This window comes from Actinophytocola sediminis (assembly GCF_054779715.1).
In genome coordinates this window covers 170,914-358,832 of record NZ_BAAGXS010000028.1, presented here as the reverse complement: position 1 = coordinate 358,832, position 187,919 = coordinate 170,914, and the positions used below count along the sequence as shown (strand labels likewise).

The following is a 187,919-nucleotide window of genomic DNA, read 5'->3' as shown; positions in this document are numbered from 1 at the left end:
CATTTATCGGTACACTGTTGAGTTCTCAAACAACACACGTACATCCGTCATGAACCGCGTTGAGGCGGATCAATCAAGAGACGCCAGTTGGTTTACTGCTTTGGTTGGATATCCGTCACTCCCTGCTTGGGAGGCTTTGACAGCCCCACTTGGGAGGAGAACCGGAACCCTGCGCCGCAACACTGTATCTGGTCCGCTTCGCGATGTCAACTCGCTTGGCCCAGTTCGCTGCTAGCCACTGAAGTGTATCACTGGCTTGCGGTGTGCGTCGTCCGGGTCTGGCTCGTTAGTTCCGGGCCCGTCCGCCGCTCTGTGCGACGAGGAGAAAGTTAGCGAGTCTGCGCATGCAATGTCAAATCGGCTGGTCAGAGGCGGTTTTTGCCGCGCGGGTCAGAGCAGCGGGAGCAGGGTGCGCAGTTCGTAGGGGGTCACCGAGCGTCGGTAGGCGTCCCACTCGTTGCGCTTGTTCCTGAGGAAGAAGTCGAAGACGTGTTCGCCGAGCGTCTCGGCGAGCAGTTCGGAGTTCTCCATCTCGGCGAGCGCCTCCCCGAGGTTCTGCGGCAACAGCTTGTAACCGGCCGCCCGGCGCTCGGCGTCGGTCAGCGACCACACGTCGTCCTCGGCCGCCGGCGGCAGCTCGTAGTTCTCCTGCACGCCCTTGAGCCCGGCCGCGAGGATCACGGCATAGGCCAGGTACGGGTTACAGGCCGAATCCAGGCTCCGGATCTCCACCCGGCGCGAGGACGCCTTGCCCGGCGAGTACATCGGCACCCGGACCAACGCGGACCTGTTGGCATGCCCCCAACACACCGCCGACGGCGCCTCACCCCCCGCGATCAGGCGTTTGTAGGAGTTGACCCACTGGTTGGTCACCGCGGAGATCTCCCCCGCGTGGCGCAGCAGGCCGGCGACGAACGCCTTGCCGGTCTTGGACAGCTCGTAGGGATCCTCGCTGTCGTAGAACGCGTTTCGATCGCCTTCGAACAGGCTCACGTGGGTGTGCATGCCCGACCCCGGTTGCAGGGAGAAGGGCTTTGGCATGAACGAGGCCCGCACGCCCTCGGTGATCGCGACTTCCTTTACCACATACCGGAAAGTCATCACGTTGTCGGCCATCGTGAGCGCGTCGGCGTAGCGCAGGTCGATCTCCTGCTGGCCGGGCGCGCCCTCGTGGTGGCTGAACTCGACCGAGATGCCCATCGCCTCGAGGGTCTCGATCGCGTGCCGGCGGAAGTGGGTCGCGATCGCGTGGCTGGCCTGGTCGAAGTACCCGCCGTTGTCCGCGGGCACCGGCTCTCTTCCGTCCTCGAAGACCTCGCTGAACAGGAAGAACTCGATCTCCGGATGCACATAGCAGGTGAACCCGGCCTCGCTGGCCCTGGCCAGGGCGCGGCGCAGCACGTGACGCGGATCGGCCCAGGACGCCGAGCCGTCGGGCATCGCGATGTCGCAGAACATCCTGGCCGCGTAGTGATGGCCCTCGGGGTTCTCCCACGGCAGCACCTGGAACGTCGCCGGATCGGGCCGGGCGACCATGTCCGACTCGGACACCCGCGCGAAGCCCTCGATCGCCGAGCCGTCGAAGCCGATGCCCTCGGCGAACGCGCCCTCCAGCTCGGCCGGCGCGACCGCGACCGACTTGAGGAAACCGAGCACGTCGGTGAACCAGAGCCGGACGAAGCGGATGTCCCGCTCCTCGAGGGTGCGGAGGACGAACTCCTGCTGACGGTCCATGACCGCAGCCTAGGTAGATCGTGTTAACGCCGTGTTTCGAGTCGACCAGGATCACGGTTCGGGCGAATCGCCAGCGACAACAGGGCGGCGATCACGCACAGTCCACCCGCGAACCACCAGGCCAGATCGTAGTTCCCGCGCAGGTCACGGACCATGCCGGCGCCGAACGCGGCGACCGCCGCGCCGATCTGGTGGGCGGCGAACACCCACCCGAACACGACCGGGCCACGTTCGCCGAACCGCTCACGACACAGCGCGACGGTCGGCGGCACGGTGGCGATCCAGTCCAGGCCGTAGAAGACGATGAACACCCACATGCTCGGCTCGGTCTCCGGCGCGAACAGCGCCGGCAGGATCATCAGCGACAGGCCGCGCAGCGTGTAGTACCCGGCGAGCAGCAGCCGGGGGTCGAACCGGTCGGTCAGCCAGCCGGACAGGATCGTGCCGGCGATGTCGAAGACCCCGATCAGCGCGAGCAGCGACGCGGCCGTGGTGTGCGGCATGCCGTGGTCGTGCGCGCCGGAGATGAAGTGGGTACCGATCAGGCCGCTCGTGGACGCGCCGCAGATCGCGAACCCGCCGGCGAGCAGCCAGAACGTCCTGGTGCGCGCCGCGTCGCGGAGTACCGAAAGCGCACGCAGCATGCTGTTGCCGGTGACCGTGACCGGTGCGGCGACCTGGTCGGACGCGGCGCCGTAGGCCGTGGTGCCGACGTCTGCCGGGTGATCGCGCAGCAGCAGGAGCACGACCGGCACGACGGCGAGCGCGGCGGCCGCGACGACCAGTGCCGGGGTGCGCCAGCCGTGGTCGGTCGCGAGCGTGGCGACCAGCGGGAGGAAGACCAGCTGGCCGGTGGCGCCCGCGGCCGTGAGCACGCCGCTGACCAGGCCGCGGTGGCGGACGAACCAGCGCCCGGTGACCGTGGCGACGAACGCCATCGACATCGAGCCGGTGCCGACGCCGACCAGTACGCCCCAGCACAGCAGCAGCTGCCAGCTGGCTGTCATGAAGACGGTGAGCCCGCTGCCGGCGGCCACCAGGACCAGCGCGCCGGCGACCACCCGGCGCATCCCGAGCCGGTCCATCAGCGCCGCGGCGAATGGGCTGATCAGGCCGAACAGCACCAGGTTGATCGACACCGCGGCCGAGATCGTCGCCCGCGACCAGCCGAACTCCGCGTGCAGCGGGTCGATCAGCACGCTGGGCACCGCGCGGAAGCCGGCCGCGCCGATCAGCGTGACGAAGGCCGCGCCGGCCACCCACCACGCCCAGTGAATCCCGCCGAGCCCCTGTCGCCGCGTCCGCGGCGCAACCTGTGTCACGGCGTCCAGCCTGCGGGAGCTGATCGGCACGCACGAGTGGCCTGATCGCCAATATATGAAAGAATCCGGCCATGCATGAGATCGCCGTGCTCGCCCTTGACCCGGTGATCGGCTACGACCTGGCCATCCCGCCGCAGATCTTCGGCGCGGCCGTGGCCGACGACGAGCCGCCGCGGTACCGCGTGCGGGTGTGCGGGCTCGACACCTCACCGGTTCGGGTGACTGCGGGCTACACGATCGTGCCTGATTTCGGTGCGGAGATCCTCGCCGAGGCGGACACGGTGATTGTTCCCGGCACCCGGCTCGCCGGGCCGCGCTACACCGGTGAACTGCCGGCCGAGGTGGCCGACGCGCTGGCCACGGTGCCCGGGCACGCGCGGATCATGTCGATCTGCACCGGCGCGTTCGTCCTCGGCGCGGCCGGTCTGCTCGACGGTCGCCCGGCGACCACTCACTGGGCGCAGGCCGAGGGCTTCCGTCGGTTGTACCCGAAGGTGTTGCTCGACGAGAACGTGTTGTTCGTCGACGACGGGCAGGTGCTCACCTCCGCCGGGCTCGGCGCGGGCGTCGACCTGTGCCTGCACGTGCTGCGCCGCGACCACGGCGCCGAGGTGGCGAACCGGGCGGCGCGCTACTGCGTGGTGCCGCCGTGGCGGGAGGGCGGTCAGTCGCAGTTCATCGACCGGCACGTGCCCGACGGCGGTACCGACGGCACCGCGCCGACCAGGGCATGGGCGCTGCACCACCTCGACCGCCCGCTCGAGCTCGCCGCGCTGGCCAGGCACGCGCGGATGAGCGTGCGCACGTTCTCCCGGCGGTTTCGCGCGGAGACCGGCCTGTCCCCCGGCTCCTGGCTCGCCCAGCAGCGGGTGCGGCTCGCGATGCACCTGCTCGAGTCGACCGACCTCGCCGTCGACGAGGTCGCCGCGCGGGCGGGTCTGGGCACCGGCGCGTCGCTGCGCCAGCACATGCGCGCGGCGCACGGCGTCTCGCCGCTGGCCTACCGCAAGACCTTCCGCGCCGGGTGAGGAGGATTTCCCGGACCGGGCATCGTTCTCAGCAAGGCGGTTCTACGATTCCCGCATGATGCGCCGGATCCTGCTCGCCGTGCTCGCGTGCGCGGCCGCGGCAGCCACCGCCTGTTCCTCCGACGAGCCGGCCGGCGATCTGCCGGCCGGGGCAGGACTGCTCGAAGACGCGTCGGCCACCACCGCGAAGATCGAGTCGGCGCACTTCACCCTGACGGTGAACGGCGAGGTGCCCGGGCTCGACGTACGCTCCGCCGAGGGCGATCTGACCCGTGAGGGCGATGGCGGCGCGGCGAAGGGCACGGTGTCGATGAACCTGCTCGGGCAGCTGTTCGAGGGCGAGTTCGTCCTGGTCGAGGACAAGGTGTGGATCAAGGGGCCGACCGGCGACCACCAGGAGCTGCCGGCCTCGATGGTGGCCAACCTCTACGACCCCGGCGCGATCCTCGACCCGGAGCGCGGGGTGGCCAAGGTGCTGGCCGAGGTGCAGGAACCGGTCACCGAGGGCGAAGAGGACATCGACGGGGACGCCACCTACCGGGTGAAGGGCAAGGTGGCCAAGGACGTCGTCGCCAGCCTGGTCCCCGGCATCGACTCGGACGTGGACATCACGTTCTGGGTGCTCAAGGACGGCGACCACCGGCCGGTGAAGGCCAGCGTCGCGGTCCCGGCCGACGGTGACCCGACCGTCGACGTGACCCTGACCGACGTCGGCAAGCAGGTCGACATCACGCCGCCGGTCTGATGACGACCGCCGAGACGACACCGGAGACGACCGAGCCCGCCGGTCGGGGGCGCTCGATCGCGATCGGCGCCGCCGGGCTCGCCGTGCTGCTCGGCGCGCTGGACACCTACGTCGTGGTCAGCGTGCTGCGGCAGATCATCGAAGACCTCCAGATCCCGCTGAACCGGCTCGAACGGGTGACCCCGATCGTGACCGGGTACCTGCTCGGCTACGTCGCCGCGATGCCGCTGCTCGGCCAGGCCTCCGACCGGTTCGGGCGCAAACCGCTGCTGCAGCTGTGCCTGGTGGGCTTCCTCGCCGGCTCGGTGGTCACCGCGATCGCCGACGACCTGTTCGTCCTGGTGGCCGGCCGGGTGATCCAGGGCGTGGCCAGCGGCGCGCTGCTGCCGGTGACCATGGCGCTGGTCGCCGACCTGTGGGCGGTCCACCGCCGGTCGGCCGTGCTGGGCGCGGTCGGCGCCGCCCAGGAGCTCGGCTCGGTGCTCGGCCCGCTCTACGGCATCGCGATCGCGGCGGTGGCCGGCTGGCGCGGGGTGTTCTGGGTGAACGTGCCGCTGGCGGTGCTGGCGATGGTCGCGGTGCACTTCACCGTGCCGTCGGTGCGCAGAGCGGCGAAGACCTCGGTCGACGTCGTCGGCGCCGCGCTGCTCACGGTGGTGCTCGGGCTCGCGGTGATCGGGCTGTACAACCCCGAGCCGCGCGAGCGGGTGCTGCCGCCGTGGGGTGTGCCGATGCTGATCGGCGCGGCCGTGGCGCTGGTGTGCTTCGTGGTGTGGGAGAACCGGTCGCGGACCAAGCTGATCGACACCAGCGGGGTGGCGCTGCGGCCGTTCTTCGCCGCGCTCGGCGCGAGCCTCGCCGCGGGCGCGGCGCTGATGGTGACACTGGTGAACGTCGACCTGTTCGCCCAGACGCTGCTCGGCAAGGACGACACCGGCAGCGTGCTGCTGCTGGTGCGGTTCCTGGTCGCGCTGCCGGTCGGCGCGCTGGCCGGTGGCTGGCTGGCCGCGCGGTTCGGGGACCGGTTGCCGGCGGTGGTCGGCATGCTGCTGGCGGCGGGTGGCTTCCTGCTGATCTCGGGGTGGCCGGTGGACGTGCTGGCCGCGCGTCACGACCTCGGGCTGTTCGCGTTGCCACGCCTGGATGTCGACCTGGCGGTGACCGGTCTCGGGCTCGGGCTGGTGATCGCCCCGCTGTCGGCGGCCGCGCTGCGGGTGGTGCCGACCGTGCAGCACGGGGTGGCCGCTGCGGGTGTGGTGGTCGCGCGGATGACCGGGATGCTGGTCGGGGTGGCCGCGCTGGCGGCGTGGGGCCTGCACCGGTTCCACTCGCTGACCGCCGACCTGAACACGCCGCTGCCGTTCGGCAAGTCACCGGAGCAGGCGGAGGAGGAGCTCGCGGCCTACCGGGCGGCGGTGAACGACGCGCTGCTCGCCCAGTACACCGAGATCTTCCTGATCACCTCGGTCGTCTGCCTGGCCGGCGCGGTCATGGCCTTCTTCGTCACCGCTCGCCGGCGCGGCTGACCGGTGGTCGTCTTACTGCTGATCGCCGGTGGGCTGGCCACCCCGGTGACCGGGCTGCTGATCCGCCCGGACACCTACGGCGCCCGGCACGGCCTGCAGATGTTCACCGACATCGGCCAGTTCGCCTGGTACGGCTACCTCGTCGTGTCCGTCGCGATGGTGGCCTTCGGGGCGGCCGGGGTCCGGGCCGCCACCACGACCGGCCGGCGGCGTGCCCGGGGCGCGGCCGGTGGTCTGCGCACGCTCACGGTCGTGTTCGGCGCGATCCACGTCGTGGTCGTCGCGCGCGGCATGAACTACGGCGAGGGCCGCCCGCTGCTCGCGGCGGTGGCCGCGGTCGTCTGTGCGGCGGCGGTGTTCGCGCTGGTCACCGCCCGCGCGCGGCTGCGGAGTCAACTGCCCCGAATGCCTCATTCAGGACGGTGAACGTCGCCAATGCCTCATTCAGGGCATTGTTCCGGCGCCGCTAGGCCTGGCAGCGGGTGCCCTCCTCGGGCAGGGTGCCGTCGACCAGGTAGGCGACGCCGGCGTCGTCAACGCAGGCGTTGCCCTGCAGGAAGACCGTGTGCTGGGTGGCCTCGAAGGTCAGCAGCGCGCCGCCGAGCGCCTCGGCCAGCGCCACCCCGGCCTGGTACGGGGTGGCCGGGTCGCCGGTGGTCGAGATGACCAGCACCGGCGGGATGCCGTCGACCTTGGGCAGGTGGGGCTGGCTGGTGTTGGGCACCGGCCAGAAGGCGCAGCTGTCCCTGGCCGCGCTCGGCGGGTTGCCGTCGTCCAGGAACGGGGCGGCCTCCTTGTAGCGCCTGCTGACCTCGCGGACCTTGGCCGGGTCGGTCACCCGGGGGTCGTCGACGCAGCGGATGGCGACGAACGCGTCCTGGGTGGTGGTGTAGGTGCCGTCCCGGTCGCGCTCCAGGTACAGGTCGGCCAGCGACATCAGCGTCGCGCCCTCGTGCTGGCGCAGCTCGTTGAGGCCGGTCTGCAGGTGCTCCCACAGCTGCTCGGAGTACAGCGCCTGGACCGTGCCGGTCGTGGCGTCCTCGTAGGACAGCGGGCGGCCGTCTGCCAGGTCGATCGGGTTGTCCGCGAGCGGGCGGACCAGCGCCTGGTAGTCGGCGTTCGCGGTGGCCGCCGAGTCGAACGGGCAGTCCTCGCGCTCCAGGCACCAGGCGACGAAGTCGTCGAACGCCTCCTGGAAGCCCTTGCCCTGGGCGACGACCTCCTCCACCGCGTCCTTGGTCGGGTCGACGGCACCGTCCAGGACCATGGCCCGCACGCTGCGCGGGAAGGTCTCCGCGTAGGTGCTGCCGATCCGGGTGCCGTAGGAGTAGCCGAGGTAGGTGAGCTGCTCGTCGCCCAGCGCGGAGCGCAGCACGTCCATGTCCTTGACCACGTCGCGAGAGCCGAGGTTGGCGAGCATGTCGGCGCCGAACTCCGTGCGCTGGACGCACTTGGCCGCGTAGTCCTGGTTCTCCCGCTCCGCCGCGGCCACCCCCGGCCCGGACGCGTCGAGCTCGGAGTCGTCCGCCCGGTCGTCGTCGCGCTCCTCGCCGGTGACGCAGCTGATCGTCGGCTCGCTCGAGCCGACCCCGCGCGGGTCGAAGCCGACGAAGTCGAACCTGGCGGCCAGGTCCTCGTTCTCCGCGGCGAGCGCGGCGGCCGTGGACAGCCCGGCCACCCCCGGCCCACCGGGGTTGATCACCAGGGAGCCGACGCGGTCGTCCTGCTCGGTGGCCGGCCTGCGCAGCACGCCGATGCGGATGGTCTCGCCATCGGGTTTCGCGTAGTCCAGCGGCACGGTCAGCCGGGTGCACTCGACCTCGGGGGCCGCGAGCGGCTGGGCGTCGAACTCGCCGGTGGCGTAGTCCCCACAGCCTTCCCAGGTCAGCGCCTGGCCGTAGAACTCGGCCAGGTCCGCCGGCACCTCGCCGGCCGGCCCGCCGCGCTCCTCGTAGGGCAGGTCGGGCGCGGAGGATCCGTCGACCGTCGACGTGCAGCCGGCCGCCACGAGGACGAGCATCGTGCTGAGCTTCGTGACGGTGGACAGGCGCGAACGGCGGTGCGAACGGGTGTGAGAACGGGTCACGGACCGATCCTGCCATCGACACGTGAATAGGCTGTGTTGGTTGACCAGGAACCACGCGCCGCTCCGCACCGTTACCGTGCAGGACGGTTGTGCGAACGAGCGAGGAGGTGAGCGTCGGTGGCGGCGTTCATGCGACGGGTCAAGGACCGGTTCAGCCGGCTCCTGGATCGTCCGGCCACCGTCGATCTCTCCCGATATCAGGAGCTGCTGAAAAGCATCGACTGGCGTGAGACGAAGCTCGAGAAGCTGTCCGACGAGGAGCTGACCGAGGCGGCCACGGAGCTGCGGGAGAAGGTGGCCGGCGAGGACTTCGACGAGAAGACGCTGGCCGAGCTGGGTGCGCTCGGCCGGGAGGCGGCCCGCCGCGCGCTGGACGAGCGGCCATACGACGTGCAGTTGCTCGGTGTGATGCAGCTGCTCGCCGGGCACGTGGTCGAGATGGCCACCGGTGAGGGCAAGACGCTCGCCGGGGCACTGGCCGCGGCCGGGTACGCGCTGCGCGGCCTGCCGGTGCACGTCATGTCGGTCAACGACTACCTGGCGCGGCGCGACGCGGAGTGGATGGGCCCGATCTACCGGCTGCTCGGCGTGTCGGTCGCCTGGGTGTCGCAGACCTCGACGCCCGAGGAGCGGCGCGCGGCCTACGCCGCGGACGTCACCTACGGCTCGGTCAGCGAGATCGGCTTCGACGTGCTGCGCGACCGGCTGGGCACCGACATCACCGAGATGGTCGGGCGCGAGCCGGGCGTGGTGCTGGTCGACGAGGCCGACTCGGTGCTGATCGACGAGGCGAAGGTGCCGCTGGTGCTCGCCGGCTCGTCGGCCGAGGCGGAGACCGACCCCGAGGTCGCCAAGATCGTCCGCGCGCTGCGGCCCGGCGCGCACTACCAGCGCGACGAGGACGGCCGCAACGCCTGGCTCACCTCCCGGGGCGCGAAGGCCGTGGAGAAGGCGCTGGGCGACATCGACCTGTACTCCGGCGAGCACAGCGACCGGCTGGCCGCGGTGAACGCCGCGCTGCACGCGCACGCGCTGCTCGAGCGGGACGTCGACTACATCGTCCGCGACGGCAAGGTGCACCTGATCAACAGCTCCCGCGGCCGGATCGCGCTGCGCCAGCGCTGGCCGGACGGGCTGCAGGCCGCGGTCGAGGCCAAGGAGCGGCTGCGCCCGACCGAGAGCGGTGAGGTGCTCGACTCGATCAGCGTGCAGGGGCTGATCGGCCGGTATCCGAGGGTGTGCGGGATGACCGGCACCGCGGTGGCCGTCGCCGAGCAGTTGCGCGAGTTCTACGAGCTGCGGGTGGCGGTGATCCCGCCGAACACCCCGTGTGTGCGCGAGGACCAGCCGGACCGGCTCTACGACACGGTGGAGTCGAAGGAGGAGGCGATCGTCGCCGAGATCGCCACCACCCACGAGACCGGCCGGCCGATCCTGATCGGCACCCGCGACGTCGCCGAGTCCGAGCGGCTGGCGAAGATGCTCGCCGAGGCCGAGGTCCCGTGCGTGGTGCTGAACGCGAAGAACGACGCCGAGGAGGCCGCGATCGTGGCCGAGGCCGGCGCGTACGGCGCGGTCACGGTGTCCACGCAGATGGCCGGCCGGGGTACCGACATCCGCCTTGGCGGCAAGGAGGGTGCCGACCAGGACGCCGACCACGACAAGGTCGCCGACCTCGGCGGGCTGCTGGTGATCGGCACCGGCCGCTACCAGTCCTCCCGGCTGGACGACCAGCTGCGCGGGCGGGCGGGCCGCCAAGGTGATCCCGGCGGCTCGGTGATGTTCGCCTCACTGGCCGACGACCAGGTCGTGCAGTACGCCCCGGACGCGACCGCGGGCGCCGAGCCCGACGACGACGGCAGGCTGACCGACCCGACGACCGAGCGGTTCATCGAGCACGCGCAGAAGGTGTCCGAGGGGGTGCAGCTGGAGATCCACCGCAACACCTGGCGGTACACCCGGCTGATCGAGCACCAGCGCAAGGTGCTGCTCGAACACCGCGACGAGCTGCTGACCACCGACCTGGCCGCGACCGAGCTGGCGTCGCTGTGCGCCGACCGGTGGACCGAGCTGTCCGACGAGTGGTCCGAGGACGTGCTGGAGCGGGCGGCGCGGCAGGTGATGCTCTACCACGTCGACGACCGGTGGACCGAGCACCTGGCCTTCCTGGCCGACGTCCGGGAGACCATCCACCTGCGGGCGCTGGCCAAGGAGACCCCGATCGACGAGTTCCACCGCACGGCGATCCCGGTGTTCCGCCGGATCCCCGACGAGATCGGTGAGCGGGCGGCGAAGACGTTCAAGACGGTGGAGATCACCGAGGACGGCGCCGGGCTGGCGGCCGCCGGGCTGCGGCGGCCGTCGTCGACGTGGACGTACATGATCCACGACAACCCGTTCGACACCGATGCCGAGCAGGCGCTGCAGCAGGTCCGGGCGATGATCAAGAAGGTCCGCGGCGGCGCTCGCCGATAGTCGCCCGGGGTTCGTCGCTGGTTTTTCGCCTATGAGGCGAAAACGTGCGAGGATGGCGGCATGGCTCAGCTACGCATCGCCTTGGCGCAGGTCAACGCGACCGTCGGGGATCTCGGTGGCAACGCCGACCTGGTCGCCTCCTGGACCAGGCAGGCACAGGACGCGGGCGCGCACGTGGTCGTCTTCCCGGAGATGGTGCTCACCGGCTACCCCGTCGAGGACCTCGCGCTGCGGGAGTCCTTCGCGACCGCGGCCACCCGGGCGCTGGCCGACCTGGCCCGGCGGTTGGCCGACGATGGATGCGGGGACGTCGCCGCCGTGGTCGGCTACCTCGACCGCGACGAGGTCGGCCCGCGCAACGCGGTCGCCGTGCTGCACGGCGGGCGGATCGTCGCCACGCAGTTCAAGCACCACCTGCCCAACTACGGGGTCTTCGACGAGCGGCGGTACTTCCGGCCGGGGCAGACGTTGGACATCGTGCGGGTGCACGGCGTGCACGTCGGCCTGGTGGTGTGCGAGGACATCTGGCAGGAGGGCGGGCCGATCGCCGCGTTGGGGGCCGCCGGCGTCGACCTCGTGGTCTCGCCCAACGCCTCCCCCTACGAGCGGGCCAAGGACGACACCCGGCTGCCGCTGGTCGCCCGGCGCGCGGCCGAGGCCGGGGCGCCGCTGGTCTATGTCAACCTGGTCGGCGGGCAGGACGACCTGGTCTTCGACGGGGACTCGATCGTCGTGGACGTGGACGGGAAACTGCTGGCCAGGGCGCCGCAGTTCGTGGAACACCTGACCGTGCTCGACCTGGACCTGCCCGGGGTGAAGTCGATCACCGATGGTCCGGTCGGCGAGTTCACCGTCACCAGGACCACGCTGGCTGACCAGCCGTTGCCGGCCTACGAGCCGACGCCCGCGCCGATCCTGGCCGAGCCGCTGGACGAGCTGGCCGAGATGTGGGCCGCGCTGGTGCTCGGGTTGCGGGACTACGCGCGGAAGAACGGCTTTCGCTCGGTCGTGCTCGGCCTGTCCGGTGGGATCGACTCGGCCGTGTGCGCGGCGCTGTCGGTGGACGCGTTGGGGGTGGAGAACGTCCACGGGGTCTCGATGCCGTCGGTGTACTCGTCGGAGCACTCGCGCTCGGACGCGCTAGATCTTGCCGAGCGGGTCGGGCTGCACTACCAGGTCCAGCCGATCGCCGACATGGTCTCGGTGTTCACCGCGCAGCTCGGGCTGACCGGGCTGGCCGAGGAGAACGTGCAGGCCCGCTGCCGGGGGGTGACGCTGATGGGGCTGTCCAACCAGCACGGCCATCTCGTGCTGGCGACCGGCAACAAGACCGAGCTCGCGGTCGGCTACTCCACCATCTACGGCGACGCGGTCGGCGGCTTCGCGCCGATCAAGGACGTGCCGAAGACGCTGGTCTGGGAGCTGGCCAGATGGCGCAACGCCCAGGGCGACGCGCCGATCCCGGAGAACTCGATCACCAAGCCGCCGTCGGCGGAGCTGGCGCCCGGGCAGCTGGACGCCGACTCGCTGCCCGACTACGAGGTGCTCGACCGGGTGCTGGACGACTACGTCGAGGGCGACCGGGGTTACGACGACCTGCTGGCCGCGGGCTTCCCGCCGGAGCTGATCGACCGGGTGCTGCGGATGGTCGACGCCGCGGAGTACAAGCGCCGCCAGTACCCGCCGGGCACGAAGATCACCTTCCGCGCGTTCGGCCGGGACCGCCGCCTCCCGATCACCAGCGCCTGGCGCGAGGGCCGCCCCTGACCACCTGCGATTGAAGGCGTCCTTCGCTGCGTTGGGCGCGGCGATGGGGCCCTTCACCGCGTTGGGGCGAAGGTGCGGCGGTAGGCCGACGGGGACGTGCGCATCGCTGACTGGAAGTGGTGGCGGAAGGTGACGGGTGCGTCGAAGCCGACCACCGCCGCGATCCGCTCGACGGGCATCGTCGTGGTCTCCAGCAGGGGCAGGCTCGCGCGCACCCGCTGGTCGATCAGCCAGCGGATCGGGCTGGTGCCGGCGCAGCGGGTGAAGTGGCGCAGGTAGGTCCTCGGCGACATGTGCGCGACCTTGGCCAGCCGGTCCACGGTGATCGGTTCGGCGAGGTGTTCGCGGGCCCACGCCATGCTGGCCGCGACCCGGTTGTCGTCCGGGTCGGCGGTCACCGGCGCCTCGATGTACTGGGCCTGCCCGCCCTCCCGGTGCGGCTGCACGACCAGCCGCCTGGCGACCGCGTTGACCACGGCCGCGCCGAAGTCCCGGCGCACGATGTGCAGCGACAGGTCCAGGCCCGCGGCGCACCCGGCGCTGGTCAGCACCGTGCCGTCGTCGACGTAGAGCGGCGCCGGGTCGACGTGCACCGCGGGGTAGCGGCGGCGCAGGCTCTCGGCGTAGCGCCAGTGGGTGGTGGCCCGCCGGCCGTCGAGCAGCCCGGCGGCGGCCAGTGCGAACGCGCCGGAGCAGATCGACACCAGTCGGGCGCCCCGCCGGTGGGCCAGGCGCAGCGCGGCCACCAGCTCCGGCGACGGCGGCTGGTCGATGTCGGCGACGCTGGGCACGATCACCGTGTCCGCGGCGGCCAGTGCGGCCAGGCCGTGCGGCGTGCTGAGCGTCGCGCCGCCGATCATCGCCACCGGCTCCGGGCGCTCGGTGCAGATCGTCAGCTCGTACCACTCGGCGTCCACGTCCGGCCAGACCAGGCCGAAGACCTCGGTGACGATGCCGGTCTCGAAGGCCGACATGCCGTCGTAGGCGAGGACGGACACGGTTTTCGGCATGGCGTAATCTTAGCGAAGAGTGTCTTTCACGCCACTCCCCTGGCCGGCCCGGCCGGCGCACGATGGCGCTATGAACTTCCTGCGCACGCTGAAGAACCTGGTCATCGACTTCGTCTACGGCATCGACGCCGGCAACGCCATCCGCCACGGGCGCACCCCCCGGTGCCAGCCGCCGCGCAAGGCCTGACAGCGGGGTTCGCGCGGCGTGTGAAGCTCGTCGCACCGACCCTCCCGACCGGCCCCGCGGTGCGACGCTGGATGGGTAAGCCATCCACGAACACCCGGGGACCCGCGTCGCGGGCCTCGAGGGAGGGACGGTCGACAATGACGTCAGCAGCAACCCCAGCCGGCTCCAGCGGCGAGGTAGCCGCCCCCTACGGCACCGGCCCTGGCGCCGCGCCGGCCAAGCCGGGCAAGCGGGTCCGCATCCATCACCTGCGGGAGCTCAAGGAGCGCGGCGAGCCGTGGCCCATGCTCACCGCGTACGACATGTACACCGCCCAGCTGTTCGACGAGGCCGGGATCCCGGTCCTGCTGGTCGGCGACTCCGCGTCGAACAACGTCTACGGCTACGAGTCCTCGCTGCCGGTCACGGTGGACGAGATGGTGCCGCTGGTGCGGGCGGTGACCAGGTCGGTGAAGCGCGCGCTCGTGGTCGCGGACCTGCCGTTCGGTTCCTACCAGCTCTCCCCGGAGCAGGCGTTGGCCACGTCGGTGCGGATGATGAAGGAAGGCCGGGCACACGCGGTCAAGCTCGAGGGCGGGCAGGCGTTCGCGCCCCACGTCCGGGCGATCACCCAGGCCGGAGTGCCCGTGATGGGCCACATCGGCTTCACCCCGCAGAGCGAGCACAACCTCGGCGGCTACCGGGTCCAGGGCCGGGGCGACGCGGCCGACGACCTGGTGGCCGACGCGGTCGCGCTGCAGGAGGCGGGCGCGTTCTCCGTGGTCATGGAGATGGTGCCGGCCGAGGCGGCCAAGCGGGTCACCCACGAGCTGGCGATCCCGACCATCGGCATCGGCGCCGGCCCGGACTGTGACGCCCAGGTGCTGGTCTGGCAGGACATGATGGGCCTGCGCCAGGGCCGGGCACCGCGGTTCGTGAAGCGCTACGCGGATCTGGCGAACGTGATGACCGGCGCGGTGGAGCAGTTCGCGGCCGAGGTACGCGGCCGGCAGTTCCCCGCTCCGGAGCACGTCTTCCACTGACCGCACCACATAAGTGGCCGCCCTGCCGGGGCGGCCACTTTTTTGTCTCCTGGTGTCGATCCACGCCGGTTTGGTCCGACGCATGGGCAGAAACCACACCACGGAGGCACACCATGAGCACGATCGTGATCGACACCTTCCTCACCCTCGACGGCGTCCTGGAGGCCCCCGGCGGGCCGGAGGAGAACGGCTCACCCGGCTTCAGCTACGGCGGCTGGCAGGTCCCGCTGTTCGACGACGCGATGGGCGAGTTCGTCGGCGAGGGGATGGCCAACACCGAAGGGCTGCTGCTTGGCCGGCGGACCTACGAGAGCTTCGCCGGGCACTGGCCCGCGCTCGCGGACGACCATCCGGACGCCGAGGCCGCCAAGGTCCTCAACGCCATTCCCAAGTACGTCGCCTCGCGCACGCTCACCTCGGTGGACTGGCAGAACTCCACCCTGCTCGGCGAGGACGTGCCGGCCGCGGTCGCCGAGCTGCGCGCCCGGCCGGGCGGCGAGCTGCACGTGATCGGCAGCGGCGACCTCGCCCAGACGCTGATCCGGCACGACCTGGTGGACGAGTACCGGCTGATGACCTTCCCGGTACTGCTCGGCGCCGGCAAGCGCCTGTTCGCCGACGGCACCGTGCCCACCGCGCTGACCCTCGTCGAGTCCCGCACCACCCCCGCCGGCGCCGTCATCTCCGTCTACCGGCCGGCCGGCGTGCCGACCTATGGCTCGTTCTAGCGGCTGCGGTCACGTCCGGCCAGGCGGGCCACCCTCGGCATGGGCCTTCAGCCGCCCGAGGGTGGTGGCGATGTTGGCGGTGTTGGTGCCGGCCCGGTCCGGGCGGCCGGTGATGAGGATGGCGAACGGGACGAACCAGCGAGGCATCCGCAGCCAGTTCGTCACGGTGACCCGGCAGCCGTCGCCGTCGGGGGTGATGTCGTACTCCCAGCTGGAGATGGGCACCAGGAACGGGGTGCGCACCCGGTAGGCGAACCGGCGGCCGGGGTCGGCGGCGGTGATCATCGCGTGGGTGATCCAGCGGCGCCAGCCGTTGCGGTTGGTGCCGGCGAACCAGGCGCCGACCTCGGCGCCGCGCGCGCCGCGCAGCCAGCGCACCCGGTAGCACTCCTCGGCGAACCCGACCATCGCCACCGGGTCGCTGACCAGGCGGTACACCTCGGCGGGCGGGGCGTCGACGGTCAGCTCGCCCTCGGCGAGCGGTCGGCCGATGGCCTGGGTGTAGGCCACCTTGGACGGTAGGTTCAGCACCGCGCACCTCCGGGCTACGCGCGATCGGGTGGCACGTCCCAGCCGGACAGGTCGGGCCCCTGCGGGACGATCCTGGTCGGATTGATCGCGTCGTGGGTGCCGTAATAGTGCCGCTTGATCTGGTCGAAGTCGACGGTGTCGCCGAAACCGGGCGTCTGGTACAGGTCGCGCGCGTAGGCCCAGAGCACCGGCAGCTCGGTCAGCTTGTGCCGGTTGCACTTGAAGTGTCCGTGGTAGACCGCGTCGAACCGGACCAGCGTGGTGAACAGCCGGACGTCGGCCTCGGTGATCGCGTCGCCGAGCAGGTAGCGCCGGCTCGCCAGCCGTTCGGACAGCCGGTCCAGTTCGGCGAACAGCGCCGCGAACGCCTCGTCGTAGGCCTGTTGGGAGGAGGCGAACCCACAGCGGTACACGCCGTTGTTGACGTTGCGGAAGATCGGCTCCAGCACCGCGTCGATCTCCGCGCGTCGCTCGACCGGATACAGGTCGGGCGCGCCGGGGCGGTGGAACGCCCGCCACTCGGTCGACAGGTCGAGGGAGATCCTCGGGTAGTCGTTGCTGACCACCTCGCCGGTCTTGATGTCCACAATGGACGGAACGGTGACCCGGCCGGTGAACTCGGGGTCGGTCCTGCGGTAGGCCTCGGACAGGTACTCGATGCCGAGCACCGGGTCACGCCCGCCGTCGTCCAGCGTGAACCGCCAGCCCCGCTCGTCGCGGATCGGGTCGACCACGGCCAGCGAGATCGCGTCCTCAAGGCCAAGCAGGCGGCGCACGATGATCGAGCGGTGCGCCCACGGACAGGCCAGGCTCACGACCAGCCGGTACCGGCCAGGCTCGGCTCGCCCGCCGGACGAGCCGTCCGCGGTGATCCGGTCGGTGAACCGGTTCGCCTGGCGCACGAACTCGCCCGCGGTGGAGGTTTCCCTGCCGAACTGCGCGGTCGCCATACCTCGAGGCTAGGCGCCGTGGAGACTGTGCGCATGCGTCTGCTGTACCCGCCGATCGAGCCGCACGAGCAGGGCATGCTCGATGTCGGCGATGGCCACCGGATCTACTGGGAGGTCTCCGGCAACCCCGACGGCAGGCCCGTGGTGTTCCTGCACGGCGGCCCTGGCAGCTCCACCACCCCGCTGCATCGCAGGATGTTCGACCCGGCCGCGTACCGGATCGTGCTGACCGACCAGCGCGGGTGCGGGCGGAGCACGCCGTCGGTGGTGACCACCCGCGCCGGCCTGGTCGCGAACACCACCTGGCACCTGGTGTCGGACCTGGAACAACTCCGCGCCCAGCTGCGGATCGACCGCTGGCAGGTGTTCGGCGGGTCGTGGGGCGCGACACTGGCGATGGCCTACGCCCAGACCCATCCCGACCGGGTGCTCGAGATCATCCTGCGCGGGGTGTTCCTGCTCCGGCGCGCGGAGTTGGACTGGATGTACCGGGGCGGGGCCGGGCACCTGTTCCCCGAGGCGTGGGCGGACTTCACCGCGCTGGTGCCCGCGGGCGAGGACCCGTTGGCGGCCTACCACCAACTGGTCAACCACGAGGACGAGGCGATCGCCACCGAGGCGGCGGCGGCGTGGAGCAACTGGGAGGGTGCCGCGGTGTCGCTGGTGCCCAACCCGTCGATGATCGCCTCCTACGCCGAGCCGAGGTTCGCCGTGGCCTTCGCCAGGGTCGCGCTGCACTACTTCACCCGCAACGGCTGGCTCGTGGAGAACCAGCTGGTGCGCGACGCCGGCAAGCTCGGCGACATTCCCGGCCGGATCGTGCAGGGCCGCTACGACGTGGTCTGCCCGCCGACCACCGCGTGGCAGCTGCACCAGGCCTGGCCAGGCTCGACGCTGAAGCTGCTGCCCGAGGCCGGGCACTCGGTGGCCGACCGCGGCGTCCTCGACGCCCTGCTGACCGCCACCGACGAGTTCCGGCCCTGAATGGGTCATTCGGGACGCTCAACGTCCTGAATGAGGCATTCAGGGCAGTGCCGCCGCCAGCTCGGCGTGCGCGGCGATGAGCGACGGGCCGCACCAGGTCAGATGCCGGCCGGAGACCAGGACGTGCCGGACGCCGGGAAACGCCTCCGGGCCGTCGGTCTCGGTGAACTCGTAGGGCTCGTCGGGCAGCACGACCAGGTCGGCCGCGCCGGCGGCGACCGTGGCGCGCAGGGCGTCCAGGCTCGGCCTCGGATAGCGCTCCCGGTCGGTGCCGTAGGCGTTGGCGACGCCGAGCCGGCGGAGCACGTCGCCGGCGAAGGTGTCCCGGCCGACCACCACCCACGGCCGGCGCCAGACCGGCACGATCGCCCGCGCCCGCACCGGCGGCACCTCCCGCCAGATGTCCTCGGCGGCCAGCAGCCACGCCGGCTCCGGCATCCCCAGGCCCTGGGTGAGCAGCCGGCGCACCGAGCCGAGACCCTCCGGCACGGTCGCCGCCGCCGCGGTCACCCACACCGGGACGCCGTCGGCCCGCAGCCGCTGCACGTCTTCCGGCCGGTTCTCCTCGGCGTTGGCCACCACCAGGTCCGGCGCCAGCGCGAGCACCGCGTCGACATCCGGGTACTTCGAGCCACCGACCCTCGGCACGGACAGCCCCGGCGGGTGGGTGCAGTAGTCGGTGGCGCCGGCCACCGTGCCCGGCCGGCTCTCCTCGATGGCGTCGGTGAACGAGGGCACCAGGCTGACCACCCGCGCCGGCGGTCCGGTCAGCGGCACCGGCTCCCCGAGGTCGTCGACGTGGACAGGGGCGGGGACCACGGCTCAGGCCAGCGCGCGCAGCTTGGGCACGACGTCCTCGGTCAGCTGGCTGAGGAACCGCTCCTGGTCATGGCCGGGGCCGTGGAAGACCAGGTGGTTCAACCCCGCCTCCAGGTACGGCCGGACCTGCTCGACCACCTCGTCGGGGTCCGAGGCCACGATCCACCGGCGCGCGACCTGGGCCAGCGGCAGCTCGTCGGCCAACCGTTCCATCTCCTCGGCCGAGCCGACCGAGTGCTTCTGCTCGGCGGTCAACGACAGCGGCGCCCAGAACCGGGTGTTGGCCAGCGCCGCGTCCCGGTCCCGGTCGTAGGACAGCTTGATCTCGATCATGCGGTCGACGTCGGCCGCGTTCCGTTCACCGGCCGCCGCGCCCTCGGCCATCGCCGGCAGCAGCTTGTCGGTGTACAGCTCCATGCCCTTGCCCGACGTGCAGATCATGCCGTCGCCCGCCCGGCCGGCGTACTTGGCGACCACCGGCCCGCCAGCGGCCACGTACACCGGCACCGGCCGCTCCGGGCGGTCGTAGATCCGCGCGCCGACCAGTTGGTAGTAGTCGCCGTCGACGGTCACCTCGTCCTCGGTCCACAGCGCCCGCATCAGGCGCACCGCCTCCCGCAGGCGGGCGAACCGCTCCTTGAACTCCGGCCACTCCCGGCCGGACACCGCGATCTCGTTGAGCGCCTCACCGGTGCCAACCCCCAGGATCACCCGGTTGTCGTACATCAGTGCCAGCGACGCGAACGTCTGCGCCATGACCGCCGGGTTGTACCGGAAGGTCGGGGTGGTCACGCTGGTGCCGATCAACACCCGCCTGGTCCGCTCGCCGACCGCGGCCATCCACGGGAACGCCGCCGGCGCGTGCCCGCCGGTGTGCCGCCATGGCAGGAAATGGTCGGACACCCACACGCTGTCCAGCCCCAGCTCCTCGGCCCGCACCGCGTACTCCACCAGGTCACGCGGCCCGAACTGCTCCGCGGATGCCTTGTAGCCGATCCTCACGTTCGCGTCTCCCGTCGTCGGCACCAGCCTAGGTCTCCCCCGCACCGGCCGCGTTCACGCCGGTTCGAACGCCACCACCCGAGCCAGCTCGTCGGCCCGCACCAGGCGCACCCGCACGGTGTCCCCTTCTGGCAGGTTATCGCCGCCTGCGCACTTGGCGATCACCGGCGGATCGGTCAGGAACACCTCCGCCGAGCCGCCGTCGGCCCGCAGCACGACCACGTCGAACACCTCGCCGACCCGGTCGGCCAGCACCCACGCCTCCACCTGGTCCAGACACGCGCGGTCGACCCTGCCGGCCAGCCCGTCGGAGATCTCCATCAGCTTCGGCAGCTCCGGCAGCGCCTCGCGGACCCACGCCGGCACCGGCTCGTCGGCACACAGCGCGAGACAGATCTCCGTGCCGAACCGGTCGACCAGCCGCCGCAGCGGCGCGGTCACGTGCGCGTAGGAGCTGGCCACCCCGGCGTGCGTGGCCAGCTCCGGCGGAGTGCCGTCGAAGACGGTGTACCCCGCCCCGCGCAGCAGCCTGGTCGCGTCCATGAACAGCGCCAGCGCCTCGGGCTGGGCCGGGTCCAGCCCGCTGAGCAGCTCGGCGACCTCGGTCGTGCGCGGCCAGTCGATGCCGAGTGAGCGCGCCGAGCGGCGCAGCCAGCGCACCGCGCCGCTGCCGGCCGGCGGCAGGGTGCGCAGCACGCCGACCCCGGCGTCGAGCATCATCGACGCCGCCGCCATGCCGGTGAGCAGGGAGATCTCCGCGTTCCACGCGTCGACGTCGGTGTGCGGGCGCAGCACCAGCCGCCAGCCGCCAGCCCCGTCGCGCTCCACCACCTGCTCGGGCAGTGCCAGCTCCACCGCGCCCCGCTCGACCGCGCGCTCGCGGCGCAGCCTGCCGAACGCGGGCAGCTCGGCCAGTGACGGGTGCGGGGTGCCGGCGGCGAGCGCGGCCTGCACCGAGGCGTAGTCGAACCGCGCCCGCGACCGGACCAGCGCGCGCCGCACGTGCGCGGCGGTCAGCTCGCCGTCGGCCGCGCAGGTCAGCGTCCACAGCGCGGCGGGCCGGACCTGGTCGGGCAGCAGGCTCGCGGCGCCTTCGGCGAGCACCGGCGGGTGCAGCGGGATGTTGCCGTCCGGCAGGTAGAGCGTCTGCCCCCGGCCGCGGACCTCGGCGTCCAGCCGACCGCCCGGCTCGACGAACGCGCCGAGGTCGGCGATCGCGTAGTGCACCACGAAGCCGTCGGGGGTACGGGTGATCGCGAGCGCCTGGTCGAGGTCGCGCGCCCCCGGCGGGTCGATGGTCACCAACGGCAGGTCGGTGGCGTCGAGCCGGTCGGGCGGTTGGGCACCGGGTACCTCGCCACCCACCGACCGCACGGCCTCGGCCAGCGCCGGCTCAGGGAAGCCGTCGACCAGCCCGAACTCGGTGCGGATCCGCTCGAAGCCCGGCCCGGTCGCCGCCATGGACATCACGCCAGAACCCTATCCGGGCCTCCGGCGGTACCCGATCAGTCGTCGTTCCACTCGCGGTCGGCCTTGTCCCACGCGGCGCTGCGCTCGCGGGCAGTCTCCAGCGCCCGCGCGGCGGACTCCCGGTCGGGGTAGGGCCCGAGCCGGTCCGCCGCGCGGCAGACGTCACCGTGCTCGACCGTGCCGTGCTTGGTGCAGTAGTACCAACCGGGATCCGGGTTGCTGTCGGCCATGAGGAAAGCCTAGGCGCTAACTCCACGCCTGCTGGGTCGGAAAGCCGCGCGGCGGGGTGTCCTGGTTGGCGTTGCGATGCTGGGAGGGGATCGGGTCCTGGCAGGACACCAGCACCTCGGTGTGCTCCGGGTCGGCGATCCGTCTGCCGGACCGCTCCCGGTAGACCACCTCGCCGTCCCCGTCGATCTCCACCAGGTAGCCGACCTCGGCGAGCTGGTCCTCGTCCAGGTTCACCAGCCGCTCCCGCCGCGACGGGATGACCCGGTACTCCGGCCAGTTCAGATGGGCGTAGGCCCGGTGGAACTCCGCCAGGATCTGGGACATCGCCTGCTGCCACGGCAACGGCATCGCCTCGACCAGCGACCTGGGCAACACCACGTACCCGTCCGGCACGCCAGGGCGCGGCGCCGCGAGGTAGTCGCGCACCGGAGTGCTGGACCCGGGAGGGCCGAGCTGGGACTGGATCGGATCGGGCGTGTACATCGTCACTATGGCCCCTCAGTTCTATACGCCCGGGCGCACGGCCTGGGCCACCAACTCGGGTTCGCCCCAGCGAACCGGCCGGATGTGCACCGGCACGCCGTCCTGCTGTGCTTCCACGATCTTGTTCTCCCCCAGATACATGGCGACGTGGTGGATGGTGGCCGGGTCGTCCTGGTCGTAGGCCCAGAACAACAGGTCACCTGGCTGGGCCTGTTCCACCGGCAGCATCGCGCCCGCCCGGAACTGCTGGCGGGACACCCTCGGCAGGGTGATCCCCGCGTCGCGGTAGGCCTGCAGCATCAGACTCGAGCAGTCGAAGGAGTTCTGGTGGGTGGTCAACGCGCCCCACTGGTAGGGCTTGCCCCGCTGGGACAGCGCGAACTGCATCGCCACCCCCGCCTGCTTGTTCGGCGGCAGCAGCTGACCGGTGCCCTGCCCGCAGCCGGTCGGGTCGGCGACCAGGCCGACGTTGCCGATCAGGTGGGCCGCCATCGGCTCCCACTCGTGGTACCGGTCGGGGAACGCGGAGCGCTCGACGTCCTGCGCGGACTCGCCGGGCCGCTGCTGCTCCCAGTTCGGCACCTCCAGCAGCACGTCGTAGAACTTGTTGATCGCGTACGTCGGGTCGATGACCTCCGCCGGCGTGCCCCAGCCCATCGACGGCCGCATCTGGAAGATGCCGAGCGAGTCCCGGTCGCCGTAGTTCAACGGCCGCAGGCCCGACTCGGTCATGCCGGCCTGGATGGCCACCTGCCAGGCCCTCGGCGGCAGCTGGCGCTCCTTGCCGATCTGGATGATCTGCGCGACCACGCTGCGCTGCTGCTCCTCGAGCTTCCCCGCGTCCGCCGAGCCGCTGCCCGCCGGGCCGCTGGTGATCGGGCCGAGCGCGGCGTTGCAGGACACGTTGGTCCGGCGGGCGTTGGCCCGTTCCTGGTCCTCGCTGACCACCGTGGTCACCGCGGTGATCGTGATGGCGAGGATCGCCGCGAGCACCAGTGCCCCGGCCACCAGTGCCGACTTCACCTCACGTCACCTCCTCGTAGGAGGTCACGCGCCAGCCGTCCGGGGTGTCGATCAGCTTGATCGACAGCGTGACGCCGTCGGTCGGCAGGGTGACGGTGAGCGAGTTCTTGTACGACTCGGTCGCCTCGGCCGGACCGGTCACCTTCGTGGACGGCACGTTCTCCGGGTCGACGGTCGCCAGCTCGACCATGTACTCCTCGTCGGTGAACGGGGACAGGCCGTCGAGCCACTGCTCGGCGGTGGTGTCCTCGTCGTGGTCCACCCAGGCCTTGCCCCACTGCTCGGCGACCTCCAGCGCCTCGGGCTCCGCCGGCGCGGAGGACGGGGAGTTGGTCAGCGACGGGATCCTGGTCGGCAGCGACGACGTGCTCTGCTCGTCGCCGGTCGAGGACTCGGTGTCGGTGGTGCCCGGCGGCGCGGCGGCCCCGCTGGTGGTCTCGGTGGTGCCGCCGGTCGCACCCGAGCTCGCCTGGTCCGAACCGGTCAGCCGCGGGATCAGGACGCTGATCGCGATGACCAGCACGGCGAGCACGACGCACAGCACCACCAGGTGCCGCGGCGAGCGCATCGGCCAGCCCCAGAGCTTGCGGTACACCGCGGCACGGCCGCGGTTGGTGCGGATCGGCATGTCATCTCACCACCGCGTCGGTCTCGCGCGGCCCGTCCCGCAACGGCATCGGACGGGGAGCGCGGCGCGGCGCGGGTTCCCGGACCTCGAGTCCCCGCGACGGCCGGTACACCACGTGCACCGGCCGGCCGGCGACCATCTCCACGTCGGCGGGTCGCGGCTGCTGGCGCGGGGCCACCGGCGCGTTCTCGTAGCGCCCCATCGCCTCGCCTCGGCGGCCGGCGACCTGGGAGGGCACCACGACCGCGTCCTCCCCGTACTCCCAGCTCCGGTCCCAGCCCCGGTCGGCGACCGGCACGGTGTCGGTGACCCGGCTCGTCCGGCCGGCGATCGCCGCGGCCGGCCCGTTGCGGCCGACCGGTCCGGCAGATAACAGCACGGAGTCCTCGCCGCGGGCCGCCGGCAGCCCGTCCGTCCTGGCCGCGTCGGCCACCGTGCGGCGGGTGTCCAGCCGCTCGGCGGTCGCCACGACCGGACCGGTCGCCTCCGGCCGGGGGCGGCGCAGCCCGCCGCCGGTGGTGGCCACGGTGTCGCCCGCGGTCTCCTCGTCGCGCAGCTGGTCCCAGAACTCGTCCTGCGGACCGCGCTGGGCCTGCTGGCCCTTGCGCTTGCGGAAGCGGGAGAAGACCCCGCCGGGGGCCGGCATCGACGCGCCGGCCGCGCCGACCGACAGCTCGACCATCTGCCACATCCGCTTCATCGGCCGGCCGACGATCAGGAACACCAGCGTGACGATGCCGGCCAGCAGCATCTGGGTGAGCATCGTCAGGCCGACGTCCGGGTTGAAGATCATCTGCAGGAACTTGAAGTGGATGCCGGCCAGCACCGCCAGGATCAGCACGTTGAGCACCACCGCGCCGAGCGCGCGGCCGACCTTGCGCAGGATGTCGTGGTGTAGCAACGCGACCAGGCCGATCACCGGCGCGGCGAGGGTGAAGATCCGCAGCAGCAGTTGGGCCAGCAACACCGCGAGCTTGGCCATGAACTGGAAGAACGAGTAGACCAGCGACTGGAAGAAGGCCAGGAACCCCGAGCCGGTGCGGCTGCCCTCGGCGCCGGTGAGATAGCCCTGCCGGGCGCCGAGCTCGTTGTAGATGCGCTGGAACTCGGCGCGTTTGGCCTCCTCGGCCTGGTCGTTCGCGTCCGCGCCGTTGACCAGGTCGTCGCGGGTCCAGGACTGCGCGGCCAGCAGCGGGCGGCCGTACTCGATCGCCGCCGGGTCGTCCGGCTGGCCGAACTCGCCACGCAGCCAGTTCTCGTAGACCACCCTGGTGTGCAGCTCGTTGGGCAGCACGTGCTGCTGGACGTCGTCGCGCTCGGGGTCCTCGAACCCGCTCTGGATGCCGGTGGTGGTCTCCACGATCAGCCGGTCGACCGCGTCGTAGTTGTTGACCAGCACCAGGGTCGAGGCCGCGAGCCACATGCCGCCGAGCGCGAACAGCGCGCGCCGGCTGACCGTGGCGAAGTCGCCGCGCCAGATCTGGCGGAACATCAGCACCGCCAGAATGATCATGAAGAGGCTGAACAGCTGCGCGTAGACATTGTCGAACACCGAGTTCGCCGCGTCGCCGATCTGTTGGTTCAGCCCGCCGAGCACGCCACCCTCGTGCAGCGTGTAGTGCAGCGAGTTGGTGGCGGCCACGATGTTCTTGCCGATGTTGAACAGCTGGCTGCCGGCCCAGGTGTCGATCGTGCTGCTCGGGTTGGACAGCGTGAGCGGCTGCTGGCAGTTCGGGTCGAAGACGTGCCAGACCATGCCGGAGTAGCCGTAGTCCCGGTACGGGCTGTTGGGGAACTTCTCGTCGGTGTAGGGCACCGGGTTGTCCGGCTCGAAGCGCAGACCGTTGCCCTGCGGCGGATCGACCGCGCCCGCCATGCCGGCGCCGGGGCGCTCCGGGGACGGCGCGCAGCTGGTGTCGGTCTGCTGGGCCAGCGCGGGCGAGCCGATCAGCGTGTACCCGCAGACGATCCCGATCACCACGGCGAGCGAGGCGAGTCTTCCCGACCGGGCGGTGGACCGCCGGACCCGCCGCCGCGCGCTGACGATCAGCGCGACGGCCACCACCACCAGCAAAGTGATCATGTGGCGTCGACCTGCCCCTGTTTGACGAGTGACGCGAACTCTCCCGACCAAGCACCGGAACACTTCATCAGGAAAGTGATCATGCGACGTCGACCCGCCCCCGCTTGCCTGGCTGCGCGCTGCCGCCGTCCGGGCTGGTCCCGCCGCCGGCTCCGTTGCCCCGCCGGTCGACCGGCGGGCGTGGGGACGGACTGGGGTCGCCGTTGCGCACCGGATCGCCCGGTGGTCCGTCGGCGACGTCGTCGGTGGGGTTGACGTCGGTACGGCCGTCGTCGGTCAGGCCGAGCTCGAAGTCGGCGGCCAGGTCGAACTCGTCCTCGTCAGCCGGCCGGCCGACCCTGGACTCGTCGTCGACGCTGCCGTCCAGCGGCGGGCCGTCGGCCTCGTCCGGGTCGGGCATGGACGGGGCGTGCTGGTCGGGCGGGAGCACGGTGGCCGGCGTGCTGTCGCGCATCGCGTCCGGCGTGGTGTCCAGGGCCGCGCGCACGTGGTCGAGATGCCCGCCGGACAGGTCGATGCGGATCCGCTCCACCCCGCCCGCGCCGTCGGCGAAGACGAACTGCCGGGGTGAGGTGTCCCGCTGGGTCTCGCGGTGCGCGCCCGGCCGGCGGCCAAGGCTCGCGATGACCTGCTCGTAGCCCGCACCGACCGGAACCTTGAGCAGCCGCAACGCGTCCGCCTGCGCCTGCTCGTCGTCCAGCCGGCCGACGAACACCGAGTCCAGCAGGGTGACGAAGCCCTGGATGCGCAGGAAGTCCGCAGGGATCTGCGAGGACAGCAGCACCCGCACGTTCCACTTGCGGGAGTCGCGGGCGAAGCGGTTCATCAGCACCCGCCCGGTCGGCACCTCGGACAGGAAGAACGCCTCGTCGATCCAGACGCCCTTGCGCAGGTCCTTGGGCCGCTCGTAGATCGAGCGCTGGGTGAGCCAGGCGGCCAGGTTCAGCATCTCCACGCCGAGGGACTCCGCGTCGGTCCAGTGCTCCCGGCCGACCCCGTCCTTGGGCAGGGTCAGGCCGGCCATGGTGAGCACGGTGAGCCGGTCGTCGCGGGTCTCGCTGTAGGGGTCGGCGTCCTGTTCCGGGATGAGCAGCTGCATCCGCTCACGCAGCTCGTCGAGGAAGTCGGCGACCACCACCGCGTGCTCGTGGTGCTCGGAGGCGTCCCGGCGCAGCGCCTCGAACACCAGGCTCGGGTCGGCGTTCTGCCGGCCGCCCACCATCCGCACCGCGCGCAGCAGCACGATCCTGGTCTGCGGCATGCGGGCGATGTCGTAGGGCAGCAGGCCGGTCAGCACGTCGAGCACCAGCCGGCGGCGGGTGGCGGCCGCGAGGGCCTTCTCCCGGCGCCACGACCGCTCGGGGTCGTCCTCGTCGACGAAGTGCTCGAACAGCGGCTCGGCCACCACCCGGTAGGGGTTGAGGATGCCCGGCTCGGCGTTGAGCAGGTTGATCGGCCGGGCGTATGGCCGCAGTTCCGGCAGGTCACACAGTCGCGAGAGCGGCCCGGACGGGTCGAGCAGCGTCCAGTGCGCCCCGGCCCGCAGCGTCTTGTAGACGATGCCGCCACCGAGAAAAGATTTGCCCCCGCCCAAACCGGCGACCATCGCGGTCAGTCCGGAGCCGTCCCGGATCTCCTGGGCCATCCACGGGTCCCAGGCCACCGGGCGCCGGGTCGCGGTGCAGGTCTCGCCGAGCAGGATGCCGCGCCGGTCGCCGACCTCGGCGGTCGCGGTCGGCACCGCGGCCGCCGCCCACACCACCGAGCCCCGGCGCAGGTAGGCGCTGGAGGCCAGCGGCTCGCCCGGGATGAACTCCCGCGCCAGCGCGTACTGCGCCTCCGGGTGCTCGATGGCGACCTTCGGCTTGTACAGCTCGAGCAGCTGCTGGGCCATCCGCAGCGCGTCGCGCTCGGTCGGCCCGGACACCGCGAGGCGCCACCACGAGCGGACCCTGGTGGCCAGCGCGGTGAACCCCGAGGTCATCTCGTCGTCGATCTCCAGCACCCGGGAGGCCTGGCGGGCAAGGGACTGCGGCGGTTCGAGCTCGTGCTCGTCGGTGTAGTGCCGGACCTGGGAGCGCACCTTGTTCATCTGCCGGGACAGCTCGCCCTGCACGTCCTCCGGTCGGCGGACGTAGATCCGCGCGGACCACTCGACCGACGCCGCGAGCCGGTCGGAGTGCTGCACCCACGGGTCGTCGATCTCCGGGATCTGCAGGCCGTGCATCTGGCCGACGGTGAGCACCGCGACGTGCCGGGTCATGCCGGCGTTGGAGCCGGTGCGGCCGCGCACGGTGACCGTCGGCGAGTACGGGTCCTGGTGGAAGTCGGCCGCGTCGGTGAACGAGGCCAGGTCCTCGGGCTCCCACGCCGCGCCCGGCACGGCCGGCAGGTTCCTCGGCGCCGGCAGGCCGAGCGAGCAGGACCGGTGCATCAGCCAGGACATCTCCTCGGCCGACACCGGCCTGCCCTCCAGCCCGGCCGAGCCGATGACCTGGTCGAGGTGCTCGACCTCGGAGTCGATGGCGAGCAGCTCGGCGTCCACGGCCGTCGGGAAGATCCGGCGCAGCAACGGCGCGGCCCGCTCGACGGCGCGGTCGACCATGTTGCGGGTCTGCACCTGGACGCCGAGGTAGACCTCCTTCTCGGCCATGGACCGGCCGAGAAGTTGTTGCTGCTCACCGATGAGGTAGTCGTCGAAGGACATCGCGCCCGGGGCGTCGGGCAGCCGGTTGACCGCGTTGTGCACGTGCGCCTCGGCCCACATCCGGATCGGGTACGGCCGGGTGGTCACCCGCAGGTGCAGCCAGCGGCCGGCCAACTCGGCGTACTGGCCGGCGATGGCCGCGATCAGGTCCTGGCGCTGGGAGTCGGAGCGAAACGACCAGCGCTGCGGCGAGAGCCGGTACCAGGCGAACAGGTCGTGCCCGTTGCGCAGCAGGTGGCCGTCGATGCTGCGCGCGGCGATGGCCGGGGTGTAGGTGGGAATCGACTGTTCCCCCGGCAGCCGCCGGTTGCGCTTGCCGTTGCCGGTGGCGGCCGGGCGGTACTGCGCCGGGTCCCTGGCCGGGGGCAGCGGCTCCCTGGCGGCGGCGGTCTGCGGGGCCGCGTGCCGGCCGTGCGGGCGCGGGCGGGCCTGCGGTACCGGGCCGGACTGGGGGTATGGCGCGGCTCGCTGGTCAGGCGCGGGCTTGCGTCGACGTCCGAACACCGCCACCCCTCCTGTTCCGGGCCGGGCGCGGCGTCGGTGTGCCGCGCGAGTTGTCCTTGCTTACTGGATGACGGCTGTCCCGCCTGGTCGGTTGTCGACCTTGGTCGGGCCGACGTTGTCGGGAGCGTTGTCGGGCGCGCGGGCGGGGGCGCTCGGTGCGGACGCGGACGCGGGTCGCGCTGGCCGCGCCGCCGGCGCCGGTGGTCGCCTCGCGGGGGGCGGTCAACTCACGCACCCACATCGCGGTCACCGAGCCGAGCGGTCGCTCATGGCTGATGCGCGAACAGATAACCCTGGTGAGGGCGACCGTGATGACCATGCCCCAGGCGATTGACCAGAACAGGGAGATGCCGATCCGTCGTTCGACGGTGAGCACGACGAGGAAGACGACGACGCCGACGCCCCACGCCACGTATCTGGCCCGCCACGGCATGGTCGCCTTCGGCGGACCGAGCCAGACCGCATCGACGCGGTACACCTCGTCGTCAGTACGAATGCGCACGCGATGTCCCTTGGGGTGCTCAACCGGTGAACAGGGCGGCTATCCACTTTCCGATGGACTCGCCCGCGCCTGCCGTGACCGCCAGACCGATGATCGCCAGGGCCACGATGACCCCGCCGAGCCGACGCATCACACCGGCGTTGTCGCCCTTTCCGCCGCCGAGCCAGAGCAGCAGCACGGCGACCACGAGCAGGAGTAGCGGGATCAGGTTCGCGACGATCCAGCCCTGAAGCCCACTGGTACCAAGCTCGCCCTCCTGGGCGAGTTCAAGGGTGGTCATGGCGATCATGTCTTACTCCCAAAGTGCACGGGACGGAATGTCCGCGGGTCGTCTCGTGCGGCCGAGGTCTGCGGTTCGTTCATCAATCGTCAGTGTGGATACGTCTGTCTACTGTTCGACAACGAGTAGAGCACGATTGGTATCACGATGTGTAGTAGTGGTCTGGCGCTCCGTAGATCGACATTCGTGGCGTCTCCTCCGCGGCTGGATCGTGCCATCTGACCACACACATCATCAGGGGAACAGAGCCTCCTCCGCGGCATCTCCGCTCGACTTCTGCATGCCACACGACAGGTTCACCCGGTTGCGGGCCGTTCCTCACGGTAGGTACAGACGGGTCCCGGTCGGCCAGCCTTCGAACTCATGTCCGATAACCCGTTCGGTCGAAGCCGTGACGGTGGCCACTGGTTGACCCGGCTGCTCCAGCCGGCGCACGCGGCTGCTCCGTTGGCTGCACGGCCCTCCAGACACGAGTGGCGAACGAGTCGGCATGTAAGCCGGATTCTGTCCCCGGCACCGCTGCGCCGGGGGGCGGTCATCCATCTTGGCCTGCCGTCGCCGGCAGGCTCCAGCGGCCTACCCGCAGGCTCGGGCGGGCAGCCCTCGAACGCCTGCGCAGGCGCCTTTCGGCGCCCTTCTTGGCCTTGCTCCGGGTGGGGTTTACCGAGCCACCCCGGTCACCCGGGGTGCTGGTGGTCTCTTACACCACCGTTTCACCCTTACCTGGTGGGATTGCCACCAGGCGGTCTGTTCTCTGTGGCACTGTCCCGCGGGTCGCCCCGGGTTGCCGTTAGCAACCACCCTGCCCTACGGAGTCCGGACTTTCCTCGACGGGTTTCCCCGCCGCGGCCGCCCCGCCGACTCGTTCGCCCCATCAGGGTAGTCGCCTGGAGATCACGGGCTGGACAGGTGGCAGGTGTCGTTCACCAGGCGGACGGACGCGTGCCCGTCCGGGTAGAACTCGACCACGCACAGTGACGCCAGGTCCAGGTGCAGGCGGTAGAGCAGTGCCGGACTGGCGTCCAGCCCCATCCGTAACACCGACTTGATCGGCGTGACATGGGAGACCACGACCACCGACGCGGCGCCGTGCCCGGCGATCAGGTCGTCGCGGACCCGGCGGACGCGGCGGTGTACCTGGTCGAACGACTCGCCGCCGGGGGCCGGCACCGACGGGTCGGCCAGCCAGCGGGCGTGCAGGTCGGCGTCGCGGGCGGCCGCCTCGGCGAAGGTCAGCCCTTCCCAGGTGCCGAAGTCGGTCTCGGTCAGGCCGTCGTGCACCTCGACCGTGCCGCCGGTGGCCTCGGCGACGGCGGCGGCGGTCTGCCGGGCGCGGCCGAGCGGGGAGGACACGATGGGCGTGCTGGCGTCGATGCCCTCGATCGCCGCGAGCCGCAGGCCGGCGGATTTCGCCTGCCGCTCGCCGAGCTCGGTGAGCGGGACGTCGCCCCGGCCGGAGTAGCGGCGTTCGACGGACAGTTCGGTCTGGCCGTGGCGCAGCAGGAAAAGCCGGGTCGGGGTGCCGGTCGCACCGGACCATTTCGCCGGCGATGGCTCGGCCAGCGCCGAACGGCTCCCCGCGTCCTGGTGTGCGGGCTGGTGCGCCCGCTCAGCTTTTCCCCGCTTGTCGCCGGCCTGGGCGTCCATCGCCTCGTTGGCGAGGCGGTCGGCGTGGGTGTTCTTCGCCCTCGGGATCCACTCGTAGGTGACTCGGTCGAAGGTGCGCGCGAGCTGCTGTGCCTCCCGCGCGAGCGGTTGCAGCGCGGGGTGCTTGATCTTCCACCGCCCGCACATCTGCTCCACGACGAGCTTGGAGTCCATCCGCACCGCGACCACCGCCGCGCCGAGCTGGCTCGCCGCGCGCAGGCCGGCGACCAGCCCCTGGTACTCGGCGACGTTGTTGGTGGTGACGCCGATGCCCTCGGCCCGCTCGGCGAGCACCTCGTGGCTGCCGGCGTCGAACACCACCGCGCCGTACCCGGCGGGGCCCGGATTGCCGCGCGACCCGCCGTCGGCCTCGACGATCACCTTCACAGGCCGGACTCCCCGGTACGCACCAGGATCGCGCCGCACTCGTCGCAGGTGAGCACCTCGTCGGCGGGCGAGGCGGAGATCCGGGAGATCGAGCTGCGGTCCATCTCCAGCCGGCAGGCCCCGCACCGGCGCGCCCGCAGCAGCGCGGCGCCGATGCCCTTGTTGGCGCGCACCCGCTCGTACAACCCGAGCAGCGGCTCGGGGAACACCGGCAGCAGCGTCGCCCGCTCGGCGTCCCGCCGCGCCTGGGTGGTGTCCAGGTCGGCGAGGGCCGCGTCCCCTCGGCGGGTGGCGTCGGCGAGCTGTTCCTCGGCCTTGGCCAGCTCGACGCCGGCGTGCTGGCCGTCGAACTCGATGGCCTCCCGGCGTTCCATGATCTCGAGCAGCTCGTCCTCCAGCGTCGTCTGCCGGCGCTGGAGCGTGGCCAGCTCGTGCTCGAGGTCGGTGAGCTGCTTGGCGGAGACCCCGCCACCGGCCAGCAGCGCCCGGTCGCGGTCCTCGCGGGCGCGCACGCCGTCGATCTCCTTCTCCTGCCGTTTCACCTCGCGGTCGAGGTCGGCCAGCGCGGTCGCGTTCGCCACCTGGGCATCCCGCTTGGCGCGCACCGCCCGCTCGGCCGCGACGATCTCCTCGGCCTCCGGCAACGTGCGGCGCCGATGCTCGGTTCGCGCGAGCTCCGCGTCCACGTCGGCGAGTTCGAGCAGTCGCCGCTGTACGGCGGGATCGGATTTCACCCTGGCATCCTCCCGGTAAGGCCTGGCACCGACGAGACGGTCCAGGGATCGGTGCGGCGAATGGAGACGGTGATGTCGACGTTACCGCCGTACTCCGCACGCAGGATCGCCGCCGCCTGTTCGCACCACGGCCACTCGCTGGCCCAGTGGGCGACGTCCACGAGCGCGGGCCGTCCGGGATGGGCCAGGTGCTCGCCCGCGGGATGGTGGCGCAGGTCGGCGGTGAGGTAGACGTCGACCCCGGCGCCGGCCGCGGCGTCGAGGTAGCCGTCGCCCGCCCCGCCGGACACCGCGACCCTGCGCACCGGGCGTTCCGGGTCGCCCGCGGCCCGCACCCCGCCCGCGGTCGCCGCCAGCGCGGCGGCGACCCGGTCGACGAACGCCGCGAACGGCTCGGCGGCCGGCAGCTCGGCGATCCGGCCGATCCCGGTGCGGCCGTCCGGGTTGGCGGCCAGCGGTCTGACGACGGTCAGCCCGAGCGCGGCGGCCAACGCGTCGGACACGCCGGGATCGGCGGCGTCGGCGTTGGTGTGCGCGCAGAACAGCGCGGCGCCGGCCCGGACGAGCCGGTGCACCAGGCCGCCCTTGGGGGTGTTGGCCGGCACGCCGTGCACCCCACGCAGCAGCAACGGATGGTGCGCGACGATGAGCTGCGCGCCGAGCTCGAGCGCTTCGTCCACAGTGGACTCAACAGGGTCGACGCAGATCAGTACTCTGTGGACCTGCTCGGCCGGGTCCCCGCACACCAGGCCGACCGCGTCCCACGACTCGGCCAACTCCGGCGGATAGGCCCGTTCGAGCACACCGACGATGTCCGCGACGGTAGTCATCGCACCCCCACCACTCCCAGTTCCGCGCGCAACGCGTCGAGCAATGGCGCGCACTGCCGAGGATCCCGTACCGCGACCCGCAGGTGATCACCGGTAAGGCCGGGGAACGTGTCGCCGCGGCGGACCGCGATTCCCCTACGCCGCAAGCCTTTCCGCACCCGCTCGCCGCCGCGCACGGTCAGCAGCAGGAACGGCCCGGCGGCCGGACCGTGCACCTCGACACCGGGCAGCCGCCCGAGTTCGGCGGCCAACAGCTCCCGGTGCCCGGCGATCTCCTCGGCCGCCCGCTCCGCCTCCAGCACGGCGACCGGATGCGCACAGGCGGCCACCGCGGCGAGCTGGAGCGTGCCGACCGGCCAATGTGGACGGTAGGCAGCCAGCCTGGCCAACAGTTCCGGCGACCCGAGCGCGTAGCCGGCACGCAGTCCGGGCAGCGCCCAGGTCTTGGTCAGGCTGCGCAACACCAGCACGCCAGGCAGCTCCTCGCCGGCAAGCGACGCCGGCTCGCCGGGCACCGCGTCCATGAACGCCTCGTCCACCACCAACACCCGCCCCGGCCTGACCAACGCGCGCACGGCCTCGCGCGGATGCAGCACCGAGGTCGGGTTGGTCGGGTTGCCGAGCACCACGAGGTCCGCGTCCTCGGGCACCAGCGCCGGATCCAGCCGATAACCGTCCTGTGCGGACAGCGGCACCTGCCGCACCGGCACCCCGGCCTGCCGCAACGCCACCTCCGGCTCGGTGAACGACGGATGCACCACCGCCGCCGACCGCGACCCCAGCGCCGGCAACAACGCGAACCCCTCCGCCGACCCGGCGAGCACCAGCACGTCCTCGGCCCGCCGCCCATGCCGGACGGCGACCGCCGCCCTGGCGTCCAGGTCGTCCTCCGCCGACGGATACCGCCCGACCGCGCCGAGCGCGTCGACCAGCCGCGCCAGCAACCACGCCGGCGGCCCGTCCCCGCGCACGTTCACCGCGAAGTCGGCCAGCCCCGGCCGAACGTCCACATCACCGTGATGCCGCAGGTCAGTCATCCGCCCGATCCTAGAGCGTCCCCACCCCCACCAACCCCCGCGAGGTTCGGGAGGCCTGGACGGGGTCGAGTGCGGTGCTCGCGTCGGGCAGACTGCGATGGTGCACCTCTGCTTCGTCTGCTCCGGCAACATCTGTCGTTCCCCGATGGCCGCGATGGTCCTCACCGAGCACCTGCGGCGCGCGGGCCTGATCGACCAGGTGCGGGTGACCAGCGCCGGCATCGGCCCGTGGCACATCGGCGAGCCGGCCGACCCGAGAGCGCTGCGCACGCTGGCCGACCACGACTACCCGACCAGGCACGTCGCCGCGCAGGTGACCGCCGAACACCTCACCGCCGACCTGCTGCTGGCCATGGACGCCGGGCACGAGGCCGCGCTGCGTGACCTGCTCGCCCACCAGGGCGACGCCGAGGACCGGATCCGGATGTTCCGCTCCTTCGACCCGGCCGCCAACGGTGACATCGACGGCGACCTCGACGGCGACCTCGACGTCCCCGACCCGTACTACGGCCAGGGCAACGGCTTCGACGAGGTGCTCGCCATGATCGAGGCCGCGATGCCCGGCCTGCTGGCCTGGGTCCAGGAGCACCTCGACCGATGACCGGGCCGGTGGCCAGGCTCACCGGCCTCGACGCGGTGGCCGAGACCGCGCTCGGCGGCGCGGCCAGGCGGGTCGACCTGGCGGACGGCTCGGTCGTGGTCGCCAAGCGGCACACCGAGGTCGGCGCCGTGCTCGCCGAGGTGGCCGGGCTGCGCTGGCTGGGCGCGGCCGGGGCGGTGCCGGTGCCCACCGTCCGCGCCAACGACGACCAGTGGCTGGTCACCGACTTCGTCGACCCGGCGCCGGCCTCCCCCGCCGCGGCCGAGGCTCTCGGCCGCGGCCTGGCCGGGCTGCACGCCAGTGGCGCGGCCGCGTTCGGCGCGCCCCCGCCCGGCGGCCCGGTCGACGCGTGGATCGGACTCGCGCCGATGCGCAACGAGACCGGCATGGACTGGCCGTCCTGGTACGTGCGGCACCGGGTGCTGCCCTACCTGCGGCTGGCGACCGACCAGGGCATCGACCTGCCCGACGTCGAGCGGGTGTGCGCGCGGGTCGACGAGTTGGCCGGGCCGGCCGAGCCGCCGGCGCGCCTGCACGGCGACCTGTGGAGCGGCAACGTTCAGTGGTCGGCCGGTGGCGCGTGGCTGATCGACCCGGCCGCGCACGGCGGGCACCGGGAGACCGACCTGGCGATGCTGTACCTGTTCGGCTGCGCGCACCTCGATCGGATCGTCGCCGCCTATGCCGAGACCGCGCCGCTGGCGCCCGGCTGGCGGGCGCGGATCCCGCTGCACCAACTGTTCCCGCTGCTGGTGCACACCGTGCTGTTCGGCGGTGGGTACGCGCGGCAGGCGGGCGATGCCGCCCGGGCCGCGCTGCGCGGATGACCCTGCCCTACCGTTGGGGGGTGCGTCTGCGGTTCCTGCTCCAGCCAGGGTGGTTGGCGTTGACGGCGGTGGTCATGCTGTTCGCCGTCGCGTGCTTCGCCGTGCTCGCGCCATGGCAGTTCGACCGGCACACCGAGCGGCAGGCGACCAACGAGGCGATCACCAGGTCGACGTCGGCGGACCCGGTGTCCATCGCGGACCTGCGGGAGCCGCCGACGCAGTGGCGGACGGTGACCGCGACCGGCACGTACCTGGTCGACGACGAGGTGGTCGCCCGGCTGCGCACGGTGCTCGGCGAGCCGGCCTTCGAGGTGCTGACCCCGTTCCGGCTGACCGACGGTGCCGTGGTGCTGGTCGACCGCGGGTATGTCCGGCCGGCGCAGGGCGTGGTGCCGGACTACGCGCCCGCGCCCTCGGGTGAGGTCACGGTCACGGCGCGGTTCCGGTCCGACGAGCGCGATCCTCGGGCCCGCGAGACGCTGCCGGGCCGGGACGGGCACGAGCAGGTGTACGCGGTGGACTCCCGGGCGGTGGCCGCGGCGACCGGGTTGACGATCCGGCCGGGGTATCTGGCGGCGACCGCGGACAGTCCCGGGGTGCTGGCGGCGTTGCCGTTGCCCGAGCTGGAGGCGGGGCCGTTCCTGTCCTACGCGCTGCAGTGGATCACCTTCGGGGTGATGACCCTGCTGGCGTGGCTGTACTTCACCTGGCGGGAGGTGCGGCCGGGTGGCGCGCTGGCGACGCCGAGAGGTTCGCCGCAGCGGCAGTCGGTTGCCCAGCAGATCGCCGAGGAGGAGGCCAGGGAGCGGGCCGCCAGCGGTCAGGTGTGACTCCCGGTAGCCCGTAACCAACTATAGTGGTTACATGACTGGCGGCACTCGGGTCCTCACCCATCACGACGGCCAGCGGTTCACCTTCGACCCTGGCAGCTTCGCGATGGAGCTGCTGCTCACCGGCGGCCCAGGACCGTACGCGATCTGGGAGATCCTGCACGAGCCCGCCGATCTGGCAAGCTGGCTGACCGAATCACGTCTGACCGCCACCGCGCCGCTCGCGGCCGCCGACTTCCACATCACCCCGGCCGACCTGGCCAGGATCCGGGAGTTCCGCGACTGCCTGTGGGGCGTGACCGAGGCCGTGATCCGCGGCGACCGGCCCGCCGACGCCGACCTGCTGGTGATCAACGACGGCGCCGCCCGCCGGCCCGTCCCCCTCCTCGACCCGGCGACGATGACCAGCACCTGGCGCACCCCGGTGCACGGCGACCAGGTCCTCGGCGCCGCCGCGGCGGACGCGATCGAGGTGCTGGCCGACGCGCCGCGCGGCCGGCTCCGGCAGTGCGCCGCGACGAACTGCCGCCTGGTGTTCGTGGACACGTCCCGGCCGGGCAACCGCCGCTGGTGCTCCATGCAACGGTGCGGCAACCGCGCCAAGGTCGCCGCCCACCGCACCCGCTCCTGAGCGACGAGGCGCCCGGCGAAGCCCTGAATGCCCCATTCGGGACGGTGAACGTCGCCAATGCCCCATTCAGGGCATCGCGGCCGGGGGCCGGGGCCCGGTTAGCGGCGGGAACGGAACAGGGCTGCCAGTGCGGCGAGCACCGTGGTCAGCCCGCCGACCACCCGGGACAGTTCCACCGCGCGGGTCACGTGCCCGGAGTCGGGCGTGCGGCCCTCGCCGAGTACCGGCCGTTCCTCGATCCCGTGCGCGTACGCCGTCCGCCCGCCGAGGCGAACCTCGAGCGCGCCCGCGAACGCCGCCTCCACCCGGCCGGCGTTCGGGCTCGGGTGCGCGGCCGCGTCGCTGTGCCAGGCCTGCCAGGCACCCCGCCACGAGCCGCCGACCACCGGCGCGCCGGCGACGGTCAGCGCCGCGGCCAACCGTGCGGGCAGCAGGTTCACCACGTCGTCCAGTCGCGCCGCCGCCCAACCGAACCGCCGGTAGCGCTGGTTGCGGTAGCCGACCATCGCGTCGAGGGTGTTCACCGCGCGGTAGCCGAGCAGCCCGGGCACCCCGGCCAGCGCACCCCACACCAGCGGCGCGACCACCGCGTCCGAGGTGTTCTCCGCAACCGACTCGACCGCCGCCCGCGCCAGCCCGTCGGCGTCCAGGGACGACGGGTCGCGCCCGCACAGGCTCGGCAGCCGCTCCCTGGCCGAGGCGATCTCGCCGCTGTCGAGCTCCCGGCCGATCGCCGCGCCCTCCACCGCGAGCGACCGGCCGCCGAGGACCAGCCAGGTGGCCACCGCGGTGGTCGCCGTTCGCACCACCGGCCGGCCGCGGCCGGCGCGTTCGGCCAGGATCCCGAGCGCGGTCACCCCGCCGCCGAGTACCGCGACGTGCACCACGCCGGCGAGCTTGTTGTCCCGGTAGAGCGTCTGTTCCACCCGCTGGGCCACCTTGCCGAAGCCGGCCACCGGATGCCCGCGCCGCGGGTCGCCGAACGCCCCGTCGGCGGCCACCCCGAGCAGCAGGCCGAACGCACGCGCCACGCCCACCACGTCACCACCCCCACCCAGCCCCGAACCGATTCCGGGTCACGCGAGCGACACGGTAGCGCCAAGCGTTGTGCGGCCGCGCACGGGCGCTGGTTGGATGCCAGGCATGTTGTTGGCGAGTAAGTATGGCGTGTTCAAACACCGGTACGAGCTGTCCGAGGACGACCAGCCAGTCACCGAGCTGGCCAATTTCCGGCGGGAGAGCTGCGAGTTCACGATCGACGGCGAGGCGCTGCGGGTGTCGCGGGAACGCAGCAAACGGTTCGTGTTCGAGGGGCCTCGTGGCCGGATCGCGAGCGCGGACCGGGAGTCCAGCAACCGGTGGGCGATCACGACCTCGACCGGAAAGTACGAGTTGGTGCGGCCGTCGTATTGGCGGTCGGCGTGGGAGTTGCGCCATGGCGACCGGTCGGTCGGGCGCATCGAGCCGGGGAAGGGGCTGTTCAACCGCACCTCGCAGGCCGACCTGTCGGCGGACCTGCCGATCGCGGTGCGGGTGTTCGCGTTCTACGTCGTGCTCATCCAGTGGCAGCGGGCCGCGGCGGCGGCCGCATCGCAGTCCGGGTCCTAGCCAGTCGTCGGCCCGCGTTGCCGCCGGCTCCTGGCCGCCGGACGAGCCACGAACACCCAGGCCCGCACCCGATGCGATCGCAAATCCACCCGCCACACGCCCACGCACCCGGCAAGGGGGACCCCTTGCTTCAAGACTAGTCGCGTGCACCGACAGTTCTGGACGGTCGACGTTGGACGGTCGACCCGACCACTGTCGACCGCACCGTCAGTGGTCGGCGAAGCGGCGGACCCAGCGGCGCTGCCACGGCGTCTCCACCGCGCGCCGGTGGTAGTTCCGCCTGGTCCATCCGACCGCGTCCGCCGGCGCCACTCCGGCGAGCACGGCCAGACACGCGACGACCGTCCCGGTCCGGCCGATGCCACCGCCGCAGGCCACCTCGACCCGCTCCCCCGCACCCGCCCGGCCATGCAACGCGCGGATCGCCGCGACCGCCTTCTCCGCGTCCGTCGGCACCCAGAAGTCCGGCCAGTCCAACCACTCGTGCGGCCACCCCGGCCGGTACTCCCGATGCTTGTTCCCCAGATACAGCGCCCGCTGCGGCGCCACCCCGGCCGGCTCCGGATTCCGCAACCCGCGCCCCCGCACCAGACACCCGTCCGGCAACCGGATCGCGCCGGGGAGCTGCTCAGCCATCGGCCCGCGCCCAGCCCTCGAGCATGATCCTGGCGATGGACGTCGGGCCGGGCAACCGCAGTCCCGGCACCTCGCCGCCGGCGTCAATGGCCGCCCGCACCCGCTGCCGGGACACCCAGTGCGCCTCCTCGATCTCGCCGTCCGCGGGCGACAACCGGGCCCCGCGCGGCGCGACCGCGGCGAACCCGATCATCACCGAGCGCGGAAACGGCCACGGTTGGCTTCCCAGGTAACGGATCCCGGCCACCTCGACGCCGACCTCCTCGGCGATCTCCCTGGCCACACACGCCTCCAGCGACTCACCGGCCTCCACGAAACCCGCCAGCACCGAGAACCGCTCCGGCGGCCACACCGGTTGGCGCGCGAGCAACACGTGCTCGCCGTTCACCTCGACGTCGTCGTGCACCAGGCAGATCACCGCGGGATCAGAACGCGGGTACTCCTCGCGCCCGCAGCCGGTACACCTGCTCGCCCAGCCGGCGTTGATCGGCTCGACCGCACTGCCGCACCTGGCGCAGTACCCGGCCCTGGCATGCCAGCTCGCGAGCGCCACCGCCGTGGTGAACAGCCCCGCCGACGTGTCGTCCAGCAGCGCGCCGACCGTGCGCAGGTCGTGCCACTGCTCGCCGTCGGCCGACGCCGCGCCGGTCCACCTGCCCCACGCGCTGTCCGGCGAGAGCACACCCTCGCGCAGTTCGGTCGCCCGCCGCAGCGCCCAGTGGCCGACGCCGTCGTACTCGCCGAGGAACCACGCGTCGACCGGCGCGTCGTCGGCCATCTCGACCGCCGGGCGGGTGGCCAGCCTCGTGGCGCCGTCGGCGACCGGGGTGCGGCCCTTCTCGTCGAGCAGCAGCACCCTGCCGGTCGTCCACAGCTTCGCCAGCCGTGCCTGGTCGGCCCGCACCTGCTCGCCTCGGTCCACTGTGGACCGAGAGAGCGTCGGCAAGCCGGGCAGTCCGAACGGCGCGCTCATGCCGATCGCATGCCGCCAAGGGCGGTCAGATACGGCAGTTGCGCCACGTCGCCGACGATCACGCCGGTGTAGCGCGGCGGGGAGTAGAACCGCAGCGCGGCCTCGGCGATCTGGTCGGCCGTCACCTCGGCGAGCCGGCCGGGGTGGGCCACCAGCCAGTCCATGCCGAGCCCGTAGGCGGCCAGCGCCGCCAGCTGGGAGGCGAGGCCCGTCTGCGAGCCGGTGGAGATCAGCAGCGAGCCGATCGCGTACCGGCGCACGGTGTCCACTTCGGACTCGGTGGGTGGTACGACACCCATCCGGCCCAGCTCGTAGCGCATCTCCAGCAGCGCCGGGGCGGTGACGCCGCTGGCCGTGTCGGACTCCACCAGCAGGGTCGCGCCGCTGCGCGTGAACTCCATCGAGGACCGGGCGTGGTAGGTGTATCCCTTGTCCTCGCGGATGTTCTCCACCAACCGCGAGGAGAAGAACCCGCCGAACACCAGGTTCGCCAGCTGCAGCGCGGGATACGCCGGATCGGTACGCGGGATCGCCTGCGCGGACAGCCGAAGCTGCGACTGCACGGCACCCGGCCTCGGCACGAACAGCAGCTCACCACCGGTCAGCGCCGGCAGGTCGGGCAGTTCGACGGCACTGCGGTCCGACACCCAGCCGGTGAACGCGGCCGCGATCCTGGACACCGCGTCGGCCGGCTCGATGTCGCCGACCAGCACCAGCAGCGAACCGCGCGGCAGCACCGCGGCCGCGTGCAGCGCCCGCACCTGCTCGGCGGTGACCACCGCGACGTCCTCGGCGTCCGGCATCTCCCTGGTGAACGGGTGGTCGCCGTACCGGTGGCGCTGCAACGCCTCGCGCGCGATCACGCTCGGCTGCGACCGGGCGACCGCGATCCGCTCGACCAGCCGGTCGCGCTCCCGGCCGACCTCGTCCGCGTCGTGCAGCGCACCGGTCAGGGTGTCGGCCAGCACGTCGAGCAGCGTGTCGAACCCGCTGGCCAGCGCGTTGCCGCTGATCGCGAGCCGCTCCGGGTCGACGCCGGCGTCCAGCTCACCGCCGACCAGTGCGAGGTCGGTGTCGATGGCCACCCGGTCGCGGCGCTCGGTGCCGGTGAGCAGCGTCGCGGTGAGCACCTCGGCGACGGCGGCATGGCTGGACTCGGTGCCGGCGAACGGGATCCGCAGCCGCAGCTCGACCATCGGCACCGTCGGCTGGTGCACCGCGATGACCCGCAGACCGTTGTCCAGCACGGTGTCCACAGCGGACAGTCCGGTCGCGGAGCGTTGCTCGCCGAGCGGTGGCAACGGACGCGGGCCGAGATCGGTGCGGCCGATCTCGGTCGCGGTACGGAAGCTGGTCACTTGTCTCCTCCTGCCGGGGTCACCGTGAGCACCGCGCGCGCGTCCGGCCGCAACGCCTTGGCCGCGGCGGCGACCGCGTCCGGCGTCACCGCCGAGATCCGGTCGGGCAGCTGGTGGACCAGGCCCGGGTCGCCGTAGAGCAGTTCGAGCGAGCCGAACGCGAGCGTGCGCGCGATCAGCCGGTCGTGCTCGCGGTGCAGGCCGGCCACCCAGCGAGCGGTCACCTTCGCGAGCTCCTGCTCACTTGGCGAGGTCGCGGCGAGCTTGTCCAGCTCCTCGTCGATCGCGGCGAGCACCCGCTGCTGGTCGACCTCCGGCGAGTGCACCGCGGTGACGATGAACGTGTCCGGGTCGCGCGCCTCGAACGGGCCGAACAGCCCGCAGGCGGCGTTGATGTCGGTGACCAGCGGCTCGCGGTGCAGCAGCCGCTGCCGCAGCCGGGAGCCGTCGCCCTCGGCGAGCACCGCGGCCAGCACCAGGTTGGCCAGGTAGCCGTCGAGCTCGTTGATCGGGTCGGGCATCCGGTAGCCGATGGCGAACGCCGGCAGCGGCGCGTGCGGGTCGAGGTGCTCCCCGCGCAGCTCGCTGGTGGGCGCCACCTCGGCGAACGACGGCCGTACCGGCGCCGGCCGGTGCGGCACGTCGCCGAAGTGCTTGTCGATCAGCTCGGTGGCCTGCTCGACGGTGACGTCGCCGGCGACCGTGAGCACCGCGTTGGCCGGCGCGTAGTAGGTGTCGAAGAACTGCGCGCAGTCGTTCAGGTCGGCCTGCTCCAGCTCGGTGAAGTCGCCGTAGCCGTTGTGCGCGTTGGGGAAGGTCTGGTAGAGCACCGGCGGCAGCAGGATCCACGGGAACCCGCCGTACGGCCGGTTCAGCACGTTGAGCCGGATCTCCTCCTTGACCACGTCGACCTGGTTGCGCAGGTTCTCCTCAGTCAGCTTGGGCGCGCGCATCCGGTCGGCCTCGAGGAACAGCGCGCGCTCCAGCGCGGCCGATGGCAGCACCTCGAAGTAGTCGGTGTAGTCCGGGTGGGTGGACCCGTTGAACGTGCCGCCGGAGGACTGCACATGCCGGAAGTGGGCGAGCTTCTCCAGGCTCTCACTGCCCTGGAACATCAGGTGCTCGAAAAGGTGCGCGAAGCCGGTCCGTCCCTGCGGTTCGGAGCGGAAGCCGACGTCGTAGTGCACGCTCACGCCGACCACCGGAGCGGTCGGGTCCGGCGCGACCACCACCCGGAGCCCGTTGGGGAGCGTGAACCTGTTCAGCTCGGTTACTGGCATGCCCGCATGCTACGTGGAGACGTCACCGAAGCTGGCCGGAGGCGGCGAAGACCGCGTCCAGCTCACGGAGGAAGCCGGGGAAGGCCGCGACGTCGCCCTCGTACCAGTAAAGCCGGTCCAGGTCGGCGAAGTGGGCCAGCCAGCCGGCCGACTCACCGAGCACCACGGCGTAGGGCAGCGAGCGGGACAGCACCATCTCCCGGTCGGCCGCCGGCACGGCCGACACGTCCCCCCGCAGGAAGCCGAGCAGCCCGCGCACCTGCGCCACCAGCGTGCTGCCGCGCCGGGTCCGCGCCGGCATCAGCCGGGCGCCGACGGTCAGCCCGAGCCCGCCGGCGACCACCGCGAGCCCGAGCAGCGCGTGCCCGACGGTGAGCGCGAGCACGACCGTCACCGCGGCGCCGGCCACCGCGAGCAGCACGCCGGCCAGCACCCAGCGGGTGCGCTCGTGGTCGGGCCTGCGGGTGAACCAGTCGTGGCGGACCATGCCGGCGTAGAGGTCCTCGCGCACCGGGGTGAGGTCGACCGCGCGCTGCCGCAGCGCCGAGAGCGCCACCTCGTCCCGGTCGGCGAGCAGTGCGGTGTAGACGGCGCGTTCGTAGCCGGTGAGCGCGTCGTCGGCGGGGTTGCGGCGGCGCAGCAGCCAGCCAGCGCCCGCCTGGTGGATGGACAGGTAGTTGCGGACCGCGAGGTCGACCACGGTCGCGGTCACGTCGGCGACGTCGACGTGCTCGTCGATCACGGTGCCGACCTCGCCGGGCAGGACCCCGTCCGGGGAGGCGAACGCGACCCGGCCGCCCTCGTCGACCAGCAGGTCGACCGGGCCGACGTCGGCGGCCATGGCCCTGGTGTCGCGGCCGCGGGCGAGCCAGAGCAGGGCGAAGCCGCCGATCAGGACCAGGGCGAGGATGCCGAGGCCCAGACCGGAGACGGTGGTCAGCGCGAACGCGCTCGGGGTGGCCGCGGCGTCGAACCGGGCGTTGGCCGCGACCGTGGCCGGCGGGATGGTCACCTGCAGGTCGACCCGCTCGCCCGCCGGCAGGTCGGGCTGGACGACCCGCAGGACCTGGCCGTGGTCGGTGATGGCGGACGCGCAGGGGGTGTCCGAGCCCTGGCTGCCGGCGCGGCAGACGACCTCGCTCGGCGGGGCGGGCGCGGCGAACGACGCGCGCACCTGGCGTAGGGCGGCGTCCCAGCCGCTGGCCAGCTGCCAGCGGACTTCCTGGTGGCCGGCGGTGTCCACCACCGCACCGTCCACTGTGTACTTGACGGTGGTGATCCCGGCCGGCATGCGCAGGATCAGCTCGTCCCGGGTGATCTCGGCGGAGCCCTCGCCGTTGACGGTGACGTCGTGGACGGTGAAGACGCGCTCGCGGTCGCCTGCCTGGATGCGTAACGGGGCGCGGCGGGTCAGCTGCTCACGGCCGTGCACGAAGACCTGTTCGGAGACCGAGAGGCGGCCGTCGCGCTCGAGCTTGATGGCGAGGTTGACGCTCTGCGGGACGACCCGGTTCGGGGCCGGGCTCGAGCTGGGTGGGGGCTCGGTGCTGGCGTCCGGGACGGGGAAGTCGAGAGTCGGCTCGTCCGGTGGTGGTGGCGGAGTCGGTTGCGCGACAGCGAGTACGACCGCTGCCGCGGCCGCGGCCCCCCACTTCGCCAACACGCCTGCGGAGGATAGTCCAGTGGCCATATGCTCACCGCCAGTCTGGCGGGCGACGGTGTTGGGGGGACGCGGGAATGAGTCAGCCACCACCCGAACCGTGGCGGCCGACCGGGCCGCTGCCGCCGCCTCGGGTGCGTCCGCTGCCACCTGGTCCGGTGGCCGGTCCCCGGCCGGGGGCGCATGCCGGTCCGCCGCCTGGTCGGCCTGGCGGGGCCGGTTGGGATGGGCCGCGGCAGGGATCCGGCGGTTGGCCAGGCCAGCCACCCACGGCAGGCCAGGGTCAACCCGGCGCCGCGTGGCAGAACCAGCCGCCAGCAACCGGCCAGAGCCAGCAACCTGGCGGATGGCCGAACCAGCCACCCGCACCTGGGCACGCCGCCGGCCACAGTCAACAACCCGGCCAACAACCGGGCCACCAACCCGGCCAGCCCTGGCCACCCGGCCCGCCGCCGGCAACCGGTCGACGTCCACCGCCAGGCCAGCACCAGCCACCCTGGCACGGGCCCCCGCCCAGCCAACTCCCGCCCAGCGCCGGACAGTGGCCGCCAGGCCGGTCGCTCCCCGGCCAGCCGCCCCCGCAAACGTTTGCTCCCCACTCCCCGCCCTGGCTGGAGCGCTACCCCGGCCATCCCGGCGTCCTACACCCCCGCCCGAAGTCCAACTCCGGCCCGCTCCTGGCCACCGTGCTCGTCGCCGTCCTCCTGGTGACCGTCGGCATGATCGGGTTCCTCTCCCTCAACGACCGCGAGACCCCGGTCGCCGACGTCGGCTACGACGAGCCCGCCACGACCACCGCCGACCAGACCAGCAGCAGCACCACCACGACGACCACGACCACCACCGAGGAACAACCCAACCGCGACGAGCCGGCCCCCACGCAGGACACCTCCCCGCAGAACGCCCCGCAGGGCCCCCGCCCCGTCCAGACCCTCGGCGACAACCCGCTGTTCGCCGGCGACAACGGCACCCCGGAGATCACCTGCGAACTCGCCCCCTGGGACACCTCCCCGCAGGGCGCGGCCGCCTTCTTCACCAGCGCCCTCCCGTGCCTGGACGCCGCCTGGGCCCCGGTGATGCAACGCGCCAACCTGCCGTTCTTCCCACCCGGCATCCAGTTCCCGGAAGGCACCGACTGGTCGAGCCCGTGCGGCGCGGTGTCCGGCGGCTCCGGCGCGGTCGCCGCCTTCTACTGCGGCGAGAACAACACCCTCTACATGCCCTTCGCCGGTCTGCAGACCGAGATGTACGGCCCGCACCCCGGCGTCTACCTCGCAGTCCTGGCACACGAGTACGGCCACCACGTCCAGGCCATGAGCGGCGTGCTCGACGCCTACGCCCAGGCCCGCTACGACGCGGGCGTCGACTCCGAAGCCGGCCTCGAGCTCTCCCGCAGGCTCGAGTTACAGGCCCAGTGCCTGTCGGGCATGTTCTTCGCCGCGACCTACTCCCGTGGCTCGGTGGACGACGTCATCCTCGACGAGGCCCGCACCAGCCAGGACCGGGGCGACCACAACCCGAACGCTCCCCGCGACCACGGCACCGACGCGCACGCCTCCGCGTGGTGGGAGCAGGGCGCGCAGAAGAACCGCACCTATCAGTGCAACACCTGGCTGTCGCCGGCGGCCGACGTCGGCTGACCTGGCGCGCGGCGGAGCAGACAGACATAGCCAGCGCCCGCCCCGCACGCGGTCAGCAACAGCAGCGTGCTCACCCCGGCGGTCGGCGCGCCGTCGCCGACGGCGGCCTGCGCGGCCCGGACCTCGGTGTTCGCACCGGCTTCCCCTGGCGGCACGGTGATCTCCACCAGCTCGCCCTCCGCGTGCCCGCAGCCGTCGAAGCGGGCCTCCCGATCCTTGCCGGCCTGGCGGAACTGGACCCGCTCGCCGGCCCCCGAGTCGTCGCACGGCGCGTTGGCCATCACGGTCGCCGTCACCCGCGTGCCCTGCTCGATCGGCGCCGAGAAACCGGTCAGCCCCACCAGGTTCGCCACCGCGGTGACCACCACGGCGAACAGGAGCACCCCGGCTCCGACCGCCGCCAACCGAAGGTGTCCGGGTGGTACCCGCACACCGGAGATCCGCACCGGATGATGGTCGCAGATCCCCGCAACGGGTCACACCTCAGTCAGGGTCGCTCGCCGGGGTGATCTTCTTGACGTACAACAGCCGGTCGCCGGGCTCCATCGCGTCCACGTCCGGGTGATCCACCCGGTGCAGCTTCCCCTCGCGGACGACGCCGAGCACGATGTCGGACAGGTGCCGGGGCGACCCGCCGACCTCGGCCCGTTCGACGTCGCGCTCGGCGATCGCCAGGCCGGACTCCGGCGTGATCAGGTCCTCGACCATGTCGACGACCGTCGGCGTGTGCGTGGCCATGCCCAGCAGCCGCCCGGCGGTCTCGCTGGACACCACCACCGAGTTCGCCCCCGACTGGCGCAGCAGGTGCACGTTCTCGGCCTCGCGCACGGCCGCCACGATCCGCGCCTTGGGCGCCAGCTCGCGCGCGGTCAGCGTGACCAGCACGGCCGAGTCGTCCCGGTTCGCGGCCACGACCACCGCCCGCGCCCTGGGCACTCCGGCCACCCGCAGCACGTCCGAGCGCGTGCCCGACCCGTGCACGGTCACCAACCCGAGCACCGACGCCGCCTCGAGCATCGCCTGATCGGTGTCCACCACGACGATCCGTTCCGGCTCGACACCGTCGGACAGCACCGAGCTGACAGCCGACCGCCCCTTGGTGCCGTACCCGACGACCACCACGTGATCGCGCACCTTCGACCTCCATCGTTGCAGCTTGAACGCCTGGCGGGAGCGCTCGGTGAGCACCGCCAGGGTGGTCCCGACCAGCACGATCAGGAACAGCACCCGCAGCGGCGTGATCACCAGGATGTTGACCAGTCGCGCCGTCTCGCTGACCGGGGTGATGTCGCCGTAGCCCGTGGTCGACAGGGACACCGTCGCGTAGTAGAAGCAGTCGAGCAGCGACAGCCCGTCGCCGTTGCCGTCGCGGTAGCCGTCGCGGTCGAAGTAGACCAGCAACACGGCCGCGATCAGGGCGACGAACGCCCAGACCACCCGGCGCACGATCGAGGTGATCGGGCCGACCGAACTCTCCGGCATGCGGATCACGCCGACCAGCGAATGGTCGGGCCTGCCGGTCAGCGAGTCAGGCCCCATCCGGCCGCGCAGCTTGCGCGCCAACCTGCGTCCCCGCTCGTCTTGGCTGGTCACGGGCGGAGCGTAACCAGGGGGCCGACCGCCGCTCGCACGAGGGGCTCAGTTGACCGGGACCGTCTGGAGCAGCGCGCGGATCCCTTCGGCGGTAAGCAGATCCGCCGGCCGCAGGGTGTGGTCCTGGCGCACGTAGTGGAAGGCGGCGCGCACGTCGGCCACCTCGATGCCGCAGATGCTCGCCCACGCCAGCCGGTAGGCGGCCAGCTGCACGGTCAGCGCGCGCAGCTCGTCGTCGTGCGGCAGCACGCCGGTCTTCCAGTCGACGACCGTCCAGCCGCCGTCCGCGTCGGCGAACACCGCGTCCATCCGGCCGCGCAGGGAGATCCCGGCCACGTCACAGGTGAACGGCACCTCCACCTCGTGGGGCACCCGGTTGGCCCACGCGCAGGCGAGGAAGGCGTCCTTGAGCCCGTCGAGGTCGTCGTCCGGCGCGGCACCGGCGTCGGCCGAGCCGGGCAGCTCGTCGAGGTCGAGCAGCGCGCGCGAGCCGAAGCGCTTCTCCAGCCAGGCGTGGAATGCCGTGCCCCGTCTGGCGGTCGGGTTCGGCGGGAATGGCAGCGGCCGGCGCAGCCGCCTGGCCAACGCGTCGGGATCCCTGGCCAGCTCGACCAACTGCACGACCGACATCGACGCCGGCAGCGTCACCTGCTCGTGCCCGGCGGCGGCCTGCGCGCGTTCGGCCAGCAGCACGTCGGTGTCGGCCTCCCAGCCGTCCTCGTCCTCGTCCAACATGGACAGTTGGGTCACCCCGTCGTGCAGCGCGGCCAGCTCGGCGCGCACCAGTTCCGCGCCCACGCGGACGTCGTCCCGGCCGAGCGCCAGCGGATCGGTCGGCCAGGTCGCCGTGCGGTCGGCGTTGGCCAGCGGGTTCTCCTCGTCCTCCTTCGGCGGTGGGGCGAGCTGCTCGACCACGGCCACCTCATCGTCCATTGTGGACACCTGGTCGGCGATCTCGGTGAAGAAGTCCGACGGGCCCTTGGGTTTCGCGCCGGTGCGGCCCCACCAGTGCGCGGACACCAGCAGCGTGCGCTCGGCCCTGGTCAGCGCGACGTAGCACAGCCGGCGCTCCTCGACGAGATCCCGCTCGGCGAACTCCTCCGCGTGCCGGGTCAGCTCCTGCTCGACCTCCTTGCGGTTGGCCGCGCCGTCGAGGTTGAGCACCGGCAGATCGGCGGCGTCGCCGCGCAGCGCCGCCGGCAGCTGGGTGACCGCGCGCAGCCAGGACGAGGTGCGCTTGCGGCTGGGGAACACGTCGGTCACCAGGTGGGGCACCGCGACCACCTGCCACTCCAACCCCTTGGCGGAGTGCACGGTCAGGATCTGCACCCGGTCCTCGGCGACCTCGACCTCACCCGGCTCCAGGCCGTCCTCGGCGGCCTCGGCGGCGGCCAGGTAGTCCAGCAGCGCCGCCAGGCTCGCCGACGGGCTGGTCTGCGCGTAGTCCGACACCACGTCGGCGAACTTGTTCAGGTGCGCCCGGCCCGCGCCGCCCGGCCGGGCCTTGGCCTCGACGTCGAGCAGCATCACCCGCTCCACCTCGGCCACCAGCTCGGGCAGCGGCTGGTCGAGCCGGCGGCGCAGCCCGCGCAGCTCGGCGCCAAGGGCGCGGATGCGCCGGTAGCCCTCCGGCGAGTAGCTCGCCGCGTCGCCGGGGTCGTCGACCGCGTCCACCAGCCCGGCCTGCTCGGCGCCCTCGCCCGGCACGGTGTCGATCAACGCGCCCGCGCTCTCGGTGGTCTGGAACGCCTGGCCGAGCTCGGCGGCCCGCCGCCACAGCGCGGCCAGGTCGGCGGCGCCGAGCCGCCAGCGCGCGCCGGTGATCACCCGCGCGGCCGCGGTGCCGGCGAGCGGGTCGATCAGCACCCGCAGCGCCGACACCAGGTCGCGGACCTCCGGCTCGTCGAGCAGCCCGCCGATGCCGACCACCTCGACCGGCAGCCCGCGCTCGCGCAGCGCGGCGGCCAGGTCGGTCATGTCCGCGCGCCGGCGCACCAGCACCGCGGCCGTCGGCGGGGTGCCGGTGTCGGCGACCGAGGTCTGCCAGCGTTCGGCGATCCGGTCGGCCACCCAGCTGATCTCGGCCTCGGCGTCGGGCAGCAGCGCGCAGCGCACGTCGGCCTGCCCGGCGTGGTCGGGCGCACGCAGCTCGTCGACCTCGATGCCGGCCGCGCGCAGCGGCGCGGAGATCGCGTTGGCCAGCGCGAGCACCGCCGGCGGGTTGCGGAAGCTGGTGAGCAGGCCGTAGCGGGTCGCCGGGCGGTAGGTTCCGTTGTCCCGCTTAGGGAAGTCGGTGGCGAAGCGGGGCAGGTTGGCCGCGCTCGCGCCGCGCCAGCCGTAGATCGCCTGTACCGGGTCACCGACCGAGGTGACCGGCACCGGGTCGCCGTCGGCACCGCCGAACAGCGAGCGCAGCAGGATCCGTTGTGCGTGCCCGGTGTCCTGGTACTCGTCGAGCAGCGCCGCGCCCCAGCGGTCCCGCTCGCCGCGCACGACCTCGGGGTAGCCGGCCGCGAGCCGGGCGGCCAGCGCCATCTGCTCGGCGAAGTCCAGCGCGCCCGCGCGCCGTTTCTGTTCGGCGTAGGCGGCGACCAGTGGCCGCAGCGCGATCCGGAACCGTTGGGTGGCAACGACTTCGCGGAGGTCCTGGGACAGCTCGGCGCGTTGGCGGGGGGCGCGGGGGGCGTTCTCGATGGCCGCGCAGACGTGTTCGGCGTAGGCGACCAGGGCGTCCTCGTCGACGAGGTGTTCGGCCAGCTCGCCAGCCAGGTCGAGCAGGTAGCGGGTCACGGTCACCGGGACGCGGTCGGTTTCCAGGTCCTTGGTCCAGGTGGACACCACGCGGTGGGCGAGCTGCCAGCAGGCGGTCACGGTGAGCAGGCGCGCGCCCGGCTCGACCGGCAGCCGCAGGCCGTGTTCGGCGACCAGGCGGCCGGCGTAGGCGTGGTAGGTGAGCACGGTCGGCTCGCCGGCGTACAGCGCGGCGAGTCGTTCGCCGCTGGGGTCGATCCTGGCGAGCAGGCCGGAGCCGGCCAGCCGGCGCAGCCGGGCGCGGACGCGGTCGGCGAGTTGGCGGGCGGCCTTGCGGGTGAAGGTCAGCCCGAGCACCCGGTCCGGGGTGACCAGTCCGTTGGCCACCAGCCAGACCACGCGCGCGGCCATGGTCTCCGTCTTGCCCGCGCCCGCACCCGCGACCACCAGCGCGGGCTCCACCGGCGCCGCGATCACCGCCACCTGCTCATCGGTAGGCGCCGGCAACCCCAACTCCGCCGCCAACAACCGCGGACTGACCACCTCAGTCACCGGCCCCCCTCCCCCGCCCGCTGTCCCGTGCAGCGAAGGGTCCCTTCGCTGCGCTGGGTGCAGCGAAGGGACCCTTCGCTGCGGTTCACCGGGGTCACTCGGTCACCTGGCGGCCGCTGGGGTTGACCGGGCAGGTGAAGCGGACCGGGCAGCGGGCGCAGTCGGGGTTCTGGCTGGCGGTGTAGTCGGGGCCGACGCTGGCGGCGGCGGCTTCGGCGACCACGCCGGTCCAGTGTTTGACACCGGCGTCGTCGACCGGGTCCTGGCGGCGTTCGGTGGCGTGGGTCTTGCGGTTGGCCTTGGACACGTACAACAACCGTGCGCCGCCGGGCTCCCGGTCCAGCCCCAGCTCGGTGAACGCGCCGTAGGCGGCGGCGAGCTGGTAGACGGCCAGCTGCGGGTGTTCCCGCGCGTCGTCGGCGCTGACCGGCGTCCGGCCGGTCTTCACGTCCACGATCACCGCCCGGCCGTCGGCGTCGACCTCCAGCCGGTCGATCCGGCCCTTGATCCGCACCGGCGGCTCGGTCTCCGGCAGGTCGACGCCGAAGCCCTGCTCCACCGCGACCTGCTTCAGCTCGTCACGCGAGGCCCGCAGCCAACCCATGAACGTGTCCATCATCGCGTGCAGGCGCGCCCGCTCCCGGCGGGAGAACCACGGCGCACCGGCGTCCACCGCGTCCCACGCGCGGTCCAGCTCCGCGCGCAGCCGCACCTCGTCCGCGCCGTCGGCGGCCGCCTGCGCCAGCGCGTGCACCAACACCCCGGTGATCGACGCCAGCTCGGCCGGATCGGAGCCGCCGTGCCGCTCCACCATCCAGCGCAACGGACACTTGGCCAGAACCTCCACAGTGGACGGTGAGACCGCCACCCGCTCGCCGACCGGCAACACCGGGTCCATACTGGACAGTTCGGGAAGTCCGTACCAGACATCGGGTGCCGCGCCCGGCACGCCGACATCGGCCAGTCTGGCGAGCTGGCGGGCCGCGCGCCGGCGACGCTCCGGCGACGAGGTGCCGTCACACACCGCGCGCCGCAGCTCACCCACCAGGTCGGCGAGCACCAGCGCCCGCTGCGACCGGTCGAGGCCGCCCGCCCTGGCGGTGTCCTCGATGTCCCCGCCGGCCAGCTCGGCCAGGAACCGCGACGGCTGCTCGTCCTCGCCCCGGATGGCCGACAGCAACAACGTCTGCCGCGCCCGGCTCGCGGCCACCAGCAACAGCCTGCGCTCCTCGGCGAGCAACGGCGCCTTCTGCGACACCTCGGCCTCGTCCACCCCGGCCAGATGGTCGGTCAGCCGTTCGACCCCGAGCAGCGACCCGCGCAGCCGCAGATCCGGCCAGGTGCCCTCCTGCACGCCGAGCACCGCCACGACCGTCCACTCACGACCGACCGCCGCGTGCGCGGTGAGCACCGCGACCGCCTCGCCGCGCTGCGCGGACGGGGCCAGCGTGTCCCCCACGATCCGTTGCGCGGCAAGGAACTCCGCGAACCCGGTGACGCCGGCGCCCGGCAGCCGGTCGGCGTAGCGGGCGGCAGCGTGGAACAGCCCGACGATCGCGTCCAGATCCCGGTCCGCCTGCGCGCCAAGGGTGCCCCCGCGCTGCGACTGGGCGACCCAGCGGCCCTCCAGGCCACTCTGCTGCCACACCAGCCACAAAATCTGCTCGACGCCGGCGTTCTCGGCGATGGCCGCCCGCGCGGTCGCCAGCAGCCCGGCGATCCGCCGCACGCTCGCCGCCTCGGCGTCGGCCAGCGCGGCCAGCGTGTCGTTGTCGTTGAGCACCTCGACGAGCAGCTCGTCGCTCGGCCGGTCCCGCCCGGCGGCCAGCTCGAGCCGGCGCAGACCACGGCGCAACCGGCGCAGGGCCAACGGATCCGCGCCACCGAACTGACAGGACAACAGCAGCTCGGCCCGTGCGGGGTCGAGCAGGTGCGGATTCGCCGCCACCCGCAGCAGTTCGAGCAGCGGCCGCACGGCGGGCTGTCTGGCCAGCGGCACCTCGTCGGCGTCGGTGACCACCGGCACGCCGGCGATCGACAACGCGCGCGCCAGCACCGGGATCGCCAACGCGGCCGAGCGGACCAGGATGGCCATCTCCGACCACGGCACCCCGTCGATCAGGTGCGCCCGCCGGAGCTGGTCGGCGACCCAGGCGGCCTCGGCGGCGTCGGTGGCGTGCAGCCGGATGTCGACGCGGCCGTCGTCGGCCGGCGGCTCGTCCTGGTCGAGCGTGAGCCGCTGGGGTGCCAGGCCGGGCAGCCGGGCGGCGAGGCGGGCGACGGCCTGGCGGATCGCGGGCGCGAGCCGATGGCTGGTGCGCAGCACGATCGTGCCGCCGTCGGGCTGGGTGTCGGCCAGCAGGCGCGGATCGGCGCCGCGGAAGGAGAACACCGCCTGGTCCGGGTCCCCGGCGAGGACGAACTCCTTGGCCGCGAAGCCGAGCTGGGCCAGCAGCCGGTACTGCAGCGGGTCGAGGTGCTGGGCGTCGTCGACGAGCAGGTAGCGGACCCGGTCGCGTTCACTGGCCAGCAGCTCCGCGTCGGTCTCGAAGGCGAGCAGCGCGCTCGCGACGAGCTCGGCGGCGTCCAGCGCGGGGGCCGACTCCTGGGCCAGCGCGCTGTCCGCGGCCCCGGCCAGCAGCGTGACCTGTTCGTACTGCTGGGCGAAGCGGCCGGCGGCGACCCACTCGTCGCGCCGGTTGGCCCGCCCGACGCGGACCAGGTCCTCCGGGCCGAGCCCGCGTTCGGCCGCGCGCAGCATCAGGTCGCGCAGCTCCTCGGCGAACCCGGGGACGGCGAGCGCGGGCACCAGCCGCTCCGGCCAGTAGCCGGGCTCGTCCTCGATGTCGCCCGCGAGCAGCTCCCGCACGACCGCGTCCTGCTCGGGCCCGGACAGCAGGCGCGGGCCGGGCACGTCGCGCATGGCGGCGTGCAGGCGCAGCACGGCGAAGGCGTAGGAGTGCACGGTGCGCACCAGCGGTTCGCGGGCCGTGCGCAGCTCGTCACCCTCGGTGAGCCGGGTGGTGATGGCGGCCCGGATGTCGGTCGCCGCCCGGCGGTTGGCGGTGATCACCAGAAGTTGCTCGGGGTCGACGCCGCCGCGCAGGATCCGGTCGGCGGCGACCTCGGTGAGCAGGGTCGTCTTGCCGGTGCCCGGACCGCCGAGTACCCGGACGAACCCCTCGGCGCCGTCCAGCACGCGCTGGGCGGCGGCGTCCCACCGGGCGGGGGGCCGAGGTGGCACCGGCCGGCGAACCAGCCGGGGAGCCTTGGTCACCACGCGGACGATGAAAACACGGCGGGCGGGGATGGCCGGCACCGGCACGCCGTCGGGGTGGGGACAATGCGGTGTGGACGAAGAGATGCACGAGCGGATGCGGGATGTCATTTCGTCGATTCCCGCTGGCCGGGTGGCCTCCTACGGCGACATCGCGGCCATGGCGGGCGCCCCGAGCCCCCGGTTGGTCGGCCGCGTCCTCGGCGAGGACGGCCACGACCTGCCCTGGCACCGGGTCCTCCGCTCGAACGGCACCCCCGCCCCGCATCTGGCCCACCGCCAACTGGAACTACTCCGCGCAGAAGGCGTCCTCGCCGACGGCCAACGCGTCAACATGCGCACCTACCGCTGGCGCCCCTGACCCGCGAGTCCAACCGTCCCGACACGCGAGTTCAACATTCCCGACAAGCGGTCGCGCGCGTCGATGTGTCGGGAGCGTTGGACTCGCGTGTTCGGAGCGTTGGGCTCGCGGGGCGGGAGCGTTGGGCTCGCGAGGTAGCGGGCGATGGTGGTGGCGATGACCTGGGGGTGGGGGCCGAGGGGTGCGGCGACGGTGGTGGCGGGGGTGGCGCGGGCCAGGCGGTGGAACAGGCCGGGGGCGAGCAGCCAGGAGGCCACGGCCCAGCCGGGGCGGACCATCTCGGCGATGGTGGGGGTGCCGGTGGCGTAGCCGACGCGGACCTCGACGCCGGTGCGGTTGGCCAGCAGGGTGGCGGCCGTGGCGATGTCGGCACGGGCGCGGGGGTCGGTGGAGCCGGCGGCGGCCAGCACGATCGGCTCGCCGTGCCAGCCTGCCTCGCGGAGGCGGTCGGCGGCGGCGGCGACCAGGGCGGGGTCCGGGCCAAGGGCGGGGGTGAGGGTGGCCCGGCCGGCGATCTGGGCCGGCAGGTCGACGCGGACGTGGTAGCCGTTGGCCAGGAAGGCGGGCACGACGACCGTCGGGCCGTCGAGGGTGTCCAGGGCCGCGGCCACGGACGGCTCGCGGACATCGGCGTAGGCGACCTCGACCCGCACGCCGGGCAGCCGGGCCAGCACACCGGCCGCGATGTCGGCCACCACCAGCGCGCCCACCGGGTCGCGGGTGCCGTGCGCGGCGAGCAGCAACGTGGTCACGGGTTCGGCACCGCCAACCGGTAGCCGCGCTTCACGACCGTCTGCACCAGCGCGGTCGAGCCAAGCGCCGAGCGCAGCCGGCCGACGGTGGTCTCCACCGCGTGCTCGTCGACCGCGTCCGCCCGCCCGGAATGCCGGCGCAGCACGGCACCGAGCACCGGCCGGGGCAGCGTCGTGCCCGGACTCTCCGCCAGCGCCCGCAGTACCGCCATCGGCGCCGGCGGGACCGGGCGCAGCTCGCCGTCGACCAGCGCCGCCTGCCCGCGCAGCTCCAGCGTGCTCGCGCCGGCCATCACCCGGACCGCCCGCGCCGGCAGCGCCACCGCCAACTCCCGCACCAGCGCACCGATCCGCGCCCGTTCCGGCTGCACCACTGGGATCCCGGCCCGGGTGAGCGGACCGGCGGTGATCGGCCCGACGCACACGGCCAACACCTTGCAGCGCAACGACTCCACCAGCGGGTCGAACCGCCCGCCGCGCTGGGCGGCACGCAGCAGGCTGGCCGCGGCGGGCGCGCTGGTGAAGGTGAGCGCGTCCACCCCACCGGCGAGCACCGCGTCCAGCAACCGCTCCAACGGCACCGGGTCGACCGGCGTCGTCCACCGGTACACCGGGATCTCCAGCACGTCCGCACCGGCGGCCCGCAGGGTGTCCACGAAGTCGCGCACCGGTTCCCCGTGCAGCTGCACCGCGATCCGCCGACCCTCCACTCCGGACTCGAGCAGGTACTCCAACACCTCGGCGTTGGACTCCGATCCGGGCGCCCACCGCTCGACCAGACCGGCCGCGCGCACCGCACCCTTGGCCTTCGGGCCCCTGGTCAACAGGATCGCCGCGCCGAGCGTGGCCCGCAGGTCCTCACCGAGCCCCCAGCCCTCGGCCGCCTCCACCCAGCCGCGGAACCCGATCCCGGTGGTGGCCACCACGACGTCGGCCGGCTCGTCGAGCAGGCTTCTGGTGACCCGCAACAGATCCACGTCGTCGGCCAGCGGCACGATGCGGATCGCCGGGCCGTACACCACGCTCGCGCCTCTGCGCCCCAGGAGCGCGCCGAGCTCGTCGGCCCGCCGGGCGGCGGTCACGCCGACCGTGTACCCGGCCAGCGGGGCGACGGCGGGGACCGGCGAGTCGGTCACGGAGACTCCACCACGACCCGACCGGCCTCCACGCGCACCTGGTACACCCGCACGGTCACCGCGCGGTCCTCGACACACTCCCCGGTCCGTAACTCGAAGTGCTGCTTGTGCATGGGCGAGGCCACCACCGGCACCCCGCGCAGGTCGCCGACGATGCCCCGGGAGAGCACCGCCGCCCTGCTGTAGGGGTCGATGTTCGACAGCGCGAACACCTCCCCCACCGCCGTCCGGAACACCGCGACCTGTTCCCCGTCCGGCAACAGCGCCGCCGCGCCCCGGTCGGGCAACAGCTCCGTCAGCTCGCACACCACGGTCGCACTGGTCATCGGCCGATCACCTCCGGTACTCCGAGCAGGACCGGCACCCGCTGCCCCCGCTCCTCGCGGAAGGTCACCGTCGGGTCGGGGGTGCCGGGCGCGTTGACGAACGAGGTGAACCTGGCCAGCTTCTCCTGGTCCTCGAGCACCCCGCGCCATTCGTCCGAATAGGACTCGACGTGACTTGCCATGGCGGCCTCCAGGTCCGCGCAGATGCCGAGGCTGTCGTCCACGATCACCGCGCGCAGGTGGTCCAGCCCGCCGTCCATCGCCGCCAGCCAGGCGGACGTGCGCTGCAGCCGGTCGGCGGTGCGCACGTAGAACATCAGGAACCGGTCGATCAGCCGGACCAGCCGCTCGGAGTCCACATCGGACACGAGCAGCTCGGCGTGCCGGGGGCTGAACCCGCCGTTGCCGCCGACATAGAGGTTCCAGCCGTGCTCGGTGGCGATCACGCCGAAGTCCTTGCTCCTGGCCTCCGCGCATTCCCTGGCACAGCCGGAGACACCGGCCTTGAGCTTGTGCGGCGAGCGCAGCCCTCGGTAGCGCAGCTCCAGCTCGATCGCCATCCGCACCGAGTCCTGCACGCCGTAGCGGCACCAGGTACTGCCCACACAGGACTTGACCGTGCGCAACGCCTTGCCGTACGCGTGCCCGGACTCGAAGCCGGCGTCGACCAGTCGCCGCCAGATCACCGGCAGGTCCTCCACCGTGGCGCCGAACAGGTCGATCCGCTGCCCGCCGGTGATCTTGGTGTACAGCCCGAAGTCCCGTGCCACCTCGGCGATCACCATCAGCTTGTGCGGGGTGATCTCGCCACCGGGGATCCGGGGCACCACCGAGTAGGTGCCGTTGCGCTGGATGTTGGCCAGGAAGTGGTCGTTGGTGTCCTGCAACGCCGCCTGCTCGCCGTCGAGCACGTGCCCGCCGCCAAGCGAGGCCAGCATCGAGGCCACCGCCGGCTTGCAGATGTCGCAGCCGCGGCCGGTGCCGTGCCTGGCGATCAGCTCGCTGAAGGTGCGCACCCCGGTGGAGCGCACCACCTCGAACAGCTCGACCCGGCTGTGGGTGAAGTGCTCGCACAGTGCCGTCGACTGCGCCACCCCGGCGTCGGCCAGCAGCTGTTTGAGCATCGGCACACACGAGCCGCAGCCGGTGCCGGCCCTGGTGCACGTCTTGAGCGCCGGCACATCCACACAGCCGTCGGCGATCGCGTCGTCGATGGCCGCCCTGGTCACCGCCTGGCATGAGCAGACCTGCGCGTCGGCGGGCAGCGAGCCGGCGCCCAGCGTCATCCCGGCGGGCGCGAGCAGCGCGGCCGGGTCGCCGGGCAGCGGGCGGCCGACCATCGGGCGCAGCGCGGCGTAGGCGGACGCGTCGCCGACCAGCACGCCGCCGAGCAGCGTGCGCGCGTCGTCGGAGAGCACGAGTTTCTTGTACGAGCCGGAGACCGCGTCGTTGAGCACCACCTCGAGCGCGCCCTCCGCCGTGGCGTGCGCGTCGCCGAAGCTCGCCACGTCGACCCCGAGCAGCTTGAGTTTGGTCGAGGTGTCGGCCTCGGCGAAGGTGGCCGAGCCGCCGAGCAGCCGGTCGGCGACCACCTCGGCCATCGCGTAGCCGGGCGCCACCAGGCCGTAGACCCGCCCGTCGACGCAGGCGCACTCGCCGATCGCCAGCACGTGCGGATCGCTGGTGCGGCAGGCGGTGTCCACGGCCACCCCGCCGCGCGCGCCGAGGTTGAGCCCGGCCGAGGCGGCGAGCGCGTCCCGGGGCCGGATGCCGGCGGCGAACACCACGAGGTCCACGTCCAGCTCGGTGCCGTTGCCCAGCTTGGCCAGCAGCCGCGCACCGTCCTGTTCGACGGCGGCGGTGCCGGTGCCGGCGTGCACGGTCACGTCCAGGTCGGTGATCAGCCGTCGCAGCAGCGCGCCGCCGCCCTCGTCGACCTGCACCGGCATCAGCCAGCTGGCCAGCTCGACGACGTGCGGGGACATGCCCATGTCCCGCAACGCCTTCGCCGCCTCCAGCCCGAGCAGCCCGCCGCCGACCACCAGCGCCGCCCGCCGCCCGCGCGCCGTCCTGGCCGCGAACGCCCGGATCCCGTCCAGGTCGTCGATGGTCCGGTACACGTGGCAGCCCGGCAGGTCGTGGCCGGGAACCGGTGGCACGAACGGATAGGAGCCGGTGGCCAGCACCAGCGCGTCGTAGCCACGCACCAGCCCGCTCGCGGCGGTCACCGTGCGCGCGGCCCGGTCGACCGCGACCACCGGGTCGCCAAGGTGTACCTCGACGTCCTGGTCGTGGTCGGCCAGCCGCAGCGTCGCGTCGTCCCAGGTGTCCACATAGGACGTCAGGGCCACCCGGTCGTAGGCTGGCCTGCGTTCCTCGCCGAACACCACGACCCGCCACTGCCCGGCACGGTCCCGTTCCCGCAGCGAGCTGACCAGGCGGTGCCCGACCATCCCGTTGCCGACCACGACGAGTGTCCGTGCCATGTGTCCCTACCCCTCTCCTCGTCTCATGCTCGGTGGCGGCTGTTTCGTCGCCGCGTCACCGTGGTTTCGGCGTGGTTACCCGGTCATACCCCGGCTCCGGCGAGGCTGGGCACCTGCTCGACGGCGAACGTGCGGCGCAGGTAGTAGAACCAGGTGAGGAACGCGAACACGACGTAGCCGGCGAGGAACACCCACAGCGCGCTGGTCGACCAGTCCGCGTTGGCCTGGGCCACCGCGACCTTCTCCGCCGCGGTCTCGGCCGCGCCGACCGCCGCGGTCACCCCGAGGCTCGCCTCGCGGAACATCACCTGGATGAGGAACCCGCCGAACGCGCCGATCGCGCCCGCGATGCCGATCACCGCAGCCGCCTCGCGCTTGAACCGCAACGTGGTCGCCGCCTGGTCGAGGTCCTTCTCCGCAGCCTCCCGCCGGCCCAGCTCACCGAAGATCACCGGGATCATCCGGTAGGTGGACCCGTTGCCGGCGCCGGAAAGCAGGAAGATCACCATGTAGGAACCGAAGAACAGCCCGAAACTGTGCTCGTTGACCCCCACGATCGCCAGCGCCGTGCACGCGATCATGCCGACGAAGCAGAACATGGTCACCCGGGCGCCGCCGATCCGGTCGGACAGCCACCCGCCGAACGGCCGGGACACCGACCCGATCAGCGCGCCGAGGAAACCAAGGCCCGCCAGGTAGGTCGCGATGAACGGGTTGGCCGCGAGGAACTCCGGGAAGGTGTTCTTGATGACCAGCGGCAACGCGAACGAATACCCGATGAACGAGCCGAAGGTGCCGATGTAGAGGACCGACATGATCCAGGTCTGCCCGTGGCGCAGCGCCGCGACATAGGACCGCGCGTCCGACCGCGCCTGGGTCAGGCTGTCCATGAACAGCCACGCGCACACCGCGGCCGCGATCACGAACGGGATCCAGATCAGCCCGGCATAGGCCAGGTGCACCTCGTGCTGGGGCAGCCGCGCGGCCGCCGCCGGCACGCCGATGATCACCACCAGCGGCACCACCAACTGCACGACCGCCACCCCGAGGTTCCCGCCGGCGGCGTTGAGCCCGAGCGCGAAACCCTTGCGGCGCTCGGGATAGAAGAACGAGATGTTCGCCATCGACGAGGAGAAGTTGCCCCCGCCGACACCCGCGGTCGCCGCACACACCAGCAGCACCAGGAACTGCGTGTCATGGGTCTGCGAAGCCAGCCAGCCACTCGGCACGACCACCGCGAGCAGCGTCGAGGGCAACAGCAGCAGCCCGGCGCTGACCACCGTCCACATGCGACCGCCGAACCGGGGAACGGCGAAGGTGTAGGGGATGCGCAGCGCCGATCCGACCAGGTTGGGCACCGCGGTCAGCCAGAACGTCTCCGACAGCGACATCGGCAGGCCGGCGTTGGCGAGGTTGATCACCACTACCGACCAGAGCACCCAGATGGCGAACCCGAGGTGCTCGGCGAAGATCGAGAAGACCAGGTTGCGACGGGCGATCCGGCGGCCGGTACTGGCCCAGAACCGCTCGTCGTCCGGGTTCCAGTCGTCGATCCACCGCCCGCGCCGACGTGCCCCGAAACGTTCAATGATCATGTGTCCTCCGGATCAGTGGTACTCAGCCAGTCGGCGATGACCCGTACGGCGTCGCGGCAGCCGCCACAGCCGGTGGTGGCCCTGGTCGCGGTCGCGAGCGCGGCCGGCGATCTGGCGCCACCGCGCCACGCGGCGACCAGCGCCCGTTTGCTCACGGTGTTGCAACGGCAGACCGTAGCCGAGGCCGGCAGGTCGACCGGACTGGCCGGTTGACCGGTCGCGGCCCGGCCGAGCAACAGCGCCAACCGGTCGGCGGGCGCGGGCCCTCCTCGGTCGTAGAGCTGGGTGATGGCCGCGGCCGCGTCCGGCGCGCCGAGCACGATCGCGCCGGCCACCCGGTCCTCGCGCAGCACCAGCTTGGTGTACCGGCCGCGGGTGATGTCCTGCAGGCACAGGACTTCCGCGTCCGGACTGTGCACATCGGCGTGCACGTCGCCGAGCGCGGCCAGGTCGACGTCCCTGGCCTTGAGCCTGGTCACCACCGGTGTGCCCCGGTAGCGGGCGGCGGGATCGGTGCCGGTCAACAGGTCGGCGAGCACGGCGGCCTGCTCCCAGGCCGGCGCCACCAGACCGGACACCGTGCCGGGGTGGCGCGCGCAGTCACCAAGCGCGTGCACGCGCGGGTCGCTGGTGCGCAGCGCGTCGTCCACCAGCACGCCGCCGTCGACGGCCAGCCCGGCGGCCTGCGCCAGCGCGGTCTGCTGGCGCACCCCGGCCGAGACGATCACCTGATCGGCCGGCACATGGCTGCCGTCGGCCAGTTTGAGCCCGTCACCAGGCAGGTAACGCGCGGCGGTCACCCCGAGACGGGTCTCGATGCCCAGCCTGGCCAGCGTCGCGGCCAACACCCGCCCGGCGGCCGAGTCGAGCTGGCGTTCCATCAGATGCCCGACCGGGTGCACGACGGTGACCAGGTTTCCCCGGTGCGCCAGGCCACGGGCGGCCTCCAGCCCGAGCAGCCCTCCGCCGAGCACGGCGACCGGCGCGCCCGGCCGGGACGCGGCGAGGATCCGCTCGCAGTCGTCCAGCGTGCGGAACGCGACCGCGCCAGCCGCCAGCCCGTCCTCGGTGACCAGGCCCTCCACCGGCGGCAGCCACGGCCGGCTCCCGGTGGCCAGCACAAGCACCTCGTAGTCCACTGTGGACCCGTCGGAGAGCGTCACGACGCGCGCCGCGCGGTCCAGGCCGGTCGCCGACACCCCGGCACGCAGGTCGACCCGGTGGCGCCGCGGCCAGTCCCGGTCCTGCAGGTGCACCGACTCCGGGGACAGCGAGCCGCCGAGCACGGCCGAGAGCAGCACCCGGTTGTAGGCCGGATGCACCTCCTCGCCGATCACGGTGATCGCGACCCGCTCGGCATCCGGGTCGCGCCGGCGCAGCTCCTCGACCAGCCGTGCGCCGGCCATTCCGTACCCGACAACGACTATCCGGCGACTCATTCAGCCTCCACAGTGGACAGGCGACCGGCGCAGACCTTGAACTCCGGCATCCGGCTGACCGGGTCGAGCGCGGGGTTGGTCAACAGGTTCGCCCGCCCGGCACCGGGAAAGTGGAACGGCAGGAACAACAGGTCAAGCCGCATCGACGGCACCGCGCGCACCCTGGCGAGCACCGCGCCGCGCCGGGACTCCACCCGCGCGAGGTCGCCGTCGGCCAGCCCGGCGCGCGCGGCGGTGTCCGGATGCACCTCGACGAACGCCGCCGGCACCGCGTCCACCAGCTCGGTCACCAACCGGGTCTGCGCACCGGACTGGTAGTGCTGCAACACCCGGCCCGTGGTGACCTGCAGGGGAAACTCCGCGTCCTGCCTCTCGGCCGGTCCACTGTGGTCGACCGGCACGAACCGGGCCAACCCGTCCGGGTGGGCGAACGAGTCCAGGAACGCCCGTGGCGTGCCGGCGTCCGCAGTGGACACCACCGGCCAGTGCAGCGCCTCGCCAGCCCGCAGCCGCTCGTAGGTCACCCCGGAATAGTCCGCCGGCCCGCCGGCCGACGCACGCCGCAACTCGTCGAAGACCACCACCGGGTCGGCCGGGAACCGATCGGCCGGCTGCCCGAGCAACGCGGCCAGCCCGGCCAGCACCGCCAGGTCGGTCCGCACCTCCGGCGGCGGGTCGAGCGCCTTGCGGCGCAACAGGATCCGGCCCTCCAGATTGGTCAGCGTGCCGTCCTCCTCGGCCCACTGGGCCACCGGCAGCACCACGTCGGCGCACCGCGCGGTCTCCGAGAGCACCACGTCCGCGACCACCAGCAGGTCGAGGGCGGCCAACCGGTCCACCACGTGCGCCGAGCGCGGCGCGGAGACCGCCGGGTTCGAGCCGAACACCAGCAACGCCCGCGCCCTGGTGCCCAGCGCGTCCAGCAGCTCCACCGCCGAGGGCCCCGGCCCCGGCAGTGACGCCGGGTCCACCCCCCACACGCCGGCGACGTGCGCCCGCGCGGCCGGGTCGTCGATCCGCCGATAGCCGGGCAGTTGGTCGGCCTTCTGCCCGTGCTCCCGACCGCCCTGGCCGTTGCCCTGCCCGGTCAGGCAGCCGAACCCGGAGCCCGGCCGGCCCGGCAGCCCGAGCGCCAGCGCCAGGTTGATCCACCCGCTGACCATGTCCGTGCCGCCGGCGTGCTGCTCGGTGCCGCGCGCGGTCAGCACGTAGGCCCCGGCCGCCTCGGCGAGCAGGGCCGCCGCCCGGCGCTGGTCGGCCGCGGCCACCCCGGTGACCCGCTCGGCGCGCTCCGGCCACCACGCCGCCGCCACCCGCCAGGCCTCGTCGAACCCGGTGGTGCGCGCGGCGAGGTACTCCTTGTCCAGGTGGCCGTCGGCGACCACGGCGTGCAGGATGCCCAGCGCGAGCGCGAGGTCGGTGCCCGGCGCGGGCGCCAGGTGCAGGGTGGCCGCCTCGGCGGTCGGTGTGCGCCGGGGGTCGACCACGATCAGCTCGGCGTCGGCGAGGTGCTGCATGAACGGCGGCATCGTCTCGGCCGGGTTCGCCCCGGCCAGCAGCACCACGCCCGCGCCGGCCAGATCGGTCACCGGGAACGGCAGCCCACGGTCCACCCCGAACGCCCGGCTGCCAGCGGCGGCGGCCGAGGACATACAGAACCGGCCGTTGTAGTCGATCATCGAGGTGCCCAGCGCGACCCTGGCGAACTTGCCGAGCAGGTAGGCCTTCTCGTTGGTCAGCCCGCCGCCGCCGAACACCGCGACCGCGTCGGCCCCGTGTTCGTCCTGGACGGCGATGATCCTGGCGGCCACCTCGGCCAGCGCGACGTCCCACGTGGACGGCCGAAGCGCGCCACCCGATCGGACGAGCGGCCTGGTCAGCCGTCCGGGTGAGTCCAGGACCGCGGCGGCGGTCCAGCCCTTCTGGCACAGCCCGCCCCGGTTGGTCGGAAAATCGCGCGGCCCGACCGCGCCGTCGGTCAGCCGCATGCCGCACTGAAGGGCGCAGTAGGGGCAGTGGGTGTCGACCGGCATGGCGCTGACGCTAGGGAGCGCGTGTTACCTCATGATGCGGCTATGTTTCCGCCACGCGACATTGCCTGCCGACCCGGCCGGAGTCGACGGTGAGCCTCACAGCTCGGTGACCTGGTGGGCGGCCCGCTCCAGGCCGCTCATCGACTGCTCGCTGGAGTGCGGGTGCAGGGCGTGCACGGCGAGCCGGAACAACAGCGCGTGCAGCAGCGCCTGTGGCCATTCCGGCAGGTGTCCCCAGCGGCGCAGGATCCCCGGGTCGGCCCCGCCCCAGGCCAGCGCGTCGACCACGACCACCGCGGCCGCCCATTCCGCCGGCCGGTGGAAGGCGGTGAAGTCGACGATGCCCGGCGAGGCGGCACCGGTGAACAGCACGTTGCCGAACAGGTCGCCGTGCACGACCTGCGGACGCAGGCTCAGCGGCTTGCGCGAGCCGGTGAGCACGTCGAACAGCCGGCCGCCGCGTCCAGGGGCGAGGGTGGCCTCGTCGGTGCCCGCGGCCACCCGGTCGGCCAGGGCGAACACGTCGTTGCGGGCGCTCAGGAACCGCGGCACGGCCAGGTCGGCGGTGGCGTGGTGCAGGCGGAGTGAGGCGGAGACGATCTCGTCGTAGCGCGGCTCGGGCCGGCCGTCGACGAACCGGTAGGCCGCCCAGCCGCCGACCACCCAGCGCCCGTCGGAGGCCCGCGCCGGTCTGGCGATCCGCATGTCCGGGACGTGCAGCTCCCCCAGGGTCTGCGCGACCCAGGACGCCTCGGCGGGGTTGGCCACCGGGCGCAGGGCGAGATCGGCGCACCGCCACTGCGGCCCGACCTCGACGAGCTCCGGCTCGATCTCCTTGACACCGAACGCCGCACGTACGTGCAGGGGCGGTGGGGTCGGACTCACGACCCAGCACGCTACCCGCGAGTCCGGCGAACTCGTCGTCGGACTCGCGGGGGCGGGTCAGTACGTCGGCAGGCTGGGATCCACGTCACGGGCCCAGCCGAGCACTCCGCCACCGACGTGCACGGCGTCGGCGAAGCCCGCCTTGTGCAGCGCGGCCAGCGCCTCGGCCGACCGGCCGCCGGACTTGCAGTGCAGCACGATCGGCCTGTCCTGCGGGAGCTCGGCCAGCGCGTCGCCGCTGAGGATGCGGTCCTTGGGGATCAGCACCGCGCCCGGGATCGACACGATCTCGTACTCGTGCGGCTCGCGGACGTCGATCAGCGCGAAGTTCTCACCCCGCGCGAACTTGTCCTGCAGCTCACGCGGGGTGATGGTGTGCCCGGCGGCGGCGCTCTGCGCGTCGTCGGACACCACGCCGCAGAACGCGTCGTAGTCGATGAGGCCCTCGATCGGCTTGGTCTCCGGGTCCTTGCGGATCCGGATGGTCCGGTAGGACATCTCCAGCGCGTCGTAGACCATCAGCCGGCCGAGCAACGGCTCGCCGATGCCGGTCAGCAGCTTGATCGCCTCGGTGACCATGACCGAGCCGATGGACGCGCACAGCACGCCCAGCACGCCGCCCTCGGCGCACGACGGGACCATGCCCGGCGGCGGCGGCTCGGGGTAGAGGTCGCGGTAGTTGAGTCCCTGGCCGTTGGGCGCGTCCTCCCAGAACACGCTGACCTGGCCCTCGAACCGGAAGATGGAGCCCCAGACGTAGGGCTTGCCGAGCAGCACGGCGGCGTCGTTGACCAGGTACCTGGTGGCGAAGTTGTCCGTGCCGTCCAGGATCAGGTCGTAGTCGCGGAAGACGTCCAGCGCGTTGTCCGAGGTGAGCTGCTGGGTGTGCAGGTTCACGGTGACGAACGGGTTGATCTCGGCGACCGACTCCTTGGCCGACTGCGCCTTGAGCTTGCCGACGTCGGACTGGCCGTGGATCACCTGCCGCTGCAGGTTGGACTCGTCGACGACGTCGAAGTCGACCACGCCGAGCGTGCCGACGCCCGCGGCGGCCAGGTACAGCAGGGCCGGGCTGCCGAGCCCGCCGGCGCCGACCACCAGCACCTTGGCGTTCTTCAGGCGTTTCTGCCCGTCCACCCCGACATCGGGGATGATCAGATGCCGGCTGTAGCGAGCGACCTCATCCTTGGTCAGCTCCTCTGCCGGCTCCACCAGCGGCGGCAAACTGCCTGCCATGGGTCCTCCTCGACGCGATCCACCTGTGCTCCCAGTCTGCTCAGGTCAACGCGATCGTCCCAGCAGACCTTCCCCCGTTCCCACATGCCGGGACGACGGGCGGCACGGGTCAGGCGGGGGGTTGGGCCTGGGGGTTGGGCCACGGGTTGTAGCGGCAGGTCTTGCCGTCTGGTTGGACGGGGTCGGCGTTGCCCACCTGGTCGTTGAGCTGGGCGACGTAGTTGTTGGCCACGCCGAAGCTCTGCTGCATCATCACCGGGGCCAGGTCGCCGGTCTTGCCACAGCCGACGTGGCCGTTGCCGAAGGCGTGGCCAATCTCGTGGTTGATGGCGTAGATCCGGTAGTTGCCGGAGTCGCCGGCGAACACGACCGCGCCGCGCACCCAGCGTGCCAGGTTGATCATCACCCGGCTCTCGCTGCGCCGCCAGCACGACGACTCGTACCTGATCGAGTAGCCGCAGTACTCGTTCTTGTGCACGGTGTCCGGCGTGGCCAGCGTGATCCGGATGTCCGGGTCGTCGTCGCCGTCCACCCGCTGCACCGACACCTGCCCGGTGGCCGCCCAGCCGCGCGGGTCGGCGAGCGTGGAGTCGATCAACGAACCGAACGTGTCGTTGCCGCCCTGGGAGCTCAGGTCGATGCCGCGCTCGATTTCCACCGAGTAGGTGAACAGCTCGCCACCGTTGCCCAGCCGCTCGCCCCGTCCCGGCTGGACGTCGAACTCGCCCTGACCGGTCTGCGCGTACGGCGCGCCGTTGGGCAGCTCGGCGGTCGGGATGTTCAGGTCCGGCGGCACGGCGGCCTTCTCGGTGGCCTGCGGGTCGACCGGCTGGTCGGCGTTCTGGGTCTCCTGCTCGCCGCGGACCCCGGAGATCGGGCCGGCGTCCACGCTGCCGCCGTCCTGGCCGCGGATGTCCATGAACACCAGCACGGTGATCGCCACCAGCACGGGCACCAGGTAGATCCGCCAGGTGTAGGTCGACAGGAAACCACGCAGCCCGCGCTTGGCGGGCTTGCGCTTTCGCCGCTGTCCGCGTGGGGTCTCACCATCCGGCCGCCATGAGGCGGCAAGTGGTTGCGCCGAGGTGCGGCGCGCTCCCGCGCGGTACCGATCCTGGACGCGCTTCGTCACGCGCCCACCATGCCACAACTTGGTAACGACGTGTCGATGTACCACCCGTGCTGGGTGACGCCGTTCACCACTCGCCGGCGGCCACCCGCTCCCACATGCCAAGAGTCGCCCGCGCCACCGTCGCCGGGCGCTCCATCTGCGCGACATGACCGGTCCTCGGCAACACCAGCAGCCGCCCCCTTGGCAGCAGTTGCGCCGTGCGCGGCGCCTTGCGCACCGTGACCAGCTTGTCCTCGGTGCCCCAGACGACCAGCGTGGGGATGTCGATCCTCGGCGCGAGCGTCCACAGCGACCGCGACCGGGGCACCAGCCAGCTGCGGATCAGGCCGATCGTGCTGCGCGCGAGCGCCGGGTTGGCCCACGCCAGCTGTTCACGCTCCAGCAGCTCCACGGCGGCCTCTGCCCGGCGCGACTCCGGGATCTGGTCGGGCACGGCGAAACAGAGCCGCAGCAGCCGCATGACCCGGATCGCGGCGTCCTCGCCGGCCAGCTGCCGGCGCACGAGCGGCCCGACCAGCGGCAGGAACGCCAGCGGCAACCGGGGATCGGACATCCGCGACAGCCACGGCCGCAGGTCGGGCATCGCGGGCGAGATCAGCACCAGCGTGCGCACCAGCTCGGGGTACCGCTCGGCGAGCAGGACCGAGATCGCGCCGCCCATCGAGTTGCCGAACAGGTGCACCGGGCCGACGTCGAGACCTCGGATGAATCGAGCGACGATGTCCGCGTGCGCGGACATCGAGAAGTCGAAGTCGGCCGGCGGCTCGGAGCGCCCGAACCCGGGCAGGTCCGGCGCGACGCCGGGGACGAAGCCGGCGAGCTGGCTGGCCAGATCGGTCCAGTTGGTGGCCGAGCCGCCGAGGCCGTGCACGTAGACCGCGGTCGCCTCGGCGTCGGTCGGGCCCGGTGTTCGCCGCACGTGCAGCGACACGCCGCCGGCGGTCTCGTCGGCGCCCGGCCACGGTGGGATGGACATGTCCACCGGCGGTAACACGGCGTCGGACAGCGGGACTCGAGTGACCGAAGGCCTGGTCGCGGCGCTGGTGCCCATACTTCCAGTGTCCATGATTGTCCCTAACACCGGCGGACGATCGCGGTCGACCGTTACCGGCGAGTAAGGTCGAATCACCCGCACGGGTTGGTGTCCCCGGCCCAGCGAACGGAGCGAACGCGTGGGAGACGGCATGTCGGAGACGATGCAACAGGGTGGCCCCGCCAACCGGGCGGCCAGACTGCCCAGGACCGCACGGCGGGCCCAGTTGCTCGCCGCGGCGCAGGACGTGTTCGCCAAGAACGGCTACCACGCGGCCGCGATGGACGAGATCGCCGAGCGCGCCGGGGTCAGCAAGCCGGTGCTCTACCAGCACTTCCCCGGCAAGCTCGAGCTGTACATGGCCCTGCTGGAGATGCACGTCGACGAGCTGATCATGCGGGTCACCGACGCCATGGAGTCCACGTCGGACAACAAGGCCAGGGTGCGCAACGCGGTCAGCGCCTACTTCGACTTCGTGGACGGCGAGAGCCAGGCCTACCGGCTGGTCTTCGAGTCCGACCTGCGGGGCGAGCCGGCCGTGCAGGCCGCGATCGACCGGGGCACCGACGCGTGCACCGCGGCCATCACCGCCACCATCACCGCCGACGCCGGCCTGGACGAGGAACGCGCCCGGCTGCTCGCGGTCGGCCTGGTCGGCGTCAGCCAGGTGGCCGCCCGCTCGTGGCTGGCCAACAACCGCTCCATGGCCAAGGAGGAGGCGGTGGCGCTGATCTCGACGCTGGCCTGGAAGGGCATCGGCGGCGGATACCCACTGCAGAGCACGTGAGCGGTCATCGGTTCCCCGGTCGCCGGGGGTAATCTCGCGTAATGCCCGACGACCGCACCGGCGACGCCAGACGAGACCGCTGGCGGTCACACCGGGCCGCGCGCCGGGCGGAGTTCGTCGAGGCGGCGATGCGGGCGCTCACCGAGCACGGGCCCGATGTCGGCATGGACCACATCGCCGCGGAGGCCGGGGTCACCAAACCGGTCCTGTACCGGCATTTCGCGGACAAGGCGGACCTGTTCGTCGCCCTGGGCCAACGCGGAACGGAGATCCTGTTCGCCCGGCTCATCCCGGCGCTGAACAACGAGGAAGCGCCGGTGCCGCGCATCCGCAAGAGCCTGGACGCGTTCTTCACCACGGTCGAGGAGCACCCGCACCTGTACCGGGTGCTGATCCGCCGCAGCTTCGCCAAGACCCAGCTGGAACAGGACATCGTCGGCGAGGACAAGGAGCTGATCGCGAACGCGATCGCCGCGATGCTCGGCGACTACCTGCGCGCGCTGGACATCGACTCCGGCGGCGCCGAGCCGTGGGGCCACGGCATCGTCGGCATGGTCCAGAACGTGAGCGAGTGGTGGCTGGAGCGCCGGACGATGAGCCGGGACGCGGTGGTCGAGTACCTGACCCAGATCATCTGGTCGGCGATCGACGGCTTCACCCGCGCCAACGGCATCGTCCTCGATCCGAACAAGCCGCTGGACGTCAACAAAGTGGTGAAGCTCACCACGGTGACCCGCGCCAGCGACGTGCGCTGAGGCCTCGCCGGTCCGCGCCTACGTGGCGAAGCCGACCCGCTTGCTGTCCGCCGTGCCGATCTCCACGTACGCGACCCGCCCGGACGGCACCAGGTAACGCCTGCCCTTGTCGTCCACCAGGCTCAGCGTCGCCTCGGAGTTCTGCAACGCCGTCGCGACGAGCGACTCGATCTCGTCCGGTGTCTGGTCGCTGTTGAGCACCAGTTCCCGTGCGGTGTCCGCGACTCCGACCTTGACCTCCACGCTGACCTCCGCCTCGATGCCCAAGTACTGACCAGACAAGGCTAGCCGAGACCCAACGCGGTCATCCGCTTGCCATGTGCCTGCTGCAACCGCCGGAACAACGCCGCGATTCCCGCGAGGTCCCCGGTGCCGGTGACGATCAGCTCCGCGAGCCCGTCGCGCTCGGCCACCACGTACTGCGCCTGGGTCAGCGCCTCACCGAGCAGCCGCCGGCCCCACAGGGTCAGCCGGTCGCGCACGGTCCGGTCGCGCTCGATGGCCGCGAGCACCTCCCGCTCGGCGAAGGCCGAGTGCCCGGTGTCGGCCAGCACCTCGATGACCAGGTCCCTGGTCGCCGGGTCGAGCCAGTTGCCGATCTCGCGGTACAGGTCGGCCGCGAGCCCGTCGCCGACGTAGGCCTTGACGAGTGACTCCAGCCACGATCGCGGCGCGGTGGAGGCGTGCCAGGTGTCGAAGTGCCCGATGAACGGGCGCATCGCCTCCTGCACGTCGACGCCGTGGTCGGCCAGGAAGCCCTCGATCAGCGTGTAGTGCGCGATCTCGGCCGCGGCCATCGCCGACAGCGCGGCCCGCCCGGACAGCGTCACCGCCTGCCGCGCGTCCTCGGCGAGCCGGTCGAACGCCGAGAGCTCGCCGTAGGCCAACACGCCGAGCAGGTCCACGGTCCCGGTGCCAAGTGACGACTCGCTCATGGGGCATGAGGGTATCGGGACCCCGACGCAGGTAGACTGACCAGGACGCGAGCTGTCAACAGCCGCGCGAAGAGGGTGTGCGCGCCTCGCCGGCCCTCCCGCACCGACGCAAGTGTGCGGTCGAGCGGCCCGTCCAGGGCGGAGCGCGCTGGACCAAAGAGGAGAAACTCATCACCGTCACAACCGACAACCACGAAAATCACGAAACTACCGGGGTCGATCCCGTCACGCTGGAACACAGCGAGGCCGGGGTCCCCGAGACCGACCCGTCCCATCCGCTCCAGGCAGGTGCGCCGGTACGCGACGATTCTCCCACCTTCGCCGAGTTCGGCGTGCACGAGGAGATCGTCCGGGCGCTCACCGAGGCCGGCATCGAGCGGACGTTCGCGATCCAGGAACTGACCCTCCCGCTGGCGCTGGCCGGCGAGGACGTCATCGGCCAGGCCCGTACCGGCACCGGCAAGACCCTCGGCTTCGGCGTGCCGCTGCTGCAGCGGCTCGTGCTGCCCGGCGACGGCACGCCGCAGGTCCTGGTCGTGGTGCCGACCCGCGAGCTGTGCCTGCAGGTCACCCACGACCTCACCGACGCCGGCAAGTACCTCGGCGTCCGGGTGCTGTCCATCTACGGCGGCCGGCCCTACGAGCCGCAGATCGAGGCCCTGCGCAAGGGCGTCGACATCGTCGTCGGCACGCCCGGCCGGCTGCTCGATCTCGCCGAACAGCGCCACCTGGTGCTGGGCAAGGTCGGCGCGCTGGTGCTCGACGAGGCCGACCGGATGCTCGACCTCGGCTTCCTGCCCGACATCGAGCGGATCCTGCGGATGGTCCCCGACGAGCGGCACACGATGCTGTTCTCGGCCACCATGCCGGGCCCGATCATCACCCTGGCCCGCACGTTCCTGCACCGCCCGACCCACATCCGGGCCGAGGAGACCGACGCGGGCGCCATCCACGAGCGCACCCGCCAGTTCGTCTACCGGGCCCACTCGCTGGACAAGATCGAGGTCGTTGCCCGCGCGCTGCAGGCCAAGGGCCGTGGGCTCGCGATGATCTTCAGCCGCACCAAGCGCACCGCGCAGAAGGTGGCCGACGACCTGACCGACCGCGGCTTCGCGGTCGCCGCGGTGCACGGCGACCTCGGCCAGGGCGCCCGCGAGCAGGCACTGCGCGCGTTCCGCTCCGGCAAGGTCGACGTGCTCATCGCCACCGACGTCGCCGGTCGCGGCATCGACATCGAGGGCGTCACGCACGTGATCAACTTCCAGTGCCCTGAGGACGACGGCTCGTACGTGCACCGGATCGGCCGCACCGGCCGCGCCGGCCGCGAGGGCGTCGCGATCACCCTGGTCGACTGGGACGAGGAGCCGCGCTGGAAGCTGATCAGCGACACCCTCGGCCTTGGCATCCCGGAGCCGGTGGAGACCTACTCCACCTCCGAGCACCTGTTCTCCGACCTCGGCATCCCGGAGGGGTCGACCGGTCGGCTCCCGCTGGCCAAGCGCACCCGCGCCGGCCTGGACGCCGAGCCGGAGGAGGACCTCGGCGGCAAGGCCCCCGGTCGCGGCCGGGGCCGGACGCGGAGTACCCGGCGTCGCGGCGAGACCAAGCCTGCCGGTGGCGAGCGCCAGCACACGACCGACCCCGATGGCGGTGAGCCCCGCCAGCGGCGGCGCAAGCGCCGCCGGGGCGGCGCCGAGACCGGCCAGCAGGCCGAGCCGGTGGCCGAGCCGTCGAGCGGCACCTCGCCAAGCGGCCGGTCCGACCGGCCGGCCCGCCAGCGGCGGCGTCGCCGGGCCGGGGTCGAGGTCAGCGGCGAGGCACCGAACACGAGCGAAACAGCGTCTTCGGCAGACTGACCCCCCGTGAGCAACCTCATCGGGGACGAGGACGCGCTGGACGGCCCGGCCGAGCAGGACGAGCAGGACGACGTCCAGCAGGGCGCGCGGACCCGATTCCGGCGCAAGCGCGACGTGACGGCGGCGGCACTGATCGCCGCCGTCGCGGTGGCCGCCGGCCTGCTGGTCTGGCAGACCAGCGACATCCGGGCCACCACGTCGGACACCTACACCGGCACGGCGACCTCGCCCGCGCCCCCGACGTCGTTCCCGCCCTCGCTCGGTGAGACCTGGCGGGCGCCCAGCCCGGCCACGCCGACACCGGTCGCCATCGGCCCGGTGGTGATCACCGGCGACGGCGGCGACGTCATCGGCCGCGACCCGGTGTCCGGCGAGGAGCGCTGGCGCTATCACCGTGACCTGCCGTTGTGCACGCTGACCTCGGCGTGGTCGGTCTCCGTCGCGGTGTACGAGCGGACGGCCAACCTGCTGCCGGCCGGCGACGCGCGCCGGTCGGGAGGCTGCAGCGAGGTCACCGCGCTCGACCCGGCCAGCGGCCAGCGCGGCCGCCCGCGCCAGCCAGACGACGGGCGCACCAAGCCCGACCTCGGCCAACGCAACTCCGACGCCGAGCTCGGCACCCAGCTGCTCTACGACGGCAACTACCTGACCACCACCGGTCGCCGGCTGCTGACCACCTGGCGCTCGGACCTGGTGCAGACCATGGAGTACGGCCAGGTCCCCGCGCTGCAGAACCCGGAGAAGCAGCCGCGCACCGGCTGCACCTACGGCTCGGTCGCCGTCGACGAGGGCCGGGTCGGGGTGATCGAACGCTGCCCGGACGACCAGGGCGACCGGCTGACGGTCTACCGCGCCACCGGCAACGACGGCTCGGACAAGCCGGAGGTGTCGGCCAGCGTCGCCCTCAACTCCCATGGCTCCCGGGTGATCGCGCTGAGCGACGAGTGCAAGATCGACGCCGAGGACGAGCACGACACCCAGCAGTGCACGGTGGTCGTCGTGCCCCGACCCGCCCGGCTGCTGGTGTTCGACGAGCAGGGCCGGCAGGCCGCCTCCCACTCGCTCTCACTGGCCCCCGGCGACCTGCCGGACGAGGACCCGCCAGGGCACGCGGTGGCGACCAACGAGGCGCCCGGCGCGGTCTACTGGTTCACCGGGTCGCGGACGATCGCGCTGTCCAAGGCGGATCTGCGGCCGCTGTGGACCGTGGAGAACGCGCTCGGCCCCGGCACGATGTTCGCCAACCGGATCCTGGTGCCCGTGGTCGACGGCATCGTGGTGCTCAACCCGGTCGACGGCACGGAGCGCGGCCGGATCCCGGTGGACCGAGGTGACTACCGGGGCCTGGTGACCATGTCCTCGAGCGGGCCGATGGTGCTCGAACAACGCGGTGACGTGTTGGTCGCACTTCGTTGAATTTCATCTCGCCTCTACGGCGGTTCGAGGCGTTGTGCGGGACACTCGACGGGTGAGCCAACTTCCGCCGTCACAGATCAGCCCGCACCAGGGGCGGCACGTTGAGCTACCTGGCCGGTACGGGCCCATCGCCGCGTTGCACGCCACCGCGAGGGAGGTGGACGGACATCCGGCGCCGATCGCGCTGCTGGTGCCCGGCTACACGGGCTCCAAGGAGGACTTCGCTCCCCTGCTCGACCCGATCACCGAGGCCGGGCTGCACGCGATCGCGATCGACCTGCCAGGTCAGCACGAGTCCGGCGGCCCGGACGACGAGGACGCCTACCTGCCGGCCCCGCTCGGCTCGGTGCTGGCCGAGCTGATCGGCAAGCTGTCCGCGGAGGGCAACCGGGTGGTGCTGCTCGGCCACTCCTACGGCGGGCTCGTGGCCAGGGGCGCGGTGCTGGCCGGCGCGCCGATCGTGGGGCTCACGCTGATGGGCAGCGGCCCGTCGGAACTGCCGGACGGCGCCCGGCTGCGGGCGCTCGAGGTCGGCGACCCGATGTTGCGCACCCACGGCATCGCCGCCGCCCAGAAGCTGCGCGAGGAGCTGGACCTGCTGTCGCCGGCCCGCGCGGCCAAGGCGCCCGAGCTGGCGACGTTCCTGCGGGAGCGGTTCCTCGGCTCCCAACTGGCCGCGCTGCTCGGCATGGCCCACGGCCTGCGCACCGAGCCGGACCAGATCGCGATGCTGGCCAGGGTGCTGCACACCGAGGGCATCCCGTGCCTGGTGACCTGCGGGGAGCACGACGACGCGTGGTCGGTGCCCAGTCAGCGGGACATGGCCGACCGGCTCGACGCCGACTTCGCGGTGATCCCGAACGCGGTGCATTCCCCGAACGTGGAGAACCCGGCGGTCCTGCTGGCCACGCTGTTGCCGACCTGGCACTCGTGGCTCAACGCCTGACCGTCAGGCCCACCACAGCATCCACATGGTGGCGCCGGTGATCACCACGACGCCCAGTGCCGCGACCGTGGCCACCAGCCCGGTCGCCCGGTCGGCCACGCGCTGCACCAGCACAGCCAGCACGGCCGCGCAGAGATGGCCGAGCACCATGGCCGTTCCCGGGCCGGGCATGTCGCGCGCCCAGGCGAGCACCTGGAACACGACGATCACCACGGCCAGTACGGACAACCCGACCGCCAGCGCGCCGGCGAGCTCGCGGCCGAACCCGCCGCCGACGGGACGGGTGGCTGGCGGCTGCTCGGTGTTGACGGCGACCGTGGCGGCGCCAGCGCTCGCCAGCGGGACTGTCGGTGAGTTGTCCTGAACCACGCCGGGTTACCCCTTCACCTCGTCAGTGCGGGCGAGCAACGCCCACGGCTCCGCCTGCGGGCCCGCGGTCTGTCCCTCGGGACAGCTGCGCCGGAAGTCGCACCACGAACACTGTCTGCCCACTCGCGGCGGGAACAACACGTCCTGGTCGCCGCCGGCACGCAGGGTATCCGTCGCGAGGCTGAACTCCTCGGCCGACTCCTCCGCCCTGGTGCGGTGCCTGGCCAACGACTCCTCTGAGTGTTCCCAGACCGCCACGGTTCCGCTCGGTAGGTGGTGCAGCTCAACACGCCGGCACGGCCGACGCAAGGTCCGGCGGGCGGCCAGTACGTAGAGTGCCAGCGCCGATGACGCTCTGGCGTCGTCGGTGGTGAGTACCGAGCGGCCGGTCTTGTAGTCGACGATGACCAGTTCGCCGTCGCGTTCGTCGATCCGGTCGACCCGTCCCTCGGCCACGATCGTGCCGACCGGCGCGGACACCCAGCGCTCCAGCCCGATCGGGTCCTGGGTCACGTCGGTCTCCGCGACGTAGGCGGCGACCCATTCCGCGGCCAGTTCCCGGTAGGTGGCCGCCTGGGTCGGGCCGGCGAATCCCTCGTCGTTCCAGTGCTTTCCGACCATCGCGGCGCCGGCCGCCGGCGTGCGCCCGCGCACCGGGAGCTCGAAGAACGCGCGCAACGCGTTGTGTACCACCGCGCCGAGGGTGCTGTGGGCGAAGGCGCCGCCGCGCGGCGGCGACGGCCGGTCGACGTAGGCCATCCGATACCGGCGGGGGCAGTCCATCCAGGTCGCGATCCGCGACGGGGTGACCTTGATCAGCTTGCGCGGCATGGCATCGAACCCGAGTTGCACCCCACAACGGTAGAACAACCCCCCGACACTCCCACTCCCGCCCGGCCGCCCGCCAGCCCTCGCTCAACCGCAGCGAAGGGTCCCTTCACTGCGTCCAGTGCAGCGAAGGAGCCCTTCGCTGCACGTGGGGACCGGTCAGGAGCCGGTCACCACGGGTACGCCGGTCGCCTTGGCGACGATGGCGTCCAGTTGGGTGGGGGCGGTGGTTTCGTCGCCGAGGCGGATGACCTTGTTGGTGCCGTGGTAGTCGCTCGAGCCGGTCATCACCAGGCCCAGATCGGTGGCCAGCGCCCGCAGCTGTGTCCGGGCGTCGTCGTCGTGGTCGGGGTGGTCGACCTCGACGCCGGCCATGCCGAGCCCGGCCAGCTCCTTGATCACCTCGGCGGTGACCGTCGGGCCCCGGCGCCTGGCGAACGCGTGCGCGAGCACGGTCACCCCGCCCGCCTTGTTGATCATCTCGATCTGGCTCTCCACCGGGGTCCGCGAGCTCGGCACGTAGTACCGGCCCCGGTCGTTGAGGTAGTGCGCGAACGCTTCGTCCACAGTGGACACAACGCCGGCCTTCACCAGCGCCATCGCGATGTGCGGGCGGCCGGCGGTGGTCTCGTCCGGCACGTTGGCCAGCAGCGTCTCGGCGTCGATGGGCAGCCCGTCGGCGGCCATCTTCTCCGCGATCCTGGTCAGCCGCACCCGCCGGTCGGCCCTGGTCCTGGCGTGCTCGGCCACCACGGCCTCGGCCAACGGGTCGAACAGATAGGCCAGCAGGTGCACCGTGCAGTACCCGCCGCGGCCGTCCTCGCTGACGCAGGACAGCTCGGCGCCCCGCACCAGCGCCAGGCCGGGCGGCAGCGCGGCGACCGCCTCCGCCCAACCGGCCGTGGTGTCGTGGTCGGTGATGGCCACGGCCGACAGCCCGGCCGCCGCCGCGTTGGCGACCAGCTCGGCCGGACTGTCGGTGCCGTCGGACGCGGTCGTATGGGTATGCAGATCGATCCTCACACCGCCATTGAACGTGACCGGTGCGCGGTCGTCGCGTGCAGGCCGGTTCCGGCCCTGTCCTCCCCTGTCCTATGCCTGTCTCATGCCTTGGCGCGACGCTTCGCCAGCCGCTGCGCGCGGATCATCGAGAAACGCGCCGCCTGCGCGTCCTTGTCGCCGAAGACCAACTCGGAGATCGCGTCATAGACCTGTTCGGCCTTGGGCAGGTAGTCCAGACGGTTCAGCGCCTGGATCTGACCGGCGGACTCGACGATCATCGTGCCGTAGCCGAGGACGCGACCGATCAACGGCCGTTCGTAGGTGAGGTCGGTCACTTTGCCGATCGGCATCATCAACACCTTGGTGGTGATGATGCCGGTCGTCATCATCATGCGTTTGTCCGTGACCACGATCCGCTCGACCCACCACATCAGCACGACGTAGGCGAGCCTGAGCACCACGAACAACGCCGCGTACCACAGCACGTTCTGCAGGATCCACAGCGAGGGTGGCAACAGATACGAGACCATCACCGCGACGGCGAGCAACGCCACCGCCTCGAAGAGGTCCCAGGCAAGGCACGCCCAGTGCAGGCGCACCCGGATCACCCGGCGTTCGGTGTCCAGCAGGTACTCGTCTGAATCCCGTGGGGCGAACATGTTGGAACGGTACCGGCTCAGGTCTGGAAGACCGAGCGAACGAATGTGATGACTGCTTCGGCAGCATCCTTGAGGGTGTTCAGGATCGAGGTAACCAAACTGGCCGACTGGACCGGTTGGGTCACCAGGAAGAACACCACCAACGCAGCGCCGGAAATTATCAGAACCTTCTTGACATTCACCGTGCTACTCCGTGTCCTACGCGATCCGTCCTACGCGATCCGCGATCGTCGGTTGGCTGACATACCTTGAAACACTTGTACCGCACCGCGCAGCGGAACGGGAGAGTAGTCCCGCTCTTGGGGCAGTCCCCCCGTGTGGTAGCCCATTTCGGCTACGCTCAGTGCCCAAGAGGGGGGTGATCTTCCGATGATCAGGTGTGTCGGCGCGATCGTGCATGACGCAACGGGACGTTTGTTGCTGATTCGGCGCGGGACACCCCCCGGTCGGGGTCTGTGGTCGCTGCCCGGGGGCCGCGTGGAACCGGGTGAATCGGACTCAACGGCCGTGATTCGCGAGTTGCTCGAGGAAACCGGACTGCGCGTGGTACCAGGAAACCTGGTCGGCAGCGTCCAGCGGAGCGCGCCGGCCGGGGTGTACGAGATCTTCGACTACGCCGCGACCGTCGTCGACGGCACCTTGCGCGCGGGCGACGACGCCACAGCCGCCGAATGGGTTGACCTGACCGAGTTCCACTCGATGGAGCAAGCCGGTCACCTCGTCGACCAACTCGCGATCACCCTGCGTGGCTGGCAGGCGCTACCGCGCGCGTAAGCCGACCCGAACGGGATCAGCTGAGCCACTCCATCCGTTCGCCGTGCCACGCGGTGCGCGCCAGGGCGGTGGCCTGCGGGGCGCCGTCGGCCCAGCGGACCAGGCCGAGCACGCCGAAGGTCCGCTCCCCCCTCGGCGCCACCAGGTCGTCGCGGTCGGGCAGCAGGTAGGTCATGGCCGCGCGGTAGCCCTCCAGGCTGACCCACCACACCGGCCGGCGCTCCGCGAGCGTGCCCAGCTCCGCGATGAACGCCTCCCGGCGCTCGTCGGACAGCAGCCACAGCACGTTCGAGGTCAACACCACGATCGGCTCGTCGGCCGGGATGCGGTCGGCGACCCCGGCGATGCCGTCGACGGCGTCCCCGGCCACCAACTCCGGCCGGGACTTGCGCTGGGCGCTGGCCGCCGCGCCGAACAGCCGCAGACGCTCCGGCTGGTCCGGCCAGATGCAGGCCTCCAGCCAGGCGTACTGGTCCTCGTCGGTCAGGTCGACCGGATTGGGGTCCAGGCCGATCCTGGTGGCCACCGCGAGCTTCTTGGGGATCGACGGCAGGTTCGCGCCCGGCGCGACGGCCAGCGCGCAGTGCAGCCCGACCGTCGAGCGCGCCGGTCCGGCGACCACCTGGCCGGCCTGCTCGGTCTGGTACCGGTAGGAGTAGTTCGCCATGCCGAGCAGCAGCCCCGCGCTCGTGCCGACCTCCAGCAGCGCGACCGGCGTCCTGGCCTGCCTCGCGGCCATCGCCACGGCGGGGTAGAGCGTCGCGCAGCGGCGGACCTCGTTGGTCTGGGTCACGTGGGTGGCGATCAGCGCGCGCACCCGGTCGGCGCGCTCCAGCACGAACGAGCGAAACAGCGGCCAGGTCTCGCTGTCTGGCCCGTAGCTGCCACCGAGGGACGGGTAGTAGTTCGCCAGCGCGTGGAACGGCTCGGTCTGCAGCACCCGCTGCACGGCGGCGAACAACAGGGTCGGATGCGCCGAGTCGGCCGAGGTCGCGGTGAGCAACCCGACCAGGTCCTCGTCGTCGGCTGCCTGACCCGCCAGATGGCTGTACAGCGGGGAGATCGACACCGCGTGGTCCTCGGCGAACCACCGCAGCCTGCTGCTGATCTCCGCCGGCGTGGCCGCTGTCATGGCGCTCAGTCTGCCCGAGGTACCGGCCGGCCAGGCTGCTCCCCGCCGCGCGCCACGCCGTAGGACTGCTTGGGAATCATCACCTTGCGGCGGAAGATGCACACGATCGTGCCGTCCTGTTTGTACCCGCGGGTCTCCACATGGACCACGCCCCGGTCGTCCTTCGACTTCGACGGGGTCTTCGCCAGCACCTCGGTCTCGCCGTAGATGGTGTCCCCGTGGAAGGTCGGTTTCACGTGCCGCAGCGACTCGACCTCGAGGTTCGCGATCGCCTTGCCGGACACGTCGGCCACCGACATGCCGAGCAGCAGGGAGTAGACGTAGTTGCCGACCACCACGTTGCGCCCGAAGTCGGTGGTGTTCTCCGCGTAGTTGGCGTCCAGGTGCAGCGGATGATGGTTCATGGTCAGCAGGCAGAACAGGTGGTCGTCGTACTCGGTGACCGTCTTGCCAGGCCAGTGCTTGTAGACCTCGCCGACCTCGAACTCCTCGTAGTACCGGCCGAACTGCACAGTTTGCCCTCCGTGTCCCTCCCGGCAACCGTCCGAACCCAACGCAGTCTGCCAGGTGGAGTACTCTTGACAACTGGTGTGTGAGACAGCTACCACCACCACCGACCCAAGGAGGTGAGGACGCGTGAGCGACCCGCATAGCCATGACGGCGTGACTGGTTGCAGTACGACCCGCGTCCTCGCTGGATGGGTCCGCCGCTAGCGGGCAGGCCCCTCGGGATTCCGGCCGGGCGCTCCGGCGCCGGAGAACTCTGGCGCGTCGTGAACCGACGTTCATCGCTGGAGGAGACATGCCTGCCATCCCCTCACTCGGTGGCCTGAGAGGCCGCTCCAGCCGCCGTGCGGCGGCGGTGACCTACACCGAGTCGACGACCACCGCGCACGTCATCGACTGTGCCGTCTACGTGGACGGAAAGCGTTTGCCCGGCCGGTTCTCGCACGCGGCCGCGATCGCCGAGGTCCGCCGCCGGCGCGACGGCTTCGTGTGGATCGGCCTGTACGAGCCGGACGAGGAGCAGATCCAGGGCGTCGCCGAGACGTTCGGCCTGCACGAGCTGGCGGTGGAGGACGCGGTCACCGCCCATCAGCGGCCCAAGCTGGACCGCTACGAGGAAAACCTGTTCATGGTGCTCAAGACGGTCCGCTACATCGAGCACGAGTCCCCCACCAGCGCCAACGAGATCGTCGACACCGGCGAGATCATGGCCTTTCTCGGCCGGGACTACATCGTCACCGTCCGGCACGGCAAGCATTCCGGTCTCGGCAAGCTGCGCGAGGAGTTGGAGGCCGAGCCGGAGCGGCTGCGGATCGGCCCGGCCGCAGTGCTGCACGGCATCGCCGACCGCGTGGTGGACAGCTACCTCGCGGTGAGCGCGGACTTCGAGACCGACATCGACGTGATCGAGACCAGTGTGTTCGCGCCACGCAGCCCGGTCAGCGCCGAGCAGATGTACCTGATGAAGCGGGAGATCCTGGAACTGCGCCGCGCGGTGGTGCCGCTGGCGGTGCCGCTGCGCCGGCTCGCCGAGGGCTACACCCCGCTGATCCCCGAGCAGGTCCGCTCCTACTTCCGCGACGTCGACGACCACCTCACCACGGTCTCCGAGCAGGTCGCGAGCTTCGACGAGCTGCTGACCACGCTGGTCGACGCCACCCTCGCGAAGATCAACCTCCAGCAGGCGGCCGACATGCGCAAGATCACCTCGTGGGCGGCGATCATCGCGGTGCCCACGATGGCGGCCGGCATCTACGGCATGAACTTCGACTACATGCCGGAGACCCACTGGCGGTTCGGCTACCCGCTGGTGATGCTCGTGATCCTGGGCGCCTGCCTGATCCTGTACCGGATCTTCCGCCGGAATCGATGGCTGTAGCTGGGCCGGCCGCGACGCCGCGGCCCGCTCAGCCCACCCGCGCACCGCATCCGCCCCATTGCCGATGGGAGGTCCCCGATGAACCGGCTGCTCACCAACTCACGCTTCTGGGTGCTCGCCTTTGTCCTGACCTGGCTCACCGTGATCACCGTGCTGATCGCACTCGGCCCGACCGTCGACCCGGCCAGCGCCCCACCCCGCTAAGCCCTGAATGCCCCATTCGGGACGTTGACCGTCGCCAATGCCTCATTCAGGGCATCAGTCGTCGTCGCCGATGATCGGGGCGGAGGCCTTCTGCGGTTCGCCGAAGACCTCGGTCGGGTCGGCGATCACCCGTACCCGGCTCTTGTGGTCACCGCCGGTGCCCTGACCGCCCATGCCCATGCCGCCCATCATCGGCATCATGCCGCCGCCCATGCCGCCCCGGCCGCCACCGCCACCGGAGGACGCCGCGGCGGCGCCGGTTTCCGGCTTGGGCGCGGGGGGCGGCTGCTCGGTGGCGTAGGTGAAGCCGCCGGGGCCGCTCGGGGCGGGCACGCCGGCCGCGGCGGCCCCGCCACCGCCGAAACCACCGCCACCGGCACCGACACCGCCGCCACCGCCGAGGCCGCCGATCTCGGCCTTGGACGTCTCCGCCGGCTCGGCCGGCTTTGGCACCTCGGGCGGCGCAGGCGACTCGAAGCTCCAGTTGTTCTCCGGGAACGTGTGCGCCATGGTGATCTGCTCGAAGGCCTGCGCGCCGTCGATGCCCTCACACAGGCGCACGAACGCCTCCAGGATCTGGCGCACCGCCTCGAACAGCTCCTTGGTCGGCCGGCGCATCATGTCCAGGTACTGGCGGGTGCGCTCGTCCCCCTGCACCGGCATGACCATCGCCTCGGAGGCGGACTCCGCGGTCTCCCCGAGCACCGTGGCCAGCTGCATGACCACCTCGCGGATGCCCTCCGCGGTGATGTCCAGCACGTCGGCGATGCCGAGCATCGCGTCGGACAGGTCCTGGCCGGCGAGGCCGAACTTCTGCATGTACTCGATGAACGAGTCCGCGGCCGCGCCGTCCCAGGCCGCGTCCAGCCCGCCGAGCGGCTTGTTCAGCGACTCGGTGACGTCCTGGGCGGCGTCGCCGACCAGCCGCCAGCGGTCGGCCTCGGCGTGCAGGTCGCTCCAGCGGCCGACGACCGGCGAGAAGTACTCCTCGACCGGGTCGGACACCCCGAGGTCGCGGGCGAGGCGGGACAGGTAGTCGAGGTGCCCGGCGAACCCGTCGGCGACCTCACCGCCGTCCGGACCACCGCGCTGCGCGGGCAGCGTGCGCACGTCCGCCTGGCTGGTCACGTCGTTCATCACGCCCCCTGCTGGCCGCGGGTGACGGTGGCCGCGCCCTCGTCATCGGTGTCCTGGTAGACCTTCGAGACCTCGCCGAGGCCGGTGGACGCCGACCGCAGCGCCTCGACCGCCCTGGCCAGCTGGTCACGCAGCTGCTGCGCGGCCTGGCCGTAGGCCTGGGTGGAGTGCACGGTCCGCCCAAGCTGGCCGAACGACTCGTCGGTCAGTGGCTCGGTGGCCATGGTCCGCACACCCTCGTCGAGCGCGGCGGCGCTGGCCTCGGTGAGCTTCGCGTACCCGCCGACCCAGTCGGCGTCGAACTTGATCCCGGACACGGGCAAACCCTCTCGGCCGGCGGTCGCACACACGTCAAGTGGTCCGACGATAGGCCAGCCAAGAGGGTTCCCGTACCTGCGAAAGTTGGGCCGGAGGGACTAACCGCCACCGGACTGGCCGCTGCCGCCGCCCTCGGCCGCCTGCTCCTCGTCCGCCTCCGGGAACTCGCCCTGCTCGTAGTCCAGCGCGTCGAAGCTCTGCAGGACCGCGCCGGTCGACAGCGTCGACCCGTCCGGCAGCAGTTGCAGGATGCTGCGGGGCGCCGGCAGCTGGTTGTCCAGGCCGAGCACCGCCGCGGTCTGCGCGTCGGGGATGCCGTACTTGATGCCCCGGTCGGAGATCAGCGTGATCTGCCCGGTGTCGAAGTCCTCCTTCGACGTGGCCTGGCGGGTGACCGCGGCCCGGCCGGGTGGCATGTAGAAGTAGTCGATCCGGACGCCGTCCGCGCTCGGCGTGGAGATCTTCACCGGCTTCGGCTTGCCCGGGATCTCCTTGCCCACGTACACCGCCGTGCGCTCCTCGCGGTTGGCGCCCTCGCCGATGGTCTTCCAGCTCAGGCAGGCCACCGGGAAGTTCCTCGGCGCGAGCACCTCGGGCTCGATCTCGGGGAAGGTCCGGTCGTCGATCTCGTCGACCGGGTCGGCGGCCGGGATCACGTCCGGGCTGACCACCTCGAGCTCGGCGTTCAGGCTCTGCCGGAAGCGCAGCATGTCGGCGGTGGTCTGCTTGACCCGCTCGAGGCCATCGCGGTGCACGACGTAGAACTCCGACGGGCTACCGGCCCGCTGGACCTCGAACACCGAGCCGACCCGCCGCAGGTCGGCGTCGTCGATCTCGACATCGGAGGTCGAGCCGACCCCGGGGATGTCGTCCACCGTCAACGCCGCCTTCTCCGGGATGGCGTTGAGCAGGCCGATGCTGATCTCACGCGGCTCGATGCCGTTGAGGCCAAGTGCCTGCTTCGCCGCCTCGTCGGACAGGTCGACCTCGGCACGCACCGCGCTGGTGTTGGGCAGGTTGGCCGTGCCGGGGGTGCGGTAGACCAGGTAGGCCGGCTGGTCCTCCGGCTCCTGGTCCGGTGACTCGACGTCCAGGCGCACCAGCAGCGACTCGTTCTGCTTGAGCTCCGCGCCGAGCTGGTCGACCCCGGCCATCACGGTGGTCTCGGAGTTCTTCTCGTTCGCGACGTTCTTGTCGACGTCCTCGTCGGCCGCGTTCTCGTTCAGCGTCGCCTTGTCGCACACGGTCCACGGCGGCGTGACGCGCTGGTCGGCGCTCGGCAGGACCTCGGGGCCCTCCGGGATGCCGGCCTTGCGATCCTTGGGGATGTCGCGCAGCTCGTTGTCGTCGATCACCTTCGGCGCGACGACCTCGGTGCTGCCGGCGGAGGCCGCCGCGGCGGCCGCGTTGTCGCCGCCCTGCGCGTCCTTCTCCTTCTGCGCCTGCAGCAGCAGCCGGGCCGACGCCAGGTTGAACACCGGGATCAGCTTCTTCTCCGGCTTCGCGATCAGCACGTAGACCTGGCCGGACGGCTTGGCGATGACGATGCCGTCGTCGTTGGGCGCCTTGGCCTTTGGCGAGAGGATTCCCCAGATCAGGAACCCGATCAGGCCGATCGCGGCGATGCACACGCCGACGACGGTCGCACGGCTGTGCGTGCGCATCGGATCGTGCAGCATCACCGCGTCCTTACGGACCAGCGCTGACTGCATCCGGCGCAGCACGAAGCGATACGCCTGTACTTGGGACTTGGTAGTCGGTGTCGATGGCATTCCGGCCTCTACAGCTCCCCACTCGCGGTACCGTCTCGCAGGATAGACCTACCGGCGTCGGTTGCAGGCGGGTTCGCATGGATCGGCACAATCGTCCACCGGGAGCACATCAACGAGGGGAAGATTCGAGCGGATGTCGGTGAGCACTCCTCCACGTCAGGGCAGGACGCCTCCACCGGGCCAGCCGCCGAGACCGCCGGGCCCAGGTGGTCCTGGCGGCAACGGGCCGAACGGACCGCGTGGCCCCCAGGGCCCCGGCGGCCCACCCGGCGCCGGACCGGCGCAGCCGCCTGCCCAACCACCGCGTCAGCCGATGACCGCCCGCCGCCGCACCAGCGGCGCGAGCCTGGGCACGCTGCCGGTGGCCAACCTCGTCGTGGTGGAGATCGCGGTCGCGATCGGCCTGGTGCTGCTGGCCATCGACAACACCAACGTGATGGCCTATGTGGCCATTTTCATAGCGCTCGTCGGCCTGGTGATCGCCGCGATCCGCTGGCGCGGCCGCTGGTTCACCCAGTGGATCAAGCTGACCCTCAAGTACGCGTTCCGCCAGCACGCCAGGGTCTCCCGGCCGACCAACCCGATCAGCATCGAGCAGATCGCCGCCGACGAGGGCACCCAGGTCACCGGCCCGGACGACCCTCGGGTGAGCCTGCTGCGGCTGGCCGTGCCCGACCTGGTCGTCGCGCACGGCACCGACCACGAACGCCGCCCGCTCGGCCTGGCCTGGCACGAGGGCACCTGGACCGCGGTGCTGCTGGTCGACCCGGCGCCCGGACTGGTCACCCAGGTCGGCGGCTCGCCCAACCTGCCGCTCGGCGCGCTCACCCCGTGCCTGGAGGACCGCGGCGTGGTGCTCGACGCCATCCAGGTCATCTGGCACTGCTACCCGGGTAGCGCCGCGCTGCCGCCGAACTCCCCCGCGCTCGCCTCCTACATGGAGGTGCTCGGCCCGCTGCCGGCCGCCGCGCGGCGCACCACCTGGGTCGCCGTGCGACTGGACCCCCGGCGCTGCCCGGCGGCCGTCCGCGAACGGGGCGGCGGCGTGCTCGGCGCGCACCGGGCGTTGATCGGCGCGCTGTCCCGGGTGCGCAACGCGCTCGAGTCCCGCGGCGTGCCGACCCGGCCGCTGGATCCCGACGAGCTGCTCAAGGCCGGCATCTCGGCCGCCGAGCTCACCGCAGTCGCCGGCTCCAACCAGCGGGTGGCGCTGCGCGAGCGCTGGACCGGGGTCACCGCGGCCGGCGTCGGCCACGCCAGCTACGCGATCACCGGCTGGTCACGCGGCCGGGTGGCACAGAACCTGAACGCGCTGACCGGGGTGCGCGCGCTGTCCTCGACGGTGGCTGTGACCATCTCGCCGGGCGCGGAGGAGAACAAGGTCGGCCTGCGCGGCCTGGTACGGGTCAGCGCCCGGACGCCAGCGGAGCTGGAGTACGCCGACGGCCGCCTGTCCTCGATCTCCGACCGCCTGGGCGTCACCCTCACCCCCCTACGCGGCCTCCAGATCAGCGGCCTGGCAGCAACGCTGCCGTTGGGAGGCCGAGCATGAGTTCAAAGCAGCCCAAGTGCTACCCAGCCGCACCTCAGGGGAACGTGAAGCACCCCAGCCACCAGTACGTCCCCAACCAGCGCCTGCCACTTCCCAGCGCGACCAACACCTTTAATCCCGGGGAGGCGGAACAGTGAGTAAAGGTGGCGGATCCTCAAGGCTGCTTGACACACATAGCGGGACGGGGCTGAGCCAGGAGTACCTGGTGGACGCGGCCATGCTGGACGCGATCAGCCCCAGTGGCGACCGCGGCGGCATGATGCTCGGCTCCGGTCTGCAGGGTGAGCCGCTGACGATCTCCGCGCTGCGGCCGGCGCCGACCAGGATCGTGCTGGTCGGCGGGCTGTACATGGCGCGGCAGGTGGCGTTGCGGGCGATGGCGGTCGGCGCGTGGGTGGTCGTGGCCACCGGCAGGCCGGCGGCCTGGCAGGTGCTGCAGAAGGCGGCCGGCAACGGGCCGGACGGGCGGCCGGCGCCGCTGGTGCAGATCCGCAGGCTGAGCCCGGTCGAGCTGCCCCGGCCGTCGGAGGACGGGCCGCTGCTGGTCGTGCACGACGGCGGGCCGACTCCCCAGGAGCTGTTCCCGCCGCGCTCGCCGTGGCAGACCACGGTGTACGTGCTGCCCTACATGCACCCGCAGGCCGGGGCCACCGCCAACGCCGCGGATTTGGTGCTGCTGCAACGACTCCCGGTCGGCCAGGCCCAACTCGCCGCGCGGATCTGGCGGCTGCCGCCGCCGATGGTCCACCAGCTGACCACGCTGGCCGACGACCAGGTGGTCGCCCTCGGCAAGAACCTGTGGAAGCCGCTGCGGCTGGTCACCACCCAGAAGGAGCAGGCGATCCTGGGCCCGGTCCGCCGAGGCGACTGAGCGCGGGCCCCGTCCCGGGGTCTGTCCCTTTTGTCCACCCGGGACGCGGCAGACAGCCGAATTCGCAGGACCGGTTGGGCGAACTTCTTCCCACGACCACTGGATAGTGTTCATAAATCGCAGAGCGAACACGCTTGGTTCCCTTGCGTCACCGGGGCCGGCGGACAAGTGTTGAGCTTGTTCGCTCGGAACTTCCCCCCTCCATCCCACGGCCGGGCCCGCGAGGGCTTTGGGCTCGGCTGTGCCCTGAAAAGGAGACCAGGTGATGAGCAAGTCCCGCGTCATCACGACTAGACGCATTGTCGGGGCATCACTCGCCGCGGCCACGGCCGCACTGCTGAGTGTCAGTCTCGGGACCACGGCGCAGGCCGCCGAGGGCCAGGTCCTGTACGCCGGCTCGGCGGACTCGATCAAGGACAGTTACATCGTCGTGTTCAAGGACACCGCGATGTCCGCACAGAGTGTCGAGGACCAGGTCGCGGCCACCGCGACGAAGTACGCCAGCGAGGTGGACTACACCTACACCGCCGCCCTGCGCGGCTTCGCCGGCACGATGAGCGCGCAGGACGCCCGGCGGCTGGCCGCCGACCCGGCCGTCGACTACGTGCAGCAGAACCGCACCGTGCGGATCACGGCCGACCAGCCCAACCCACCGTCGTGGGGCCTGGACCGGGTCGACCAGCGTGACCTGCCGCTGAACAACAACTACTCGTACTCGACGACGGCGAGCAACGTCACCTCGTACGTGATCGACACGGGTATCCGCACCTCGCACAGCGACTTCGGCGGCCGCGCCTCGTGGGGCACCAACACCACCGGTGATGGCAACAACACCGACTGCAACGGGCACGGCACGCACGTCGCCGGCACCATCGGCGGCACGGCACACGGCCTGGCCAAGGAAGTCCGGCTGGTGGCGGTCAAGGTGCTCAACTGCGCCGGCTCCGGCTCGTTCGCCGGCGTCGCCGCGGGCATCGACTGGGTGACCCAGAACCACACCTCCGGCCCGGCGACGGCGAACATGAGCCTCGGCGCCTCCGGCTCGGACACCGCGACCGAGAACGCCGTGCGCAACTCGATCGCCGACGGCGTCACCTACGCCCTGGCGTCGGGCAACTCCAACTCCAACGCGTGCAACTTCACCCCGGCCCGCGTGGCCGAGGCGATCACGGTGAACGCGTCGACCAACGGCGATGCCCGTGCCTCGTTCTCGAACTACGGCACCTGCAGCGACATCTTCGCGCCGGGACAGAACATCACCTCGGCGTGGAACAGCAGCGACTCGGCGACCAACACCATCAGCGGCACGTCGATGGCCTCGCCGCACGTGGCCGGCGCGGCGTCGCTGTACCTGGCCGCCAACCCGACCGCGACCCCGGCCCAGGTCCAGGACGCGCTCAAGTCGAGCGGCACGCCCAACAAGATCAGCAGCCCGGGCTCCGGCTCGCCGAACACCCTGCTCTACACCGGCGCGGGCGGCACCGACCCGGACCCGGACCCGCCGACCGGCTGCACCGCGGCCTCCAACGGGACCGACTACCCGATCTCCGACAACTCCACCGTGAGCAGCCCGATCACCATCTCCGGCTGTGACAGCAACGGCGGCACCTCGGCGACCGTGGCGGTGGGCATCGTGCACACCTACATCGGTGACCTGGTCGTCGACCTGGTCGCGCCGGACGGCTCGGTGTACAACCTGCACAACCGGTCTGGCGGCAGCGCCAACAACATCAACCAGACCTACACCGTGAACCTGGCCAGCGAGGCGGCCAACGGCACCTGGAACCTCCGGGTGCGGGACGCGGCCTCCCAGGACACCGGCAACATCGACACCTGGACACTGGACCTGTAACCCAGTCGACCAGCTGACCCGAGCGGCGCGTTCCCCCGGAACGCGCCGCTCGGTGTCTGACCCCGAGAATGGGACACTTTCCGATGTGACCGGAGGTGTCCCGATTACCCGTGCCGGCGTCGCCAGGACGATCCCCTGGGCCGACCTCGACGACGTCGTCCTCAACCCGGTCAAGGACACCGCGCTTGCCCGCCGGGCCGGCGGGACCCTGAGCTGCACACTGAAGGTCGCCAAGGGCGGCAATGTGACCATCACCGGGCTCACCCAGAACGGCGAACACCTCGTCGAACAGGTCCAGCACGCCTACCGGCGCACTCAGGGACGCTGAGCCACCCGGACGTTCCTGGTGCGTTCCGCGCGGGCCGCCAGTTGCTCGTCGGGCGGGTAGTCCACGCCGACCAACGTCAGGCCGTGGGCCGGGGCCACCGTCACGTCGTTCGCGCGGGCATCGGCTCTCAGCAGCGTCGCCGGCCAGTCGACCGGGCGCCGGCCCTCCCCCACCGCCAGCAGCGCGCCGACCAGGCTGCGGACCATCGAATGGCAGAACGCGTCGGCCGACACCTCGGCCGACAGCACGTCGTCCTCGCCTCGGGTCCAGGCCAGCCGCTGTAGTTCGCGGATCGTGGTCGCGCCGTCGCGGCGCTTGCAGAACGCCACGAAGTCGTGCTCGCCGACCAGGCGGCCGGCGGCCGCGTTCAGCGCGGTCTCGTCCAGCCGGCGCGGCCAGCTGACGGTGTCGTTGCGGCGCAACGGGTTCGCCGCCCACAGCTGGTCGCAGACGCGGTAGACGTAGTGCCGGCGCAGCGCCGAGAACCGGGCGTCGAACGCCGAGGGGACCGGCTGCGCGGCGAACACCCGGACGTCGGCCGGCAGCGCGCGGGCGAGCCGGCCGACGAACGCGCCGCCGGCGAGGTCGGCCGGCAGATCACAGTGCGCCACCTGACCGCTCGCGTGCACGCCGGCGTCGGTGCGGCCGGCGACGGTCAGCCGGACGTCCTGGCGCAGCACCAGCGACATGGTGTCCTCGATGACCCCGCACACCGTGCGCCGGTCGGGCTGGCGGGCCCAGCCGGAGAACTCGGTGCCGTCGTAGGCGATGCCCAGCCGGAACCGGACGAGCCCGCTGCCCCTGGTCGGGGCAACGGGCTCGGCGGATTCCGCTGGGGTGGCGGAGGTCAGGACTCGTCCTCCTGTGACGGCGGCCTGCTGAAGCCCGCCTCCTCCGCGTCCTGCTCGGTCCGGAACCACACCTCGGCGACCGTGCGGTCGTAGTGTGAGGTGCCCGGCGCGTGGAACAGCATGGAGTCGGCGTTGCCCTTGATCGGGAAACCCTCCGGCTCCGAGCCGTCCTCCAGCGCCACGTGGCTGCCGGCACCGTAGGGGTGCTCGTCGTCGGACTCGCTCTCCTCGACCACCACGTCGGCGGCGGTCGCGGCGGCGGTGTCCTCGGCGGGCGCCTCGGTCGCGGCCTCGTCGGCCGTGTCCGTGGCGGCTGCCTGCTCGTCCTTGGCGAACCGGGTCTTGCGCGCGGCCTCGGCCTCGGCGGTGACCGTCTTCTCCTGGATGAGCTCGATGATCGCCATCGGCGCGTTGTCACCCTTGCGGGGCAACGTCTTCAGGATGCGCGTGTAGCCACCCTTGCGATCGGCGAAGAACGGGCCGATCTCGGTGCAGAGGCGGTGCACGATCTCCTGGTCGCGGATCACCTTCATGATCATCCGGCGATTGTGGAGGTCACCCACCTTCGCCTTGGTGATCAGGCGCTCGGCGTATGGCCGCAGCTTCTTCGCCTTGGCCTGGGTGGTGGTGATCCGGCCGTGCTCGAACAGCGCGGTGGCGAGGTTCGCCAGCAACAACCGTTCGTGGGCCGGCGAGCCGCCCAGGCGGGCGCCCTTGGTTGGCGTGGGCATTACAGCTGCTCCGTCTCCGCGTAGTCCTGGCCATCGTCGTTGCCGGCATCGCTCACCGTGTCCGACCAGCCCTCACTCGCGTAGTCCGTGGCTGCGGTGGTGGGGTCGAACCCGGGCGGGCTGTCCTTCAGCGCGAGACCGAGGCCGACGAGCTTCATCTTGACCTCGTCGATCGACTTGGCACCGAAGTTCCGGATGTCCAGCAGGTCGGCCTCGCTGCGCGAGACGAGCTCACCCACGGTGTGGATGCCCTCGCGCTTGAGGCAGTTGTACGAACGCACGGTGAGGTCGAGGTCCTCGATCGGCATCGCGTAGGCGGCGATGGTGTCCGCCTCCTGCGGCGACGGACCGATCTCGATCCCCTCGGCGTCCACGTTGAGCTCACGGGCCAGGCCGAACAGCTCGACCAGCGTCTTGCCGGCCGACGCGACCGCGTCCCGCGGGGTGATCGACGGCTTGGTCTCGACGTCGAGGATCAGCCGGTCGAAGTCGGTGCGCTGCTCGACACGCGTCGCCTCGACCTTGTAGGTGACCCGCAGCACCGGCGAGTAGATCGAGTCGACCGGGATGCGGCCGATCTCGGCGCCTGCCTGCTTGTTCTGCACGGCCGGCACGTAGCCGCGGCCGCGCTCGACGACCAGTTCGATCTCGAGCTTGCCCTTGCCGTTGAGGCTGGCGATGTGCAGGTCGGGGTTGTGCACGGTGACCCCGGCCGGCGGCACGATGTCGCCGGCGGTGACCTCGCCCGGCCCCTGCTTGCGCAGGTACATGGTCACCGGCTCGTCCTCCTCGGAGCTCACCACGAGCTCCTTGAGGTTCAGGATGATGTCGGTGACGTCCTCCTTGACCCCGGGCACGGTGGTGAACTCGTGCAGCACACCGTCGATGCGGATGCTGGTCACCGAGGCGCCGGGGATGGAGGACAGCAACGTGCGACGCAGCGAGTTGCCGAGCGTGTAGCCGAAACCGGGCTCCAGTGGCTCGATCATGAACCGGGAGCGAGTTTCGTTGACCGGCTCCTCGCTGAGCGAGGGCCGCTGAGAAATCAGCACTGTTTTCTTCCTTCTTTCCTTGGGCGCCCGCTATTTGACGCCACTGGGAACTGACCTGAGGGGCGGCCCGGGAGGACCGCCCCTCAGGCGAACTCACTTCGAGTAGAACTCGACGATCAGCTGTTCCTGCACTGGCACGTCGATCTGCGCGCGCTCCGGCAGCTGGTGCACCAGGATGCGCAGGTTGCTCTGCACGACCTGGAGCCAGCCGGGGATCGGCCGGTCGCCGAAGGACTCCTTGGCGACCACGAACGGCAGCGTGTTGACCGACTTCGGCTTCACGTCGATGATGTCGAACTTCGACACCTGGAAGCTCGGCACGTTGACCTTCTTGCCGTTCACGATGAAGTGACCGTGGCTGACCAGCTGGCGTGCCTGCCGGCGAGTACGGGCCAGGCCAGCGCGGTACACCACGTTGTCCAGCCGGGACTCGAGCAGCTGCAGCAGCGCCTCACCGGTCTTGCCCTTGGTGCGCGCGGCCTGCGCGTAGTAGCGCCGGAACTGCTTTTCCAGCACGCCGTAGGTGAAGCGCGCCTTCTGCTTCTCCTGCAGCTGCAACAGGTACTCGGTGTCCTTGATCCGCGCGCGGCCGTGCTGGCCTGGCGGGTAGGGACGGCGCTCGAACGCGCGGTCGCCGCCGACGAGGTCAACCCTCAGGCGACGCGACTTACGGGTCGCGGGGCCGGTATAACGAGCCATTTCTGCCTACTCCTTCCCTGCCCCTAGACCCGACGCCGCTTAGGCGGCCGGCAGCCGTTGTGCGGCTGCGGGGTGACGTCCTGGATGGTGCCGACCTCGAGCCCGGCCGCCTGCAGCGACCGGATCGCGGTCTCCCGGCCGGAGCCGGGGCCCTTGACGAACACGTCGACCTTGCGCATGCCGTGCTCGGCCGCCTTGCGGGCGGCGTTCTCGGCGGCCATCTGCGCGGCGAACGGCGTGGACTTGCGGGAGCCCTTGAAGCCGACGTGGCCGCTGGACGCCCAGCTGATCACGTTCCCGGCCGGGTCGGTGATCGAGACGATGGTGTTGTTGAACGTGCTCTTGATGTGCGCGTGGCCGTGAGAGACGTTCTTCTTTTCCTTGCGCCGGACTTTCTTTACCCCGGCGCCCTGACGGGCCTTGGGTGGCATTTCTTCGAGACGCTCCTGTTACCGAGAAGTCTGGGTGGTCTGCGTGGACGGTTGCGCCGACTCGTCGGCGCGCGAGTCCAGGCGGCGGATCGTGCCGGCATCGCGGTAGAGGTCGCGAAGAGCCTGCGGCCGAGCGTTGCGCGGCGCCACGTGCAGGGCCACGAACTGGCGGTTGCGTCGTCGCTGTGCGACGACCGATCCGACCGTGCTCACTTCTTCCCAGCCTTCTTCTTGCCGGCGACGGTCTTCTTGGGACCCTTGCGAGTACGGGCGTTGGTCTTGGTGCGCTGACCGCGCACTGGCAGACCACGACGCCAGCGCAGCCCCTCGTAGCAACCGATCTCGATCTTCCGCCGAATGTCGGCGTTGACCTCGCGGCGCAGGTCACCCTCGACGCGGTAGTTGCGCTCGATGTGCTCGCGGAGCTTGGACACGTCCTCGTCGGACAGGTCCTTGGCCCGCAGGTCCGGGCTGATCCCGGTGGCCGCCAGCAACTCCCTGGAGCGAGTACGGCCAATGCCGTAGATGTACGTCAGCGCGATCTCCATCCGCTTTTCGCGGGGGAGGTCGACGCCAGAAACGCGTGCCATATCTCCTCGTTAATGTCTTCCAGGTCTGCTCCCCAACCGTCCCGCCAGTGGCGGGCCCCGGCCTGGTCCGGGGGTGAACCGAGCCCGTGTGGCTCGGCAGGTGTGGGGAGGGCATCTTCTGTTGTGCGTCCGTCCGGCGAGGTGCCCGGTGCGGCGATCAGCCCTGGCGCTGCTTGTGGCGCAGGTTCTCGCAGATCACCATGACCCGACCGTGACGGCGGATCACCTTGCACTTGTCGCAGATCTTCTTGACGCTCGGTTGGACCTTCACGTCCCTGTTTCTCCTGGCCCTACTTGTAGCGGTAGACGATTCGGCCGCGGGACAGGTCGTAGGGCGAGAGCTCCACGACCACTCGGTCCTCTGGCAGGATGCGGATGTAGTGCTGACGCATCTTGCCGCTGATGTGTGCGAGGACCTTGTGTCCGTTCTCCAACTCGACCCGGAACATCGCGTTGGGGAGCGGCTCCACCACACGGCCTTCGACCTCGATGGCCCCGTCCTTCTTGCCCATGTCCTCCGCGTTTCGCTTGCTGGTCATACGCATACCGTCCTGCATGTCCCTGACGGGCAATACGCATGACGGAAACGGCGCAAACGACTGCGCCACCGATCTAGTGTACGCGCCTGCTCAGCGCCGGCGAATCGGGGCCAACCCTGCGCCGACCAGCCCCTGCCAAGCCCCGAACCCGAACGCGAGCGTCGGACCCTCCGTGTTCTTCGAGTCACGCACAGCAACACAGCCAGTAGTCAGGGGCGCCCGGGTCTCGACAGAGGTCGAGCATGCCCTCGATCATCTCGGTCGTCCCGCCGCAGTTCGCCGTGTGGCGCACCACGTCGATCTCGCTGACCGGCTCCAGCCCGTGCTCGACCCGCGTCAGTTTGCTCACCGACCAGCCCAACAGGCCGGCCAACACGTGCTCGGAAACCTCCATCGCCTCACGGTTGTTCCGCATTTCCGCTGCCAGTTCACGGGCCTGCGCCGGCCCGATTCGCGCGTCCATGCGGAGACGTCAATCCCGCAGAGTTCCGCAGCTCCAGCCCGCCGGAAAGTATCCCCCGATCGGATTAAGACCAGCCGACATCAGCCACCGCGGCCCACTCGACCCCGCGGGGTGGCAGCACCTCACCCGTGACGAACTCGACCACCGCCGCCCGCAGCTCCGCCACGGTGATGAACGCCTCGGGCGGTAGGGCGGTGTCGCCGGGGTTCCAGGCGTCGTGCACGAGAAGCACGTCATCGCGGCCGGCGTTGCCCAGGGTCCGCCACGAGTAGAGCCGTCGCTGCCTGTCCAGAACGACCAGCACGGCACCAGCCACCTGATGTTCCCGGTTGAACTGAAACCGCAGGTTGGCCGACGGCGCCGACTCACCCTGAGGCGTGAGGTACAGGCTGTGCACCATCGTGTCGTCGCCCGCCGACCCCATCAGCTCCAGCAACGTGACCACCGCGTCCGCATCATCGAACGTGACATTGTGGACCGCGCCACGGAGATAGAACACGCCGGTTGCCTGCAGGTACCGGTCATCCGGGCCGGCGAGGTCGACCCTGGCCAGGTCACGACTGGTGGTCATCGCGCGTTCCCGATCAACTTGACCGAGGGTCGCCCAGCAGTCAGCTCACGGGGCGACCAGACCGCCAGCGTGGCCCCTGCCGGCAGGATGGCCGGAACCATGGCCGCACAGGAGTACGGCTGTTGGCTCTCGGTGCCGCACACTCCGCGAGGAAAATTGATCACCAACACTCCAGCCGAGAGGTTCTGTTCGCGCATCAGCGCAGCCACTTTGGTCTCGACATGATCGACCACGTTGGGGCCGAACCGGTGATTGGACTACACCCACGTCGTACATGGTCGCAAGAACGCGTTCGGAGTTGTCGTCTCGACCGCTTTCGATCCGGTGTGCGGCGCCATCCGCGTCGAAGAACAGACCAGTCGTGATCTTGGCATCAGCGTTCTGAAGCGACGCCAGCTGGGCTGCTGCCCACTCGGCATCGTTCGCAGCGGCATCGATGCCGTCCGGGCAGCTGTCCGCACTGGCACTGTCAGCTTCGGCCTTCGGCCACCAAGACGGCTCGTAACTACATGCGAACCGACCACAGCTCGGTGCGTAAACGAAATTCAGCAGAAGCCAGAGCACAGCGGCCATGACCACGATGCCGGTCAGCGACGAGAGCGCCTTACCGGCGGGTTTCAGCGCCATTCCAGCCCCAACTCGTCGGCACGAGAAGCCTGTTCAGCCGCACCAGCGCATCGGCGCCGAGCTCGGCGAGTCCGCGACGAGCGTAGAGCTTTTCGGGCGCTATCAAGGTCGCTCGGACGGAAGGTGCACCTGTCCGGCTGTCACCCGTTCGGTGAGGTGCCACTGAGAGGCGACCAGTACGGCGCCAGCCTGGACCTCTCAACGCAGCGAAGGGTCCCTTCACTGCACTGGGCGCAGTGAAGGGACCCTTCGCTGCGGTCCAACAGGAGTTAGGGGGCGGTTAGGACCCAGGGGCCGTCTTCGGTTACGGCCACGGTGTGTTCCCAGTGGGCGGCTCGGGAGCCGTCGACGGTGACCACTGTCCAGCCGTCGTCCAGTTCCTGGGTTTCCTCGCCGCCGAGGGTGAGCATCGGCTCGATGGCGATGGCCATGCCGACGCGCAGGCGTGGGCCCTTGCCGGGCTTGCCGAAGTTGGGCAGGAAGGGCTCCATGTGCATGGCTCGGCCGATGCCGTGGCCGCCGTACTCGCGGATGATGCCGTACTGCCGGCCGGCGGCCCGCTCGGCGGCGTGTACCTCGGTCTCCACCGCGTGCGAGATGTCCGTCAGGCGGCCGTCGGGGCGCACGGCGCGGATGCCGGCCTCCATCGCGGCCTTCGTTGCCGCGGACAGGGCCTCGTCGTCGGCACTCTGCTCGCCTACCGGGAGGGTGACCGCCGAGTCGCCGTGCCAGCCGTCCAGGATGGCGCCGCAGTCGACGGAGATCAGGTCGCCGTCGGCGAGGATCTGGGTCGTGCTCGGGATGCCGTGCACGATCTGCTCGTTGACCGAGGCGCAGATGCTGGCCGGGAAACCCCGGTAGCCCTTGAAGCTGGGCACCGCGCCGGCCTCGCGGATCACCTGTTCGGCGATCTGGTCGAGCTCCTCGGTGCTCACGCCGGCCCGTACGGCCTTGGCGACCTCACCGAGGGCGGTCGCGACCACCAGGCCGGCGGCCCGCATCGCCTCGATCTCGGCCGGTGCTTTCAGCTCGATCATCCGGCCGCGCCACGACTGGATGGACAGCCGTAACCCGTCGAGCAGACCACCACGGGTCACGTCCGATCGCGCAGCGCGTTCAGCACCCGGGTGGTGATCTCCTCGACCTCGCCGACGCCGTCCACGGTGAGCAGGATGTCGCGGTAGTAGTCGAGCAGCGGCGCGGTCTCCGAGCGGTAGACGCCCTGGCGGTGGCGGATGACGTCCTCGTTGTCATCCGCCCGGCCGCGGGAGAGCAGCCTGCCGACGACGACCTCCTCGTCGACCTCCAGCTGGACCACCGCGTCGAGCTTCTTGTCGACCTCGGCCAGGTACTTGCCGAGCACGTCGGCCTGGCCGATGTTGCGCGGGAAACCGTCGAGCAGGAAACCGCCGCCGTTGATGTCCGGCTCACCGAGACGCTCGACGACCAGCTGGTTGGTCACCTCGTCCGGCACGAGCTGGCCGGAGTCGAGGTACTGCTTGACACTGCGGCCCAGCTCGGTCTGATCGTTGATGTGTGCCCGGAACAGCTCCCCGGTCGAGATGTGCGGGATCGAGAGCTTCTCGCTCAGTACGGCCGCCTGGGTGCCCTTGCCCGCACCCGGCGGACCAACGAGGAGAAGTCGTGTCACTTGAGGAACCCTTCGTAGTTGCGCTGCATCAGCTGGCTCTCGATCTGCTTGACCGTGTCAAGACCGACGCCAACCATGATCAGTACGGCGGTTCCACCGAACGGGAAGTTCTGGTTCTGGCCGTCTCCGGTGATGTCGAGGAAGAAGTTCGGCAGCACGGCGATGATGCCGAGGTAGATCGACCCGGGCAGGGTGATCCGGCTCAGCACGAAGCTGAGGTACTCGGCGGTCGGCCGGCCTGGGCGGATGCCCGGGATGAAGCCGCCGTACTTCTTCATGTCGTCAGCACGCTCAGTCGGGTTGAACTGGATGCTGATGTAGAAGTACGTGAAGAAGATGATCAGCGCGAAGTAGGTCAGGATGTGCACCCAGTCGCTCTGACTCGTCAGGTGGTCGGCCACGAAGCGCGCCCACCAGCTGTTCGAGTCACCTGCCAGCTTGGTGATCAGGTCCGGCAGGTAGAGCAGCGAGGACGCGAAGATGATCGGGATGACGCCGGCCTGGTTGACCTTCATCGGCAGGTAGGTCGAGGTGCCGCCGTACATCCGGCGGCCGACCATGCGCTTGGCGTACTGCACCGGGATGCGGCGCTGGCCCTGCTCGAGGAACACGACACCGACGATGATCAGCAGCCCGAAGATGCAGACGATGGTGAACACGAGGCCACCGGAGTTCTGCAGGATGTTGCCACCCTCGGCCGGGATGCGGGCCGCGATGTTGACGAACATCAGCAGCGACATGCCGTTGCCGATACCGCGCTCGGTGACCAGCTCGCCGAACCACATGATGAGCGCGGTGCCCGCGGTCATCGTGATGACGATCATGATCAGGTCGAACGTGGTGCCGCCGGGGATGATCGGGTCCGGGCACTCACCGAAGAGCTGGCCGCGGTCGGCCATCGCCACGATGCCGGTCGCCTGCAGTACCGCGAGACCGATGGTCAGGTAGCGGGTGTACTGCGTGAGCTTGCCCTGGCCGGACTGGCCCTCCTTGTGCAGCTGCTCGAAACGCGGGATGACCACGCGCAGCAGCTGAATGATGATGCTCGCGGTGATGTAGGGCATGATCCCCAGCGCGAACACCGAGAGCTGCAGCAACGCACCGCCGCTGAACAGGTTCAGCAGCTGGTAGATGCTCTGGTCGTCGACCCCGTCGATGCACTTCTGGATATTGGGGTACGAGACCCCGGGCGAGGGCAGCATCGCCCCGACGCGGTAGACCGCGATGATTCCGAGGGTGAAAAGGATCTTGCGGCGCAGGTCCGGCGTCGCGAGAGCCGAGCGGAAGGCGCTGAGCACGCAGGAACCTCCTCGGCGTCACCGGCGCTCCTGCCGGTGATCGACTTTGCCGGTTGTTACCCCGGCCGGAACATAAAGACTGACCGCCAGAGTCCTGGCAAGCCAGTACCGCTACGGAGGGCATTCCACCCGAAGCGTGTCAACGACTCTAACAGCACAGCAAGCAGTGCTTGCACCCCCTTGGCGTTGCCGGACTTCCCACACCGCGGGTAGTCCGTTCGGTCCAGCGACCGAACCCGCCGCCTCCGGGGCGACACCGGCACCGTGCGCTCGTGAACACCGATCGAGACTGTGCACCACGAGCGCCGCTACCAGCGCGAACACTTCTAGCCAACCAACCGAAGACGGCCAGCAGGGCACACCCTGCCGGCCGTCCGGTTGGCTGTCGTCGCTCGTTACAGCGTGGTGGCCGAGCCGCCGGCCGCGCCGAGCTTCTCCGCCGCGCTCTTGGAGAACGCGTGCGCCGTGACGTCCAGCTTCACGTCGGCCAGGTCGCCGTCGCCGAGCACCTTCACGAGCTGGTTCTTGCGCACCAGACCGTTCTCGACCAGCTCAGCGACCCCGATCGAGCCACCCTCCGGGAAGACCCGGACGATGTCGGCGAGGTTGACCGGCTGGTACTCGGTGCGGAAACGGTTCTTGAAGCCGCGAAGCTTCGGCAGCCGCATGTGGATGGGCATCTGGCCGCCCTCGAAGCGCGCCGGCACGTTCTTGCGTGCCTTGGTGCCCTTCGTACCGCGACCGGCGGTCTTGCCGCCCTTGCCACCCTCACCGCGGCCGACGCGGTGCTTGTCCGTCTTCGCGCCAGGCGCGGGACGAAGGTGATGGATCTTGATGGCCATCAGTCGTTGACCTCCTCGACGGTCACCAGGTGGCGAACCGTGTGGATCAGGCCGCGGACCTCCGGGGTGTCGTCCCGGACGGTGGACTGGCGGATCTTCCGCAGGCCCAGCGTCCGCAGCGACTCACGGTGGTTGCGCTTGGTCCCGATCGTGGAGCGGATCTGAGTCACCTTGAGCTGTGCCATGGCTGACTCACACCCCCTGACCAGCGACCCGCGCCCGCAGCATGCCAGCGGGGGCAACGTCCTCCAGCGGCAGGCCACGGCGAGCCGCGACCTCCTCCGGACGCTGCAGACCCTTCAGCGCCGCCACGGTGGCGTGCACGATGTTGATCGCGTTGTCGCTACCGAGCGACTTGGACAGCACGTCGTGCACCCCGGCGCACTCCAGCACGGCACGCACCGGGCCACCGGCGATGACGCCGGTACCGGCACTGGCCGGACGAAGAAGCACGACGCCGGCGGCCCGCTCGCCCTGAATCGGGTGCGGGATGGTGCCGGCGATCCTCGGGACCTTGAAGAAGTTCTTCTTCGCTTCCTCAACACCCTTGGCGATCGCGGCCGGCACCTCCTTGGCCTTGCCATAGCCGACCCCGACCATGCCGTCGCCGTCGCCGACCACGACCAGCGCGGTGAAGCTGAACCGGCGACCACCCTTCACGACCTTGGCGACCCGGTTGATGGCCACCACGCGCTCGAGGTGCGGGGTCTTGTCCTGGGCCGCCCCGCCACGGCCACCGTCGCGACGGTCCCTGCGGTCGCGGCGATCCCCACGGTTGTCGCCGCGGTTGTCACCGCCCTGACCGCCCTGGTGGCCGCCGCCGAATTGCCGCGTACGTCCCGGCATCAGGCGATCCTTCCCGTGATGATGTACATGTTCAGAACTCCAACCCGGCTTCCCGGGCGGCGTCGGCGAGCGCCGCGATCCGGCCGTGGTAGTCGCTGCCACCCCGGTCGAACACGACCTTCGTCACGCCTGCGCTCTTGGCCCGGTCGGCCACCAGCGCGCCGACCTTGGCCGCACGGGCCTTCTTGTCGCCGTCCATCGCCCGCACGTCCGCCTCCAGGCTGGAGGCCGACGCGAGCGTGTGCCCGGCGAGGTCGTCGACCAGCTGGACGACGATGTGCCGCGAGGACCTGGTCACCACCAGACGGGGGCGCTCCACGGTGCCGCTGACCTTCTTGCGGACCCGGAAGTGCCGGCGCTTCTTGGCGATCCGACGCCTGGTGGAGATGTCCCTGCCAACAGGCTTGCGCTTGGTCGCAGTCGCTTCGCTCATGTCACTTACCCGTCTTTCCGACCTTGCGGCGGATCTTCTCGCCCGCGTAGCGCACGCCCTTGCCCTTGTACGGGTCGGGCTTGCGCAGCTTGCGGATGTTGGCGGCGACCTCACCGACGCGCTGCTTGTCGATCCCCTTGACGGAGAACTTGGTCGGCCCGTCGACGGTGAAGGTGATGCCCTCCGGCGGCGTGACCTTGACCGGGTGGCTGAAGCCGAGCGAGAACTCCAAGTCCGAGCCCTTGAGCAGCACGCGGTAACCGACGCCGTGGATCTCGAGCTTCTTCTCGTAGCCGTCGGTCACCCCGACCACCAGGTTGTTCACCAGCGAACGAGTGAGGCCGTGCAGCGCGCGGCTGCGACGCTCGTCGTCCGGGCGCTTGACGGCCAACGTGCCGTCGTCCTCGCGCTCGACGGTGATCGGCTCGGCGACCGTGTGTGCGAGGTTCCCCTTGGGGCCCTTGACGCTGATCAGCTGACCGTCGATCGTCACATCCACTCCGGATGGGACCGTGATCGGCAGCTTTCCGATGCGAGACATGTGTGAATACCCCCCGTCACCAGACGAAGGCGAGGACTTCCCCGCCCATCCGCTGCTTGCCGGCCTGGCGATCGGTGAGCAGGCCGGCGGACGTGGAGATGATCGCCACGCCCAGCCCGCCAAGCACCTTCGGCAGGTTGGTCGACTTCGCGTACACCCGCAGACCCGGCTTGGACACCCGGCGAAGGCCCGCGATGCTGCGCTCGCGGTTCGGGCCGTACTTCAACTCGACGACGAGGTTCTGGCCCTTCTCACCGTCCACGGCGCGGTAGCCGGAGATGTAACCCTCGCGCTGGAGGATCTCCGCGATGTTCGCCTTGAGCTTGGAGTGCGGCAGCACGACCTCGTCGTGGTACGCCGAGTTGGCGTTGCGCAGACGAGTCAAGAAGTCTGCGATCGGGTCGGTCATCGTCATGGTGACCTGTCAACCTTTCTCGCCATGGTTCCCCACCAGTGACTGGCAGTGGGCCTGTGGCGATTTTTCTTGTGCTTTACCAGCTGGACTTGTTCACGCCGGGCAGCTCGCCGCGGTGGGCCATCTCGCGCAGGCACACCCGGCAGAGGCCGAACTTGCGGAACACCGCACGCGGACGACCGCACCGCTGGCACCGGGTGTAGCCCCGGACCTTGAACTTGGGCTTCTGCGCGGCCTTGTGGACCAGAGCTTTCTTGGCCATGGGCTCAGTTCTCCCTGAACGGGAAGCCCAGACGCCGCAGCAGCGCCTGACCCTCCTCGTTGTTGATCGCGGTGGTGACGATGGTGATGTCCATACCGCGCGGACGATCGATCGAGTCCGGGTTGATCTCGTGGAACATCGACTGCTCGTTGAGACCGAAGGTGTAGTTGCCGTTGCCGTCGAACTGCTTGGGCGACAGGCCCCGGAAGTCACGGATACGCGGCAGCGCAATCGTCAGCAGCCGGTCGAGGAACTCCCACATCCGGTCGTTGCGCAGCGTCACCTTGGCGCCGATCGGCATGCCCTCACGCAGCTTGAACTGCGCGATGGACTGGCGCGCCCGGCGGATCTGCGGCCGCTGGCCGGTGATCAGCGACAGGTCGCGAACCGCGCCCTCGATGAGCTTGCCGTCGCGGGCGGCGTCGCCGACACCCATGTTGACCACGGTCTTGACCACGCGGGGGACCTGCATCGCGTTGTCGAAGGAGAAGTCCTCCCGCAACCCGGGCACGATCTCCTCGCGGTACCTGGTCTTGAGCCGAGGCACCAGCTTTTCAGTGGTGGTCATCAGATCTCCTTGCCGGTCCGGCGCGAAACCCGCACCTTCCGGCCCTCGTCGTCGAACGTGTAGCCGACGCGGGTCGGCTTGCCGTCCGAGTCGACCAGCATCACGTTGCTGACGTGGATCGACGCCTCCTGGGTGACGATCCCACCGGTCTGCGCACCGCGCTGGGTCTGGCTGATCCGGGTGTGCTTCTTGATCCGGTTCACGCCCTCGACCAGGATGCGCTGGGTGCTCGGGTAGGCCTGGATGACCTTGCCCTTCGCGCCCTTGTCCTTGCCGGCGATCACCTGAACGGTGTCACCCTTCTTAATCTTCATGCTCAGAGCACCTCCGGGGCCAGCGAGATGATCTTCATGAACTTCTTGTCGCGCAGCTCGCGACCGACCGGTCCGAAGATGCGGGTCCCGCGCGGCTCGTTGTCCGGCTTGATGAGCACGGCGGCGTTCTCGTCGAACCGGATGTAGGACCCGTCCGGGCGCCTGCGCTCCTTGGAGGTGCGAACGATGACCGCCTTGACGACGTCACCCTTCTTCACCCCGGCGCCGGGCATCGCGTCCTTGACGGTGGCGACGATGATGTCGCCGATTCCCGCGTAGCGACGCGCGGAACCGCCGAGCACCCGGATGCAGAGAATCTCCTTCGCACCCGTGTTGTCGGCGACGCGCAGTCGCGACTCCTGCTGAATCACTTTGCCCTCTCCAAGATCTCCACCAGCCGCCAGCGCTTGGTGGCCGACAGCGGACGGGTCTCCATCAGCAGCACGCGGTCGCCGACGCCGGCGGTGTTCTCCTCGTCGTGCGCCTTGACCTTGACCGTGGACCGCAGCACCTTGCTGTAGCGCGGGTGCTTCTTGCGGTCCTCGAGCGAGACCACGATCGTCTTGTTCATCTTGTCGGACACGACCAGGCCCTCGCGGACCTTGCGCCGGCCGCGCGTCTTCTCAGTCTCAGTTGTCTCGCTCATGCGGCACCCTCATCACTGGAAACCTCGTCCGGCGACACCGAAAGTCCCAGCTCACGCTCACGCATGACCGTGTAGATCCTGGCGATGTCGTGCCGGACCGTGCGGAGCCGGCGGTTGTTGTCCATCTGCCCGGTGGCCATCTGGAACCGAAGGTTGAACAGCTCCTCCTTCGACTCCCGCAGACGCAGCACCAGCTCTTCGTCGTTGAGCTCGCGCATCTCCGACGCCTGAGTCCCGGCGGCCATCAGAAGTCACCACCCTCACGCGTGACGATGCGGCACTTCATCGGAAGTTTGTGGATCGCACGGGTCAGTGCCTCGCGAGCCACGGTCTCGTTCGGGAAGCTCAGCTCGAACATCACCCGACCTGGCTTCACGTTCGCGATCCAGTGCTCAGGCGAGCCCTTGCCGGAACCCATGCGGGTCTCAGCCGGCTTCTTCGTCAGCGGACGGTCGGGGAAGATGTTGATCCACACCTTGCCGCCACGACGGATGTGCCGGTTGATGGCGATACGAGCGGACTCGATCTGCCTGTTCGTCACGTAGGCCGGCGTGAGCGCCTGGATCCCGAACTCACCGAAGGTGACCCGGGTACCGCCCTTTGCCGCACCACCACGCTTGGGGTGGTGCTGCTTGCGGTGCCTGACCTTGCGTGGGATGAGCACTGCTCAGCCCTCCCCGTTAGCGTTGGACGCGTTGCTGGCGTCGGCCCCGTTCACCGAAGGGGCCTGCGACGCCGTCTCAGCGGGCTCCACCGCACTGGCCTCTGCCGCCGCGCGGCCGGCCTCGGTGCTGGTTGCCGTGGTGCCGGACGAACCGGAACGACGGGCCCTGGTCGGCCGCTCCCGCCGCGGCGCGCGGTCCTGCGGCGCCTGCGAACGGGACTCGACCTCACGCCGGCCACCGACCACGTCGCCCTTGTAGATCCACACCTTCACGCCGATCCGGCCGAACGTGGTGCGGGCCTCGAAGAAGCCGTAGTCGATGTCGGCACGCAGCGTGTGCAGCGGCACCCGACCCTCGCGGTAGTGCTCGGAGCGGGACATCTCGGCGCCGCCGAGACGACCGCCGCACTGCACGCGGATGCCCTTGACCTGCGGGCTGCGCATGGCCGACTGGATGGCCTTGCGCATCGCGCGCCGGAAGGACACCCGGTTGGACAGCTGCTCGGCGGTCACCTGGGCGACCAGCTGAGCGTCGGCCTCCGGGTTCTTCACCTCGAGGATGTTCAGCTGCACCTGCTTGCCGGACAGCTTCTCCAGCTCGCCCCGGATGCGGTCGGCCTCCGCGCCGCGCCGGCCGATGACGATGCCCGGCCGGGCGGTGTGGATGTCGACCCGGACCCGGTCGCGGGTGCGCTCGATCTCCACCTTCGAGATCCCGGCGCGCTCCATGCCCTTCGAGAGCAGGCGACGGATCTTGACGTCCTCTGCCACGTATTCCGCGTACTGCTTGTCGGCATACCAGCGGGACTTCCAGTCAGTGGTGATCCCGAGCCGGAAGCCGTGCGGGTTGATCTTCTGACCCACTAGCTGGCACTCCTCTTCGCACTGGACTTACGGCTCTTGGCAGCCGCCTTCTTCGGCTCCGGCCGCGGCCGTGACTCCACCTCGACGGTGATGTGGCTGGTCCGCTTCCGGATCCGGTACGCCCGGCCCTGTGCCCGCGGCCGGAACCGCTTGAGCGTCGGGCCCTCGTCCACGTACGCCGCGGTGACCCAGAGGGTCTCCGGGTCGAGGTCGAGGTTGTTCTCGGCGTTGGCCACGGCGCTCGCGAGCACCTTGGCCACCGGCTCGCTGGCCGCCTGCGGCGAGTACCGCAGCACGTTGAGCGCCTCATCAGCACTACGGCCCTTGATGAGCTCAACCACCCGGCGCACCTTCATTGGCGTGGCGCGGACGTAGCGAGCTCGAGCAATCGCGCGCGGAAGCTCCTCCTGCGCGGTCGCGTCACTCATCGCTTACTCCCTTGTCCCTAGCGCCTGCGCGCCTTGCGGTCGTCCTTCACGTGGCCCTTGAAGGTGCGGGTTGGGGCGAACTCGCCCAGCTTGTGCCCGACCATCGACTCCGAGATGAACACGGGGACATGCTTACGGCCGTCGTGCACCGCGATGGTGTGGCCAAGCATGTCCGGGATGATCGTCGACCTGCGAGACCAGGTCTTGATCACGGTCTTCTTGCCGGACTCGTTGAGCGCGTCCACCTTCTTGAGCAGGTGGTCGTCGACGAACGGGCCCTTCTTCAAACTCCTAGGCATCTGTCACTCCCTCCTGCTCTTAGCGCTTCTTACCGGTCCGGCGACGACGAACGATCAGCTGATCGCTCGGCTTGCCCTTGCGGCGGGTACGGCCCTCCGGCTTGCCGGCCGGGTTCACCGGGTGGCGACCGCCGGAGGTCTTGCCCTCACCACCACCGTGCGGGTGGTCCACCGGGTTCATGGCGACACCACGGACGGTCGGGCGCTTGCCCTTCCACCGCATCCGGCCTGCCTTGCCCCAGTTGATGTTCGCGTGGTCGGAGTTGCCGACCTCGCCGACCGTGGCCCGGCAGCGGACGTCCACGTTGCGGATCTCGCCCGATGGCATCCGCAGCTGGGCGAACCGGCCTTCCTTGGCGACCAGCTGGACGCGGGTGCCGGCGGAGCGGGCGATCTTGGCCCCGCCGCCCGGCCGCAGCTCGATCGCGTGGATCACGGTGCCGACCGGGATGTTGCGCATCGGCAACGCGTTGCCCGGCTTGATGTCCGCGCCCGGCCCGTTCTCCACCCGGTCGCCCTGGCGAAGCTTCTCCGGCGCGATGATGTACCGCTTCTCGCCGTCCGCGTAGTGCAGCAGCGCGATGCGGGCGGTCCGGTTCGGGTCGTACTCGATGTGCGCGACCTTGGCCGGCACACCGTCCTTGTCGTGCCGCCGGAAGTCGATCAACCGGTACGCGCGCTTGTGGCCGCCACCCTTGTGCCGGGTGGTGATCTTGCCGTGCACGTTCCGGCCGCCCCGCCCGTGCAACGGGCGGACCAGCGACTTCTCCGGCTCCGAGCGGGTGATCTCGGCGAAGTCGGAGACGCTCGAGCCACGACGCCCAGGCGTCGTCGGCTTGTACTTGCGAATGCCCATCTCTACGCAGTCCCTCTAGGTCTCTACTCGCCGGCTCAGGCCGGGCCGCCGAAGATCTCGATCGGCTTGCTCTCGGCCGAGAGCGTCACGATCGCTCGCTTGGTGTCCTTGCGCTTGCCGTAACCGGTGCGGGTGCGCTTGCGCTTGCCCTGCCGGTTCAGCGTGTTCACGCTCACCACCTGGACGCCGAACACCTTCTCGACCGCGATCTTGATCTGGGTCTTGTTGGCGCCAGGAGCCACGACGAACGTGTACTTGTTCTCCTCGAGCAGCCCGTAGGACTTCTCGGAGATCACCGGCGCGAGCAGTACGTCGCGGTGGTCGGGGATCACTGGTCGTCCTCCTTACGCTGCGAGGGCGGCAACTGGAAGCCGGCCTGCTCGGCGTCCTCGGCACTGGCGAACCAGACCTCGGCCTCGGTGCGGTTGTAGAACGAGGTGCCCGGCAGGTGGTACAGCTTCGAGCTCTCGTTGCCCTTGACCGGGAACCCGTCCGGCTCCGAACCGTCGCCGAGCGCGGCGTGGCTGCCGGCGCCGTAGGGCGCCTGCTCGACCTCGCCCGAGCGGGCGGAGGCCTTGGCGCGGCCCCTGGCCGGGCCCTCGAGGAAGGCCGTGAGCGCGCTCTTGGTGAACACCACGTCGTCGTTGACCAGCACGTCGTAGGTGTTGAGCTGGTCTGGCCAGATCGTGTGCACGGTCTGCAGGTTGCGCACCGACTTCCAGCCGGTCTGCTCACCGCGGGTGAGCACGACCAACAGGTTGCGCGCCTCGCTGACCGTGCCCAGGAACGTGCGGGCGGACTTGGTGGACGGCGTGTCGCCGTCGACCAGGTCGGTCACCACGTGCACCTGGCCGGCGCGGGCCCGGTCGGAGAGGGCACCGCGCAGCGCGGCGGCCTTCATCTTCTTGGGCGTGCGCTGCGTGTAGTCGCGCGGCGTCGGGCCGTGCACGATGCCACCACCGGCGAACTGGGGCGCGCGGGTCGAGCCCTGACGGGCGCGGCCGGTGCCCTTCTGCCGGTAGGGCTTCTTGCCACCGCCGCGGACGTCGCCGCGGGTCTTGGTGGAATGCGTGCCCTGCCTGGCCGCGGCCTGCTGGGCCACGACCACCTGGTGCATCAGCGCGATGTTGGCCTGTACGTCGAAGATCTCGGCGGGCAGTTCGACGGTGCCGTCGATGGTGCCTGCCGGAGTCTTGATCTCCACCGTCATGGTCACTTCGCATCACCCTTCACGGCGGTCTTGAGGAACACCACGCCGCCCTTGGGCCCCGGGATCGCGCCCTTGACCAGGATCAGGCTCTCCTCGGCGTCCACCTGGTGGACCGTGAGGTTCTGCGTGGTGACCCGGACGTGGCCCATGCGGCCAGCCATGCGCAGGCCCTTGAACACCCGGCCGGGGGTGGCGCAGCCACCGATCGAGCCGGGCGAGCGGTGCTTGCGCTGGGTGCCGTGCGAGGCGCCGAGGCCCTTGAACCCGTGGCGCTTCATCACCCCCGCGGTGCCCTTGCCCTTGCTGGTGCCGGTCGCGTCGACCACGGCGCCGGGCTCGAACACCTCGACGGTGATCTCCTGCCCGAGCTCGTAGGTGTCGGCGTCGGTCGTGCGCAGCTCGGCGAGGAAGCGGCGCGGAGTCACGCCCGCCTTCTCGAAGTGGCCGGTGCGCGGCTTGTTCACCTTGCGCGGGTCAATGGCGCCGAACGCCAACTGAACCGCCCCGTACCCGTCGTTGTCCTGGGAGCGGACTTGGGTGACCACGTTGGGGCCGGCCTTGACGACGGTCACCGGGACGATCCGGTTGTTCTCGTCGAAGACCTGGGTCATCCCGAGTTTGGTACCCAGGATCCCTTTTATCTGCCGGTCAGACATTGGTGCTCAGGCCTCACTGAATGTTGACGTCGACGCTGGCCGGAAGGTCGATGCGCATGAGCGCGTCGACGGTCTTCGGCGTGGGGTCGAGGATGTCGATCAGACGCTTGTGCGTGCGCATCTCGAAGTGCTCGCGCGAGTCCTTGTACTTGTGCGGCGAGCGGATGACGCAGTACACGTTCTTCTCGGTGGGCAGCGGCACCGGCCCGACGACCCGAGCGCCCGTGCGGGTAACCGTCTCCACGATCTTGCGCGCGGACGCGTCGATCGCCTCGTGGTCGTAGGCCTTGAGCCGGATGCGGATCTTCTGTCCCGCCATGGTGGCTTGCCGTCCTTGTCTTTATGACTCGTGCCGCTCCGGTCCACGCGGTCGGGTGTGTCGCGCCCTAGGCACAGACCGGCCCCTTGGACTTGAGTCCCTCGGGAGTGGTCATGATGGCCCGTCAGCGGCATACCACCGCCCTCGGACCGTGCTCGAACGCGGCTGGCCGCGACGAGCAACCTGTCAAGGATGACACACGCTGATGTGCCACCCGAAACCGGGGGCCCCCAGGTCCATGACCCAGGGGCCCCCGGCGGGAAAACTACTTGAGGATGTTGGTGACGCGACCCGCGCCGACCGTCCGGCCACCCTCGCGGATGGCGAACCGCAGACCCTCGTCCATGGCGATCGGCTGGATCAGGTTGACCGTCATGGAGGTGGAGTCACCCGGCATGACCATCTCGGTGCCCTCGGGGAGGGTCACCACGCCGGTCACGTCGGTGGTGCGGAAGTAGAACTGCGGGCGGTAGTTGTTGAAGAACGGCGTGTGCCGGCCACCCTCGTCCTTGCTCAGAATGACGACCTGAGCCTCGAACTGGGTGTGCGGCGTGGTGGTGCCGGGCTTCACGACGACCTGACCGCGCTCGACGTCCTCACGCTTGATGCCGCGCAGGAGCAGACCCACGTTCTCACCGGCGCGCGCGTCGTCGAGGATCTTGCGGAACATCTCGACGCTGGTGACGGTGGTCTTCTGAGCCTTCTCCTTGATGCCGACGATCTCGACCTCTTCCATCGGCTTGAGGACACCGCGCTCGACGCGACCGGTGACCACGGTGCCGCGGCCGGAGATCGTGAACACGTCCTCCACCGGCATCAGGAAGGGCTTGTCGATGTCGCGCGGGGGCTCGGGGATGTTGTCATCCACCGCGTCCAGCAGCTCGATGACCTTCTCGCCCCACTCGGCGTCGCCCTCGAGCGCCTTGAGCGCCGAGACCCGGACCACGGGCAGGTCGTCACCGGGGAACTCGTACTCGGTCAGCAGCTCGCGGACCTCGAGCTCGACCAGCTCCAGGATCTCCTCGTCGTCCACCATGTCGGCCTTGTTCAGGGCCACCACGATGTAGGGCACACCGACCTGGCGGGCCAGCAGCACGTGCTCCTTGGTCTGCGGCATCGGACCATCGGTCGCGGCGACCACGAGGATCGCGCCGTCCATCTGGGCGGCACCGGTGATCATGTTCTTGATGTAGTCCGCGTGACCAGGGCAGTCGACGTGCGCGTAGTGCCGCTTCTCGGTCTCGTACTCGATGTGCGCGATCGAGATCGTGATACCGCGCTGCTTCTCCTCCGGCGCCTTGTCGATCTCGTCGAACGGCGTGAAGGGGTTCAGGGTGGGGTACTTGTCGTGCAGAACCTTGGAGATTGCCGCGGTCAGCGTGGTCTTCCCATGGTCAATGTGACCAATGGTCCCGATGTTGACGTGCGGCTTGGTCCGCTCGAACTTCGCCTTCGCCACTTCTCTCGTCCTCCTGGACTTGTATCTCTCCGCCGTCTTGTTTTACGACGACAGCTAAATGGGGTCAGTTGTGCGGAACCATAGAGGGCGCTACCCACGCAGCCCGCACCGGATTAGTTATTCGCCGGTTGCCTTGGCGATGATCTCCTTCGCGACGTTCGTTGGAACCTCCGCGTAGGAGTCGAACTGCATGGAGTAGTTCGCCCGCCCCTGGGTCCGAGAACGCAGGTCGCCGACATATCCGAACATCTCCGACAGCGGTACCAGTGCCTTGACGATCCGGGCACCACTGCGCTCGTCCATGGCCTGGATGTGGCCACGGCGAGAGTTCAGGTCGCCGATGACATCGCCCATGTAGGTCTCGGGCGTGGTCACCTCGACCGCCATCATCGGCTCGAGCAGCACCGGGCTCGCCTGCCGGGCGGCCTCCTTGAGCGCCATGGAACCGGCGATCTTGAAGGCCATCTCGGAGGAGTCCACCTCGTGGTAGGCACCGTCGAGCAGGGTGAGCTTGATCCCGACCAGCGGGTAGCCGGCCAGCACGCCGTACTGCATGGCGTCCTGGGCGCCGGCGTCCACCGACGGGATGTACTCGCGCGGCACGCGGCCACCGGTGACCTTGTTCTCGAACTCGTAGAGCGCGCCGTCCGTCGTGGCCAGCGGCTCGAGCTTGATGATCACCTTCGCGAACTGGCCGGAGCCACCCGTCTGCTTCTTGTGGGTGTAGTCGTGCTTGGCGACCGTCTTGCGGATCGTCTCGCGGTAGGCCACCTGCGGCTTGCCGATGTTGGCCTCGACCTTGAACTCCCGGCGCATCCGGTCGACCAGGATGTCCAGGTGCAGCTCGCCCATGCCGGCGATGATCGTCTGACCCGTCTCATCGTCCTGGTTGACCCGGAAGGTCGGGTCCTCCTCGGCGAGCTTCTGGATCGCGGTCGACAGCTTGTCCTGGTCAGCCTTGGTCTTCGGCTCGATGGCCACCTGGATGACCGGCTCCGGGAAGGTCATCGACTCGAGGACGATCTTCTCGTTCGGGTCGCACAGGGTGTCGCCGGTGGTGGTGTCCTTCAGTCCGATCACCGCGTAGATGTGACCGGCGAGGGCCTCCGTGACCGGGTTCTCCTTGTTGGCGTGCATCTGGAAGATCTTCCCGATGCGCTCCTTGCGGTCCTTGGTCGAGTTGATGACCTGGGCGCCGGCGGCGACCTTGCCCGAGTAGACCCGGACGTAGGTGAGCTTGCCGAAGAACGGGTGCACGGCGATCTTGAAGGCCAGCGCCGAGAACGGCTCCGAGGTCTCCGGCTTGCGGTAGGCCTTGGTCTCGCCATCCATCAGCAGGCCCTCGACCGGCGGCAGGTCCGTCGGCGCGGGCAGGTAGTCGATCACCGCGTCGAGCATGGGCTGGACGCCCTTGTTCTTGAACGCCGAGCCACAGAGCACCGGGTAGGCGGTGCCCTCGTTGACGATCTTGCGGAGGCCCTGCTGGATCTGCTCGACGGTGAGTTCCTCACCCTCGAGGTAGGCCGCCATCAGCTCGTCGTCGGTCTCGGCGACGGCCTCGATCAGCTGCTCGCGGTATTCGTTGGCCTTCTCGACGAGGTCGGCCGGGATCTCCTCGACCGCGTAGTCCTCACCCTTCTGGACCTCACCACGCCAGGTCAGCGCTCGCATGTTCACCAGGTCGACGACCCCGATGAACTCGCTCTCGGCACCGATCGGCAGCTGGACAGGCAGGGGCTTCGCGCCAAGACGCTCGGAGATGGTGCGGATGGTGTAGTAGAAGTCCGCGCCGAGCTTGTCCATCTTGTTGACGAAGCAGATGCGCGGGACGTCGTACTTGGTGGCCTGCCGCCAGACCTGCTCGGACTGCGGCTCGACCCCCTCCTTGCCATCGAAGACCGCGACCGCGCCGTCGAGCACCCGGAGGTTGCGCTCCACCTCGACGGTGAAGTCGACGTGTCCCGGGGTGTCGATGAGGTTGATCTGGTGGTCCTTCCAGAAACAGGTCGTCGCGGCGGACGTGATCGTGATGCCGCGCTCCTGCTCCTGCTCCATCCAGTCCATGACGGCCGCGCCGTCGTGCACCTCGCCGATCTTGTAGCTGATCCCGGTGTAGAACAGGATCCGCTCGGTCGTCGTGGTCTTGCCCGCGTCGATGTGGGCCATGATCCCGATGTTGCGGACCTTGGCCAAGTCGGTAAGCACGTCCTGTGCCACGGGTGTCTTCCCCTGTCTCAATAGCGTTTTGGTGCGGCCGAGCTTGGTGGGCCGGCTCAAACCACCTGGCGCGTCACCAGCGGTAGTGAGCGAAGGCCTTGTTGGACTCCGCCATCTTGTGCGTGTCCTCGCGGCGCTTCACGCTCGCCCCGAGGCCGTTGCTCGCGTCGAGCAGCTCGTTCATCAGCCGCTCGGTCATGGTCTTCTCCCGGCGCTGCCGCGAGAAGTTGACCAACCAGCGCAGCGCCAGCGTGGTCGAGCGCCCTGGCTTGACCTCGATCGGCACCTGGTAGGTGGCGCCACCGACGCGGCGGCTCTTCACCTCGATGGTCGGCTTCACGTTGTCCAGCGCACGCTTGAGCGTGACCACCGGATCGGTGCCGCTCTTGTCGCGCGCGCCTTCCAGTGCCTGGTAGACGATCTTCTCGGCGACAGAGCGCTTTCCGTCCCGCAGCACCTTGTTGACCAGCTGGGTGACCAGCGGGGAGCTGTAGACCGGGTCGGAGATCAGCGGCCGCTTGGCGGCAGGACCCTTGCGGGGCATCTCAGCTCTTCTCCTTCTTCGCGCCGTACCGGCTGCGAGCCTGCTTGCGGTTCTTCACGCCCTGCGTGTCCAGCGAGCCACGGATGATCTTGTAGCGGACGCCGGGCAGGTCCTTCACCCGGCCACCGCGGACCAGGACCATCGAGTGCTCCTGCAGGTTGTGGCCCTCACCCGGGATGTAGGCCGTGACCTCGATGCCACTGGTCAGCTTGACGCGCGCGACCTTGCGCAGCGCGGAGTTCGGCTTCTTGGGGGTGGTGGTGTACACGCGGGTGCACACGCCACGCCGCTGCGGGCTTCCCTTGAGGGCCGCAGTCTTCTGCTTGGCGACCTTGTCCTGGCGGCCCTTACGGACCAGCTGCTGGATCGTGGGCATGGACCGGCTTTCTTCTATCGGGTGTCGCTACTGCGTTGGGCGGTGCTGCTGGTCGTTCTGTCCGGCCCCGCCGTATCACGAGGTCGGGCGTGTCGCCCTTCCTCATAACGCTCGCGCAGGATTGAATCATCCCTACGAGGCTCGGAAGGAACTCCGCGGTTACTGCCGGGTGTCCACTAGCTGGAGTGGACCTCCGCGCATAGGCACGCGGATTGACCCGACCTAGGCCGGGCGCGAGTACCCAAGATACCCTTCGCCCAGGAGGCGGTCAAAACCGGGGTGACCTCGACGTCGGTCGAGGATCCAGCGACCTGCTACCCAGGCTATACGCAGCGACGCGACGCCCGCCCGCCGAGTGCTCCGACGGAGACCTGGCCATCATCTCGTGCCAGCCGATCGGCTGGCACAACGCGGTCTCACCGATGATGGCCAGCAGTCGCACCGGCTTCTGGCGTTGCACGAGAATGTCGTGCCGGGCAGTGGCAGAAACGTGACGTTCACCACCAAACACGTCATCGACGGTAGCGGCCTGCATGTCAGCGCTCCGGGCGGACGCTGGGCGCTGCGGTTCGTCAACCGCCATGTCACGGCCGACTGGAATCCGCACACCCTCGGCGTGTTCGACCCGCGCGCACTGACCGACCTCGCCGCCGCCCTGCTCACCGGCCAGGCCAGCCACACCGACGGGCGACCACCGTCAATCCCAACCCAATGCCCAGCCGACGCCAAGTGGCTGACATCGGCCATGGGCGAGGTCGCTCAGCACCTCTCCTCGTCCCGAAGCCGGCTGATCAACTCGCCGGCGTCGGAACCCGCCGGCGCACTGACCGTCGGCATGAGGAACGGCCTCGGGGGTGTCACCCAACCCTCCGCCACCAGATCACTCAGGTCCGCCGACACCACGGCCGGGACGATTCGAGCGATGGGCTTGCCGCGTTTGGTGATCACCAGGGATTCGCCTGCTTGGACGCGCGCGAGGATGCCGGCAGTGTGCTGGCGGAGTTCACGGATGGAGACCTGTTCCACACCGGCCATTTTACTACCGCATGTAGTACTTACATTCGGTGTCACTCGACCTGGTGAGACGCTGGGCCGGCGGGTCAACTCGTTGACCGATTGTCGCCAGCGGGGCACCGCCCGGGTGGACAACGTGGCGGGCATGTCCGCGTTTGTTCAACCACTGGCCACGGCGCGACCATCACCCACGACGGCGTCCGGCGTCGACGGTGTCGCCGACGCCGGACCTCGAACCTCACATTCCGCAGGTGGGTGCCGACCAGAACTGGCCGGAGCGGTGCGCGACGTGGGTGTGGTCGTCGTGGCCCGGGTAGCCAGGGCCGAGGATCTCGGCGAACCCGTGGTTGCGGGCCTGCAGGGCGAGGCCACAGAAGCCCTGCGCGCCGGCGCCGAGGTCGACGGCGTCGCCGTAGAGGTGGCGGCTGTTCGCGGCGCCGCCGACGGCGCTGTTGCATGCCTCGCTGCGGAAGGCGCCGTTCACGACGATCGGCCGGTCGCCCATGGCGTGGCGCATGGCCTGGAGCTTCCACATCGACACGAGGGCGTTGGCCCGCGCGTCCGCCGCGGACACCCGGCCGCCGGACCAGTCGGCGTTGCAGTTGTTCAGCTCGTCGAAGGTGAAGTTGACCGGCGAGCAGTCGTCGTCCTGGAGCTCGTAGATCTTCCCGAAGGTGGCCGGGCCGGCGACGCCGTCCGCGCCGAGGCCGTAGGCCTCCTGGAAACGCGTCACCGCGGCCTTGGTGGCCGGGCCGTACGCGCCGTCGAGACCGAGCACACCGCCGTGGCCGGGGTAGCCGGCGACCCGGATCTGCAACTGGCGCACGTCGTCGCCGGACGCGCCCTCGGACAGGGAGCGGTTCCAGGTGTAGCAGCCGTCTGCGGCCTCGACCGCTGTCGACGCGTCGGCCGGCGCGGCCGGAGCCGGGTCGGCCGCGGCCGGCGCGGTAAGGACGAACGCCGCGGCGGCGAGAGCCGGTAGAAGGAGAAGTTTCTTCATGGGCCACCTCTCGTGCAGGAGGAGAAGGGTGAACGCACGGAGCGTGGCGAAGGCCGACCGGAATGGTCAATGAATCACGACATATTACCCATATTTGGGGGAAGGTAACCGTCCGGGTGGATCACGCCGATCGGCGCTTGACAACCACCCGCGAAACGAAGGAGCCCCCGACGAAACGTCGAGGGCTCCTTCGTTGTCGCGCTGACTAGCGGTAGTCCCGGCCGAAGTCGTAGTCGTCCAGGGGGACGGCTGCGCCCGTGCCGGTACCGAACACGTCCGGGGTGTAGTAACCGTCGTCGTAGCTCGGGATCGCGTACGCGGCGACCCTGGCCTCCTCGGTCGGCTGCACCTGGATGTTGCGGTACTTGTTGATGCCGGTCCCCGCGGGGATCAGCTTGCCGATGATCACGTTCTCCTTGAGGCCGACGAGCTTGTCGGAACGGCCGTTGATGGCCGCGTCCGTCAGCACCCGCGTGGTCTCCTGGAACGACGCCGCCGACAGCCACGAGTCCGTGGCCAGCGACGCCTTCGTGATGCCCATCAGCACCGGACGGCCAGAGGCCGGCTCGCCACCGGCCGCGACCACGCGCCGGTTCTCCGACTCGAACTCCGCCCGCTCGACCAGCGCGCCGGGCAGGAACTCCGCGGCACCCGAGTCGAGGATCGTCACCCGACGCAGCATCTGCCGGACGATGACCTCGATGTGCTTGTCGTGGATCGACACACCCTGGGCCCGGTACACCTTCTGGACCTCGTCCACCAGGTGCAGCTGGGCCTCGCGCGGCCCCATGACCCGCAGGACCTCGTGCGGGTCCGGCGTGCCCTCGAGCAGCTGCTGGCCGACCGACACGTGGTCGCCGTCGGCGAGCGGGCCGCTCAGGGTGACCGCGAGGCGCTGACGCTTCGACAGCTTGTCGAAGACGATCTCCTCGCTGCCGTCGTCCGGGATCAGCGTGATCTTCCAGAACCGGTCGCCGTCCTCGATCCGCACGCGGCCGTCGACGTCGGCGATCGGCGCCTTGCCCTTCGGCTGACGGGCCTCGAACAGCTCCTGGACACGCGGCAGACCGGTGGTGATGTCGTCACCGGCGACGCCACCCTGGTGGAACGTGCGCATCGTGAGCTGGGTACCCGGCTCACCGATGGACTGCGCCGCCACGATGCCGACCGCCTCGCCGACGTCCACCAGCTGGCCGGTCGCCATGGACCGGCCGTAGCAGGTGGCGCACACACCGACCGCGGACTCGCAGGTCAGCACGCTGCGGACCTTGGCCTTCGTGACACCGGAGGCGACCAGCTTCTCGATCGCCGGGTCGCCGAGGTCGTCACCGCGGTTGAGCAGGACGTTGCCGTCCGCATCGGTGATCTCCTCGGCCAGCGAGCGCGCGTAGACACTGGTCTCCACGTGCTGGTCACGCATGATCGTGTTGTCCGGACCGGGCTCGCCGATGGTCATGTTGATGCCACGGGTCGTGCCACAGTCGATCTCGCGCACGATGACGTCCTGCGAGACGTCCACCAGACGCCGGGTCAGGTAACCCGAGTCGGCGGTGCGCAGCGCGGTGTCGGCCAGGCCCTTGCGGGCACCGTGCGTGGCGATGAAGTACTCCACCACCGACAGGCCCTCACGGAAGTTGGCCTTGATCGGCCGCGGGATGTACTCACCCTTCGGGTTGGACACCAGACCACGCATGCCGGCCAGCGACCGGACCTGGGTCATGTTGCCCGCCGCGCCCGACTTCACGATCAACGGGATCGGGTTGTCGTCGGGGAAGTTGGCCTCCATGGCCTCGGCGACCTCTTCTGTCGCCTGGCCCCAGACCTTGACCAGCTCGTTGTTGCGCTCCGTGTGGGAGAGCTGACCGCGCTGGTACCGCTTCTCGACGGCGTCGGCCTTCTGCTCGTAGGAGTCCAGGATCTGCTGCTTGTTCGGCGGCACCACCACGTCGGAGATCGCGATGGTGACCCCGGAACGGGTCGCCCAGTGGAAGCCGGCGTCCTTCAGCTTGTCCAGCGTCCGCGCCACGGTGACCATCGGGTACCGCTCGGCGAGGTCGTTCACGATCGCCGCCTGCCGCTTCTTGGGCATCGGCTCGTTCATGAACGGGTAGTCCTCGGGCAGGAGGTCGTTGAACAGCACCCGGCCAAGCGTCGTGGACGCCAGCCACTGCTGCCCCGGCTCCCAGCCTTCCGGCTTGTCCGCGGGCGACGGCGCCCGGTCGGAGACCCGGACCTTGATCGGCGACTGCAGGTCGATCACCTTGCGGTCGTAGGCCATGATGGCCTCGGCCGGCGAGGAGTACGCGTGACCGGCGCCGAGGCCGTCCTCCTTGAGCCGGGTCAGGTGGTAGAGCCCGGTCACCATGTCCAGTCGCGGCATGGCCAGCGGACGGCCGGACGCCGGCGACAGGATGTTGTTCGAGGACAGCATCAGGATCCGCGCCTCGGCCTGGGCCTCGGCCGACAGCGGCAGGTGCACCGCCATCTGGTCACCGTCGAAGTCGGCGTTGAACGCCTCACAGACCAGCGGGTGCAGCTGGATGGCCTTGCCTTCCACCAGCTGCGGCTCGAAGGCCTGGATGCCGAGGCGGTGCAGCGTCGGCGCGCGGTTGAGCATCACCGGGTGCTCGGTGATGACCTCTTCCAGCACGTCCCACACGGCCGGCCGGGCGCGCTCCACCATCCGCTTGGCGGACTTGATGTTCTGCGCGTGGTTCAGGTCGACCAGCCGCTTCATCACGAACGGCTTGAACAGCTCCAGCGCCATCGCCTTGGGCAGACCGCACTGGTGCAGCTTCAGCTGCGGGCCGACCACGATGACCGAACGGCCCGAGTAGTCGACGCGCTTGCCGAGCAGGTTCTGCCGGAACCGGCCCTGCTTGCCCTTGAGCAGGTCCGACAGCGACTTCAGCGGCCGGTTGCCGGGGCCGGTGACCGGACGGCCGCGGCGGCCGTTGTCGAACAGCGCGTCGACGGCCTCCTGCAGCATCCGCTTCTCGTTGTTCACGATGATCTCGGGCGCGCCGAGGTCGATCAGCCGCTTGAGCCGGTTGTTCCGGTTGATCACGCGGCGGTACAGGTCGTTCAGGTCGGACGTGGCGAACCGGCCACCGTCGAGCTGGACCATCGGCCGCAGGTCCGGCGGGATCACCGGGATGCAGTCCAGGACCATGCCCATCGGCGAGTTGCTGGTGTGCGCGAACGCCGCGACGACCTTGAGCCGCTTGAGCGCGCGGAGCTTCTTCTGCCCCTTGCCGTTGCGGATCGTGTCGCGCAGGTTGTCGGCCTCGGCGTCGACGTCGAAGTCGGCGGCCAGCCGCTGGATCGCCTCGGCGCCCATCGAGCCGGTGAAGTAGTCGCCGTAGCGGTCGATCAGCTCGCGGTAGAGCACCTCGTCGGCGATCAGCTGCTTGATGTCCAGCTTGGTGAAGGTGGTCCAGATCTCGTCGAGCCGGTCCAGCTCACGCTGGGCGCGGTCGCGGAGCTGGCGCATCTCCCGCTCGCCGCCCTCCTTGACCTTGCGGCGGACGTCGCTCTTGGCGCCCTCCTCCTCGAGCGCGGCGAGGTCGGCCTCGAGCTTCTGCGCCCGGCCCTCGATGTCCGCGTCGCGGCGGTTCTCGACCTGCTTGCGCTCGACCCCGATCTCGCTCTCCAGGGTCGACAGGTCGTTGTGGCGCAGCTCGGTGTTCACCGAGGTGATCACGTAGGCGGCGAAGTAGATGATCTTCTCGAGATCCTTCGGCGCCAGGTCGAGCAGGTAGCCGAGGCGCGACGGCACGCCCTTGAAGTACCAGATGTGGGTGACCGGCGCGGCCAGCTCGATGTGGCCCATCCGCTCCCGGCGCACCTTGGCGCGGGTGACCTCGACGCCACAGCGCTCACAGATGATGCCCTTGAACCGGACGCGCTTGTACTTGCCGCAGTAGCACTCCCAGTCCCTGGTCGGACCGAAGATCTTCTCGCAGAAGAGTCCGTCCTTCTCGGGCTTGAGGGTGCGGTAGTTGATGGTCTCGGGCTTCTTCACCTCACCGAAGGACCACTGACGGATGTCGTCCGCCGTGGCCAGGCCGATGCGAAGCTCGTCAAAGAAGTTGACGTCCAACACGTCGGGACTTCCCCTTTGTTCGTTGAAGCCGGAGCGGAGCTCAGTTCACGACGTCGTCGACCGACGGCGACTCGTTGCGGGACAAGTTGATGCCGAGGTTGGCCGCGGCGCGTTCGAGGTCCTCGTCGTCCCCGTCGCGCATCTCGATCGCGGCGCCGTCGCTGGAGAGGACCTCCACGTTCAGGCACAACGACTGCAGTTCCTTGAGCAACACCTTGAACGACTCCGGGATACCCGGCTCCGGGATGTTCTCGCCCTTGACGATGGCCTCGTAGACCTTCACGCGGCCGAGCACGTCGTCGGACTTGATCGTGAGCAGTTCCTGCAGCGTGTACGCGGCGCCGTAGGCCTGCATCGCCCAGCACTCCATCTCACCGAAGCGCTGGCCACCGAACTGGGCCTTACCGCCGAGCGGCTGCTGGGTGATCATCGAGTACGGACCGGTCGACCTGGCGTGGATCTTGTCGTCCACCAGGTGGTGCAGCTTCAGGATGTACATGTAGCCGACCGCGACCGGGAACGGGAACGGCTCGCCGGAGCGCCCGTCGAACAGCCTGGCCTTGCCGGTCTCGCCGACCATCCGCTCGCCGTCCCGGTTGGGGCGGGTCGAGCCGAGCAGGCCGGTGAGCTCGTGCTCCTTGGCGCCGTCGAACACCGGCGTCGCGGTGTGCGTGCCGGGCTCGACGTCGAACAGCTCCGCCGGCAGGTTCTTGGCCCAGTCCGGGGTGCCCTCGATCTGCCAACCCTGCGAGGCCAGCCAGCCGAGGTGCAGCTCGAGCACCTGGCCGATGTTCATCCGTCGCGGCACACCGTGGGTGTTCAGCACGACGTCGACCGGGGTGCCGTCCGGCATGAACGGCATGTCCTCGGCCGGCAGCACCTTGCCGATGACGCCCTTGTTGCCGTGGCGGCCGGCGAGCTTGTCGCCGTCCTGGATCTTGCGCTTCTGCGCCACGTAGACCCGGACCAGCTCGTTGACGCCCGGGGGCAGCTCGTCCTCGTCCTCGCGGGAGAACACCCGGATGCCGATGACCTTGCCGGTCTCGCCGTGGGGCACCTTCAGCGAGGTGTCGCGCACCTCGCGCGCCTTCTCGCCGAAGATCGCGCGCAGCAGGCGCTCCTCGGGCGTCAGCTCGGTCTCGCCCTTGGGCGTGACCTTGCCGACCAGGATGTCGCCGTCGCCGACCTCGGCACCGATGCGGATGATGCCTCGTTCGTCCAGGTCCGCCAGCACTTCTTCGGAGACGTTCGGGATGTCCCGGGTGATCTCCTCGGCACCGAGCTTGGTGTCGCGGGCGTCGATCTCGTGCTCCTCGATGTGGATCGAGGTGAGCACGTCGTCCTGGATGAGCCGCTGCGAGATGACGATGGCGTCCTCGTAGTTGTGGCCCTCCCACGGCATGATCGCCACGAGCAGGTTCTTGCCGAGCGCCATCTCACCGTTCTCGGTGCACGGCCCGTCGGCGATCACCTGGCCGGACAGCACGCGGTCGCCTTCGGAGACGATCGGCCGCTGGTTGACGCAGGTGCCCTGGTTGGAGCGGCGGAACTTGTGCAGCCCGTAGGTGCGGCGGCTGCCGTCGTCGGCCATCACTGTGATGAAGTCGGCGGACAGCTCCTCGACCACGCCGTCCTTCTCCGCGACCACGACGTCACCGGCGTCGACCGCGGCGCGCAGCTCGGTGCCGGTGCCCACCAGCGGGGACTCGCTGCGCAGCAGCGGCACCGCCTGGCGCTGCATGTTGGCGCCCATGAGCGCGCGGTTGGCGTCGTCGTGCTCGAGGAACGGGATCATCGCGGTCGCGACGGAGACCATCTGGCGCGGCGAGACGTCCATGTAGTCCACGTCGAACGGCTCGATGAACTCGACCTCGCCGCCCTTCTTGCGGACCAGCACGCGGTCCTCGGCGAAGTGGCCGAGCTCGTCCAGCGGCGCGTTCGCCTGCGCGATGACGTGCCGATCCTCCTCGTCGGCGGTGAGGTAGTCGATCTGGTCGGTGACCTGACCCTCGACGACCCGCCGGTAGGGGGACTCGATGAAGCCGAACGGGTTGACCCGGCCGTAGCTGGACAGCGAGCCGATCAGGCCGATGTTCGGGCCTTCCGGCGTCTCGATCGGGCACATCCGGCCGTAGTGGCTCGGGTGCACGTCCCGGACCTCCATGCCGGCGCGCTCCCTGGACAGACCACCGGGGCCGAGCGCGTTCAGCCGACGCTTGTGCGTCAGGCCGGCGATCGGGTTGGTCTGGTCCATGAACTGCGACAGCTGCGAGGTGCCGAAGAACTCCTTGATCGCGGCCACCACGGGCCGGATGTTGATCAGGGTCTGCGGGGTGATCGCCTCGACGTCCTGGGTGGTCATCCGCTCACGGACGACGCGCTCCATGCGGGACAGGCCGACCCGGATCTGGTTCTGGATCAGCTCGCCGACCGTACGGATGCGCCGGTTGCCGAAGTGGTCGATGTCGTCGACCTCGACCGGGACCTCGTTGCCGTCGGCGTTCATCGTGGTCTCGCCGGCGTGCAGCCGGACCAGGTACTCGATCGTGGTGACGATGTCGTCCTCGGCGAGCACGCCGATGTCGCCCGCGATCGTGAGACCGAGCTTCTTGTTGACCTTGTAGCGCCCGACCTTGGCCAGGTCGTACCGCTTGTCCTTGAAGAACAGGTTCTCCAGCAGCGTCTGCGCGGACTCCTTGGTCGGCGGCTCACCGGGGCGCAGCTTGCGGTAGATGTCGAGCAGCGCCTCGTCGGTGCCGGCCGTGTGGTCCTTCTCCAGGGTCGCGAGCAGCGTCTCGGAGAAGTGGAACCGCTCGCGGATCTGCTCGGTGCTCCAGCCGAGGGCCTTGAGCAGCACGGTCACCGGCTGGCGGCGTTTGCGGTCGATGCGGACACCGACGGTGTCGCGCTTGTCGACGTCGAACTCCAGCCACGCGCCGCGGCTGGGGATGACCTTGACGCTGAAGACGTCCTTGTCGGTGGTCTTGTCCACGTTGGTGTCGAAGTACACGCCGGGCGAGCGGACCAACTGGGAGACCACGACACGCTCGGTGCCGTTGATGATGAACGTGCCCTTGTCCGTCATGACCGGGAAGTCACCCATGAACACCGTCTGGCTCTTGATCTCGCCAGTGGAGTGGTTGGTGAACTCTGCGGTCACGAACAACGGGGCCGCGTAGGTCATGTCCTTGTCCTTGCACTCCTCGACGGAGGCCTTGACCTCGTCGAAGCGTGGGTCGGAGAAGGAGAGGGACATCGAGCCGGAGAAATCCTCGATAGGCGAGATCTCGTTCAGGACCTCTTCGAGGCCACCGACCGGGTTCTCGTCACCGGCGTCGACACGGCGCTGGAACCACGCCTCGTCGCCGGTGAACCACTGGAACGATTGGATCTGCAGGTCGAGCAAGTTGGGTGTGCCCAGGGGCTCCCGGATCTTCGCGAACGAGACCCGGAGAGGCGCTCCAGGGATACCCGAGTTCGACATGGTGGAGTTGGTCGCAGCAGTGGCCTTGGTCGCGCGGGAGACTGCCAAGATGCGTCCTTCCAGGACTATGTGCGGTCGAGCAGCCTTGTTAGCAACTGTAACTAAGCTGGTCAGGGGTGCGGTCGTGCCCAACAGTCTAGGGCATGCGAAAGTGGGCAGCGCAAAGGGGCAGTCTAGCCATTAAAGCGGCGACTGTCTAGGCCCGCACTCAACCGTCCTCCATGCCGAAGGCGCGCTTGGTGAATAGCGTGACCCGGGGGCGTCAGCGAGTCAAGATGCCGCGCCAGGATCTCACCGCGTTTCAGTCGTGACGTCAGCGGATGTTCAGCTGGTCTGGGTCAACATTCTGCCCCAAGGCCGCTGCCGGCCAGCGACTGGCCGAAGAAGTCGAAGCTGGTCAGGCGCCAGGTGCCATCGTCGAGCCTGGCCCGGACGGCGAACTGGGCGCCCGCGCCGGTCGGCGTCGGCCGGCCGGCACTGGCCATGCTCTGGTCGACGAACACCAGCGCCTCGGCCCGGCCGTCGTCACCCAGCTGGACCAACGCGATCTCCCGCACGGCGGTGCGCAGCACGAGCCGCTGGGCACCCGCCCGCTGTTGGACCTCGGCGAACAGGGCGTCGTACTGACAGCGGGCCTCGCCATCCAGGTACCGGTCGGCGGCCCGCGCGGTGACCGTGAGGTTGGCGTGGTCGTAGCTGAAGGTCTGCTCGACCGCGGTCCGGAACAGGTCGGTCACCTCGGCGGTGGCCTCGGGGTCGACGAGCGCGCGGTTGGTCTCGACGACCGGCCGCGCACGCTGGGCGGCCCGCTCGGTCAGCTCCCGCGCGTCGTCCTCGGCGTAGCCGGCGGAGACGAACAGCCAGGTGGCCGCGCCCGCCAGCAGGACGGCCACCGCGACCAGCACGAACACCGGCGTCCGGCTGGCCGGGCGGGGTGGTGGGGCCGGCATCATCCGGCGGGCTCCTGGTACGGGACCTGGTCGAGGGCCGAGAGCAGCCACCCGTCGTCGGTGCGGGTGAGCTCGGCCTGGACCCGCCGGTCGGCGACCGTGGCTTCCGCTCCCCCGGTGCGGCTGGTGATCTTGGACGCGGCCAGCACGGTCGCCGTGCCGGCGTCGGTGTCCAGCGTGCGCACGGCCAGGGACACCACCTGGCCCTCGGTGACCGACCGTGCGTCGCGGATCTGCTGGCGCTGGCTGTCGCCCAGCGCGGTGATCTCCTCCCGGAGCGCGCCGGTGGTCACCTCGGCCCAGGCCGCGAGGCCATCGTCCAGCGTGCGGTGGTCCAGGGTGTTCAGCACGGCGATCCCGTTCGCCGCGGCCGAGGACACCTCGTCGCGGACGCGGGCGATGGTCGCGGTGTCGTCGTCGGCCCGCTTGTCCTGTGCGGCCTGCGCGCGGGCGAGGGCGCGCTCGGCGTCGTCGCGGTCGCCGGTGGCCGAGACCATGGCCACCAGCGCCCAGACCGCGACCCCGGCGGCGACGACCACGACCGCCACGGCGGTCAGCAGCGGGCCGCGCCGGGGCCGGGCCTGGGGGTTCAGCACTTCGGGACCGGCTCCCCGGTCACCAGCGTCTGGTCGAACATGTCGAACTCGGTGATCTTCCAGGTGTCCCCGTCCCGGCGGGTGCGCACGCCGAACACGGCGTCGCCGGGCACGGACTTGTTGGTGTCCACCCTGGTGGAGATCAGGTCGATGAAGACGAGCGCCTCGGCCCGGTCGCCGTCCAGCCGGACGAGGGCGATGTCCCGGACGGTGGTGGCGAAGATCAGCTTCTGCTTCGGCGCCTGCTCCACGAGCTGGCCGAACAGCTGGTCGTACTCGCACCGCGCGGTGTCGGCGAGCACGCTCTCCACGGCCTTCCTGGTGGACTCCAGGTCGGTGTAGTTGTAGCTCAGGGTGGTCTCGACGGCCGTGGTGAGCTGGCCGAGCACCTCGCTGGTGGTCGCGGTGTCGGTGAGCGCGCTGTTGGGGTCCTGGCTCTCCAGCGCGCTGACCTCGCCGCGGAACCAGAACGCGAGGCCGGCGAGGATCACCGCCACGATGGCCAGGACACCGGCCACGGCATACGGGTTGGTCGCCCGGCGCGGCCGGGGGGCGCGGTGTGCCGAGGGGACGGTCTTGGTGCTGGCCTCCGCGACGACGAGGTCGGCGGGGCGGGTGATGCCGGTGGCCCGCCGCTTGCCGGCCGGCCGCTGGGCGCGGTGACGCACCGGCGGCCTCTCGGCCTTGTCGTCGGCATCGGGCTTGTCGGTCTCGTCGGCCGGCTCGTCGGCCAGCTCGTCGCCATCGGGTTCGGCGGTCTCGGACTCGGCCGTGCCCGGCTCGGCTGCGGACTCAGCTGGGGACTCGGCTGCGGACTCCGTGGCGTCCGGCTCGGGCGCGGCGTCGGTGCCGAGGTCGATCTCGGGTAAGGAGTCGGATAACGCGTCGGCCCGTTCCACCTCGGCTGGCGTCGCCACCTCGTCCGCGACAGCGGCCTCCGCCGCGCTGGTGACGGGCTCGGTCGGCGTGGTTGGCTGCTCGGCCGGGCGGTTGGGGCGCCCGGCCACCCGAGGGCGGCGCACCGGCGGTGCCTGGCCTGGGTTCGGGGGCGGGCGGCGGCGTGACGGTGGCACAGCTGCGCACGTCCTTTCGGTGAGGTCGCCGACTATCGCGACGGCGGGACGGGCTGTTGTGGTTGCGCGGACTGCACCGGTGTGAGCACGTCCAGCTTCCAGCCGGTGTCGGTGCGCAGCAGCGTGCCCTCGACGCGCTTGAAGTCGCTCTTCGGCTCGCCGCCGCCGATGGACACGGTGGTCTGCACCGCGGCGATCACCACCGCCTTGCCGCTGCGCTCGTCCAGCTCACGGACGGCCAGCGAACGGACCTCCGAGTCGGCCACCCACTTCGCGTCCTGCAGGCTCTTCTTGTCCTCGGCGGTCAGCGCGGTGATCTCCTGGTTCAGCGTGCCGGTCGTGACGTTGGACCAGTCGGCCAACCCGTCGTCCAGCTTGCGGTAGTCCAGCGTGTTCATCGTGTCGATCGCGGCCCTGGCCACCCGGTCGACATCGTCGCGGGCGCCGGAGTACTTCATGCTGTCGTCGTTGGCCGCGTTGATCCAGCTCACGCCGAACCAGCCGGCCACGCCGAGCGCCGCGACCAGCAGCACGACCGCCGAGGACAGCACGATCGTCGGCAGCTTCGGCCGGGACGCCGGCTTCTCGTCGGCGGCCGGCGGGTCCAGGGCTTCGACGTCCTCGTTGACGTCGCTGTCGGCCGGGGAAGTCATAACCCTCCAGGGTAGAGGCGGGTCACCCGGACAATCCCAGCAGGGCGGCCAGGTTGGGCCGCCGCTCGGTACCGGGAGCGGTCAGGGTGCCGGGCAGGCTGCTGGGGCCACGGTCGGTGCGCGGGGTCCCGTCCACCGGTGCCGACGCCGGTGGCGGCGTCGGCGCGGACTGCCCGGCGTTGGGCACGTTGGCCGAGCCGCGCACGTTGATCGGGCTGCCGGACGGCTCGGCGCAGTAGGTGTCGGCCGGCACCGGCGTGCCGGTGCTCGACTCGTCGGTGCCGTCGTGCCGGTCGGTGCGCTCGTAGCCCCTGGTGCACGGCGGCGGGTTGAACAGGTTGAGCGCGAGCCCGAGGTGGGCCTGGCCGGGGTCGGCGGCCAGCAGGCCCTGCCCGGCCGCGCTGAGCAGCGGGTAGGCGACCAGGGTGTACTCCACTCCGTCCTTGCGCAGCGCCAGCATGTCCGTCGTGGTCAGCAGGTTCGCGAACAGCACCGACAGGCCGGGGCCGGACTCGCGGAGCAGGTCGCTGACCGCGTTGGCCGCCAGCGGCGCGGTCGTGATCAGCCGGCGCAGGTCCGGGTCGGAGTTCTTCAGCTGCTCGGACAGCGTCGCGAGGTCGCCGGCGAAGGCGGTGATGTTGCCCGACTGGACGTTCTGGGTGTCCAGCACGGTGCCGCCGTCGTTGATCAGCGCGATCGTCTCCGGCAGGTGCTCGGTGGCCGTCTCGGTGAAGTCCGTCGTGGCGTCGAGCAGGATCCGCAGGTCGTCGCCGGTGCCGGCGAAGGCCCGGTCCAGCTCGTCCACCACGGTGGCCAGCGAGTCGGTCGGCACCGAGCTGGCCAGGCTGTCCAGGTCGCGGATCAGCACGTCGGTGCCGATCGGCGTGCTGGTCCGGTCCGCGGGGATCAGCGAGTCGGCGGCCAGGAACGGCCCGGAGTCCTGCCGGGGCCGCAGGTCGACGTACTGCTCACCGACGGCCGACCGGTTGGCCACCACGGCGTCCAGGTCGGCCGGGATCTCCGGGGCCTCCGGGTCGATGTTCAGGTCGACCTGCAGGCCGTCCTCGGTGAGCCGGAGCTCGCCGACCCGGCCGACGTTGAACCCGCGGTAGGTGACCTCGGCGTTGGTGAAGATGCCGCCGGACTCGTCGAGGTTGAGCCGCACGGTGTAGCCCTCGGCGCCGAACGCCTTGCCGATGTCGGTGAACCGGAACAGCGCGTAGACCACGGCGACCACCGCGATCACGAAGAACGCCACCACCTGCAGCCGAACCCGCCTGGTCAGCATCAGTTACCCCCGCCAAGGAGTCCGCCGAGCAGCCCGCCGAGTCCCCCGCCACCGCCGGACCCACCGCCGCCTGCCTGGTCGTCGCCGAGGATCGGGATCGGCAGCACCGGGCTGCCCTCCCCCTCCTTGCCGCCGACCAGGTCACCGACGATCGGCACGTCCTGCAACGGACTGCGCCTGCTGCGGGACAGGTTGTCGACGATGGTCTGCAGGTTCAGGTCGACGTCGAGATAGAGGTTGAAGTAGTCGCCGTGCACCGCGTGGATCGCCTCGTCGGAGAACGGCATGGTGAACAGCAGCTCCAGCGCCTTGGGCAGGTCGGCGCCGGCCTCGCCGAGCTTGCGCAGGGTCGGCGTGAGCGCCTTGAGGTCGGCCACCAGGTCCTCCTGGCTCGCGTTCACCGTCTCCACCGCGACATCCGACAGCGACTGCAACGACTGCAACATGGTGACCAGCTGGGTGCGCTGGTCGGTGAGCACCTGCAGGCCGGGGCCGAGGCTGTCGATCGCGCCCGCCAGCCGGTCCTTGTCCTGGTTGAGCGCGCCGGCCAGCCGGTTCACCCCGTCGATGGCCCTGGTGATGTCCGACTTGCTCTCGTCCAGGGTGGCCACCAGGTCGTCGACGCTGTTCAGCGTGGCCCGGATGTCGGCCTCGTTGCCCGCCAGCGCGGCGTTGAGCTCCTGGGCGATGTTCTGCAGCTGCTCGATGCCGCCGCCGTTGAGCAGCATCGACAGCGCGCCGAGCACCTCTTCGATGTCGGTGTTGCGGTTGGTGCGGGTCAGCGGGATCAGCGCGCCGTCGGTGAGCGTGCCGGTCACCTGGTCCGGTGGCGGCGGGGACAGCTCGACGTACTTCTCGCCGAGCAGGCTCGACTGGCGCAGCATGGCCAGCGCGTTGGCCGGCAGCGCGACGTCGCCGTTGACCCGCATGGTCACCTCGGCGGTCCAGCCGTCGGGGGCGAGCTGGATGTCCTCGACCCGGCCGACCGCCACCTCGTTGACCTTCACCCCGGACTGCGGCACCAGGTCGAGCACGTCGGCGAACCGGGCCTTGACCGTGTACGGGTGGTCGCCGAGGTCGGGGCCGCCGGGCATCGGGATGTCGTAGATGCCGGTGAACTCCGAGCACCCGGACAGCCCGAGACCGGCCGCGAGGGTGGTCGCCAGGGCGACCGCGAGCCTGCGCATCAGTTCCCGCCCCCGTCCAGGCCGTAGACCTCGGCCAGCGGCAACGGGATCGGCGGCATGTCCCCGGCCTGCAACGCGGTCAGGATGTCGGCCACCGGCGGGATCGGCGCCACCCCGTCGACCACCTCGGCCAGGCCAGAGCAGGTTTCGGCGAGCACCGGCGGCAGCTCCGGCGGCGCGCCGGTGCCCAGCAGCTCACAGATCATCACGATCGGCGGCTGGGACAGCTCGTTGAGGTCGGCGCGGGCGTCGAGCGTGCCACTGGAGCCGTTGTAGCTGTTGATGATGTTGGACAGCGCCACCGGCGCGATGTCGAGCACCTCGGCCAGCGCGGCCCGCTGGTCGACCAGCACCTTGGTCACCGACGCCAGTTTGTCCACATTGGACTTGATGCGGCCCCGGTTGTCGTCGATGAACTGCTGTACCGCGCCGAGCGCGACCCCGAGCTGCTGCACGGCGGCGGCCAGGTCGCCGCGCTCGTCGGCGAGGAAGCTGGTGACCTCGGCGGCCTGCTCGCTGAACTCGTTGACCTGGTCGTCGGACCTGGCCAGCGCGGCGGTGAACCTGGCCAGGTTGTCGACCGTGGCGAACAGGTCCTGGTCGCTGCCCGAGAGGGTGTCGGCCATCTTGGACAGCTGGACGATCGTCTGGTTCAGCGACTCGCCGTTGCCGTCGAGGTTGGCCGCGGCGGTGTCCAGCAGGTCCGACAGCGCGCCGTCGGCGTTGGCGCCGTTGGGCCCGAGGGTGCGGCTGACCCGGTTGAGGCTCGCGTACAGCTCGTCGACCTCCAGCGGGGTGGCGGTGCGCTCCCGGGGCAGCACGGTGCCCTCGGCCATCGCCTGCCCGCCGGTGTACGCCGGGGCGAACTGCACGTAGCGGTCGCTGACCAGCGACGGCGACACGATCACCGCGTCCGCGCCCGCCGGGATCGACACGTCCCGGTCGACCAGCATCTCCACCGCCACCAGGTCGCCCTTCGGCTCGACGGAGTCCACCCGGCCGACCTTCACCCCGAGCACCCGCACGTCGTTGTCCTCGTAGAGGCCGACGACGCCGCTGAACATGGCCGTGTACCGGCGCTGGTTGGCATCCAGCAGCACCCACCACAGCGCGGCGGCCACCACCAGCGCCAACACGATGGCGATGGTGACGCCCCGGGCGAGGTCGCGGCCGAGCCGGGAGGCCGAGCTGGTGGTCATGCCAGGCATCCGTTCTGGTTGAGCGCGCCGCTGGTCGGCGGCAGCAGGCCGCAGATGTAGTTGTCGAACCAGCGCCCGTTGCCGACCGCGTTGTTGAACAGCCGCAGGAACGGCGCCAGGTTCGCCACGCCGGCGGCCAGCTCCTCCTGGTTGCGGGCGAGCATCGCGGTCAGCTGGTCGAGGCTGTCCAACACCGGGCCGAGCTGCTCGTTGTTGTCCTCGACCAGGCCGGTGAGCTGGGTGGCCAGTGCCTGGGTGCCGTCGAGCAGCGTGCTGATCGCCTCCCGGCGCTTGGCCACCTCGGCCAGCAGCAGGTTGCCGTCCTCGAGCAGCTTGACCACCTCGGCGTCGCGCTCGGCCAGGGTCTGGCTGATCTTCTTGGTGTTGTTCAGCAGGTCGGCGAGCTGGCCGTCACGCGAGGAGATCGTCTTCGACAACGACTGCAGCCCGCTCAGCGCGTTGCGCACGTCCTGCGGGGTGTCGGCGAAGGTCTGCGAGATGACCTCGAAGCTCTGCGCGAGCTGCACGGTGTCGATCTGGTTGGTGGTCTCCGCCAGACCCCGGAAGGCCTCCAGCACGTCGTAGGGCGCGGTGGTGCGCTCGCGCGGGATGCGGTCGCCAGGGTCGAGCACGTCCCGGCCGGCAGGTTCGAGGGCGAGGTACTTCTGGCCGAGCACGGTCTTGATCTTGATGGCGGCCGAGGTCTGGTTGCCCACCCAGGCGTCCTTGACCTTGAACGTGACCACCACCCGGTCGCCGTCCAGCTCGATGTCGGAGACCTCGCCGACCTTGACCCCGGCGACCCGCACCTCGTCGTCCGGCCCGAGGCCGGCGGTCTCGGAGAACTCCGCGCTGTAGCTGGTGCCGCCGCCGATGATCGGCAGGTCGTCGGTGAACATGGCCACGGTGAAGGCCAGGGCGATCACCAGGATGCCGGTGACGCCGATGGGGATCGGGTTGCGGGAGCCGAAGGACCTCATCGCGTGCACCTCCCGGCCGACGCGTCCGCGAGCGGGACGTTGATCGGCTGGTTGAGCACGCCCGGGATGCGGACCGCGCCCTGCATGGAGCAGAGGTAGAAGTTGAACCAGGACCCGTAGCTCACCGTGCGGGTCAGCTTCGCGGTCTTCTCCGGCAGGAACTGGATGAAGTGCTCCACCAACTGCTCACTGTCGTTGAGGTTCTCGGTCAGCGTGCCGAGCGCGGCGATGTCCTGCTTGAGCGGCTCGCGGGCCTCGTCGAGCAGCCCGGAGGTCGTCTGCGCCAGCCCGCCGAGCGCGTCGATCGCGTCGCCGATCGGCTCCCGGTCCTGCGCCAGCCCCGAGACCAGCTGCTGGAGCTGCACGACCAGCGTGGACAGCTGGTCGCCGCGGGAGTTGATCGTCTCCAGCGCGCTGTTCAGGTTGGTGATCACCTCGCCGATCACCTGGTCCTTGTCGGCGATCGTGGCGGTCAGCGACGCGGTGTGTGCCAGCAGCGACTCGACCGTGCCGCCCTCCCCCTGCAACACCTGGATGACCTCGTAGGACAGCTGGTTCATGTCGTCGGGCGACAGCGCCTGGAACAGCGGCCGGAACCCGTTGAACAGCTCGGTCAGGTCCAGGGCGGGGCGGGTGCGCTCCAGCGGGATGTTCCCCCCTGGTTCGAGCAGGTCGTTGGGGTTGCCGCCGGTTCCCTGGCTCAGCGACAGGTACCGCTGGCCGACCAGGTTGCGGAACTTGAGCTGCGCGACCACCGACTTCGGCAGCTTGCGGTTGGCGCTGACCGAGAAGGTCACCTCGGCCTGGGTGCGGTCGACGATCGCGACGTCCTCGACCTGGCCGACCCGCACACCGGCGATGCGCACCTCGTCGCCGGGCAGCACCATGGCCGCGTCGGAGAACCGGGCGGTGTAGCTGTTGGTGGTGCTCAGGTCGATGTTGGCGATGCTGATCGCGAGCACCGCGGTCGCGGTCACCGTGACCACGGTGAACACGATCAGCTTGATCAGCGGCGCGAGCAGGCCCCTCATTCGAACCGCACCTCCGCCCCCCGGTACAGCGGCCCGACCAGCAGACTCGCCCACGACGGCACCTCGGCCGGCTCGACGCCAAGGCTCGGCGCCAGCAGCTGGGCGAGGAACTCCCGCTCGGCGCGCGAGTTCGCCAGGCCGCCGGACTCGGCGGGCGCGCTGCTCGGGCTGGTGTTGGCCGGCGGCAGGATGCCGTCCTGCACCGTGCGGTTCCCCGGCCCCTGCGAGGTGCCGTCGCGCAACGGGCCCTCCGGCGGCTGGTCGGGGAACGGGTCGCCCATCTGGTCGGGGTCGTAGCAGCGCGGGCCGCGGTGCTCGTCGAACTCGACCTCGTCCTCGCCCGCCTCGTAGGGGCCCTTGTTGACCACGACCTCCAGGGTCGCGTGCAGGCCCGGCTTGTCCGTGCCGCCGCCGAACACCGGTTTGGCGGCGTCGACCAGCGAGGACATCTGTTCCAGGAAGCACGGGTAGGCCGGCGAGTACTTCGCCAGGATGTCCAGGGTGACCCGAGAGCTGTCGGCCAGCCGGATCAGGTTGTCGGAGTTGGCCGCGAGGAAGGACTCCAGGTCCCGGCTGGCGGTGGTCACCGCGCCGAACAGCGTGCGCAGGTTGGTCCGCTGCTCGGCGATGGTCCGCGAGGTGACCGTGAGGTCCTCCAGCGCGTCCACGAAGTCCGGGATCGCCTCGGTGTAGGTGTCGCTGACCTCGACCAGCGCGGTGAGGTCGTGGGTCAGCTGCGGCACGTGCGGGTTGATCTCCTCGACCAGTTCACCCAGGTCGACCAGGGTCTCGCCGAGCTGCTCGCCCCGGCCGTCGAGCGCGGTGGAGATCGCGGTCAGCGTGGTCGACAGCTTCTGCGGCTGGACCGCCTGCAGCACCGGCAGCAGGTGGTCGAGTGCCTGGGACAGCTCGACCGCGGGCGCGGACCGGTCCTGCTCGATCCGGTCGCCCTCGCCGAGGGACCGGGTGTCGGCCTGCTCGGGGATCTGCAGGGCGACATAGCGGTCGCCGAAGAGGGTCTTGGGGATGAACCTGGCCGAGACGTTGCGCGGGATCACGTCGACCTTGTCCGGGTCGAGCGCGAGCTCCAGCTCCGAGCCCCGCGCGGTCGGGGTGATCCGACGGATCTCACCGACGATCAGCCCTCGGACCTTCACGTCCCCGCGCACCTGGAGCTGGTTGCCGAGCTTGTCGGTGACCAGCTGCACCCGGACCACCGGGGTGAACGCCTTGTTGTAGATGGCGATCGACAGGCTCACCAGTGCCCCGATCACCACGATGAAACCGACACCGAGCAGCCGGCGCCGGACGGTGGCCATGCGCGTTGACCTCATCGGCTCACCCCCCGATCCGCACGGTGACGGTGGTGCCCCAGACCGCGAACCCGATGAAGAAGTTCATCAGCGCCACGGTGACGATCGTGGTGCGCACCGAGCGGCCGACGGCCACGCCGACCCCGGCCGGCCCGCCGGCGGCCCGGTAGCCGTAGTAGCAGTGCACCAGGATGATCACCACCGCGAAGATCAGCACCTTGCCGAAGGACCAGAACACGTCCTCGGGAGGTAAGAACAGGTTGAAGTAGTGGTCGTAGGTGCCGGCCGACTGCCCGTAGACGTAGACGATGATCGACCGCGACGCGAGGTAGGAGCTGAGCAGGCCGATGATGTAGAGCGGGATGACCGCGACGAACCCGGCGATGATCCGGGTGGTCACCAGGAACGGCAGGCTCGGCACACCCATCACCTCGAGCGCGTCGATCTCCTCGGAGATCCGCATCGCGCCCAGCTGCGCGGTGAACCCGGCGCCGACCGTGGCCGACAGCGCGAGCCCGGCCACCAGCGGCGCCACCTCGCGGGTGTTGATGTAGGCCGAGGCGAACCCGGAGAACGCGGCCGTGCCGATCTGGTCGAGCGCGGCATAGCCCTGCAGGCCGACGACCGTGCCGGTGAACACGGTCATGCCGACCATCACGCCGATCGTGCCGCCGATCACCGCCAGCGCGCCGGAGCCGAAGCTGACCTCGGCCAGGATCCGCATGGTCTCGCGCAGGTACCTGCGCAGCGTCCTGGGGATCCAGCCGAGCGCGCGCAGGTAGAACGACAGCTGGTCGCCGAGGGTGTCCAGCCAGGTCAGTGGCGTTCGCGCCACCCGCTTCGCGGTGTCCGCGATGGAGGCCATGATCAGCTCCCCTTCTGCGGGACGATGCTCAGGTAGACGGCGGTGAGCACGAAGTTCACGAAGAACAGCAGCAGGAACGTGATCACCACGGACTGGTTGACCGCGTCCCCGACACCCTTCGGCCCGCCCTTGGGGTTGAGCCCGCGGTAGGCGGCGACCACCCCGGCGATGAAGCCGAAGATCAGCGCCTTGAGCTCGCTGATCCACAGGTCCGGCAGCTGGGCGAGCGCGGAGAAGCTCGCCAGGTAGGCCCCCGGGGTGCCGCCCTGCAGGATCACGTTGAAGAAGTAGCTGCCGAGCATGCCCACGACCGAGACCAGGCCGTTGAGCAGCACCGCGATCACCATCGCGGCCAGCACCCGTGGCACCACCAGCCGCTGGATCGGGTTGACGCCGAGCACTTGCATGGCGTCGATCTCCTCGCGGATGGTGCGCGCGCCAAGGTCGGCGCAGATCGCCGAGCCGGCCGCGCCGGCGACCATCAGCGCGGTCACCAGCGGCGCGGCCTGCTGGATGATCGCGAGCACCGCGGCGGCGCCGGTGAACGACTGCGCGCCGAGCTGGACGATCAGGTTGCCCAGCTGCAGCGCGACCACCGCGCCGAACGGGATCGCGACCAGTGCCGTCGGCAGGATCGTGACGCTGGCGACGAACCAGCACTGCTGGATGAACTCCCGGAACTGGAACGGCCGCCGGAAGGTCTGCACGATGACGTCCAGCGCCAACGCGAACAGCCGTCCGGTCTCGCGCAACGCACCGGCACCGGGGAAGGAGGCGGTCGGCCTCCGCGCGGTCGGTGCGGTCATGCACCACCACCCGGTCCCGGTGGCTGGTCGGAACGCCAGGCCGACTTCGGCAGCCGGGCGATCTCCTCGTCCAGATCGCCGTACCGCGCCGCTCTCGGCCGAGGGCTTGGCCGGGGCGCGGTGGTGGCCGGACCGGCGCCGAAACCGGTGTGCACGCCGTAGCGGGCGCGCTCCTCGGGCGTGAGGGAGTCGACGATGCCCTGCTGGGCCTGGGCGGGCAGGGTGTGGATGATCCGCATGACCCGGTCCTTGCGCCGGCGCACCGCCTGGCGGGCCGGCAGGCCGGGGGTCGGCTCGCTCTGCGGGACGACGCCGCGCACGTCCTCGGTGCCGCCGTCGTGGTGGCCGGCGTCGACGTCGGCCTGCTCGGCGGCCATGGTGGCCTCGTCCTTCTCCTCGCTCATGCCGATCGGCCCGATCCGGCTGCCGTTGAGGAACTGCTTGACCGCCGGCTCCTCGCTGGTCAGCAGCACCTCGCGGGGACCGAACATGACCAGTTCCCGGCGGAACAGCATGCCGATGTTGTCCGGCACCGTGCGCGCCACGTGGATGTTGTGCGTGACGATCAGGATCGTGGCGTCGATCTGCGCGTTCAGGTCCAGCAGCAGCTGGGAGATGTAGGAGGTGCGCACGGGGTCGAGGCCGGAGTCCGGCTCGTCGCACAGAATGATCTCGGGGTCGAGCATGAGCGCGCGGGCCAGGCCGGCGCGTTTGCGCATGCCGCCGGAGATCTCGCCGGGGAGCTTGCGCTCCGCGCCGGCGAGGCCGGTCAGGTCGAGCCGCTCGAGCACCAGCCGGCGGATCTCGGACTCGGACTTCCTGGTGTGCTCGCGCAGCGGGAAGGCGACGTTGTCGAAGAGGCTCATCGAGCCGAACAGGGCGCCGTCCTGGAACAGCACGCCGAACTGCTTGCGGATCTCGTAGAGCTTGCGCTCCGAGCAGGTGACGATGTCGACGCCGTTGACCTCGCAGCGGCCACTGTCCGGCTTGAGCAGGCCGATCATCGACTTGAGGAACACCGACTTGCCGGTGCCCGACGGGCCGAGCAGCACGCTGACCTCGCCCGGCGGCAGCGTGAGGGTGACATCACGCCAGATCGTCTGGCGGCCGAAAGACTTGGTCAGGCCCTCGACGACGACCTCGGCGCCCATCGAACCTCCCCGCGACTTGGCCGGTTTTCACCAAGGTGCAACGAGCGGGCAGGCCGTAGGTTACTGCCGAGTCGGTATCGGTATGCCACGGCATACCGAACAAGCGATCAGGGCCGGCACCCAAGGGGTACCGGCCCTGAACTGCACAAACGGTCGCGTCTGCGCGGCAAACCTCAGAGTGCCCTGAATGACTCATTCAGGACGCTCAACGTCTCGAATGGGTCATTCAGGGCATTGCTCACTTGAGGTTGACGGTCGCGCCGGCGCCTTCCAGCTTCTCCTTGGCGGCCTCGGCGGCCTCCTTGGTGACCTTCTCCAGGACGGCCTTGGGAGCGGACTCGACCAGCTCCTTGGCCTCCTTCAGGCCAAGGCCGGAGACGACCTCACGCACGACCTTGATGACCTGGATCTTCTTGTCGCCAGCAGCCTCGAGGACGACATCGAACTCGTCCTGCTCCTCGGCCACCGGGGCACCGCCGTCGCCCTGGGCCGGGCCGACGGCCACGGCCACCGGCGCCGCCGCGGTGACGTCGAAGGTGGTCTCGAACTCCTTCAGGAAGTCCGACAGCTCGAGCAGCGTCATCTCCTTGAACGCGTCGAGCAGGTCGCTGTTGCTCAGCTTCGCCATAGCGGCTTGTCCTTTCTAGAAAGTGGGGGTGTTCAGCTCTCGGCGGGGGCCGCTTGGTCGGCTGACGCCTTCTTGGCCTCCAGGGCCGCGACCAGGCGCGCGGCCTTGGACGCGGGTGCGGCGAACAGCGTGGCCGCCTTGGAGAGGTTGCCCTTCATCGCGCCCGCCAGCTTGGCGAGCAGCACCTCACGGGAGTCGAGGTCGGCGATCTTGTCGACCTCGGCGACGGTGAGCGGGCGGCCATCCATGTAGCCGCCCTTGATGACCAGGCCCTTGTGCTCCTTGGCGAACTCGCGCAGCGCCTTCGCGGCGTCCACCGGCTCGCCCTCGACGAACGCGATCGCGGTCGGGCCGATGAACAGGTCGTCAAGACCCTGCACCTCGGCCGTCTCCGCGGCACGCTTGACCAGGGTGTTCTTCGCGACCCGGTAGGTCGTGCCCGAACCGAGAGCGCGACGCAGGGTGGTCAGCTGGGACACAGTGAGGCCGCTGTACTCGGTGACAACGGCAGCCGAGCTGTTGCGGAACCGGTCCGCGATCTCCGCGACGGCCTCAACCTTGTCTGCCTTCGCCATGGTCGCCTCCTCTCTTGGCTTTGTACCGCCGGCATCGAGAGGCCAGAGAAACGACGAACGCCCCGGCGCAGGGCACGGGGCGTGAATCGAGCGCATGCGCGCTCGTACCTCGTTCTCCTGCGCGGGCCGCCCTGCGAAACCAGGACCTTCGTCCGCTTCCGGTTGCCCGGGCGCGGAGACCAGCGGTCTTCGGTAGAACCAGCGACGAGAATACGCGGTGGCCAGGAACGATTGCACATCGCCTCCCCCTTGTACCGTCCGTGGCCGGCACGGCACGGCATGATGGAGGCCGTGGCAGACAACGAGCATCAGGTACCGGGGCCCCAGCCCGGCCCGCCGCCGGCTGCCCCACCCCCGGCCCAGCCGGCCGACCCGACCGAGGCGCCGACCCCGCCGCGCGGGGAGCTGGTCATCCCGCCGCCCACCGCGCCGGCGCCGATCGACGAGCGGCAGGTCCGTGAGTTCCAGCAGTTCCAACAGTTCCAGGAGCTGATGCGGCGGGAGAAGGAGCGCGGCTTCCCCCAGGGCGAGCCACCGCCGCCTGGCTTCCTGCAGCCGTGGGGTCCGCAGCCGGCCAAGCAGAACCCGGTCAAGCGGGCGCTGAACGCGATCGTCGGCAAGATCGTCACCGCGGTCATCGTGGCGCTGCTGCTGATCGGCGCGGGCTACTTCGCCATCGACTACTTCTTCGGCGGCCCGCCCTCCCAGCCGCCGGCCTCCCAGATCGGCGGCCAGAAGACCAAGGACCGGTTGCTGTTCGAGAAGAACCCGCGCAGCGCCGTGCGCCGGGTCTACGAGAACATCGCGATGGGCGACCAGCCAGGAACCTGCGACCGGTTCACCGAGGACGCGCGCGCACAGTTCACCGCCGCGTTCCCCGCGCTCGGCGACTCGTGCGAAAGCGTCGTCGACGGGCTGAAGGCGCAGGTCACCGAGGGCATGAAGGACGAGTACGCCAACCCGTGGATCCCCGCCGCCGCGGCGGCGCCGACCGGCGACACGGCCACCGTCAGCTCCTGTGAGTTCGACGTCACCGGCGGCCCGCGACTCGGCCGGTTCACCCTCGGCGTGATCGAGGGATCGCTCGACGGGCAGTGGATCGTGACCGGGTACGAGCAGGAGAACTGCCAGACCGATCCGAGCACGCCACCGACCTCCTGACCGGACCGACTGAACCAACGCGCCGCCCTCCTCGTATTGGGAACTGGACACAGTTCGCCCGATTCCAATACCGAGGAGGTCGCGAATTGGGAGCCAAACACCGGCCGGCGTCACGAAAAGCGCTGATCGCAGGGGCCGGCGCGATAGCGGCCGGAACCCTGGTCGCCGTCCTGCTGCCACAGGCCCAGGCCGAGAGATCACCCGACCGGTCGCCGGTCACCGCCATGTCCCAGCTCACCGAGCTGCGCCAGGCGCACATCCCCGGCACCGCGTGGGCGGTGGACCCGCGCACCGACACGATGATCGTCAGCGCCGACCCGACCGTCACCGGCAGAACCTGGGACCGTCTCGAGTCCACCGTGGAGAAGCTCGGCGACGACGTCGCCACCCTCCAGCGGATCCCCGGTGAGATCAGCCTGTTCGCCGAGGGCGGGGACGCCATCTTCGCCGGCGGCGGGCGCTGTTCGCTTGGCTTCAACGTGGTCACCGAGGACGGCAGTCCCGGGTTCCTGACCGCGGGACACTGCGGCGTCATCGCCGAGCAGTGGTCCGAGGAGCAGAACGGCCAGCCGATCGCCACCGTCCAGGACGCGGTGTTCCCCGGCGAGGGTGACTTCGCCCTGCTCACCTACGACGACCCGAACGCCGAGGCGCCGAGCGCGGTCGACGTCGGCGACGGTCAGCTGTTCGGCATCAACGAGGCCGCCGAGGCCGACATCGGGCTGCCGGTGTTCCGCATGGGCAGCACGACCGGCCTGTTCGACGGTGAGGTCACCGGCCTCGAGGCCACGGTGAACTATCCGGAGGGCACGGTCACCGGCCTGATCCAGACCACGGTCTGCGCCGAGCCGGGTGACAGCGGTGGCCCGCTGTTCACCGAGAACGGCACGGCTGTCGGCCTGACCTCAGGTGGCAGCGGCGACTGCACCAACGGCGGCGTGACCTTCTTCCAGCCGGTGACCACCGCGCTGGCGGCGGTGAACGCCGAGATCGGTGGTGTCGAGTAGGCCGATTATCTGAACAACGTTGAGTAGCCAGGGGAAACAGAACGACGCCCCCGAGACTGGAACCTCGGGGGCGTCGTTTCGTTGGAAAGCTGGCTCAGGAAACCGGCTCGTCGGTCAGCAGGTTGCGGGTGCGGCCCGGGTCGACCTGGATGCCGGGGCCCATGGTCGTGGAGAAGGTGACCTTCTTCAGGTACCGGCCCTTGGCCGCCGACGGCTTGGCCCGCAGCACCTCGTCCAGCGCGGCGGCGTAGTTCTCCACCAGCTGGGCCTCGGCGAAGGACGCCTTGCCGATCACCAGGTGCAGGTTGGACTGCTTGTCCACCCGGAAGTTGATCTTGCCGCCCTTGATGTCGGCGACGGCCTTGGTGACGTCCGGGGTCACGGTGCCGGTCTTCGGGTTGGGCATCAGGCCGCGGGGGCCGAGGATGCGGGCGATGCGGCCGACCTTCGCCATCTGGTCGGGAGTCGCGATCGCCGCGTCGAAGTCGAGCCAGCCACCCTGGATGCGCTCGATCAGGTCCTCGGCGCCGACCTCGTCCGCACCGGCGGCGATGGCCTCGTTGGCCTTGTCACCGGTGGCGAACACGATCACACGCGCGGTCTTGCCGGTGCCGTGCGGCAGGTTGACCGTGCCGCGGACCATCTGGTCCGCCTTACGGGGGTCGACACCCAGCCGGATCGCCACCTCGACGGTCGCGTCCAGCTTCACCTTGGTGGTCTCCTTGGCGAGCTTGGCCGCCTCGAGCGGCGTGTACAGCCGCTCCCGGTCGATCAGCTCGGCGGCCTGGCGATAGGCCTTACTGCGCTTGGTCATAAATCTTCCTCACGAAAGTCAGTGGTCACGAGCCAGCGCCTGGCTCTCCCACGGTGTCGAATTGATCGGTCTTGCTCCCGGGTTTGATGGTCGCGGCTAGTCGCGGTCTGCGCCCGTCCTGTGTTTATTGGTCGCTCCCGCGACTGCGCTAAGCCGCCGTCTTCCCTCGTCACGTGCTCGGCGCTGGCGCGCCTGCGCTCGCTCCTCAGTCCAGACGGCGTCCGCTCCGTCGCTCCCGCTCTTATTCGACCGTGATGCCCATCGACCGGGCGGTGCCGGCGATGATCTTGGCGGCCTGGTCGACGTCGTTGGCGTTGAGGTCGGACTTCTTCGTCTCCGCGATCTCGCGCACCTGGTCCCAGGTCACCTTGGCGACCTTGAGGCGGTGCGGCTCGCCGCTGCCCTTGTCCACGCCCGCGGCCTTGAGCAACAGCTTCGCCGCCGGCGGGGTCTTGAGCTTGAAGTCGAACGAACGGTCCTCATACACGGAGATCTCGACCGGCACCACAGTGCCCCGCTGCGACTCGGTCGCGGCGTTGTAGGCCTTGCAGAACTCCATGATGTTCACGCCGTGCTGACCGAGCGCGGGGCCCACCGGGGGCGCCGGGTTGGCCTGGCCCGCGGTGATCTGCAACTTGATGACCGCAGACAGCTTCTTCTTCTTGGGTGGCATTTCTTCCCTGCTTGTTTCTTGTTCTCGGCAACCGCGGTCAGATCTTGGAGACCTGGCTGAACGACAGCTCGACCGGCGTCTCCCGGCCGAAGATCGACACCAGGACCTTCAACTTCTGCCCGTCCGCGTTGACCTCGCTGATCGTCGCGGGCAGCGTGGCGAACGGGCCGTCCATGACGGTGACCGACTCGCCGACCTCGAAGTCGACCTCCACCGACGGGCCCTTGGCCGGCGCGGCCGTTCCCTTGCCCGCGGCCGCCGGCTTGGCCTCCTCCACCTGTGGGAGGAGGAACTTCAACACCTCGTCGATGGACAGCGGCGACGGCTTGGACGTCGCGCCGACGAAGCCGGTGACCCCGGGGGTGTTGCGCACCGCCGACCAGGAGGGGTCGTTGAGCTCCATCCGGACGAGGATGTAGCCGGGCAGCACCTTGCGCTGGACCTGCTTGCGCTGCCCGTTCTTGATCTCGGTGACCTCTTCGGTCGGCACCTCGACCTGGAAGATGTAGTCCTCCATGTCCAGGGTCTGGATCCGGGTCTCGAGGTTGGTCTTGACCTTGTTCTCGTAACCGGCATAGGAGTGCACGACGTACCACTCGCCGGGCGCGCGGCGCAGCGCGTCACGCATCTCGGCGGCCGGGTCGGCGATCTCATCCTCGACGTCCTCGGCCGAGTCCTCGGACTCGTCGGATTCGTCGGCGGAGTCCACCGAGTCCTCCGCAGAGTCCTCGGAGTCATCGGTGGTGTCCTGGATGTCCTCGTCGGTCGCGACACTGTCCTCGGCTGGCTCCTCGGCCCGCCCCACTGTGTCCTCGACCGACAACGCCGCCTCGGCCTCGTCGAAGCTGGTCGGCTCCTGGCTGCCGGTCGCGCCGTTCTCGGAGCTCACTGTTGGGTCTCGCTTCCTTTCATAGATCACGTGTCCTGATCGGCTCAGCCGAACAGTGCGGACACGCCCTGGCCGAGCGCGAGGTCCAGCCCCGCGATCAGGGCAACCATGAAGGCCACGAAAACCAACACGACAGCCGTGTACGTGATCATCTGCTTGCGGGTCGGCCAGATGACCTTGCGGAGCTCGGCGACGACCTCGCGCAGGAACCGGAAGATCCGCGAGAAGAACCCGGGGCTCTCCTTGCGGTCCCTGGTCGGCGTCGGCCGTCCCTTGTGCTCGCCGGTCTTGCTCAGCGCGGCCTTGCTCTTCGCCCGCGGCCGCGCCTTGTCGCCGGCCTTGTCATCCGCCTTGGCCGACTTCGCCTCGTCCGCGGATGAGTCCTTCCGCGCAGCAGGGCGAGCGGAAGCCCGGCGCTCACGCCGCGCCGCGGCGGTGACCGGACGAGAAGGGCGCTCCTGCCCCTTGTCCCGCTCCTTGTCCCGGTCGTCAACCACGCCAGTTCCTCCGCTCGATGGATCCACACCTTGCGTCTGACGCAGGGGTGACAGGACTTGAACCTGCAACCTGCGGTTTTGGAGACCGCTGCTCTGCCAGTTGAGCTACACCCCTTCGCGATCTCGATCGCTCGATCTCGCGGTCTTCGGACGCATCGAACCTACCCCACTGTGCAACGTGGGGTTGGATCGTCAACTTCCAAGTTCCAGAGTGTACGACAACGCCTGACGAGCTCCGCAACCGCGCCCGTCAACCAGACCCCGAGACGACCATCCCGACCGGTCTGGGACCATCTGGTCATGGCCGTAGACAGCACCGTGAGCAGGATTTCCGCCCGGATCGGCGGCATCGCCGAGTCCGCGACCTTGGCCGTGGACGCCAAGGCCAAGGCACTGAAGGCGGCCGGCCGGCCGGTCATCGGCTTCGGTGCCGGCGAGCCGGACTTCCCCACCCCGCCCGCCATCGTCGAGGCCGCCGTGGCCGCCGCGCAGGACCCGCGCAACCACCGCTACACCCCGGCCGGGGGTCTGCCGGAGCTGCGCGAGGCCATCGCCGCGAAGACGGCCCGCGACAGCGGCTACCAGGTGGCGGCCAACCAGGTGCTGGTGACCAACGGCGGCAAGCAGGCCGTGTACCAGGCCTTCGCGACCCTGCTCGACCCCGGCGACGAGGTGCTGCTGCCGGCCCCGTACTGGACGACCTACCCCGAGTCGATCGCGCTGGCCGGCGGCGTCGCGGTCCCCGTGGTGACCGACGAGACCAGCGGCTACCTGGCCACGGTCGAGCAGCTGGAGGCGGCCCGCACGCCGAGGACCAAGGCGCTGCTGTACTGCAGCCCGTCCAACCCGACCGGCGCGGTCTACCCCCGCGAGCAGGTGGCCGCCATCGGCGCCTGGGCCGCCGAGCACGGCATCTGGGTCGTCGCGGACGAGATCTACGAGCACCTGACCTACGACGGCGTCACCGCCGAGTCGATGCCGGTGGTGGTCCCGGAGCTGGCCGACACCTGCGTCGTGGTCAACGGCGTGGCCAAGACCTACGCCATGACCGGCTGGCGGGTCGGCTGGATGATCAGCCCGGCCGACGTGACCAAGGCGGCCGCGAACCTGCAGTCCCACCTGTCCTCGAACGTGGCGAACGTGTCCCAGCGGGCGGCGCTGGCCGCGGTGTCCGGGCCGCTGGACGCGGTGCACGAGATGCGCGCGGCCTTCGACCGCCGCCGGCAGACGATGGTCCGGCTGCTCGGCGAGATCCCCGGCGTCGAGGTGCCGACCCCGCAGGGCGCCTTCTACGCCTACCCGTCGGTGAAGGCCCTGCTCGGCAAGGAGCTGCGCGGCACGAAGGTCGAGACCAGCGTCGACCTGGCCGCGCTGGTCCTCGAGCACGCCGAGGTGGCCGTGGTCCCGGGTGAGGCGTTCGGCACCCCGGGCTACTTCCGGCTCTCCTACGCCCTCGGTGACGACGATCTGGTCACCGGCGTGACGCGGATGGGTGAGCTGCTCCGCGAGGTGCGGTAACCCGCCCACCCTGGACGGTGCCGCGTTGGCAGCACCGTCCAGGACGGTCACCGGCGGGGTCTCGACCGGGAATCGGAAAACCGCAGTTTCCAGGCTGACAGCGACTCCCCGTCCGATGGAAGCCGCAAGTTTTCAGATGGCGACAACGGGTGAATTGGCGGGCTCCGGCTGAGTGACGCACAATCGTTTTTTCGGTGCTGACCTCGGGGGAACCATTAACATGCGCGGCCAGGCGCCGGAGCCGTCCGATCTCGTCCGTTCGGTGTCCCGGGGTTTCCGGATCCTGGAGGAGGTCGGCGCGAGCAAGGCCCCGCTGACCGTCAAGGCGATCTCCCGGCGCTGTGGGCTCAACCTCTCCACCACCTACCACCTCGTGCGCACCCTCACCTACGAGAACTACCTGGTCCGTGACCCCACCGGCCGCTACACGCTCGGCTCGTCGGTCGCCCGCCTGTTCCACGACCTGCAGGGCTCGTTCGAGCAGTCACCCGAGGTGCACGCGGTCCTGGGGCACCTGTCCGCGACCACTCGGCACTCGGTCTACCTCGGCCGGTTCGTGTCCGGCCGGGTCGTGGTCACCGACCTGGTCGAGGGCCCGGAGTCACCACACCTCGAGGACCTCGAGGTCGGCCTGGACGTGGCCGCGCACGCCACCGTGCTGGGCAAGGTGCTGCTGGCCTCGCTCCCCCGTGCCCGCCGCGCGGCCTACCTGTCCGCACAGGGAATGCGCCGGTTCACCGCCCGCACCCTCATCGACACCGCCGACCTGGAAGTCGAGCTGGCCGGCGCCAGCGCCGACCGTCCCTTCCTGGAACACGGCCAGTTCCGCGAGGGCGTCTCCTGCGTGGGCGCACTGGTCAACCGCCCAGACGACCCATGGGCAGTGGTGGCGTCAACCCGAGCCGAGGAGATCCCGCCAGAGGTCATCTGGCACACGATGCGCGCCGCCGAGGACCTGGCCGCCATGGACCAGCCCTGAATGCCTCATTCGGGACGTTGAACGTCGTCAATGCCTCATTCAGGGCGTCGCGGCCGGGAGCCGGACGATGGCGACGGCCTTGCCCAGCACGGCCCGCCCGTCGAACTTCGCCGTGAGATCCACCCGCGCCGTGCCGTCCTCCCGGACCTCACGGACCTTGCCGCTCAACTCGACCAGCGCCCCGGCCTCGTCATTGGGCACAACCACCGGCCGAACGAACCGCGCACCGTACTCAAGCAGCGCCCCAGGGTCACCAAGCCACTCGGTGACCACCCGCGCGGCGATCCCCATGGTGAACATGCCGTGCGCGATCACGCCGGGCAGCCCAACCTCGGCCGCGACCCGCTCGTTCCAGTGAATCGGATTGAAGTCCAACGAAGCACCGGCATAACGCACCAGATCAGCACGCGTAACCCGAACCGACAGGCCCGGCAGCTCAGTGCCGACGACGATCTCCCCAGCCGTCACACCGCACCCCGCACAACCAGCTGCGCCCGAGCCACCACAACCCGCTCGCCATCCTCGGTGTCGACATCAACCCGAAGATCAAGAAAGTCGTTACCAGCCCGGTTCATGACCCGCTCGATATGAGTGACCACAGTCACCCGATCCCCAGCTCGCACCGGCCGCGTATAGGCGAACGACATGTCCCCATGCACCATGCGGTCGTAGTCGAGCCCCAGCCGCTCATCCCCAACCAGCGACTCCAACGAGTACCGACCAAACAGGATGGTGGGAAAAGTAGGCGGCGCGATCACATCGGGATAGCCAGCAGCCGCAGCCGCCCCAACCTCCCGATACACCGGGTTGGGGTCGCCAACAGCATCCGCGAACTCCCGGATCTTGGCCCGCCCAACCTCGTAAACCTCCGAACGCGGGTAAGCATGCCCAGCGAAGGAGGGATCCAACGGCACCTAGCGAGTTTCCTTGTGCAGCCGATGCCCACCACAGTTCGGGCAGAACTTCTTCACCTCAAGACGATCCGGATCGTTACGCCGGTTCTTCCGAGTGATGTAGTTCCGGTGCTTACACTCCTCGCACGCCATCGTGATCTTCGGTCGCACGTCGCTGCCAGCCACAGCCTAGCCTCTCTCTCACACTCAACGCGTAGCGGTGGCCGGACTTGAACCGGCGACACAGCGATTATGAGCCGCTTGCTCTACCGACTGAGCTACACCGCCCCAACACCCACCAACCCTACCGACCCAACCCCAGACAACCGAGACAACCCACCCACCACCTGAAAGAAGCTCAAGCAGAGAAGCAGGCAAGCAAACGATCATCCAAAGCTGACACCGCCTGGGGGTCCAGGGGGCTTGCCCCCTGGCAGGGGTCTGGGGGCTCGGCCCCCAGTGTAATAAGCGAGCAGGCATGTCCATGTTCTCCATGGACATGCCTGACCCACCTGCGAGCCCCAATACGGAATCGAACCGTAGACCTTCTCCTTACCATGGAGACGCTCTACCGACTGAGCTATTGGGGCGTGCTCGGCCTTCTTGCTTGAGCCGAGATGACTGTACACGGCGGCTCATGGTCAACGAAATGGGGCTCCCACCTCAGGACAGCAGGGTCAGCACGGTCTCGTCGCGCAGCCCGCGCGCCTTCGCGGTGCGCGCCTGCAACCAGGCCTCCAGCCGCTCCTCGGACAGCGGACGGGAGATCAGATAGCCCTGCGCGACGTCGCAGCCCATGTTGGCCAGCTGGTCACGGGCGGCGTCCTCCTCGACGCCCTCGGCGACCACGATCAGCCCGAGCGAATGACCGAGCTCGACGATCGAGCGGACCACGGCCAGGTCGCCGAGATCGCTGCCCATGCCGAACACGAAGCTCTTGTCGATCTTCACCTCGTCGACCGGCAGCTGCCGCAGGTAGGCCAGCGAGGAGTAACCGGTGCCGAAGTCGTCCACGGCCAGCACGACGCCCAGCGCGTGCAGCGAGCGCAGCACCGGCAGCGCCCTGGCCGGGTCGGCCATCACGCCGGACTCGGTCAGCTCCAGGGTCAGCAGCTCGGCCGGCACCCCGTTGCGCTTGAGCGCCGCGTCGACCTGCTGGGGGAAGTCCAGGTTGGCCAGGCTGCGCACGGACAGGTTCACCGCGACGCCGATCCGCAGGTCGCGGTCCATCCACTTGCGGATCCGGACCAGCGCCTTCTCCAGCACGAAGTCGGTGAGCGCGTCGACCAGCCCGGCGGCCTCGACGGCCGGCACGAACTCGTCCGGGTCGAGCCGGCCGAACTCCGGGTGCACCCAGCGCACCAGCGCCTCGACGCCGAGCACCGTGCGGCTCGGCAGCGCGACCTTCGGCTGGTAGTGCACGCTGACCTGGCCGGACTCCAGCGCCTGGCGGAACTGGGTGACCAGCTGGAAGCGCCGCAGGAACATCTGGCCCATGCTCGGCACGTAGGCCTTGACCTTCTCCCCGCTGGTCCGCGCGGCCCGCAGCGCCACGTCGGCCCGTTTGAGCAGCTCGTCGACGTCGGGCTCGGCGACCGCGCCCTCGCGCGGCACGCCGGCGGCGTCGGTGAACAGCACGCCGTCGGACATCGCCGAGGAGGAGTAGCCGACGACCACACCGGCCTCGACGGTCAGCCGGTCGACCGGGTAGGGCGTGGAGAGGCTGGCGAGCAGCTTCTCGGCGACCTCCTGTGCGCGGTCGAAGTCCGAGTCGACCAGCAGCGCGGCGAACGCACCGCCCTCCAGCCGGGCGAGCGGGGTGTCCGCACCGAGCGCGTCGCGCAGCCTGCGGCCGGCGGCGATGGTGATCCGGTCGCTCCACGCGTAGCCGAGGGCGTCACTGATCGCCGACTGCACCTCCAGGTCGACCCGCAGCATCACCGAGCCGGGGTTGTTGGCGAGCAGCTCGCAGGCGACCTGGCGGAAGCCCGGCCGGTTGTGCAGGCCGGTGAGCGGGTCGTGGTAGGCGTCGTGGCGCAGGGTGGCGAGCAGCCTGCGGTTGTCCAGTGCGGTGGCCAGGTGGCTCGCGGTGGTGCCGATCATCCGCAGGTCGGCCTGGCCGAAGCCGCGCCAGCGGTTGAGCTTGTCGTGCGCCTCGACGACGCCGAGCAGGTGACTCGCGCTGCGCAGCGGCACGACCAGCGCCTCGTCCGCGCCGCGGCGGGCGAGCGCCTGCCGGACCTCGGACAGCGCGTCGAGCCTGCGGAAGTGCCGGACGTGCGAGCCGGGCAGGCGCAGCAGCGCGTCGGCCCGGCTGCCGGCGGCCTCCAGGTCGATCATGTCCGAGGGCAGCGCGTCCCCGGCGACGACGGTGTGCATCGGCGACTGCGGGTCGAACCGCAGCCGCAGGACGACCCTGGCCGCGCCGAGCTGGTCCTTGATCCGATGGGCGACGCCGAGCCAGTCGTCTGACCGGACCGCGTTCGCGGTGTCCTGGCCGATCGCCGGCCGGGCGGCCGCGCGCCTGCCCGACCGCGCGACGATCAGGCTGACCTCGGACAACGCCTCGAGGTCGCGCTGTTCGCGCAGCAGGCCGGCGTAGGCGAAGTAGAGCGCCCAGACGCCGCCGGCCATGGCCAGCACCAGCAGCCACCCGTCGGCGACGTTGGTCGCGACCTGGTAGCCGACGACCCCGACCGAGGCGTTGACCAGGCCGAGGACCAGGGTGCGGGAGACGAGCATGGTGGCCGCGGCGAACCGCATCCGCCTGCCGAGGATGTGCACCGCGGCGAGGGCGAGCAGCGTGCTGGAGACCGGGGCGCTGAGCGCGCCGGCGAACGCGGCGAACCAGGCGGGCCCGGTGCCGTCGGCGAGGTTGCCGACGACGGTGAACACGGTGAACGCGGTGGTGATCTCGAGGATCTCCGCGCCGGTGTTGTAGAGGACGCGGTCCTGCACCCGGCGGGCGAGCAGCGTGCCGACGCCCGCGATGAGGTGCGCGGCGAGCACGACCTGGAACGGCGCCACGAGCAGGCCGATGGCCAGCGGGATCTCGGTGAACGAGATGGTCCAGGAGACGCCGCCGCGGACGTCGATGTTGACCGAGATCTGTTCGACCACCAGGAACGCGAGGACGAACAGCAGGCCGACGCCGATGAGGTCGGCGGATGGCTCGAGCGGCAGCCACCAGGAGACCAGGGCGGCGGCGAGGATGCCGACGATCAGCACGAGCACGGAGAACCCGCCGAAGCGGCGGTCGATAGTGGGGTCGGGCGGAAGTTCGGTGGCGCGCTCAGGTGCCGTGTCCGTCATGCACTCTCCTCGGCCGTCTGGGTGACAACCAGGTCAGATAACCGCCGCACAGTGACGACAGCCTCGAACGAGCCACGTCACGGTCGCGTAACTGTACCCCGTCTGGACGAAGATTCCGACTGTGCTAAGAGGATTCGGTTACCGAATTGGTGGCTCGCCGTCACCCGGATGGCGTCACCAGCTCGGCTCGTACGTCGAGGAATCGTCCGAGATCAGTCACCTCGTTACCGATTTCGGCGGAGATCTTCCGGTCGGTGTGCAACTCGACGACAAGAGCACCCTGGGTGGGGGTCGCCCGCCAGGTGCCGACCGCGGCGCCGTCGACCAGGACGGTGGGCATCACGAACCCGCCGCCGGACTGGATCCGCGAGCGCAGACCGGCCGGTACCGCGAGGTCACGACCGCGGTAGCCGAGCAGGTAGGCGTCGAAGTGCCCGAGCAGCCGGGGTGGGCAGGCGGGCGCTGGTTCGGCGCCGGTGAGCACATAGGCGGCGGAGCCGTCGAGCTCGACGGTGTCGACGAGGTCGGCGATGGCCGCCAGCCCGTCCCTCGCGCGGGTGATGGGCAACCCGGACCAGGCGGCGAGGTCCTCGGCGGTCGCGGGTCCGTAGCCGGCGAGGTAGCGGTGTGCCAAGGTCGCGAGCGCGTCCGCGGGATCGGTGTCCGGCCGGGGCCCGAGCCAGTCCCGGACCTGGACATAGGTCGGCTCGTCGCGGGCGGTCTCCGGCCCCCGGCAGACGAGCCCGACGTTGGCGGCCCAGCTCAGCAGGTGCGCCGGCGCCTGCCCGCGCTCGTCGATGCCGAGGTCGAGCCGCTCGATCAGGTCCCGGCGCGGCAACGGCTCGCTCAGCCGCTCGATCCGGGAAGCGGCCTTGTCCAGCAGGGCGTCGGCCAACCCGAGCTGCCGCCGCCGAGGCGCTCCCCGAGCCGCGAAGTAGGGCCCGAGCAGCCCGTTGACCCACCAGTAGTCCTCGGCGGTGAGCATGTGCAGGGTGCCGCGCATGGCCCAGGTGCGGACCACGGTGCGGTCGCGGCAGGCGGCGTCGACGTCGGCGGCGGTGCGGCCGGTGGTCCGTGCGCGGACCGCGAGCCGGTTGGCGCGCGGGTCCTGCGCCTGCAGGCCGACGACGCGCGCGACCGCGTCGTGGACGTTCGCAGCCGGCGTGTTCAGCCCTTGACGCGCGACCCGGTCCCGTCGGGTCTGGTTCGGGTCGAGTCGCCGCATGGCGCGGGACCCTAACGAAAGCGGGCGTCGCCAACGAGCGGCAGGAGGTCGTCGACCGCGAAGCCGCACAGTAACGCGGCACGCAGGGCCGCCATGGACTCGGTGATCTCGTCGACCCGTTCCCGAGGCCGCCACAGGGCGAGATAGGCCGTCATTCCCGCCGCGATGGCCGCGCGGTTCCGGTTCAGATCCAGAATCTCCGGCGTGGCCGAGCTGAGCGGCTCATCGTCGAGCAACGGCAGGCCCTCCAGGGGAAGCTGGTTCCAACCCAACCGGCCGAGCAGGACCCGCAGAACAGTGTTCCGCTCCCCCAACCTGACCCGCAGCTCGGCCAGTTCCCCACCGACGAGATCCAGTTGTTCGCGATACCGCCCGATCAACATGGCCTCGACCTTGTTGAGATTCCGCAGCTGGGCCTTGAGCAGGTACTCGAGTTCACTCAGCTCCCCGCCGGGGCCCTTGCCGACCACCCAGACCTCGTCCCGAGCCCGCCCGGCGACGATCTCGGCCCTGGTGACGACGTCGCCTGCGCACATGAGCGACCGGTTCAACGTCGCGTAGGAGACGAGGAGGTCATACCCCAGCCGCGCGGCTGTCGGTTGGTCCCGCGCCGCCGGAACGAGGCGGCCCAAGGCGTCCACAAGCACCCTGAGAACGTCGATCATCCTCGCCCGATCCTTGAAGCCACACCCCTGCCGGCTGCTCAGCGTAGCGGACCGCTGACAGCATGTCAGACCGTGACAGCCGGCACCGGGCCGTCCGCGTCGACGTCGCCGCTGGCGGCCCTGGCGAGGTACCGGCTGACGGTCTGCCGCAGGTGCGCGGCGTGCCGGTAGATGTCCTCGACGGTGTCGATGGGGATGCGGGTCTCGACCTTGGCCTCGTCGAACAGCCCGAGGTACTTGCGGGAGCGGTTGAGCCACAGCCGCGCGATCGGCTTGCGGTTGTTGTCGTCGAGCAGGACGCCGCAGTAGGTCTTGGTGTCCCGGACGACCACGCGGGCCGCCGGCACCTCGCTGCAGACGATGGCCCGGACGATCCGGTAGCCCTCGATCTCCTCGTCCGTCGTGACCAGGTCACCGTTGGTCTCGGCCGGCTCCGGTGCCGGCTCGGGCACACTGACGAGGACGTCCGGGCCGCCGAGGGCGTTCTTGAGGCGGTCGTTGACCTGTTCGGTGAGGAACTGCCGCGCGGCCTTGGTCACCAGGGGGACGAACTGTTCACGGACCCGCTGGGTGAACGAGCCGTCGTAGACCCGGGTCGTCAGGAACCGGACCCAGTCGTCCTCCGGCTGTTTGAACTGGGCGGCGAGCACCCGCTTGAGCTGCCCGATGTACTTCAGCTCACCGGCGGCGCTGATCACCGAATCCAGGTCGAAGGATTCCTTGGTGAGTTTCGCGAGCTCCGGCAGGAGCGTTTCGTCAAGAGCACCGAAGTCGAGCACCAGGAATGGCTTGGCGTCCATCCGGTTGGGCGCGTCCAGGTCGGTGTAGAAATGGTAGGACTCGCCGTTGGTCAGGATCGCGATACGCGCGTTGGTCACCGCGAAATAGCGGAAGAGTTGCGAGGCATGTTCGACCCGCAACGGGTCGTTGATCTTCTTGACCTCGATGAGCAGCTGGATCTGACCGCCGTGCGCGACGGCGTAGTCGATCTTCTCGCCCTTCTTGGTACCCACATCCGCGGTGAACTCGGGAATCACCTCGGCGGGGTTGAAGACGTCGTAGCCGAGCACCGTGCTGATAAACGGCATGACGAAGGCGTTCTTGGTCGCCTCCTCGGTCTCGATACTCGCCTTCTGCTTCCGAATTTTCAGCGCCAACGCCTGCGTCCGCTCAGCGATATCCATATCGACCTCCCGCATGGTGTTCCCTCAGTCGCGAACCACGGTGACCGCGTTACAAGATCGACGTGAGCCGCCCGCGTTCGCCCGACGCAGACCTCGCGTGGTTCCCTGTCCTCGACAGTGTTGATCAGGTGACGCTCCGCTGTCGCGGAGTCGAGCCGGCAGGACAAGGACGTTGAAGATGAGAGCGCGTCGATGGGCCAACACGGTTGAAACCGGTCACGGAACAGGCCGCCGACGGCCATGACCAGCATGGTTTCGTTGTGGGCCAGCGTGATCGCGGTCGCGGGCACGCTGGCGGGCGGCCTGCTCGGTGGTGTCCTGCAGGCCCGTTCCGCTCGGGTGGCTCGCCGGGAGACGCGTGCGGAGGACCGGCGCACGGAGGCATTGGCCGCGCTCACCGCGTTGCTGTCGGCGGTCGCGGACCACCGGCGCGCCCGATGGGACCGCGAAGACCTGCGACTGTCCGACGCGGATCAGGACACGCAGCAAGCGGCGCGCGCGGCCGGCCGGATAACCCGCGCGGCCATCACGGCGCCGTTGGCCACGGTGTCCATCCTGCTGCCAGAACTGGCCGACACGGCGGACGCCGCGATACAGGCCACCTACGCGATCAGGGAAGTCCCCGACCGAGCCACTCTCGACCAGTTACGCACGGCGGCCGTCGCCGCCGAACGGCAGTTACAGCGCGACGCGTCCGGTGTCTTCGCTCCCGAACGCCGCCGCCCGCGCCTCACCCGCCGGGAACGGTGAGGACCCCGGTCCCAGCTCCGCCGCTGAGACGGACTTTGCAGGTGCTTTCGCCGCACGATAACGCGGTGTATCGTTACTCTCTTCGCCACGCGCGGAGTCCTGTTGGGACTGCCATGGACGACCTCGCAGCCGCCCTCACGCGCCTGGCAGCAGCCTTCCCCGACGACCCAGGCCCCGCCGCTGACCCGTTCGAGTATGACGGCCCGTTCTACAGACTGGTCTTTCACGGCAAATGGGCGTTCGGCTCCAACGAAGCCGCCTTCGTCAACCAGATGTTGTCCGCGACGCCGCGAATCCTGCGCCTGCACATCGACGGGCCACCTCTCAGCTTCGACGAGGCCGTCCCCGCCCGGTTTGTCGAGGCAGGGTGGCAGGAGTGGCCCGCCGAGCAACGCACCGCAGTCGCAAATGTGTTGCGTACATGGTGGAACACGACCTTGACCACCTACCCAAGCACCCACCCGGTGAACGAAGTCCTCGTTTTCCTCACACAGATCACTGGCGACGTACGCCCATGGCTGACCACCTGGACGACGATCGGCGGGACCGCGGCGGCCCACCAACTTCGCACATTCATGACCGCCAACCTCTTCTGGCGAACCGATCTATCCGACTTCGACCAGGACACGGCACTGGACGCGATCGACCGCTGGCTACTCCGCGACGGCATCGACATCCTGGCCGCCCTGCCATCAGGCCCCGACCTCGACGCCGGCCTGACGGAGCTTGCCGAGGCCGAGCAGGGCCGCTGGTGGCTGTGGTGGCCGGCCAGCCAACTCACCCACCCACGCCATCGTCCCAGGTAGTTACGCACGAACGAGTCGGCATCTCGCCCTGCACCCCTTGGTACAGCCTCTCCTGTCTTGGCGCCCCCGTTTGCTTCGCCGAGCGAAGCCCCCGAACGTTGGCCCACACATGGCCCACAAACCGTCGCAACCAGCCGCCGTCACCCGGACGTAGCCGGACAGACAGCAAACGGCCCGTTGACCTGTTCTTGCTGGTCAACGGGCCGTTTGAGCATGTGGTGGCGGGTGAAGGGTTCGAACCTTCGTAGCTTTCGCGACAGATTTACAGGCGGCTGGATGACGTCCCATAGGTCTCTGACCAGCAGGTATGTCGCCACGAAGAGCGACAGCGATCCTCGGATCACACTTGCGCAACGAAGTTCGCACCCAAACTCGCACCCACCCGAGATGATGACCCCCGGCGCTGTCGAGACTCAGCGCTCGCCGTGGGCGGGCTCAACTGACCGCGCGCGGAACAGTCCAGGGTCGACCCCTAATCGACCTCCTGAGAAGTTAACCTGCGCCGGGCAACATCAACTCGTCGAGCGGCTGGAACCGGACCGGCGTATCCACGATGCCGGACTTGCCCGGTATACGACGGATGAGCCCTTCGACCAGCACTGCACGGCCGGCGTTGTGCCACTCCCACGCTTCGCGATAGGTCTCGATAGGGAGCCGCACCCTGACTTCAGACGGTCTCCCTCGGCGCATGGTCGACACTGCGATCTCACCGAAAGGATCATCATGGTTCTCATGACGGAATTGGACGATGGAACCGGAGAACACCTGTTTGGACGACGCTTTTCGCTGTCGCAGCCGTTCAGCCACGGACCGGACCAAATCAACAGCGTCCGCGCTGATCGATACCTGTCGTGGCATTGTGTCCGGGGCAGGCACCACCGGCGCCCACTCGACGCTGGTCTCGAACTCTCCGATCGCGCTCTCTTCGAGGACATTCACTAACCCCGCGCAGAACTCCCGACTTACCCCTCGATAAACTAGTTCGTGGATGTTGTCGACGTTCGGGATACGGTCGGGCTGCACGACAAGATCACGAACAGCCTGCATCGATTGTGCGAATGTACGCACAACCCGGCGCTCAAACGGCTCCGGCGCGGCGCTATACAGGGCGGGCTCCAGGCCGTCATACAGGGTTGGCTGCTTGGAGATAGTTGGGTCAGGCTCCGGGATCGGCACCAGCACCGGGATAATGAACGAGCCTCTCTCGGTGTGCCCCATGAATGAATCGCGAATTACTTCATCACCAAAACGCGAGTAGCTGCCGCCGATCTGAGAACGCTCCCTTCTAGCCGTGGTAGCGGTCGCGCGTAACATCGTCCGCGCAGAACTGATCAACTTCGTCGCCGTCTCAAGAGGGATCTTGTCAATGATGCGAAGATCGTTCACTGCACGCAAGTGTGTAACATCGAAGCGAACGTATCGTACCGCATCAGCGGTCACTTTGACGTCCCGCCGTTCGGATCGCGCAAGCCTGCTCAACACTGAGCTAATCAATACATCATCCGGTTCGTGTGGAACACCGATTCGCGAATCATTCTTCATCCAAAGCGTTCCGCCCGGACCTGGCGGACTGGATGACCACCCGCGGACGCCAAGATAGGTCAACAGATCGGCTAATGTCGGCAAGACGACGGGGTCAGGCAACCACACCGCCCCCTCCCGCCCCAACGAAGCTGGCCTCTACGTCATCCGCCCACAACAACAGCGTTTCAGCCGTCAATCGCTGCGCCTTTGGAACGATGATGTTCTGCCCATCCGGGAGTGTGTCCACCCGGACCCAGAAGGCTGCCGCACGGTGCATAGTCGCCACGTCTTGATGGTGCAGCCAGGACATTTGATCATCCGGATCCACGATCACCAAAACAAAATACACGGGGAGACAGGAACGTTTCCAGCTCTGACGCCAGGCCTCATCGATTTTCCAGGTCGCCGTCGAACCACCTTTGATCCGGAACTGCCCCGTACATTTCACCTGCACTCGCGCAGGCGCGATCTCGAATTCAACCTTCCCATCGACGGCAAGAACGTCCTCGTCCGAGCTAGTCTCGTCAAAGCCGACCCCAGCTTGGCTGCATACCGCACGAACGTAGGCAACACCGAATCTCGACTTCGCCCGATTCGCATCCAACGTCGCCACGCTGCTCCGCGCATGGACCGCCCCACCCACCATGTCCCCATCGTGGTACATCCCGCGCGCATTGTGAAGCCGTCGTTAGCATGAACCCTTGGGACGGGTAGTCCATTCAGGGGAAGGCGATCAAGCAACCGGACGATCCAGATGGCGACCGCATGAAATTTCCAGCTCGGCGCTTCACACCTGGCAGCCTGCTTGCTGCACCCGTTCAACGGAGCTTCCTAACCAAGAAGTGCTCGGACCCTGTTCCGCTGTCTAACAGACCCAATCTCGGAGCCAAGCCGTTCGGCTCGCTCAGCGTGAGTGCGGGCGATGCCCAGTTCCCCGAATTTGGTTAGCGCGATTGCCAGATCTACCCGAAGGGCCGTCTCTGCACGAGTGAACGTCGGATCGAGTCGTTCGAGGGCGTTGATGAGGATCGTGGCCGCTTGCTCGTCCCCAAGCCGAGCAAGTGCGTGGCCACGCCAACGATCGAGGTGAGCGCCTTCAAGGAACAAAAACGAGAGCGTTGGATCAACCCGGTCTGATGGCAGCAGGCTTTCAGCCGTGTCGAACGCGCGTATGGCATCGTCGCGGCGTCCGGCTGCGGCGAGGCCTTCGCCATGTGCAGCCGCGAGCCACGCACGAAGTAGATCCGGGCCTTTACGCTCAACGAGCGTTCTGGCCAGGTCGAGTTGGTCGAGGGCGTGTCGAACTTCGCCGAGTTCGGTGAGTACCAGCGCCTGTTGGGCTGTGGCATGAGCGAGCAGTGCCGGTGATTCGGCGTCGCGGGCCGCTCGTTTGGCGAGTTCGTGGTGGTCCCATGCTTGTCGAATCGCGTAGCGGTCGAGTGCTTCCCAGCCGGCGAGAGCGCTGAGTTCGGCGAGCACGCGCCCCAACTCGACGCGCACGGCGGGTGTGAGGCTGTGGGAGTGGAGTTGGCGTACCTGTTCGACCTTCTGTCGTACTTCGTCGTAGGCGACGACCGCGCCCATCTGGCGGTCGAGTCGGCGCAGGGCGGAGAGTTGCTCACGGAGCAGCTCGATCACGGTGCGGTCGACGTGGCGCGCGGCGCTCAATCGCTGACGGAGTTCGGTGGTTTCCCTGTCGCTACTCACCGTGGTTGGTGACGCGAGCAGTTCCGAGATCGTCAGCCCGAAGATTCGTTCGAGTAGGTCCGCTGTTGCGGGGCGTGGGGTGCCAAGCGCGCTTCCGTCGGCCCTTCGGCCCGAGACGAGGCGGAGTAGGTGGCGGAGGCTGAGGGTGCCGGCGAGCTTGTGGCGGCGGGCGAACTCCTCGGCGTACGCGGCGAATTCTTCGAAGGTCTCCCCGCGCTCATGCTTGATCAAGTGTTCGAGCATTGTGCGGGCTGGTCGGTCCGCACCACCCTGATCCATGTTCCGCAGCTCCATCGTGTCCCCCGTGGCATTCATATGGCATACGCATGTCATTCCTGTCGATGAACTGTTGACGAAAGACTGATTTTAGTCAAGTTCGGCCGCGTGTCGCGACCGTGCGTAAGCCAGCCCGGCGACGACTTGTCCCCACCTCCGTGTGGTCGTCGCCGGGCTCCCAATGAATCGGGAGACTGTGTATGAAACACCTCAGCGTCGGCACGTGGGCGAGCATCGACGAGAGCTGCCCGATGTACTGCGCCGTTGAGGGCAGCGACCTGGTGACTGTCGTGATCGGTGACGATGGCCAGAACGTCGAGCTGCTACTCAATGCTGCGGGCATCCGAAAACTTGTCGAGGTCAGCAGCCAAGCTCTCGCCGAGATGGATGCCTGTTTCGAGCGGGAGGACACCGCCCGGATAGTGCACCCGCAGGTTCGTGCGGAGCCTGCGGCATGAGCCGCATTCCGCCGCCAGACGAACAGGCTCACTGGGACTACGTCCTGATGAGTGTGGCGGCCAGCGTCAACACGCTTCTTGGTCGGTACGTGCTGAACCTTCTGGACGCCGACGCCAAACGAACGCCTGCACTCCCACCGGCGGACGAGCGCGCCTTGGCTGATCGAGTCAGTGACCTGGCAGACCGACTGCGGGAGCGGGCCGCGCGACGTGAACAGGGCCGCGACGCGGTGATCAACGGTGTCACCACGGCTCGGCATCTGGGAGTGGCCACGAACGGAACCGAGGGAGAACAGCCAGTATGAAGACCGATCTGCCCGACAGGTCTGTCTGGCTGATGATCCCCGAAAACTGCCGTGTGTCCGGTGGATTCACCAACAACCGTGACATCCGTGTCGTGTTCGGCGACCCGGCTGACGAGACAACGGTGGTGTTCGAGCGCTTCGCGCTGGAACGGTTCGCACGGCTGGCTCACGAGTTGCTGGCGGTACCGGCCTACGACGAGGACCCGGCGCACCTCCCGGTGATCGTGTCACCACAGGCGCCCGAGAATCCGGGCGTTCCTAACCTGGCAGCAGGCAGGGACAGCACCTTCATCCACGAACTACGCAACGTCAGCGGGCTGCTGAACTCCTACAGACGATGGGTGCTCGACCCCGCTCCCCCGAACGTCGTGTCCTTCCCGTTCGCAGATCAGATGCTGCTGTCCGTTCGACTGGCGGCCCTCGGCCACGCGGTTCGTGAGCTGGCCTACAGCCGGACGAAGGACTGAGCCATGCCGATGATCAATCGGAAGCTGATCCGCGCCTGGCTGGAGGAACACAACTGGCCGATTCGTCGGCTGGTAGAGGAGTGCAACGCGCTGGGCGAGGACACGATCTCGGAAGGGTCGATGCGCAACGCGGTGAACGGGATCGACCCAATGCGGCCTGGTCGCATCCGGCTTGTCTGCCGGGTCACGCAGAAGTACGGCGACGGCCTCCAGTACGAGGACCTTGTTCGTGATCGCCAACGGGCGGTGTGACGGCATCGCCGGCACCTTCTTTCTCACCTCTGTGAGGCCCGTTCGTGACGGCTGTGACGGCATTTCGTGCTGCCGTCACAGCCGTCACAGCTCTCGTTTCCGCAGGTAGACGCCCATTTGATGCCGTCACATGTAGTGTGACGGCATGTCGACATCGTCGTCGGGTTGTGACGGCTGGTCGCCGGCCTCCACTGCGGCGCGGATGTCGGCCAGTCGGTAGCCGCGTACCTGTCGGACGGTGCCGTCCTCACTGACCACGCGTTGCCGGCTGGACTGGCACCCGAGATCACTCATCGCCCGGCCGAGCGCGTTCGGCTCGACGTCGAGTGCCTCGACCAGTTCGGTGGTCGGCACGAACTCGCGGCCGTCCGTGCTGTCGAGGTCTGGATCGAGGTACTCAGCGACGGACGACAGCGGCTCCGGTAGGTCTCGACGAACCCGCGACGGGTGCTCGTGACCGACTCCGATGGCGGCCACGGAGGCCGGAGTCAGTTCGGGCGGCGCGGTCTGTCCGGCGGCGTGTCCGGTGAGGGTGCTGGCTGCCTCGCGTAGCGCCCGGCCGCGTTGGCAGAGTTCGTGCCAGTCCTCGTTGGGCATGTAGTAGGTCCGCACGGTCAGCGCGAGCACATCGGCCCCGGCCTGGGTCTCTCCGTCCGGCCGCAGGATGCCGACGCCCTTGTGAGAGGCGAGTAGGCGGCTGCTGTCGTAGCCACGGGTGTTCATCTGCTCGCCGAGCACGATGTTGGAGTCACGCCAGTCCATCACCCGCAGCGCGAACCGTGAGCCGAGCACCGCCCGGAGTCCACTGGGGATGGTCTTGGAGTCCGGCCGCTGTGTCGCGAGTACCAACACGATGCCCGCCGCCGGTCCCTTCTTCGCCAGCCATGTCAGCAGCTCACCCACGTACTCGCCGGCCGTGATTCGCTTGCCCTCCACTGTGTACGGCGTGCGGTCCTCCAACGGCACCTGGACTTCGTCGAGGAACACGGCCGTGATCGGCATGTTCAACGCCAGATCGCGGGACATGTCCGGGGTGATCTTCGATTCCGGGCACACCAGGTCGTCCAACTCGCGCATGCGCCGGTAGCGGCCCTGGACCTCCCCGACCAGCTCGACCAGCCACCCGACGAGCGCCAGTACGTGCGCTGACTCGTCGCCGGACATGAACCGGTGCGCGACCTGGGCGGCGGCGTCCCAGTCCTTGCCGGCCTTGAAGTCCGCCACGTACAGCCGCGTGTGCGGGTCCAGGATCAGCCCGGCTGCGGCCAACCTCGCGGCGAACGTCTTGCCCTGACGTGGAATCGCTCCGACGAGCAGCGACGTCCACACCAACGGCAGATCGATCCGCCGGTCCCGCGCGTCCCGGCCGAACGGCACCGGCCGCCACGCGTCCCACCGCTGCACCGCCAGCAGCGGCGTCCGAAGTGGAGGCGTCGCGTACGGGTCCGAGTCGGCCACCCACATCGACACCCGACCGGCGTGGCCGCCGTTACCGCGCACCCGCTCGACGATCAGTTGCACCTCGTCGACCGCCAGAGCGGACGCCAACGCTTCCCGATGCTTGATCACGTCCGCCGCCTTGCGCGTCGCCGGCAGATCGATCGTGACCGCCCACCCGTCGCCGACCCGCCGCGCCCGCTCGACCAGCCGCAGCGTCTCGTCCTTCCCGATCAGCTTCGCGTCGCGGAACGCGTCCACCAGGACTTGCGGGTCCATCGTCCACGTCAGCGTGCGCGGACCGGCGAGCACGGCCTTACGCCCCGGCGCACCGTCCTTGCGTCGGCCGAGCACCGCCAGCCCGACCGACGCCACACCGAGCGCGACCCACAACGGCCGGCCGCCGTAGACCAAGTGCACCAACGCCACACCGAGCACCGCGACCATCGACGCGGCGGCCGTGACCTTCCACCGGAACAGCGTCAGCGCACGGATCTCGGTGAACTTGTCCGCGAGCTTCTCCGACGACTCGGCGGCCTCGCGGTAGTCCCGCACGGTCACCCACCGCCGCCACCACCGTGCCGCCGTGACGAGTCCACGCACGACAGCGCGCAGGAACCGCCACGGCGACCGCAGCACCGACACCGCGCCGTCCTTCGCTGCCTGCCGCGCCTCGCCACGATCCTTCAACCACACCGGCACACGCGAGGACCGCAGCCACCAGGACGCGAACCGACCAAGCCGCGGTTGGACATAGACCGGCCGCGACTCGTCGACCAACTCCGCGTCATAGACCGGTTCGGCGTTCACGAGTTCACCGTTCATGGCCGGTCTCCCAGTTCGGCGACCAGCGCGGCGGCCACGCGGGGAGACAACCCGCGCGAGCAGCTCGTGACCTCACGCACCCACGCGGGCGTGACCTCCACACCAGGCGACCACGCTTGACGCGCCTCGGCCAGGTAGTCCGCGAGGGACTTGCGGCGTGCGGTTCGTGAACGTTCATGAACGGGCGGCGCGATCCGGTGAACGGCCTCGGTGAGCTTGTCGCGCAGGTCCGTCACCGCCTCGGCGGCCACGAACACCACCAGCGGCGGCACCGAGTGCAACACGATGCCCGCGAGCGAACCGGCCGCGTAGGACGCCCACGTGTTCATCAGGTACGTGGCCGCCAGCGTGAACCACTTCGCCCGCCGCACCCACGGTCCCGTTCGGACCTGGTACCGCGCTGTGACCTGCTCCGCCCGCAGGATCGCGAGCAGCACGACCGACACCGTGGGATCGAGCAGCCACGCCGCCAGCCAGGGCAACGACCAGGCTGGCGAACCGGCTGCCGCAAACGTTTGCACGTTGGTCATGGTGAACGCCAACCCGAGCAGGATCCCCGCCCAGCACAACCGGTCCACCTGCGACCGGACACGTTCGACCTGGAGCGCGATCACGTCCGGATGCGTCTGGTACGCGCGCACTTCGGCGGCCTCGGCCGCGTCCCGCGCGAGCTTCTGCCCACGAGTCAGCGGCACGGGTGGCCGCCGATCGGCGGCCACCCCACTCCTCTCCTCGCTCATCGCCGACCCTTCCGACGCGGACTGTCCACAGTGGTCACCGTGAGCGCCCGAGTCAGCGCGTAGGACGAGAACAACGCCGGAAACCCGAGCACCGCGAGCAACAGCCACGGGTTACCGGGATGCGTCACGACCACCCACTGAGCACCGACGATCAGCACCGCCGTGAACAGCACCCGCCCGGCCAGCGACAACAACCGCGCCCCTGATCGAGCGGCGTCAGCCGCCGCCCGCGCCCGGCGCGAACTCGCCCGCCAGACCCACAGGACGACGAGCAGCACACCCACCACGGCGAGCACCTGAACCGGGGTCACGCTGAACTCAGCCATCACTGCTCACCTCCGTCCTCGGTGTCCAGCGGTTCGGCCCGCTCGCCACGCTGCCGCCAGTGCGGGTACAGGGCACGCCGGTCCTGCTCGTTGAGCGCGCCCCACACCCCGACCGTCCGCTCACCGGCCATGCGCAACTCCAGTTCCAGGCACTCGTCCTGCACCGGACACCGCGCACACATCCGCGCGACCAACTCCCGATCAACGCACTCAGGCCCGGTCAGCTCCGGCGGGTCGCCGTAGGTGAACTCCCACACGCACTCGCCGTCCCGCACCACCAAGCCACCCAGCACGTCACGCGGCACCCACCGCAACCGGTCCAACCGCCACGCGATCCCAACCAGCCGGTAGTGATCATCAGAGGTCACCACGACAGACCTCCCCGAACCTCGGCCAACTCCCGCGTAGTGCGGTGCTCAGCCGTCAACCCCGCGACATCCACGCAGGTCCCGGACTCGACCGCCTCCCGCGCGAACCGCTCAACCGCCTCGGCCGGCACCACGAACCGGCTCCTGATCCGCACCGCCGGAAACGCACCCTCGTGAATCGCGCGGTACAGCGTGTTCTTGTTGCAGCGGAGAATCTCCGCCGCTTCTCGGACTGTGTAGAACGCCGGCCGCCCGGCGTTCGGCAGAGCTGTGCTCATGAATGATTCCTTCGGAAATGGTGAAGAAAGATTGATGAAATGCCGATATCGGCACTAATGCGGACACGAAAGGTCCATCCGCCCGGCCAGATCCCTACGAGATGGCCCGCGGAAACGCGCGCTGCCACTAATCTCGGGCGAGAGGCGGAGCGCGGAGGAATACGTGTCGGAGGATTGGTCGGCGGTCGCGAAGGCGATCAACGAGCGCATGACCGAGCTCGGCCTGAACCAGCGCGACCTGGCCGGACGATCGCGCGTAGCGCTGTCGATCGTGCGCGAGATCCTGCACAACACCGTGCAGCGCCGCCGCAGCGGCCGGACCCTCGAAGCGCTCTCGGTCAGCCTCGGCTGGCACCCGCGCCACCTGGCCGCCGTGCTGCTCGGCCACACGCCACCAGCACCGGACGACCCCATCGACTACGCCGCAGACACCGTGCCCGCCCGGCTGGCCGCCATAGAGGACCAGCTCGCCGCGATCACCAAACGCCTCGACGAGCTGAACGCCAACCTGACGACGGTCCTCGACCGCCAGCGGCCCCGCGACGAGCGATAGCCGCCGCCTGGCCGGGTTCTTCGAGTTCGCGTTCATGTCTCCAAGAAACGGCATGAGCGCATGCGTTTATAGCTGGCCGCGGTTAACCTGATCCTGTTAACTGGAATTAACCAAGCAGGTCAGGGGCGCTATCTCTCCGGGGGAAGATGAAGGCGGCAACCAAGCTCCAGCAGGTGCGGAACACGCTCGGCTACTCGGCAAACGCCGTCATCGGCATGCTGACCCAGCGTGCCGAGAGGCTCAATTTCGCGATCATGTCGCCCACGAGTCTCAAGACCAAGCTGTCCCGTTGGGAGAACGGTCACGAGCAGGTCGGCCTACCCGAATACCGGCGACTGTTCCGAGAGATATACGGCCGCACCAACGAGGAACTCGGCTTCCCACCCGACGCCAGCGACGAGGACGAAGCCAGCGAGTTGCTCGCCCAACTCCGGATCGCACGCACCGTCGACGCCGGCACGGTCGAGCTGTTCCGCCAGCAGGTCGAGCAGGCCAGGCACGTGGACCGCCAGTTCGGCGGCGTGACCGTGCTCGACCAAGTCCGCAGCACCATGCGCCAGATCGAGAACCTGCTCGGCTACAGCACCATGCGCGGCCAACGCGAGCCACTCGCCGTGGTCCTCACCGAAGCGTCGGCACTGGCTGGCTGGGAGGCCCTCGACCGCAACGCCATCCGCCAGGCATGGGACCACCACGAACGCGCCAAGTCCGCCGCCCGTGAAGCCGAGTCACCCTTACTGCTCGCCCACGCGACAGCCCAACAAGCGTTCATCCTCATCGACCTGGGCCAGGTCGACCAAGCAGTCGAGCAACTCGCCCAGGCCCGCACCGTCACCCGCGACACGGCACCCGCCCTACTCAGCTCCTGGCTGGCCGCAGCCCACGGCGAGGGCCTCGCAGCCGCCGGCCACCGAGACGACGCGCTACGAGCGTTCGACGCCGCCGCCGGTCAACTACCGAACGACCCCGTCGACCCGTCGCTACCGTTCCTCTTCCTCGCCGGCGCACACCTCGACCGCTGGCGCGGCCACGCCCTCAGCCGCCTCGGCGAACCCGACGCCATCGACCAGATCAGCGACGCCCTCCCCCGACTACCCACCGAGTTCACCCGCGCCCGAACCGGCATGCTCGTCGACCTCGCCTACGCCCACGCCGCAGCCGGCGACCGAGACGCCGCCCTCGCCCACGCCCGACAGGCCAAACGCCTCGCCACCCAGATCAAGTCCGACCGCCAACTACGCCGGCTCGATCGGCTCATCCTCCCCACCAACACCCGCACCGCGTGACGCCACATAGAACAACAACGGCACCAACGCCCCCGCACCAAGCAACTCCCGACGCTTCGCCAACTCCAACACGCGACCCAACGGCACCCACTCCAGCCGACCAACCTCCTCCGTGTCCGTCGGCTCCCCCACCTTCTCCGCATCCCGCCACAAGTACACATCCGTGCCGGCCGTCACCTGACCCGGCAACGGCTCAAAGCCGATCAGATGCTCAGGCTCCCCTACCGGCCGATAGCCGGTCTCCTCTTCGACCTCGCGGCGAGCCGTATCGGCCGGCTCCTCGCCGTCCTCAACGAGACCACCAAGCAACTCGTAACCCCACTGATCCGTTGGAAACCGATATCGCCACAGCATCAGCACTCGATCACGCTCATCCACGATCAGCCCAATGGCGATTCGCGCCAGGTGAACCACGTGGTACTCCCACCGCTCACCATTCGGCGCTTGTACGTCCGCAAGCCCGAGCTTCACCCACCTGTTGTCGTAGATCAGCCGCTCACCGTAGGTCTTCCAAGCTCCTTGCGCCTCAGTCACACCGTGCAGCGTACGACCTGATCACCATCGTATGCCCAGGCCTCCGCGCCGTTTGGCGTAATCTGTGCGCATCGCTTCCAGACTCATCGGAGTGTAGATGGACTCGTTCGACCTTAGCCGACTTACCGACTTCGACTTTGAGATCGTCTGCAAAGACCTGTTCTCGAGCATCCTGGGCAAGAACCTTGAACTGTTCTCACCTGGACGAGACCATGGCGTAGATCTGCGCTACCTTTCACCCGGATCAGAACACGTGGTAATTCAGTGCAAACATTGGTCACGCTCTGGGCGCGCTGCGCTTCTACGACACATGCGAAACATAGAACTATCGAAGATTCGTCGATCGAAGCCAACACGGTACATTCTTGCAACAACTGTCGAAATGACAAAGGAAACAAAGGATGAACTGTTCAATCTTTTGTCACCATTTACCATTTCTCCGAGTGACATCTATAGCGTTACGGATATCGTTGCCAAACTGAATGAACATCCCGATGTGGTCCGACGCCATCTCCGACTCTGGCTTAGCAACACAACAGTGCTTCAAACAATTCTCAATAAAGCCACCCTACTTCGCTCAACATTCTTGTCTAGCGAACTGGATGAGACACTCAAAATATATGCCCCGAATAACAGTTACAGACGCGCCACTAAGATTTTGAAAGAAAGCAAAGTATGCATCATCGCCGGAATTCCAGGGATTGGCAAGACTACATTAGCGCAGGTGCTGGCAGCTAGTTATGTGAAAAATGGCTACGAGCTAATCGAGATTTCTGAAGACGCCGAAGAGATTGCCAGAAGCTGGGATGAAGCCGTTCCGCAGTTCTACTACTACGATGACTTCCTGGGTCAGACAACTCTAGGTGATAAACTTCGAAAGAACGAAGACAGTCGACTCATGATGTTCATTCGCAAGATCAACAGATCCACTAACAAGCGTCTTGTTCTTACAACGCGCGAATATATTCTCGCCCAAGCAAGACATCAATATGCGCGATTGTCAAGCCCTAATTTTAATGTCGCGACCTGCATTCTAGACCTGGCAGACTACACGCGAGTCACGAGAGCCGAAATCCTCTACAACCATATTTATCACTCCTCGATCCCCGGACACGTAAAAGCGAGGTTCGCGAATCCTGACATCTATCGCCAGATCATCGATCACAAGAACTTCAGTCCTCGCCTAATCGTTCACAGCCTGGGAATTCATGGTCCGACTTCCACTGCCGACACAAAGGACGTTATCCAGAATATTAGGAACAACCTGGCCGACCCGCGGAACATTTGGGAACACATTGTCGATCACGAACTAAGCGATGCAGACGTTCACCTGCTTTATGTAGCATTCACCTTCCCACCTAGAGCTTCATTGCGTCGCCTCGAAGAGGCCTGGTCTAGATATCGACTTCTACTTGAAGACTCGGACAGTCCGCGCATATTCCGAAGGAGCATAGACACACTTGAGAGCACGATAATCAAAACTGAACAGAGTTATAATACTTTACAAGTTTCGTTTCACAACCCTTCTGTACAAGATTTCTTAAGTGAGCATATCCCACGCCAACGTGGCGTAGTTCATCAGCTGATTAGATCGATGAGATACTTCGAACAGTTGGAACACCTCTGGACATTGGCATCAGGCAAAATACACACGAGACATCTTCCACACCCGAGAGACGAAGCACTGATGACCGAAATTGTCCGATCCTCCAACTTCATTGAGCAGTTCATTCTGCAAAAATTAGCTGGAGCCTGGACCGAGAATGGCGAGGACGAGGACTTGGATCAAGATTGGATCCGATGCCGAACAACGAGTCTCAAAATCGCCGACCGATTGGGGCTAGATAATGTAATGGAGAAAGTGTTTGAGGATCTGAAGAGCGACTGGTCTGAGGAGATCTACGATGGCGATGACTTAGTTTTGCTCGTTAATACAGCAGCGGCAATTGATCGAAGAGTGGCGATAGAAAACCGCAGCTCGCTAGTAAAAAAGGCTATTTCCTGGATCACACAAGATACATCAGATTGGGATGACCTACGCGTAGCGGAACAGCATCTCCGAGATCTGGCGGACCTAGCACCCGAGGCGGCCCTAAGCTCCATACAAAACGAGATGTTTACAAGTGTGCAGGATTATCTAGTAACATGGCGCGATAACGAGTCGATCTCAGCAGACTGGCATAACCTAGACGACATGCTTGACTACGCCTCTGAATACAGAGAACCTCATTCAACGTTTCCGGGTTACGATGCAGCACTCGAAGCCTTGTTACAACACCGCAACGCGACGGAGGCGGAAAAACCGGCGAATGATGATGGCGCAGGCAGCGCAGACGCTGACGAAGCGATCATCGTTGATGACATCATGCGCCTTCTCAAGGAGGACTGAACGCCTCTACTTAGCTCTCTTGGGTAGACGAGCCCCGAGGATCTCAGCCGCCTTGCGATCAGAGGCTGCTACCCACGCAGCGTACACGCGAAGAGTTGTAGCGCCTCCGCCACCGTGTCCAAGGCGGCCAGCGACTGTACGGAGGTCAACGCCCGCTGTAAGCAGCTCTGTTGCCGAGTAGTGACGGAGTGCATGAATGTGGGTCTTGACGCCGGCCTTGTTCGCCATCGTCTTGTAGCGGGCTGAGATGCCGTCTGGCGAGGCTGGCTTACAAGGGTTAGCGTTGTGCACGCCTGTGAAGACATATACCTCCTCCGCTTCGAACTCGATACCCAGCGCAGCACAGCGCGCCTGTATGCAGGTCTTCTGCTTTGCCAGCAGGACAACCGTCTCTGTGTCGAGGGCTATCCGCCTCATCTGGTGGGTCTTCGTCGCCTTGAGCTTCTCTATTCCGTTGCGCTTGATGAAATTCTGCCGCACCTCGATCATGCCTTCGTCGAGGTCTACATTGCTCCACCGCAGTGCCGCTACCTCGCCCCTCCGCATACCCGTGGTCATTATTAGCCACACGAGGGTGCCCCACTCCAGGTCTTTGTCGAAGGCAGCGTCGATCAGTTTCGCCGCTTCGGCTGGTGTCGGCGGCATCGGTTCAGGCGGTGTTTGGCGTGGCCGTTGAGCAACCTTTGCTGGGTTGCTGGTCACCCACTCCCACCGGACGGCCGCCGACATCGCTCCACTGATCACTGAGTGGATCTGCCGGACCGTTGACACAGCAAGTGGGTTGCATTCGTGCTCAGCGCACTTCTCTGCCTTGCAGCTGTGGTCATCCATGACCTTGTGCTCGACGTACGGCTTGCCGTCGCAGCGAACACGGCAACGGCGTAGCTCTGCGTAGAAGGTCTCCAGGTCACGGGCGCTTAGTTTTCGCGCCGGGATGGCACCGAGGACCGGGCGGATGTTGCGGTTCAGGTAGCCGCGATACATCTCGCGTGTGCTGTCTTCCAGCTCAGCGACCCGTAGCCACTCGTCGATGACCTTGCCCAGCGGGATGCTGCTCTCGGTCGACCGCTGCTGATCGACCCGGGAGAGCAGGCGGGTCATGACCTTGTCAGCTCGCTTGCGGGCTGCCCTGTCGTTGCCCTTGACGGTCTCGCGCAGATAGGCGCGTCTCCCGGTCACCGGGTCCAGCCCGGCGTACACAACCACGCGCAGGTTGGCGCCGCGTTCTTCGATCCGGCCGCGTCGCCGGTCCTCACCAGCAGATACAGGCATAGCCTTGAGTGTACTTCGCACCCAAGGCCGCACCCATAGATCAAGTTCCGTTGCCGGATTCGATCTTCAGTCTTCTGTTTTGGCTGGTCAGACCAGCTGGTGGCGGGTGAAGGGTTCGAACCTTCGTAGCTTGCGCGACAGATTTACAGTCTGCTCCCTTTGACCGCTCGGGCAACCCGCCGGGAGTGACCGGCCAAGGGCCGCTCGGTGCGAAACCATACCCAACGCCTTCGGGCGAAGGTCAACCGGTACTCCCCTGCCCACGACCTGCCCACGTCGCACCGGCGGTAGCATCCCGGGCGGGAGACATGGCTTCGAGGTGGAGGTGCGAGTCAGGTGGCGGACCCGTCGTTCGACGTGGTGAGCAAGGTGGATCGGCAAGAGGTCGACAACGCGCTCAACCAGGCGGCCAAGGAGCTGTCCACGCGGTTCGACTTCCGCGGGACCGGCGCATCGGTCAAGTGGGCCGGCGAGGAGGCCATCACCATCGAGGCGGAGACCGAGGAGCGCTGCCTCGCGGCGATCGACGTCTTCAAGGACAAGCTGGTCAAGCGGCAGATCTCGCTGAAGGCGTTTGACGTCGGTGATCCGGCCGCTTCCGGCAAGATCTACAAGGTCACCGGCAGCATCGTGCAGGGCATCACCTCGGAGAAGGCCAAGCAGATCGCCAAGAAGATCCGGGACGAGGCTCCCAAGGGCGTCCAGGCCCAGATCCAGGGCGACCAGCTGCGCGTCTCCGGCAAGAAGAAGGACCACCTGCAGGACGTGATCGCCCTGCTCAAGGACTCCGACTTCGGCGTCGCTCTGCAGTTCACCAACTATCGTTGAGTGGGCGCGGTTACCGTGAGGCGGTCGTAATCGTCGAGCAACGGCGTCGTATCTGCGCCGGGTTGGAAGGCTGATGAAAGGGATCATCCTCGCGGGCGGAAGCGGCACTCGGCTGCACCCGATCACCCAGGCGGTGTCCAAGCAGCTGCTGCCCGTGTACGACAAGCCGATGATCTACTACCCGATGTCGGTGCTCATGCTGGCCGGCATCCGGGAGATCCTGATCATCTCCACGCCCACCGACCTGCCGAACTTCCAGCGCCTCCTGGGCAGCGGTAACCAGTTCGGCATCGAGCTCAGCTACGCCGAGCAACCGCAGCCCAACGGGCTGGCCGAGGCCTTCATCATCGGTGAGGACTTCGTCGGGACCGACGATGTCGCCCTCGTGCTCGGGGACAACATCTTCTTCGGCGCCGACTTCTCCACCGTCATGCAGGAGTACGTGCACGGCATGGACGGCGCGGTGCTCTTCGGCTATCCGGTCAAGGATCCGCAGCGCTACGGCGTCGGCGAGGTCGACGCGTCTGGCAAGCTCGTCTCCATTGAGGAGAAGCCGGCCAGGCCGCGGTCCAACCGGGCCATCACCGGGCTGTACTTCTATGACAACGACGTGGTCAAGATCGCCAAGGAGCTGAAGCCCTCGCCGCGCGGCGAACTGGAGATCACCGACGTCAACCTGCACTACCTGCGGCAGGGCCGGGCCAGGTTACTCGACCTCGGTCGCGGTTTCGCCTGGCTGGACACGGGCACGCACGACTCGTTGCTCGAGGCGGGGCAGTTCGTCCAGGTCCTGGAGCACCGGACGGGCGTGCGGATCGCCTGTCTGGAGGAGATCGCGCTCGACCGCGGGTTCATCGACGCCGACCAGTGCTACGCGCTCGGCCGCAAGCTGGCCAAGTCCGGTTACGGCGACTACGTCATGGCGATCGCGAAGACGGCCGGCGCCACCGCCTAGTAGCCGCGCCTGGCCATCTCCTCCAGCCTGCGGATGCGTTCGGCCATCGGCGGGTGCGTGGCGAACATCCTGGCCACGCGCTCGCCGGGGCGGAACGGGTTGGCGATCATCAGGTGGGACTGCGACACCAGTCTCGGTTCCGGGGCCAGCGGCGCCATCTGAGTGCCGTACTCGAGCTTGCGCAGCGCGGCCGCCAGTCCGATCGGGTCGCCGGTGAGCTCCGCGCCGGACTGGTCGGCCTGGTACTCGCGCGACCGGCTCACCGCCATCTGCACGATGCCCGCCGCGATCGGGCCGAGCAGCGCCAGCAGGATCATCGCGATCGGGTTGGGCCGGTCCTCGTCCGAGCCGCCGAACAGGCCGGCGAACATCGCCAGGTTGGCCAGCACGCTGACCACGCTGGCCAGCGCGCCCGCCACGCACGAGATCAGGATGTCGCGGTTGTAGACGTGCGACAGCTCGTGGCCGAGCACGGCCCGCAGCTCACGCTTGTCCAGCAGCTCCAGGATGCCGGCGGTGCAGCACACGGCGGCGTTGCGCGGGTTGCGGCCGGTGGCGAAGGCGTTCGGGGCCTGGGTCGGGCTCACGTAGAGCCGGGGCATCGGTTGGCGGGCCGAGGTCGCGAGCTCCCGCACGATCCGGTACATCTCCGGCTGCTCGGCCTGGGAGACCGGCCGGGCGCGCATGGCCCGCAGGGCGAGCTTGTCGGAGTTGAAGTAGGCGTAGCCGTTCATCAGCAGGGCCAGGCCGAGGCCGATGAACAGCGCGGTGCGGCCGAACAGGGAGCTGATCAGGATGATCAGCGCGCTCATCCCGCCCAGCAGTAAGGCGGTCTTCAGCCCGTTGTAGTGCTTGTGCACCGCTGGTGCCCTCCATCAGCTCCAGTGAACTCTCGCGACTCCCTTGGCCTACAACGTTGATCGACTGTCCGAAGTTCCGATTCGGGCGGAATGCCCAGGTCAGCTGCCGGTTTCGCCGCGTCGCCAGTAGGTGGTCGGGCGGACGTGGCGGCGGTCGAGTCCGCGCTGGTCGAGCAGGTGTGCACGCAGCGCGACCATGGACGACCGCTCGCCGGCCAGCCAGGCGTCCACCCGGCCGGTCGGCAGCGTCGCCGCCGCGACGGCCGAGGTGAGCGAGTCGTGCTGGGCGCGGTGTACCCAGGTCACCGGTACGGGCAGCGGTTGCTCCTCGCCTGCGTCGTCGACCTCGACGAACACCCTGGTCACGGCGTCGGCCGGGAGCACGTCGAGGATCGCGGCGATGGCCGGGAGGGCGGTCTCGTCGCCGGCGAGCAGGTGCCAGTCGGCGGCCGGGTCTGGCTGGTAGGCCGGGGAGGGGCCGACGAAGATCAGCTCGTCGCCGGGGGTGGCGTGCTTGGCCCAGTCGGAGGCGGGGCCGGGGGCGTCGTGCAGGACGAAGTCGAAGTCGAGCTCGTTGGTCGCCGGATCGTGCCGGCGGATGGTGTAGGTCCTGGTCAGCGGGCGGGCGGTGGACCAGCGGGCGCGCGCGGCCTCGAGGGTGTCCGGCAGGTCGACGCCGTCGGGGTAGAAGTACAGCATCACGTTCTGGTCGGTGCCGGCGCTGACGAAGCCGGCCAACCGGTCGCCGCCGACGGTGATCCGGGTGAGCCGGGGCGTGACCTGCTCGACCCGCAGGACGGGGACCCGCCAGAGGCTGGTCTCCTGGCGGCGGGAGCGCCTGCGCGTTGCGTTCGTACTCATCGCGGCCATCTTCGCACCGCGCCGCTCACGTTCCCTGCCTGGTCTCGTTCCAGATCGGGCTGTGGGCGAAGTAGTTGTCGTAGAGCTCCTGCACGTCGGCGAGGGACTCCGGGGGCTCCTTGCCGTAGGCGACGCGTTCGAGGTGGCGGAAGTACTCGAACCGCTCGACGCCCGGCGTGATGACGATGAGCAGGTCCGCGTCGTGGCCGGGCGCGGCGGCGAAGGCGTGGTCGACGTTGGGCGGGACGAGCACGAGGTCGCCGCGGGCCGCGGTGATGACCTGGTTGCCGGACAGGAGCTGGGCGGTGCCGTCGAGCAGGTAGAACAGCTCGGCGGACCGGGTGTGGTGGTGAGGGGTGGCGCCGTTCGCGCCGTTGGCGAGGGTGACGCGGTGGGCGGACAGTGCGCCGCCGGTCGCGCTGCTGTCGGCGAGTAGCCGGATGGTGGTCGGTGCGCGGCCGATGGTCTCCGCGTCGGCGGCACGGACGTGCACGGCCTGGTTGTGGTCGGGAGCGATCATCGACATCGGTTGGCTCCTTCAGACGGCGAACAGCAGTGCTGCGCTGATGAGGACGGTTACCCCGGTGGCGAAATGAATGCCGAACGCGACGGCTTTCGTGCCGCCGTTGCGCAGCACGACCACAGTGTCACCGAACGGGACCATGGCGACGACCAGCAGCAGCCAGGCTTCGGCCTGTGGGCCGACGAAGGCCAGTAGTGCCAGGCCGATCAGGCCGTAGCTGGTGTCGCGGAGTCCTTTGATCGTCAGGTAGGCGATGTCGTGCTTGGCGGGGACGCCGTAGCCGCTGGCGGCTGCCCAGGGGACGAACAGGAACCGCAGGCCGATGAACAGGATCATCAGGTTGAGGGCGATGGCGAGTCCGTAGGCGATGGGAGTGAGCATGCTTCTCCTTGCTAGCGGTGCTAGATTCTGGAATCACGCTAGCATGTCAGTGGCAGTCGTTCTAGCACTGCTAGAGTCGGGAGCATGTCGATCCAGTCGCGCCGGGAGCGTGAGCGTGCGGAGCGCGAGAAGTTGATCGTCACGGCGGCGCGCGAGCTGGCGGAGAGTGAGGGCTGGGACGCGGTGACCACCCGTCGGCTGGCCGAGCGGGTCGAGTACAGCCAGCCGGTGCTGTACAGCCATTTCGCCGGCAAGGGCGAGATCATGGTGGCGGTCGCCGTGGAGGGCTTCGCTGACCTGGTGGTTGACCTGCGTACCGCCCGGGACGGCGTCGAGGCCAAGGACCGGTTGGCGGCGGTCAGTGCGGCCTACCTGTCCTTCGCCGAGCGCCGGCCCGCCCTGTACAGCGCGATGTTCAGCCAGGCGATCGACCTGCCGTTCGCCACGATCGATGTGCCGGCCCCGCTGCAGGCGGGATTCGACGAGCTGAGCGAGGCGATCCGCCCGCATGCCGGCGAGGACGATCTGGGCATCTTGACCGAGACATTCTGGGCCGCCCTGCACGGCCTGGCCACCCTCACCAGCGGCGGCCGACTCCCCCGCGAGGCACACGACCACAGGTTGACTCTCCTGCTGGCCCGCTTCATGTCTGACGGTCTAGAATAACGGGTAGAATTAGCTCTAGAGTTGTCACCGGCGCCACCGGGGAGTCCGACCATGAGGATCGATACCAACGACGTCATCTCTGTCACGGAAGCCAGTACGCAGGGACTTTCCAAGCTCGTGAACCAGGCGAGTGAGGGCCGCCAGTTCGTTGTCTTTCGTAACAACCAGCCAGCTGCGGCGATCGTGGACATCAAGACCATGGAGAGGCTGCAGTACCTGGAGGCGTTGGCGGAGGACTTCAAGCTCATGGCCATCGCCTGGGCGCGAACCCTCACGGATTCGGGTGAACGGCACAGCTTGGACGAGGTCGCCGCCGAGTTCGGCGTGAATCTGGACGACGACGAGTGACCGAGGTCCAACTCACGTCGGAGGCACGAGAAGACCTGCGTGACCTCGACGGTGCCAACCGGAAACGGGTACTGAAGGCGCTCAAGAAGCTGGAGACAGAACCGGATCAGCGTGGCGAACCGCTGGGGACTCGTGCGCTTGGCAACCTCACCACCTTCAGGAAGCTGGTGGTCGGCGACCGGGAGATCCGGGTCATCTACCGAGTCGAACCGGATGGCACGGTCGTGGTGGTCTGGGTCATCGCCCGACAGGCTGACGATGCCTGTTACGAACTGGCCGTGTCTCGCCTGAAGATGCACTCCGACCAGCAGTTGGCGGCGAAGGCCGAACAGCTCCTCAACGAAGCCTGGGACGGGCCCGGTTCGCGTCAGTAGCGCTGAGCGTTGCGTCAGCAGAAGGACAAAAGGGAGGGAGCGGCCCGCAGGGGCGGCTCCCTCGCCTAAGAACTCGGGTTACTTCAGCTGGCAGGCTAACACTCCGTATCGACATGTTGTCGACGTGATTGGGCCCGCCGATCCAGCCGTGGTTCGCGGCTGGAGTACCGGCCGCGGAGTGGGTCAGGCACATCGTCGAGTCCCTTAGCGACACGAAGCGCCGCCGAGACCGGTGAACTGGTGTTAGGCGATCAAGCACCGCTCACAAACCTCGTGCCGCCGGTGGCGCCGCCGTCGCGGGCTCGTGGGTTGCGCCGCGCTGGCCGGCCAGCGTGAGCGGAGTGGCAACCGGCCGTGACCGCGATGGATGCGGGCATGTCGCCAACGCGACGGACACAGCGCGTCGCCGGCGGCGCGTCTTGATATCCAGGTTACGGAATTCTGCAACACTGGATGACGACTTTGATATCAGTCAGTAATGGGCGTCGATGTGGGGACGACGGTGAGGTTATGAATCGCCGGATGGGCTTGTGGTTGGTAGCGGTGTTCGGTGCCGCGGTGCTGGTCGTCGGTGGCGTGATGCTGAAGGTCGGCCTGGACCGTGCTGATCAGGTCGGCAGTGTGGTCGGTGCGCTCGTCGGCGTGATCGGTCTCGGGGTGGCTACCTTCAGCGCGGTCGTCGCCGTACGTGCGCTGCGGACCGACGGAACATCGGCTGCGAAGCCACCAGCAGTACGCAATTCGGTGCGAGATTCCACGATCGATGGCCCGAACGTCCAGGTGGGCTCAATCGGTGGGGACGCGAACATCGAGGTCGAGAAGTAGTGCGCAGGTCGAATTCGGTCCAGCGAGCGTGGATCAATGGACCGAACATTCAGATCGGTTCCGCTGGGAATGTGTCGCTCATGTTCGGGCGGCCGGATTTCCAGGTCCAGCGGCTCGGGTCGACACCACAGAACGAGTGGGTTCCGCAGCAGCAGCGGACGCCGAGCTTCCTGCTCGACGCTCGGCGTGAGGTGGTTCCGTTCTGGCAACGCGTCGACGTTCAGGACACGTTGGTGAGGTGGCGGGACGACCAAGACGCGCCGATGTCGCTGATAGTGATGCACGGCGTGGGAGGACGGGGGAAGACCCGTCTGGCGAATGCCTTCGCTGGTGAGTGCGTGGAAGCCGGGTGGGCGGTGGCGCGGGGCGTGTCAACCGCGGTCTCTCCTGGTGATCTCGTCCCGGTAGGTGAGCAGAAAGCCGACTCTGCCGACTCGGCGCGAACCGTGGTGGTTGTCGACTACGCGGAGCGGTGGCCGGTGGGGACGCTGGTCGAGCTGATCCGGTCCGTCCTGCCGACCGGTTCGGCACGGGTGCGGGTGTTGTTGCTGGCCAGGTCGCTCACCCCGCTGTGGGAGTCGCTGTCGGCGATGCTCGGTCGTCTGCCGGTGGAGATGGCCGACCCGGTGGAGCTGTCAGCTCTGGCGGAGATCATCGACGAGCGCCGCGAGGCGTTCGCCGAGGCGGTGCGAGCCTTCTCGAGGGAACTTGGACTTGTGCCGACCGTGGCCCCGCCGAGCGACTTGGACGCGGATTCCTACGGGTCGGTGTTGACCCTGCACATGAGCGCGCTGGCCAGCGTATGTGCGGTTGAGGAAGGTGTTGAGCGGCCGGAACTGGCGGACCTGTCGCGGTACCTACTCGACCACGAACGCCGCCACTGGCCGTCGACGACGCCGTCGACGGAGGGGGTGACCGCAGACCAGGCCGAGGCGTCAGTACTGGTATCCACCCTGTTCGGTCCGCTGCCGAGTGGAGAACTGGCCCGGGCGCTGCTGGTCGCGGCGGGTGTCGCGGACGAGCCCCGCGTCGGCGATGTTCTCAAGTGGCACGACCGCGTGTATCCCGACCACGCTCCCTCCGATTCGGCCACGGTCGCCTCCGCGCTGGCCCCGCTGCGTCCAGACCGTTTTGGTGAGGATTACCTCGCCGAGAAGCTGAGTAGGGACGGACGCGCACGGGAGCTGCTGCTCAAGGTCCTGAGCACGTCCGAAAGCGCGATACCGGACGATGACGGGGTACGGCGATGTCTGATCGTTCTCGCTGCTGTGGTGGACCGCCATGAGGGTGTTCGGCCGCTGCTGTGGGAACTGCTCCATATGCGAGCCACTGCGCGGCATCTGAGCCCAACACTTCTCCAGACTGTGATCCGCTTCGCACCCCTTCTCACTTGCCAACTCGTCGAATCCAGACTTCCTGATTACCGCATAGACCTCCTGCAAGAAGCGGCAGCGCTGACCCGCCACATCCTGGATCAACTATCGGTCGGCACTTCACCCGAAATCAAAGCGCGTTACCTCAACAACCTCGGCATCCGGCTGGCCGAAGNGCCGAAACCGACCCCATCACCTACCTTCCCGACCTCGCGATGAGCCTCAACAACCTCGGCAACCGGCTGGCCGAAACAGGCGACAAACAAGCCGCGCTCGCACCCGTCGACGAAGCCGTCACCATCCGCCGAACCCTCGCCGAAACCGACCCCACCACCTACCTCTCCGACCTCGCGATCAGCCTCAACAACCTCGGCATCCGACTGGCCGAAACAGGCGACAAACAAGCCGCGCTCGCACCCGCCAACGAAGCCGTCACCATCCGCCGAACCCTCGCTGAAACCGACCCCACCACCCACCTCCCCAACCTCGCCGCAAGCCTCAACAACCTCAGCAACCGGCTGGCCGAAACAGGCGACAAACAAGCCGCACTCGCACCCGCCAACGAAGCCACCAAGCATTACCGAACCCTCGCCGAAACCGACCCCGCCGCCTACCTCCCCGACCTCGCGATGAGTTTGTGGGCGTTGGCGTGGGGGCAGGCATGTGATTCGCCGGGTGAGTCGATGGCGTTGGCTGATGCGCGGGTTTCCGTTGATGAAGCCTGTGCAATTTACGAGAAATTGGCGAACGACTGGCCGCGCCTGTTCGATGGCTTGCTGCACGCTGCTCAGGTAACTCGAACGACGGTTCTCTCTCTTATCGCGCAGCGAGAGGCTGAGGGCTGATCATTGTCCGCGCGGTGACGAAGAGGCGTTTGACCGGTGGCGGCGGGATATTCGAATTCCGATGAGGATGGCAGCGACACCCGCCAGCGCCAACTCGGGTGCGGACTCGTTCAACACGAGGTAACCCAGTAGCAGCGACGCCACGGGCACCAGATAGGTGACGACGGAGGCGCCGAGCGGTCCCTCTGCGCGAATGAGGGCGTAGTTGATGATGTAGGCCAGCCCGGTCCCGATCACGCCTAGCGCCGCGAGCGCCAGCCACGGCCCCAGCTTCCACTGTGGCGCGGCGGTGGTGTCGAACGGGAGCGTCGCAGCCGTGATGACGCTCGCCGCGAGTAGTTGGCCGGTCGACAGTGTGGTCGGGCTCAGGTCCCGTGGCGACAGGTAGCGGCTCATGTAGAGGTAGCTGATTCCGTAGCTCAGTGCGGCCAGCAGGCAGTACAGCGCGCCGAGCGGGTCGATCCCGGTGGCGGTCCACGGCGTGAAGATCAGCAGGCTGCCGGCGAAGCCGAGGAACAGACCGATGACCTGCCACCCGGTGAGGCGGACGGACTGGCGAGCGAGGTAGCCGAGGACGAGTGTCCACAGTGGCGTGGTGGCGTTGAGGGCGCCGGCGATCCCCGAGTCGACACGGGTCTCGCCAAGGGCGAACAGCAGGTAGGGCGCGACGTTCGCGACCAGGGCCGCCACGAACAGATGGCCCCAGGTTGGTGGGTCGCGAGGCAACTTCTCGTGGCGTAGCGCGATGACGGCCAGGAGGACGAATGCGCCGAGGATCATGCGGGCCGCGGTGAGTTGGATGGGGCTGAAGGATTCCAGGGCGATTTTGATCCAGAGAAAGTTGGCGCCCCAGGCGAGCGCGAGGGTGGCGATGAGTAGCGCGCCTTTGCGGGACCCCCGCACCTCAGTTCTCGATGCCGAAGGTGTAGACGAGGCCGGATTTGTCGGCGCGGTGGACGAAGCGGGTGACTTCGAACGGGTCGCCGTGCTGGTTGTAGCTGGTGTGGAGGACGTCCAGGACGGGGACGCCGGCCGGAGGTTGGAGGAACTCGGCTTCTTCGTGGGTGGGCATGCGGGCGGTGATCTCGTCGCGGCCGGTGGTCATGACGTGGCCCTTGTCCTCCAGGCGGCCGTAGATGCCTCCGGGGCCGGTCCTGGGTTCCAGGAGGAGGGTGCCTTCGGCGTCTGACCAGCGGATGTAGGTCGTGACGAGTTGAACCGGTTCGTTGTCGGCGCGGTATTCGTTCAGGCGGCGGACTACCGATTCGTCGGCGCTGGGGACGTGGAGGCGCTCGGCCACTTCGGGTGGCGGCGTCAGGCGGTCGATGGCTACGCATGTGACGCTCGCGGTCTTGCCCTGGCGCTGCATCTCCAGGCGAAACGGGGTCAGACCGGTGTCTCGGTAGGTCTTGCGGGAGTAGCGGGCGCTGCCCCAGCGGAACAGGCTTTGCGTCTCGCGAACGAAGACGCCCTTGCCATGGTGCGGGGTGACGAGGGCTTCCTCGGTCAGCAGGCGGATCGCTTCACGGGCGGTGTTGCGGGCCGTGCCGAACCGACCTGCCAGCTCACGCTCGGAAGGCAGCTTGTCCCCCGGCGCGAGTTCGCCAGTGGTGATCAGCTCGCGGATGGCGTCGGCGATGCGACGACTCGGGAGTTGCCCGGCATCCGCGCCGTCGGTGGGGCTCATGCCAGCCAGCATACAACTGGCTTAAACCAGTTCCTTGTGCTTCACTGGCTCAAGCCAGTCACGTTCCGCTGGTACCCAACTTCGGCATTCGGGAAACGAGGGCACGTGCGGTGATGGCTGAGGGGATGTTGCGGGCTGGCGGTGTAGTGGCGCCTTACATCACGTCGTGGTCTGCGGAGATCGAGCCAGCTCACACGCTGGTGGAGGTGCCCGGTCGTGGCATCGGCTACCTCGATGAGACCGCGGTGGATCGGGACAGCAGCGGAGTGTTGTGGTGCCGCGCCCCGTTCCAGCCGGGGCAGGGTCGGCCGTTGTTCGGGCGGGTGCATCCGTTGCGGCAGCGTCGGGCGATGCGGCGGTTGTTGTGTCAGGTGTGTGGTGGGCCGGCTGATCGCGGCGAGGACGGTGTGTTGTGGTTGGTGCGGGACTTCCGGGAGGACTGGCCGGGCTGGCCGGAGCGGATGGCGGTCACCGAACCACCGGTCTGCCTCGCGTGCGCTCGCCTCTCACTGCGGGTATGCCCCGCGCTGCGTCAAGGCGCGGCAGCGTTCCGGGCTCGCCAGTTTCCTGTCGTCGGAGTTCGCGGGGAGTTGTGCACCGGCGGCCGGGTGCCCCGATCGCTGGGTGACCAACTGGTCGCTTTCACCGACCGCGCCATCCGCTGGGTCCGGGCGTCGAACCTGCTCCGCGAACTACACGACTGCACCCTGCTCGACCCCAACCGACTGGCGGAGACAGCGGGTCAGAAATGACTCGGCCAGCGCCGGTTTCCCGAGACCGCTCTCACGGCGGTTCGACCCTGACGCTGGCCGAGAGTTCAGTTAGGCCCGGATCTCCAGGGTGCAGCACTTCGGGCCGCCGCCGGATTTGCGGAGTTCGGCGATGTCCACGAAAGTCGGCTCGTAGCCGTGGGTGATGAGGGCGTCCGCGAGGTGGGTCACCTCCAGCGGGAGGACCACGTTGCGGCCGTCGGACACCGCGTTCAGGGCGAAGCACTCCGCGTCCGCCGCGGTGGCGATGAGCGCGTCGGGGAACAGGCGGGCCAGGACCCGCTGCGACCCCGGGCTGAACGCCTCCGGGTAGTACGCCACGTGCGCTCGGCGGCCCGGGGCCGCCGGGGACAGCACGCACAGGGCCGTGTCCAGGTGGTAGTACCGCGGGTCCACCAGGCTCAGGGACACCACCGGCACGCCCAGGATCTCCTGGGCCTCGGCGTGCGCGGCCGGATCCGTGCGGAAGCCGGTGCCGGCCAGCAGCTCCGCGCCCGTCCACGTCAGGTCGCCTTCGGCCTCGTTGGTTCGGCTTGGCATGTAGACGTCGCGGAAGCCGTGGTCCAGGAACCAGCGGCGGTAGTGGTCGGCCTCCGGCGTCCGCTGCCGCGCGCGGAAGCGGGCGCCGAGGACCCTGCCGTCTATCACGGTCCCGGAGTTCGCCGCGAAGACCATGTCCGGCAGGCCGGGCACCGGGGTGATGAAGTCCACCCGGTGGCCCCACCGGCGGTAGGTGTCCGCCAGCTCCGTCCACTCCTTGACCGCCACCTCGGTGTTCACCGGCTGGCTCGGGTCCATCCACGGGTTGATCGTGTACTCGACCGTGAAGTACTTCGGCTCGCACATCAGGTAGTGGCGCCTGGTCGACACGCGGGCTTCCGTCATGATTCCAATGTAAGGCGCGTGCCAACCGGCGATCAACGTCGCGATCTCACCCCAACAGCGGCAGTATGTTGCGTATGGACGTCCTGGATCAGCGAATCATTTCGCGGCTCGTTGCCGACGCTCGATCTTCCTACTCGGAGATCGGGAAAGCGGTCGGGCTGTCCGCCCCGGCCGTCAAACGGCGGGTGGACCGGCTGCTCGACACCGGGGTGCTGCGTGGGTTCACGGCGGTTGTCGACCCCGAGGCCCTCGGGTGGGGCACCGAGGCCTTCGTCGAGGTGCACTGCATGGGCAACGTCACTCCGGACCGTATCCGGGCCCGCTTACTTCCGTTACCGGAAGTCGTGGCCGCCTACAGTGTGACTGGAGCCGCCGACGCGATCGTGCACCTGCGTGCGGCCAACATCCACCACCTCGAGGACGCGCTCGAGCGGCTTCGGGCCGTCGACATGATCGACCGGACCGTGTCCACCGTCGTGTTGTCTCGGCTGCTGGACCGGCCGCCCGCGCCGGAGGTCACCTGAGGGCACGCCCTACCATCTACCGGCGAGGCGGTCGCGACGCGCGGATCCCCGGCAGGGCTCCCAGACTCTGGGAGATCTGACTGTGATGTGGGACGCGAATACCCTGTAGAGCAGGGAAACCCCACCGCCGACACAGCTAGGCTCGACGCAGGCACGTAGCCGTGCGAGAGAGGGACCGAGCAGATCATGAGTACCAGCGTGAACGGGGGAAACGGCGAGCTCGAAGGCACCAGGCAGACTCAGGTGACCAAGCTCGACCGCGTGGTTATCAGGTTCGCTGGCGACTCCGGTGACGGTATGCAGCTGACCGGTGACCGGTTCACTTCCGAAGCCGCCGCCTTCGGCAACGACCTGGCGACGCTGCCCAACTTCCCGGCCGAGATCCGCGCGCCAACGGGCACCCTGCCCGGCGTCTCGTCGTTCCAGCTGCATTTCGCCGACTACGACATCCTCACGCCGGGTGACCGGCCGGACGTGCTGGTCGTGATGAACCCGGCCGCGCTCATGGCCAACATCAGCGACCTGCCCGTCGGCGGCACGGTCATCGTCAACACCGACGAGTTCTCCAAGCGCAACCTCACCAAGGTCGGCTATGACGCCAACCCGCTGGAGGACGACTCGCTCGCGAGCTTCCAGGTCTACGGCGTCCAGATGGCCACCCTCACCCAGGGCGCGCTCAAGGAGACCGGGCTTTCCAAGAAGGACGCCGAGCGGTGCAAGAACATGTTCGCGCTCGGCCTGCTCTCCTGGATGTACCACCGGCCGACCGAGGGCACGGAACGCTTCCTGCGGGAGAAGTTCGCGCGTAAGCCGGACATCGCCGAGGCGAACGTGTTGGCCTTCCGCGCGGGCTGGAACTACGGGGAGACCACCGAGGCGTTCGCCACCACCTACCAGGTGCCGCCGGCCGCGTTCCCCACCGGCACCTACCGGCAGATCACCGGCAACGCCGCGCTGGCCTACGGGCTCGTGGCGGCCGGCCAGTGCTCTGGCCTGCCGATCCTGCTTGGCAGCTACCCGATCACCCCGGCCTCGGACATCCTGCACGAGCTGTCCAAGCACAAGAACTTCAACATCACCACCATGCAGGCCGAGGACGAGATCGCCGGCGTCGGCGCCGCCCTCGGCGCGGCCTATGGCGGTGCGCTCGGGGTCACCACCACCAGTGGGCCGGGGATCGCGCTCAAGTCCGAGACCATCGGGCTGGCGGTGATGTCGGAGCTGCCGCTGCTGGTGATCGACGTGCAGCGCGGTGGGCCGTCGACCGGCCTGCCGACCAAGACCGAGCAGGCCGACCTGCTTCAGGCGATGTTCGGCCGCAACGGCGAGTCGCCGGTGCCGATCATCGCGCCGCAGTCCCCCGGCGACTGCTTCACCGCCGCGCTGGAGGCCACCCGGATCGCGTTGACCTACCGCACGCCGGTCCTGCTGCTGTCCGACGGGGCGATCGCCAACGGCTCCGAGCCGTGGCTGATTCCCAACGTGGACGAGCTGCCGGACCTGCGGGTCACGTTCGCGTCCGAGCCCAACGCGCTCGACGGCAGCGACGAGCACTGGCCCTACGTCCGGGACACCGAGACCCTCGCCCGCGAGTGGGCCATCCCGGGCACCGCCGGCCTGCAACACCGGATCGGTGGGCTGGAGAAGGCCGACGGCAAGGGCAACATCTCCTACGACCCGGACAACCACGAGCGGATGACCCGCATCCGCCAGGCCAAGATCGACGGCATCACGGTCGACGACCTGACCGTCGACGACCCGTCTGGCGACGCCCGGCTGCTGGTGCTCGGCTGGGGCTCGACGTTCGGGCCGATCGGCGCCGCCTGCCGGCGGGTCCGTGCGCAGGGGCACCAGGTCGCCCAGGCTCATCTGCGGCACCTCAACCCGTTCCCGGCCAACCTCGGTGAGGTGTTGCGCTCCTATGACCGGGTGATCATCCCCGAGATGAACCTCGGTCAGCTCGCGCTGCTCATCCGGGGCCGGTTCCTGGTGGACGCGGTGTCCTACAACAAGGTCGCCGGGTTGCCGTTCAAGGCTGAGGAGCTACAACACGTGTTGACCTCGTACCTGAACGAACTGGAAGGAGTCCCGGCATGACCGCCGTGGACCTTGGGTTGCTGTCGTTGGGTGGTCTGGACGGTGTTCCGGCGGCGAGTGCGCCGCAGAAGGCCAAGGAGTTCAAATCCGACCAGGAGGTCCGGTGGTGCCCGGGCTGCGGTGACTACGTCGTGCTCAACGCGATGCAGTCCTTCCTCCCCACGCTGGGGTTGCGCCGAGAGAACATCGTGTTCATCTCCGGGATCGGCTGCTCCTCCCGATTCCCCTACTACATGAACACCTACGGCATGCACTCCATCCACGGCCGCGCCCCCGCCATCGCCACCGGCCTCGCCGTCACCCGACCAGACCTCTCCGTCTGGGTCGTCACCGGCGACGGAGACGCCCTGTCCATCGGCGGCAACCACCTCATCCACGCCTTGCGCAGGAACGTGAATTTGAAGATCCTGCTGTTCAACAACCGGATCTACGGGCTGACCAAAGGCCAGTACTCACCCACCAGCGAACCCGGCAAGGTCACCAAATCCACGCCAGCCGGGTCGGTGGACCACCCGTTCAACCCGCTGTCCCTCGCGATCGGCGCCGAAGCCACCTTCGTCGCCCGCACCCTGGACAACGACCGGGCGCAACTCACCAGCATCCTGACCGCGGCGGCGCAGCACCGGGGATCGGCGTTGGTGGAGATCTACCAGAACTGCCCCATCTTCAACGACGGCGCCTTCGACGTTCTCAAAGAACCCGGTCAGGCCGAACAACGCCTGATCCCGTTGGAGCACGGCAAACCGATCGTGTTCGGCACCAACGCCGTGGTACGCACCGCGCACGGTCTGGACATCGCACCGGTGGACCAGATCACCGAAGACCAGATCGTGGTCCACGACGCCACCATCGACGACCCGTCCTACGCCTTCGCCCTCACCCGCCTGTCCACACAGGACCTCACCCACGTCGTGACCGGGGTCTACCGCAACACCAACCGACCCACCTACGACGACCAGGCACGGGAGCAGGTCGCGACGGCGACCGCGAAGAAGGCGCCGAACCTCCAGGCGTTGCTCAACGGGAGCGACACCTGGACGGTCGGCTAGCGGCTACTTGGCGGCGGCCTTCTTCTTGTGGTTCCAGGCGGCGAAGCCGGCGCTCTCGGCGTCGGCCGGCGTCTTGAACCACACGTCGGCCTTGGTGCGGCTGAAGTACGGGGACTCGGCCGTGTGAAAGAGCTTCGACGAGCGCTTGCCCTTGACGGTGTACTCGTCGCTGGGTGCCGCACCGTCTTCGAGCGGCTTGGCCGAACCGGGGCCGAACGGGCCGTCCTCCGATGCCACGGGCGGGACCTGCGCCGGGATGTCTGTCGGCACAACGGTTTCCGCAGCGGCGGGGGCCTTCTTCTTCGCCGGCTTCTTGGCGGGGGCGGCCTTCTCGGCCACCGGCGCGGCGGCGGGCGTCTCAGCGGTTGAGACATCAGCTGCGGCCGCGTTGTCCGCCGTCGGCTCGACCTCGGTCACCGGCAGCTCGGCCGCCGTGCGCTCGGTGTCGAGCTGGCTCAGCGCCGGGTCGGACGACTCCGGCTCCTTCGTCTCGACAACCTCGACAACCTCGACAGCCTCGGCAACCTCGGTCACCGCCGGCTCGACCTCGACCGGCTCGTCGAGCTTCTCCTCGACCTTCGCCGGCGTCGTCTCGGATGCCTCCGCCGACGCCTTCTCCGAGGTTGCCGTCGTCGACTCGGCCGGCTCAGCCGCCTTGTCGGGCGCCGTCTCAGTGGCCGGCTTGGCGGCTGGCTCCTTGGCCGGCGACGTGACCTGCGATTCCTGCTTTGTGCGCTTGCCGAACAGCCGCTTGAACCACTCCACGGCGTCTGCCTCCTCGCGAGTAACGGGTCTCAGGCATGGGTAGGGATCACCGGATTGGCGAGAACAATAGGGCAACGACCAACAGCCGCGACCCCCGGCGTCACACCGCTACCCCAGTGGCCGGAAACCGACCCGCTCAGCATCGGCGGGCGAGCGGAACCACACCTCGGCCACCGTGCGCTCGTACTTCTCCGACTCCCGCGTGCAGTACCGCATCGCGCTCGCACTCGCCTTGACCGTGAACTCCGGCGACGGCGGCGTACCGTCCGGCCCTGGCATCGCCGAGCCGGGCCCGAACGGGCTGCGCCCGTTGGCCCCACGCAACCGATGCGGTGGCGGCGGCACCTCCGGCCCGTCGCCCGCCGGCACGATCGGCTCGAACAGCGACCGGGGCGCCTCGTTCGCGCTCGCGACGGCGGCCGCCGGCTCGCTGGTCGTCGGGGCAGCTGTCGGCGATGCCGGTGACGTGGTCTCGATCCCGAAAGGCGTTCGGTGCGCTGGCTTGGATGGCACGCGCTTGGGCAACTTGTTCTTCGGCTCAGCTTGGACGGTGACCCCCGGCATGATCTTGGGCTCCTCAGTACCCGGTGTGCTGCGGTCGCTGGCGGCTCCATGCCACCCGCTGGCGGACACCACCTCGTCCGTGACTTCGACTTCGGCGGTGTGTGCGGGCACGACCACTGTGCGGTCGTACGCGCCGTGGGCCGACTCGGCCCCCACGGGGTCTGCGGTCGGCGTCAGCACCGAGGTTACCGCTGGATCAGGACTCAACTGGTGCTTCGACTCGCCGGTGGCGTCAAGTTCTGCGAGAATGCCGCGCTCGTCGGCGACCGGGGTCTCGGTCGCGTGGTCGGTCACCAGCGCGTGCGCCGATTCGGCGCTCGTCTCCTCCGCGCCGTCCAGCTGGCGGATCAGCTCACCCGGGATCGGGTGCGTGCGCTGGGTGAAGACAGTGCCGCCGTCGTCCGGTTCGGCGGCGTCGACCAGCCGGGACTCGACCGGCCGGGGCTCGAGCGGCTCGGCCGGTACCTGTGGCAGCACGGTGGTCGCCGCCGGCGAGTCCGCCGCGGCCTCCGCCGCGCGCCGCTCCTTGTCGTCGAACCAGCCGAGGTCGCCCTCCTGCCGGCCGGGTACCTCGGGTGGCGCGGCCAGCGACCCCGAGCCGGACACGTTGATGTACTGGGTGGCCGTCGCGCGCGGGCCGTCGGACAGTTCGGTGTCCACCTCCGGCGGCGCGCTCACACCCCCGGAGCGCGGGCCGGCCAGGGCGTAGGCCCTGGTCAGCGGGCCGCCATCGGCCTC

Annotated in this window: 196 protein-coding genes, 4 tRNA genes and 1 other RNA gene (1 of these 201 running past the window's edge); 52 read left to right on the top strand and 149 right to left on the bottom strand. The window is 69.6% G+C overall.

Annotation, left to right across the window (positions count from 1 at the left end; translation table 11 throughout):
• Window positions 1-390: 390 nt before the first annotated feature.
• Together glnA and ACYVIP_RS19505 are read right to left on the bottom strand one after the other, a co-directional pair.
• Window positions 391-1,734 carry a type I glutamate--ammonia ligase gene (gene glnA / locus ACYVIP_RS19510; RefSeq protein WP_460398190.1) on the bottom strand — a complete coding sequence of 448 codons (1,344 nt, stop codon included), beginning with the start codon at window positions 1,732-1,734 and terminating at the stop codon, window positions 391-393.
• A 23-nt stretch (window positions 1,735-1,757) separates the two neighbouring features.
• Window positions 1,758-3,056: an MFS transporter gene (locus ACYVIP_RS19505; protein WP_460398188.1), complete on the bottom strand. Its 1,299-nt coding sequence runs from the start codon at window positions 3,054-3,056 to the stop codon at window positions 1,758-1,760.
• A 71-nt stretch (window positions 3,057-3,127) separates the two neighbouring features.
• Here ACYVIP_RS19505 and ACYVIP_RS19500 point away from each other — a divergent pair, with 71 nt between their 5' ends.
• From ACYVIP_RS19500 to ACYVIP_RS19485, 4 genes are read left to right on the top strand one after another with little or no spacing between them, the layout of a single operon-like run.
• The gene (locus tag ACYVIP_RS19500) at window positions 3,128-4,084 is read left to right on the top strand and encodes a GlxA family transcriptional regulator (RefSeq protein WP_460398186.1); all 957 of its coding nucleotides are present in this window, start codon (window positions 3,128-3,130) and stop codon (window positions 4,082-4,084) included.
• A 55-nt stretch (window positions 4,085-4,139) separates the two neighbouring features.
• Window positions 4,140-4,829 (top strand): LppX_LprAFG lipoprotein, encoded by a 690-nt coding sequence (locus tag ACYVIP_RS19495; protein WP_460398184.1) that lies wholly within the window; start codon window positions 4,140-4,142, stop codon window positions 4,827-4,829.
• On the top strand, window positions 4,829-6,355 hold the full coding sequence (locus tag ACYVIP_RS19490; RefSeq protein WP_460398182.1) for an MFS transporter: 1,527 nt from the start codon (window positions 4,829-4,831) through the stop codon (window positions 6,353-6,355). Before ACYVIP_RS19495 ends, ACYVIP_RS19490 begins: the two co-directional genes overlap by 1 nt.
• 3 nt (window positions 6,356-6,358) lie before the next feature.
• The gene (locus ACYVIP_RS19485) at window positions 6,359-6,781 is read left to right on the top strand and encodes a hypothetical protein (protein WP_460398180.1); all 423 of its coding nucleotides are present in this window, start codon (window positions 6,359-6,361) and stop codon (window positions 6,779-6,781) included.
• 40 nt (window positions 6,782-6,821) lie between these two features.
• On the opposite strand, the gene ACYVIP_RS19480 is transcribed toward ACYVIP_RS19485, so the two are convergent.
• Complete coding sequence (locus ACYVIP_RS19480; protein ID WP_460398178.1) at window positions 6,822-8,375, bottom strand: alpha/beta hydrolase; 1,554 nt, start codon at window positions 8,373-8,375, stop codon at window positions 6,822-6,824.
• Between the two features lie 195 nt (window positions 8,376-8,570).
• Between ACYVIP_RS19480 and secA2 the strand changes: the two genes are divergently transcribed.
• Together secA2 and ACYVIP_RS19470 are read left to right on the top strand one after the other, a co-directional pair.
• A complete protein-coding gene (gene secA2, locus ACYVIP_RS19475; RefSeq protein WP_460398252.1) occupies window positions 8,571-10,916 on the top strand; it encodes an accessory Sec system translocase SecA2 in 2,346 nt (781 codons plus the stop codon).
• Window positions 10,917-10,976: 60 nt separating this feature from the next.
• A complete protein-coding gene (locus tag ACYVIP_RS19470) occupies window positions 10,977-12,683 on the top strand; it encodes an NAD+ synthase (protein ID WP_460398176.1) in 1,707 nt (568 codons plus the stop codon).
• A 53-nt stretch (window positions 12,684-12,736) separates the two neighbouring features.
• On the opposite strand, the gene ACYVIP_RS19465 is transcribed toward ACYVIP_RS19470, so the two are convergent.
• On the bottom strand, window positions 12,737-13,693 hold the full coding sequence (locus tag ACYVIP_RS19465; RefSeq protein WP_460398174.1) for a helix-turn-helix domain-containing protein: 957 nt from the start codon (window positions 13,691-13,693) through the stop codon (window positions 12,737-12,739).
• Window positions 13,694-14,017: 324 nt separating this feature from the next.
• On the opposite strand from ACYVIP_RS19465, the gene panB reads away from it, so the two are divergent.
• Together panB and ACYVIP_RS19455 are read left to right on the top strand one after the other, a co-directional pair.
• Window positions 14,018-14,902, top strand: a complete 885-nt coding sequence (gene panB, locus ACYVIP_RS19460; RefSeq protein ID WP_460398172.1) for a 3-methyl-2-oxobutanoate hydroxymethyltransferase — start codon at window positions 14,018-14,020, stop codon at window positions 14,900-14,902.
• A 113-nt stretch (window positions 14,903-15,015) separates the two neighbouring features.
• The gene (locus ACYVIP_RS19455) at window positions 15,016-15,630 is read left to right on the top strand and encodes a dihydrofolate reductase family protein (protein WP_460398170.1); all 615 of its coding nucleotides are present in this window, start codon (window positions 15,016-15,018) and stop codon (window positions 15,628-15,630) included.
• A 9-nt stretch (window positions 15,631-15,639) separates the two neighbouring features.
• Here the strand turns inward: ACYVIP_RS19455 and ACYVIP_RS19450 are convergent, their stop codons facing one another.
• A complete protein-coding gene (locus ACYVIP_RS19450; RefSeq protein ID WP_460398168.1) occupies window positions 15,640-16,161 on the bottom strand; it encodes an SRPBCC family protein in 522 nt (173 codons plus the stop codon).
• 14 nt (window positions 16,162-16,175) lie between these two features.
• Entirely contained in the window at window positions 16,176-17,111 is a 936-nt protein-coding gene (locus ACYVIP_RS19445) for a glutathione S-transferase family protein (RefSeq protein WP_460398166.1), read from the bottom strand.
• A gap of 33 nt (window positions 17,112-17,144) precedes the next feature.
• On the opposite strand from ACYVIP_RS19445, the gene pip reads away from it, so the two are divergent.
• On the top strand, window positions 17,145-18,095 hold the full coding sequence (gene pip, locus ACYVIP_RS19440) for a prolyl aminopeptidase (protein ID WP_460398164.1): 951 nt from the start codon (window positions 17,145-17,147) through the stop codon (window positions 18,093-18,095).
• Window positions 18,096-18,134: 39 nt separating this feature from the next.
• Here the strand turns inward: pip and ACYVIP_RS19435 are convergent, their stop codons facing one another.
• From ACYVIP_RS19435 to cobC, 16 genes are all read right to left on the bottom strand, one after another.
• Window positions 18,135-18,914, bottom strand: a complete 780-nt coding sequence (locus ACYVIP_RS19435; RefSeq protein WP_460398162.1) for a helical backbone metal receptor — start codon at window positions 18,912-18,914, stop codon at window positions 18,135-18,137.
• Between the two features lie 3 nt (window positions 18,915-18,917).
• The gene (gene fgd / locus ACYVIP_RS19430; RefSeq protein ID WP_460398160.1) at window positions 18,918-19,916 is read right to left on the bottom strand and encodes a glucose-6-phosphate dehydrogenase (coenzyme-F420); all 999 of its coding nucleotides are present in this window, start codon (window positions 19,914-19,916) and stop codon (window positions 18,918-18,920) included.
• A gap of 54 nt (window positions 19,917-19,970) precedes the next feature.
• Complete coding sequence (locus tag ACYVIP_RS19425) at window positions 19,971-21,383, bottom strand: RNB domain-containing ribonuclease (RefSeq protein WP_460398250.1); 1,413 nt, start codon at window positions 21,381-21,383, stop codon at window positions 19,971-19,973.
• 38 nt (window positions 21,384-21,421) lie between these two features.
• Complete coding sequence (locus ACYVIP_RS19420; RefSeq protein WP_460398158.1) at window positions 21,422-21,616, bottom strand: hypothetical protein; 195 nt, start codon at window positions 21,614-21,616, stop codon at window positions 21,422-21,424.
• A 16-nt stretch (window positions 21,617-21,632) separates the two neighbouring features.
• On the bottom strand, window positions 21,633-22,100 hold the full coding sequence (locus ACYVIP_RS19415; RefSeq protein WP_460398248.1) for a hypothetical protein: 468 nt from the start codon (window positions 22,098-22,100) through the stop codon (window positions 21,633-21,635).
• A 21-nt stretch (window positions 22,101-22,121) separates the two neighbouring features.
• Window positions 22,122-23,123, bottom strand: coding sequence for a C40 family peptidase (locus tag ACYVIP_RS19410; RefSeq protein ID WP_460398156.1), 1,002 nt, complete (start codon window positions 23,121-23,123; stop codon window positions 22,122-22,124).
• 1 nt (window position 23,124) lies between these two features.
• A complete protein-coding gene (locus tag ACYVIP_RS19405) occupies window positions 23,125-23,751 on the bottom strand; it encodes a hypothetical protein (protein ID WP_460398154.1) in 627 nt (208 codons plus the stop codon).
• A gap of 1 nt (window position 23,752) precedes the next feature.
• Window positions 23,753-25,834 (bottom strand): magnesium transporter, encoded by a 2,082-nt coding sequence (locus tag ACYVIP_RS19400; protein WP_460398152.1) that lies wholly within the window; start codon window positions 25,832-25,834, stop codon window positions 23,753-23,755.
• A gap of 79 nt (window positions 25,835-25,913) precedes the next feature.
• Window positions 25,914-28,910: an ATP-binding protein gene (locus ACYVIP_RS19395; RefSeq protein ID WP_460398246.1), complete on the bottom strand. Its 2,997-nt coding sequence runs from the start codon at window positions 28,908-28,910 to the stop codon at window positions 25,914-25,916.
• A 103-nt stretch (window positions 28,911-29,013) separates the two neighbouring features.
• On the bottom strand, window positions 29,014-29,547 hold the full coding sequence (locus ACYVIP_RS19390; protein WP_460398150.1) for a hypothetical protein: 534 nt from the start codon (window positions 29,545-29,547) through the stop codon (window positions 29,014-29,016).
• Window positions 29,548-29,566: 19 nt separating this feature from the next.
• Window positions 29,567-29,836 (bottom strand): hypothetical protein, encoded by a 270-nt coding sequence (locus ACYVIP_RS19385; RefSeq protein ID WP_460398148.1) that lies wholly within the window; start codon window positions 29,834-29,836, stop codon window positions 29,567-29,569.
• A gap of 468 nt (window positions 29,837-30,304) precedes the next feature.
• Window positions 30,305-30,692, bottom strand: an RNA gene (gene rnpB, locus ACYVIP_RS19380) — RNase P RNA component class A.
• 29 nt (window positions 30,693-30,721) lie between these two features.
• Entirely contained in the window at window positions 30,722-31,855 is a 1,134-nt protein-coding gene (locus ACYVIP_RS19375) for a bifunctional RNase H/acid phosphatase (RefSeq protein ID WP_460398244.1), read from the bottom strand.
• Window positions 31,856-31,857: 2 nt separating this feature from the next.
• Window positions 31,858-32,595: a zinc ribbon domain-containing protein gene (locus ACYVIP_RS19370; protein ID WP_460398146.1), complete on the bottom strand. Its 738-nt coding sequence runs from the start codon at window positions 32,593-32,595 to the stop codon at window positions 31,858-31,860.
• Window positions 32,592-33,425, bottom strand: coding sequence for a Nif3-like dinuclear metal center hexameric protein (locus tag ACYVIP_RS19365; protein WP_460398144.1), 834 nt, complete (start codon window positions 33,423-33,425; stop codon window positions 32,592-32,594). The genes ACYVIP_RS19370 and ACYVIP_RS19365 overlap by 4 nt, the downstream gene beginning before the upstream one ends.
• Complete coding sequence (gene cobC, locus ACYVIP_RS19360; RefSeq protein ID WP_460398142.1) at window positions 33,422-34,462, bottom strand: Rv2231c family pyridoxal phosphate-dependent protein CobC; 1,041 nt, start codon at window positions 34,460-34,462, stop codon at window positions 33,422-33,424. Before cobC ends, ACYVIP_RS19365 begins: the two co-directional genes overlap by 4 nt.
• A 97-nt stretch (window positions 34,463-34,559) precedes the next feature.
• Here cobC and ACYVIP_RS19355 point away from each other — a divergent pair, with 97 nt between their 5' ends.
• The 4 genes from ACYVIP_RS19355 to ACYVIP_RS19340 are packed head-to-tail and all read left to right on the top strand — an operon-like array spanning window position 34,560 to window position 37,351.
• Window positions 34,560-35,063, top strand: coding sequence for a low molecular weight protein-tyrosine-phosphatase (locus ACYVIP_RS19355; RefSeq protein WP_460398140.1), 504 nt, complete (start codon window positions 34,560-34,562; stop codon window positions 35,061-35,063).
• Window positions 35,060-35,890 (top strand): fructosamine kinase family protein, encoded by an 831-nt coding sequence (locus ACYVIP_RS19350; protein WP_460398138.1) that lies wholly within the window; start codon window positions 35,060-35,062, stop codon window positions 35,888-35,890. The genes ACYVIP_RS19355 and ACYVIP_RS19350 overlap by 4 nt, the downstream gene beginning before the upstream one ends.
• Before the next feature lie 20 nt (window positions 35,891-35,910).
• Window positions 35,911-36,720 (top strand): SURF1 family cytochrome oxidase biogenesis protein, encoded by an 810-nt coding sequence (locus ACYVIP_RS19345; RefSeq protein ID WP_460398136.1) that lies wholly within the window; start codon window positions 35,911-35,913, stop codon window positions 36,718-36,720.
• A gap of 34 nt (window positions 36,721-36,754) precedes the next feature.
• Window positions 36,755-37,351, top strand: coding sequence for a CGNR zinc finger domain-containing protein (locus ACYVIP_RS19340; RefSeq protein ID WP_460398134.1), 597 nt, complete (start codon window positions 36,755-36,757; stop codon window positions 37,349-37,351).
• A 98-nt stretch (window positions 37,352-37,449) separates the two neighbouring features.
• Here ACYVIP_RS19340 and ACYVIP_RS19335 read toward each other — a convergent pair whose 3' ends face one another.
• Entirely contained in the window at window positions 37,450-38,388 is a 939-nt protein-coding gene (locus tag ACYVIP_RS19335; RefSeq protein WP_460398132.1) for a cobalamin biosynthesis protein, read from the bottom strand.
• Window positions 38,389-38,494: 106 nt separating this feature from the next.
• Here ACYVIP_RS19335 and ACYVIP_RS19330 point away from each other — a divergent pair, with 106 nt between their 5' ends.
• The gene (locus tag ACYVIP_RS19330) at window positions 38,495-38,959 is read left to right on the top strand and encodes a hypothetical protein (protein WP_460398130.1); all 465 of its coding nucleotides are present in this window, start codon (window positions 38,495-38,497) and stop codon (window positions 38,957-38,959) included.
• A gap of 207 nt (window positions 38,960-39,166) precedes the next feature.
• Here the strand turns inward: ACYVIP_RS19330 and ACYVIP_RS19325 are convergent, their stop codons facing one another.
• From ACYVIP_RS19325 to ACYVIP_RS19305, 5 genes are read right to left on the bottom strand one after another with little or no spacing between them, the layout of a single operon-like run.
• Window positions 39,167-39,595: a protein-tyrosine phosphatase family protein gene (locus ACYVIP_RS19325; protein WP_460398128.1), complete on the bottom strand. Its 429-nt coding sequence runs from the start codon at window positions 39,593-39,595 to the stop codon at window positions 39,167-39,169.
• Window positions 39,588-40,568: an NAD(+) diphosphatase gene (nudC, locus tag ACYVIP_RS19320; RefSeq protein ID WP_460398126.1), complete on the bottom strand. Its 981-nt coding sequence runs from the start codon at window positions 40,566-40,568 to the stop codon at window positions 39,588-39,590. The genes ACYVIP_RS19325 and nudC overlap by 8 nt, the downstream gene beginning before the upstream one ends.
• Window positions 40,565-41,926 (bottom strand): M16 family metallopeptidase, encoded by a 1,362-nt coding sequence (locus tag ACYVIP_RS19315; RefSeq protein ID WP_460398124.1) that lies wholly within the window; start codon window positions 41,924-41,926, stop codon window positions 40,565-40,567. The genes nudC and ACYVIP_RS19315 overlap by 4 nt, the downstream gene beginning before the upstream one ends.
• On the bottom strand, window positions 41,923-43,206 hold the full coding sequence (locus tag ACYVIP_RS19310) for a M16 family metallopeptidase (protein WP_460398122.1): 1,284 nt from the start codon (window positions 43,204-43,206) through the stop codon (window positions 41,923-41,925). Before ACYVIP_RS19310 ends, ACYVIP_RS19315 begins: the two co-directional genes overlap by 4 nt.
• 22 nt (window positions 43,207-43,228) lie before the next feature.
• Entirely contained in the window at window positions 43,229-44,869 is a 1,641-nt protein-coding gene (locus ACYVIP_RS19305) for a DUF2207 family protein (protein WP_460398120.1), read from the bottom strand.
• 683 nt (window positions 44,870-45,552) lie between these two features.
• Between ACYVIP_RS19305 and ACYVIP_RS19300 the strand changes: the two genes are divergently transcribed.
• A complete protein-coding gene (locus tag ACYVIP_RS19300; protein ID WP_460398118.1) occupies window positions 45,553-46,506 on the top strand; it encodes a neutral zinc metallopeptidase in 954 nt (317 codons plus the stop codon).
• Here ACYVIP_RS19300 and ACYVIP_RS19295 read toward each other — a convergent pair.
• The 4 genes from ACYVIP_RS19295 to ACYVIP_RS19280 all read right to left on the bottom strand — a co-directional run bounded on the left by ACYVIP_RS19295 (window position 46,464) and on the right by ACYVIP_RS19280 (window position 54,679).
• Window positions 46,464-46,952 (bottom strand): hypothetical protein, encoded by a 489-nt coding sequence (locus ACYVIP_RS19295; protein ID WP_460398116.1) that lies wholly within the window; start codon window positions 46,950-46,952, stop codon window positions 46,464-46,466. The genes ACYVIP_RS19300 and ACYVIP_RS19295 overlap by 43 nt on opposite strands.
• A 37-nt stretch (window positions 46,953-46,989) precedes the next feature.
• Entirely contained in the window at window positions 46,990-48,045 is a 1,056-nt protein-coding gene (locus ACYVIP_RS19290; protein WP_460398242.1) for a potassium channel family protein, read from the bottom strand.
• 99 nt (window positions 48,046-48,144) lie between these two features.
• On the bottom strand, window positions 48,145-51,402 hold the full coding sequence (locus ACYVIP_RS19285; RefSeq protein ID WP_460398114.1) for a UvrD-helicase domain-containing protein: 3,258 nt from the start codon (window positions 51,400-51,402) through the stop codon (window positions 48,145-48,147).
• A gap of 94 nt (window positions 51,403-51,496) precedes the next feature.
• Window positions 51,497-54,679 carry an ATP-dependent helicase gene (locus ACYVIP_RS19280; RefSeq protein WP_460398112.1) on the bottom strand — a complete coding sequence of 1,061 codons (3,183 nt, stop codon included), beginning with the start codon at window positions 54,677-54,679 and terminating at the stop codon, window positions 51,497-51,499.
• A gap of 73 nt (window positions 54,680-54,752) precedes the next feature.
• Here ACYVIP_RS19280 and ACYVIP_RS19275 point away from each other — a divergent pair, with 73 nt between their 5' ends.
• The gene (locus ACYVIP_RS19275; protein WP_460398239.1) at window positions 54,753-55,040 is read left to right on the top strand and encodes an MGMT family protein; all 288 of its coding nucleotides are present in this window, start codon (window positions 54,753-54,755) and stop codon (window positions 55,038-55,040) included.
• On the opposite strand, the gene ACYVIP_RS19270 is transcribed toward ACYVIP_RS19275, so the two are convergent.
• From ACYVIP_RS19270 to ACYVIP_RS19220, 11 genes are all read right to left on the bottom strand, one after another.
• Window positions 55,022-55,792 carry a sirohydrochlorin chelatase gene (locus ACYVIP_RS19270; protein WP_460398110.1) on the bottom strand — a complete coding sequence of 257 codons (771 nt, stop codon included), beginning with the start codon at window positions 55,790-55,792 and terminating at the stop codon, window positions 55,022-55,024. The genes ACYVIP_RS19275 and ACYVIP_RS19270 overlap by 19 nt on opposite strands.
• Window positions 55,789-56,928 (bottom strand): uroporphyrinogen-III synthase, encoded by a 1,140-nt coding sequence (locus ACYVIP_RS19265; protein ID WP_460398108.1) that lies wholly within the window; start codon window positions 56,926-56,928, stop codon window positions 55,789-55,791. Before ACYVIP_RS19265 ends, ACYVIP_RS19270 begins: the two co-directional genes overlap by 4 nt.
• On the bottom strand, window positions 56,925-57,254 hold the full coding sequence (gene nirD / locus ACYVIP_RS19260) for a nitrite reductase small subunit NirD (RefSeq protein ID WP_460398106.1): 330 nt from the start codon (window positions 57,252-57,254) through the stop codon (window positions 56,925-56,927). Before nirD ends, ACYVIP_RS19265 begins: the two co-directional genes overlap by 4 nt.
• Window positions 57,251-59,740, bottom strand: coding sequence for a nitrite reductase large subunit NirB (nirB, locus tag ACYVIP_RS19255; RefSeq protein ID WP_460398104.1), 2,490 nt, complete (start codon window positions 59,738-59,740; stop codon window positions 57,251-57,253). Before nirB ends, nirD begins: the two co-directional genes overlap by 4 nt.
• Window positions 59,741-59,823: 83 nt before the next feature.
• Entirely contained in the window at window positions 59,824-61,335 is a 1,512-nt protein-coding gene (locus ACYVIP_RS19250; RefSeq protein ID WP_460398102.1) for an MFS transporter, read from the bottom strand.
• The gene (locus tag ACYVIP_RS19245; RefSeq protein WP_460398100.1) at window positions 61,332-62,774 is read right to left on the bottom strand and encodes an FAD-dependent oxidoreductase; all 1,443 of its coding nucleotides are present in this window, start codon (window positions 62,772-62,774) and stop codon (window positions 61,332-61,334) included. The genes ACYVIP_RS19250 and ACYVIP_RS19245 overlap by 4 nt, the downstream gene beginning before the upstream one ends.
• Entirely contained in the window at window positions 62,771-64,807 is a 2,037-nt protein-coding gene (locus tag ACYVIP_RS19240) for a molybdopterin oxidoreductase family protein (protein ID WP_460398098.1), read from the bottom strand. The genes ACYVIP_RS19245 and ACYVIP_RS19240 overlap by 4 nt, the downstream gene beginning before the upstream one ends.
• A gap of 96 nt (window positions 64,808-64,903) precedes the next feature.
• Window positions 64,904-65,692 (bottom strand): TIGR02569 family protein, encoded by a 789-nt coding sequence (locus tag ACYVIP_RS19235; RefSeq protein ID WP_460398095.1) that lies wholly within the window; start codon window positions 65,690-65,692, stop codon window positions 64,904-64,906.
• Window positions 65,693-65,749: 57 nt separating this feature from the next.
• Complete coding sequence (gene moeZ, locus ACYVIP_RS19230) at window positions 65,750-66,928, bottom strand: adenylyltransferase/sulfurtransferase MoeZ (protein WP_460398093.1); 1,179 nt, start codon at window positions 66,926-66,928, stop codon at window positions 65,750-65,752.
• Between the two features lie 109 nt (window positions 66,929-67,037).
• Window positions 67,038-68,060, bottom strand: a complete 1,023-nt coding sequence (locus tag ACYVIP_RS19225; RefSeq protein WP_460398091.1) for a DUF3152 domain-containing protein — start codon at window positions 68,058-68,060, stop codon at window positions 67,038-67,040.
• Window positions 68,061-68,124: 64 nt separating this feature from the next.
• Complete coding sequence (locus ACYVIP_RS19220) at window positions 68,125-69,126, bottom strand: alpha/beta fold hydrolase (RefSeq protein WP_460398089.1); 1,002 nt, start codon at window positions 69,124-69,126, stop codon at window positions 68,125-68,127.
• Between the two features lie 118 nt (window positions 69,127-69,244).
• On the opposite strand from ACYVIP_RS19220, the gene ACYVIP_RS19215 reads away from it, so the two are divergent.
• Both ACYVIP_RS19215 and ACYVIP_RS19210 read left to right on the top strand, forming a co-directional pair.
• Entirely contained in the window at window positions 69,245-69,880 is a 636-nt protein-coding gene (locus ACYVIP_RS19215) for a TetR/AcrR family transcriptional regulator (protein ID WP_460398087.1), read from the top strand.
• 41 nt (window positions 69,881-69,921) lie between these two features.
• A complete protein-coding gene (locus ACYVIP_RS19210) occupies window positions 69,922-70,635 on the top strand; it encodes a TetR/AcrR family transcriptional regulator (protein ID WP_460398085.1) in 714 nt (237 codons plus the stop codon).
• An 18-nt stretch (window positions 70,636-70,653) separates the two neighbouring features.
• Here ACYVIP_RS19210 and ACYVIP_RS19205 read toward each other — a convergent pair whose 3' ends face one another.
• Both ACYVIP_RS19205 and ACYVIP_RS19200 read right to left on the bottom strand, forming a co-directional pair.
• The gene (locus ACYVIP_RS19205) at window positions 70,654-70,902 is read right to left on the bottom strand and encodes a DUF3107 domain-containing protein (protein ID WP_460398083.1); all 249 of its coding nucleotides are present in this window, start codon (window positions 70,900-70,902) and stop codon (window positions 70,654-70,656) included.
• A 17-nt stretch (window positions 70,903-70,919) separates the two neighbouring features.
• Complete coding sequence (locus ACYVIP_RS19200) at window positions 70,920-71,570, bottom strand: ferritin-like fold-containing protein (RefSeq protein ID WP_460398081.1); 651 nt, start codon at window positions 71,568-71,570, stop codon at window positions 70,920-70,922.
• A 170-nt stretch (window positions 71,571-71,740) separates the two neighbouring features.
• Between ACYVIP_RS19200 and ACYVIP_RS19195 the strand changes: the two genes are divergently transcribed.
• From ACYVIP_RS19195 to ACYVIP_RS19185, 3 genes are read left to right on the top strand one after another with little or no spacing between them, the layout of a single operon-like run.
• The gene (locus ACYVIP_RS19195; protein WP_460398236.1) at window positions 71,741-73,426 is read left to right on the top strand and encodes a DEAD/DEAH box helicase; all 1,686 of its coding nucleotides are present in this window, start codon (window positions 71,741-71,743) and stop codon (window positions 73,424-73,426) included.
• 6 nt (window positions 73,427-73,432) lie between these two features.
• Window positions 73,433-74,842, top strand: coding sequence for an Rv3212 family protein (locus tag ACYVIP_RS19190; protein WP_460398078.1), 1,410 nt, complete (start codon window positions 73,433-73,435; stop codon window positions 74,840-74,842).
• 52 nt (window positions 74,843-74,894) lie between these two features.
• Window positions 74,895-75,788: an alpha/beta fold hydrolase gene (locus ACYVIP_RS19185; RefSeq protein ID WP_460398076.1), complete on the top strand. Its 894-nt coding sequence runs from the start codon at window positions 74,895-74,897 to the stop codon at window positions 75,786-75,788.
• Between the two features lie 3 nt (window positions 75,789-75,791).
• Here ACYVIP_RS19185 and ACYVIP_RS19180 read toward each other — a convergent pair whose 3' ends face one another.
• The 5 genes from ACYVIP_RS19180 to ACYVIP_RS19160 all read right to left on the bottom strand — a co-directional run bounded on the left by ACYVIP_RS19180 (window position 75,792) and on the right by ACYVIP_RS19160 (window position 78,828).
• A complete protein-coding gene (locus tag ACYVIP_RS19180) occupies window positions 75,792-76,157 on the bottom strand; it encodes a hypothetical protein (RefSeq protein ID WP_460398074.1) in 366 nt (121 codons plus the stop codon).
• A gap of 6 nt (window positions 76,158-76,163) precedes the next feature.
• Window positions 76,164-76,988 (bottom strand): RecB family exonuclease, encoded by an 825-nt coding sequence (locus ACYVIP_RS19175; RefSeq protein WP_460398234.1) that lies wholly within the window; start codon window positions 76,986-76,988, stop codon window positions 76,164-76,166.
• 156 nt (window positions 76,989-77,144) lie between these two features.
• Window positions 77,145-78,008 (bottom strand): PHP domain-containing protein, encoded by an 864-nt coding sequence (locus ACYVIP_RS19170; protein ID WP_460398072.1) that lies wholly within the window; start codon window positions 78,006-78,008, stop codon window positions 77,145-77,147.
• An 80-nt stretch (window positions 78,009-78,088) separates the two neighbouring features.
• Complete coding sequence (locus tag ACYVIP_RS19165; RefSeq protein WP_460398069.1) at window positions 78,089-78,646, bottom strand: PH domain-containing protein; 558 nt, start codon at window positions 78,644-78,646, stop codon at window positions 78,089-78,091.
• A 17-nt stretch (window positions 78,647-78,663) separates the two neighbouring features.
• Window positions 78,664-78,828, bottom strand: coding sequence for a hypothetical protein (locus tag ACYVIP_RS19160; protein WP_460398067.1), 165 nt, complete (start codon window positions 78,826-78,828; stop codon window positions 78,664-78,666).
• Between the two features lie 187 nt (window positions 78,829-79,015).
• Between ACYVIP_RS19160 and ACYVIP_RS19155 the strand changes: the two genes are divergently transcribed.
• Entirely contained in the window at window positions 79,016-79,420 is a 405-nt protein-coding gene (locus ACYVIP_RS19155; protein WP_460398065.1) for an NUDIX hydrolase, read from the top strand.
• A gap of 16 nt (window positions 79,421-79,436) precedes the next feature.
• Here ACYVIP_RS19155 and ACYVIP_RS19150 read toward each other — a convergent pair whose 3' ends face one another.
• Window positions 79,437-80,552 (bottom strand): DUF2332 domain-containing protein, encoded by a 1,116-nt coding sequence (locus ACYVIP_RS19150; RefSeq protein ID WP_460398063.1) that lies wholly within the window; start codon window positions 80,550-80,552, stop codon window positions 79,437-79,439.
• 5 nt (window positions 80,553-80,557) lie between these two features.
• Complete coding sequence (locus tag ACYVIP_RS19145; protein WP_460398061.1) at window positions 80,558-81,064, bottom strand: MaoC family dehydratase; 507 nt, start codon at window positions 81,062-81,064, stop codon at window positions 80,558-80,560.
• A 290-nt stretch (window positions 81,065-81,354) separates the two neighbouring features.
• Here ACYVIP_RS19145 and ACYVIP_RS19140 point away from each other — a divergent pair, with 290 nt between their 5' ends.
• A complete protein-coding gene (locus tag ACYVIP_RS19140) occupies window positions 81,355-82,437 on the top strand; it encodes a magnesium and cobalt transport protein CorA (protein ID WP_460398059.1) in 1,083 nt (360 codons plus the stop codon).
• 78 nt (window positions 82,438-82,515) lie between these two features.
• The gene (locus ACYVIP_RS19135) at window positions 82,516-82,641 is read left to right on the top strand and encodes a hypothetical protein (protein ID WP_460398057.1); all 126 of its coding nucleotides are present in this window, start codon (window positions 82,516-82,518) and stop codon (window positions 82,639-82,641) included.
• Between the two features lie 54 nt (window positions 82,642-82,695).
• Here ACYVIP_RS19135 and ACYVIP_RS19130 read toward each other — a convergent pair whose 3' ends face one another.
• From ACYVIP_RS19130 to eccB, 3 genes are all read right to left on the bottom strand, one after another.
• A complete protein-coding gene (locus tag ACYVIP_RS19130) occupies window positions 82,696-83,778 on the bottom strand; it encodes a WXG100 family type VII secretion target (RefSeq protein WP_460398055.1) in 1,083 nt (360 codons plus the stop codon).
• A complete protein-coding gene (locus ACYVIP_RS19125; protein WP_460398053.1) occupies window positions 83,778-84,095 on the bottom strand; it encodes a hypothetical protein in 318 nt (105 codons plus the stop codon). Before ACYVIP_RS19125 ends, ACYVIP_RS19130 begins: the two co-directional genes overlap by 1 nt.
• A gap of 99 nt (window positions 84,096-84,194) precedes the next feature.
• Complete coding sequence (gene eccB / locus ACYVIP_RS19120; RefSeq protein WP_460398051.1) at window positions 84,195-85,868, bottom strand: type VII secretion protein EccB; 1,674 nt, start codon at window positions 85,866-85,868, stop codon at window positions 84,195-84,197.
• Between the two features lie 313 nt (window positions 85,869-86,181).
• Here eccB and eccE point away from each other — a divergent pair, with 313 nt between their 5' ends.
• The 4 genes from eccE (at window position 86,182) to ACYVIP_RS19100 (ending at window position 90,471) form a co-directional block, all read left to right on the top strand.
• Window positions 86,182-87,420: a type VII secretion protein EccE gene (eccE, locus tag ACYVIP_RS19115; RefSeq protein ID WP_460398049.1), complete on the top strand. Its 1,239-nt coding sequence runs from the start codon at window positions 86,182-86,184 to the stop codon at window positions 87,418-87,420.
• Window positions 87,421-87,637: 217 nt separating this feature from the next.
• Entirely contained in the window at window positions 87,638-88,291 is a 654-nt protein-coding gene (locus tag ACYVIP_RS19110) for a hypothetical protein (RefSeq protein ID WP_460398232.1), read from the top strand.
• Between the two features lie 265 nt (window positions 88,292-88,556).
• Complete coding sequence (locus tag ACYVIP_RS19105) at window positions 88,557-90,143, top strand: S8 family peptidase (RefSeq protein WP_460398047.1); 1,587 nt, start codon at window positions 88,557-88,559, stop codon at window positions 90,141-90,143.
• A gap of 85 nt (window positions 90,144-90,228) precedes the next feature.
• Complete coding sequence (locus tag ACYVIP_RS19100) at window positions 90,229-90,471, top strand: hypothetical protein (RefSeq protein WP_460398045.1); 243 nt, start codon at window positions 90,229-90,231, stop codon at window positions 90,469-90,471.
• Here ACYVIP_RS19100 and truA read toward each other — a convergent pair.
• From truA to rplJ, 60 genes are all read right to left on the bottom strand, one after another.
• Entirely contained in the window at window positions 90,459-91,247 is a 789-nt protein-coding gene (gene truA, locus ACYVIP_RS19095; RefSeq protein ID WP_460398230.1) for a tRNA pseudouridine(38-40) synthase TruA, read from the bottom strand. The two genes, ACYVIP_RS19100 and truA, sit on opposite strands and share 13 nt — an antisense overlap.
• A 71-nt stretch (window positions 91,248-91,318) precedes the next feature.
• Complete coding sequence (gene rplQ, locus ACYVIP_RS19090; protein WP_460398043.1) at window positions 91,319-92,053, bottom strand: 50S ribosomal protein L17, sunset domain variant; 735 nt, start codon at window positions 92,051-92,053, stop codon at window positions 91,319-91,321.
• On the bottom strand, window positions 92,053-93,105 hold the full coding sequence (locus tag ACYVIP_RS19085; RefSeq protein ID WP_460398041.1) for a DNA-directed RNA polymerase subunit alpha: 1,053 nt from the start codon (window positions 93,103-93,105) through the stop codon (window positions 92,053-92,055). The genes rplQ and ACYVIP_RS19085 overlap by 1 nt, the downstream gene beginning before the upstream one ends.
• A 93-nt stretch (window positions 93,106-93,198) precedes the next feature.
• Complete coding sequence (rpsD, locus tag ACYVIP_RS19080; protein WP_460398039.1) at window positions 93,199-93,804, bottom strand: 30S ribosomal protein S4; 606 nt, start codon at window positions 93,802-93,804, stop codon at window positions 93,199-93,201.
• A 23-nt stretch (window positions 93,805-93,827) separates the two neighbouring features.
• On the bottom strand, window positions 93,828-94,235 hold the full coding sequence (rpsK, locus tag ACYVIP_RS19075; protein ID WP_460398037.1) for a 30S ribosomal protein S11: 408 nt from the start codon (window positions 94,233-94,235) through the stop codon (window positions 93,828-93,830).
• Window positions 94,236-94,253: 18 nt separating this feature from the next.
• On the bottom strand, window positions 94,254-94,448 hold the full coding sequence (locus ACYVIP_RS19070) for a hypothetical protein (RefSeq protein ID WP_460398035.1): 195 nt from the start codon (window positions 94,446-94,448) through the stop codon (window positions 94,254-94,256).
• On the bottom strand, window positions 94,445-94,825 hold the full coding sequence (gene rpsM / locus ACYVIP_RS19065) for a 30S ribosomal protein S13 (protein WP_460398033.1): 381 nt from the start codon (window positions 94,823-94,825) through the stop codon (window positions 94,445-94,447). Before rpsM ends, ACYVIP_RS19070 begins: the two co-directional genes overlap by 4 nt.
• A 157-nt stretch (window positions 94,826-94,982) precedes the next feature.
• The gene (gene rpmJ, locus ACYVIP_RS19060) at window positions 94,983-95,096 is read right to left on the bottom strand and encodes a 50S ribosomal protein L36 (RefSeq protein WP_010148647.1); all 114 of its coding nucleotides are present in this window, start codon (window positions 95,094-95,096) and stop codon (window positions 94,983-94,985) included.
• A gap of 19 nt (window positions 95,097-95,115) precedes the next feature.
• The gene (gene infA / locus ACYVIP_RS19055; RefSeq protein WP_005166804.1) at window positions 95,116-95,337 is read right to left on the bottom strand and encodes a translation initiation factor IF-1; all 222 of its coding nucleotides are present in this window, start codon (window positions 95,335-95,337) and stop codon (window positions 95,116-95,118) included.
• Between the two features lie 117 nt (window positions 95,338-95,454).
• Window positions 95,455-95,556 (bottom strand): DUF397 domain-containing protein, encoded by a 102-nt coding sequence (locus ACYVIP_RS19050; RefSeq protein ID WP_460398031.1) that lies wholly within the window; start codon window positions 95,554-95,556, stop codon window positions 95,455-95,457.
• On the bottom strand, window positions 95,549-95,827 hold the full coding sequence (locus ACYVIP_RS19045) for a helix-turn-helix domain-containing protein (protein WP_460398029.1): 279 nt from the start codon (window positions 95,825-95,827) through the stop codon (window positions 95,549-95,551). Before ACYVIP_RS19045 ends, ACYVIP_RS19050 begins: the two co-directional genes overlap by 8 nt.
• Window positions 95,828-95,891: 64 nt before the next feature.
• On the bottom strand, window positions 95,892-96,398 hold the full coding sequence (locus ACYVIP_RS19040) for an Imm1 family immunity protein (RefSeq protein ID WP_460398027.1): 507 nt from the start codon (window positions 96,396-96,398) through the stop codon (window positions 95,892-95,894).
• A complete protein-coding gene (locus ACYVIP_RS19035; protein WP_460398228.1) occupies window positions 96,395-96,595 on the bottom strand; it encodes a DddA-like double-stranded DNA deaminase toxin in 201 nt (66 codons plus the stop codon). Before ACYVIP_RS19035 ends, ACYVIP_RS19040 begins: the two co-directional genes overlap by 4 nt.
• Window positions 96,596-97,294: 699 nt before the next feature.
• Window positions 97,295-98,062 carry a type I methionyl aminopeptidase gene (map, locus tag ACYVIP_RS19030; protein WP_460398225.1) on the bottom strand — a complete coding sequence of 256 codons (768 nt, stop codon included), beginning with the start codon at window positions 98,060-98,062 and terminating at the stop codon, window positions 97,295-97,297.
• A gap of 56 nt (window positions 98,063-98,118) precedes the next feature.
• Window positions 98,119-98,676, bottom strand: coding sequence for an adenylate kinase (locus ACYVIP_RS19025; RefSeq protein ID WP_460398025.1), 558 nt, complete (start codon window positions 98,674-98,676; stop codon window positions 98,119-98,121).
• Window positions 98,673-99,974: a preprotein translocase subunit SecY gene (secY, locus tag ACYVIP_RS19020; protein ID WP_460398023.1), complete on the bottom strand. Its 1,302-nt coding sequence runs from the start codon at window positions 99,972-99,974 to the stop codon at window positions 98,673-98,675. The genes ACYVIP_RS19025 and secY overlap by 4 nt, the downstream gene beginning before the upstream one ends.
• Window positions 99,975-100,369: 395 nt before the next feature.
• Window positions 100,370-100,819, bottom strand: coding sequence for a 50S ribosomal protein L15 (gene rplO / locus ACYVIP_RS19015; RefSeq protein ID WP_460398223.1), 450 nt, complete (start codon window positions 100,817-100,819; stop codon window positions 100,370-100,372).
• Entirely contained in the window at window positions 100,816-101,001 is a 186-nt protein-coding gene (gene rpmD, locus ACYVIP_RS19010; RefSeq protein WP_460398021.1) for a 50S ribosomal protein L30, read from the bottom strand. Before rpmD ends, rplO begins: the two co-directional genes overlap by 4 nt.
• Window positions 101,002-101,008: 7 nt before the next feature.
• On the bottom strand, window positions 101,009-101,662 hold the full coding sequence (rpsE, locus tag ACYVIP_RS19005) for a 30S ribosomal protein S5 (RefSeq protein ID WP_460398019.1): 654 nt from the start codon (window positions 101,660-101,662) through the stop codon (window positions 101,009-101,011).
• A 31-nt stretch (window positions 101,663-101,693) separates the two neighbouring features.
• The gene (rplR, locus tag ACYVIP_RS19000; protein ID WP_460398017.1) at window positions 101,694-102,095 is read right to left on the bottom strand and encodes a 50S ribosomal protein L18; all 402 of its coding nucleotides are present in this window, start codon (window positions 102,093-102,095) and stop codon (window positions 101,694-101,696) included.
• 1 nt (window position 102,096) lies between these two features.
• On the bottom strand, window positions 102,097-102,636 hold the full coding sequence (gene rplF, locus ACYVIP_RS18995; RefSeq protein ID WP_460398015.1) for a 50S ribosomal protein L6: 540 nt from the start codon (window positions 102,634-102,636) through the stop codon (window positions 102,097-102,099).
• 16 nt (window positions 102,637-102,652) lie between these two features.
• The gene (gene rpsH / locus ACYVIP_RS18990; protein ID WP_460398013.1) at window positions 102,653-103,051 is read right to left on the bottom strand and encodes a 30S ribosomal protein S8; all 399 of its coding nucleotides are present in this window, start codon (window positions 103,049-103,051) and stop codon (window positions 102,653-102,655) included.
• Window positions 103,052-103,127: 76 nt separating this feature from the next.
• Window positions 103,128-103,313: a type Z 30S ribosomal protein S14 gene (locus ACYVIP_RS18985; RefSeq protein ID WP_075126570.1), complete on the bottom strand. Its 186-nt coding sequence runs from the start codon at window positions 103,311-103,313 to the stop codon at window positions 103,128-103,130.
• Between the two features lie 4 nt (window positions 103,314-103,317).
• A complete protein-coding gene (rplE, locus tag ACYVIP_RS18980) occupies window positions 103,318-103,881 on the bottom strand; it encodes a 50S ribosomal protein L5 (RefSeq protein ID WP_460398011.1) in 564 nt (187 codons plus the stop codon).
• Window positions 103,881-104,195, bottom strand: coding sequence for a 50S ribosomal protein L24 (gene rplX, locus ACYVIP_RS18975; RefSeq protein ID WP_460398009.1), 315 nt, complete (start codon window positions 104,193-104,195; stop codon window positions 103,881-103,883). Before rplX ends, rplE begins: the two co-directional genes overlap by 1 nt.
• A gap of 2 nt (window positions 104,196-104,197) precedes the next feature.
• Window positions 104,198-104,566 (bottom strand): 50S ribosomal protein L14, encoded by a 369-nt coding sequence (rplN, locus tag ACYVIP_RS18970; RefSeq protein WP_460398007.1) that lies wholly within the window; start codon window positions 104,564-104,566, stop codon window positions 104,198-104,200.
• Window positions 104,563-104,841 carry a 30S ribosomal protein S17 gene (rpsQ, locus tag ACYVIP_RS18965; protein ID WP_460398005.1) on the bottom strand — a complete coding sequence of 93 codons (279 nt, stop codon included), beginning with the start codon at window positions 104,839-104,841 and terminating at the stop codon, window positions 104,563-104,565. The genes rplN and rpsQ overlap by 4 nt, the downstream gene beginning before the upstream one ends.
• Window positions 104,838-105,086 carry a 50S ribosomal protein L29 gene (rpmC, locus tag ACYVIP_RS18960; protein WP_460398003.1) on the bottom strand — a complete coding sequence of 83 codons (249 nt, stop codon included), beginning with the start codon at window positions 105,084-105,086 and terminating at the stop codon, window positions 104,838-104,840. The genes rpsQ and rpmC overlap by 4 nt, the downstream gene beginning before the upstream one ends.
• Window positions 105,086-105,505 carry a 50S ribosomal protein L16 gene (gene rplP, locus ACYVIP_RS18955; RefSeq protein ID WP_460398001.1) on the bottom strand — a complete coding sequence of 140 codons (420 nt, stop codon included), beginning with the start codon at window positions 105,503-105,505 and terminating at the stop codon, window positions 105,086-105,088. Before rplP ends, rpmC begins: the two co-directional genes overlap by 1 nt.
• A 3-nt stretch (window positions 105,506-105,508) precedes the next feature.
• Window positions 105,509-106,369: a 30S ribosomal protein S3 gene (gene rpsC / locus ACYVIP_RS18950; protein ID WP_460397999.1), complete on the bottom strand. Its 861-nt coding sequence runs from the start codon at window positions 106,367-106,369 to the stop codon at window positions 105,509-105,511.
• Entirely contained in the window at window positions 106,369-106,797 is a 429-nt protein-coding gene (gene rplV, locus ACYVIP_RS18945; RefSeq protein WP_460397997.1) for a 50S ribosomal protein L22, read from the bottom strand. Before rplV ends, rpsC begins: the two co-directional genes overlap by 1 nt.
• A gap of 17 nt (window positions 106,798-106,814) precedes the next feature.
• The gene (gene rpsS, locus ACYVIP_RS18940; RefSeq protein ID WP_075126579.1) at window positions 106,815-107,096 is read right to left on the bottom strand and encodes a 30S ribosomal protein S19; all 282 of its coding nucleotides are present in this window, start codon (window positions 107,094-107,096) and stop codon (window positions 106,815-106,817) included.
• Window positions 107,097-107,115: 19 nt separating this feature from the next.
• Window positions 107,116-107,952 (bottom strand): 50S ribosomal protein L2, encoded by an 837-nt coding sequence (gene rplB, locus ACYVIP_RS18935; RefSeq protein ID WP_460397995.1) that lies wholly within the window; start codon window positions 107,950-107,952, stop codon window positions 107,116-107,118.
• 35 nt (window positions 107,953-107,987) lie between these two features.
• On the bottom strand, window positions 107,988-108,284 hold the full coding sequence (gene rplW, locus ACYVIP_RS18930) for a 50S ribosomal protein L23 (protein WP_460397993.1): 297 nt from the start codon (window positions 108,282-108,284) through the stop codon (window positions 107,988-107,990).
• Complete coding sequence (gene rplD, locus ACYVIP_RS18925; RefSeq protein WP_460398221.1) at window positions 108,281-109,162, bottom strand: 50S ribosomal protein L4, sunset domain variant; 882 nt, start codon at window positions 109,160-109,162, stop codon at window positions 108,281-108,283. The genes rplW and rplD overlap by 4 nt, the downstream gene beginning before the upstream one ends.
• A gap of 2 nt (window positions 109,163-109,164) precedes the next feature.
• Window positions 109,165-109,818 carry a 50S ribosomal protein L3 gene (rplC, locus tag ACYVIP_RS18920; RefSeq protein WP_460397991.1) on the bottom strand — a complete coding sequence of 218 codons (654 nt, stop codon included), beginning with the start codon at window positions 109,816-109,818 and terminating at the stop codon, window positions 109,165-109,167.
• Between the two features lie 13 nt (window positions 109,819-109,831).
• Window positions 109,832-110,137 (bottom strand): 30S ribosomal protein S10, encoded by a 306-nt coding sequence (gene rpsJ, locus ACYVIP_RS18915; protein WP_003938093.1) that lies wholly within the window; start codon window positions 110,135-110,137, stop codon window positions 109,832-109,834.
• A gap of 265 nt (window positions 110,138-110,402) precedes the next feature.
• Window positions 110,403-111,596, bottom strand: a complete 1,194-nt coding sequence (gene tuf / locus ACYVIP_RS18910) for an elongation factor Tu (RefSeq protein WP_460397987.1) — start codon at window positions 111,594-111,596, stop codon at window positions 110,403-110,405.
• A gap of 117 nt (window positions 111,597-111,713) precedes the next feature.
• On the bottom strand, window positions 111,714-113,813 hold the full coding sequence (gene fusA / locus ACYVIP_RS18905) for an elongation factor G (protein ID WP_460397985.1): 2,100 nt from the start codon (window positions 113,811-113,813) through the stop codon (window positions 111,714-111,716).
• A gap of 73 nt (window positions 113,814-113,886) precedes the next feature.
• Entirely contained in the window at window positions 113,887-114,357 is a 471-nt protein-coding gene (gene rpsG / locus ACYVIP_RS18900; protein WP_460397983.1) for a 30S ribosomal protein S7, read from the bottom strand.
• 1 nt (window position 114,358) lies between these two features.
• Window positions 114,359-114,733: a 30S ribosomal protein S12 gene (rpsL, locus tag ACYVIP_RS18895; protein WP_030473471.1), complete on the bottom strand. Its 375-nt coding sequence runs from the start codon at window positions 114,731-114,733 to the stop codon at window positions 114,359-114,361.
• Window positions 114,734-115,492: 759 nt separating this feature from the next.
• A complete protein-coding gene (locus ACYVIP_RS18890; protein WP_460397981.1) occupies window positions 115,493-115,759 on the bottom strand; it encodes a type II toxin-antitoxin system Phd/YefM family antitoxin in 267 nt (88 codons plus the stop codon).
• A gap of 226 nt (window positions 115,760-115,985) precedes the next feature.
• Window positions 115,986-116,747 carry a D-Ala-D-Ala carboxypeptidase family metallohydrolase gene (locus tag ACYVIP_RS18885; RefSeq protein ID WP_460397979.1) on the bottom strand — a complete coding sequence of 254 codons (762 nt, stop codon included), beginning with the start codon at window positions 116,745-116,747 and terminating at the stop codon, window positions 115,986-115,988.
• A gap of 205 nt (window positions 116,748-116,952) precedes the next feature.
• Window positions 116,953-120,852: a DNA-directed RNA polymerase subunit beta' gene (locus ACYVIP_RS18880; protein ID WP_460397977.1), complete on the bottom strand. Its 3,900-nt coding sequence runs from the start codon at window positions 120,850-120,852 to the stop codon at window positions 116,953-116,955.
• Window positions 120,853-120,892: 40 nt separating this feature from the next.
• The gene (gene rpoB, locus ACYVIP_RS18875) at window positions 120,893-124,384 is read right to left on the bottom strand and encodes a DNA-directed RNA polymerase subunit beta (protein WP_460397975.1); all 3,492 of its coding nucleotides are present in this window, start codon (window positions 124,382-124,384) and stop codon (window positions 120,893-120,895) included.
• A gap of 290 nt (window positions 124,385-124,674) precedes the next feature.
• Window positions 124,675-125,289, bottom strand: coding sequence for a hypothetical protein (locus ACYVIP_RS18870; RefSeq protein ID WP_460397973.1), 615 nt, complete (start codon window positions 125,287-125,289; stop codon window positions 124,675-124,677).
• Complete coding sequence (locus tag ACYVIP_RS18865; RefSeq protein ID WP_460397971.1) at window positions 125,286-125,882, bottom strand: hypothetical protein; 597 nt, start codon at window positions 125,880-125,882, stop codon at window positions 125,286-125,288. The genes ACYVIP_RS18870 and ACYVIP_RS18865 overlap by 4 nt, the downstream gene beginning before the upstream one ends.
• Window positions 125,876-126,955: a hypothetical protein gene (locus ACYVIP_RS18860; RefSeq protein ID WP_460397969.1), complete on the bottom strand. Its 1,080-nt coding sequence runs from the start codon at window positions 126,953-126,955 to the stop codon at window positions 125,876-125,878. Before ACYVIP_RS18860 ends, ACYVIP_RS18865 begins: the two co-directional genes overlap by 7 nt.
• 32 nt (window positions 126,956-126,987) lie before the next feature.
• On the bottom strand, window positions 126,988-127,608 hold the full coding sequence (locus tag ACYVIP_RS18855; RefSeq protein ID WP_460397967.1) for a hypothetical protein: 621 nt from the start codon (window positions 127,606-127,608) through the stop codon (window positions 126,988-126,990).
• A 22-nt stretch (window positions 127,609-127,630) separates the two neighbouring features.
• Entirely contained in the window at window positions 127,631-128,896 is a 1,266-nt protein-coding gene (locus ACYVIP_RS18850) for an MCE family protein (RefSeq protein ID WP_460397965.1), read from the bottom strand.
• Entirely contained in the window at window positions 128,896-130,083 is a 1,188-nt protein-coding gene (locus tag ACYVIP_RS18845) for an MCE family protein (RefSeq protein ID WP_460397963.1), read from the bottom strand. The genes ACYVIP_RS18850 and ACYVIP_RS18845 overlap by 1 nt, the downstream gene beginning before the upstream one ends.
• Complete coding sequence (locus ACYVIP_RS18840) at window positions 130,083-131,282, bottom strand: MCE family protein (RefSeq protein WP_460397961.1); 1,200 nt, start codon at window positions 131,280-131,282, stop codon at window positions 130,083-130,085. Before ACYVIP_RS18840 ends, ACYVIP_RS18845 begins: the two co-directional genes overlap by 1 nt.
• Window positions 131,279-132,262 carry an MCE family protein gene (locus ACYVIP_RS18835; RefSeq protein ID WP_460397959.1) on the bottom strand — a complete coding sequence of 328 codons (984 nt, stop codon included), beginning with the start codon at window positions 132,260-132,262 and terminating at the stop codon, window positions 131,279-131,281. The genes ACYVIP_RS18840 and ACYVIP_RS18835 overlap by 4 nt, the downstream gene beginning before the upstream one ends.
• Window positions 132,259-133,293, bottom strand: a complete 1,035-nt coding sequence (locus ACYVIP_RS18830; protein WP_460397957.1) for an MCE family protein — start codon at window positions 133,291-133,293, stop codon at window positions 132,259-132,261. The genes ACYVIP_RS18835 and ACYVIP_RS18830 overlap by 4 nt, the downstream gene beginning before the upstream one ends.
• On the bottom strand, window positions 133,290-134,627 hold the full coding sequence (locus ACYVIP_RS18825; RefSeq protein WP_460397955.1) for an MCE family protein: 1,338 nt from the start codon (window positions 134,625-134,627) through the stop codon (window positions 133,290-133,292). The genes ACYVIP_RS18830 and ACYVIP_RS18825 overlap by 4 nt, the downstream gene beginning before the upstream one ends.
• A 4-nt stretch (window positions 134,628-134,631) precedes the next feature.
• Window positions 134,632-135,471: an MlaE family ABC transporter permease gene (locus ACYVIP_RS18820; protein WP_460397953.1), complete on the bottom strand. Its 840-nt coding sequence runs from the start codon at window positions 135,469-135,471 to the stop codon at window positions 134,632-134,634.
• Between the two features lie 2 nt (window positions 135,472-135,473).
• A complete protein-coding gene (locus ACYVIP_RS18815; RefSeq protein WP_460397951.1) occupies window positions 135,474-136,277 on the bottom strand; it encodes an MlaE family ABC transporter permease in 804 nt (267 codons plus the stop codon).
• Window positions 136,274-137,428, bottom strand: coding sequence for an ABC transporter ATP-binding protein (locus tag ACYVIP_RS18810; protein ID WP_460397949.1), 1,155 nt, complete (start codon window positions 137,426-137,428; stop codon window positions 136,274-136,276). Before ACYVIP_RS18810 ends, ACYVIP_RS18815 begins: the two co-directional genes overlap by 4 nt.
• A gap of 238 nt (window positions 137,429-137,666) precedes the next feature.
• Window positions 137,667-138,056, bottom strand: coding sequence for a 50S ribosomal protein L7/L12 (rplL, locus tag ACYVIP_RS18805; RefSeq protein WP_460397947.1), 390 nt, complete (start codon window positions 138,054-138,056; stop codon window positions 137,667-137,669).
• Window positions 138,057-138,088: 32 nt separating this feature from the next.
• Complete coding sequence (rplJ, locus tag ACYVIP_RS18800) at window positions 138,089-138,631, bottom strand: 50S ribosomal protein L10 (RefSeq protein ID WP_460397945.1); 543 nt, start codon at window positions 138,629-138,631, stop codon at window positions 138,089-138,091.
• 291 nt (window positions 138,632-138,922) lie between these two features.
• Here rplJ and ACYVIP_RS18795 point away from each other — a divergent pair, with 291 nt between their 5' ends.
• Both ACYVIP_RS18795 and ACYVIP_RS18790 read left to right on the top strand, forming a co-directional pair.
• Entirely contained in the window at window positions 138,923-139,792 is an 870-nt protein-coding gene (locus tag ACYVIP_RS18795) for a hypothetical protein (protein ID WP_460397943.1), read from the top strand.
• Between the two features lie 86 nt (window positions 139,793-139,878).
• Entirely contained in the window at window positions 139,879-140,799 is a 921-nt protein-coding gene (locus ACYVIP_RS18790; protein ID WP_460397941.1) for a S1 family peptidase, read from the top strand.
• 94 nt (window positions 140,800-140,893) lie between these two features.
• On the opposite strand, the gene rplA is transcribed toward ACYVIP_RS18790, so the two are convergent.
• The 5 genes from rplA to ACYVIP_RS18765 all read right to left on the bottom strand — a co-directional run bounded on the left by rplA (window position 140,894) and on the right by ACYVIP_RS18765 (window position 143,787).
• Entirely contained in the window at window positions 140,894-141,613 is a 720-nt protein-coding gene (gene rplA, locus ACYVIP_RS18785; RefSeq protein ID WP_460397939.1) for a 50S ribosomal protein L1, read from the bottom strand.
• Between the two features lie 241 nt (window positions 141,614-141,854).
• The gene (gene rplK, locus ACYVIP_RS18780) at window positions 141,855-142,286 is read right to left on the bottom strand and encodes a 50S ribosomal protein L11 (RefSeq protein WP_460397937.1); all 432 of its coding nucleotides are present in this window, start codon (window positions 142,284-142,286) and stop codon (window positions 141,855-141,857) included.
• Window positions 142,287-142,323: 37 nt separating this feature from the next.
• Window positions 142,324-143,175 carry a transcription termination/antitermination protein NusG gene (gene nusG, locus ACYVIP_RS18775; protein ID WP_460397935.1) on the bottom strand — a complete coding sequence of 284 codons (852 nt, stop codon included), beginning with the start codon at window positions 143,173-143,175 and terminating at the stop codon, window positions 142,324-142,326.
• Window positions 143,176-143,219: 44 nt separating this feature from the next.
• Window positions 143,220-143,672 (bottom strand): preprotein translocase subunit SecE, encoded by a 453-nt coding sequence (gene secE / locus ACYVIP_RS18770; protein WP_460397933.1) that lies wholly within the window; start codon window positions 143,670-143,672, stop codon window positions 143,220-143,222.
• Window positions 143,673-143,714: 42 nt separating this feature from the next.
• Window positions 143,715-143,787 (bottom strand) — tRNA-Trp (locus ACYVIP_RS18765).
• A 185-nt stretch (window positions 143,788-143,972) separates the two neighbouring features.
• Between ACYVIP_RS18765 and ACYVIP_RS18760 the strand changes: the two genes are divergently transcribed.
• Both ACYVIP_RS18760 and ACYVIP_RS18755 read left to right on the top strand, forming a co-directional pair.
• Window positions 143,973-145,190 (top strand): pyridoxal phosphate-dependent aminotransferase, encoded by a 1,218-nt coding sequence (locus ACYVIP_RS18760; RefSeq protein ID WP_460397931.1) that lies wholly within the window; start codon window positions 143,973-143,975, stop codon window positions 145,188-145,190.
• Between the two features lie 220 nt (window positions 145,191-145,410).
• A complete protein-coding gene (locus tag ACYVIP_RS18755) occupies window positions 145,411-146,169 on the top strand; it encodes an IclR family transcriptional regulator (protein WP_460397929.1) in 759 nt (252 codons plus the stop codon).
• Window positions 146,170-146,208: 39 nt separating this feature from the next.
• Here the strand turns inward: ACYVIP_RS18755 and ACYVIP_RS18750 are convergent, their stop codons facing one another.
• The 9 genes from ACYVIP_RS18750 to ACYVIP_RS18710 all read right to left on the bottom strand — a co-directional run bounded on the left by ACYVIP_RS18750 (window position 146,209) and on the right by ACYVIP_RS18710 (window position 153,448).
• Complete coding sequence (locus ACYVIP_RS18750; RefSeq protein WP_460397927.1) at window positions 146,209-146,637, bottom strand: MaoC/PaaZ C-terminal domain-containing protein; 429 nt, start codon at window positions 146,635-146,637, stop codon at window positions 146,209-146,211.
• On the bottom strand, window positions 146,634-147,083 hold the full coding sequence (locus ACYVIP_RS18745) for an FAS1-like dehydratase domain-containing protein (protein ID WP_460397925.1): 450 nt from the start codon (window positions 147,081-147,083) through the stop codon (window positions 146,634-146,636). Before ACYVIP_RS18745 ends, ACYVIP_RS18750 begins: the two co-directional genes overlap by 4 nt.
• Window positions 147,084-147,248 carry a 50S ribosomal protein L33 gene (rpmG, locus tag ACYVIP_RS18740; protein ID WP_460397923.1) on the bottom strand — a complete coding sequence of 55 codons (165 nt, stop codon included), beginning with the start codon at window positions 147,246-147,248 and terminating at the stop codon, window positions 147,084-147,086.
• 29 nt (window positions 147,249-147,277) lie between these two features.
• Window positions 147,278-147,350 (bottom strand) — tRNA-Met (locus tag ACYVIP_RS18735).
• Between the two features lie 229 nt (window positions 147,351-147,579).
• Window positions 147,580-147,652, bottom strand: a tRNA-Thr gene (locus ACYVIP_RS18730).
• Window positions 147,653-147,725: 73 nt separating this feature from the next.
• Window positions 147,726-150,374: a putative bifunctional diguanylate cyclase/phosphodiesterase gene (locus ACYVIP_RS18725; RefSeq protein ID WP_460397921.1), complete on the bottom strand. Its 2,649-nt coding sequence runs from the start codon at window positions 150,372-150,374 to the stop codon at window positions 147,726-147,728.
• Between the two features lie 160 nt (window positions 150,375-150,534).
• Complete coding sequence (locus ACYVIP_RS18720) at window positions 150,535-151,599, bottom strand: winged helix DNA-binding domain-containing protein (RefSeq protein ID WP_460397919.1); 1,065 nt, start codon at window positions 151,597-151,599, stop codon at window positions 150,535-150,537.
• Between the two features lie 11 nt (window positions 151,600-151,610).
• Entirely contained in the window at window positions 151,611-152,264 is a 654-nt protein-coding gene (locus ACYVIP_RS18715; protein WP_460397915.1) for a hypothetical protein, read from the bottom strand.
• A gap of 65 nt (window positions 152,265-152,329) precedes the next feature.
• The gene (locus ACYVIP_RS18710) at window positions 152,330-153,448 is read right to left on the bottom strand and encodes a type I restriction endonuclease (RefSeq protein WP_460397913.1); all 1,119 of its coding nucleotides are present in this window, start codon (window positions 153,446-153,448) and stop codon (window positions 152,330-152,332) included.
• 240 nt (window positions 153,449-153,688) lie between these two features.
• On the opposite strand from ACYVIP_RS18710, the gene ACYVIP_RS18705 reads away from it, so the two are divergent.
• A complete protein-coding gene (locus ACYVIP_RS18705; RefSeq protein ID WP_460397911.1) occupies window positions 153,689-154,198 on the top strand; it encodes a protein kilB in 510 nt (169 codons plus the stop codon).
• Window positions 154,199-154,311: 113 nt separating this feature from the next.
• Window positions 154,312-155,004: a hypothetical protein gene (locus ACYVIP_RS18700; protein WP_460397909.1), complete on the top strand. Its 693-nt coding sequence runs from the start codon at window positions 154,312-154,314 to the stop codon at window positions 155,002-155,004.
• A 492-nt stretch (window positions 155,005-155,496) separates the two neighbouring features.
• Here ACYVIP_RS18700 and ACYVIP_RS18695 read toward each other — a convergent pair whose 3' ends face one another.
• The 3 genes from ACYVIP_RS18695 to ACYVIP_RS18685 all read right to left on the bottom strand — a co-directional run bounded on the left by ACYVIP_RS18695 (window position 155,497) and on the right by ACYVIP_RS18685 (window position 158,466).
• On the bottom strand, window positions 155,497-156,444 hold the full coding sequence (locus ACYVIP_RS18695; protein ID WP_460397907.1) for a hypothetical protein: 948 nt from the start codon (window positions 156,442-156,444) through the stop codon (window positions 155,497-155,499).
• Window positions 156,445-156,640: 196 nt separating this feature from the next.
• A complete protein-coding gene (locus ACYVIP_RS18690; protein ID WP_460397905.1) occupies window positions 156,641-157,141 on the bottom strand; it encodes a DUF4365 domain-containing protein in 501 nt (166 codons plus the stop codon).
• 218 nt (window positions 157,142-157,359) lie between these two features.
• A complete protein-coding gene (locus tag ACYVIP_RS18685; protein ID WP_460397903.1) occupies window positions 157,360-158,466 on the bottom strand; it encodes a tetratricopeptide repeat protein in 1,107 nt (368 codons plus the stop codon).
• Between the two features lie 245 nt (window positions 158,467-158,711).
• Between ACYVIP_RS18685 and ACYVIP_RS18680 the strand changes: the two genes are divergently transcribed.
• From ACYVIP_RS18680 to ACYVIP_RS18665, 4 genes are read left to right on the top strand one after another with little or no spacing between them, the layout of a single operon-like run.
• Entirely contained in the window at window positions 158,712-158,969 is a 258-nt protein-coding gene (locus ACYVIP_RS18680) for a hypothetical protein (protein ID WP_460397901.1), read from the top strand.
• Window positions 158,966-159,274: a hypothetical protein gene (locus tag ACYVIP_RS18675; RefSeq protein WP_460397899.1), complete on the top strand. Its 309-nt coding sequence runs from the start codon at window positions 158,966-158,968 to the stop codon at window positions 159,272-159,274. Before ACYVIP_RS18680 ends, ACYVIP_RS18675 begins: the two co-directional genes overlap by 4 nt.
• Window positions 159,271-159,741: a hypothetical protein gene (locus tag ACYVIP_RS18670; RefSeq protein WP_460397896.1), complete on the top strand. Its 471-nt coding sequence runs from the start codon at window positions 159,271-159,273 to the stop codon at window positions 159,739-159,741. Before ACYVIP_RS18675 ends, ACYVIP_RS18670 begins: the two co-directional genes overlap by 4 nt.
• A gap of 3 nt (window positions 159,742-159,744) precedes the next feature.
• Window positions 159,745-159,993, top strand: a complete 249-nt coding sequence (locus ACYVIP_RS18665; RefSeq protein WP_460397894.1) for a hypothetical protein — start codon at window positions 159,745-159,747, stop codon at window positions 159,991-159,993.
• Between the two features lie 126 nt (window positions 159,994-160,119).
• Here the strand turns inward: ACYVIP_RS18665 and ACYVIP_RS18660 are convergent, their stop codons facing one another.
• Genes ACYVIP_RS18660 through ACYVIP_RS18640 form a run of 5 tightly spaced genes read right to left on the bottom strand, consistent with a single transcriptional unit; the run spans window position 160,120 to window position 163,967 of the window.
• Window positions 160,120-162,255: a cell division protein FtsK gene (locus ACYVIP_RS18660; protein WP_460397892.1), complete on the bottom strand. Its 2,136-nt coding sequence runs from the start codon at window positions 162,253-162,255 to the stop codon at window positions 160,120-160,122.
• On the bottom strand, window positions 162,252-162,995 hold the full coding sequence (locus ACYVIP_RS18655) for a hypothetical protein (RefSeq protein WP_460397890.1): 744 nt from the start codon (window positions 162,993-162,995) through the stop codon (window positions 162,252-162,254). The genes ACYVIP_RS18660 and ACYVIP_RS18655 overlap by 4 nt, the downstream gene beginning before the upstream one ends.
• Window positions 162,992-163,321 (bottom strand): hypothetical protein, encoded by a 330-nt coding sequence (locus ACYVIP_RS18650; protein ID WP_460397888.1) that lies wholly within the window; start codon window positions 163,319-163,321, stop codon window positions 162,992-162,994. Before ACYVIP_RS18650 ends, ACYVIP_RS18655 begins: the two co-directional genes overlap by 4 nt.
• On the bottom strand, window positions 163,321-163,689 hold the full coding sequence (locus tag ACYVIP_RS18645; RefSeq protein ID WP_460397886.1) for a WhiB family transcriptional regulator: 369 nt from the start codon (window positions 163,687-163,689) through the stop codon (window positions 163,321-163,323). The genes ACYVIP_RS18650 and ACYVIP_RS18645 overlap by 1 nt, the downstream gene beginning before the upstream one ends.
• On the bottom strand, window positions 163,686-163,967 hold the full coding sequence (locus ACYVIP_RS18640) for a helix-turn-helix domain-containing protein (RefSeq protein ID WP_460397884.1): 282 nt from the start codon (window positions 163,965-163,967) through the stop codon (window positions 163,686-163,688). Before ACYVIP_RS18640 ends, ACYVIP_RS18645 begins: the two co-directional genes overlap by 4 nt.
• 163 nt (window positions 163,968-164,130) lie before the next feature.
• Between ACYVIP_RS18640 and ACYVIP_RS18635 the strand changes: the two genes are divergently transcribed.
• Both ACYVIP_RS18635 and ACYVIP_RS18630 read left to right on the top strand, forming a co-directional pair.
• A complete protein-coding gene (locus ACYVIP_RS18635; protein WP_460397882.1) occupies window positions 164,131-164,520 on the top strand; it encodes an XRE family transcriptional regulator in 390 nt (129 codons plus the stop codon).
• 146 nt (window positions 164,521-164,666) lie between these two features.
• A complete protein-coding gene (locus ACYVIP_RS18630; RefSeq protein ID WP_460397880.1) occupies window positions 164,667-165,806 on the top strand; it encodes a tetratricopeptide repeat protein in 1,140 nt (379 codons plus the stop codon).
• Here ACYVIP_RS18630 and ACYVIP_RS18625 read toward each other — a convergent pair.
• Window positions 165,756-166,340 carry an NUDIX hydrolase gene (locus ACYVIP_RS18625; RefSeq protein ID WP_460397878.1) on the bottom strand — a complete coding sequence of 195 codons (585 nt, stop codon included), beginning with the start codon at window positions 166,338-166,340 and terminating at the stop codon, window positions 165,756-165,758. The genes ACYVIP_RS18630 and ACYVIP_RS18625 overlap by 51 nt on opposite strands.
• A 97-nt stretch (window positions 166,341-166,437) precedes the next feature.
• Here ACYVIP_RS18625 and ACYVIP_RS18620 point away from each other — a divergent pair, with 97 nt between their 5' ends.
• Entirely contained in the window at window positions 166,438-168,729 is a 2,292-nt protein-coding gene (locus ACYVIP_RS18620; protein WP_460397876.1) for an nSTAND3 domain-containing NTPase, read from the top strand.
• A 6-nt stretch (window positions 168,730-168,735) separates the two neighbouring features.
• Here the strand turns inward: ACYVIP_RS18620 and ACYVIP_RS18615 are convergent, their stop codons facing one another.
• Complete coding sequence (locus ACYVIP_RS18615; protein WP_460397874.1) at window positions 168,736-170,001, bottom strand: tyrosine-type recombinase/integrase; 1,266 nt, start codon at window positions 169,999-170,001, stop codon at window positions 168,736-168,738.
• 97 nt (window positions 170,002-170,098) lie between these two features.
• Window positions 170,099-170,182, bottom strand: a tRNA-Tyr gene (locus ACYVIP_RS18610).
• 155 nt (window positions 170,183-170,337) lie between these two features.
• On the opposite strand from ACYVIP_RS18610, the gene ACYVIP_RS18605 reads away from it, so the two are divergent.
• Window positions 170,338-170,829, top strand: a complete 492-nt coding sequence (locus ACYVIP_RS18605) for a YajQ family cyclic di-GMP-binding protein (protein ID WP_460397872.1) — start codon at window positions 170,338-170,340, stop codon at window positions 170,827-170,829.
• A 73-nt stretch (window positions 170,830-170,902) separates the two neighbouring features.
• Window positions 170,903-171,784 (top strand): glucose-1-phosphate thymidylyltransferase RfbA, encoded by an 882-nt coding sequence (gene rfbA / locus ACYVIP_RS18600; RefSeq protein ID WP_460397869.1) that lies wholly within the window; start codon window positions 170,903-170,905, stop codon window positions 171,782-171,784.
• On the opposite strand, the gene htpX is transcribed toward rfbA, so the two are convergent.
• From htpX to ACYVIP_RS18580, 4 genes are all read right to left on the bottom strand, one after another.
• Window positions 171,781-172,644 (bottom strand): zinc metalloprotease HtpX, encoded by an 864-nt coding sequence (gene htpX, locus ACYVIP_RS18595; RefSeq protein WP_460397867.1) that lies wholly within the window; start codon window positions 172,642-172,644, stop codon window positions 171,781-171,783. The two genes, rfbA and htpX, sit on opposite strands and share 4 nt — an antisense overlap.
• 99 nt (window positions 172,645-172,743) lie before the next feature.
• Window positions 172,744-173,505: a siderophore-interacting protein gene (locus ACYVIP_RS18590; RefSeq protein WP_460397865.1), complete on the bottom strand. Its 762-nt coding sequence runs from the start codon at window positions 173,503-173,505 to the stop codon at window positions 172,744-172,746.
• Between the two features lie 25 nt (window positions 173,506-173,530).
• Window positions 173,531-174,031, bottom strand: a complete 501-nt coding sequence (locus ACYVIP_RS18585) for a cupin domain-containing protein (protein ID WP_460397863.1) — start codon at window positions 174,029-174,031, stop codon at window positions 173,531-173,533.
• Between the two features lie 12 nt (window positions 174,032-174,043).
• On the bottom strand, window positions 174,044-174,409 hold the full coding sequence (locus tag ACYVIP_RS18580) for a DUF4267 domain-containing protein (protein WP_460397861.1): 366 nt from the start codon (window positions 174,407-174,409) through the stop codon (window positions 174,044-174,046).
• 84 nt (window positions 174,410-174,493) lie between these two features.
• On the opposite strand from ACYVIP_RS18580, the gene ACYVIP_RS18575 reads away from it, so the two are divergent.
• The 5 genes from ACYVIP_RS18575 to ACYVIP_RS18555 all read left to right on the top strand — a co-directional run bounded on the left by ACYVIP_RS18575 (window position 174,494) and on the right by ACYVIP_RS18555 (window position 178,840).
• The gene (locus ACYVIP_RS18575; RefSeq protein WP_460397859.1) at window positions 174,494-175,075 is read left to right on the top strand and encodes a TetR/AcrR family transcriptional regulator; all 582 of its coding nucleotides are present in this window, start codon (window positions 174,494-174,496) and stop codon (window positions 175,073-175,075) included.
• 51 nt (window positions 175,076-175,126) lie between these two features.
• On the top strand, window positions 175,127-175,423 hold the full coding sequence (locus ACYVIP_RS18570; RefSeq protein WP_460397857.1) for a type II toxin-antitoxin system Phd/YefM family antitoxin: 297 nt from the start codon (window positions 175,127-175,129) through the stop codon (window positions 175,421-175,423).
• Window positions 175,420-175,797, top strand: coding sequence for a type II toxin-antitoxin system RelE family toxin (locus tag ACYVIP_RS18565; RefSeq protein WP_460397855.1), 378 nt, complete (start codon window positions 175,420-175,422; stop codon window positions 175,795-175,797). Before ACYVIP_RS18570 ends, ACYVIP_RS18565 begins: the two co-directional genes overlap by 4 nt.
• Window positions 175,798-176,307: 510 nt before the next feature.
• On the top strand, window positions 176,308-176,622 hold the full coding sequence (locus ACYVIP_RS18560; RefSeq protein ID WP_460397853.1) for a hypothetical protein: 315 nt from the start codon (window positions 176,308-176,310) through the stop codon (window positions 176,620-176,622).
• Between the two features lie 1,588 nt (window positions 176,623-178,210).
• Complete coding sequence (locus ACYVIP_RS18555; protein ID WP_460397851.1) at window positions 178,211-178,840, top strand: tetratricopeptide repeat protein; 630 nt, start codon at window positions 178,211-178,213, stop codon at window positions 178,838-178,840.
• Here ACYVIP_RS18555 and ACYVIP_RS18550 read toward each other — a convergent pair whose 3' ends face one another.
• Together ACYVIP_RS18550 and ACYVIP_RS18545 are read right to left on the bottom strand one after the other, a co-directional pair.
• Entirely contained in the window at window positions 178,841-179,743 is a 903-nt protein-coding gene (locus ACYVIP_RS18550; protein WP_460397850.1) for a DMT family transporter, read from the bottom strand.
• A gap of 1 nt (window position 179,744) precedes the next feature.
• Window positions 179,745-180,527 carry a GntR family transcriptional regulator gene (locus ACYVIP_RS18545; RefSeq protein ID WP_460397848.1) on the bottom strand — a complete coding sequence of 261 codons (783 nt, stop codon included), beginning with the start codon at window positions 180,525-180,527 and terminating at the stop codon, window positions 179,745-179,747.
• A gap of 206 nt (window positions 180,528-180,733) precedes the next feature.
• On the opposite strand from ACYVIP_RS18545, the gene ACYVIP_RS18540 reads away from it, so the two are divergent.
• Window positions 180,734-181,279, top strand: a complete 546-nt coding sequence (locus ACYVIP_RS18540; RefSeq protein ID WP_460397846.1) for a hypothetical protein — start codon at window positions 180,734-180,736, stop codon at window positions 181,277-181,279.
• Between the two features lie 69 nt (window positions 181,280-181,348).
• Here ACYVIP_RS18540 and ddaH read toward each other — a convergent pair whose 3' ends face one another.
• Window positions 181,349-182,182 carry a dimethylargininase gene (gene ddaH, locus ACYVIP_RS18535; protein WP_460397844.1) on the bottom strand — a complete coding sequence of 278 codons (834 nt, stop codon included), beginning with the start codon at window positions 182,180-182,182 and terminating at the stop codon, window positions 181,349-181,351.
• A 74-nt stretch (window positions 182,183-182,256) separates the two neighbouring features.
• Between ddaH and ACYVIP_RS18530 the strand changes: the two genes are divergently transcribed.
• From ACYVIP_RS18530 to ACYVIP_RS18520, 3 genes are all read left to right on the top strand, one after another.
• Entirely contained in the window at window positions 182,257-182,706 is a 450-nt protein-coding gene (locus tag ACYVIP_RS18530) for an Lrp/AsnC family transcriptional regulator (protein ID WP_460397842.1), read from the top strand.
• Window positions 182,707-182,892: 186 nt separating this feature from the next.
• The gene (locus ACYVIP_RS18525) at window positions 182,893-184,803 is read left to right on the top strand and encodes a 2-oxoacid:acceptor oxidoreductase subunit alpha (RefSeq protein WP_460397840.1); all 1,911 of its coding nucleotides are present in this window, start codon (window positions 182,893-182,895) and stop codon (window positions 184,801-184,803) included.
• Complete coding sequence (locus ACYVIP_RS18520) at window positions 184,800-185,852, top strand: 2-oxoacid:ferredoxin oxidoreductase subunit beta (protein WP_460397838.1); 1,053 nt, start codon at window positions 184,800-184,802, stop codon at window positions 185,850-185,852. Before ACYVIP_RS18525 ends, ACYVIP_RS18520 begins: the two co-directional genes overlap by 4 nt.
• Window positions 185,853-185,855: 3 nt before the next feature.
• Here ACYVIP_RS18520 and ACYVIP_RS18515 read toward each other — a convergent pair whose 3' ends face one another.
• Together ACYVIP_RS18515 and ACYVIP_RS18510 are read right to left on the bottom strand one after the other, a co-directional pair.
• Window positions 185,856-186,617: a sunset domain-containing protein gene (locus tag ACYVIP_RS18515; RefSeq protein WP_460397836.1), complete on the bottom strand. Its 762-nt coding sequence runs from the start codon at window positions 186,615-186,617 to the stop codon at window positions 185,856-185,858.
• Window positions 186,618-186,725: 108 nt separating this feature from the next.
• A protein-coding gene (locus ACYVIP_RS18510; protein WP_460397834.1) for a sunset domain-containing protein crosses the window boundary here: on the bottom strand, window positions 186,726-187,919 show its 3' portion. The gene runs 276 nt beyond the window's last position; the window shows 1,194 of its 1,470 coding nt (coding positions 277-1,470); its start codon lies beyond the right edge, outside the window; the stop codon is at window positions 186,726-186,728.

Excerpts from the sequence above, each read along its gene's own strand:
- rpsM (WP_460398033.1), bottom strand. The coding sequence starts at position 94,825 with ATGGCACGCGTTTCTGGCGTCGACCTCCCCCGCGAAAAGCGGATGGAG.
- ACYVIP_RS19365 (WP_460398144.1), bottom strand. The coding sequence starts at position 33,425 with ATGACTACCGTCGCGGACATCGTCGGTGTGCTCGAACGGGCCTATCCG.
- ACYVIP_RS19150 (WP_460398063.1), bottom strand. The coding sequence starts at position 80,552 with ATGACAGCGGCCACGCCGGCGGAGATCAGCAGCAGGCTGCGGTGGTTC.
- rplF (WP_460398015.1), bottom strand. The coding sequence starts at position 102,636 with ATGTCTCGCATCGGAAAGCTGCCGATCACGGTCCCATCCGGAGTGGAT.
- ACYVIP_RS18575 (WP_460397859.1), top strand. The coding sequence starts at position 174,494 with ATGTCGATCCAGTCGCGCCGGGAGCGTGAGCGTGCGGAGCGCGAGAAG.
- ACYVIP_RS19310 (WP_460398122.1), bottom strand. The coding sequence starts at position 43,206 with ATGCCAGTAACCGAGCTGAACAGGTTCACGCTCCCCAACGGGCTCCGG.
- ACYVIP_RS19110 (WP_460398232.1), top strand. The coding sequence starts at position 87,638 with ATGCTGGACGCGATCAGCCCCAGTGGCGACCGCGGCGGCATGATGCTC.
- nudC (WP_460398126.1), bottom strand. The coding sequence starts at position 40,568 with ATGAGCGCGCCGTTCGGACTGCCCGGCTTGCCGACGCTCTCTCGGTCC.
- ACYVIP_RS19220 (WP_460398089.1), bottom strand. The coding sequence starts at position 69,126 with ATGGACACTGGAAGTATGGGCACCAGCGCCGCGACCAGGCCTTCGGTC.
- ACYVIP_RS19290 (WP_460398242.1), bottom strand. The coding sequence starts at position 48,045 with ATGGGGCCTGACTCGCTGACCGGCAGGCCCGACCATTCGCTGGTCGGC.
- rpsK (WP_460398037.1), bottom strand. The coding sequence starts at position 94,235 with ATGCCACCCAAGGCCCGTCAGGGCGCCGGGGTAAAGAAAGTCCGGCGC.
- ACYVIP_RS19165 (WP_460398069.1), bottom strand. The coding sequence starts at position 78,646 with ATGTTCGCCCCACGGGATTCAGACGAGTACCTGCTGGACACCGAACGC.
- ACYVIP_RS18545 (WP_460397848.1), bottom strand. The coding sequence starts at position 180,527 with ATGAGCCCCACCGACGGCGCGGATGCCGGGCAACTCCCGAGTCGTCGC.
- ACYVIP_RS19250 (WP_460398102.1), bottom strand. The coding sequence starts at position 61,335 with ATGATCATTGAACGTTTCGGGGCACGTCGGCGCGGGCGGTGGATCGAC.
- ACYVIP_RS18870 (WP_460397973.1), bottom strand. The coding sequence starts at position 125,289 with ATGATGCCGGCCCCACCACCCCGCCCGGCCAGCCGGACGCCGGTGTTC.
- ACYVIP_RS19200 (WP_460398081.1), bottom strand. The coding sequence starts at position 71,570 with ATGAGCGAGTCGTCACTTGGCACCGGGACCGTGGACCTGCTCGGCGTG.
- ACYVIP_RS19045 (WP_460398029.1), bottom strand. The coding sequence starts at position 95,827 with ATGGACGCGCGAATCGGGCCGGCGCAGGCCCGTGAACTGGCAGCGGAA.
- ACYVIP_RS18820 (WP_460397953.1), bottom strand. The coding sequence starts at position 135,471 with ATGGCCTCCATCGCGGACACCGCGAAGCGGGTGGCGCGAACGCCACTG.
- ACYVIP_RS18855 (WP_460397967.1), bottom strand. The coding sequence starts at position 127,608 with ATGACTTCCCCGGCCGACAGCGACGTCAACGAGGACGTCGAAGCCCTG.
- ACYVIP_RS18985 (WP_075126570.1), bottom strand. The coding sequence starts at position 103,313 with ATGGCCAAGAAAGCTCTGGTCCACAAGGCCGCGCAGAAGCCCAAGTTC.
- rplV (WP_460397997.1), bottom strand. The coding sequence starts at position 106,797 with ATGAGTGACGCGACCGCGCAGGAGGAGCTTCCGCGCGCGATTGCTCGA.
- ACYVIP_RS18720 (WP_460397919.1), bottom strand. The coding sequence starts at position 151,599 with ATGCGGCGACTCGACCCGAACCAGACCCGACGGGACCGGGTCGCGCGT.
- ACYVIP_RS19245 (WP_460398100.1), bottom strand. The coding sequence starts at position 62,774 with ATGAGTCGCCGGATAGTCGTTGTCGGGTACGGAATGGCCGGCGCACGG.
- ACYVIP_RS18630 (WP_460397880.1), top strand. The coding sequence starts at position 164,667 with ATGAAGGCGGCAACCAAGCTCCAGCAGGTGCGGAACACGCTCGGCTAC.
- moeZ (WP_460398093.1), bottom strand. The coding sequence starts at position 66,928 with ATGGCAGGCAGTTTGCCGCCGCTGGTGGAGCCGGCAGAGGAGCTGACC.
- ACYVIP_RS19490 (WP_460398182.1), top strand. The coding sequence starts at position 4,829 with ATGACGACCGCCGAGACGACACCGGAGACGACCGAGCCCGCCGGTCGG.
- ACYVIP_RS18570 (WP_460397857.1), top strand. The coding sequence starts at position 175,127 with ATGAGGATCGATACCAACGACGTCATCTCTGTCACGGAAGCCAGTACG.
- ACYVIP_RS18835 (WP_460397959.1), bottom strand. The coding sequence starts at position 132,262 with ATGAGGTCCTTCGGCTCCCGCAACCCGATCCCCATCGGCGTCACCGGC.
- ACYVIP_RS18560 (WP_460397853.1), top strand. The coding sequence starts at position 176,308 with ATGAATCGCCGGATGGGCTTGTGGTTGGTAGCGGTGTTCGGTGCCGCG.
- ACYVIP_RS19210 (WP_460398085.1), top strand. The coding sequence starts at position 69,922 with ATGCCCGACGACCGCACCGGCGACGCCAGACGAGACCGCTGGCGGTCA.
- ACYVIP_RS18755 (WP_460397929.1), top strand. The coding sequence starts at position 145,411 with ATGCGCGGCCAGGCGCCGGAGCCGTCCGATCTCGTCCGTTCGGTGTCC.
- nirD (WP_460398106.1), bottom strand. The coding sequence starts at position 57,254 with ATGACCAGTGCGACCGTGGTGTGCGAGCTGACGGAGCTGTTGCCCGAC.
- glnA (WP_460398190.1), bottom strand. The coding sequence starts at position 1,734 with ATGGACCGTCAGCAGGAGTTCGTCCTCCGCACCCTCGAGGAGCGGGAC.
- ACYVIP_RS19420 (WP_460398158.1), bottom strand. The coding sequence starts at position 21,616 with ATGGCCGACAGCAACCCGGATCCCGGTTGGTACTACTGCACCAAGCAC.
- ACYVIP_RS19465 (WP_460398174.1), bottom strand. The coding sequence starts at position 13,693 with ATGCCGAAAACCGTGTCCGTCCTCGCCTACGACGGCATGTCGGCCTTC.
- rpsQ (WP_460398005.1), bottom strand. The coding sequence starts at position 104,841 with ATGAGCGAGACAACTGAGACTGAGAAGACGCGCGGCCGGCGCAAGGTC.
- rplJ (WP_460397945.1), bottom strand. The coding sequence starts at position 138,631 with ATGGCGAAGGCAGACAAGGTTGAGGCCGTCGCGGAGATCGCGGACCGG.
- ACYVIP_RS19035 (WP_460398228.1), bottom strand. The coding sequence starts at position 96,595 with ATGCGCGAACAGAACCTCTCGGCTGGAGTGTTGGTGATCAATTTTCCT.
- ACYVIP_RS18650 (WP_460397888.1), bottom strand. The coding sequence starts at position 163,321 with ATGGCTGAGTTCAGCGTGACCCCGGTTCAGGTGCTCGCCGTGGTGGGT.
- ACYVIP_RS19480 (WP_460398178.1), bottom strand. The coding sequence starts at position 8,375 with ATGCTCGTCCTCGTGGCGGCCGGCTGCACGTCGACGGTCGACGGATCC.
- ACYVIP_RS18885 (WP_460397979.1), bottom strand. The coding sequence starts at position 116,747 with ATGAAGAAACTTCTCCTTCTACCGGCTCTCGCCGCCGCGGCGTTCGTC.
- ACYVIP_RS18815 (WP_460397951.1), bottom strand. The coding sequence starts at position 136,277 with ATGACCGCACCGACCGCGCGGAGGCCGACCGCCTCCTTCCCCGGTGCC.
- panB (WP_460398172.1), top strand. The coding sequence starts at position 14,018 with ATGACGTCAGCAGCAACCCCAGCCGGCTCCAGCGGCGAGGTAGCCGCC.
- rpmD (WP_460398021.1), bottom strand. The coding sequence starts at position 101,001 with ATGGCACAGCTCAAGGTGACTCAGATCCGCTCCACGATCGGGACCAAG.
- ACYVIP_RS18825 (WP_460397955.1), bottom strand. The coding sequence starts at position 134,627 with ATGAGGTCAACGCGCATGGCCACCGTCCGGCGCCGGCTGCTCGGTGTC.
- ACYVIP_RS19155 (WP_460398065.1), top strand. The coding sequence starts at position 79,016 with ATGATCAGGTGTGTCGGCGCGATCGTGCATGACGCAACGGGACGTTTG.
- ACYVIP_RS19215 (WP_460398087.1), top strand. The coding sequence starts at position 69,245 with ATGTCGGAGACGATGCAACAGGGTGGCCCCGCCAACCGGGCGGCCAGA.
- ddaH (WP_460397844.1), bottom strand. The coding sequence starts at position 182,182 with ATGACGGAAGCCCGCGTGTCGACCAGGCGCCACTACCTGATGTGCGAG.
- rplB (WP_460397995.1), bottom strand. The coding sequence starts at position 107,952 with ATGGGCATTCGCAAGTACAAGCCGACGACGCCTGGGCGTCGTGGCTCG.
- rpsL (WP_030473471.1), bottom strand. The coding sequence starts at position 114,733 with ATGCCCACGATCCAGCAGCTGGTCCGTAAGGGCCGCCAGGACAAGGTC.
- ACYVIP_RS18850 (WP_460397965.1), bottom strand. The coding sequence starts at position 128,896 with ATGCTGACCAGGCGGGTTCGGCTGCAGGTGGTGGCGTTCTTCGTGATC.
- ACYVIP_RS18640 (WP_460397884.1), bottom strand. The coding sequence starts at position 163,967 with ATGAGCACAGCTCTGCCGAACGCCGGGCGGCCGGCGTTCTACACAGTC.
- infA (WP_005166804.1), bottom strand. The coding sequence starts at position 95,337 with ATGGGCAAGAAGGACGGGGCCATCGAGGTCGAAGGCCGTGTGGTGGAG.
- rplK (WP_460397937.1), bottom strand. The coding sequence starts at position 142,286 with ATGCCACCCAAGAAGAAGAAGCTGTCTGCGGTCATCAAGTTGCAGATC.
- ACYVIP_RS19240 (WP_460398098.1), bottom strand. The coding sequence starts at position 64,807 with ATGCCGGTCGACACCCACTGCCCCTACTGCGCCCTTCAGTGCGGCATG.
- ACYVIP_RS19425 (WP_460398250.1), bottom strand. The coding sequence starts at position 21,383 with ATGTCCATGGCGGCGACCGGGCCGGGCTTCGAGCGGATCCGCACCGAG.
- rplD (WP_460398221.1), bottom strand. The coding sequence starts at position 109,162 with ATGACGGTGGAGATCAAGACTCCGGCAGGCACCATCGACGGCACCGTC.
- ACYVIP_RS18715 (WP_460397915.1), bottom strand. The coding sequence starts at position 152,264 with ATGATCGACGTTCTCAGGGTGCTTGTGGACGCCTTGGGCCGCCTCGTT.
- ACYVIP_RS18700 (WP_460397909.1), top strand. The coding sequence starts at position 154,312 with ATGGACGACCTCGCAGCCGCCCTCACGCGCCTGGCAGCAGCCTTCCCC.
- ACYVIP_RS18840 (WP_460397961.1), bottom strand. The coding sequence starts at position 131,282 with ATGACCACCAGCTCGGCCTCCCGGCTCGGCCGCGACCTCGCCCGGGGC.
- ACYVIP_RS19385 (WP_460398148.1), bottom strand. The coding sequence starts at position 29,836 with ATGATCGCCATGACCACCCTTGAACTCGCCCAGGAGGGCGAGCTTGGT.
- rpmC (WP_460398003.1), bottom strand. The coding sequence starts at position 105,086 with ATGGCCGCCGGGACTCAGGCGTCGGAGATGCGCGAGCTCAACGACGAA.
- ACYVIP_RS18525 (WP_460397840.1), top strand. The coding sequence starts at position 182,893 with ATGAGTACCAGCGTGAACGGGGGAAACGGCGAGCTCGAAGGCACCAGG.
- secA2 (WP_460398252.1), top strand. The coding sequence starts at position 8,571 with ATGCGACGGGTCAAGGACCGGTTCAGCCGGCTCCTGGATCGTCCGGCC.
- ACYVIP_RS19330 (WP_460398130.1), top strand. The coding sequence starts at position 38,495 with ATGTTGTTGGCGAGTAAGTATGGCGTGTTCAAACACCGGTACGAGCTG.
- ACYVIP_RS18760 (WP_460397931.1), top strand. The coding sequence starts at position 143,973 with ATGGCCGTAGACAGCACCGTGAGCAGGATTTCCGCCCGGATCGGCGGC.
- ACYVIP_RS18520 (WP_460397838.1), top strand. The coding sequence starts at position 184,800 with ATGACCGCCGTGGACCTTGGGTTGCTGTCGTTGGGTGGTCTGGACGGT.
- ACYVIP_RS18680 (WP_460397901.1), top strand. The coding sequence starts at position 158,712 with ATGAAACACCTCAGCGTCGGCACGTGGGCGAGCATCGACGAGAGCTGC.
- ACYVIP_RS18830 (WP_460397957.1), bottom strand. The coding sequence starts at position 133,293 with ATGAGGGGCCTGCTCGCGCCGCTGATCAAGCTGATCGTGTTCACCGTG.
- ACYVIP_RS19040 (WP_460398027.1), bottom strand. The coding sequence starts at position 96,398 with ATGACCACCAGTCGTGACCTGGCCAGGGTCGACCTCGCCGGCCCGGAT.
- rplE (WP_460398011.1), bottom strand. The coding sequence starts at position 103,881 with ATGACCACCACTGAAAAGCTGGTGCCTCGGCTCAAGACCAGGTACCGC.
- ACYVIP_RS19340 (WP_460398134.1), top strand. The coding sequence starts at position 36,755 with ATGACTGGCGGCACTCGGGTCCTCACCCATCACGACGGCCAGCGGTTC.
- eccE (WP_460398049.1), top strand. The coding sequence starts at position 86,182 with ATGACCGCCCGCCGCCGCACCAGCGGCGCGAGCCTGGGCACGCTGCCG.
- ACYVIP_RS18665 (WP_460397894.1), top strand. The coding sequence starts at position 159,745 with ATGCCGATGATCAATCGGAAGCTGATCCGCGCCTGGCTGGAGGAACAC.
- ACYVIP_RS19455 (WP_460398170.1), top strand. The coding sequence starts at position 15,016 with ATGAGCACGATCGTGATCGACACCTTCCTCACCCTCGACGGCGTCCTG.
- ACYVIP_RS18660 (WP_460397892.1), bottom strand. The coding sequence starts at position 162,255 with ATGAACGGTGAACTCGTGAACGCCGAACCGGTCTATGACGCGGAGTTG.
- ACYVIP_RS19325 (WP_460398128.1), bottom strand. The coding sequence starts at position 39,595 with ATGGCTGAGCAGCTCCCCGGCGCGATCCGGTTGCCGGACGGGTGTCTG.
- ACYVIP_RS19105 (WP_460398047.1), top strand. The coding sequence starts at position 88,557 with ATGAGCAAGTCCCGCGTCATCACGACTAGACGCATTGTCGGGGCATCA.
- ACYVIP_RS18705 (WP_460397911.1), top strand. The coding sequence starts at position 153,689 with ATGACCAGCATGGTTTCGTTGTGGGCCAGCGTGATCGCGGTCGCGGGC.
- ACYVIP_RS19500 (WP_460398186.1), top strand. The coding sequence starts at position 3,128 with ATGCATGAGATCGCCGTGCTCGCCCTTGACCCGGTGATCGGCTACGAC.
- rplQ (WP_460398043.1), bottom strand. The coding sequence starts at position 92,053 with ATGCCCACGCCAACCAAGGGCGCCCGCCTGGGCGGCTCGCCGGCCCAC.
- pip (WP_460398164.1), top strand. The coding sequence starts at position 17,145 with ATGCGTCTGCTGTACCCGCCGATCGAGCCGCACGAGCAGGGCATGCTC.
- ACYVIP_RS19175 (WP_460398234.1), bottom strand. The coding sequence starts at position 76,988 with ATGCCGCGCAAGCTGATCAAGGTCACCCCGTCGCGGATCGCGACCTGG.
- rpsG (WP_460397983.1), bottom strand. The coding sequence starts at position 114,357 with ATGCCCCGCAAGGGTCCTGCCGCCAAGCGGCCGCTGATCTCCGACCCG.
- ACYVIP_RS19130 (WP_460398055.1), bottom strand. The coding sequence starts at position 83,778 with ATGAACGACGTGACCAGCCAGGCGGACGTGCGCACGCTGCCCGCGCAG.
- rplC (WP_460397991.1), bottom strand. The coding sequence starts at position 109,818 with ATGTCTGACCGGCAGATAAAAGGGATCCTGGGTACCAAACTCGGGATG.
- rfbA (WP_460397869.1), top strand. The coding sequence starts at position 170,903 with ATGAAAGGGATCATCCTCGCGGGCGGAAGCGGCACTCGGCTGCACCCG.
- ACYVIP_RS18725 (WP_460397921.1), bottom strand. The coding sequence starts at position 150,374 with ATGACGGACACGGCACCTGAGCGCGCCACCGAACTTCCGCCCGACCCC.
- rpsE (WP_460398019.1), bottom strand. The coding sequence starts at position 101,662 with ATGCCGGGACGTACGCGGCAATTCGGCGGCGGCCACCAGGGCGGTCAG.
- rplL (WP_460397947.1), bottom strand. The coding sequence starts at position 138,056 with ATGGCGAAGCTGAGCAACAGCGACCTGCTCGACGCGTTCAAGGAGATG.
- cobC (WP_460398142.1), bottom strand. The coding sequence starts at position 34,462 with ATGACTGACCTGCGGCATCACGGTGATGTGGACGTTCGGCCGGGGCTG.
- map (WP_460398225.1), bottom strand. The coding sequence starts at position 98,062 with ATGATCGAGCTGAAAGCACCGGCCGAGATCGAGGCGATGCGGGCCGCC.
- ACYVIP_RS18585 (WP_460397863.1), bottom strand. The coding sequence starts at position 174,031 with ATGTCGATGATCGCTCCCGACCACAACCAGGCCGTGCACGTCCGTGCC.
- ACYVIP_RS18555 (WP_460397851.1), top strand. The coding sequence starts at position 178,211 with ATGAGCCTCAACAACCTCGGCAACCGGCTGGCCGAAACAGGCGACAAA.
- ACYVIP_RS18615 (WP_460397874.1), bottom strand. The coding sequence starts at position 170,001 with ATGCCTGTATCTGCTGGTGAGGACCGGCGACGCGGCCGGATCGAAGAA.
- ACYVIP_RS18845 (WP_460397963.1), bottom strand. The coding sequence starts at position 130,083 with ATGCGCAGGCTCGCGGTCGCCCTGGCGACCACCCTCGCGGCCGGTCTC.
- ACYVIP_RS19405 (WP_460398154.1), bottom strand. The coding sequence starts at position 23,751 with ATGCCGATCCGCACCAACCGCGGCCGTGCCGCGGTGTACCGCAAGCTC.
- ACYVIP_RS19350 (WP_460398138.1), top strand. The coding sequence starts at position 35,060 with ATGACCGGGCCGGTGGCCAGGCTCACCGGCCTCGACGCGGTGGCCGAG.
- ACYVIP_RS19445 (WP_460398166.1), bottom strand. The coding sequence starts at position 17,111 with ATGGCGACCGCGCAGTTCGGCAGGGAAACCTCCACCGCGGGCGAGTTC.
- ACYVIP_RS18675 (WP_460397899.1), top strand. The coding sequence starts at position 158,966 with ATGAGCCGCATTCCGCCGCCAGACGAACAGGCTCACTGGGACTACGTC.
- rpsH (WP_460398013.1), bottom strand. The coding sequence starts at position 103,051 with ATGACGATGACCGACCCGATCGCAGACTTCTTGACTCGTCTGCGCAAC.
- rpsJ (WP_003938093.1), bottom strand. The coding sequence starts at position 110,137 with ATGGCGGGACAGAAGATCCGCATCCGGCTCAAGGCCTACGACCACGAG.
- ACYVIP_RS19495 (WP_460398184.1), top strand. The coding sequence starts at position 4,140 with ATGATGCGCCGGATCCTGCTCGCCGTGCTCGCGTGCGCGGCCGCGGCA.
- ACYVIP_RS19415 (WP_460398248.1), bottom strand. The coding sequence starts at position 22,100 with ATGTACACGCCCGATCCGATCCAGTCCCAGCTCGGCCCTCCCGGGTCC.
- ACYVIP_RS19400 (WP_460398152.1), bottom strand. The coding sequence starts at position 25,834 with ATGATCACTTTGCTGGTGGTGGTGGCCGTCGCGCTGATCGTCAGCGCG.
- ACYVIP_RS19355 (WP_460398140.1), top strand. The coding sequence starts at position 34,560 with ATGGTGCACCTCTGCTTCGTCTGCTCCGGCAACATCTGTCGTTCCCCG.
- ACYVIP_RS18810 (WP_460397949.1), bottom strand. The coding sequence starts at position 137,428 with ATGGGCGCCGAGGTCGTCGTCGAGGGCCTGACCAAGTCTTTCGGCCGC.
- ACYVIP_RS18580 (WP_460397861.1), bottom strand. The coding sequence starts at position 174,409 with ATGCTCACTCCCATCGCCTACGGACTCGCCATCGCCCTCAACCTGATG.
- nirB (WP_460398104.1), bottom strand. The coding sequence starts at position 59,740 with ATGGCACGGACACTCGTCGTGGTCGGCAACGGGATGGTCGGGCACCGC.
- rplX (WP_460398009.1), bottom strand. The coding sequence starts at position 104,195 with ATGAAGATTAAGAAGGGTGACACCGTTCAGGTGATCGCCGGCAAGGAC.
- rpsS (WP_075126579.1), bottom strand. The coding sequence starts at position 107,096 with ATGCCTAGGAGTTTGAAGAAGGGCCCGTTCGTCGACGACCACCTGCTC.
- ACYVIP_RS18655 (WP_460397890.1), bottom strand. The coding sequence starts at position 162,995 with ATGAGCGAGGAGAGGAGTGGGGTGGCCGCCGATCGGCGGCCACCCGTG.
- eccB (WP_460398051.1), bottom strand. The coding sequence starts at position 85,868 with ATGCCATCGACACCGACTACCAAGTCCCAAGTACAGGCGTATCGCTTC.
- ACYVIP_RS19135 (WP_460398057.1), top strand. The coding sequence starts at position 82,516 with ATGAACCGGCTGCTCACCAACTCACGCTTCTGGGTGCTCGCCTTTGTC.
- rpsD (WP_460398039.1), bottom strand. The coding sequence starts at position 93,804 with ATGGCTCGTTATACCGGCCCCGCGACCCGTAAGTCGCGTCGCCTGAGG.
- rplA (WP_460397939.1), bottom strand. The coding sequence starts at position 141,613 with ATGACCAAGCGCAGTAAGGCCTATCGCCAGGCCGCCGAGCTGATCGAC.
- ACYVIP_RS19140 (WP_460398059.1), top strand. The coding sequence starts at position 81,355 with ATGCCTGCCATCCCCTCACTCGGTGGCCTGAGAGGCCGCTCCAGCCGC.
- ACYVIP_RS18530 (WP_460397842.1), top strand. The coding sequence starts at position 182,257 with ATGGACGTCCTGGATCAGCGAATCATTTCGCGGCTCGTTGCCGACGCT.
- ACYVIP_RS18590 (WP_460397865.1), bottom strand. The coding sequence starts at position 173,505 with ATGAGTACGAACGCAACGCGCAGGCGCTCCCGCCGCCAGGAGACCAGC.
- ACYVIP_RS18670 (WP_460397896.1), top strand. The coding sequence starts at position 159,271 with ATGAAGACCGATCTGCCCGACAGGTCTGTCTGGCTGATGATCCCCGAA.
- rplR (WP_460398017.1), bottom strand. The coding sequence starts at position 102,095 with ATGAGCGAAGCGACTGCGACCAAGCGCAAGCCTGTTGGCAGGGACATC.
- ACYVIP_RS18710 (WP_460397913.1), bottom strand. The coding sequence starts at position 153,448 with ATGGATATCGCTGAGCGGACGCAGGCGTTGGCGCTGAAAATTCGGAAG.
- ACYVIP_RS18620 (WP_460397876.1), top strand. The coding sequence starts at position 166,438 with ATGGACTCGTTCGACCTTAGCCGACTTACCGACTTCGACTTTGAGATC.
- ACYVIP_RS19470 (WP_460398176.1), top strand. The coding sequence starts at position 10,977 with ATGGCTCAGCTACGCATCGCCTTGGCGCAGGTCAACGCGACCGTCGGG.